Source organism: Pantoea graminicola (genome assembly GCF_048452665.1).
Classification (GTDB): Bacteria; Pseudomonadota; Gammaproteobacteria; order Enterobacterales; family Enterobacteriaceae; genus Pantoea.
This window is the reverse complement of sequence record NZ_JBLWSJ010000005.1, coordinates 1-228,011: the sequence shown is the minus strand read 5'-3', so window position 1 is coordinate 228,011 and position 228,011 is coordinate 1. Positions and strand designations below refer to the sequence as shown.

The following is a 228,011-nucleotide window of genomic DNA, read 5'->3' as shown; positions in this document are numbered from 1 at the left end:
TTCGGCAGGTATGGGCATCGGACTGATGTTCTTCGGCGTGGCGGAACCCGTGATGCACTACATGGCACCGCCCACGGGTCAGCCGGAAACGGTTGAGGCCGCACGGGAAGCCCTGCGCATCACCTTCTTCCACTGGGGTCTGCACGCCTGGGCCATTTATGCCATCGTGGCGCTGATTCTGGCGTTCTTCAGCTACCGCCACGGATTACCGCTGACGCTGCGCTCGGCGCTCTATCCGATTATCGGCGATCGGATCTACGGCTGGATGGGCCATGCTGTCGATATTTTTGCCGTTATCGGTACGGTCCTGGGCGTGGCGACCTCGCTGGGTTACGGCGTGCTGCAGGTGAATGCCGGGCTGAATCACCTGTTTGGTCTGCCGGTTAACCAGACCATGCAGGTCATTCTGATTGTCGGGATTACCGCGCTGGCGACACTCTCCGTGGTTTCGGGGCTGGATAAGGGCATCCGCATCCTGTCCGAAATCAATCTGACGCTGGCCGTGCTGCTGCTGATTATGGTGGGCGCACTGGGTCCGACCGTGCTGCTGCTGAAATCTTTTGTCGAGAACACCGGCGGCTATCTCTCCGAACTGGTCACCAAAACCTTCAACCTCTACGCGTATGAGCCTAAATCGGGTAAGTGGCTCGGCGGCTGGACGCTGTTTTACTGGGGCTGGTGGCTGGCCTGGTCGCCGTTTGTCGGAATGTTTATTGCCCGTGTTTCACGCGGCCGCACCATCCGCGAGTTCGTGACCGGCGTCCTTTTCGTGCCCGCCGGATTTACGCTGCTCTGGATGACGTTCTTCGGCAACAGCGCAATCTGGCTGATTATGCAGGAGGGGGCCACCGATCTGGCGCAGACGGTGATGAGCGACCAGACCCTGGCGCTGTTCAACTTCCTGGAGCATTTCCCCTTCAGCGCGGTGCTCTCCTTTATCGCCATGGCGATGGTCGTCGTGTTCTTTGTCACCTCCGCCGACTCCGGCGCGATGGTGGTGGATACGCTGGCGGCGGGCGGAAACGACAACACACCGGTCTGGCAGCGCATCTTCTGGGCCGGTCTGATGGGTGTCGTCGCGGTCACGCTGCTGCTGGCGGGCGGAATGAAGGCCCTGCAGACCGTGACCATCGCCAGCGCACTGCCCTTTGCGGTGATTCTGCTGATGTCGATCTATGGCCTGCTGAAGGCGCTGCGCATCGATGCCTGGAAACGTGACAGTAAGCAGATTGCCACCATCGCCCCAACCGCGGCGCGTAACCCGATCCCCTGGCAGCGGCGGTTACGCAATATCGCGCACTTCCCAAAACGCTCACAGGTGAAGCGGTTTATGGCCGAGGTGATCTATCCGGCGATGGAGATGGTAGAGCAGGAGCTGGCGAAGCAGAATACCGTGTCGCATACCTCAAACGAGGTTGAAGATCGGGTGCGCTTCGAGGTGGATTTGGGCGACGAGCTTAACTTTGTCTATGAAGTGCGGGCCCGCGCCTATCTGCAGCCAGCCTTTGCCCTGGCGGGCATGTCTGGCAGTGACAAGACAGAGGAGCAGAAATATTACCGTGCCGATGTTTATCTCAAGGAGGGGGGGCAGGATTATGATGTGATGGGCTGGAATCAGGAGCAGATCATCAATGATATTCTTGATCAGTATGAGAAGCATCTGCACTTCCTGCACATCGTACGCTGATGCAGCGCTGAGTTGAAAAAGAGGAGCCTGGCTCCTCTTTTTTATCCTGGCGCTTTCTGTTCCCGCGACGGCGGGCCCTCTCTCTCCGGTTGCGCAGAGCGCTAAGCCCGGTCCCGCCGTCACGCTCAACGGCAGTCGGGCACGGCAGACTGGCGCTGTCCGCGCTGCGTTCTTCTGGATCTTTCTTTTTCAGCCCGCCTGCTGCTGTGTGACATCATCCGACAGGGAGCACATCCGCGCCTGCCGGTCATGCTGCGCTGAATCGCGAGTCAGCGCGGCACGCCGTGCCGTGGCGACCAACGTAGCCTGCGTCATGCTGCCCGTGACGGTCAGATCCCCAGACTGGCCAGCAGATCATCCACGTCATCCTGACTGGCCGCCTGTTCTGAGGGCGCAGGCGACTGAAGCGGCGCGGCACGTTCGCTGGTGGCCGCTGACGCGGATTTATCGCGGATGATCTGAATCAGCTGCTGTTCGCACTGATTCAGAACCGCCATCATGCGTTGCACAATCTGTCCGGTCAGATCCTGAAACCCCTGCGCCATCATAATGGCGTGAAGCTGCTGCTGAGTCAGGCCGGTGATACGCGGCACGTCATCCAGCCAGGCCCGCGTGTCCGCCGCCAGCGTCTGCGCCTGGTCGTCTGTAAACGGACGTTCGGCGTTCGCTTCCCAGCGTTGCGTGAGTTGCTCTGCGTGATCGGCCAGCTGTGTCTGCATCGGCTGAGTAATTTCGACGCTGTTAATGACGCCATCTGCGGCTTCCCGCGTCAGCGTGACGACGTAGCCGAGCCGTTCACGCGCGTCCGGGATGCTGCCCGCCACCTCGGCAATGGTTTTATCAAGCCCCAGCTGTTGCAGACTGTCGTGCAGCGTCCGCAGGATAGCGCCAGTCCGCGCGGTGATCTCGCTGATTTGCTGTTGCTCACTGTGGGTATCGGGTAATGGCATGGATGTTATCTCCTGTGTACAAAATGTCGCTACCAGTGGTTATCGGCAGTTCGCCACGGTTTTTGAATCTCCTGAAAATCTTTCATGCCAGAGAGACGGACAACAGAAGAGGGCGTCACAGGCCGGACATGCCCGAAGCGCGCAGGCCTTTGCCCTGAGCGGCGCTTCCGTCAACGGCGTGCATGCGTCAGGTCAGTGATGGCGGGGCGGCCAGCGGGCCAGCGCGGTAAACCGGCTAGACAAGCCCTGTCAGAGTCCGTAGCCTGAATAAAAAAGTTTATTGCTCCTTAAAGAGTTCATGATGAAAAGTGATATCAGGGGGTTGGATCTCAATCTTCTCAAAGCCCTGGATGCGCTGCTCGATGAAGGCAGCGTGACGCGCGCCGCCCGGCGTCTCTCGCTGACGCAGCCTGCCGTCAGCGGTATGCTGACCCGTTTACGTGACTATTTTGACGACCCGCTTTTTGTTCGCAGCAGTCACGGTATGGTGCCGACAAGGCGGGCCACCGAACTGGCGGGGCCGGTAAAAAAAATCCTTACGGATATCGCCGTTCTGGTTAAATCGCCGGAATTTGACCCTGAAACCGCAGAGATGATCTATTCGATCGCCGCCACCGATTATGCTCTCAGCGCGGTGGTCGTTCCCCTGATCGCCCGGCTGAAAAAGCAGGCGTCCCATATCCGGATTGCGGTAAGGCCCGTTGATGACGAGCGCATGCATCAGCAGTTGTCCCGTGGCGAACTTGACCTGGCACTGGTCACGCCGCAGACCACGCCCGAAGATCTGCATGCAAGAGCGCTTTTTGAGGAGGAGTATGTCTGTGTCGCGGGCCGTCACCATCCTCTGGCCGCCGCCACGGCAGACATGACGCTTGAACAGTTCTGCGAACAGGAGCACATCCTGGTTTCAACGGAAGGACGCTTTGCGGGCGTCACCGACGAGGTGCTGGCGCAACGGGGCCGCGAAAGGCGGGTGGGCGTGTCGGTAAACAGTTTTCTGGTCGTTCCCGATATTCTGCGCGTGACCGAAATGATAGCGGTCGTGCCCGGACGTCTGGTGCCGATGGACAGCAACCTGGCTGTGATCCCGCTGCCTTTTGCGATTCCGGGTTTTACGAAAAGCATGGCGTGGCATGAACGCACTCATTGCGATCCGGCACATCAATGGATCCGCGCCCTGTGCCTTGAAACAGTCCGCAATACCGCCTCCTGATATAAGTTAACTTATAGGGTCAATCACGATTCGCGATTCGTTTTATTACACGGGTGGCTGAATAATGGCGACTGCCGCGTCAGATAGCCTTTATTGATGGCAGAAACGCTGCAGAAGATAACCACCACTGGAGAAAACGATGAATGCGATTTACTGGCCGGAAGGCTTTGCGCCTGGCTTCACTGATAACTTTGTTTCAAATGAGACGATTATCGCGGGGCTGGCGGTTGAAACGATCTGGCCTTTGCTGAGTCAGCCATTTCTGTGGCCGGACTATTATAAAAACGCCGCCGATATCCGCTTTTATGACAGTAAAGGTCCGGTGCTGGAGGATGGGGTGCGTTTCTACTTCAGCACGTTTGGATTTCCGGTTGAGGCGCAGGTGGTGGAATGTGTGCCTCCGGCAAAGGGGCAGCCTGCGCGCCTGGCATGGCACGGCTGGTCGGGTGAAGAGAACACGCCTGAGCGTCTGGATGTGCATCATGCCTGGCTGCTGGAGGATCTTCCCGGCAACCGGGTTCGTATCCTGACGCAGGAAACGCAGAAGGGCGCGCCGGCAAAGGCGCTGGCCATCACCCGCCCGAATCCTATGCTGAATGGCCATCAGGAATGGCTCGATGGACTGACTGAAGCGGCAATGAAAAAATGACCACTTTCCGGTGACGGCGTTAACCGGGGCGACGGGCCGTTCAGCGTGCCAGCATGCTGGCACGTTTTTATGAGATTAAAACACCGGCAGCAGATGAAACTCGCTGAGCGTCCACGAGAGGATATTCAGCACCGCGAAGGTCATGATAATACCCAGCTGCAGCGGATCCCACCTGCTGCTCTGATAGCCGGAAGCGGGGCGTGCCTTCATCTTCAGATGGAGCATTCCCGGAATAATGACGGCCCAGAGCGTCGCGAGCAGGCCCGCATAGCCGATGGCGCTGACGAATCCATCAGGATAAAGCAGCGACAGACTTAACGGCGGCAGAAAGGTGATTGCCGTGGCTTTGAGGCGGCCCATCCGGGTGGTGGGAATGCTGAAGCGATCGCTGATGTAGTCCACCAGCCCGGCGGTGACTCCCACGAAAGAGCAGATAACCGCAAAATGTGAAAACACAGAGAAGAGCAGCGAGAGCCGGGTGGTTACGCCGTCAGGGTTAAACGCCCGCATCAGGGCGGCAATGTCACCGCCCTGTCGGGCGATCTGCGGGAATGCGGAACGGGGCAGGTTGCCCATGGTGCAGACGATCCAGAACAGATAGATAACCAGCGCCATCGCCGTGCCGATGCACAGGCACCGTTTCACCCGGCGGGCATCGCCGTCGTAATAGGCGATCAGGCCGGTGATGTTACCGTGATAGCCGAACGAGGCCAGGCAGAAAGGCACGATACCGAGCATATAGGGCCAGTAAGTGCCTGTCTGATTGTCGCTATCCAGTAAATAACCGCTGTTCACGGTCGTCACTAACCCGCCAAACAAGGCCAGCAGCAGGAAAATTTTGGCGATCAGCATAACGGACATAATCCGGCCGATGCTGCTGGTTCCCAGCCAGACGATAGCGGCAACCGTCACGCCCAGGATGACTTTCGCCTCTGCGGACGAGACGCTGAGGCCGGTCAGGGCGCTCAGTGAGTGTTCGTAAACCGGCCCGGTAGCGGAAATATAGGCATAGGTCAGAATGCCCAGCACAAACATCAGGCTCAGACCATTCATTTCCGCCCAGCCGCGACCTGAGAGGTCACGTACGATTTTGTCATAGCCGGTTTCCAGCGGATAGTGCTGGCTGACGCGCTGAAACATCAGGCCACTGATCAGCATACTGATCCAGCTGAACGCCAGTATCAGCAACGACCAGCCGAACCAGGCGCCCGCCATCACAACCGGCAGGATAAACATTCCTGCACCAACCACCGTGCCGCAAATGATGGTCGCTCCCCAGAACACCGAAGGGGAACGCTCCGTAATTGCACTCTCTGACATGTGGGATTCCTGAAGCGTTAAATTGAGCGCAGAAGAATAGCGTCATTAGCAGGGTTCTGGCTAATCAACTTGCGATCTTCTTCCGGTTATCTGTGCGGGGACAGGTAAACTGCGCCGTTCACTGGTCAGGGTACAGAAGATCATGTTAACCGACGTCTGAGTCGTCAGGGGCGGTGATCACTGCGGCAGTGATGTCTCGTGCAGATGACGCCAGAGAATGTCACCCTCTCTTTTTAATTCGAATACCACCGTTGAGAAGCGCAGCGTCGGCGGCTGGCCGGGCAGTTGCTGTAACTCTTTATAGACAACCGTTGCGCCCTTTTCGCCCTCAGCAATGATTCGCATATCGCTGATCTCAATCTCCAGACCCGACCGGGCAGCGCGCTGCGTGCGGAAGAACGAGGTCAGGGTCGTGAAATCCAGCATGCCGCCGCCAGGCGTTACCATAGAAAAAGCGGGGCTGAAACGCGCCAGAAGCTGGTCACAGATTTCATCCTTTGCCGCGTGGTTGCCCAGCCACGCCCTGATTAAGTCATGGGCATCCAGGACTTCCTGAAAATAGCGATTCATTGTGACTCCCCGTTAAGCATAACTATTATCCTGTGGTTGGCGATGCGCAGGGCGCACAGCAGCGGGATTGCCGCACTGCAGGCCGCAATCGCAAAGCAGAGATGATAAGCGTGTTGCGGGGCCATCCCCGCGTTCGCCAGAAGATTGAACAGCAGGCTGACCAGCGTCACACCGAGGCAGAAACTGAGCTGGCGATTGATATTCCACAGGGCGCTGGCATCCGCCAGATCGCGATCGGCAATCTGTATAAACGCCGCACTTTGCGCCGTGCTGCTGCACAGGCTGCCCCCGAACCCCATCAGCACAAAGGCCAGCAGACAGAGCGGGGTGTCCGCTGCCTGCCCCGTCAGCGCCAGCAGGCCCATCCCTGCCGCCTGTGCCAGACATCCGGCAATCAGCAGCGGACGCGGCCCCCAGTGGTTAAACCGCCTGCCCGTCAGGCTGATAGCAGCAAAAGAGGCCAGCGACCACGGCAGCATCAGCGCCCCCGCAGCACTGGCGGGCATACCCAGCTGATTCTGCAGATAGAGCATGGTGATCACACTCACGCCGGTGAATATGCCAGGGATAAACTGGTAGATCAGCATTGCGGTATGCAGCAGCGGGTCCTTCACCAGATGCAGGTTAAGCAGAGGATGGCTTTTCCTGCGCGCGTTTCTGATATACCCGGCCAGCACGACCAGACCGGCCAGCAGCATCAGTGCGCCTTCGCCAGGCCGCGCCGCCTCGCCCAGCGCGGTCAGCCCGAGCAGGATCAGCGTCAGCGCAGCACTTCCGCTAAGGAGCCCTGTGAAATCCAGCGGATCGGTTATCTTCGCCGGACGATCCGGCCTGAGCCATAACCCCGCCAGCACAAAGGCCACCACCGCCAGGGGCAGGCTGACAAGAAAAACCCCTCGCCAGCTGAGATACTCAACCAGCACGCCTCCCAGAGCGGGTGAGAGTGCCGGTGCCAGCAGAGCAACCAGCATCACTACGGATGAGAGCCTGGCGCGCTCATGGTTCTGGTAAAGGGCATAGGTCAGCGTCTGACCAATGGGGATCAGGAGTCCGCCACCGATACCCTGCAACCCGCGCCAGGCGATAAGCTGTGAAATCGATTCGGCCGCACTGACTCCGCAGGTACTCACGATAAAAATGAGCAGCGAGAGCATAAACAGACGCCGGGCACCCAGGCGGCTGGCCAGCCAGCGACTTAAAGGGATCACCAGGGTCAGCCCCAGAATGTAGCCGTTACTGATCCACGCCAGCTGGCTGACCGGGGCATCGAAGTGTCGGCCGATCTCCGGGTAGGCGACGCTGGCGATAAACATGTTCACCAAATCGATAAAAAATCCCAGCAGATAAACGCTGGCGACGCGGACGCGATAGGTCATTTTTATTCCGGTAGCGGGGGCCTGTGGCGCGCAGTATAGGCGTGACGACGATCGGGATAAATTCAGTTCCTGTTGTTACACTGTCAAAATTATTTTGACAATTGGCCAGCGCAAAGGAGAGGGCCATGATCAATATGCAACGGCTGGGGATATTCGTCGCGGTGGCGGAAGCGGGCAGTTTTACCGGTGCGGCGCAGACGCTCGGGCTGACCAAAGCGGTGGTCAGTTTTAACGTCAGGCAGCTTGAGCAGGAGCTGGGTGTCTCGCTGCTCATCAGGAGTACCCGCCGTGTTTCAACCACTGATACCGGTGAACGGTTTTATCATCGCTGCCTTCAACTGCTGCAGGATGCGGAAAGCGTGCTGGAGGATGTACGCAGCGATCATGCTGGCTTAAGCGGACTGCTCAGGATCACAACGACGCCCGAGTATGGCGCCCGCGTGGTTGTTCCGGCGCTGGCCGCCTTTGCCGCCATCCATCCACAGTTGCGCATTCAGCACGTCTCATCCTCTCAGAATGACGATCTGATTGCCGGTCGTTTTGATGTCGCGATCCGGCTTGGTCAGCTGGCCGATTCAAATCATCACGCCCGGCTTATCGACAGGTTCGATATTCTGGCGGTGGCGGCACCAGGCTATCTCGACACGCTGGAAGGGGCTGCTGTCCGGGACCTGACACAGCTCGCGTCGGCAGACTGGATTGCGCACAGCCGCCTTGCGACGCCGCTGAACTGGCAGGTGATGACGCCTGGCGGAGAAAGTGTGCTTTTCAGCGCCCGCTATCCCGCCATGATCACGGCAGACAGTGCCTCTTCGCTGCTGGCTTTTGCTCTGGCGGGGGCGGGTGTGGCTGTCCTGCCTGGCTGGCTGGTGCAGGAGGAGATAGAGAACGGCAGGTTGACGCATGTGCTGCCCGATCATCGCTTTCCGCGTCAGGGAATTTACGCGCTCTATCCCAATACCCGCCATGTGCCGGAGAAGGTGCGCGCCTTTATCGATTTTCTGAGCGACCGTTCAGGCGCTTCTGGCGGTGCGTGATGACCGGAAAAGGCGAATGCCTGTCCGGATTAAAGGGCCGCCTTAATCGCCGCGTCCATCTTTTCCGGCGGGGTGATTGGTGCGAAACGCCTGAGCGGCTGACCATCTCGCCCGATTAAAAACTTCGTGAAGTTCCACTTAATCCGGCCGCCCAGGACGCCGGGTAACGCCGTTTTCAGATAGCGAAACAGCGGATGCGCCGACGCGCCATTGACCTCGACTTTAGCGAACATCGGAAAACTGACTCCGTAGTTGATGTGGCAGGTCTGCGCGATCTCGTCGGCCCCGCCAGGCTCCTGCTTACCAAACTGATTGCAGGGGAATCCCAGGATCACCAGACCCTGAGCGGCATACTTTTTATAGAGCACTTCCAGGCCCGCATACTGCGGCGTGAATCCACATCTGCTGGCGGTATTCACCACCAGCACCACCTTGCCCCCGAAGTCGGCCATCGTGACAGGCTGGCCATCCAGGCGGGTGGCGGTGAATTGATAAAAGGGCGACATACCATAATCCTCAGAGCAGAATCCGTTTTGCATCCACCATAGCACAGTGAGCGCAGCCGCCGTTCAGCTGAACGCCTCTGCGGGCGCGGGTCGCCCGCCGTCCGGTAGGCGGGCGGAAAGGCTCTCTCCGCCCGTCTGAACGTTTATCTCAGGCATCGGTTCAGGGGGTCAGCCGTTGTCGCGGAAGCCGGGATAGAGGCTCATTCCGCCATCAATAAACAGCGTGGTGCCATGCACATAGTCAGACAGGTCACTGGCGAGCCACACGACCGCATTGGCCACATCTTCCGCTTCGCCGATGCGGCCATAGGGGATCAGTTTCAGCAGCTCTTTGCCTGCTTCACCCTGGGTGGTGTCTTCATTGATTGCGGTAGCGATCGCGCCCGGTGCGATGCCGTTAACGCGGATGCGCTCTTCACCCACCTCCTGTGCCAGGGTCTGCATCAGCAGATCCACGCCCCCTTTGGAGGCGGCGTAATTGACGTGGCCCGCCCACGGAATACGCTGGTGCACCGAACTCATATGGATAATTTTGCCCGCCGCGCGGCTGATCTGTGTGTCGTGGTTCTGTTTGCGGAACTGGCGCAACGCGGCGCGTGCGCAGAGAAACTGGCCGGTCAGATTCACGTCAATGACGGTGTTCCAGTCTTCCAGTGACATCTCGATGGAGGGCGCATCTTTCTGGAGGCCGGAGTTAGCGACCAGGATATCCAGCCTGCCAAATGCCGCGATCGTCTGGCTGAAAAGGGCGTCAACGTCCGCCTCTTTCGACACGTCCCCCTTCACGGCGATGGCCTGGCCTCCCGCTGCGCGGATTTTTTCAACCAGTTCCTCGGCCGGTTCTGCCTGACGATGGTAGTTCACCACCACACTGGCTCCAGCCCTGGCGAGTCCTTCTGCACAGGCATAGCCGAGGCCAGAGCTGGCGCCGGTGACCAGTGCAACCTGGTTTTCGAGTGATAAGATCATGAGGCTTCCTTTATTGGCAGATGATGAGCTTCATTAACCCGGCTGGCGTTGTCCAGGGCATAAACGTCGATGCTTCGCTGACATGACGTTCAGTCACCCTGACGCTGGCTGACGCGCGCCCCGGGGCTGAGTCACTGAATTATAGATGCGAAGTCGGGGTTTGGCCGTTATCAGGGGAGTGAGGGGATCGCACGCTGCAATGCGTTAACAGAAATGGATCAGACCTGCACCACTGGCTGGTGGACGACGGAGAAAGTGCTCCGCACCCGGCTGCGATGAAAATATGAGCGGGATGTTAAAAGCCTGACAGGCATGGAATTGACGTTTTAACAATTCTGATTCCAGTGCCGCAATACGCCATGGTGCCTGCGAAGGGATAGCATTACCGATTTTTAGCGAGGACTACAGGCTGCCAGCGGCGCTGGCGCTCACCAGGACAGCCCTGCTCCCTCTTTACGCCCGGGCACGCCACGTTTCACACGCGCCGCAACGCACGTACAGGGGCTGCGACACCGACGCATGAAAAAATCCCCGCATCACCCCGCCAACATGAATTTCCTTCATGTTCGTTGAAAATTGATCACTTTTTTTCAACTCCGGGTTGAGGCATAAAGTAAGAATTGTTAATAACTTTGTGTCATATGACCGTTTGTTAAGGGAAATAGCCCTCGACGTTCATATCAGCGAGCAGGATACCGACAGCGATGAATACTTTAGCCTTTACCCTCAAGCGCATTCGTTTCGACGAAAACTATAACCCTTCGAAAAATACGCGGGCGACGACTAACTTCGCTAACTTAGCGCGTGGCGAAAAACGTCAGGAGAATCTGCGTAACGCCCTGGCAATGATCAACAATCGCTTTAACGCACTGGCAAACTGGGATAACCCAAAAGCCGACCGGTATTCTGTTGAACTTGAGATTATCTCGGCGGAGCTGAACCTCTCTGCCAGTGGCACCGATGAATCCTTCCCGGCAATTGAAATTCTGAAAACGCAGATTGTCGATCATCATACCGGCCAGCGCATCGAAGGCATTGTGGGCAATAATTTCTCATCCTACGTGCGTGATTACGATTTCAGCGTGGTACTGGCGGAATATAACAAAGGCCAGACGGAATTCAGTACGCCCGAAGATTTCGGCCAGCTGCACGGAAACATCTTCAAAAGCTTTGTTAATTCGGCGGCTTATAAAGAGAATTTCAGCAAATCACCGGTTATCTGCCTGAGCGTGTCCAGTAAAAACACCTACGTGCGCACCGGTAATCAGCATCCGGTGCTGGGGATCGAATACCAGCAGGATGCGCCTTCGCTGACTGACTTCTATTTCGGAAAAATGGGCCTGAAGGTGCGCTTCTTTATGCCGCAGGGCAGCGTTGCGCCGCTGGCGTTCTATTTCCACGGCGATCTGCTCAGCGATTACACCAATCTTGAGCTGATCAGCACCATCAGCACCATGGAAACGTTCCAGAAGATCTATCGCCCGGAAATTTATAACGCCAATTCTGCAGCCGGTCACTGCTATCAGCCGACGCTGCAGCATCAGGACTATTCGCTTACCCGTATTGTTTACGATCGCGAAGAGCGCAGCCGTCTGGCGGTTGAGCAGGGCAGATTTACTGAGACGCACTTCATTAAGCCGAATCAGACGCTGCTCTCACAATGGTCTGCTGAATCCGTTCTTTGATTAATTAAACAGAAATAAGGTCACCTGCTATGAAAACGTTATTACCGACATCCACTGCGGGCAGCTTGCCTAAACCCTCATGGATTGCGCAGCCAGAAGTTCTCTGGTCACCCTGGAAACTGCAGGATGGCGAGCTGGTTGATGGTAAAAGAGATGCCCTGCGTCTCTGTCTGGATGACCAGGTGCGGGCCGGTATCGACATCGTGAGCGACGGCGAACAGACCCGTCAGCACTTCGTGACCACCTTTATTGAACACCTCAGCGGCGTGGATTTTGAGAAGCGCGAAGTGGTTCGTATCCGTAATCGCTACGACGCCAGCGTGCCGACCGTGGTGGGTGAAGTCTCCCGTCCGACGTCCGTCTTCGTTGAAGATGCAAAGATTCTGCGTAAGCTGACCGATCGCCCAATCAAATGGGCGTTACCGGGCCCGATGACCATGATCGATACGCTGTATGACAACCACTATAAAAGTCGCGAAAAGCTGGCCTGGGAGTTCGCCCGAATCCTGAATCAGGAAGCCAGAGAGCTCGAAGCGGCGGGTGTCGATATCATTCAGTTTGATGAACCCGCGTTTAACGTCTTCTTCGATGAAGTAAACGACTGGGGCATCGCGGCGCTGGAGCGCGCGGTCGAAGGGCTGAAGTGTGAAACTGCGGTGCACATCTGCTACGGTTACGGCATCAAAGCCAACACCGACTGGAAAAAGACCCTGGGAACAGAGTGGCGTCAGTATGAAGAGGTCTTCCCGAAACTGCAGCGTTCGGCTATCGATATCGTCTCGCTGGAGTGCCAGAACTCACGCGTGCCGATGGATCTGATCGAGCTGATTCGCGGTAAGAAAGTCATGGTCGGTGCCATCGACGTGGCGACCCATGAGATCGAGACGCCTGAAGCCGTGGCCGACACCCTGCGTAAGGCGCTGCAGTTTGTGGATGCGGAGAACCTCTATCCCTCCACCAACTGCGGCATGATCCCGCTGCCGCGCCACGTTGCAAATGGCAAACTGCATGCGCTGAGCGCGGGTGCAGAAATTGTGCGCAGAGAGATCCTGGGCAAATAATCCTGTCTTCCCACGCTGTCCAGCTGGCGACGCTGGCCGGACAGCGTGCAAATCCGCTTTCCTCAGCCGCTGTGTTACATCCCCCCTTTTTCTGCGTTTATTCAGCGTCTTAATGCGTTTCGGTCATAAAGAGACATGGCATTTTCTGGCCTCAGCCGATATAACTGAGCGTTCATCCCGCCCTCCAGAGGAATCACATGGCGCTTTCACACGAACTGCTGCTGATTTTTACGACCTATCTCGTCGCGACGGTCAGCCCCGGACCGAGCAACATGGCGATTATGGGCACGGCAATGAAAAAGGGCAGAGGCGCCGCGCTGGCGCTGGCGGCAGGGGTGGTGAGCGGGTCGCTGCTCTGGGCGCTGCTGGCCGCCTGCGGTGTGCTGACCGTGCTGGCTGCCTTTGCTCAGTTGCTGATCGTGCTAAAAATCGGCGGTGGCCTGTATCTGCTCTGGCTGGCGTTTAAAGCGGGTAAATCGGCCTTACGCCGGACGGAAGCCGCGGCCCTGAACGCCAGCGGGGAGCGGGTCGCCTATGGCCGGCTTTTCCGGCAGGGCATCCTGATGCACGTCGGCAACCCCAAAGCGATTCTGACCTGGGTGGCGATTATGTCCTTTGCGATGAAGCCGGAGGGAGGCGCTTCGACGCTGCCGATCATCCTCTGCGGCTGCGCCGCGATCTGCATCTGCGTTTTCGGCGGCTACGCGCTGCTCTTCTCCACCGCCGTGATGAGCGCCTTTTACCTGCGCATTCGTCGCGGGCTCGATGCGCTGTTAGCCTGCTGCTTTGCGCTGGCAGGCGTGAAACTGCTCTTCAGCCGAAGCTAACTGCTTCTCTGCCGGGTCTGCCGATGGCCCGGCATCTCAACCTGTAAGGCTATGAAATGAAAGGCACCTGTCTGTGTGAAACCGTGACGTTTGAACTCGCCGTCACGCCAGCATTCTATTACCGCTGCCACTGTTCCCTGTGCAGAAAACAGAGCGGAACCGGCCATAACCTCGCGACACTGGTAAAAGAGCGTGACTTCACCTGGTTATCGGGAGAGGCGCAGATCGCGTCATGGTCAAAACCAGGCGGTTATCGATGCGATTTCTGTTCATGCTGCGGCTCGCCGGTGCCGAACCGGTTGCGTAACCCTGCGTATATCTGGATCCCGGTAGGTTTGCTCAGCGAACCTGCCGACATGCAGTGCATCGGGGATTACTGCACCGCTGACGCCATGCCCTGGGACACTACCCGATCGGCATCTGACCACGCCGGACCCGTCGCGTCGCTGGACGCGCTGCTGGTGAGCCTGAAGCTCGTTGATTAATGGCTGGTGTTACCGGGGGTTGTTCAGCGCTAACCCCCAGGTTTCCGAACAGGCTTTAATCTCATTCCGTGAGTGGAGCCGGATTTTTGGCAGGCTTACCTGAGCAAAGATCTGCTGATGGCGTTTCCTCTGGCTGAATCCTGCGGACGGATGCGCGCAGCAACTGTGTCTCTGTCGCGCTCTAAAAAGGCGATGACCATAATAAGCGACAAAAGGGCCATTCGTCACAATACGCGGATGCCGGGCGCACAGGAGAGGCGGAGGAGGACACCGTCCGTCTGCGGAAACGCCTGACTACCCTTCGCCCGGCAGGGCAGGCGTTCACTGAAAAACGTTTCAAACGCTTCGCGTCATCCTGCATCGGATACGCTAACCCGAAAAAAACGATAATACATTTACAAATTTAAATGTGTAAATATAATGACGGCTTTTCACGCATCCGAGGATTTTTTTTATGCCGTCACTGTTCAGCCCCCTGACCCTGGGCGATCTCAGCCTTCGTAACCGCATCGTCCTGCCGCCGCTGACTCGCTGCCGCAGCGAACAGCCGGGCAATATCCCCGGCGAGATGATGGTGGAGTATTACCGCCAGCGTGCCAGTGCCGGGCTGATGATCACCGAGGGTACCCAGATTGAGCCACGCGGGCAGGGCTACGCTTGGACGCCGGGCATCCACAGTGAGGCGCAGATTGCGGGCTGGAAAAAGGTGACAGAGGCGGTGCATCAGCAGGGCGCCACGATTTTCTGTCAGCTCTGGCACGTAGGCCGCGTCTCTCACAATGCGCTTCAGCCGGGCAATGAAGCACCGGTTGCCCCCTCGGCCATCGCCGCCGATAACGTCCGGGTATTTATCGAAACCGGACCGGGTACCGGGATGCTGACCGCACCCAGCGAGCCACGCGAGCTGACCACCTGCGAAGTCAAAGAGATCGTGGCGCTCTACCGGCGTGCGGCGGAGAACGCTAAAGCTGCCGGATTCGACGGCGTTGAGCTGCATGCTGCCAACGGTTATCTGATCAACCAGTTTATTTCGGCGCAGACAAACTTCCGCACGGATGAATATGGCGGCTCGGCAGAGAAGCGTCTGCGCTTCCTGCGTGAAGTGGTTCAGGCGGTCAGCGCAGTCTTTGGCAGCCATCGTGTTGGCGTCCGGTTTGCGCCGCTGTTTTCGAGCACCGACGAAGAGCGCGTTTACCTCGGTCTGGTTGAACGCGATCCGCATGCCACCTATATCCACGCTGCGCAGCTGCTGAATACGCTGGAAGTCGGCTATCTCTCCATCGCCGAAGCGGACTGGGATAACAGCCCGGCGATGCCGGAGAGTTTCCGTATCGCACTGCGCGATACCTTCCATTCTCCGATCATCTATTCCGGCCGCTACACCGCAGAGAAAGCGCAGCAGATGCTGGAAAAAGGCTGGGGCGATCTGTTTGGGTTTGGCCGCAGCTTCATCGCCAACCCCGATCTGCCTGCGCGTATCCGGTCGGGTTACCCCCTGAACGCGGTGGACCACGCCTCGCTGTATGGCGGCGGTGAGAAAGGGTATACTGACTATCCTTTTTACCCATCCTGATACCCTGTGAGGCGGCATGTCCCCGGAAAATGCCCTGAAGCTGCTGGCCAACCCGACGCGTGTGGCCGTGCTGAAGTGGCTTAAAGAACCTGACGAGGCGTTTGCGGGCTATTCGCAGCTCTATCCCTTCGATCAGTACGGTGTCTGTGCCAGCCTCATCCAGGACAAGGCGGGCTTATCACAGCCCGCCACCTCGTTATGCCTCAAGGCCCTGCAGAGTGCCGGTCTGGTAGAAGCCAGCAAAGTCGGTAAGTGGACCTACTACCGCCGCGCCGAACCGCGTATCCGCGAAGTCACTGATGCCCTGACACAGGCGTTGCAGGCGCTCTGATCGCCCTGGCTCCCTGGCGTCGTCAAACGAACCGGAGTTGCCTGTGCCTTTTCATTCCCCCGCGCTTTTCTGTCCCTGCTTTGTGCCCGCGTCTTGACGAACCCGCCCGCTTAACTTACAACTAGAGCCGTCAGGGGAGTCTCGCCGGAGAGACTGAGAGGCTAATAGCGCATCGCGCGGCTTAGCGACCCTTAGAACCTGACCCAGTTGATACTGGCGTAGGAAGACGGGTATCGCCGCCGATACTTGCCGCAGGGGCGCATGCGCCTTTGCCTTTTCCCTCTGTATCACGGGTCTTCGTTAACCAAAACGAGGGCAATGTGAAAAATCTTATCCTGAAACCTTCTCTTCCTGCCGGATGGCGGTCATGAGCCGCTGGTCGGTGCTCGGCAGCGGCGTGGCCGGGCTGTGCGTCGCCACGCTGCTGATGGAGCGCGGCGAAACGGTCGAAATCATCACGCAGCCAGCGTGCCGTGCCGCGTCCCACTGGGCGGGCGGGATGCTCGCACCCTGGTGCGAAGCCGAAAGCGCGCCGCCGGAAGTGATCGCCTGGGGCCAGCACGCGGCCGGCTGGTGGGCGAAGCGCGTGGCGGGTGTAGAGCAGCATGGCACGCTGGTGGTGGCCCCCCCGCGCGACAGCCGCGAACTGATCCGCTTTGCCAGTCTGACCCAGGCGCATCAGTGGGTCACGCCCGGCGAAATCGAACCCGCGCTGGAAAACCGCTTTGCCCGCGGCCTGTTCTTTGCCGGGGAAGCGCATCTCGATCCACGCCGGGCGATGCAGCAGCTGCGCGACACCCTGCAGCAGGCGGGCGTTGCCTTTCACAGCGGACAACCTGCCGGAAAAATCATCGACTGCCGTGGCATTCACGCCGCTGCACAGCAGCCCACACTGCGCGCGGTGCGGGGCGAAATGGTGATCCTGCAGACGTCCGACATCCAGCTTTCCCGTCCGGTACGGCTGCTGCATCCCCGCTTTCCCTGCTATCTGGTGCCGCGTGCCGGGGGGCACTTCATGCTGGGGGCGACCATGGTCGAAAGCCACGACAGCAGCCCGATCAGCGCCAGGGCGATGATGGAGCTGCTCAGCGCCGCCTACAGCCTGCATCCGGCGCTGGCCGAAGCCCGCATTGTGGAGAGCGGCACCGGTCTGCGTCCCGCCTACCGGCAGAACCTGCCGGAGGTGCGCTACGAAGAGGGCCGTTTCTCGCTGAATGGCCTCTACCGCCACGGCTTCCTGCTGGCCCCGATCATGGCTGAAAAACTTATGCTGCAACTGACCCAGGAGATGACACATGCGGGTTGAACTCAATGGACGCACAATCGAAACCACTGCCAGCACGCTGGCAGAACTGATGGCGGAGCAGCAGATCGATCCGCGCAGCGTCGCCACCGCCCTGAACGGTGCATTTGTGCCGCGCAGCGGCTATGCCAGCCAGCGGCTTGAGGCGGGTTGTCAGGTCGAAGTTCTGTCACCGATGCAGGGAGGTTAATCATGTTTTATCAGTTCGAACCCCGATCGCGCTTTCTGCTGGGCACCGCCGGGTATCCCTCGCCGGAGATCCTTCACCAGGCGATCGACGCCTCCGGCACGGAAATTATTACCGTCAGCCTGCGGCGCGAAGGCAACGAAGGCGGGGCCTTCCGCTCGCTGCTGCAACAGGTGAATAAACGGATTCTGCCCAACACCGCGGGCTGCCACACGGTTAAAGAAGCGGTGACGACGGCGCAGATGGCGCGCGAACTCTTCGACACCCCGTGGATCAAGCTGGAGGTCATCGGTCACGCCGACACGCTGCAGCCCGATCCTTTTGCGCTGGTGGAAGCGGCCCGGATCCTCTGCGCGGAGGGTTTTCAGGTCTTTCCCTACACCACGGAAGATCTGATCGTAGGTGAAAAACTGCTGGAGGCGGGTTGTGAAGTGCTGATGCCCTGGGGGGCGCCGATCGGCTCCGGCCAGGGACTGCGCAACATCGAAGGGCTGCGCGCCATGCGCGCCTGGTTCAGCGATATACCGCTGATTATCGATGCGGGCATTGGCGCACCGAGCCAGGCGGCGCAGGCAATGGAGATGGGCTTCGACGGCGTACTGCTCAACACGGCGGTCGCCAAAGCACGCGATCCGGTGCGAATGGCCGGGGCCTTTGCCGCCGCCATTCGCGGCGGCCGCGAGGCATTTGAGGCGGGGCTGATGGAGCCTCGCGATATGGCATCGGCCTCGACGCCGATTTTCGGGCTGGCACAGTTCAGTTAAGGAGCGGCAATGGATCGTTATCAGCGACAGACGATGCTGCCGGAGATCGGCGACGCGGGCCAGCAGCGGCTGAGCCGGGCGCGGGTTCTGGTGGTGGGGGCGGGCGGACTCAGCGCGGCGCTGCTGCCATTACTGGCGGGGGCGGGCACAGGGTTCATTCGTCTTTATGATGGCGACCGGGTTGAACTGCACAACCTTCATCGGCAGACGCTGTTCGGCGTCGACGATGTGGGGCAGCCAAAAGCCCTCTGCGCGCAACGCGCGCTGTCAGAGCGGAATCCGGACTGCCAGGTAGAGGCGCATCCCTCTGCGCTCAGCGCCAGTCAGTTGCCACAGGCGCTGGAAGGTATCGATCTGGTGGTGGATGCGGCGGATAATTTTGCCATTACCTACCAGCTTTCCGATGCCTGCTATCCGCGAGGTGTGCCACTGATCTGCGCATCGGTACTGGGACGCAAAGGTTACGTCGGTGGATTCTGCGGTGGCGCGCCGGGCTATCGTGCGCTCTTTTCGGAGTTGCCTGCCGCCGCGGGAAACTGTAATACCGCTGGCGTGATGGGACCCGCTGTCGCGACGCTGGGTGCGATGCAGGCGCAGATGGCGCTGAGCGTATTGCTGGACCTGACGCCGTCACCGCTGGGCTGCATGATCCACTGCGATTTTGCAGAGTGGCACATCCGGCGCTTCCGCTTTGACGATGCGCAGGAGCCTGACGGACCCATAACGCCTTTCATCGATCGGTCCATGCTGACGGAAGAGGATTGCATCGTGGAGCTACGCAGTACGGAAGAGGCGCCGGTCAGCGTTGCCGGGCGGGTCAAGCGGATCCTGCCGCAGCAGATCGCCAGCTGGCAGCCGCCGGCGCATCAGCGCGTGGTGCTGGTCTGCGCCAGTGGACTCCGCGCCGCTCAGGCGGCGGAGATCCTCGCCGCGCGGGGTGTCACGCGGCTGGCGCTGATGGCAGCTAACACGCTGTAAGCCGGTTCAGAGCACCTCGACCAGCTGGAAGGTTTCGAAAATCAGCTCCATCTCGGCGTGAAAATAGCCACCACGCTGGAAATAGCGTTGATGTTCCTGCCGCCAGTGGTCGAGGCTCAGATCGCCTTCGCCTTCCAGCATTGCCATTTCAGAGGTCACCCGGTCAAAACGGGTCAGAAACAGCCCGGTGGTGCGAATCACGCAGACGGGCTTTTGTTCGCCGTTCAGCACGATAGTGTAGCCGCCCGGCTGTGGCAGCGGATCCTGTTCCTGCCAGCTCTGTAACGCGCCACAGGTGGCCACCTTTTTTCCCGCGATAATCAATGTGGCCAGCTCATCCGCTAATGCCGGTGAGTCACCGAAAGCATCGGTTATCGCACCCGGGTATCTTTCCTTTACCTGTTCCAGCGTCATCGTCATCTGCAATTCCTTAATAAATAGCGCGTCTCTGGCATTGTCGCTGCCTGCCGCAGTCACACCGTTATGATGAACAGCCGCAATGTCTTACGTGCAGCCAGAGGCTGAGAGCGGTACAGCTTAACCGCCCTCATGACGGAGAAACAATCATAATGTCAGGTAATTATGTCTGCCGGGCGGAAAGGTGAAGCGCATCACGCAATCCCGTTTTGCACGGTTAACGCGTCAGGAAACTCGCCCAGTGCGCAATGTCGTCACCACTGCCGATCTCAGGCTGCACCAGGCCATTGACCATAAAGGTTGGCGAAACGTGAATGCCATTCTGCCGGGCATATTTGCAGTGCCATTTGATAGCATTCTGCAGGTCGGGCCGATCGAACGCGGCGGTAGCATCCACGCCGCTGTACGCTTTCAGACGGTTAAGGATCTGATTTGGTGTGGCATCGCGATTCGGGCCGGTACAGTGATCGGTGAACTCAAACTCTTCACGATGATCGGCCACCGCCTGCATCACCCGCTTCGCGGCGGCTTTACTGTCACAGGCCGCGGCAAGGATATAGCGCACGATCACCCCGGAATAGAGGTGCCACGGCTGCGACTGCAGACGGATCTTCAGCGTCATCTGATCTTCCCCCACCAGCGCCAGTAACGCGTCTGATTTATTGAATGCCCGCACCGAAAAAGGACAGGTGGGTTCCAGAAACATCTCAAACACCGCAGGGCCATGACCCCAGACCAGCTGATCAGCAGGTTGACTCATTGACAACTCCTTAAAGATAATCGGAATGAAAAGGCACTTTACCCTGGCAAATTGCCGACACATCAGCCAGTTAATCTGCGGCTGTAATTGTTACAAAAAGCAGCAGTCAGTCGCGTCCCGGCGCGAAGCAGGCGACAACCCGGTCCATTAGTCGCTAGAATTGCTGGCCCAGGTATCCTCCGCTGCAAACGTCCCGGCTGATGAGCAGCTATAGTTATTCGCTGAGTGTGCCTGACCCATGATTAAGCCATGGCAGTGACGTCCTGTTATTGGTCTGCCCGGAGCCGACCTGCGCTAAAAGAGGTTAATTTTGTATACCGATCTCACCTGGAAAACGCTTCACCGCGTCATCAACCAGACGATCTCAGACATGCTGGATGAGCAGCAGACTCTAAATGTTCCGTCATTGCGCGCCCGACTGCACGACATGGCGGAGAAAGAGGATGATGAGCTCATGGTGCTTTGCTACTGGCAGGCAAGTAAAATTCTGACGCGATTACCCGCTACCGTTACCGCCAGTCAGCTGATTGATGCGGCCCGTCATGCTTTTCGCACACCGCTGGATCACTCCCGCCTCTAAACCCAATAAGGTCGTGGCATCAGATGAGGTGCCTGTTAAATTTAACGCTGATTATTCCGCGACATCATTAGCACGGGTGCACGCGTTCCTCATTTATTGCAACGTTATTATACCTTCTCCATAATATAAATTCTAATTTGGGAATAAATAAATATATATTGTGTATTGTTAAATGCTGAATGGTTAATGTGGTATTAAATTAATTCTAATTTTTTCTTTTTATGCGCTAATTACCCCGTTATTTTGATATAAGTCAACAATAATGGAATGACCACACTTCTGTTTAAGTGGTTAAACGTCTCGTTTATCTTTTATATAGTTCTGTTGAATTACTATGCCGTCAGCATAATAAACCATGTGTTGTTATGTTGGCGCATTTTATAAATGCATATCTAGGTATCTGGTGGTTGATTTCAGCCACATTGCATGTGATGAAAAGAGACAGATTTGATGAAAATCAGAAAAGGTATTCTGCCAGTCGCGCTGGCCGGTCTTATGGTTTCAGTATCAGCATTAGCAGGAACAACCCCTGCTGATGGCCCTTCTCCCATCAAACCTAACCCAGGAACGTCTGCGGGTACGCAGGGCGCAGGTGGCCAGGTTAACTTTACGGGTGAAATCACAGACGATTCCTGCAACGTTTCGACAACCAGTGTCGATGTTGATTTGGGCAAATGGGCGAAATCGTATTTTGAAAGCCGCAGTGAAACAACCGAAACACCCTTTACTATTTCAGTGAAAGATTGCCCTGAATCTGTCAAAACCGTAGCGGTGTTATTCGATGGTGATAAAGATAAAGGAGACAATACGCTGCTGAAACTGACCGGCGGTGAAGGAAGTGCCAGTGGTGTAGGCATTAAACTTTATAATTCTGACCGTAAGACACAGATTCCAGTCGGAACCATTTCTGCCGCGGTAAACGTCGCTCATGACAGCCTGAATGCCGGCAGTGGGACTGCGACAGGGGGAAGTGCAGATTTAAACTTCTTCGCCAATTATAAAAGCGACGGTGCCGCCTCGGCTATTACGGTCGGTAAAGCAAATTCAGTTTCAAACTTTGTAATGGTTTATAACTGATTATTGACAGGTTAAGCCTGCCCCCCTAAAACGATTAACGGCGTATATGACTATGTTAAAAGCACTAAGATCGATTTCGCTCATCTCTGCATGCATACTGAGCATGACTGCGCATGCCGGTGTTGTTATGGGGGGGACGCGCGTTATTTTTGATGAAGGAAAAAAAGAGGCTTCCCTTTCCGTCACCAATCAGGAAAAAAATATCCCCTATCTGATTGAATCCTGGGTCAGCAATTTTGATCAGAATAATCATGGCAAGGTGCCTTTTATTGTTACGCCGCCTCTGTTCCGACTGGATGCGGGTAAGGAAAATATATTACGTATTACTTATCTGGGCATGCCGCTGCCGGAAGATCGCGAATCTGTCTTCTGGCTGAATGTGAAATCTATTGCACCTTTACCTCGCGATAAAAACAATGAGCTTCAGGTAAATATCAAATCTGAATTTAAGCTCTTTTATCGGCCTAAAGGTCTGGCGGGTAAACCCTCAGAAGCCTGGCAGCAACTGACGTTCCGCCACGAGGGCAACCAGTTAATTGCGCACAATCCAACGCCCTATTTTGTTTCATTCTATTCGCTCGACGTTGCCCATCACGCGGTTAAAGACCCGGGCATGATCGCTCCGTTTGCGGATCGTCACTGGACCGTCACGGATTCAGGGGCTGTAACCTGGTCTGCGATAAACGATTATGGCGGCGTCACCGAACAACGCACGCGTTAAGCACGGCTGCTTTCTGCCTGTTTTACTTTGTTTTCGGGGCGTCAATAGTGAAAGTGACTCACTCTTATCTGAAGGGAAAAATAAGGTCTGCGACGCCGCTTACTGTCTCGCCGTGGCTGGCAGGCATTCCGGGTTTAATGTTTATGCTGGTTTGCCCGTTACGGTCTGTACGCGCGGATGATTATTTCAATCCGGCAGCACTGGAATTTTCGACTGACCAACATCGTGTCGCCGATCTCCACTATTTTGATCATGAGGGGGGAGAGCAGCCTGGCACTTACCACGTCACCCTTATGCTGAACAACAGAGCGATTGACAGTCGCGATGTGACTTTCGTACAGGGCTCATCCGGGCTGGTTCCGCAATTTACTGCAGCAGAGCTGGATGCGATGGGAATAAATGTCAAAGGCTTCCCGGCGCTTAGCCAGTTACAAAAGAATGAAGCCATTCATGAGCTCGGTAAGTACATTCCTGATGCGTCGACAGATTTTGATTTTGCCCATCTGCAGTTAAACCTGTCAGTGCCGCAAATTGCCCTGAAAATGAAAGATCGTGATTATATTGATCCGGCTCGCTGGGATGAGGGTGTCCCCGCCGCGTTTGTCGACTATAACCTCACCGGCAGCAGCAGCCGCCATCAGAATGAACGCTGGAACACCACGCTACTCAGCCTGCGCAGCGGCGCTAATCTTGGGGCATGGCGACTGCGAAATAGCGCCACCTGGCGCTATGATCTCATTAGTCACTGGCAATCTCAGAGTACCTACCTGGAACGGGACCTGAAAACACTGAAAAGTCAGTTCAGCGTAGGGGATACCTATACGTCCGGTGACGTTTTCGACAGCGTGCAATTCCGCGGCCTGCAGCTTATGTCTGATGACAGTATGCTGCCTGAAAGTCAGCGTGGCTTTGCCCCGGTGATTCGCGGCATCGCACACAGCAATGCCCGGGTGACAGTGACGCAGCACGGTTATGTGATTTATGAAACGATCGTCGCACCTGGTGCATTCGAAATTAAAGATCTTTTTCCCACTGCGCAGAGCGGCGATCTTGACGTGACTATCCATGAAACGGATGGTTCAACACGGACTTTTACGCAGCCCTATTCCGCGATTCCCTATATGCTGCGTCAGGGGCATCTGAAATACAGTATCAGTGCGGGCCGTTACCATTACTCAGGCGGCGAGAGTCTGCGATCGCCTGACTTTGTGCAAACGACACTGTTTTATGGCCTGCCCCATGATTACACGGTTTTTGGCGGTATGCAGGCTGCGCAAAATTATCATGCTCTGGCTTTGGGACTGGGTAAAAGTCTGGGAGATTATGGCTCACTGGGCACCGATGTCACGCTGGCAAAAACCCTGTTACCGGAGGGGCAGAGCCGTAGCGGTCACTCTGTGCGTGTTCAGTATCAGAAAGATTTTGACTCAACCAACACCAGTTTCAGCATGGCGAGCTATCGCTACTCCTCCAGCGGTTTCTATGCTTTCAGCGAAGCAAATGCGATGACCAGTCCGGCAAGCTATGTGATGAACAAGCGAAGTCGCTCGGAAATCGCGCTCTCTCAGGGACTTGGCGATTTTGGCAGTCTGAGCGCCTCAGCGTATATTCAGCGTTACTGGCGCTCAAATGAAGTTGACCGCACGCTGCATCTCGGTTTTTACAGCAATTACAAAAGCGTCTCATGGGGAGTGGCCTGGTTTTATACCGACTCCACCCGCGCCCGCAAAGCCGATCGCGCCATCACATTCAATCTCTCTGTGCCCTTTAGCGCTCTGTTACCAGGCAGTGCGATCAACTACAGCATGAATGCAGGCAATGACGGTAATGTGTCACAGCAGGTCAGCCTCTCCGGCAGCGCGTTGCAGGATAATAAACTCCATTACAACCTGCAGCAGGGTCATAACAGTCAGGGTCAGAACGTTAACAGCAATGGCTCACTGGACTATCGGGGCAGCCGTGGCAGCGTAAACGTCGGTGTCAGCCATGATCGACACAGCAGTCAGTTTAACTACGGTCTCTCTGGCGGCATCGTTGCGCATGCCCACGGAATTACGCTCAGTCAGCCTCTGGGCGATACCTTCGCGATTGTCCGGGTGCCGGATGCCGCGGATGTTGGCGTCCAGAACAGTACGAATGTTTATACCGATCAATGGGGCTATGCGATTGTGCCGTCACTTTCGCCCTATCAGGAAAACGCCATTGAATTAAAAACAGACACGCTGCCCGATAACATTGATGTCGAGCTTGACGGAAAAACGACGGTCCCCACGCGTGGCGCAATCGTGATGGCCGATTACACCACACACGTTGGTAACCGCGTACTCTTCACGCTGACGTATCAGAATGCCTTTCCGCCATTTGGTGCCACAGGCAGTATCGCACTGGACGAAAAGGGTAAAGAGAGCAGCAGCAGTGGCATCGTTGCCGAAAAAGGTGAGCTTTATCTGAGCGGTGTCCCGGTTCAGGGTGTCATCGTGGTGAGCTGGCAGGAAGATGGAGAGCAGAAACGCTGTCGCGCACCGTTCCGCCTGCCTGCCTCGGCCCAGACTAATCCGGTCAGGCTGATTACCGCAGTCTGCCAGTAAAGCATAGGAATTCAGAATGAAATCAATCAGGCATTTACTAACGTGGAGTGCGCTCATCGTGACTGCACTCTTTTGTCTGCAGGCGACAGCACAGGAGTCCTGTCAGGGAATTGGGCAGGCGGTGGTGCAGGTGCATAATGTCAATTATGTCCCAGGGGCCGCGGATGGCACGCCGATTTCCGCCCAGATACCCATGCAGATTAACAATGTCTTTACTTGCATCAAAAACAGCGGCGAACAGGGATTTAATTATAAGGATCTGGGTTTTGAAATTGATGCTGAAGAATCTGGTTTACAGACCAATATCGCAGGCGGGCACAATACGCCCATTTATCGTATTGCAGGTTTAGATAGCATAGGTTTTGCTTTAGGCTTTAAAGAGCCCGCGTTGTGTGGCTCATCGTTTTTCGATACCACGGGCAAAGGCCAGACCAGCTCAGTCTGTACTTCAGAGATGAATCCGCAGATCAAGGATGCCAGAACCCTCAATCTGCAACCCTATATCGTATTTTATAAAATTCCGGGTCAGCGCTCGCCCCTTAATCCTGGCAATCAGCCGGTCAGTTTTGGTGAGATTAGCATTGGTAATGCCAGTCTGAAGGTGGGTGACAATGCGGCCAGCAGTCAGCCCGTCAATGATAAGCCCCAGATTTTATTGTCGAGTTTTACCGTTCAGTACGGCAGTTGCGCCGTGGTGACCTCTGAAACCTCAATCAATGTTGATATGGGTAAGGTCAGCAGGAGTGATTTTCGGGGCGTTGGCAGCATGGCAGGCAGTCCGAAAAGTTTTCAGATTCAGGTGATGTGTGAGCATAGTGCTGCGGTCAAAGTAGGATTCTTTGGGATGACCACTTCAGGTGATAAGGATGCGATTAGCCTGACTCCGCAAAGTAACACCGCTTCGGGCGTCGGCATCGCCCTGACGTATGGGCCAGGCCTGCAGGTGCCTGAAGGCCAGCGTGTGCCCCTGAATGTTTCCACCGATCAGCTCCCGGTACTGACAACCGTTTCTTCACCCGACCAGGCTGCCTCAATGGCGTTCAATGCCCGATATATTCAGACCGACGGCCAGGTCATGGCGGGCAAAGCGGATGGTACAGTGACCTTTAATCTCGTCTATAACTAGAGACCATTTCAGTGTGCATCAATGGTTTATACCGTGATGCACACTGATTATGCTGTCTGCTTTGCTGACGCAGGCCTCAGCTGATCCCGTTCATGCAGCCATCGTAAAAACCCGTCAAACCCGATCCGCCGTTTTCCACAATCTCTGTTAAAATTGAACCGCTGCGCCACCGTGCAGGATGCCTATTCGGGAGAAACTATGTTGTGGATTTGGAACGCCCTGATTGTTCTGGTCACCGTGATCGGTATGGAGATTACGGCTGCGCTGGCGCATAAATACATTATGCATGGGTGGGGTTGGGGCTGGCACCTGTCACATCATGAACCGCATAAAGGCTGGTTCGAGGTCAACGATCTCTATGCCGTGGTGTTTGCCGGCCTGTCGATTCTGCTGATCTATCTGGGCAGCACGGGTATCTGGCCGTTGCAGTGGATTGGGGCAGGGATGACGCTGTATGGCCTGCTCTATTTTATTGTGCACGACGGGCTGGTGCATCAGCGCTGGCCATTCCGCTATGTGCCACGTCAGGGCTATCTGCGTCGGCTCTACATGGCGCACCGCATGCATCATGCGGTGCGTGGCAGAGAAGGCTGTGTCTCGTTTGGTTTTCTCTACGCGCCGCCGCTGTCAAAACTGCAGGCGACGCTGCGCGAGCGCCACGGTGCTAAACGGGGCGCTGCCAGAGGTGAGCGGGGCGCGGAGCAGGACGCGCCATCCGGGAAGTAACCGCCTGACCGGAGGCCACCATCAGCAGCGCCAGTTTCTCTGGCGTGCTGGTGGACTGGCGCTGGTCCCAGGCCGCCGGGCCCGCGGCAACCACTTTGATCCCGATTCTGCGATAAACCTGTTTTGCCGTCGCGATCGCCCACGCCGAGCGTAGCGGCAGGCCGCGCAGCCCTGCCGAGGAGGAGTGATAATAGGGTTCAGCGGCTTCCACCAGCCGCCGGGCGATACGACTAAGCGCCTGGCGGTGTCCTCTGTCCGCCAGATTCTCCCGCGTCAGACCCTCTTCCGCCAGCCACGTTTCAGGCAGATAACAGCGTCCCGCTTCCGCATCCTCGACGATATCCCGGGCAATATTGGTCAGCTGAAACGCCAGACCAAGATCGCATGCGCGATCCAGGGTAGCGTTGTCGCGCACGCCCATGATCTGCGCCATCATCAGGCCGACCACACCCGCGACGTGATAACAGTAACGCAGCGTGTCATCGAGCGTCTGATAGCGCGTCTCGTTGACATCCATCGCGAAGCCCGCCAGATGATCGAAGGCGTACGCGGGCAGGATATCGTGGGCCATCGCCACCTCCTGAAAGGCTGCAAAGGCGGGTTCATGCATCTGCGATCCGGCATAGGCCTGGCGGGTTTTAATCTCCAGCTGAGCAAGACGCTGTCCGGCAGACTGCAGCGACGGCGTGTCATTGCTGAAGCCCAGCACCTGATCGTCAATCACGTCGTCACAGTGACGGCACCACGAATAGAGCATCAGCACACTGCGCCGTGTTCTGGCATCAAAGAGTTTTGAGGCCGTTGCAAAGCTCTTTGAGCCGACCTCCATCGTCTCTACGGCATGATCGAGCAGTGACGGACTATTCAAGCCAGATCCTCCACCATTAATCCCGCCGTTGCTTTGGCCGAACCAATTACGCCAGGGATCCCCGCGCCGGGGTGGGTGCCCGCGCCAACCAGGTAGAGGTTGCTGATATGCTTATCGCGGTTGTGCGGCCGGAACCAGGCGCTTTGCGTCAGGATCGGCTCGACCGAGAAAGCCGAACCCTGATAGGCATTCAGCTCATCGCGGAAATCAAACGGCGTAAAGATGCGATGCGTCACCAGCTGGCTGCGCAGGCCCGGCATGTAGTGCTGTTCCAGATAGTCGAAGATGCGATCGCGCAGGCGCGGGCCTTCAACCGTCCAGTCAATATCGGCCGTGCCGAGATGCGGCACGGGTGCGAGAACGTAGTAGCTGCCGCAGCCTTCCGGGGCCAGCGAGGGATCGGTCACGCAGGGCGCATGCAGGTAGAGCGAGAAATCCTCGGCCAGCGCATCCCTGTTAAAGATCTCGTCGATTAACTCGCGGTAGCGCGGACCGAAGCAGACGGTGTGGTGTGCCAGCTGATCGTGATGATGATTGAGGCCAAAATAGATCACAAACAGCGAGTTACTCATACGTTTATTCTGCAGGGTTTTCCCCTGCGCCACCGACGCCGGATGCTGGCTCAGCAGCTCGCGGTAGGTGTGAACCACATCCGCATTCGAGGCAACCGCGCGGGTCGGGAATACGCGGCCATCTTCCAGATGGACGGCGGTAATCTGGTTTTTCTGTGTTTCCAGACGGGCAACGCTGGCATTCAGCTCCACTTCGCCGCCCAGATCTTCGAACAGTTTTACCATGCCCCGGACCAGCGCGCCGGTGCCGCCGCGCGGGAACCAGACGCCCCATTCCCGCTCCAGCGCATGGATCAGGGTATAGATCGAGGAGGTGGCAAACGGATTACCGCCGACCAGCAGTGAATGGAACGAAAACGCCTGACGCAGATGCTCATCTTCGATGTAGCTCGCGACTTTGCTGTATACGCTGCGCCACGCTTCCAGTTTCACCAGCTGGGGGGCAGCCCGCAGCATGTCGCGGAACGAGAGAAACGGCACGGTGCCGAGCTTGAGATAGCCTTCCGCAAACACCGCGCGCGAATAGTCCAGGAAGCGACGATAGCCTTCGACGTCACGCGGATTAAATGCGGAAATCTGCGCTTCCAGCGCGGGCTGGTCGTTGTCATAACTGAAGACCTTGCCGGACTCCCAGCAGAGGCGATAGAACGGTCTGACCGGCATCAGCTCGACATAGTCAGAGAGTTTTTTACCCGCCAGGGTGAACAGCTCTTCGATAGCAGTGGGATCGGTGATCACCGTGGGGCCGGCATCAAAGGTGAAGCCCTGATCTTCGTAGACATACGCCCGGCCACCAGGCTTGTCACGCTGCTCCAGCAGTCGGGTCGGAATACCTGACGCCTGAAGGCGAATTGCCAGTGCCAGGCCACCAAAGCCTGCGCCAATTACCGTAGTTCTGTTCATTGCATCGCCTGTTGACGGTGAGGGGTCATAATAGCCTGTAACGCGGCCAGCACGGGAACCGGCGGTTTGCCGCTTAAGATGCGCAGCCGGTCAGGCAGAGTGAGTTTTCCCGCATAAAAGCGGGCAATCAGACCTTCAGGAAGGCCATAAAAACGTTGCATAACCTGCCAGCGGCCGTCGGCCGGTCCGGCGAGAAACAGCATACGGTTGAGCATGCGGAAAAAGCGCTGCTGCTGCCAGCTCTGGCGGGCAAACTGCTCCGTGGCGGCGTGCAGGCTTTCTGTCGTAAACGTCTGCATCTCTGCCAGCCGATCCGCCAGCGACACCGCCAGCGGCAGGGAGTAACCGGTCGTGGGATGAAACAGACCGGCGCGCAGACCGCTGCAGGGCAGATCGCGTGTCTGCCAGAAGGCGTTAACGTCACCGGTCAGGGTAATCGGCAACGCACCCTGTTCTTCGCGCAGCAGCGTGGCTAACTGCCAGCCCTGTTGCGCGGCGTAGTCGCGGATATTCTGCCGGGCGCGATCGCCTTCCAGCGTGGCGTGGTCGATATAGTGCGTATCTTCAATCAGCAGCGTATCGGCTGAAAAGGGGAGGCTGTAAACAAAGCGATAGCCCGCCTGCTGGTCGACCGTCGCATCCATGATAATCGGGGCGGTCAGGCCGTGCGGCTTGCTGAGTTGCCACTCCTGGCCGACAAACGACTGAAAGCCCATGCGCAGTGCGCTGTCGGGCTGATAGCCCCGGCCATCGATCACTGCGTCACTCTCCAGCACGCGACCATCCTCCAGCGTGACCGAATGTGTCGCAATGGTGGCCACGCGGGTATTCAGTAGAAGGTCCGGGCCGAACCTGTCGTGCATCACCTGCGCGAAACGCGTGGCGGTAACACAAAAATAGCCGCTGTTCAGGCTGCGATGGCGCTGGGGGAACCGGACCTCATAGCCGGGCCAGTGGTGCGCCACCAGCGGGGCGATCCAGCGGTGCTGGCTCGCCGTGAGATCGTCGGCATGAAACGACCAGGTGTGACCGGCGCCCGGCTCGCTTTCGGTGTCAATCAGCAGGATACGCAGTGCTGGCCGCTGCTGGCGCAGGCGCAAGGCGATCAGGCCGTTAGCCAGCCCGGCACCCACCAGAATCAGATCATACCGTGGCATATTCTCTCCTGGCGCTGACCGGCTGGCGGGTGCGCATCGCCTGCTCGACAATGTCCGCCGCCAGCGCCGTTCCCCCCGCCTGATGCAGCGCATCGCGCAGGGGTTTCATTCGCTGACGGTAGCTGTCGTCGGCCAGCAGGGTCTGCAACTGACGGGCCATTGAGTGGCTGGTGGTGAAGCGCGAAGCGCGGCGTCCAATCCCCTGCCAGACTACCCGAGCCGCCACACCCGGCTGATCGAACGCCAGCGGAATGGTCAGCAGCGGCGTGAGATGGTTGACCGCGTCCAGCACCGTGTTCATACCGCCGTGCGTAATGGCGAGATCGGCCTGGGCCAGCGCCGCCGCCTGGTCGGCAAAATCGACCACCTGAACCTGGCTCGCCTGCGCCAGTTTCTCTGCCTGGAACGGCGTCAGGCGACCGCAATGCGCCAGCAACAGCTGCGCGTCGATCTCCTGGCAGGCACGGACGATGGTTTTAAACAGGCCGTAGCGGTGCCCCTGCAGCGTACCGAGCGAAGCAAAAATGCGCGGTTTTCCGTCGTCGGTGAAGTAGCGAGGCTGTGACATGGAAGAGGGGGTTTCCGTGGCGCGCAGCGGCCCTACCGAATGGAAATGATCGGGCAGTGCGTGACGGGGGAAATCCAGTGCCGGGATCAACTGACTGATCTGCGCCAGCGGTGAAAAGCAGTGATGCAGTTTTTCCCGTGAGGCTATCCCCATTGCCTGGGCGTGGCGGGCGATCACCCGGTCGTGGCGGCGCATCAGCCAGTCATAGATTTTTTCGCTGGCGCGATAGCGCTCGCGTGCCTGCTCGCTGTTGCCATACTCAAACGGCATCACGGCCAGCGGGAAATCGGCTTCACGGTTAAGCGGCAGCGCACAGGCGACGGAGACATACGGCAACGCCAGCGCCTCTGCCGCCAGTGCGCCCGCAGGTTCCATCTGATCAACAATGACGCCATCAATCGCCAGGGTGTTCAGCACCACCGGCAATTCGCGGCAGAGCATATCGGTGCTGCGGGCCATCTCATTGATCAGTTTCAGCATTGAGGGGCCGAGCGGATGGGCCGCCAGCTGCAGCGTGTGCGCCAGGCTGCCCGCCGGATGGGTGGTTAAGCCCAGCGGGAAAAAGCCGATCCGGCTGTCGGTGAGTAGCGTGCTGACATCACTCTGCTGAATAAAGGTGATCTGGTGTCCGCGTGCAATCAGGGCCTGGCTGAGATGCTGAAGCGCCTGCACATGGCTATAGAAGGGCGGTGCTATCACCGCGAAGTGGCTCATGCAGCATCCTTAACTGACGGCAGCGAGTTTTTTCTCAAACCAGGCCTGAACAAAATGATGGGTGGCATAGCCGTCCTGGCAGGCAGATAACAGATGTTCACCGGCGCAGCGCAGGTGGTCGCGCAGCCGCGTTTCAACGGCCTGCGGGCCGAGCAGATTGACCAGCGTCGATTTTCCCGCGTCCTGATGCGCGTCTTTGCCGGTATCGCTCATGCCATCTGTGAGGTCGTCCAGTAGCTGAAAAGCCTGGCCCAGATTGAGCGAGAACCGGTGCAGTTGCTCGCGCGCTTCGCCCGAGGCTTCTGCCACGATAGAGGCCATCTGCATGGAGGCACAGAACAGGGTGCTGGTTTTATAGTGGTTGGTCATCAGAATGGCATCGGTGCTGCGTGGCTTATCGCCCTCGGAGAGATCTTTAAACTGGCCCTGCACCAGCCCCTGCATGCCGACCGCGTGAGAGAGTTCGGCCACCGCATCGGCTCTGGCGGCGGCGGTCAGGCCCTCTGCCACGGCGACCACGCCAAACGCCTTACTCAGCAGCGCTACCGCAGCCAGAATCGCTACATGTTCGCCATACTGACAGTGAATGGTCGGACGCCCGCGACGCAGCTGCGCATCGTCCATGCAGGGCATGTCATCCAGGATTAGCGAAGCGGCATGAACCATCTCCACCGCGCAGGCGAGATCCAGCAGACCTGCCGGCGTGGCGCGGCAGCCCAGGTCACGCGCCGCCAGCAGCAGCAGCAGCGGACGGATGCGCTTCCCCGGTGCCAGCGCACCGTCGCGCATGGCGGCGCCCACTAAGTCACGTTCACTTTCAACCGGTAAAAGCTGGTCGAGCCGTTGCTCAATGTCGTTCAACAGAGTGGCAGCATCGCTGTGTATGAAATTGACGTGTTGTTCTGCACAGGCCGTCATCAAGGCTGTCCTTATCTACAGAGGAAGTCACAGCAGGTCGAAATGATTCGATGCCATCTTCAATTATCGTCCCCGACTGCCCTTGCATCGCGGGCAGGTTTTTAACAAACGGCGGGTGAATCCATTACCATTAAGCGTAGTTCAGGATGATAAAAATGTTGGAGAATTCAGGCGCATTCCGCGTTTTGCAGCGGATGCAGGCTTACATTTGAGCGTGAATCAGCCCAGCAAATCACGCAGCTCTTTCATCACGCTGGCGACATCCCCCGTGGATAATGCGCCATCTTTAGCGAAGCGCACAATACCCTGTGGGTCAATCACCAATACCGACGCGCTCTCTGGCTGGAGTTGCCAGCGATGAGCGGTGACGCCACTGCTGTCGATAATAAACTGTTGCCAGGGATCCGCTTTTTTACTGGCGGCGATACTGCGCACCACAAAAAGGGCACTGCCGGGTAGTGCATCGTCCGTATTGACGATAGTGGTGGTCTGGAAGCGATCGCGCGGCAGCCTGGCCTGCTGAATGGCGTCGATCAGGGGCGCGCTCTGCTCCTTCGCTGAGAGGCGACCCGCAACGTGGATCACCAGCCGCACCTTACCGGCCAGTGAGTGACTGTTCCAGCGCTGATAGTGAATGTCGCCCTGACTTAATATCATCTCGCCTTTTTCGGCGATGTAAACCGGGGGAACAGGCTGACCTGTCCTGAGCGTATCCGCCGTGGCGAAACCGGAAAACAGTAAAGCAATCATCAATCCATAATGGCGCACGGGTTCCTCACTTTTTTCGATCTGCGGCAGGCAACATTTCTGATCATCAGGCAGATGATTAGTACCACATCCATGTTTCAGATCAATAAAAGCATTAAAGATTTGGGCTGAAAATGTGGGGATGGATTGATTAACATGAGGTGTAAAATGAGCAATTCACTGATGACCCTACCTGAGTTTGCCCGTTATATCGGTATCAACACGCCGACGCTGGCGCGCGCGTTCTGCTGCCGGGGATCGCTGGCGGGTGTGCCGCTGCCCCAGGCGCTGGATGATGCTCCGCTGACGCAGCGCCACTGGCTGCGCGACGATGTGCGTCAGTTCGATAATGCCTACAGGCGGGTGCAGGCGATGCAGCAGAGAAATGGCCACTAAGCTGCGAAGGCCCGGACAGCGCGCGGGATGAGCACGGCACGTTGCCCTGGCTCTGCGGATGCCGCACGTCCCGCTTTTTCCGGGCTGGATTTTATCTGTCGTCCCGGTGCTTTCGCGGCGGCTCAAGCCGGATTGTCGGGTTTCACCAGGAAACAGACCAGATTAGCATCACGTTCGCCCGCAATTTCCACACCGTTTCCGGAACCGGTTAGCGCATCGCCGCGGCCCAGTCGCTGATTACCGACGCGGATGATGCCTTCCAGCACCGTAAGATAAGCGACAAAGCCCGGCATTGAGGGGACATCCAGCGACTGGTTGCGCTGCAGCAGCGTGTCATAAATGTAGACCTCCTGGCGAATTTCCAGCGGTGCGTCGGACGTTTCCGGCCCGGCCAGTTCGGTCCAGCCATTGGTCATTATCCCCTGGTCGCGCTCCAGCACCTGGGTCATCGCCTCGCCGCCAGGCTCTGATGGCCGGATAACCGCCTGCAGCAGCTCCGCCTCGATTAACGGCACCGACTCTTCATACTGCACGCCATCGCCAGCATTGACGACCATGACCCGTTTAGCCGAGAGCTGCGTCCGCTCGCCGTTGCTGTCCTGATGCTGCATCGAACCGCGCCACAGGTAAGTGAACACCTCTTCATCCTGATGCTGCTGCATCGGCATCCGGGCGTCCAGTTTCAGTGACATCAGGTCAACGCTGAGCAGGGGACTTAAGGCCTCGCCGGGACGCTGACGACGGACAGTAAAAGGGCCGTACTCAAACAGCTGTTCAGGGTTTGCACGCACAATGTTCATGATTTGCTCTTTATTAACAGGAGTTCAATCGATCATAGACCCCGGATGGAAAATGAGAAGCCGGGATGATTGCCCGGCTTCGTCAGTTATTTCGAATGAAAGCCGCTGAGCGGCCTAGTTACCCTGTTCGTCGCTCTCTCCGAGGAAGAAATACCAGAGCGGAATCGATAACAGCCCGGTAAAGACCGTGGAGTAGAGCAGGATCATCATCGCCTGAGTGATATACATGGTCAGCGACCAGTGGCTGAAGGGGATCTGATACTGATCGATAACGCCGCCAATCATCGCATTGGCCATCACTGCGATGACAATCAGCGCCAGCACCGTCACGCTGCGCAGGAAATAACGCATCTCCTTGCGCTTCACGGCAAAACGTGACTGAACGATAGCCAGCGGAGACTGCTTATCGGGTGCCGTATCCACGCGGACAATCCGGGCGCGTTGGGCGCTGCGCCAGCGTTGAATATCCAGCAACACCAGCAGCAGCAGGCTTACCCCCATCACCGGCAGCGCATAGCCCAGCGCCAGCATCACAATCAGGCTGGTGCCCTGCGCATAGCGTGGCATCGCCAGCCAGGCGGCGAGCAGCGTCTGCGCGGGGCTGAGCTGCGGCACCGCCGGACGGCGAATCCACCACATCCGGTAGCCCAGCACGATCATCGCACAGAGACCAACGCCAAAAAATGCCAGGATCAGCTGATTCGCCAGGCCAAACAGGACGCCCATATGCGCATCCACACCCCAGCGGGTCAGTTTTGCCACCAGCGGGAAATGGGCGAACGTCACCCGATCCACCACGCTGAAATCGGTGGGATTGATCGACACCGCATCGACCTGGCTGGGCCAGCGGCGATCGATCTCAGATACCGTCCACGCCTGATCCTGCTTTTTCGGCTGACGCAGCTCCAGCTTTGCCGCATCCAGTCCGGCCTCGCGCGCGGCGACCAGCACCCGATCCCAGCGGGCATCCGGCTGATTCTGCATAACCGGCACCGCAGTTTTAGCGGGCATCGCCATATCGGACATGTTCATCCCGGTCATCGTGCCGCGATGGTCGGCATGGGGATCGGCGGCTTCGGCGGGCGCTTCACCGTTCAGGGCGGTGTTGACCTGCGGCGTCTTCCAGCCGAAGTCACTGCGCATTTTTTCGATGTTGTTGCCCGCCCACTGTGACCAGGTCAGCCCGGTGACAGAGAAGAACACCAGTCCCACTGCCAGCAGCAGCCCCAGCGTGACGTGCCAGTGGCGGGTAGCCGCAAACCCGCGCCGGGCTTTGGTGCGTTTGCGTGGCCGGGTGCCTGCCCATAAAACGAGGCCACCCAGGGCGGCGACCCAGAGCCATGAGGCCGCCAGTTCGCTGTAGTTCCGGCCAAAATCACCCAGCAACAGGCCGCGATGGAGCTGGTCCAGCCACATACGCAGCGGCAATACGCCGCTGGTGCCATAGACCGTCATATCCCCTTTCACCTGCAGGCTGTAGGGATCGATAAACAGCGAGCGCGACTCCGACGGACCCAGATCCGGCCCGCTGAACTGCACGCGGGTTGTCTCCTGCGGACCAGGCGCAGGCCGTACGGCGTAGATGTGGGCGGATTCACCGGCGCGCGCGCGGGCAGCGGCGATCTGGGCTGACAGCGGCTGGGCCGCACCCTGAGGTTCGGCGGTCAGGGCATCATGATAGATGGCCTTTTCCAGCTGGGGCGTCAGGACATAGAGCGTACCCGTGAGGGCGGCGACAAATATAAACGGCGCAATAAACAGGCCGATGTAAAAATGCAGGCGGCGCAGCAGGTTAAACAGCGTGCCGCGTGGCGCAGGCGAGATTTCCTGAGAAGAGGACATAGCATTCCACACTTTTCAAAAGATAAAAGCGATCAGGTGACATTGTCACTTAATCGAACTATTCAGCGGTGAGTGTGACGCAAAAAGGCGGGGCACGCGGCCTGTTCAGGCGCCATTGCCGCCGCCGCCGTGGCACGGCGGGGGATGGGGCAGGCGGGGCGCGACTGATCAGGCACATCCACCAGATAAAGGGGATAAAAATCCAGAGCAGTAATGGCACATGGACCAGCAGGTCGCAGTAGCCGCAGGCGAAGCTCATAACGCCGGTTTCGGGGGCCGCCGATGTCATCTCGCCATGATGATGCATCATTGACATTTCTGCGCTCATGGCGGACATACCCGGCATGTCCGCCATCATGGCGTGATGCTCAGCGAGATTCTTCGAGATCATCGGTGCAACAAACAACAGCAGCACGGCCAGTATCGCAATACAGGCAGTCAGGCGTTGTCTGAGTGAAGATCTCGGCATTATTTCAGTGAACGTAACAGGGTCAGAATTCAGGGCGGCAGTGTAACGCGAAGGGGATAAAAGCGTTAAATAAAGTGGCTTTGGATGCGAAAAAATTCGCACTCTTTGAACATATTCACTTTAATTTCAGCATCATTTAACTTAATTGTTACCCGGTAAATACATACAAATAACATGAAAGCGCTGGCTGCGTTTAATCGGAATCCATAAGGGACGAAATATGAAAATTGTGATGCTGGATGGTGAAACCGTGCCTCTCTCCCTGCCCACCGGCCAGGTGCAGGCCGACTGGGTAATTCGCCCGCAGACCTCAGCCAGTGATGTCGTCGCCGCGCTGGCCGGTGCGACGGTGGCGATCACCAATAAGGTGGCGCTGCGGGCCGATATGCTGGACCAACTGCCCGGGCTGCGTTTCATCTGCGTGGCGGCTACCGGCTACGACTGCATCGATCTCGATGCCTGTCGCGCGCGCGGTATCCTGGTCAGTAACGTGCCGGGTTACTCCACGCAGAGCGTCGCCGAGTCCGTAATTGCGGCGATTTTCGCCCTGCGCCGTCAGCTGATGACCTATACCCTGAACACCCGCACCGACTGGCCGCAGGCTTCCCATTTCTGCCTGCATCGTCAGCCGATTCAGGATATCGCGGGCGCCACGCTGGGGATCGTCGGGAAAGGCGATATCGGTCAGGCGGTCGGACAGCTGGCGCAGGCGCTGGGGATGCAGGTGCAGTACGCCGAGCGTAAAGGCAGTGACCGGATACGCGAGGGTTACGTCAGCTTTGAACAGATGCTGGCGACCAGCGATATTATATCACTGCACTGTCCGCTGAGCGAACAGACCCGGCAGCTGATCGACTGGGAGGTGCTGAGTCAGATGAAACCTCACGCGCAACTGATTAACACCGCGCGTGGCGGGCTGATCAATGAGGACGATCTCGCGGCGGCGTTAAAGCAGGGGGTAATTGGCGGCGCGGCGCTGGATGTGCTGAGCAGCGAACCACCCGCAGCGGATAATCCGCTGCTGGCCGACCTGCCGACGCTGCTGCTGACGCCACACATCGCCTGGGCGAGCCGCAGCGGGGTGGAGAACCTGGTGTCGGGCGTGATGACCAATATCGCCGCTTTTGTTCAGGGCCAGCCCGTGAATCTCGTGAGCTGAGTCAGACGCGCAAATTGTGGAATGACAGTTACGGCCCGGCGCTGCCTGCCAGGCGGCAGGATCACGCCCTGGCAGGCATCACCTCTCCTGCCTCGTGCGCCGGGCAGATCACTCCCACCTCTCTTTTATTTTCCGGCGCGTCTCGAAAAATTCAGTCAGACTCTTTTACCGTGCAAGTGAATCTGGCTATTAAGCAGAGAGCCTGTTCAGGCGGGAGCCATCGCGGATTCTGATTATCTGGTTGACGCTGCCTGGTTCTGTCTGTTTCCCGCTGAGGCAAACAGTCACCGTCAGGACGGTTTATCGACCCTGGGGTTGGCTTACTACCGATCGGGGATCGGCATATCAGGATGTCGCGCTGTTCGGGGCGGTCACGCTATCGCGGGAGAGAGAAGGGATTCAGGCCGATGAAAAAAAGAGAGGGAACACTCACACCGCATCATGCAACCTTCCGGCAGTTTCTGACGCAGCCGGAAATCGCCCGCGACTTTATGACGCTGCATCAGCCGCCGGAGTTACGGGAAATCTGTGACCTCAGCACACTGACACTGGAGTCAGGCTCATTTGTCGAAACGGATCTGCGGCACTATTTCAGCGATGTGCTCTACAGTCTGAAAACCACGGCGGGTGAAGGTTATATCCATGTCCTGATTGAGCATCAGTCTGTGCCAGACAGGCACATGGCCTTTCGTTTGATGCGTTATGCGATTGCGGCCATGCAGCGCCATCTGGAAAGGGGGCAAAAGAGACTGCCGCTGGTGATCCCCATGCTCTGCTACGCTGGCCGCCGCTCACCCTATCCCTATTCCACCCGCTGGCTGGATGAGTTCGACGATGCGCGGCTGGCAGGCAGCCTTTACAGCCGCAGTTTTCCGCTGGTGGATGTGACGATCATCCCGGACGATGAAATCATGCAACATCGCCGGATGGCCGCGCTGAGCCTGTTACAGAAGCATATCCGCCAGCGCGATCTGGCGGAACTGATGGACAGGCTGATCGCCGTTTTGCGGATGGGCTACCACTCTTCATCGCAGATAGTTTCGCTGGTACACTATATTGTGCAGGCGGGTGAAACGGATGACGCCCGAGCTTTTGTTCGCGAGCTGGCACGCCATGTGCCACAACATGGAGATGCACTGATGACTATTGCACAACAGCTTGAGCAGATAGGCGAGCGCAGAGCCGCGCTGAGAATTGCCCAGGCCATGCTGCAGAACGGCGTGGATCGCCTTACCGTTCTGAAAGCTGACCGGACTTAAAGAATGTGATTTAGCGCAGATCGAACACTAAGCCTCATCGCGGAAACAGGGCGGTTATGGCCGCCTTACTCTGCGTTTACAGCGGCGGGCGGCAGCCCGCATCGCTGACGGACACCCTTTCGCGCCGTGACGCGCGGATCAGGCCCGGCCAGCCTCAGAATATCGAACGACCCAGCTTTTCGGTCAGTAATTCCAGCGCCGCGGTGCCCGCCAGGGAGTTTCCTGCGCTGTCGAGTCCTGGCGACCAGACGGCAATGCTCATCTCACCCGGTATGATGGCAATTATCCCTCCGCCTACGCCGGACTTCGCCGGCATGCCGACCCGCCATGCAAACTCCCCTGCGCCATCATACATGCCGCTGGTGATCATCAGCGCGTTGATCTGGCGCGCCTGACGCGGGGTGATCATCTCGCTGCCATCCAGCGTTCTGCCCTGATTTGCCAGATAGATAAAGGTTCGCGCCAGCTCTACGCAGTTCATCGAGAGCGAGCAGTAGTGGAAATAGGTCTGCATCACGCTGGTGACATCGTTATCGAAATTCCCAAAGGATTTCATCAGCCAGGCGATCGCAGCATTGCGCGCAGAGTGCTCGAACTCAGAGCGGGCAACATGGCGGTCATAGTGGATATCAGGCTGCTGACTCAGTTGCCTGACGATCTCCAGCATCCGCTGGCGCGGCGCGGTCAGGCGGGTTTCCAGCAGATCGCAGATCACCAGCGCACCCGCATTGATAAAGGGATTGCGCGGTTTGCCCTGTTCCAGCTCCAGCTGCACCAGCGAATTAAAGGGCTGACCGGACGGCTCTTTGCCAACCCGCTGCCAGATTTCACTGTCGTCATAGCGGGTCAGCGCCACCGTCAGCGACAGCGCCTTAGAGATCGACTGAATGGAGAAGCGCGTTTCAGCATCGCCCGCCTGAAAGAGCGTGCCATCCCGCAGGCAGACCGCAATGGCCAGATTGTCAGCCGCTACATCCGCCAGGGCAGGGATGTAGTTCGCCACTTTCCCCTGATGTACCAGCGGACGCACCTGATCGAGTACCTCCTGCAGCAGAGCATTATTCAGTTCAGACACACAGCGTTCTCCTGTCGGTTTCGGGCAGCCCGCGATGCCACGCATCAGCGAACGGCCACTTATTAAGTATGAGCAGCGGGCCGCTCTTAGCTGATCGGCTTTGACTGCGCGGCCAGCGGTGCCAGCAGCATCTGTAGCAGGCTCAGCAGCGTCAGCATACCGAAGGGCAGCGTCCAGCTCCCGCTCTGCTCATGCAGTACGCCAAAAAAGAGTGGCCCGAGCGCCGCCAGCGCATAGCCTACACACTGCGCCATGCCGGACAGCTGCGAGGCCTGGCGATGGCTGGCTGCACGCAGGTTAAACAGCGAGAGGCAGAGCACCAGTGAGGCGCCTGCACCCAGCCCGGCCAGGGTCAGCCAGACGATAGCCCACTGCGGCTGAAGCAGTAAGCCCAGCAGACCGAGAAAAATCGCTGATGACGCGACGAATGCGGTGATCCGGGCATCTTTTAGCCGCTTCAGCGCCACCATACATCCCAGGTTAGCGACGATCGCGACTGCCTGATACCAGAACAGCAGCCAGCCAGCCTGCGCCTGACTGAACCCCTTGTCCTGAGCAAACAGGGTAAACCAGTCGATCAGGGTATAAAACGCCAGCGACTGCAGCGCCATAAACAGGGCAATATGCCAGCCGCCCGCTGAGCGCCAGGGATGACGGTGTGGGATCGATGCCTCTGAAGAGGCTAAGGCAGGCTGAGGCTGACGTAACAGCGGCAGCCAGGCGAACAGGGCTACCAGCCCGGGCAGTGCCCAGACCACCAGTGAGAGCCGCCAGCCCGCCGCTGAAATCTGACTCAGCGGCACGGCGATGCCGGAGGCCAGGCTGGCGGTAATCGACATCGTGGCGGCATACAGGCCGATGTAGCGCGCGGTGTGCGCGGTAAAGTCGCGTTTAATCAGCGGTGGCAGCAGTACGTTTGCGGCGGCGATGCCTGCGCTGAGCAGCAGCGTGCCGCTCCACAGTGCCGCTTCGGCTGGTAGCCAGCGCAACAGCGAACCGGCAGTGATCAGGCTGAGTGCGCCCCACAGACTGCGCATCAGGCCGATCCGGTTGCCCAGCCAGGCGGCCGGTGGCGCGAGCAGGGCGAACAGCATTAACGGAATAAAGTTAAACAGACCGGCTTCCCCGGCGCTAAGTCCGAACGTCTGACGGATATCCGGCAAAACCGGTCCGGTGACGGTAATCGGTGCCCGCAGATTGGCCGCGGTGAGAAGCAGAACGAATAAGAAAAAAGAGGCGCTGGAAAACGCAGCATGAGGTCGGGCTGAGTGCTGTTCAGGCATCATGGCAGGGATCATCACAGGCAGCAGTGCTGCGGGGGCGTTGGTTGACGTTAACGCTTACGCATCAGAGTTGATGTCTGGGCGCTACTTTACTGACCGGCTGGCGGAGTGTAAAGCCTTGTTATGCGATGAAATAGCACAAAATCGATCCTGCAACAGAAGTCACAATATGACCGTTAGTGGAATTCGGGTTCGGGAAAGTGACCACAGTCGTTCTGGCTGGTCGTGGAACCTGGCTGACAGGTCTGTTGCCGGGTTTCGGCTGCCGGCACCGGCTTTTCAGCGTGCCACGGCGCACTACAGGCACTGAGAAGGGAAACCAGCATCATCGCACTGAGAATACGCATCACCGCTCCTTATATACCCTTTTGTAAGAGAATCGCGTCGGTGATCGCAGCGTGCAGGTCAGGGACGTCTGCCTGAGTCTGGTCGAAAAGTGAATTATGTCAATTAAAACAGCGCAAACATCAGCGCCACGGGGAAGCTCATCGGCCAGGTGGCACCGACTAAAAAGGCGCTGAGCAGTTTGATGCTCAGCTTATCTTTGGCAATAAAGAAGGTAATTAGCGTAGCGAACAGTGCAACAACGGCATAAAAAATCAGCATACCCTGGTACAGTGTCATCGGGCTCTCCGCAGCGTCAGTCAGGTTTTGCTGCGCATGATGCGGATTTTTGTGATCCAGATCAAGGGGACAGAGGTTTAGCATCTAAAGAAATCAGGAAGAAAGGGGGGCGTGAAGTGCAGGAATGCGCTGCGTCTGACCTGGGCGATTTCAGGCTGAAAACTCCCGGCTTAATGCTTCTGAAACCGTTGCGGCTGGCGCTATCCCCGCCGGGTTACCTGTGGCGAATTACCCGTTCGAAAGAGTAAAGAAAGCCCGCCCGGGCGGGCCTGAGTCGGTCAGCGCAGGTTCAGCTCTGACGGTAGAGCGCCATGACGGCCGCCAGGTCGGGCGTGCGTGGGTTACCGCCGGTGCAGACATCGTCCAGCGCCGCCTGCGCCAGCGCAGGAATATCCGCCTCCTGTAAGCCGACATCGCGCAGCGAACGGGGGATGCCCACATCGTGACAGAGCTGGCGTACCGCGCCGACAGCGGCATCCCGTGCCTGCGCCAGCGGCAGCGAATCGGCCTGTTTTACGCCCATGGCGTGGGCGATATGGCGATATTTTTCGCCTGTGCAGGGGGCGTTCCAGGCCATTACCTGAGGCAGCAGAATGGCATTCGCCACGCCGTGTGGAACGTTGTAAAAGGCACCCAGCGGGTGGGCCATGCCATGCACCAGCCCCAGGCCGACATTGGAAAAGCCCATCCCGGCTACATACTGTCCCAGCGCCATCTGTTCGGCTGATTCCAGCTCTCCTGCTACCGCTCCACGCAGCGACTGACTGATAATCCTGATCGCTTTGAGGTGCAGCATATCGGTCATCGCCCAGGCGTTCCGTGTGAGGTATCCCTCAATCGCATGCGTCAGAGCGTCGATCCCGGTGGCTGCCCTGAGCGATGCGGGCATCGTCACCATCATCTCCGCATCAATAATCGCGACTTTTGGGATACTGTGCGGATCGACACAGACGAACTTGCGGCGATTCTCTTCGTCAGTAATCACATAATTGATCGTCACCTCTGCGGCCGTGCCTGCCGTCGTGGGGAGCGCGATAATCGGGACGGCCGGATAGCGGGTAGGGGCGACGCCCTCCAGACTGCGCACATCTTCAAATTCGGGGTTAGTGATAATAATGCCGATCGCCTTACTGGTATCCTGGGGTGAGCCGCCGCCGACAGCGATCAGGTAGTCGGCTCCGGCCTCTCTGAACGCGGCCACACCCTGCTGTACCGTGCGGATCGTCGGATTAGGCACGACCGCATCATAAACCGCCCACGCAAGCTGATGGGCGGTCAGCAGGTCGGTTACCCGTTTCAGCACCCCGGCGGCTGCCAGCGCTTTATCCGTAACGATCAGGGCTTTTCGCATCCCACGACGTCTGACCTCTTCCGGTAAATGGCGCAGCGAGCCTGCACCAAACCAGGCCGTTTCATTCAGAATCATACGTTGGGTCATAAAAACATCCTCTGTCAGTAAATGAATTTTTACCCTCTGCCATTACCCATTCAGCTTCTGCGCATAACCTCTCAGTTTCCGGTAAAGAGATTTGATGAAAATCAATGGATCAGAGAAAAATTGTCTACACCAGGCGCTGCCCGGCAGACCGCTCAGCAGACGATCGCCAGACGCCGATGTCTCACTGTTGCCAGAGGTGTGCAACACTGGTTTATCTGTTACCCGAAATGCCTGTAAGGAAAAAAAGAGATGACCCGATTCGTAATGAATAAAAAGGATGAGCTCGTCGACAGCGCGTTAGATGGCATGATCTACGCCAGCCCGTGGCAAAACCTGGTCCGGCTGCAGGTCGATCCCGCTATTCGTATCGTAATGCGGCGTGACTGGCAGAAGCAGCAGGTTGCCCTGATCTCCGGGGGTGGCTCCGGCCATGAACCGGCCCACGTCGGCTTCATTGGTAAGGGGATGCTGACGGCGGCCGTCTGTGGCGATGTGTTTGCCTCGCCCAGCGTTGACGCCGTTTATAACGCCATCATTCACCTGACCGGTGAGGCGGGATGCCTGCTGATCGTAAAAAACTATACCGGCGACCGGCTCAACTTTGGTCTGGCGGCCGAGAAAGCCCGCAAAGCGGGCTTCCGCGTCAATATGGTGATTGTCGGGGATGACGTGGCGCTGCCCGACAATCCGCAGCCGCGCGGTGTCGCGGGAACATTGCTGGTGCACAAAGTGGCGGGTTTTGTCGCAGAGCGCGGTGACGATCTCACGGCGGTCACCGGGGCGGCCGAGGCCGCCAGCCAGGCCATTGCCACTATGGGCGTGGCGCTCTCCGGCTGTCATCTGCCGGATGAAGAGAGTGGTCAGCGCGTACCCGAGGGCAGCGTTGAAATGGGGCTGGGGATCCATGGCGAACCGGGCGTGGATGTCATGCAGACGCAGAATGCACAGCAGATTGTGCAGCATCTGCTGGAGAAGGTGATGCCGGATAACGATCAGCGATGTGCGCTGCTGCTCAATAATCTTGGCGGCATGTCGGCACTGGAGATGAGTCTGGTGACGCGGGACCTGATCGCCTCGCCGCTCAGCCAGCAGTGCGACTATCTGATTGGCCCGGCCCCGCTGATGACCGCGCTGGATATGAAAGGCTTTTCCGTGACCCGTATGACGCTGACCCCGCAGCTGGAGGAGGCGATCTGTGCGCCGGTCGAGGTCACCGGCTGGGTTAACGCCGTGAAGATTGCGCCGCTGGCGCCTGTGGTGGTCACCCGTGAGGCCAGCGCACAGCCTGCGCAACCCTCCGATAATTCCGGGGTGGCGGCGATGGTTAACGCTATCTGCGACACCCTGATTGCCAGCGAAAGCGAGCTGAACAGACTGGATGCTCAGGTGGGCGATGGCGACACCGGCTCCACCTTTGCGGTCGGTGCACGTCAGATCCAGCGCGAATGTGCGGATCATCAACTGCCCCTGAATGCCCTACCCGATTTGCTGGCGCTTGTCGGTGAACGCCTGGCGACGGTCATGGGCGGCTCCAGCGGCGTGCTGATGGCGATCTTTTTCACTGCGGCGGCTCAGCAACTGGCCGAAGGGGATACGCTGCCGCTGGCGTTGAAGCAGGGGCTGGAAAAAATGAAGCAGTATGGCGGTGCACGCCAGGGCGATCGTACGATGATCGATGCGCTGCAGCCCGCGATTGAGGCGCTGGTGGCGGGTAAATCGCTGGCGACGGCGGCCGAAGCGGCACAGCAGGGCAGTGACGCCACCGCCGGGATGGGGAAGGCGAACGCGGGGCGCTCCTCTTATCTCAACAGCGCCAGCCTCAACGGCGTGCCGGATCCGGGAGCGGTCGCAGTTGCCCGGGTCTTCGCGGCGCTGAAGCAGCTCTGAAATTCAGGCATTTCAGGGCAGGAAACGGGCCGGTCCCTGACCCGCTGACCGGCGCAGTTTCATGCAGCCTGGTGACTGGCTGAGCGCGACGACGATCATAGATTTGGCGTTTACTCCTCATGAAACAGGGGCGCCGCCGGGCCTGCGGCATGAAAGCCGTTATAGTAAGCAGGCTGCGACACAATCCGCACGGACGTGACTGTCCGGGTTAATCTGAAAAGGAGTAGCTGGTGAAAAAATTACTCTGCGCGACGATACTGGCAGCGTTGCCCGTGACCACACTGGCAGCGTCGGTCTTTACCTTGCAGTCAAAAGACTTCAGTGACAATGCGCTACTGGATAAGAAGTTTGCCGGAGCCAATAAAAGTAATCCTGCCTGTACCGGTGAGAACGTCTCTCCCGAACTTAACTGGTCTGCCGTTCCGTCCGGCACCCGCAGCCTGGCGCTGCTGATGACCGATCCGGTCGGGGCGAAAGGGCTGGGAGTCACACATATGGTGGCATATAACATTCCTGCCAGCCGCTCGTCGTTTGCCCAGGGTGCGCTGACGCAGGGCAGAGACTATACCGGTGGCAAAAACAGTCCCGGCACGCTGCACTACTACGGGCCCTGCCCGCCAGCAGGCAGCGGCCTGCATCACTATAACTTCGTGCTGATCGCCACCGATCTGCCCGTGGGTCAGCTGAAAGCGGGCCTGACTCAGACAGAGCTGATTTCACAGCTTAAGGGTCACGCGCTGGGTGCGGCCAGCACGGTCGGCCGTTTCAGTAACGAATAGCAACAAACCCGCAGAGGCAGCCGCCTGCCTCTGCCCATTGCCTTACTCTGCGCTGAACCGATCCCGTATCCGCGCCGCGATAGCGTCGGTGTGCGTCTCCAGCGCAAAATGCCCGCTGTCGAGCAGTTCAACCTCCGCCTGCGGATTATCACGCTGCCAGGCGGCTGCGCCCGCTGGAATGAAGAAGGGATCGTGCCTGCCCCAGATCACCAGTGTCGGAACCTGATGCTGGCGGAAGAATGCCTGAAACGCAGGATAGCGTTCCAGATTGCTGGCGTAATCCAGAAACAGGGCCAGCTGAATCTCCTTGTTGCCGGGGCGTGCCATCAGCAGCGTGTCCAGCGTGTAAGTTTCCGGCGCGACCTGCTGCGGATCGCTGACGCCGTGCAGATACTGCCATTTTACCCCTTCCGCCGTCAGAATAGTGTCACGGACCACCTGAGCGTTCGCTTCGCCGGGGTCCGCCCACAAGGCACGCACCGGCGCCCAGGCCTCACCCAGTCCCTCCAGATAGGCGTTGCCGTTCTGCGAAATCAATCCGGTCACGCGATCGGGATAGGCCAGCGCCAGCCGCAGGCCCGCCGGTGCGCCATAGTCAAAGAGATACATCGCATAACGCGTCAGCCCCAGCGCATCGACAAACGCGGTCAGCGTCTGGCCGAGCGCATCAAATGTCCATGAATAGTGACGGTCAGCGGGGACCTCAGTGAAACCAAAGCCCGGTAAATCGGGGGCGATGAGGTGAAATTTGTCGGCCAGAAGCGGGATCAGATTCCGGAACTGATGTGATGAGGCGGGAAAGCCATGCAGCAGCAGCAGCACCGGCAGGGAAGGATCGCCCGCTTCGCGGTAGAAAACGTTGACGCCGTCAGCCTGCTGATAGCGGTATGAAACAGAGTGTGCGTTCATAGAAGATTCCTGTAACTGGTAAAATTAAATTTAAAAGGTTACGCCAGCAGAGTAGGTTGTCCTGCTGTAACCTGTCAAATCAATTTATAGAGGTTACATGAACCGGGTTACCTGCTAAGATCGGGATTGAAAGGCAGGCGCCAACCCGGAACCGCATGATGAGAGGAGGCAGTAACATGAGTGACACGCAGGCGCACAGCAGCCAGGGACCCTGGTTTCTGGCCGATCATCCGGCGCTGGATTTCATCAACACCCAGGCCATCGTTGAGGGCGCGCCGCACGATTTCTGGCAAAGCGATTGGGACGTGGAAGCCTGGCTGACGCAGGCCGGACTGGCATCCGAAGACCCGGCATCAGAAGAAGCCGAAGGTGCGCTGTTACAGGCCGCGCGGCAGTTACGCCAGCTTATTAGTGACAGTGTGCAGCAGCAGAAAGCGGGTGAGCGCGTGGACTGGCAGGCGCTGAATGGCTGGCTGAAGCAGGCCACCAGTCATCTGCAGCTCAGTGAAGAGCAGGGTGTCTGGCAGATCAGGCGAATCTACGCGGGTCAGAATGTGGTGCAGCGGCTGGGCCAGGTGGCGGAGCAGGCCGCGCAGCTGCTGACCCAGGCGGATTTCAGCAGGGTACGTGCCTGTGAGCATCCTGCCTGCACGCTCTGGTTTTACGACCGGACTAAAGCGCATCGCCGACGCTGGTGCAGCATGGCGCTGTGTGGCAATCGGGCAAAAGTGGCGCGCTTCCGGCAGTTAAATGCGGTCACCCGACCGGGCGGTTAAGTGATAAAAAAACACCCTGCAGAGCAGGGTGTCGGAAGCGTTATTTTGCCGGTGTGGCGGCGGGCTTGTTGCGCTTGCGCAGCTTGTCGATCAGACGATGCGCCTCCGCTTTGGTCGCCACCGCCGGGGATGAGCCGGTCAGCGGCTGGCGGGCCGTCTCACGCACCGTGAGGATAGTCAGCAGACCGATAATGCCCGCGCCCATCATATAGTAGGCTGGCATCATGGTGTTTTTGGTCGTATCCACCAGCCAGGCGGTAATCAGCGGCGTCGTGCCGCCAAACAGCGACACCGAGAGGTTAAAGCCGATCGCCAGGGCGCTGTAACGGATGTCGGTGGTAAACAGTGCAGGCAGCGTCGACGGCATCGTGCCGCTGAAGCAGGTATGCAGCACGCCCAGGATCAGCAGGCCACCAAAGACGGCCCACATATTACCGGAGCCGATCAGCATAAAGCTCGGGATAGCCAGCAGGATCAGCCCCACAGCACCGAAACCGATGACCGGACGACGACCGATGCGGTCAGTCCAGCGACCCCACAGCAGCGTCAGCGGCATCATCACGAACATCGCGACCATCACCAGCAGCAGACCGCTCAGCTCAGGCAGGCCCAGCACACCGGTCAGGTAGCTCGGCATGTAAGAGGTCAGCATGTAGTTGGAGACGTTAAACAGCAGCACCAGGCCAATACATTTCAGCATCGGGGCGCGATATTTGCTTAACATCTGCATCAGCGTCAGACGCGGTTTGCTCTGCTCCAGCGCTTCCTGCTTTTCCATGTGCTGCTGGAACGCCGGGGTCTCTTCCAGTTTCAGTCGCACATAGAGCCCGAACAGGCCCAGCGGCGCGGCGATAAAGAACGGCACGCGCCAGCCCCAGGACATCATCGCCTCATTCGATATCACAGTTGTCATAACTGTCACCAGGCTGGCACCCAGCAGGTAGCCGCCAATGGTGCCGAACTCCAGGAAGCTGCCCATAAAGCCACGGCGTTTATCGGTGGAGTACTCCGCGATAAAGGTCGCTGCACCCCCATATTCCCCGCCGGTGGAGAAGCCCTGAACCAGGCGTGCCACCAGCAACAGAATCGGTGCCATGATGCCAATCGATGAGTAGGCCGGGATCAGCCCGATACAGAAGGTGCCGATCGACATCATAATCATTGTCATTGCCAGCACTTTCTGTCGGCCGATGCGATCCCCCAGCGGACCAAAGACCAGGCCACCAATCGGGCGCACCAGGAAGGCGGCGGCGAAGGTGCCAAAGGTGGCGATCAGCTGCACCGCATTATTGGCATCGGGGAAAAAGACTTTGCCGATAATGACGGCGAGATAGCTGTAGACACCGAAGTCGAACCATTCCATCGCATTACCGAGAGCGGCCGCGCCAACCGCACGCTTCAGCATGTCGTTATCAATCACGGTAATGTCATCCACAGTCAGCTCTTTAGGCTTCCTGTTCCAGAAATGTTTCTTTGGGTGTTCAGACGATGAGTTTCTGGTGTCCATATTCTCCTCAGGTGCATCAGTAAAGGAGTCTTATAGCTTTCGCAGCCGCAAACAGTGTTCAGAAACAGTGGAAATGAAAGCTATAAGAAGCCGAAAAATGTAAGTGAAGCGGCAGTAACCGCAACCGGTAAACCATAGACTACGAATGTAAGGTTTTGCAAGTTTTCAGCCGGAAAAACTACTTTTGCTGACAAAAGCAGCAGGCTCTGCTTGTGGAACTCCATTTAGCTGCTGAAAACGGCTGGCTATGGGGCACCCATTTTAAAGGTTTTAGAGAATCTCATCAGGCCCTGATGTGACAACGTCACTATTGAGCGCATTATCAATCTGCAGGCAGCGTAATCTGCGGGTGAGAGCCAGAGACAGGGTGGGATATATCCATTCGCCGCATATCCATAGCAGGATTAGTTGGTAGTTAACGCAAAACTGAAATGGCAATGTAAAACCATTCCATGCCAGCAGAGTGTTAATTATGAGCACATTACCCCCGGCAGCCTTGCCGGTTATCGATTTCGCGTTATTGTCGGGAAGTCAGCAACAGAAACAGCGCGTTCTGGAAACATTAAGCCAGGCTGCGCGTGATGTCGGCTTCTTCTATCTGATCAATCACGGCGTTGACCGCGAGCTGTCCGATGCGGTGCAGCAGGTTTCGCGGCAATTCTTTGCGCTGCCACAGGCAGATAAAGACGCTGTGGCGATGGCGAACTCTCCCCATTTTCGTGGCTATAACCTGGCCGGTGTGGAAATCACCCGCAGCCAGCCCGACTTTCGCGAGCAGTTTGATATTGGTGCCGATCGCGAAGCCCTGCCGGTGACCGCCGATTCACCCGCCTGGCAACGGATGCAGGGGCCGAACCAGTGGCCACCGGCCTTGCCGGAACTGCAGACGGTGGTGACGCGCTGGCAGGCGCAGATGACCGCGGTGGCGCTGGAACTGCTGCGCGCGTTTGCCGAAGCGCTGGATCTGCCGCGCAACGCCTTCGATAACCTGTACGGCGACTATCCCAATGAGCATATCAAACTGATCCGTTATCCGGGCCGCACCGGGGGCGAATCGCGCCAGGGTGTTGGCGCGCACAAAGACTCAGGTTTCCTGACGCTGTTACTGCAGGATGACCAGCCGGGGTTACAGGTTGAGGTGGCGCCGGACCGCTGGATCGATGCCTCTCCGCGCCCCGGCGCCTTTGTGGTCAACATCGGCGAGCTGCTGGAGCTGGCGACCAACGGCTATCTGCGCGCCACCGTGCATCGTGTGGTGTCGCCGCAGCAGAACAGTGAACGCTTATCCATCGCCTTCTTCCTGGGCGCCCAGCTCGATACCGTGGTGCCGATCTATCAGCTTCCGCCGCAGCTGGCGGCGCTGGCTCAGGGACCGAGTAGCGATCCGCTCAATCCGTTGCTGCGTGAAGTGGGCTGGAACTACCTCAAAGGCCGTCTGCGTTCGCATCCCGACGTCGCCCGGCGATTTTATGCTGAGCACAACACGCACTGATCACCCACCTTTATAACGATAAGAGATAAATGATGATGAAGAAGCCCTTACTGGTTCTGGCCGGTCTTTCACTGCTGATTGCACAGAATTTACAGGCCGCTCCGCTGCGTGTCGCCGCTGACCCGCTGCCGCACGCGGAGATCCTGGAGTATGTCAAAACCCTGGACCCGAAACTGGATATAAAAATTGTCGAGCTGAGCAACGGCGTGAACGCCAATGAACTGCTGGCCGCCGGTGATGTGGATGCCAACTACTTCCAGCATCTGCCTTACCTGAAAGATCAGGAAAAGGCGCTGGGCAAAACCTTTGCCGTGGTGGCCAGCGTCCACATCGAGCCGCTGGGCATCTATTCGCACAAGGTGAAATCGCTGGCAGCGCTGCCTGAAGGGGCGAGCATCGCCGTTCCGAATAACACCACCAACCTTAGCCGCGCGCTCTGGCTGCTGCAGGACAAAGGGGTGATTAAGCTCAACGCCAAAGGCGAGGCGGGTTCGACGCTGTTCACGCCGAAAGATATCAGCGACAACCCGAAAAAGGTGAAGATCGTTGAGATCGAGTCTCCCCAGATACCCCGTTCGCTGGATGATGTGGATGCCGCCATCATCAACGGCAACTACGCGCTGGAGGCGGGGCTGAACCCGGCCAAAGATGCGCTGGGGCTGGAATCCGCGGCCCATAACCCTTACGCCAACCTGCTGGTGACCACGCCGGCGCTGGAGAAAGATCCGCGTGTTGTTCAGCTGGCGAACGATCTGCGTTCGCCGCAGGTGGCGGCGTTTATCCGCAAAACCTACCAGGGCTCTGTGATCCCGGTTGCGGACCCGCAGCATGATTAACATCCGTCATCTGCATAAACAGTATGCTGGCGCGCCTGCGCCAGCCCTGGACGACATCTCGCTGACCATCGAAGAGGGCACCATCTTCGGCATTCTGGGCCGGAGCGGCGCGGGCAAAAGTACCCTGCTGCGCTGCCTGAACCGGCTGGAGCATCCCTCTTCGGGCCGGATCGAGATTGACGGGCAGGATCTTGCGGCGATGAACCTGGCGCAGCTGCGTCAGCAGCGGCAGCAGATGGGCATGATCTTTCAGCACTTCAACCTGCTCCATTCCCGCAACGTCCATGACAACATCGACCTGGCACTGGAAATCGCCGGGGTGCCGGCCAGGCAGCGTCGTGATCGGGTCGCCGCGTTACTGACGCGGGTGGGGCTGGATGATTTTGCGGCAGCCTGGCCGTCACAGCTCTCCGGTGGACAGAAGCAGCGCGTCGGCATCGCCCGCGCGCTGGCTGCCCGTCCCCGTTATCTGCTGTGCGACGAGGCGACCAGCGCACTGGATCCTGAAACCACCACCGCGATTCTCGATCTGCTGGCCGATATTCAGCAGCAGCTCAACATTACGATTGTGATGATCACCCATGAGATGGCGGTGGTGAAGCGCATCTGTCATGGCGCGGCGCTGCTGGAGCATGGCCGGCTGGTGGAGAGCGGCAGCCTGAGCCAGATCATGGGCCGCCAGGAGGGACGCCTGCGCGCAATGCTGCTGAAGGATGGCGAAGCGGATCGGGCGTTTATCGAAAAATATCAGCGAGAGGCGATGACCCGATGCGTAGCATGAGTCTTGATCGGTTCCAGGCACTGCTCCTCAACGCCACAGGCGAGACGCTCTACATGGTGCTGATGGCGGCGCTGTTCACGGTCGCGATAGGGCTGCCGGTGGGTGTGCTGCTGTTTCTGACCCGGCCGCAGGGCCTGCTGCCGAATCGCGCGATCGCGCTGCTGCTGAACACCCTGGTCAACACCGGTCGCGCCCTGCCGTTTGTGGTGCTGCTGATCGCGCTGATCCCCGTTACCCGACTGCTGGTCGGCACTACGCTGGGCAGTACCGCCGCGATCGTGCCGATTACGCTGGGTGCCTTTCCCTTTTTTGCCCGCATCGTCGAGAACGCGCTGGATGAGGTCGATCGTGGCCGCATAGAGGCGGTGGTGTCGATGGGCGGCACGCTGTGGCATATCGTCAGCCGCGTGCTGCTGCCGGAAGCGCTGCCCGCGCTGGTGGCGGGGATCACCCTGACAATCGTGATGCTGATTGGCTTCTCGGCGATGGCGGGCGTGGTCGGTGGCGGGGGGCTGGGCGATCTGGCGATTCGCTACGGCTACCAGCGCTTCGACAATCAAATTATGGCGGCCACCATTGTCTTGCTGCTGGCGCTGGTGATGCTGATCCAGAAACTCGGCGACCGGCTGGTACGTTCGCTGGCTTATCGCCGCTGACCGCCCCGTGATGCGGGCAGACCCGCGACGTTTAATACAACGGCCGGAAGGGTGATCCGCCAGGCGGTGAATCCGGCCGCTCCGCTTTTCCGCTGTCCTCAGTTGTATGCCCCCGCCACCCTTTAACAGCAGATGCGTTTTGCAGGATTATTAATCACCGCCACTTGCTAACCTACCATTAGTAACTTACCTTTATTAACTTAATGGTGAAGCAGGTAGGGTGACGACGATGCAGGCATTACTGGTAACTTCTCATCCTCATCATGAGGCGCATACCCACCGCGTGGCGGACCAACTGGCGCAGGGCATTATGGCGACCGGGCAGCATACCGTGGAACGCGCGGATCTGACGGCAGAGGGTTTCGACCCCCGTTTTACCCTCGATGACCATCGCCGTTTCAACGGCGAGGCCGGCACGCCTGCCGATGTGCTGGCGGAGCAGCAGCGTCTCGATCGGGCTGATGCGCTGGTGCTGGTTTACCCCATCTACTGGTGGTCTTTTCCAGCACAGCTGAAAGGCTGGATCGATCGGGTCTTTATTCAGGGCTGGGCCTTCAGCGAACAGGAGGGCCGGATCGTGAAACGGCTTGGGCATATCCCGGTACACCTTATCGCTATCGGCGCGGCAGACACCCGGACGTATCTGCGGCGCGGCTATTTCGCCAGCATGCGAAATCAGATCGAGCAGGGCATCTTCGGCTACTGCGGCGCGCCGGTTGTCACCAGCGAACTGTTACTGACGGGCGATGAGGGGTATCCTGAGTCCCATTACCGGCTGGCCCGGCAACTGGGCCAGCAACTCTTTCCCTCTCAGGACACCCGATGAGCGCAGAAAAACCGGCCCGTAAACGCCTCTCCCGCGAAGCCAGGCGCAGGCAGTTAGCCGATGTGGCATGGCAGATCATGCAGGCCGAAGGAAGTGAGGCGCTGACGCTGGCACGGGTTGGCGAGGCGGCGGGCGTCAGCAAGCCGGTGGTTTATGATCACTTCACCACCCGTCACGGGCTGCTGGCCGCGCTGTATGACGATTTCGACCGCCGTCAGACCGAGCGCATGGAGGCCGCCATGCAGGCCGCGCCGATGAGCGTAGAGCAGAAAGCGGAAGTGCTGGCGGCCTGTTATGTGGATTGTGTGATGACGGAGGGCAGGGAGATCCCGGAGCTGCTCTCCGCGCTCAGCACCTCGCCGGAGCTGGCTGCGGTCAGGTGCCACTATCAGCTCGACTTTATCCGTCGCTGCCAGGGCTGGTTTGCGCCTTTTACCGGCAGCGCGGGGATCCCGGAAGCCGGAATGTGGGGCCTGCTGGGGGCCGCGGATGGCATCGCCGGTGCGGTCGCCCGCGGCGATATCGCTCAGGCAGACGGTCAGCAGGCGCTGACGGCCCTGATCGTGGCGCTGGTGAGGGGCTGCCATCTGCCGGAAAAGCCATAAATGAAAAAAGGCGGCCCGCAGGCCGCCGAATCATTCAACCACAACAGACGTTGTGTAAGCAGTGGCAATGCACAATGATGATCGTTTAGCCTTTCACCCCGCCCGCGGTTAAACCGCTTACCAGCCAGCGCTGCGCCAGCAGGAACACCAGGGTAATCGGGATTGCGGAGAGCACGGCCGCCGCGGCAAAGTCGCCCCACAGATAGTTCTGCGGATTCAGATACTGCTGCATTCCGACCGCCAGCGTGTAGCTGTTAACATCGCGCAGCAGCAGCGAGGCAACCGGCACCTCCGTCACGGCGGCGATAAAGGCCAGAATAAACACCACCGCCAGGATCGGCACCGACAGCGGCAGCAGCACCAGCCGGAATGCCTGCCACGGCGTTGCGCCATCCAGCGCGGCGGCCTCTTCCAGGGAGCCGTCAATCGTTTCAAAATAGCCCTTGATCGTCCAGACATGCAGCGCAATGCCGCCCAGATAGGCGAAGATCACGCCACCGTGCGTATTCAGCCCGATAAAAGGCAGATACTGGCCCAGTCGGTCAAACAGGGCATAGAGCGCCACCAGCGACAGCACCGCCGGGAACATCTGGAAGATCAGCATCCCCTTCAGCAGGCTGGCTCGACCGGCGAAGCGCATCCGGGCGAAAGCGTAGGCGCAGGTGGTGGAGAGCGCCACGATGCCCAGTGCGCTGATGGCGGCAATCTTAACGGAGTTCCATAACCAGAGCAGCACCGGGAAGGGCGGCGGCGTGACCCGCCCATCCGCATGTTCCACGCTGAAGCCCAGCGCCAGCCGCCAGTGCTCCCAGGAAATCTGTTCCGGTATCAGGCTGCCGGTGGCGAAGTTACCGGCACGCAGCGAAATCGCGATCACCATCAGCAGCGGAAAGAGGATCGCTGCGATAAATAACAGCAGCAGCAGATGCGTGAACAGCAGACGCAGCCGTTGCGATTTGGGTTGGACCATAGCCATAAGCACTCCTCAGAGCCCGATCCCTCAGGCTGTTTTGTTGGTCAGAACCCGGCAGCGCATACCCGTTTACGACCCCGTATTGCGCCTGCCGGGCCAGATGTTTAGTCGAACTTCATCCGCGAGGCTTTCAGGTTAATCACCGCCAGCGCGCCCACCAGCAGGAAGATCAGCGTGGCAATGGCCGCCGCCAGGCCGAAGTCCTGCCCGCCGCCGCCTTCAAAGGCGATGCGCCAGGTGTAGTTCACCAGCAGGTCGGTATAACCGGCCGGGGTGGTCGTCCCCAGACGATCCGGCCCGCCGTTGGTCAGCAACTGCACCAGCACGAAGTTGTTAAAGTTAAAGGCGAAGCTGGCGATCATCAGTGGCATCAGCGGCTTGAGCAGCAGCGGCAGCGTAATCAGGAAGAAGTTCTGCAGCGGACCGGCACCATCCATCGCCGAGGCTTCATAGAGGTCATCCGGTATGGCCTTCAGCAGCCCCATACAGAGGATCATCATGTAGGGGTAGCCCAGCCAGGTGTTGACGATTATCAACATAGTACGCGCCAGCGTCGGATCGCTGAACCAGGCGGGCTTTACCCCAAACAGGGCGCTGAGCATGACGTTGATCTCACCAAAGCTCTGGTTGAACAGCCCTTTGAAAATCAGGATCGAGATGAACGCCGGGACGGCATAAGGCAGGATCAGCATGACCCGATAAATCGCCTTACCCCGCAGCGCTTCCCACTGCACCAGACAGGCCAGTACCATTCCCACGGCAACGGTCAGGACGACGGTGATCAGCGAGAAGAAGAGCGTCCAGCCAAATATCGCCAGAAACGGCTTCTGAATGCCTTCGTCGGTGAAGACGCGCACGAAGTTTTTCCAGCCGGTGTTGACGGTGAAACCGGGACTTAAGGTTTCGTTGCGCCAGTTGTTCTGCGCATCCACCCCCTGATAGAAGCCCGTCTGCGGGTTAGCCCGGTAGTGCGTTCCGGTTTGCTGGTTGATGAGTTCATCCTCTGCGCCCACGCGATAGAGCGGCTGGGTGCCGGAGAACTGGCGCAGCGAACTCATGCGCAAACTACGGCCATCCGGCAGCGTTGCCTGAATCTGGCTCAGTGCCTGACGGTTGGTGGTAATGACTCTCAGGGTCGCACGCTCGCCTGAGGGTGTCGGGGCAGGCGTCATTTTCAGCGTCTGCTCCGCGCCGAACTGAAACGGCGGCGAAAGATAGTTCTCCCGGCCATCGTTCAGCGCCAGCTGCCAGCGGTCGCCCGCCGGGTAGAGAGCGAAACTGACCGCTTCACCCGACTGAAAGGATCGGCTCAGCAACACCTGCTGCGCCCGCTCGAAGGTCAGCTGATTGCTGCTGCTGTAGTTGGTAAAGGCAATGGCGATGGTGCAGGCGAGCGGGAACAGCACAAAGAGCGCCATGCCCGCCACGCCCGGATAGACATAACGCCACGCATAGGCGCGACGATTGGCATAAATCCACAGGCCCGGCGCGCTGAGGATCAGCGTCAGCAGCGCAAACAGATATTCACCCTGCGCGTACATCAGCACCAGCAGATAGCCGACCAGCAGACAGCAGAGCCCGATGAGAACGCCTTTAAGCAGCAGACTGCGCGTTTTCGGTTTTCCTGACATGATGCGGTTTTCCTTAACGGTCACTCAGGCCGGGCATAAGCCCGGCTGCAGAAGGGGAAGTTACTTTTTCAGGCGGGCCTGGGCATCTTTCAGCGCCGCATCGACGCTCTGACGACCGCCCAGTGCGTTCAGGGTGGCGGTGCGCATGGCGTACCAGAAGGCGGCCATCTGCGGGATGTTCGGCATGATGTCACCCTGACGGGCGTTGCTCATGGTGGCGGCGATCCGTGAATCTTTCTCAAGCGTCTGCTGGAACGACTTCAGCGCCACGGCTCCCAGCGGTTTGTCTTTGTTCACCGCATCCAGTCCGGCGTCGGTCAGCAGATAGTTTTCCAGGAACTCCTTCGCCAGCTCTTTGTTGGGGCTGGCGGCGTTGATCCCGGCGCTCAGGACACCCACAAAGGCTTTCGACGGCTTACCTTTCAGGGTCGGCAGTGTCGTGACGCCATAGTCGATACCGCTCTTGTCAAGGTTGCCCCATGCCCAGGGACCATTGATCGTCATGGCGGTTTCGCCTTTGTTGAAGGCGGCTTCGGCAATGGAGTAGTCGGTGTCAGCATTCAGCACTTTGGCTTTGACCTGATCGACCAGAAACTGCATGCCCGCTTTCGCTCCGGCGTTATCCACCCCGACATCCTTCACATCGTAGTGTCCATCTTTCAGCTTAAACGCGTAGGCGCCACCTGCTGCCAGCAGCGGCCAGGTGAAGTAGGGCTCCTGCAGGTTGAACATAATCGCGCTTTTGCCCTTCGCCCGGAGCTGTTTGTCGAGCGCGGCAATCTCCTCCCAGGTTTTCGGTGGTTCGGGTAGCAGTTTTTTGTTGTAGATCAGGGATAACGCTTCCACCGAAATCGGATAACCAATCAGCTTGCCGTCGAAGCGCACGGCATCCCAGGTGAACGGAAAAATCTTCTCGCGGAAGCTGGCGTCCGGTGTGATCTCCGCCAGCAGCCCCGACTGCGCGTAGCCGCCAAAGCGATCGTGTGCCCAGAAGATGATGTCCGGGCCATCGCCGGTTGCCGCCACCTGCGGGTATTTCTCTTCCATTTTGTCAGGATGCTCAACCGTGACTTTGATGCCGGTCTCCTGCTCAAATTTCTTGCCCACTTCGGCCAGACCGTTGTAGCCCTTGTCACCGTTGATCCAGATGACCAGTTTACCTTCCTCGATTTTTGCCAGGGCACTTGCCGAAAAGAGCACGGCAGAGAGGGCAGAGAGGGCCAGAATTCTTGCTCCGGTTTTCATCGTCATAAATCCATCCTGTTTGCGGAAGTGGGAAATGCTTTACTGGCATCATTGTGCGTATCCGCCAGGGCTTCTCATCCTCCCCGCCTCTACGCCCCGCAGGCGATCGCTGTGATCGCGCTGGCAAAAAGCCCGCTAAGCGCGTGCTTAAGCGGTAAAAATTAATGCGGGTCTGCGCTGACGATCACAAAAAAGCGTGGCAGTGCGCGGTGCGCGCTGTCTGCTCATTTTTCTCCTCCTCCCGCCTCCTCCCCCAGCAGATTGCCGGTCGGCGGAGGATGTTACCGATTGTTTCCTCTCGCATAGTGAGCCCCGGAACCCGTCTGCCGCTGAGCAGACACGAATGAGCAGCTAAGAGGGAAGGGATCATGGCGAGCGTTGTGCTACGCAATGTCACAAAGGCCTGGGGCGATACGGTGGTATCGAAAGATATCGATCTCACTATCGGCGAGGGGGAATTTGTTGTTTTCGTGGGCCCATCGGGCTGTGGCAAATCGACGCTGCTGCGCATGATTGCCGGACTGGAAACCATCACCCGCGGCGAGCTGTTAATCGGCGATCGCCGCATGAATGAGGTGCCGCCTGCCGAACGTGGCATCGGTATGGTGTTTCAGTCCTATGCGCTCTATCCGCATCTGTCGGTGGCGGAGAACATGTCGTTTGGTCTCAAACTGGCGGGCGTAAAGAAAGCCGAGATTCAGCAGCGGGTTAACCAGGTGGCAGAGATCCTGCAACTGGCGCATCTGCTGGATCGACGGCCTAAAGCCCTGTCAGGCGGGCAGCGTCAGCGTGTGGCGATTGGCCGCACGCTGGTGGCTGAGCCGCGCGTTTTCCTGCTGGATGAACCGCTGTCAAACCTCGACGCGGCGCTGCGCGTCCAGATGCGCATTGAGATCTCCCGTCTGCATAAACGCCTGAAGCGCACCATGATCTACGTCACCCACGATCAGATCGAAGCGATGACGCTGGCCGACAAGATCGTGGTGCTGGACGCCGGACGCATCGCGCAGGTCGGCAAGCCGCTTGAGCTCTACCACTATCCCGCAAATCGCTTTGTCGCCGGATTTATCGGCTCACCCAAGATGAATTTCCTGCCGGTCAAAGTGACCGCCACCGCCATCGATCAGGTGCAGGTGCGGCTGCCCAATCAGCAGCTGGTCTGGCTGCCGGTTGACAGTGCCGGCGTTCAGGTGGGCAGCAATATGTCGCTCGGCATCCGGCCGGAACATCTGCTCTCCAGCGACATCGCCGACGTCACCCTGGAGGGTGAAGTTCAGGTGGTGGAACAGCTGGGGCATGAAACACAGATCCACATCGAGATTCCCGCTATCCGTCAGAACCTGGTTTACCGCCAGGAGGACGTCGTGCTGGTAAAAGAGGGCACCATCCTCGGCATTGGCCTGCCGCCCGAGCGTTGTCACCTGTTCCGCGAGGACGGGAGTGCGTGTCGCAGGCTCTATCAGGAGCCGGGTGTATAGCCCTGCCAAAACAATAAAAGCAATGACCTCAGGAGATAGAAAATGTTAACTCTGCGCAAACTTCCCCTTGCCGTTGCCGTCGCGGCAGGCATCCTCTCCGCCCCGACGATGGCGGTCGATTTTACCGGCTATGCCCGTTCCGGCATCGGCTGGACCGGCAGTGGTGGTGAACAGCAATGTTTCCAGGCGACCGGTGCTCAAAGTAAATACCGTCTGGGTAACGAGTGCGAAACCTATGCTGAGCTGAAATTAGGCCAGGAAGTGTGGAAAGAGGGTGATAAGAGCTTCTATTTCGACACCAACGTGGCCTACTCCGTCGCTCAGCAGAATGACTGGGAAGCGACCTCGCCCGCGTTTCGTGAAGCCAACGTTAAGGGTAAAAACCTGATCGACGCGCTGCCAGGCTCCACCATCTGGGCCGGTAAACGCTTTTATCAGCGCCATGACGTACACATGATCGACTTCTACTACTGGGATATCTCCGGTCCGGGTGCCGGCCTGGAAGATGTGGATCTCGGCTTTGGTAAGCTCTCCTTCGCCGCGACCCGCTCCTCTGAAGCGGGCGGCTCCTACACCTTCTCCAGCGATCGTATCCGCGATTTCGCCACCAGCACTGCTAACGACGTGTTTGATGTGCGCCTGGCAGGTCTGGAGACCAACCCGGACGGCGTGCTGGAGCTGGGTGTGGACTACGGCCGCGCTAACGCCCGCGACGGTTACCGTATCGAAGATGGCGCGTCGAAGGATGGCTGGATGTTCACGGCCGAACACACCCAGAGCATGCTGAAAGGCTACAACAAGTTTGTGCTGCAGTACGCCACCGATGCGATGACCTCACAGGGCAAAGGCGTGCCGCAGGGCACCAGCCTGAATAACAACGGTGACATGTACCGCGTGCTCGACCACGGCGCCATCTCGCTGGCCGAACGCTGGGATCTGATGTATGTGGCGATGTACCAGAACATCGATCTGGACAATAACCGCGGCACCCAGTGGTACACCGTGGGCGTGCGCCCGATGTACAAATGGACGCCTATTATGAGCACCCTGCTGGAACTGGGCTACGACAACGTGAAGTCGCAGCAGGCGAATGAGCGTAATGGCCAGTACAAAGTGACTCTGGCACAGCAGTGGCAGGCAGGCGATAGCATCTGGTCGCGTCCGGCGCTGCGTCTGTTCGCAACCTACGCCAAATGGGATGAGAAGTGGGGCTACAACAAAGACAGCGCCGGCGATCTCACCTCCTTCGCCTCCGCTGACAGCAGCGGCAAAGGCATCCTGACCAACAGCCGTGGTAAAGATGATGAAGTAACCTTCGGCGCGCAGATGGAAATCTGGTGGTAAGCCAACCCCTGTTCTGACAGGCGCAGACCTGCGCCTGATGGATCGCTTTGGTTGCGGTGAGCCATTGCCTGGTTATCGCCGCAGCCAGCAATAAGGTAAGCATAATGAAAATGAAAAAACTGGCTGCGCTCTGCCTGAGTGCCGCGTTACTGACTGGATCGGCGCTGCCCGCGCTGGCCGAGGTCAATCTGGTGCCGCAGGATCTCTCTTCTGCACCCGCCGTCGCGCCCGAAAATCTTCAGCGCCTGAGCTGGCAGCCTCTCGCGGCCGCGCAGACACAGACCACAAAACTGGCGAACAGCGGTCAGACGCTGAATGCGCCGCATATTGCCGGCCCGGTGGCAGCCTACAGTCTGCCCGCGAACATTGGCGAACTGACGCTGACGCTGAGCAGTGAAGTGGCCAACGGCCAGGTCTTCGCTCCTAACGTGCTGGTGCTGGATGAAAATCTGCGTCCCGCCGCCTGGTTCCCGAGCCGTTATTTTACCTATCAGAAGCCGGGCGTAATGGCGGCCGATCGGCTGGAGGGCGTGATGAAACTGACCCCTGCGCTGGGGCAGCAGAAAATCTATCTGCTGGTGTTCACCACCGACAGCGATCTGACCCGGACCACGACTTTACTCGACCCGGCGAAAGCCTATGCGCAGGGCACCGGTCATGCCGTGCCGGATATTCCCGATCCCGTTGCCAGCCATAGCCGTGAAGGCACGATTAAGCTGAAAATGCAGACCAGCTCCGGTTCCTCCATTCTGGTCGGCCCGCTGTTTGGTTCCTCCGGCCCGAGCGCCGTCACGGTCGGCAACACCGCCGCGCCTGCACCGGCCTACGCGGCGGCAACAGCACCTGCTCCGGCCGTCGCGCCTGCGGCAAAACCGCGTGCGGAACCGATCATGCACGACACCGAACGTTACTTTAATCAGCAGATCACACAGGCGGTTAACAGCGGCAATATTGATAAGGCGCTGAAACTGCTGGATGAAGCCGAGCGAGTGGGTTCCACCTCCGCCCGGCGAACCTTTATCAGTAGTGTTAAAGGCAAGGGGTGAAGCGGCCCCGATACTATTGATGCTGACCCATCTGGTGCGCCCTGGCGCACCTTTTTTTATTTCTGATTAAGGGCAGACGGGCAGGATAGGAATATAAAGAAGATTCAGCCAGGCTTTGGCATGCTATCAGCTCAGGCATGAAGGGAGGGCGGCCCGCCAGGCTTCCCCGCCGCCGCCGGTGAAACCCGTTAACCGGCGGCGGGCGACGCAAACCTTGCCGCCCTCCTGATTCATTTTAGCTTCGCACCGACCGCTTACGCCTCGCTGTCAGATCCCGCAGCAGCGAAGGCGTTTCGGGATCGCTGAACATCTCCTCTGTTGTGACACGCAGTTTCCGCCGCCAGTTCGGATATTCGTCGCTGGTGCCCGGAATGTTGACCGGTGAGGCCATATCCAGCCAGTCTTCCGGCTGCAATCCCAGCAGGGCGCTGTGACTGTCAGCCAGATAACGCTGCATCGCCCGGTTCAGCGCCCTGCTCATCCCGGTGCGGCGTGCATCGCGTCCGGCCCGTTTCGGCAGTGCGCCGACCCGGTGCAGGCTGTTCAGCAGCGCCTGTTTCGCCCGCAGGCGAACCTCATAGAGCCCGGCCAGCACCACTTTATCCGGATAAAGACCGAGCTGCGCGCCGGTGGTCAGGTCATCGCTCTGCCACCAGCCGCGCAGGGTCGGCAAATCGTGGGTGGTGGCGACAGCCATCGCCTGACGCGGCCAGTTCGCAGGCGCACGGAAGCCATCATCGCTGCTCTGTTCAAACCAGAGCACTTTGTAGGAGTAAACGCCGCCCTCACGCAACTTATCGACAATCGCCTCCGGCACGGTGCCAAGGTCTTCGCCAATCACCATGCAGCGATGACGCTGACTTTCTAGCGCCAGAATTGCCAGCAGGTCGTCGATGGGATAGTGGACATAGGCCCCGTGCATGGCGCTTTCACCGCTCGGGATCCACCACAGCCGCATCAGCGCCATGACATGGTCGATGCGCAGTGCGCCGCAGTGCCGCATGTTGGCGCGCAACAGGGCAATCCACGGCTCCCAGGCGCGCTGTCGCATCACCTGTGGGTCCATCGGCGGCAATCCCCAGTCCTGGCCGCGCGGGCCGAGAATATCGGGCGGTGCGCCGATGCTGGCATCAAGACAGTAGAGATCGCGTTCGCTCCATGTTTCTGCACCACCGCGGGCAACGCCGACAGCCAGGTCACGATAGAGTCCCGGCATCATCATCTGCTGCTGGCAGTCGTGCCAGCAGTCAGCAAACTGCTGCGCGGCGAGCCACTGTAGCCAGAGCCAGAAGCGAACCTGATCCTCATGCTCCCGCTGAAAACGCTGCACCGCCGGGCTGCCGGGGTGCTGCATCTCTTTCGGCCAGACCGGCCAGCCCCAGCGCTGACTGTCCTGCGCCATCTGATCGGCGTGCAGCGCATCAAACAGCGCCTGATGCTGCAGGCTTTCGCCGCCCTCGCGGATAAACGCATTAAACGCCTGCACGTCGGGATCGGTTACGGCGCGCCCGGTGAAGTGCGGCCACGCCAGGCGCAGCGCCGCCAGCTTCAGCCGGGTGACCGCAGCATAATCGACCCATTCGGCGGCGCGTGCCTGCGTCAGTGCCTGCTGCGTGTCCGGCTGCGCCCACCAGGCCTGCGCGGCGGGGCTCTGCCGGAAGTCCGCGACGGCATTAACATCGATGTAGAGAACGTTAAGCCAGCGGCGGGAAGAGGGGCTGTAAGGGCTGGCGCTCTCCGGGCTGGAGGGAAACAGCGCATGGATCGGATTGAGACCGATAAAGGCCCCGCCACGCGCGGCGATCTCCGGCAGCATCCGCCGCAGATCGCCAAAGTCGCCGATACCCCAGTTCTCCGCCGAACGCAGAGTATAAAGCTGTACGCAGGCGCCCCACAGCGATTCGCCTGCCAGCAGCGCAGGCGGTTCGTAGCAGCGGGCCGGGGCGATAATGACGCGGCAGGACCACTGTTGCGCGTCCTGTTGCAGCGTCAGCTGATGATAGCCTTCGGGCAGCGGCGGCAGAGGCAGCGGATGACCGGGCTGGCAGCGCCCGGAGCTGATTTCGCCCGTCTCGCAGGTGAGATGCCAGTGGGCTTCCCGCTGCAGCTGAGGCGACAGGCTCAGCGGGTCGCCGCTGCGCAAAATCACTGCCGGTGGCAGCGGTGTGTCGGGCTGGCCCGGCGGCTGCATGACCGCCAGCAGGCGCTGACGGGTGCGGGCCGGGATCGCCTGAGGCTTGCCGTGCGCATTGATATACTCTGCGGCAATACCCGCCCGCGAGTACGCATCCAGAATGGAATCTGTCTTCATGGCGTTCCTTAGCGTTTCGCTTGCCAGATGCGCTGCTGATAATCGCGGATGGCGCGATCGGAGCTGAACATACCACAGCGGGCGGTATTAAGGATGGCGGCTCGTGTCCAGGCCTCCTGATCGCTCCACAGCGCCTCAACCTGCGCCTGCGCGGCCAGATAGGGCTGGAAGTCTGCCAGCACCAGATAGGGATCGCCCCCCTCTGGTCCGAGACTGTGCAGCATCGCGTCAAAGGCGCTGAGATCGCCCTGGCTGAAGGTGCCATCTTCCAGCGCCTGCAGTACCTGATTGAGCTGCGGATCTTTGCTGCGCCACAGTGTCGGGTCGTAGCCGCTCGCTTTCAGCGCCACCACCTGCTCCACGGTATGGCCGAAGATAAAGATGTTTTCACTACCCACCTGCTCCGCGATTTCCACGTTGGCACCATCAAGTGTGCCGATGGTCAGCGCACCATTCAGCGCCAGCTTCATATTGCCGGTGCCGGAGGCCTCTTTACCGGCGGTGGAAATCTGCTCGGAGAGATCGGCGGCCGGAATCAGTCGCTCAGCGACGGAGACGTTGTAGTCGGGAATGAACACCACTTTTAAGCGATCGCCAATGCGCGGGTCCTGATTGATCACTTCTGCCACTTTATTGATGGCATAGATTATATTTTTCGCCAGCGCATAGCCCGGCGCGGCTTTGGCCCCAAACAGCACCACGCGCGGTGCGCGATTCGCCTGCGGGTCAGTAACCAGCGTCTGCCAGAGAGCGATGATGTGCAGCAGGCTCAGATGCTGGCGTTTGTACTCATGCAGGCGCTTGATCTGGACATCAAACAGCGCGGCAGGGTCGATGGCAATGCCGGTGCGCTGCCTGATCCAGCCCACCAGCGCCTCTTTATTCTGCTGCTTGATGGCACGGTACTCCGCCCGGAAGGCGGCATCATCCGCGAAGGTCTCCAGTCCCTGCAGCGCCGTCAGATCGTTGAGCCAGGGCTTTTGCAGCGTGCGGGTGATCAGTGCACTCAGCGCCGGGTTACATTGATTGATCCAGCGGCGTGGGGTGATGCCGTTGGTGACGTTATGGAACTTCTCCGGCCAGAGCTGGTGATATTCCGGGAAGAGATCCTGCACGACCAGTTTTGAGTGCAGCGCCGCGACGCCGTTAACTGCGAAACCGCTGGTGACGCAGAGGTTAGCCATCCGCAGCTGGTTGTTATGGACCAGCGCCAGCTTCGCCCATTTCGCCTCATCATCCGGCCAGCGCGCCATGACGGCAGTTTTCAGCTGCGCATTAAGCGTATTGATAATCATCATGTGGCGCGGCAGCAGGCTGCGTACCAGCCGCACATCCCAGCACTCCAGCGCCTCAGGCATCAGCGTGTGGTTGGTATAGGCAAAGGTCTGCTGAGTGATCTGCCACGCGCGATCCCAGCTCAGCTGATGCTCATCCAGCAGCAGGCGCATCAGCTCCGGAATCGCCAGCGTCGGATGGGTATCATTCAGCTGAATCACTTCGTGATCGGCCAGGGATTCGATGCTGCGTCCGGCCTGATGGTGGCGACGCAGGATATCAGCCAGCGCACAGGCGCACTGAAAATATTGCTGCATCAGACGCAGTTTTTTGCCGTTCTGATGATTGTCATTGGGGTAGAGCACTTTAGTCAGTTTTTCCGCATCAATGCCCTGTTGCTCTGCCCGCAGAAAGTCACCGTCGTTAAAGCGGCTGAGGTTGAAGGGCTGCGCATGTTTCGCCTGCCACAGGCGCAGAGGCTGACTGAGGCCATTCTGATAGCCGACCACCGGCAGATCCCAGGCTTCACCCACCAGCTCAAACGCCGGTTGCCATTGGCTCTGGCCCGCATGGGTCACAACTTTGCCGCCGAGTCCGACCCGCACATTCAGCGCAGCGTTATGGTTAAACCAGGAATAGCGGTCGCGCTGCCAGTCATCCGGCTCCTCAATCTGCGCACCCGACACGAAGTGCTGACGGAACAGCCCGTACTGATAGTTCAGGCCATAGCCTGTCGCGGGCTGTCCTACATTCGCCATGGAATCGAGAAAACAGGCGGCCAGTCGGCCCAGCCCCCCGTTGCCCAGCGCCGGGTCAGTCTCATTTTCCAGCACGTCGCTCAGTGAAATATCCCAGGCGGAAAGCGCCTCATTGACCGCATCGTACCAGCCCAGGTTCAGCAGGTTGTTGCCGGTCAGACGACCGATCAAAAACTCCATAGAGAGGTAGTTAACATGGCGCAGCGTGGCTGGCGCGGTGTGAGCGGGCTGTGACGCCAGCATATCGGCGAGCGCCCCGCTGAGCGCCTGCCACCACTGTTGCGGGGTCATCTCCTGCGCATCGCGCAGGCCAAAGCGCTGCCACTGACGGGTCAGGGCAGCATGAAACTGAGTCGGATTGAAATCGGGCTGTGTCATCGCGGAGGTCCTTTATAACGAAAAACAGGTCTATGTGGTGACAGTTTGCCCGGCGGAAAAACGTGCTTCCTCCTCCTGTGAGGAATAAGCGCAGGAGGATGGGGAGGGTGGAGAGGATGAGGCTTTTCCGAAATCGTCTGAGGAGTGTGATAAGGGGCGCTTTTGTAAAGTTTAAATAATGGGTTTGCTTGCATTCATCGGACGAAATGCTGAACCTGTGTAAGGAATAATTACGAAGCGTAAAATAATGATGCGCTCGACAAATGGAGAAACGCGCGCCCATGTTAATACCCGCCAAACTCAGCCGTCCGGTGCGTCTTGAAGGCACCGTGATCCGTGAGAGATTGCTGCAAAAGCTCACCGCGGCCGGAAATTACCGGCTGGTGCTGGTCACCAGTCCGGCAGGCTACGGCAAGACCACCCTGGTGTCACAGTGGGCGGCGGGGAAAAGCGATCTGGGCTGGGTTTCTTTAGATGAGGGCGATAATCAGCCGGAGCGCTTTGCCGACTACCTGATCGCTGCACTGCAGCAGGCGACTCACGGCGGCTGTCCGCGCAGTGAACTGCTGGCGCAGAAGCGGCAGTATGTCAATCTCAACGCCCTGTTTTCTCAGCTCTTTATCGAACTGGTAGAGTGGCAGCAGCCGCTGTGGCTGATCGTAGACGATTACCATCTGATCACTAATCCCGTTATCCACGATGCGATGCGCTTCTTCCTGCGCCATCAGCCCGACAATCTGACCCTGATACTGATGTCACGCAATCTGCCGCAGCTGGGGATTGCGAACCTGCGCGTGCGGGAGCAGCTGATCGAGCTGGGCAGTCAGCAGCTGGCCTTTACCCATCAGGAGGCGCAGCAGTTTTTTGACTGCCGCCTGGCGGCGCCGCTGGAAAGCGAAGAGAGCGGCCGGCTGTGTGACGATGTGGCGGGCTGGGCCACGGCGCTGCAACTCATTGTGCTGTCGGCACGGCAGGGGGCCAGTTCGGCGCAGCATTCGGCCCGTCGTCTCTCCGGTATCAACGCCAGCCATCTGGCCGATTATCTGGTGGAGGAGGTGCTGGATAATGTGGATCTGCCCACCCGCCATTTCTTACTGAAAACTGCCCTGCTGCGCTCGATGAATGATGAGCTGATCGCCTGCGTCACCGGTGAAGAGAACGGGCAGATGCGGCTGGAGGAGATCGAGCGGCAGGGGCTGTTTCTGCAGCGCATGGACGACTCCGGCCACTGGTTCAGCTACCATCCGCTGTTCGGCAATTTTCTGCGTCAGCGCTGTCAGTGGGAGCTGACGGCAGAGCTGCCCGCGCTGCATCGGGCCGCCGCCGAGAGCTGGATGGCGCAGGGCTTTCCTGGCGAGGCGATTCATCATGCGCTTGCCTCCGGCGATGCTTCGATGCTGCGGGATGTCCTGCTGAAGCACGCCTGGACGCTGTTTAATCAGAGTGAACTGCCGCTGCTGGAGAACTCCCTGAAAGCCCTGCCGTGGGAGATGCTGCTGGAGAACCCGATGCTGGTGCTGTTGCAGGCGTGGCTGATGCAGAGTCAGCATCGCTTCTCTGAAGTTGACAGCCTGCTGGCGCGGTTTGAACAGGCGAGCCGCTGTGAGATTGATGCGGCCCTGCGCGGTGAGTTTAATGCGCTGCGCGCCCAGGTGGCGATCAACGATGGCAATACCGAAGAGGCGGAGCGGCTGGCGAAAGTGGCACTCGATACGCTGCCCGCCAGCCGTCACTATAGCCGGATTGTGGCGACCTCGGTGCATGGCGAAGTGATGCACTGTAAAGGCGAGCTGGATGATTCACTGAAGCTGATGCGCCAGACCGAACAGATGGCGCGCCGCGACGAAGTGTGGCACTACGCGCTCTGGAGCCTGATTCAGCAGAGCGAAATCCTGTTTGCTCAGGGCTTCCTGCAGGCCGCCTATGAGATCCAGAGCCGTGCCTTTGTGCTGGTCGACGAGCAGCATCTGGGGCAATTCCCGCTGCATGAGTTTCTGCTGCGTATCCGCGCGCAGCTGCTCTGGGCGTGGGGACGCCTGGAGGAGGCGGAGCAGGCGGCACGCGAAGGTATCAAAGTGCTGAACGGTTTCCAGCCGCAGCAGCAGATCCAGTGTCTGGGGCTGCTGGTGCAGTGTTCGCTGGCGCGCGGCAACCTCGATAATGCCCGCAGTTATCTGAACCGGCTGGAGAATCTGCTGAACAATGGCAACTGGCACAGCGACTGGATCGCCAATGCGGATAAAGTGCGGGTGATTTACTGGCAGATGACGGGCGACAGCCAGAATGCCCGTGACTGGATGCGGCAGACCCCTAAACCGGCCTTTGCCAACAACCACTTCCTGCAGGGCCAGTGGCGTAACATCGCCCGCGCGCAGATCCTGCTGGGTGACGTCAGTCAGGCGGAAGTGGTGCTGGAGGAGCTGAATGAGAACGCCCGTGCGCTGCGCCTGATGAGCGACCTGAATCGCAATCTGCTGCTGCTGAATCAGATCTACTGGCAGACCGATCGCAAAGCCGAGGCGCAGCGAGTCCTGATCGAGGCGCTGAAGCTGGCACGCAGCACCGGCTTTATCAGCCATTTCGTGATCGAAGGGGAGATGATGGCGCAGCAGCTCCGGCAGCTGATTCAGCTTAATACCCTGAACGAGCTGGACAGCCACCGCGCGCGGCGCATCCTGCTGGAGATTAATAAATATCACCGCCACAAGTTTGCTCATTTCGATGAAGGCTTTGTCAGCCGGTTACTCAACCATCCTGACGTGCCGGAGCTGATCCGCACCAGCCCGCTGACGCAGCGTGAGTGGCAGGTGCTGGGGCTGATCTATTCGGGCTACAGCAACGATCAGATCGCCGGCGAGCTGGCAGTGGCCTCGACCACGATCAAAACCCACATCCGCAACCTCTATCAGAAGCTGGGCGTCACCCATCGCAGCGAAGCAATGAATCAGGTGCAGTCGCTGCTGAAAATGATGGGCTATGTCTGAGTGCGCGAAGCGTAATGCGTGAATAGCTGACCTGTGCGGAGGCGTTGCTGATCCGCATTGTGTCAGTGCTGACACAGTAACCGTGCCCCCTCCCTGTTGACAAAGATCCCTTCATCGCTGAGCGGCCAGCTCGCGACGTAATGACCCTTAAAAACGCCTGTGAAGTGGGTGAATAGACCACAGCTTCATACACTGACGGCGATGAATGCCGCGTTTATTCCAGGATGAAAATGCCCTGAAAGTATAAGCAGGATAACTGATTGCTAAGAAAATTCTGTGTGCAAGGGTAACTGTCACTATGGTAAAATTTTCGCGCTAATTCAGCCCTTCTGCCGTGCGTAGTATTACTGGAATGCAGTATGACCGATAAATATTTCACTCATCCTGAAGCCGATGTGCTGCTTCTGCTGCGTCGTACCTGCCAGATCCTCTCTACGCTCCTTATTCTGTTCTTTATTCATCCGCATATTGCCCGCGCCGGAATAAAGGATGGCAACGCGAATCGTATCGTCAGCGGCATAATCAGTTTTACCCACTGGAACGGTTTAAATACGCCGCCTGAATTATGTGTTTTTACCTCAGCACACCATCTCTCATTACCGGAAAAAAGTGCCTCTGTGACCGCGACATTCACCACGGTCTATCTGACGGGGGTGGGTGACCTTGCTAAACATCGCTGTGACGCCATCTATTTCGGTGATGAGACGCCGCAACAGCAGGTGGATCTTATCAGGCAGTTTAAGGGGCGAGGAGTACTAACCTTTGCCGAGAATAATGCGGAATGCACCCTGGGTGCTGCTTTCTGCCTGATTTTTCAGCCAGGCCATACCCACTTTGCTGTTAATCTCGACTCCCTGGCCAGAAGCGGGGTCAGAGTGAGTCCGGATGTGCTGTTGCTCTCCCGCGAGGGAAAAAAATAAGATGAAATTCGATGAATCCCGGCACGATAAATCATCTATCCGCAATAAACTGCGGAAAATAAGCACCATCAATTCGGCGGTAATATTACTGCTCTGCTGGCTGCTGCTCTCATCGACGTCGCTCATTTTTATTAAACACTATGAGAAGTGTAACCTCGATCTGATCGGTTCGACCTTAAGCACGACCTTAACGGCGGCCACCGTCTTTGCCGACAGCGAGGATGCCCGCAGTAAAATCGAACGCTTTGGTAATGAGGGACTTTACGCTTCTGCAAAGCTGGTTACCCGGGATAATCTTGTTCTGGCCCAGTGGCACGCACAGCAGGAGGAGGCGGGCTTGTATTCGCGATTGCTGCGCGACTGGATTTATCGCAAGCCGCTTAACGTCGATATTATTCACGCTGACGTTGCCGTTGGCACCCTGACGCTGGAGGGCACCGTTACCGGCGCGAAGAGTTTCATTCAGTACTCCTTTATAATCCTCTCCATCGGGATGCTCTGCGTACTGATTATCTCGCTGCTGCTGAGCGAATTTCTGCATCGGGGGATGATCGCGACCCTGCGCACCATCACCAGTTCGATTCACTATGTCATTAACTCCGGTGATTTCTCCTGGCGTATTCCGGGCGGCCCCATCAGGGAGTTTCAGCTCTTTTCAGACGATCTCAACTCGCTGCTGAGGGAGATGCAATCCCTCAAGGCTTCGCTGATCCGAGACAATCGCTCGCTGGCCGCGCAGGCGCTGACCGATCCGCTGACCGGCCTCGCCAACCGCAGCGCCTTCTCCGCGCGCCTGACCCAGCTTCTGGCGTCACAGGCGCAACCGCGCTTTGCGCTGCTGTTTCTGGATGGCGATCGCTTCAAGAGCATCAACGATAACTGGGGCCATGCCGCCGGCGACGAGGTATTAAAAGCCATAGGGTCACGACTGCTGTCGCTGGCCGCAGAGTCGGATCTGGTTGCGCGATTAGGGGGAGATGAATTTGCCATGCTGGTCTGCAGCCGGACGAGTGAAGCGGCATTACAGTCGCTCATGCAGCGCATTCATGACGCTACCAAAGAGCCGATCCTGATTACAGAAGGCATGCCGGTTACGACCTCGGTAACCCTTGGCTACGCCTGGTCACAACCGGGTGAAACGATAGAGTCGATTCTCGAACGTGCCGACAGGGATATGTACAAAAACAAGCGAAAAAATAGGGCGTAAAGATGAAGAAAAACCTTTCCCTGCTGTTGCTTACTCTGACGCTGGCGGGCTGTCAGTCGAAAGAACGTTTCAGCGAGGCGCAAATCGCAGCGATGAGAAGTGCCGGATTCACTCAGAATATGGAAGGCTGGGGATTAGGCTTGTCCGATAGGATCCTGTTTGGGGTAAACGAGTCAGAACTGACGCCCGCCAGTAAACAGACTATTCAGGGGATGGCAAAAAACCTGGCCGCAACCGGGATTGAGCATGTCCGTATTGACGGGCACACGGATAATTACGGCAAGCCCGACTATAACCAGCAGCTGTCGCTGAAACGCGCAGAGGCCGTTGCCGCGCAGTGGGCGGCAGGTGCGGCGATACCGCGAGAAAATATTGTCACCCGTGGACTGGGCATGCGCGCACCGGTCAGCAGCAACAACAGCGCACAGGGGCGCGCGCAGAACCGCCGCGTCGCTATCGTTATCACAGCACCCTGATAAGCTGGCGGCTGTCTCGTTAACCGCGCCGATCGCCTGATACTCCCCGGTCAGCGTTGGTTAGCCGGGAGGCGCAGCGTCGCCTCCCGCAGGCGGGGCGAGTTTCAGCGGATCGCGAGTGCGGTCAGTGCCGACAGCAGCGCATCCACTTTGGGCAGAAACTGTTTGCGGCGTGGCCACACCACGCTCAGCGTCAGGCCGTCAGGCTGCAGATGCGGCAGGAGGATCTCCAGATCGCCCGCGTCGACGGCGCGCTGAATCAGCCAGGAGGGCATCTGCGCCACCCCTAGCCCCGCCAGCACCGCCTGTAACTGCGCATCCACATCGCCCAGCGCCAGCCGGTAGGGCACGTCACGCCAGTGCGGCTGACCATCTTCGGTGGTAAACAGCCAGGGTTTGCTGCTGCCATCCACCCGCTCATAAAGAATGGCGGGGTGTTTCAATAGTTCTGCTTCACTCTGCGGGCGTCCCTCGCGGTCCAGATAGGCGGGAGAGGCGCAGAACTGCATCTGCTCACGTCCCATATTACGCCAGCCCAGCGACGCGGGCAGATCCGGTGCGCCGCCAATCCGCACCGCCACATCGACACCCTCTTCAAACAGGTCAACGAACCGGTCTGACAGACTCATGCTGATCGCCAGTTCCGGATGCTGCTGGCAAAAGGGCACCAGCAGCGGCATAACGTTGAGGCGGCCATAGGTCGTCGGCACGGCAAGTTTCAGGCGGCCGGATGGAATAGTGCGCTGCGCTGCCAGCACCGCTTCCGCTTCGGCCAGATCCTCCAGAATACGCAGACAGGTCTGATAGTAGGCGCTGCCTGCATCGGTCAGGCTCAGGCTGCGGGTGGTGCGCTCCAGCAGCCTGGATCCCAGTCGCGCCTCAAGACGGCTGACGCTTTTACTGATTGCCGAACCGGTGACATGCAGGCGCTGGGCGGCGGCGGTAAAGCTGCCACATTCGACGCTGGCAACAAACGGCAGAATATCTTTAAGACGGTGATCGTGCATCGATTAATGAACTCAGGTTGAGAATGCTGTGAATAAATGCCAGAGATAAGAACTGAATTCTCTATTAGGCTTAGAATTACCCAAAACGAGGAGAAATCAAATGAAAAAGCACGCGTTAATTGTGGGCATCAGTGGTGTCATCGGCCGCGCACTGGCAGAAAAACTTCAGCAGGAGGGCTGGGAGGTCAGCGGCCTGTCACGCGGACGCGGTGCGGTGCCTGAGGGCGTGACCAGCCTGACCGCCGATCTGACGGACGCCGACGCCGTGCGTGAGGTTCTGAAATCGGAGAAACCGGATGCGCTGTTCTTCAGCGTCTGGGCGCGTCAGGAGACGGAAAAAGAGAACATTCGCGTCAACGGCGGCATGGTGCGCAACGTGATCGATGCGCTGAACGATCGCCTCAAAGGTTCGCACGTCGCGCTGGTGACCGGACTGAAACACTATCTGGGGCCGTTCGAAGCCTACGGTAAAGGTGCGGTACCGGTGACGCCGTTCCGTGAAGAGCAGGGCCGTCAGCCGGTCGATAACTTCTACTATGCGCAGGAAGATGAGCTGTTCGCTGGCGCAGAGAAATATGACTATCGCTGGAGCGTACATCGTCCTCACACCATCATCGGCTACGCCGTAGGTAATGCGATGAATATGGGGCAGACGCTGGCGGTCTACGCAACGCTGTGCAAAGAGAAGGGCTGGCCCTTTATCTTCCCCGGCTCGCCAGAGCAGTGGAATGGCGTGGTGGATATGACCGATGCCGGTCTGCTGGCTGAGCAGCTGCACTGGGCGGCCACCTCGCCTGACGCTGCTAACCAGGATTTCAACGCCGTCAATGGCGACGTGTTCCGCTGGAACTGGATGTGGCCAAAACTGGCTGACTACTTTGGTCTTGAAGCCGCAGCGTTCCCGGCGCAGATGATGCCGCTGGAAAACCGGATGGATGAGGCACCTGCTGCGTGGCAGGCGATTGCAGAGCAGCATCAGCTGCGTGAGGCCGATGTGACTAAACTGGCATCATGGTGGCACACCGACGCCGACCTGGGACGTCCGATGGAAGCCTTCACCGATATGAGCAAAAGCCGCAAGGCGGGCTTTACCGGTTATCGCAGCACGCTCGACTCCTTTATTCAGCTGTTCGATAAGCTGAAAGCGGAAAAAGTGATCCCGGAATAATCCCTGCAGGCGCCGGCACCAGTCTTGTTTCCGGCAGAGGCTATACTCAGGCACGAGATAAGAAAAGGGAGGAACCTATGGCAACATGTTTCATCATTGGCGCGGCGGGCAAGGTCGGCCGACAGCTTACCCGCCAGCTGAGCAGCCGCCACCATGCGGTCACGGCGCTGCATCGCAAACCGGAACAGGCTGAATCGCTGCAGGCGGCAGGCGCGAAGCCGGTGGAAGGGGATATTCAGCAGCTGGATGTCGCCGCGCTGGCTACGCTGATGACCGGGCACGATGTCGCTGTCTTTACGGCGGGCGCGGGCGGAGCGGGGATCGCGCTGACTAACGCCATCGATGGTGAAGGGCTGAAGCGGGCTGTAGCCGCTGCCACGCAGGCGGGCGTCTCGCGTTTTTTACTGGTTTCCGCCTTTCCCGATGCGGGCCGCGGTAAAACGCCGTCAGAGGGTTTCGAGAACTATATGCGGGTGAAACGCCTGGCCGATGCGGAGCTGGTGGCGAGCAGGCTGGAGTGGGTGATCCTGCGGCCAGGAACGCTGACTGACGACGCCGGTACGGGGCGGGTTCATGCCGATCTGGCGATTCCCTATGGTGAGATCCCGCGCGAAGATGTGGCGGCAACGCTGGTCGGGATAATTGAAAATCCGGCGATTAAGTATCAGATCATCGAACTGACAAAAGGTGATGAGCAGATCGACGCGGCGTTGCAGCGGTTACAGCGCGGCTAAAAGAGGAGTCAGAACGGCGCCAGTCTGGCTGCCGCTCACCGGCCAGAGTCTTTCCATAAAAAAGCCCCGAAACCGGGGCTTTTTTTCTGTCTGGCCGTCAGCGTTACTTGACGCATCTGGCGCAGTGCGCGCGCTCGATGTGCTGGAAGAAGTCATTGCCTTTGTCATCGACCAGGATAAAGGCAGGGAAGTTCTCCACCTCGATTTTCCAGATCGCTTCCATGCCCAGCTCAGGATACTCCACACACTCTAGGCTCTTGATGCTCTGCTGTGCCAGAACGGCGGCCGGACCGCCGATGCTGCCCAGGTAGAAACCGCCATGTTTCTGGCAGGCATCCGTCACCTGCTGGCTGCGGTTGCCTTTCGCGAGCATGATCTTGCTGCCGCCGTGAGCCTGCAGCAGATCCACGTAGGAGTCCATACGTCCTGCGGTGGTCGGGCCGAGTGAACCCGAGGCGTAGCCTTCTGGCGTCTTAGCCGGACCGGCGTAATAAACCGGGTGATCTTTGATGTACTGCGGTAAACCTTCACCGTTATCGATGCGCTCTTTGAGTTTGGCATGAGCAATATCACGCGCCACGATGATGGTGCCGGTCAGGGAGAGACGGGTAGAAACCGGATAGGCAGAGAGCTGCGCCAGGATCTCCTCCATCGGACGATTAAGATTGACCTGCAATACCTCGCCTTCACCCTGCTGACGCAGTGCTTCCGGGATCAGGCGGCCTGGATTGGATTCGAGTTTCTCAATCCAGATGCCTTCACGGTTAATCTTCGCTTTGATATTACGGTCAGCCGAGCAGGAGACGCCCATACCCACCGGACAGGATGCGCCATGACGCGGCAGACGGACAACGCGGATGTCGTGTGCGAAATATTTACCGCCAAACTGCGCGCCCAGGCCGAGCTGCTGCGCCGCTTCCAGCAGTTCCTGCTCCAGCTGGACGTCGCGGAACGCCTGACCATGCTCGTTGCCTTCGGTGGGCAGTCCGTCGTAATAGTGCGTCGAGGCGAGTTTAACCGTTTTCAGGGTGCTCTCTGCCGAGGTGCCGCCGATGACAAAGGCGATATGGTAAGGCGGGCAGGCGGCAGTGCCGAGCGTCCGCATCTTATCCACCAGGTAATTTTTCAGCTTGCCCGGGCTGAGCAGCGCTTTGGTTTCCTGGTAGAGGTAGGTTTTGTTGGCAGAGCCGCCACCCTTGGCAATACAGAGGAACTTGTACTCATCGCCATCGACGCTGTAGAGGTCAATCTGCGCGGGCAGGTTGGTGCCGGTATTCACCTCTTTGTACATATCCAGCGCCGCGTTCTGCGAGTAACGCAGGTTCTCTTCGATATAGGTATTGTAGATACCCTGTGACAGCGCGGCTTCATCTCCGCCACCGGTCCAGACGCGCTGACCCTTTTTGCCCATAATGATCGCGGTGCCGGTATCCTGACAGGTCGGCAGCACGCCTCTGGCGGCAATTTCGGAGTTTCTCAGAAACTGCAGGGCGACATATTTGTCATTGTCGCTGGCTTCCGGGTCGTTGAGGATAGAGGCTACCTGCTGCTGGTGGGCCGGACGCAGCATAAAGGAGGCGTCATGAAACGCCTGCTGAGCGAGCAAGGTCAGTGCCTGAGGCGCAACTTTCAGGATCTCCTGCCCCTCAAACTCCGCGACAGAGACATGCTCGCGACTCAGCAGATAGTATTCGGTATCGTCGTGGGACAGCGGAAAGGGGTTCTGATAGACAAAAGGTTTGTTCGACATTTTTTCTCACTTACTGACTGGCTGAACCTCCGCGGGCAGGCTGCGGGGTGCAACATCATAGGCGAATGTATTGTTTATTATGCTTCCCCGCCGTGGCTACAGCGGGGAAGTGCAGGAATGGTATCTTATAACGCGTTGATCTGCATTTGGTATCCGTCAGAACATCCACACCATCCACGGATAGGCAATCAGCATCATGGATACCAGGAAGATAGCGCCGAAGATAGTACCCAGACGCCAGTAGTCTTTGGTTGGCAGATAGCCGCTGCCGTAGTAAATCGGACTTGGGCCCGTGCCGTAAGGGGTGATGATGCCCATCACACCCAGAGAGGTACATAACATCAGGCAGAAGACCGGCATGTTAATCCCCGGGATAGAGGCGGCGATGGTCAGCATGGCCGGTAACAGCGCGGTGGTATGCGCGGTGGTGCTGGCGAACAGGTAGTGCAGCAGGAAGAAGGCAATCAGCAGGACGACGGCTGAAACCTGCGGATCGTAACCCTGCAGCAGCATTCCCCCCTCTTTACCTAACCAGGTAATAAATCCGACGCGGGCTAAGCCGTCGGCCAGGGCCACCAGGGTCGCGAACCAGGCGAAGGTGTTCCAGGCCGGTTTGTTACTGGTGATGTCGTTCCAGTTCAGCACGCCGGTCCACAGCATCAGCACCACAACCAGCAGGGCTGCCAGCGCAGGTTCAATCCAGGCGGTGGCGAAAATCCACATCAGCAGCGCACAGACCACAAACACCAGCAGCAGGATCTCATTGCGGGTCAGACGGCCCAGTTTTTCCAGTTCGGCGATAGCCCATTTTGGCACTTCGTCGTTGATTTTGACTTCAGGCGGATAGAACCAGTAAGCCAGCAGCGGCATGGTCAGAATCAGCAGCAGGCCCAGCGGCAGGAAAGCCAGGAACCACATGCCCCATGAGATATCAAACCCGATGATGCTTTTCACCAGCGCCAGTGCCAGCAGGTTAGGGGCCAGCGCAGAGAGGAACATGGAGCTGGTGATACAGGCGGCGGTAATGGCGACCCACATCAGATAAGAGCCGATTTTTCGGGCGCTCGGGTCGTTGGGTTTAGAGCCATACAGCGGCGGCAGGTTGGCGATGATCGGGTAGATAGTGCCGCCACTGCGCGCGGTGTTTGATGGGGTAAACGGCGCCAGGAGCAGGTCAGCGAAGGTAATGGCATAGCCCAGCGTCAGGCTGCGACGCCCCAGATACTTCACCAGAATCAGGGCCAGGCGACGACCAAACTGCGTTTTGTCATAACCCGCGGCGAACATAAAGGCACCAAAGATCAGCCAGACGGTGGAGTTGCCGAAACCGCTTACCGCCCATTTGAAAGCCTCGCCGGCGGCTTTGAATTTCGGATTAGCCAGCTCTGCCGGGCTGAAAAGCAGGAACTGACTGAAGAGGGCGATAACGACAACCCCGGTCAGGCCAATCACCGCTCCTGGCAGCGGTTCAAAGATTAAACCGACGATGACCCCGACGAAGATGGCGAAGAAGTGCCAGGCGTAGGGTTCGAGTCCGGCGGGCGTGGGCACCAGTAACAGCAGTACGGCCACAATCACCGGTAAGGCAAGCATCAGGGCTTTCTTTCTGGCCACCGCCGCAGGTGAGGCTTTGGGCGGTTCGGTTACAGCTGAGAGTGTTTTCATAGTGTTTTATCTGCAAGTTAAGAAGAATACGATGTGCGCCCCGGACCTTCACGAATAACTTTCTTTTTTATTCTTAATAGTATGAATAAACCGCGATGCACGGATTTAGGTTAATCTGCTGACTGAGTATTGAGCACTTATTTTAGCGCCATGTAAATATGATGCGATTTTCTGAAATATGAATTTTGATCTAAATCAAAGAAATTAATTTATTATCGTCAGATTTTAACATTTATTTTTAATCTATATTCTGATGCACCCTCTTTCCGCCTTTTTGTGACGAAGATCTACAAATATCCTGAAGTCCTGCATCTCCGGGTTTCATGTAACTATCTGATAGGTTTTGTTTTATTTTTTATGTGAACGATGTGTTGATTTTTAGTTTCCATTGGTTAACAATCAATGGATCTTTACGCTGGCAAATCATAAAATTAAATACACCCAATTGTTTAAAAGTTAAATAAGTAAATTTATCGCTTATGAAAGCAAAGAAAGGAGTATATTAAGTTCATGACATCGGACCACTTAATTAGGCGATAATTAGCGTCCGCTATAAAAATTTCCAGACTTTTAAATCTTGGAGTTTATCGCAATGAATACTCTCACTCCCCTCCTTAATCCCCTGACGCTTCCTGGCGGCGCTGTGCTGAAAAACCGGTTGGTGATGGCACCCATGACAACCTGTACCGGTTTTTATGACGGTACGGTCACCAGCGAGCTGGTCGAATACTATCGTGCGCGTGCAGGCAGCATCGGTACTGTGATCGTCGAGTGCTGTTTTATCGATAACCGTGGCCCGGCATTTCCGGGGGCCATTGCGATCGACAGCGATAACAAGATCCCCGGCCTGAAACGCATTGCGGACGCGATAAAATCTGAAGGCTCTACGGCGATCCTGCAGATCTATCACGGTGGCCGCATGGTCGAGCCGGAACTGATTGGCGGTAAAACCCCGGTTGCGCCCAGTGCGATTGCCGCACCGCGTGAAGGGGCGACCAAACCGCTGGCGCTGAGCGCCGACGAAGTGGAAACCATGATCACCAAATTTGGTGATGCCGTGAACCGTGCCATCAAGGCGGGGTTCGACGGTGTGGAAATCCACGGTGCCAACACTTACCTGATTCAGCAGTTCTATTCACCGAACTCCAACCAGCGCGACGACAAATGGGGCGGCAGCCGCGACAACCGTGCTCGCTTCCCGCTTGAAGTGCTGGAAATCACTCACAAGATGGCGGCACGCTTCGCGCATAACTCCTTCATCATCGGCTATCGCTTCTCACCCGAAGAGATCGAAGTGCCCGGCATCCGGTTTGATGACACCCTCTATCTGCTGGAGAAACTGGCCGCGCGCGGCCTCGATTACGTCCACTTCTCCGTGGGTCAGTTGCTGCGTCCGTCGATTGTTGATACTCAGGACCCTACGCCGCTGATCGAGAAGTATATTGCGATGCGTTCGCCGCAACTGGCAAAAGTGCCGGTGATTGGTGTGGGTGGCGTGGTGAACAAAGCGGATGCGGAGCTGGCGCTGGAGAAAGGCTACGATCTGGTGGCGGTTGGTAAAGCCTGTATTGCCTATCCGAACTGGGCCGACCGCATTCTTAATAACGAGCATCTCGAACTCTATATCGACAGCAACAAACGCGAAGCGCTGCAGATCCCGGAACCGCTGTGGCGCTTCTCACTGGTGGATGCGATGATCCGCGACATGAGCGAGTCTGGCCGCAAGTATAAAGCGGGCGTCTATCAGGAAAAAGTGGAAGCCGAAGCGCTGAAGCTGAAAATCAACGTCACGCTGGACACCGACCGTATCACCGACATCACCCTGGTTCCGGATGACACCCTGGATGTGGACTTTACTTCCACTTTTGAAAGCCTCCGTAACCGTATCCTTGTCGCCAACAGTCCACACGTTGATGCGATCACCGGTGCCACCACGCAGAGTGAGGCGCTGAAAAAAGCGGTTTCACGCGCCATGACCACCTCCAGCAAGGAACATGTTATTGAAGAGGGCGGCAATCCCAACGCACCCCAGAACTACGATGTGGTGGTGGTGGGCAGCGGCGGTGCCGGTCTGGCAGCGGCGATTCAGGCGCACGATGAGGGCGCACGCGTGGTGATCATTGAGAAGATGCCGACCATCGGCGGCAACACCATCAAAGCCTCTGTGGGGATGAACGCCGCAGAGACCCGCTTCCAGAAACTCAAAGGCATCGAGGACAGCAAAGAGCTGTTCTATGAAGAGACCCTGAAAGGGGGCCAGTTCAAGAACAATCCGGTGCTGCTGCGTGAGTTTGTTGACCTGGCACCGGAAGCGATTGAGTGGCTGGCGGATCATGGCATCGAGCTGAATGATATCACCATCACCGGCGGGATGAGCATCGACCGCACTCACCGTCCGGCGGACCGCTCAGCGGTCGGCGGCTTCCTGATCAGCGGCCTGGTGAAAAATATCAACAGCCGCAACATCGAAGTGCTGCTGGAGACCTCCGTTGAAGAGATCCTCTATGAGAATGGCGCGGTCACCGGTGTCAAAGTGGTGGATGAGTACAACGACAGCCGCATCCTGAACGCGAAAAGCGTGATTGTGGCGACTGGCGGATTCAGCGCCAACCGCGAGCTGGTGGTGAAATACCGTCCTGAACTCGATGGTTTCGTGACCACCAACCACAAAGGCGCGACCGGCAGCGGCATCGCGATGCTGGAGAGGATCGGGGCCGGAACCGTGGATATGGGCGAAATCCAGATTCACCCGACGGTGGAGCAGACCACCTCTTATCTGGTCTCTGAGTCCATTCGTGGCGGCGGGGCCATCCTGGTGAGTCAGGCCGGTAAGCGTTTCTACAACGAAATGGAGACCCGCGACAAAGTCTCCGCTCAGATTATCGCCCTGCCAGAGAAGAGTGCCTGGATCGTGTTCGATGAGCAGGTGCGGATGAACAACAAAGCGGCGGACGAATATATTGCTAAAGGCTTTGTCATCAGCGCCCCGACCGTGGCGGAGCTGGCCGTAAAACTGAACATGAGCGAGTCTCAGACGCTGGAAGCGACACTGGCCCGATACAACAACTTTGTCAGAATGCAGAAAGATGAAGACTTCGGTCGCCAGACCGCGCTGCGTCACCCGCTGAGCGAAGGTCCGTTCTATGCGATTCGTATCGCACCGGGGGTGCATCACACCATGGGCGGCGTGACCATCGACACCACCACTGCCGTACTGGACAACCAGAAACAGGTGATTAACGGTGCCTGGGCCTGTGGCGAGGTGGTTGGCGGTATCCACGGCGCGAACCGTATCGGCGGTAACGCTGTCGCCGATATCATCATCTTCGGTATCCTGGCGGGAGGTAACGCCGCGGCCTATGCCCGCCGTTAATCACCCGCCCCGGCATCCGCCTCAGGCGGGTGCCGTTTTTTCCTCTTCAGAGCAGAGTCGCCTATGTTAAACGATGTGCGTGTCTATGCTTACTCCGCCGTATTAATGGGGTCACCCATTCTGCTGAAACTCTTCGATGATAACCCGATCCTGGCCGGTCAGGTGTTTCGCCTGATCAAACAGCAGGAGAATCTGTTCACGGTCAATCGTGCCGCGTCAGAAGTGATGGCGATTAACCATGCGGCGGGGCAGCATCCGGTGGTGGTGAGTCAGCCCGTATTCGATTTGATCGCCTGCGCACACGCGGTCAGCCTGCTGCCCGGCAGCCTGTTTAACCTGGCTATCGGCCCGCTGGTGAAGTGCTGGAAGATTGGATTTCAGGGCCACAGCGTGCCCTCCGACGCGGCGCTGCAGGCGCGTCTGGCGCTGACCAATCCACATGAGGTGATCCTGGATGCCGACGCCCGCAGCGTGATGCTGGCCCGGCCAGGTATGGAGATTGATCTCGGGGCTATTGCCAAAGGTTATATCGCCGATGTCGTGCAGGCTTATCTGCGTCAGCAGCAGGTCAGCCGCGCCCTGATTAACCTGGGCGGCAATGTCCAGACGGTGGGTGCGCCACCCGATGAAGCGGGCTGGGCCATCGGCCTGAAAAAACCTTTTGGCGAAAAGGACGCGCTGATCGGGGTGATCGAGGTCAACAACCGCTCGGTGGTCACCTCAGGCATTTACGAGCGTTACTTCGAGCAGGATGGCATCTGTTACCACCATATTCTCGATCCGCACAGCGGTTATCCGCTGGATAACGCGCTGCTGAGCGTAACGGTGATCTCGGACCGTTCGCTGGATGGCGATATCTACACCACGCTGCTGTATGGGCTGGGCGTGGAACAGGGCATCGCCTGTCTGACCGACAAGCCGGGCATTGAGGCGATTTTCGTGACCCGTGACAGGCAGGTGATCTGCTCGTCACAACGTCACTTTTCGTTCCGGTTACTGGACACCGACTACCGGCTGGTTCACTGACAGTATTGTTTAAGCAGGGTGTGATATTCCGGCTGCAGGCGATAGCGATAAACCGGACGCCCCGTTACCCCATAATGAATGCTGGTGAACAGGATATTAATCTGCGCCAGCCAGATCAGATATTTGCGGCAGGAGACGCGGGAGATATTCACCTCGGTGGCCAGCTCGTCGGTAGAGAATTCGGTCCCCGGATGCGCGTCGATCCAGAGGCACAGCGTGCGCAGCGTCTGCGGCGTTAATCCTTTAGGCAGCCGCTTCTGCTCGCTGGCACCGGGCAGATTGCCATGCAGAAGCTGATCCACGTCCGACTGCTGATAGAACTGATGATTATCCATCAGCGATTTTTTCTGCCGCCAGCCGGTGAGCGCCTCTTCGAAACGGGCAAACTGGAAAGGCTTAATCAGGTAATCCACCACCCCGTAGTTGAGTGAGGTTTTGATGGTCGCCGCATCGGCAGCCGACGAGATAATGATGACGTCAACCGGCCGTCCGGCGCTGCGCAGCTCCGGCAACAGATCGAGACCGTTCTCCTGCTGCATATAGATGTCCAGCAGGATCAGATCAACTGGTGGCTCAGCCTGCGCCAGGAACTCTTTGGCCTGCTGCAGAGTGGAGGCAGTGCCGCAGCAGGTAAAGCCGGATATCTGCCCGATATAGCAGCGATTAAGCTCGGCTACCATCGCATCATCATCGACAACTAACACATTGATCATTGGGTAATCATTCCTCTCTCCCACGGAAGTTGCACTAAGAATTGGGTAAACACACCCGGTTCCGACTCCACGCTGACGCTACCGCCCAGGCTTTCGGTCTGCTGCTTAACCAGAAACAGCCCGACGCCGCGATCGTCGCCTTTGGACGAGACGCCACGCTCGAAGATGGCGCTGAGCTGCGTGCCCTCGATCCCGGGACCATCATCGCTCACTTCACAGGCTAACCAGCCATTCTGATAGTGCAGCATGAGGTGAATTTCTCCTTCAGCCTCCGGGTCCAGCGCCTCAAGAGCATTTTCGATTAAATTGCCCAGCACCGTAATTAACACCGCGCTCTGCTCCTCACTGCCGCAGTCGGGCAGGAAACTCGCCTCATCAATAATCAGCTGATGACCTTCATCGGTCACACGATTGATTTTACTCAGCAGAAAGCCCGCGATGATTGGCGATTTAATCTTCTGCAGCAGAGAACCAATTTCGGTCTGATAGGCGTTCGCGGTTTTAAGGATATACTCTTCCATCTGCGCATAATTTTTCATATGCAGCAGGCCCAGAATCACATGCAGCTTATTCATGAACTCATGGGACCGCTCACGCAGCGCATCCACATAGTTTACCATGCCGTCCAGACGCTGCATCAGCTGGCTGATCTCGGTCTTGTCCCTGAAGGTGGTCACCGCGCCGATAATGCGCTCGCGGCTGCGCACCGGCACGGTGTTGCTGATCAGGATACGGTTTCCCAGCGTCAGCTCCTGGTCATACCAGGCTTTGCCCGCATGCAGCGCATCCTGCTGATGGCGATGCATCACACTCTCTTCAGCAATCAGATCGCCGCTGGTGGGCATCTTACGGGTGGTATCGTGCAGCAGCTGCTGCGCCGCATGGTTAATCAGGCTGATCCGTGAATGATCATCGACCGCAATCACGCCCTCTTTAATGGAATTAAGGATCGCCTGGCGCTGCTCAAACAGGCTGGAAATCTCGTGCGGCTCCAGCCCCAGCAGGATGCGCTTTAGCCGCCTGACCAGAATAAAAATGCCGACCAGCGCCACCAGGCCGCCAAAGAGACCGGTCCAGACGATATTCCAGCGGCTTTTGGCAATCTGCGCCGCCACATCGTTCAGGGCGATCCCAATCGCTACGACGCCAATCTGCTGATGCTGCGCATTGAAAATAGGGGTAAAAACCCGCAGTGCCTCCACCAGAACGCCATGATTCACGGCCACATTCTCCCGGCCACGCAGCGTCGGGTAGATATCGTTGCCAACGAAATGTTTCCCGATCACCGCCGCGTTGGGATGGGAATAGCGGATGCCCTGCATATCGGTCACCACCACAAACAGCAGGCCGTTGCGTTTGCGGGCGGCTTCTGCCAGCGGCTGGATCTGCTGGCTGCCGTCCGGCGACCTTAAACCGCGCTGGATCTCCGGGCTGTCTGCCAGCGTGCGCGCAACTGCCATCGCCTTATCCTTGAGATGCGACTGCGCAAAGTTATCGATCTGCACAAAGTAGAGCAGATGGACCGCGACCAGCACGGTGAGGATAACCGCAGTCATCATCAGGGTGGTCAGGGTACTGAGTTTCATGGGTCGTTTCTTCACGGCATGTTGGTTCTGTGGTTGGCTTTTCATTGGCGCTCAGCACGGAGAGAGGATCGCCGGGAAACATACGCGAACTCTGCGCATCCGTACAGTTTTAGCCGTCTGCAGACGGGTGGTCGTCAGAGAACAATATTTGTGTTAGGGGATTGTATAATTCAAAGGACACCCTTAATGTGTGGTTAAAATATATGATCAGTATGGTAAGCCTTTTGTAATTAAATTAAGGCCAAATTGCTATTTTTAATTTTATAATTATTTTCGAATTAACTCATAAATAACATTCTTTTAAAATTTGAGGACTTTTTTTAACCAGTACCGTCTGAGCTGTAGATTAAATGATGAATTCAAAGAAAGTTATTCCCACCCTTTCCCTCGCGGCCTTGCTCGTTTCTTCGGCGCTTCACGCTGAAACTTCACCAGAAAAAACCGACGTCCTGTTAATCGGCGGTGGCATCATGAGCGCCTCAATGGGCACGATGCTGGAAGAGCTGCAGCCTGGCTGGAAGCAGATCATGGTTGAGAAACTGGATGGCGTGGCGCTGGAATCTTCAAATGGCTGGAATAACGCCGGTACCGGTCACTCTGCTAACATGGAGCTGAACTATACGCCTGAGCGTAAAGACGGCTCGATCGACGTGACCAAAGCGCTGGAAATCAATGAAGCCTTTATGGTTTCGCGCCAGTTCTGGACCTCCCAGATTAAAGAGGGCGTGATGCACGATCCACGCTCTTTCATCAACTCAACGCCGCACATGAGCTTCGTCTGGGGCGATAACGTTGACTTCCTGACCAAACGCTACGCTGCGCTGCAGAAAACCGCGCTGTTCCAGGGCATGAAATTCTCTACCGATCACAAGCAGATTGCGCAGTGGGCTCCGCTGGTGATGGAAGGCCGCGATCCGCAGCAGAAAGTGGCCGCGACCTGGACCCCGGTCGGCACCGACGTCAACTACGGTGAAATCACCCGTCAGCTGATCGGCAGCCTGAAGAAGAAAGATAACTTCCGTCTGGAAACCTCGTCTGAAGTCACCGATTTCAAGCGTAACGACGACAACTCCTGGCACGTCACCATCAAAGATGCCAATAACGGCAACGAGCGTGCGGTTGACGCGAAATATGTCTTCATCGGTGCAGGCGGCGGCGCGCTGAAATTACTGCAGAAGACCGGCATTCCGGAAGCAGACAACTATGCAGGCTTCCCGGTGGGTGGCTCCTTCCTGGTGACCGAGAACAGCGCAATTGCCGATCGTCATCTGGCGAAAGTCTACGGTCAGGCATCAACCGGTGCACCACCGATGTCCGTGCCGCACCTGGATACCCGCTACCTGGATGGCAAACGTGTCGTACTGTTCGGACCCTTTGCGACCTTCTCGACGAAGTTCCTGAAAAACGGTTCCCTGTTTGATCTGCTGAGCACCACCACCACCCATAACATCGGTCCGATGACCAATGTCGGTATGGATAACTTCGATCTGGTGAAATATCTGATCGGCCAGGTGATGCTGAATGATGAAGATCGCTTTGAATCGCTGAAAGAGTACTATCCGGACGCGAAAAAAGAGGACTGGAAACTGATCCAGGCCGGTCAGCGTGTGCAGATCATCAAGAAAGACGCCGATAAAGGTGGCGTGCTGAAACTGGGCACCGAAATTGTGACCGATCAGCAGAAAACCGTAGCAGCCCTGCTGGGTGCTTCTCCAGGTGCCTCCACCGCCGCGCCTATCGCGTTAAACGTGATGCAGAAACTGTTCCCGGAAGAGTTTAAATCCGCTGAGTGGCAGGCCAAAATTCACAAGATGGTTCCTGGCTACGGTCAGAAACTGAATGACAACGTGCCGTTGCTGCAGCAGGTGTGGAATGACACTGCTGCGACCCTGCAGCTGACCACGCCGCCGGTGATTAACATGGATGGCAAAACCGCCGAGGCACCTGCCGCGCAGGCTCAGCCAACTGCGCCATCAGCGAAGCACGACATGGCGCTGTAATCGCGACCTGACGTAAAAAAAGCCCGCACGGTTAACCGTGCGGGCTTTTTTATTGTCTGCGTTTCCGGCCCGTTACGCCGGCTTGCCGCCGCGCCAGTTCCCCCAGGGATCCTCTGCGGCAGGCGTATCCGCCTTCTTTGCAGGCGCAGTGCGGGGTGCGGTTTTCCCCTCTAACGACGCGAGATAGAGCGCCTCGACCTCGGCCCGCGCCCAGGGCGTGCGGCGTAAAAACTTCAGGCTCGACTTCACGCTGGGATCGCTCTTAAAGCAGTTAATATTGATCCGTGCTGCCAGCTCCGCCCAGCCATACTGCGCGACTAAACGGTTGATCTGCATCTCCAGCGTTACGCCATGCAGAGGATCTTTTGAGGTGTGTGCGTTCATCATCTGTCCATCCGGTTCACTTAATGCCGCACATCCTGACGATCGTTGCGCCGTTGTGCAAGGCGCAGCGGTGAAAAAGGGGCCATTGCGGATTTTTATGTGTCCGCGATAACGCCGCGCGCAGGCGGGCGCGCAGGTGTCCGGCGATTATGCTAATCATAAACCGGTGATGACACTGAAAAAGGAACCGTTATGCATGAACCCGCTGATAACCTGTTGAGTGCTGCCCGGCGCAGACGTGCGTTGATTGCCGGTTCCGTGGGTAATTTTATTGAGTGGTATGAGTTCGCGGTTTATGGCTTCCTCGCCACCGTGATTGCGCAGAACTTTTTCCGGCTGGAGGGCGAGTCTGCACTGACCGGGCTTCTGCTGACCTACGCCTCCTTCGCCATCGCCTTTTTCTTCCGGCCGCTCGGCGCCGTCGTTTTCGGCAGGATGGGGGACCGCATCGGACGTAAGCCCACGCTGATCTTTGTTTTAATTATGATGACGCTGGCAACCGCCGCTATTGGCCTGGTGCCTCCCTATGCGCAGCTCGGCGTGCTGGCTCCGCTGATCGTCACGGCACTGCGCATTCTGCAGGGGCTGTTCGCCGGGGGCGAGTATGGCGGGGCGGTCTCCCTGATGACGGAGTTTGCGCCGCGCGGCAGGCGGGGCCTCTATGGTGCCTGGCAATCTTTTACCGTGGCGCTGGGGCTTCTGGCCGGAGCGGGTATTGTCGCGCTGCTCTCCGTGCTGCTGACCCCGGAACAGATGCTGAGCTGGGGCTGGCGTATCCCGTTCTTTATGGCGCTGCCGATGGGGGTGCTGGCGCTCTGGCTGCGGGTGCAGATGGAGGAGACCCCGGCCTTTATCGGGCAGCAGGCGCAACCTGTGCGGAAAGTGCAGGCCAGCCTGGGCGACACGCTGAAAACGATTCTGCTCGGTATCTGCCGCCTCATGGTCTGGTCAGCAGCCGGATACACCTGGCTGGTGATCATGCCGACCTATCTGCAGGCCTCACTGCACACCGGTTTTAACCAGGCGCTGCTGATTGCGGTGATCTCAAACCTCGGCTTTGCCAGCACTATCCTTCCCGCCGGAATGCTGAGCGACAGAATAGGGCGCCGGAGGGTGATGGTTACGGCGGCGGTGCTGCTGCTGGTGCTCTCGCTGCCGCTGCTTAACGTTCTGCAATCGACCGAAACCGGGCTGCTGCTGAAAGCGCTGGTGGTTTTTTTTGCGGGTGGCGTAGTGGGGCTGCTGGCCGGGCCGGGGCCTGCGATGCTGGCAGAGATGTTTCCGACGCAGGTGCGTTACACCGGGCTGGGGCTGGCCTATTCGCTCTCAAATGCGGTTTTCTCTGGCTGTGCCGGATTAATTATCACCGGACTGATTAAAGAGACCGGTAATCCTGACATTCCCGCCTGGTATGTAATGGCGACGGCGCTGGTGAGCATTGTGGCGCTGATGACGCTGAAGCGGGATGATCACCTGCGGCAGCTGGATGAGCCGCCCGGGCGTTAAAGCAGAACCCGGACAGAGTCGTGTGAATTTCTCCCGGTTAACCCCGAGCGACGACCCCTAAAAAAAGGATAAAAAAAACCAGCCAGGCGGCTGGTTTTTTTAGCGGGGAACGGAGGGTTACACCAGCTGCTGTGCGGTGGTTTCCACCAGTGCCAGTAACACTTTGATATCTTCCAGTGTCACCGTCGGGTTCAGCAGGGTCATCTTCAGGCAGGTTACGCCATCGTGCTCGGTCACGCCGACGTTAGCGCGGCCTGACTCCAGCAGAGCATCACCGATACGCTGATTGAGCAGGGCAATGTCTGCGCTGCTCAGATGCGCCAGGTGCGCCGGACGATAACGGAACAGCACGCTGGCCAGCTGCGGGGTCATGACCAGTTCCAGCGCAGGCTGCTCGTCTACGTACTGCGCCACCTGTTGCGCCAGCGTCACGCCGTGATCGATGATTTCGGCATACTGCTTCTGACCCAGCGCTTCAAGGCCCATCCACAGCTTCAGCGCATCAAAACGGCGGGTCGTCTGCAGCGATTTCGATACCAGATTCGGTACGCCCTGCGCTTCATCGAACTCTGAATTCAGGTAAGCCGCCTGGTAGCGCATCAGTTCATAGTGACGCGCTTCCTTCAACAGGAAAGCGCCACAGCTGATGGTCTGGAAGAATTGCTTGTGGAAGTCCAGCGTAATGGAATCCACCCGTTCAATACCGTCCAGATAGTGACGATACTTCTCAGAGAGCAGCAGTGCGCCTCCCCATGCCGCATCGACGTGCACCCAGATGTTCTCTTCTGCCGCCAGCGCCGCGATGTCGCGCAGCGGATCGATCGCACCGGCGTCGGTGGTCCCGGCCGTTGCGACAATTGCCAGAACGTTTTCGCCATTGGCTTTGGCTGCCGCCAGTTTGTGGCGCAGATCGTCCATATCCATACGGGCAAAGCGATCGCACTTCACCTGAGTAACGGACTGGTAACCCAGACCGAGCAGCGCCATATTCTTCTGAACGGAGAAGTGCGCGTTCTCTGAACAGAAGACCTTAATCTTTTTCAGATCGCCGGTTAAGCCATCCTGCTGAACAGAGTGACCCTGACGGGCAAACCAGGCGTCGCGCGCCAGCATCAGACCCATCAGGTTACTCTGGGTGCCGCCGCTGGTGAAGACACCGGCATCACCCGGCTGATAACCGACCTGGGTACGCAGCCACTCAATCAGCTTCATCTCAATCAGGGTAGCGGACGGTGCCTGATCCCATGAATCCATGCTCTGGTTGGTGGCGTTGATCAGCACTTCCGCCGCCTGGCTGATCACCAGGCTCGGGCAGTGCAGATGCGCTACGCACTGCGGGTGATGGACCGACAGGCTGTCTTTGAGGAAGTACTCAATGGCGCGCTCAATCGCGGCCTGGTTGCCCAGGCCCTGAGGATTGAAGTCCAGCTGGATACGCTCACGCAGCTCTGCAACGGTTTTTCCCTGATACATCTCAGGTTGTTCCAGCCACTTAACGACGGCCGCACTACTCTGGGCAATCGCCTGCTGGTAGGCCTCGGTGCTCTGCGCTGAGGCCGCCAGAATCGGGTTTAACCGGGACATTGCATTCACTCCACTCAAACTGGTTGTACGCCAGCTGACAGCAGGGCGTTTTCAAATTTATCCATAAAGACGTCCAGTTCTGCATCTGTGATCAGCAGGGAAGGCAGCAGACGTAATACGCTGCCGTGACGTCCGCCACGCTCCAGAATCAGGCCGTTCTCAAAACATTTTTTCTGCACCAGCGCAGAGAGATCGCCATCTGCCGGGAAGCTGCCCATGTGATCGGCAGGTTCATGCGGTTTGACCATCTCAATGCCGAGCATCAGACCCAGACCACGCACGTTACCGATGACCGGGTAGCGCTGCTGCAGTTCACGCAGTTTGCCTTTCAGCATTTCGCCCTGAGCTGCGACTTTGTCCGCGATGTTATTGTCTTTCAGCAGCTTCAGCGTGGTCAGGCCGGTCGCCATCGCCAGCTGGTTGCCACGGAAGGTCCCGGTGTGATGACCCGGAGACCAGGCGTCGAACTCTTTCTTAATACCCAGAACCGCCAGTGGCAGACCACCGCCGACCGCTTTCGACATCACGATGATGTCAGGCTCAATGCCTGCGTGTTCAAAGGCGAAGAATTTACCGGTACGGGCAAAGCCCGCCTGAACTTCGTCGAGGATCAGCAGAATGCCGTGCTCTTTGGTGACTTTACGGATGCGCTGCAGCCACTCAGCCGGAGCCGGATTGACGCCGCCTTCACCCTGAACGGCTTCCAGGATCACCGCCGCAGGTTTACGCACGCCGCTTTCCACGTCGTTGATCAGGTTATCGAAGTAGTAAGTCAGCGCCTTCACGCCCGCTTCGCCACCGAGGCCCAGCGGGCAGCGGTATTCGTGCGGGTAAGGCATGAACTGCACTTCCGGCATCATGCCGTCAACCGCTTCTTTTGGCGAAAGGTTGCCGGTTACGGAGAGCGCACCGTGTGTCATGCCGTGGTAGCCGCCAGAGAAACTGATGATACCGCTACGGCCGGTCACTTTTTTCGCCAGCTTCAGCGCAGCCTCAACCGCATCCGCGCCCGATGGGCCGGTGAACTGCAGGCAGTACTCTTTGCCCTGACCTGGTAAGACGGAGAGCAGGTACTCAGAGAACTCATCTTTTAACGGTGTGGTTAAATCCAGAGTATGTAACGGCAAGCCGCTGGTAATGACATGTTGAATGCTCTGCAGAACGTCTGGATGGTTATGACCCAGAGCCAGCGTTCCGGCACCGGCAAGACAGTCGAGATAGCTATTATTCTCGACGTCGGTGATCCAGACACCCTGTGCCTTCGCGATCGCGAACGGCAGTTTGCGCGGATAACTTCGAACGTTTGATTCAAATTCAGCCTGACGGGCCAGATAGGTTTCATTAGTTGCGTTTGCGTTTTGAGCATTCAAACTATCAATACGGACTTTATCCGTCATCATATCTCTCCTACAACCGAAACGGCTAAGGCGTCCCAGTTGAATAAATGAATGTTAAAAAAGGTCTGTGTTTAAAGCGCGGCCAATATAGGGTTTTTTAGGGTCTGACTCAATCTTTAATTTTATCGGTGAAAAAGGGATTCTTTGTTATATGAATCAATCAGTTGTTGAGTTTGTAACCGCAGGTATTGCACACGCTTTACAGACATGTTTCCAATAAGTGGCGAAAAAACACCAGCTTACCCGATTCGCGCCGCGTCAGATCAAAGATAATAATCTGTGTAAACAGCTGTTTCCGGAGAAAAGGCTATAAAAAAGCGGCCGTTTCAGAGAGAAAAAATATATGCCGTTTCCGCTGATAAAGTCGCACTCACCGGCGGTAAAAACCGCAGATTAATTAAAATAATAAACCTTATATTAACATTTAATTAAAATTCGCTCAGATCCTGAACGCCACTCTCCGGTTTAAACCGGCTTATGACAGACACTGTTCAGCAAAATGATTCAGGTCCGCCAGCGCCTCGCGCACTTTTGCTTCGGAGGCGTTAATCGTCAGTAAATCGGCGTAGCCATTTAACATAGCGCTGATTTGTCTGGCGGTGCGGGGAATATCCGTACAGCGCAGGCTGCCCTCTGTGACGCCGTCACGGATGATCGTCTCCATCAGCGTCTGCCACAACTGCGTCATCTCTTCGGCCAGTACCGCATAGGGCTCATGGTGCGCCGCCATCTGCCAGAACGAGGAATAGAGCTGCCAGGTCGTATCCGGCGCACTGGGCAGATGGCTTTCAAACAGCACATCCAGCCGCTGGCGCGGCGTCAGGGGCTTCAGAGAGTCCGCAAAGTCCTCAAAATCCACCCGCATAAAGCGATCCAGCGCCGCCAGACAGAGCGCCTGCCAGTTACTGAAATAGTGGTAGATATGGCTGCGCGAGATGCCGACCGTCTCAGTCAGCTCACGGGTCGTCACTTTTTCGATCCCTTTTTCAATAAATAATCCGATCGCCGCATCCAGGATTTTTGTTCTTAATGCTTCTGCTGACTCTTTCATCATCACACTCACGTTGACTTTGAGCAACTGCTCAAATAGACTGCTTTTCAAACTTGAGCAACCGCTCAAAACTAATCATAACAGAAACAGAAACAGAAAAAATGCACTCCCTGAAACCTGTCCTGCCCGTTGCGGCTCCCCGCAGCGCCATTCTGACATTAAAATCGCTGGGCCGTCTTCACAGCCGTAAGCTTATCCTGACGCTGCTGCTGGTGGTGGCGGAAAACGTCATGTACCTGCTTTATCCTCTGCTGGCGGGGTTCGCCATCAACGCGATCGTCGCCGGCAAAACCTGGCACGCGGTGCTCTATGCCGTCATGGTGTTCACCATGTGGGCTATCGGTGCGGCGCGACGCAGCGTGGACACCCGCACCTTTGCGCGGATCTATGCCGCGCTGGCGGTGCCGGTGATCGTGACTCAGCGCAGCGAAAACCAGAGCGCCTCCACCATTGCTGCGCGGGTAGCCCTGTCACGCGAGTTTGTTGACTTTTTCGAGCAACATCTGCCGGTACTGATTACCTCGCTGGCCTCCATGACCGGCGCGGCGGTGATGCTGCTGGCGATCGAGTTCTGGACCGGCGTGGGCTGTCTGGCGATTCTGCTGTTCTTTGCCTGCTTTCTGCCTGGCTTTACCCGGAAAAACGATCGTCTGTTTGGCCGGCTGAATAACCGGCTGGAGAAAGAAGTGCGCTTTGTCAGCAGCGCCAGCGCCACATCACTGAATCGTCACTATGGCGTACTGGCCAGTCTGCGGATCCGCCTTTCCGACCGTGAAGCCCTGGGCTATCTGGCGATCGGCAGCGTCGCGGCGCTGATGTTTGCGATTACCATCGCGGCGATGTCCCGTCGTGGTGGCATTGATGCGGGACATATCTATTCGGTAATGACCTATATGTGGATGTTTGCCATGAGCCTGGACGATGGTCCGCGGCTGCTGGAGAAATATTCGCAGCTGAAAGAAATCGGCCGCCGGGTGAATACCGGAACTTACTGACAGGACTAAGCCGGAGCAATGTGTGCGCCAGATCACATAAATGGATTGCGAAGCGCCGCCTGAGTTTTTATAGTCTGAACGCTATTGCCGGATGAGAATGCGTTTTACTTTTCTTTCCGGCTCACTTCTGCTTTTACCTTCAGGCCATTGGGAATCCATTTTGTTAAGAGAAAATCATAAAACCGACGCTAGCGGTTTTGTCGGCTGGGCATTGCTCGCCCTTGCGCTGGGCGGCTTTGGCATCGGCACGGGCGAGTTCATCATGATGGGTCTGCTGCCGGATGTGTCACGCTCTCTGGCGATCACCGAGCCGCAGGCAGGCAACGCTATCGCCGGGTATGCGCTGGGTGTGGTCGTGGGTGCGCCGGTTATTGCTGTGATGGCAGCGCGCATGGCGCGGAAAACCCTGCTGCTGATTCTGATGGCGCTCTTCAGCATCGGCAACGTCGCCAGCGCGATGGCCGACAGCTACCACAGCCTGCTCGTGGCGCGTTTTCTGACCGGTCTGCCGCACGGTGCTTACTTTGGCGTGGCGTCGCTGGTGGCGGCATCGCTGGTGCCGGTTGAACGACGGGGCCGCGCGCTGGCGTCACTGATGCTGGGGCTGACAGTGGCAACGCTGATCGGTGTGCCGCTGGGCTCGTGGATCGGACAGCTCTTCAGCTGGCATGTGGTCTTCACCTTTGTCGGCGCGATTGGTCTGCTGACCTGCCTGCTGATTGGCCGCTATGTGCCCTACACGCCCGGCGATGCAGAAGCGCATCCGCTGCGTGAACTCGGCGCGCTGAAAAATGCTCAGGTCCTGCTGACGCTGCTGGTCGGCGCGGTCGGATTCGGCGGGATGTTCGCCATCTTCAGTTATATCGCGCCCACGCTGATCAACATTGCGGGGCTGTCGCGTGCACTCATCCCGTGGGCAATGGTGGCGTTCGGGCTGGGGATGATCATCGGTAATCTGGTCGGCGGTCGTCTGGCCGATGGGTCAGTGCTGAACATCATTGGCTGGACGCTGCTCTGGAACGTACTGGTCATGCTGGCCTTCCCGGTGCTGGTTCAGCATGTGGCGACCGGACTGCTGGCGACCTTCCTGATTGGTACCTGTTCGGTGCTGCTGCCGTCGCTGCAGATCCGCCTGATGGATGTCGCCAACGACTCGCAGACCCTGGCGGCCGCGATGAACCATTCGGCGCTGAACATCGCCAATGCCATGGGCGCGTATCTGGGTGGCCTGACTGTGTCGCTGGGCTATGGCTGGCTCTCCACCGCCTGGGTGGGCGTGGCGCTGGGCGTCGGCGGTCTGCTGGTATTCGTGATGACGGCGCGACATGCCGCCCGTCAGCAGGCGCAACTGGCCTGATCGCATTGGCGGGCAGCGGTATGATCTGACGCTGCCCGCTCACATGCATGGCCCGACCGTTCAGTTAGGCTTATCGATTTTTCACACCAGTAAATGAAAAGGGCTGGCATATCAGCCACAGCATTCCGGACGTCTGGATGTTAAAAATAAATTAAAATAATGTTAGCTAACGCGGTTTGTCTGTGTTCTTATAGCGTCATCGGTTTGGAACACAGACCTTATCAACGCCGTTTTAGTCAAGCAGTCCTCAGTGCAAGCGATATCTCAAGATACCCCTTCTTTGTGAGTCTCCTCCTAAAATCCTGGTAAGTAACCTTCTGGAAGACAGGCCATCTCTGCCACGTCGTGGCTCATTAATTAAGGAAGTATCGATGTCGAATAAAATGACTGGTTTAGTAAAATGGTTTGATGCGGGTAAAGGCTTCGGTTTTATCTCTCCTCAGGATGGCAGCAAAGATGTCTTTGTACATTTCTCTGCTATTCAGACCAACGATTATAAAACGCTGGACGAAGGTCAGCAGGTCGAATTCACGATTGAAAACGGCGCTAAAGGTCCTTCAGCGGCAAACGTCGTCCCGATGTAAGACATGACCGATCGGGCTTACGATAGCGATGACGGGAACACCCTGAGCAGTGAAGCCTGAAACGGATAATGACAAAAACCCGCCCTGTGCGGGTTTTTTGCATTCTGGCCTGGGTAAAGGCGGCCAGAGGGCAGCGCGAGGCGGCGTGTCTGGCCGGCGGGATTAGCGCAGGCTGTTAATCAGCCACTGCTGTAATTCAGTCAGCTCCGTCGCCTGCAGCGGAAAATCGCGTATCAGCTGATGTAATACCGGTTCGAGCGCATCCGGCCTGTAGGTCACACCCTGCAGACGCTGCGCCAGGGCTTCCAGCGGCGCGGGATTCAGGCTGTCGCTGAAGATCTGACAGCGGCTGATCACCCCGCGTTCGACATCGAAGTGGATCTCCACGCCACCCCAGACAAAGCGCTGGTCCAGCAGGTGTGAGAAGTCTGGTGCCTGGCCGAAATTCCATGCCCAGCTACGCTGGCGCGCAAACTGCGCGGTAAAACCTGGCAGGTCGGGCAGGGCGTCCGGTGAGATAAATTCCGGTTCACAGCGGGCACCAAAGTGGTCAAAAAACGCCTCTGTGATGGCCTGACAGACAGCCTCATAGCGGATATCTGGCATCAGTTCGGCGAGATGGGTGACACGGGCGCGTACGGAAGTGATCCCTTTAGCCTGCAATTTTTTCGCGTCAGGATTCAGGTAATCTGCCAGCCGCGACAGGTCGGCGTTAATCAGAATGGTGCCGTGATGAAAACCGCGATCGGGTGTTTCGCGGTAGGCTGAACCGGAGATTTTGCGCCATCCCTCCGTAGTGTTGACCACCAGATCGTTTCGCCCCGACGCCTCAGCCACAAGTCCGGTCGCCTGAAGTGCCTGCAGAATAATGTGGGTTGAAACACCTCTAACGTAGTCCGGTTTGCCGGCCATGAAGGTTAAACAGCAGTTGCCTGTATCGTAAAACACGGCGCCACCGCCGCTGCTGCGTCTTGCCAGCCGGATATTATCCTCAGCCATACGTCGGGTATTGCACTCTTTCCATGGATTCTGCGCCCGCCCGATCACCACGGTCTCCGCGTTACGCCACAAAAACAGTACCTGCTGAGTGGCGGGCATCTGCCTGAAATGCACTCTTCGACCGCCAGATTAAACCAGGGATCGTGAGATTCAGATATCAGTAAACGCAGCGCAGGCATTGGGCTCCCCATCATTCGGCAACGCCCCGGAAGCCGGGCAGAAGGCAGAGTGTGCCAGCCGGGTCAGCAGGCTGCGTGCATCTTCATGCCGTGACGCCATGTAAAAAAAAGATAAAATGCCGTCCGCTGCGCAATCGCGGCAGATTGCAGCAGAGCATTATGCCAGTATGAAAGGTAAGGATGCTGATTCCGCTGTGTATTTTCCCCAATCGAGAGACAACAAACCTGATGAACGCTTCTGCTGGCATCGCCATGAAGATAACCGCTGCGCTGAGTTCCACGCTGATGCTGGCCTGTGTGAAAGGACTGGATGGCACAATACCGGTGGGCGAAGTGATATTTTTCCGTTCGGTGCTGGCGCTGGTGCCATTGTTGATCTGGCTGCGTTTTCAGGGCAGCGTGCTGGACGGGATCCGCACCCGCAATATTCGCGGTCACTTCGTGCGCGGCCTGGCCGGAACCGGCGGCCTTTACTTCAGCTACCTGTCGCTGCTCTATATCTCCCTGACCGACGCCACCGCTATTAACTATGCCGCGCCACTGTTTACCGTGCTGCTGGCGGCGCTGCTGCTGCGGGAAAAAGTGCGTCATCATCGCTGGGTCGCCGTGTTTACCGGGTTCAGCGGCATTCTGGTGATGTTCTCCGGCCACCTCACGCTGACGCGTCAGGCAAGCTTCTCGCTGTCATCATCGTTGGGTATCCTGCTGGCACTGATGGCCGCATTCTGCACCGCCTGTGCGCTGGTTCAGATCCGTTTCCTGAACGGTAAAGAGAAGCCGGGCGCTATCGCATTCTGGTTCGCGGTGACCACGGCACTGACGTCGCTGGTCACGCTGCCCGGTGGCTGGAAGGTGCCGCACGGCAATCAGCTGGCGCTGCTGATAGGGTGCGGCCTGCTGGGCGGCATCACCCAGATCCTGATGACCCTGAGTCTGCGCTATGCCGAAGCCTCACTACTTGCCCCGTTCGATTACACCACGCTCCTCTGGTCGGTGGCGGTGGGGTATCTGCTGCTGGGTAATCTGCCAACCTCAACCACCCTCATCGGGGCGGCGCTGGTGGTCACTGGCGGCCTCTATTCAGTATTGTATGAGCGTTACCGGTATCGTAAAGCGCAGGTCGTTAACATTCCAACCTGAGACAAGAGTGCGCGTTGAGCAGTTAGTTGCGTAAGGTTAATAATTTGTGATCGGGGCGCAGGAAACCCAGGCAGTAATCGATTACTTTATCGTCAGACAGTAAAAGTAATCGATTACTTATCCGTGAGGTTTCTATGATTGCGACGGTTCAGCAGAATGCAGGCCAGCGGGTGCAGCATAAGCTGCTGGTGCCGCGCCTCTCTCTGATGATGTTCATGCAGTTCTTTATCTGGGGAAGCTGGTCGGTGACGCTGGGGCTGGTCATGACCCGCCACAACATGTCGCTGCTGATCGGCGATGCTTTCTCAGCAGGGCCTGTCGCCTCGATTCTTTCACCGTTTGTGCTGGGTATGCTGGTGGACCGCTTTTTTCCTTCGCAGAAGGTGATGGCAGTGATGAATCTGGCGGGCGCGGCGATCCTCTGGTTTGTGCCGCAGGCGCTGATCGCAGAGAACGGTGCGCTGCTTATCGCACTGCTATTTGGCTACACGCTCTGTTATATGCCGACGCTGGCGCTCTCAAATAACATCGCTTTTCACAGTCTCGCCAGCAGTGAGAAGAGCTTTCCCATCGTCAGGGTCTTCGGCACCGTTGGCTGGATCGCCGCAGGGATCTTTATCGGCGTCACCGGCGTGGCTGACAGTGTCGCGGTCTTCCAGCTGGCGGCACTCTGTTCGGTGCTGCTGGCTATTTACAGTCTGACGCTGCCCCATACCCCGGCACCCGCCAGAGGTTTGCCGCTGAAAGTCCGCGATCTCTTCTGTGCGGATGCCTTTGCGCTGCTGCGTCTGCGCCATTTCATGGTCTTTGCGCTCTGCGCCACGCTGATCTCCATTCCCCTCGGCACCTATTACGCGTTTACAGCTTCCTGGCTGGCGGATGCCGGTATTCCTGAGGTGAGCACGCTGATGTCGCTGGGTCAGATGTCAGAAATTGTGTTTATGCTGATTATCCCGCTACTGTTCCGCCGCTTTGGGGTCAAAATCATGCTGCTGATCGGTATGGCTGCGTGGTTTGTCCGCTATGCCCTGTTTGCGCTGGGTATGAGTGATGAGACGCGCACACTGATCTACCTCGGTATTCTGCTGCATGGCATCTGCTATGACTTTTTCTTTGTGGTGGGATTCATCTACACCGACAGGATCGCCGGAGAAAAGGTGAAAGGGCAGGCGCAGAGCATGGTGGTGATGTTTACCTACGGCGTGGGCATGCTGCTGGGGTCGCAGATTTCGGGCGCACTCTACAATCATCTGGTTGCCGGTCACGCCAGCGCGCAGAGCTGGGCAACATTCTGGTGGATCCCTGCTGTTGCCGCCGCGCTGATCGCCACTGTTTTCTTCTTTTCGTTCACCTACCGCGATCCGGCGTTAGAAGAACAGAGGAGCCGCCGATGAAAACCATTAAAGGACCGGGGATCTTTCTGTCGCAGTTTATCAACGACCGGCCGCCTTTTAATACGCTGGCGGGTCTGGCAGAGTGGGCCGCCGGGCTGGGCTATCGCGCGCTACAGATCCCCTGTCATCAGCCCGCCATTTTTGACCTCGAACAGGCGGCGGTGAGCCAGACTTACTGTGATGAGATACGTGGTGTGCTGGCGGGATTCGGGCTGGAGATCAGTGAGCTTTCGACGCATCTTGAAGGACAACTGATGGCGGTGAATCCCGCCTATGACCTCGCGTTCGATAACTTTGCGCCAGCGTCGCTGCGGGGCGATCCTGTCAGGCGTACCGAATGGGCTGTCGCCACGCTGAAACGTGCGGCGGCGGCATCTGAAAAACTGGGGCTGCGTGCCCACGCCACCTTTTCCGGCTCGCTGGCGTGGCCCTGGTTCTATCCCTGGCCGCCGCACCATGAGGCGCTGTTCAATGAGGCCTTTGCGGAGCTGGCGCGCCGCTGGCTGCCGGTGCTGGAGACCTTTGATCAGCATGGCGTTGATCTCTGTTATGAGCTGCATCCCGGCGAAGACCTGCATGACGGTGTCACGTTTGAACGCTTTCTGGAGGCGGTGAATCAGCATCCACGCTGCCATATCCTGTATGATCCCAGCCATCTCTTTTTGCAGCACATCGACTATCTGCAGTTTATCGATCTTTATCATCCGCACATCAGAGCCTTTCACGTTAAGGATGCCGAGTATCAGCGCAACGGGCGCAGCGGCGTTTATGGCGGCTATCAGCCGTGGCTCTCACGCGCCGGACGCTTTCGTTCGCCGGGGGATGGTCAGATCGACTTCGGCGGTATCTTCAGCAAGCTGGCGCAGTATGAATTCAGTGGCTGGGCCGTTCTGGAGTGGGAGTGCTGCCTGAAGGAGGGGGAAACCGGCGCGCGTGAGGGGGCGGCATTTATTCGTAACCATATCATTCCGGTATCTGACCGGGCATTTGATGATTTTGCCTCAGCCGGAAACGCCACCGGCATCCGGCATCAGCTCGGTCTGGACCGCGACGCCTGAGGCTGCTGGCCATCTTCAGAGGGGCTGGCATTGCACAGGTTAACAGAAGGAACGCTATGTCTGTTCAGAAGATTGCGCAAATGGCGGGTGTCTCGGTCGCCACGGTTTCCCGGGTGCTGAATAACAGTGACCGCGTAAAACCGGCGAATCGCCAGAAAGTGCTCGCAGCAATTGAAGAGAGCCACTATCAGCCTAATCTGCTGGCGCGCCAGCTGCGGACCGCGCGTAGCTCGATGATTCTGGTGCTGGTGTCTGACATCTCAAACCCGTTCTGCGCCGAGGTGGTTAAAGGGATTGAGGCGCAGGCGGAGAAAAATGGCTATCGCATCCTGTTGTGTAACTCAGGTGCGGATATCGCGCGTTCGCGCTCCAGCCTGCAACTGCTTTCCGGCAAGGTGGTGGAGGGCATCATCACCATGAATGCCTTCGACAGGCTGCCTGAGCTGAGTGCGCTGATTGGTGAGGCACCCTGGGTTCAGTGCGCTGAACATGATGACAGCGGGCAAATCGCCTGCGTCGGCATTGATGATGAAGACGCTGCGCAGTCGGTAGTGCATTACCTGGCCGGAGGGGGACGACAGCGCATCGCCTTGATCAATCACGATCTTCGCTATCGCTATGCCCGCCTGCGGCAGCAGGGTTACATCACTCAGCTTAATAAGCAGCAACTCTCCTGGCAGGCCATCGCCTATGCCAGCGAGCTGAGTTTCAGCGCCGGGAAGACAGCCATGCAGCAGCTACTGGCTGACAGGGTGCAACCGGATGCGGTGTTTGCCGTCTCGGACACGCTGGCAGCCGGAGCCATGGCGGCGATTCACCAGGCGGGGCTGCGGACACCGCAGGATATTGCCGTGGTGGGTTTCGATGGCAGCGAACTGGCTGAGATGATGTCACCGCCGCTGACGACGCTGGCTCAGCCTTCGCAGGCGATTGGTCGCCGGGCCTGCGAGCTGCTGCTGCAAAAAATTGCTCTGCCGGATGTGCCGCCGCAGTGCGTGATCATGCAGGGTGAGCTGGTGGTGCGGGCCAGCAGCTGAACATCACCTCTTTAGTTTCTCTTCAGGTCACTGTGGCTGTTCTGCATTTGCCTGTTATCCGGGCGGAAGTGAAGAAGGGCGGTGACATGCTCAGATCAGTATGCCGTGAAAGGTGGGTGTATCTTTCTTTATCATCGCAGCTGACCTCTGCTCAGCCTTAACACAGCACTGCGCGGCTTTCACCGCGCAGTTTTCTGCCTCACTGCGCGTTCAGAAACGCCAGCAGATCCTGATTCAGCTGCTCCTGATGTGTGACTATGAACCCATGCGGCGCATTGTCATAGACTTTGAGTTCAGCTCCTTCGATCATCTCTGCGGCAACCTTACCCGTCGATTCAAACGGCACGACCTGATCGTTGCTGCCGTGGATCACCAGCGTTGGCACATTTACTTTGGCGACGTCAGCACGGAAATCGGTTTCTGCAAAGGCAGTCACGCAGTCGACGGTGCTCTTCAGCGAGGCCAGCAGCGCGATGTTCAGTGTCTGCGTCATCACCCCATCAGACACGGTCTGTCCGGCGTTGGTGCCATAGAAGGGGGTGGCGAACTCTTTGATGAACTGCGCGCGATCCTTCAGCAGGCCAGCACGAATTTCCTCAAACACCGACATATCCACCCCCTGCGGGTAGTCAGCCGTTTTACCAAAGAGAGGCGTGACGGCACCCAGCAGCACCAGCGCCGCGACGCGATCGCTGCCATAGTTGCCGATGTAGCGTGTGACATCGCCGCCGCCCATCGAGAAGCCGACCAGTGTCACATCCTGCAGATCAAGATGGGTGATCAGGTCATTGATGTCAGAGGCAAAGGTATCGTAGTTATTGCCGTTCCAGGGCTGATCGGAACGACCGAAACCGCGCCGGTCAAATGCAATTACCCGATAACCCTTGCCGGCCAGGAAGTTCATCTGGCTGTCCCACATATCGGCATCCAGTGGCCAGCCGTGGCTGAACAACACAGGCTTACCGGTTCCCCAGTCTTTAAAGTAGATTTGTGTGCTGTCTGTCGTTTTAAAGGTACTCATAAAATTGCCCTCTGTATGACGTGATGAATGTGGCGCTGTTACCTGCAGGCAGCACCTGATGACGATTCCGGGATTGAGATTCACCCCGTTCACCTGCAACTTACCGTTGAAAGCGGAGGCGGGTGTCTGCGCGCGGTCCGGCTGCTGACCTCTGCTCCGGAACCTGAATGTCAAACCGCTGATAATATGTGCAGCGTCCCCCGGCATGAGCCTGTTGGCCATGTTTCATAGAGACGAAAAAGACCTGTGCATCATCAATAGTAATCCGCTATTTGTAATTCACCATGACAGGGGCATGTCAGCGTTGCACTGGGTCACCCCCGTTACGGCAGATTTCAAAGCGCGCGTGTTATTACTCCTGATAGTTACAACATCCTTTTAAAGGTAAGGATTACCCCTGCCTGACCCCCGACGCCGGTAAAGGCTTAACAGAAAAACAACCCAAACCGCCTCTCCGAATAGCCCCCGCCGTGTGCTCCGGCTGGTAAGAAGTCATTACATTTAAAAAAGTCTGATGAATCAGTTATTAAGCGTGCTAAACGTAGCGGCATTGATGGCGGAGTTGTTAATCCTCACTAAGCTTGTGAAGTAACCCCTTAAATAAAGGGACCTTTTCAAGCCGCAAGGTACAGGCGATATCGTCATGAGGCGTATATGAGTGAAAACTACTGCACCATTACATTTAATGGTGAACGGCTGAAGGGGCTGGCGGATCAACCACTGATTGATTTTCTGGATGCGCACGGGAAAAAACTCCCTCACGTCTGTTATCACCCGGCGTTGCCGCCGCTGCAAAGCTGCGATGTCTGTTGGGTGGATGCCGATGGTGAGCGCGTCCGCGGCTGTACACTGCGTACCGAAGAGGGCCTGACGGTTCAGAGTGAAGGCGCTGCGCTTAAGGCAGCCCAGCAGGAGGGAATGGACCGACTGCTTAACCGCCATGAGCTTTACTGCACCGTCTGCGAACATAATACCGGTGAATGTACGCTGCACAATGCGGTGGCGGATATGCATATCCCGATTCAGTATTACCCTCATCAGCCCAAACCGTACAACAAAGACCACTCCAATCCGTTCTATACCTACGATCCCGACCAGTGCATCTTATGCGGGCGCTGCGTTGAGGCGTGTCAGAACGTTGAAGTCAACGAAACCCTGTCGATCGACTACACCCAGGCTCATCCTCGCGTGCTCTGGGATGGCGGAACGGAAATCGCTGGTTCGAGCTGCGTCAGCTGCGGCCACTGCGTGACGGTCTGCCCCTGCAATGCGTTGCTGGAAAAAACCATGCAACCCGATGCCGGCCCCTTTACCGCGATGGACGAGGGACTTAAGCGTCCCCTTATCGATTTTGTGAAATCGCTGGAAAACAGCATCGGCATGGAGCCGATTACCGGCATTTCGAAGATTGATGTGGCGCTGCGCCAGTCTGAAATCAAACGCACGAAAACAGTATGCACCTACTGTGGCACCGGCTGCAGCTTCGAAATCTGGACCCGTGACCGACACATCCTCAAAATACAGCCGGTCGCTGAAGCACCCGCTAATGGCATCTCTACCTGCGTGAAAGGTAAATTTGGCTGGGATTTTGTTAACAGCCCGGAGCGTCTGACGACCCCTTTAATCCGCGAGAATGGCCGTTTCCGGCCAGCCAGCTGGGATGAAGCATTGCAGCGGGTGGCTGACGGATTGCGCGACGTTGCGCAGCAGCATGGGGGCGATGCGATTGGCTTTATTGGCTCCAGCAAAGCCAGCAATGAAGAGGCCTATCTGACGCAGAAAATCGCCCGCTTAATCTTTGGCACCAATAACGTCGATAACTCTTCGCGTTATTGTCAGAACCCGGCCACAGAAGGGCTGTTTCGCACCGTCGGCTACGGAGGTGACGCCGGAACGATCAAGGATCTGCAACAGGCGGGACTGATCGTGCTGGTTGGCAGCAATCTGGCCGAAAATCATCCGGTGATCGCGTCACATATTAAGCAAAGTCATAAACATCACGGACAGAAACTGCTGGTCGTCGATCCCCGCTGTCATGAGATGGCGGAGCGCGCTGACTGCTATCTGCGCATTCGACCGGGCACGGACCTGGTATGGGCCTCCGCGATGGCGAAATATATGTTCGATCACGGCTACGCGGATGAGGCTTTCCTGGCGCAGCGGGTCAATAACGTCGAAGCCTATCGCGCCTCGCTCGCTTCTTTCACTCTGGCATGGGCCAGTAAAATTTGTGGACTCAGCGAGTCTGCACTGACTGAGGCGGCAGAGATGATTGGTCAGGCGGGGAGTGTCTGCATACTCTGGGCGATGGGCATTACCCAGCACAGCCACGGCGCTGACACCAGCACGGCGCTGTCGAATCTGTTGCTGGTCACCGGCAACTATGGCCGTCCCGGCACCGGCGGCTATCCGATGCGCGGCCACAATAACGTCCAGGGTGCCAGTGACTTTGGCTGCCTGAGTAATCTCTATCCCGGCTATGAGAAGGTTACTGATGCAGCGGTCCGGGAAAAGTGGGCCCGCGCGTGGGGCGTCTCTCCGGAGGCCCTTTCTGACAAGGTGGGGGCTGACAACTTCAAAATGGTGAAAGAGGCGGGCGAAGGGAAAATTCGCGCCATGTATATCACAGGCGAAGAAACGGCTTTTGCGGATGCTGATTCGGCGTCCGTCCATGACGCCTTCAGCAGGCTGGATTTTATGGTTGTACAGGACATCTTTATGTCGCGCACGGCCGAATTTGCCGATGTGGTGTTACCCGGGGCGCCCAGCGTGGAAAAAGAGGGCACCTTCGTGAACACGGAACGGCGGATCCAGCACTTTTCTCCGGCGATGAAGCCGCTGGGAGACTGCCGGCCCGACTGGCAGATCTTTACCGAACTCGCGGCGCGGCTGGGACACCCGTGGAACTATCCCAATCCGGGCGCGATTATGGCGGAAGCGGCAGCGATTGCCGACATTTTTGCCGGGGTCAGTTATGAGCAACTGGTCGGCTGGCAGTCCCAGCTCTGGCCGGTCAGCGCCGCAGGTGAGAGCACGCCGCGACTCTACACGGAACGGTTCAACTTCCCCGATGGCAAAGCGCGACTCTACCCGCTGAGCTGGCAGCCGCCCGCTGAACAGGAGGATGCCGACTATAATCTGCTGCTGAACAATGGGCGGATGCTGGAACATTTTCAGTCGATGAATCAGACCGGGCAGGGCGGCCGTATCATGTCGCTGTCGCCTAATGCCTTCGTTGAGATCTCACCAGAGCTGGCTGCCTCGCGTGCGCTGAATGAGGGCGAGTGGGTGCGTATCAGTTCGCGACGGGGGTCGGTGGATGTACCGGTTGTCATTACCCATCGTGTGGCTGGCAACGTGCTCTTTATGCCGATTCATCATGGTAAAGATGGCGTTAATGCACTGACCGGTGAACATCACGATCCCGACGTTAATACGCCAGCCTATAAAGAGCTTGCGGTAAATATGAAGCGCATCGATCGCCGGCCACAACCTGATCCTCTGCCGCTGCACAACTTCCGCAACGGCAGCCGGACGCCTTTGCCGCATCTGCCGATTGAGCAGAAATGGCAGCAGGCTGGCTACCGCGAACCGCCAGAACACGTCGAAAAACCGGAGAAATTCTGATGGCAGAACGGATGAAATATCAGGTCACGCCTGCACGTACCGAGCCAACCGCCCGTGAAGCGATGGATGAGTTGATCGAAAATCTCCACCAGCACGGTTTCCTGCGGCTGGCAAACGACCTGGTGAAGTCCAACAGTGAGGTGGGAAAGATTCTGGTTTCCGGGCTTAATCAGCCTGGCACCCAGAATGCTCTTCAGAACCTTTCGCTGCTGATGATGACGCTGGGCAGTGTTCCGCCGGAACGCTTCAATCATCTGCTGCTCGCCGTTCGCGATGCGGCGATGGCGGTCAAACCGGTGCGCGATGAAGCCCGGCAGGAAAAAGCCGCGCCGGGCATTCGCGGCATTATACGATTGCTGAATGATGAAGATCTCTGGCGCGGACTGCGCCCGGTCATCGCGGCGCTGAAGGTGTTCTCACAACAGATCGACCGCGACGAGCAGAAACCGATAACCCGTTTCAGCGGCAAAAGCAGCCGGGAATAGATCTGCCTGTTTAGTGTCAGGATTGCGTGGGGGTGTAGACCAGATGACCGGCTACACCGCCCGCACCGCCATCCCTGGGATGATTGATGCCATCGGAGACCGGCACATCGGTGAAATCAAAGGGTGATATCCCTTCCAGACAGGCGACGTTGACCCCGAACTGTTCGGGCTGCGAGCGGCTCTGATGAAAGGTGTAAATACCGCAGGCGGCGCAGAAGTAGTGGCCCACCGCCTTACTGTTGAAACGGTACTCAGTAAGCTGCGCTTCGCCCCGAATCAGCGCCACGCTGGTCGCAAACACCACCACCGCGCCACGCATCCGGCAAAATGAGCAGTTGCAGCGGCGCACCGTATTAAATCCATCCTTCAGCGTCACCCGGAAGGCCACCGCGCGACAGTGGCATTGTCCTGTCATCTCATTGTCCATCGTTATCTCCTGTAATGTGAAAGCTACCGCCATTCAGTCCGGACCAGAGACTGGCCCGGTGTCGGATTCTCTCAGGCATAAAGCAAAGGGCAAACAGCAGGATCCACGGCCTGATGCCGTAATGTGAATCACGACACTCTCTTTTCAGCGTGAACAGCCTCTCTCTGCGGTCAGTCGCCCAGCCGGATCCAGCGACGACCTGCGACGACCGTCAGCACCACAATCGTTATGCCTGCCGCCAGATGCATGGAGAAATCGATAAGATGCAGGTGCGTATCATGGCAGAGCGACAGCAGCATCGATGCGGTAAACGCGCTACCGCAGCCGCTCAGCGCCAGGCTGCGCGCAGGATAGAGTGAGCGGGTACGCTGCAGGGTAAACACCGACATCAGCATCATGGGCAGGCTGGCCGACAGCATAAACAGATAGCAGTGGATCCCTTCACCCAACCGGGCCGCACCCGCAGGCGGGGTTTCTGAAGTCAGGTTGATCAGGTTCAGCGCCAGCCAGATGCCGATCATCAGCAGCGGCCAGCGCAGGCTGACCGGTTTTCTGCCGGCAATACTCAGCGTGAAGGCGGCGGCCAGCGTGCTGCCCGCGATAACGAGCGACAGCAGCAGGGCCGCCAGCGCGACGAGGGCGCCAGGCTGAGACCAGTCAGTGAGCCGGGTATGAAATGCCCAGCTGGTCAGCGCGCCACAGGGCAGGGCGAGCGCGATCCAGCCCGCGACGCGCCAGGCGGTCGGCCAGACGCGGCGGACCGGCTGTGCGGAAGCACTGAGCTGGTTAATTAACTGGTCATGATTTCTCATGCTGCGTCCGTCCGAATTTACGAAGATTAACCATTGCGCGATGCAACAGGGATTTTACCGCAGAGAGCGACTGGTCGGTTTCGACGGCGGCCTGCGCCAGACTCTGCTCACGCAGATGAACCGATTCGACAATGGTCCGCTGACGCTGCGGCAGGGTCTCCAGATAGCCGGAGAGACGATCCGTGTCGTCGGCGGCGTCCGCAGGCTGGGCGGGCTCAGCGTGCAGCGCCTCCTCATCCTGAATTTCCTGACGACGGCCCTGCTGGCGCAGCATATCGATCGTCCGGGCCGAGGCGATGGCGGCAACCCAGGGAAGGATCGGGCGTTCAGGATCGTAAGTGTGGCGCACACGATGAATGGCCAGCAGCGTCTCCTGAATGACATCCTCTGTCAGCGCCTCATCATGGATTTTTTTGCGCACCATTGCCCGGATGGCCGGAACCATCGCTTTCAGTACCTGGTTGTAGGCAGCCCGGTCGCCCGCCTGCGCGCGGGCCATCAGGGCTGGCCACTGCGCGCGTTGGTCACGCTCTGACATCGGTCACCAGCAGGTCACTCTCCTGTCGCGCTGCCCCGGCAACGCGTCAGCCAGTCCTGTCGTCATAAGTTTCAGGTTTTCTTTCCTTTTTCTGTCGCCTGATCCAGCGCGGAAATCACAATGCCCGGCGTCAGCACCTGCGGCAGCACCACCGGTTTACCGCCATCAGCCGGATAGACCACATAGAGCGGCAACCCGCCACGGCCAAAGTCGCTGAGCGCCTGCTCGACATCGGGATTATATTTGGTGGAATCGGCAACCATGTAAATCGTACTGGTGCGCGCCATCGCGGCTTTCACCGCCTGGGTCGACAGCGATGTCCGATCGTTAACCTGGCAGGTAATACACCAGGACGCGGTAAAGTTCACCAGAATGGGCTTGCCCTGACCTTTGATTGCATCGACGTTCTGCGGCGACCAGGCAACGGCGGCGGCGGCCTCAGAAGCGGTCTCCGTTTCGGCCGGTGCGCTCGCAAAGCGGTTCAGGTTCATCAGCGGCACGATCACCAGCGCCACAAAAAACGCGGTGGCAACATGCAACATCACATGACGCTGACCCATCATACGGCGTTTCTGCGCCATGCCATACAGCCAGGCGGCGAAACTCAGAAGCAAGCAGCAGATCAGGATCGCGGCCAGCGCCGCCGATCCGGCCTGACGCTCCAGCACCCAGATCAGCCAGCCCACCGCACCCAGCATCGGAAACGCCAGCCCCTGCTTCAGCGTGTTCATCCACGCACCGGGTTTAGGCAGGATGCGCGCCAGCAGCGGGAAGAACGAAATCAGGGTGAAGGGCGCTGCAAAACCCAGCGCCAGCGCGATAAAGATTACCAGACTGATTAGGGGAGGCTGGGTAAGTGCATAGCCGACCGCGCTGGCCATAAAAGGGGCGCTGCAGGGCGTGGCGACGATAATCGCCAGTGCGCCGGTCAGGGCGGAGCCGACCAGTCCGCCCTGGTCGCTGCCCATGCCGCCCACGCGCTGTATCGACAGCCCCACTTCAAACAGTCCGAGCAGGTTCAGCGCCGACCCCAGCATCACCAGAATCAGCGCGGCGATAACCAGCGGCGATTGCAGCTGAAATCCCCAGCCGACCGATGCGCCTCCCGCCCTGGCGAGCAGCAGCACGGCGGTCAGGGCCACCATCGTCACCACCACACCCAGCAGAAACGCCACGCCCTCTGCGCGGGCATGACCGGGCGCGTCATGATGGCGGATCAGGCTCAGTGCTTTCAGCGAGATTACCGGAAACACGCAGGGCATAAGGTTCAGAATAATGCCGCCGAGGAAGGCGGCTGCAATCGCAGTCAGCATGATTTACCTGCTCAGATGATGAAGTTAAGCCGGATTGGCCTGACGGTACTGTTTAACGGCATCCATCGCTTTCTGGATGTGCGTATCCGGATTCTTATCGGTGAAGCTCATCAGGATTTTGCCGTCCGGGGCAATCACGTAAGAGGTGCGGTCTGAGACTTTCTGACCTTTCATCTCCATCGTGCTTTTATATTCGGTCGCGACTTTCGCACCCGGATCGGCGGCCACGGTGAATTTGTCACGGCACTCCAGCTGCGAGAACTTCGCAATCTGATCGGTATTGCCTGCGGTCACACCAATCACTGTCGCGCCCAGCTTTTTGAATTCGTCCGTCGCTTCAGCAAAATCATGCGCTTCGAGCGTACAGCCTGCGCTGAAGGCTGCGGGGAAGAAGTAGAGCACCACCGGACCTTTCTGCAGGGCCTGCTGCAGAGAGAAGGTGGTTGATTTACCGGCCAGCGCGGCATCGAGTTTAAAGTCAGGCGCTTTCTGACCGGCTTCTAATGCCGCAAAAGCGGAGGTGGCCGGAACACTCAGTGCCAGCAGCGTCGCGACGGCCAGGGTTTTCAGGGTCTTTTTCATTGGCATTACTCTCTCCATTGACGAACAGACGGAGTTGTCTGCTGCCTCTGTTAACAGGTTCGCTTAGAAATGGAAAAAGTTGCGCTGGTTTTAAAATTTTTTACGGATTTTTATCAGGAGGTGAGCGTCCGGTTAATCTTCCGTCGGGTTATCAACGCTGAATCGAGTAAAGCTATTGACCTTCCGCGTCTCATAATGCGCCGTTGTTATTCCTGTTTATGCGGAATTTATGTGATTCCGTCCGCATTAATGCCGCTTAAAAATACAAATTTAGTATCAGGTGAGCATGGTCACGTTTCTGAAAGGCATCAGCCAGTAAGTTTCGCTTACAGAATGAAAAAACGATTCAGCTAATGGAGCAAAGGATGAAGATAAAACTGACGTTAACGATGCTGGCGGTTCTGGTTTCCGGCTCAGCGGCTGCAAAAACCTGGGTGCTGACCAGTGCTGAACAGGGCACCGAGCAGGGGAACTGGAAGATCACCAGCAGCGAGCTGAAAGCGCAGGGTAAGCCGTTCAGCATTGAGCAAAAGGTGCTGCACGGCGGCAAGCAGGAGGGCAGTAAAATTCTGACCATCCATAGTCAGGATGGGCTGACCATTACGCTGAGTCCGACGCGCGGCATGAACCTGTTACGTGTTGAAGGCTTTGGTTCCCGCATGGGCTGGGATTCGCCGGTCAAAGAGGTGGTCAATCCCGCCTATATCAATCTTGAGAGCCGTAACGGTCTGGGCTGGCTGGACGGCTTTAACGAAATGATGGTGCGCTGCGGCTATGAGTGGACCGGCCATCCGGTTACTAATGAGGGGCGTATTTACACCCTGCACGGTAAAGCGGGCAACACGCCGGTTTCTCAGCTGGAAGTGGAGGTCGCCGATGCAGCCCCGCACGAGATTCGCATTCGTGGCCTGATCAAAGAGAGCACCTTCAAGAAAACCGATCTTCAGACCATGACCGAACTGCGCTACGTACCGGGCAGCGACAGTTTCAGCCTGCATGACGTGTTAACGAATCATGCCGACTATCCGCACGATTATCAGATCATCTATCACAGCAACTTTGGTCAGCCTATCCTGGAAGAGGGCGCCCGCTTCATCGCGCCGATGTCCGGCATCAGCCCGTTCAATGACTACGCGAAGGCCGGGCTGAAAGAGTGGCAGACCTATAAAGGGCCGACCAGAGATTTCGATGAGATGGTGTTCAACATCAAGCCTCTCTCTGACAGCAATCATCAGAGTGTGGCTGCGGTTGTTAACAAGGCGGGAAACAGTGGCGCTTCGATTCAGTTTGATACCCGCCAGCTGCCCGTGCTGACGCTGTGGAAAAACACCGACACCCTGAAGCAGGGATATGTGACCGGCATCGAGCCGGGCACCAGTTATGCTTATCCGGTGACCGTGGAACGCGAGCAGAAACGCGTGAAGCAGCTGCAGCCGGGCGCCAGCACGCAGTTTGATCTGACATATACCCTGCTGCACAGCCGTGAGCAGGTCAGTGAGGTGGAAAAACGTATCAGCACCATTCAGGGCGAGACAAAGATTGAGGAAAGTGAAACGCCAATAGCAAAAGAGTAAACCACGCACTCATCCCGGTCCTCTTGTACCGGGATTTTTCATTCTGGCTAAAGAGTGAATTAACGCGTGAGGCGCATCATTAGCTATACCGCGCTCTGCGGGTCTCTCTATACTGGCGGGATAACAGGAGGAACTATGTTACCCGCACTCGAATACAGCTTCAGAATTGATATTCACGTCGATAAACCCGTTGTGATCTCCAGCAGCCCTTTAAAGGGGAAGCGCCAGCTTATCCCGATACGCTCCGGCACCGTCTCCGGCGCGCTCAACGGGCAGGTCATGCCGGGGGGTGTCGACAGCCAGTTCATTGATCCTGATGGGATTTGCCGCCTCTCGGCCCGCTATGCCTTACAGGTCGGCCAGGGTACAGTTTACGTCGAGAATAATGGCATTCGTCGCGTACCTGACGCATTTAAAGAGAAGCTGTTCGGGGATGACATGCGCTTTTTTGATGAACTGCCGCCTTCACAGATCTATTTCAGAAGCGTCCCGGTATTTGAAACCGATGTGCCTGAGTTGTCATGGCTCACGACATCGGTGTTTATCTGCGCCGCAGAAAGAACCGCGTCCGGCGTGACGCTGGAATTTTACAAAGTAGTCTGATTTTTAACTCACAGTAAACACATTCTCTTTGCTCAGCCCTGACGCCCTGGTCCTCGCCAGGGCTGTTTCCGCTTGCTGCCCTCCCTGACCGGCAACGCAATCCCTGCCCGATCCTGCTCCGGTTTCCATTAACTGCGAGATGAAGATCCGTAACACCCTTTCTGTTACCCCGAATCAGCAGTCGCCCTTAACAGTTAATATCCGTTAAAGTCTTGCCGGTCACTTCCGATAATGCTTAGAAGGTGTGCTTCCATGTGCAGGCCCAGGCCTGGGTGTTTTTCCGGTCTGCGTGGCGATATCGGTGACGCTTAAGGCGTACAAAGGATTTTCTTGCATGTAGCCGGCATTGATCTGATGCGGCAATACGTCAACGAAAAATGAAGATACATTACAGTCATCCTCTGAGGTTTGTATGTTCAATGTGAATGAAGTCATCCAGAGAGCGATAAAATCAGACGCCACCGGAATGGTTGATGATGTCAGCGCTATTAAAGGCGCAATGGGATGGGTTGAATTTTCTCCTCAGGGGAAGATTATTAAGGCGAATGATATTTTCCTCGCGATGACAGGCTACACGCTGAGTGAAGTGACGGGGTTGCATCATCGCGCACTCTGTCAGAGCGCCTATACGCAGACGGCAGAATACGCCAGCTTCTGGCAGTCATTGTCTCAGGGCAACGCAATAAACGGCGTTTTTGAACGCTGCCGGAAAGATAAATCCGTTTTTTATATTGGCGGTTCCTATTTCCCGGTAAAAAATAAACATAACGAAGTGGTGCGGGTGATAAAAATCGCCAGTGACATTACGGAAGAACACAAAGCACTTAAAAGCAAAGAGGCGATCATCAGCGCCATTAACGCCTCAATGGCGTTAATTGAGTTTACGACCGACGGTGAAGTGTTAGATGCCAATGATAACTTTCTGAAGTTAATGGGCTATCAGCGCAGTGATATCGTCGGCAAGCATCACCGGATGTTCTGTTTTAATGATTTCTATACGAAGAACCCCGATTTCTGGGCGAAAATCCGCAGCGGTCACTCTTTCAGCGGGCGATTCGAAAGGAAAAACGCCGCAGGGGAACGTGTCTGGCTGGAAGCGAATTACACGCCGGTGCTTAACGCGTATGGCACGATTGATAAGGTGATTAAAATCGCCTCTGACATTACGGTCAGAGTCGAAAATTCGCGCAGAATCGCCGATATTGCGGTGACGACCTCTGAAGAGACCTCGCAGATTTCACACAACGCCAAAGACGTGTTAACGGAAACCGTTAAAAACTCGATGCTGGTTTCAGACAAGGTAGAAGCGGCTGTTACGGTGAGTAAAAAGCTCTACGAATCGGCGGCGAACATCAGCGAGATAATCTCGACAATCAGCAGCATAACGTCACAGACCAATATCCTGGCGCTGAATGCGGCGATTGAGGCAGCACGGGCAGGCGAAGCGGGCAGAGGATTTGCAGTTGTGGCTGGCGAAGTCAGGCGGCTGGCCGCGTCCACGTCGTCATCCACCCAGAAAATCACTGCGGTAATCGAAGAGAATAACCGGCTTATCAGCGACATGTACCATCAGCTCGATGAGATAAAGAGCATCATCACCCGCGAAAATGACAAAATTACCGAGCTGGGCCGGAGCTTCCAGGAGATTAACAGCGGCGTCAATGAGTTTTCGACCGTTATCCATCAGCTGAATGCTTAGTTGGCGGCTTTTCAGAGCGCCTGGTGCGGAATCCTGAGCGGGTCAGGCGAGGCGCTTTTTTCTGGCTAAGAGATCTGGCAGGTTTGCCTGACTTTTTTCACCGGGCTGAATTGTTGAAGTGTCTGCTCAGGCTGGCCAGACGTTGTGTTGTCCGGTGATTGAAAGGCAGCATTTGTGCAGCTTTAAATCCGGAAGGGAGTGGAGTGGCAAACGTAACAGAGATCGGGCGCTTTAATTTAACATAAGATAGATTGTGCGCATTCATAGTCGAGGCTCTCAGTGACACCCTCCGTTATGAATCCATGACTTTTCCGCGCCCGCCGCCATGACGGGCGCGGAACGTTAACTGAACTACACGCGCGTCAGCCCCTTACTGCGGTGCAATCAGCGCCACATATTTGGTGCCATCGTTGTTGCGCTTGAGTTTCTCCAGCGCCGCCGGAATGTCATCAAAGGTCACCGTTTCTGGCGCTGCGAGCTGTAACTCACCATTGCCGACCTGCTTCAGCAGCGTTTCACCGGCCAGACGGAGCTGACTCAAATCCTGCGCTGTTCCGTAGGCATGAATGGATGCGAGTGCGATCTCATGTAACGAAATACTGGTGGTGAACGCCGGCAGCGGCGCGGTTTCGATTCTGTCCTGAACACAGACGAGATGACCATAGTAACCCAGTAATCCGGCGAGGGAGATCGCGCTCTGCTGGTTTACCGTATCAAACACCGCGTGCACTGCTTTTTCGCCCAGCATACGACGGAAATCCTCTTTCCAGCCTGACGCTTTGTAGTCAAAAGCCTGAATCACGCCCCGTGCAGAGAGTTTTTTATGATGACGCTCGCTGGCGGTGACATAAACATGGGCGGCGTGGTTAATCAGAAGCTGCGTAATCAGATTCCCCACATAGCCTCCTGCACCGTTTACCAGTACGGTCTGCCCGGCAATATCGGGCAGTTTTTTAATGGCCTGCCAGGCAGTCAGCCCTGGACAGGGAAGCGAGGCGGCGGTGGCATCGCTGATGTTATCCGGCACGGCAATGACGGCATTCGCCTTAACCAGGGTATGGCGTGCAAAACTGCCGTGATGGCGAAGATCGGTATGGTACATCACCCGGCTGCCCTTACGGAGATGCGCAACATTCTTACCGGTCGCGACAATAATCCCCATCCCATCGACACCCGGGATCTGGCCCGCCTGCCAGGCAGGAGACAGCCCTTCCATCAGTTTCCAGTCGACGGGATTAAGGCCGACGGCACGATTTTCGACTAACACGTCATCGTCGCCCGGTGATAATGATTTTTCTTCTTTGCTCAGCTGAAGGGGCGATGGATTGCGATGCCAGGTCCACGCGTCTGTCTTATACATTTATGTTTCCTTTGATTCTGTTCCGAGAAAGAGAGAGGTTTTGGTAAGCAGGCGGCCAGGCCCCCGGTGACAGAGGACGGAGCCGCCCTGCTGACCATTCCGGCTGCAACGCCTCTTCGCGTTGCAGCCGGCGGTCTCTGATACTGTTTATAGCCCATCCCGGTTACCGTGCGGAGACAACCGAAAACCCCTTTATCGTGCTGCAAGCGCCTTCAGCAATGCTGAGGCGAGCAGATGGTCTGAGAACGGGTTCTGCCCGGTGATCAGTTCACGATCCACCACCACATGCGGCTGCCAGGCGGCAGCAAAGTTCATGTTTCCGCCCGCCTGCCTCATCGCTCTGGCCGGGTAATAGCGAAGCTTTTCGCCTTTTAAAGATGCCTCGAAGATTTTCTCTTCCTCGTCGGCAAAGATGGTCATCTTATAGCCGCGGTAGATCCAGTGATCTGCGCTGACGTCTCTGTCTGCCACTAACCCCCGCTCATAGCCCTGCGGATCATCCTGAGCGGCAAGGAGAGTGATCGGGCCGTGACAGATGGCTGCGGTCGGCTTCCCTTTCCGATGGAAATCACGAAGCAGTCTGCCGACCTCCGGATTATTCGACAGGTCAATCAGCGGCGCATGACCGCCGGGAATAAAGAGCGCGTCATAGTTATCCAGTCCGGCAGCCAGAACCGTTTTCAGCGATTTCACCTGAGCGGCCTGCGTCAGCGCACTGACCACGCCCTCAATCCGGTGCATCTCGTTTACATCGCCGCCAAAGTACAGCGCATCGCGTGAACGCTTGTCGGCACGCGGCTGAGTGCCCTCCGGGGTGACGACCGTTAAATGATAGCCTGCCCGGATCAGCGCATCGGCAGGCACGCCAAATTCATTCAGATAATAGCCGGAGGGGAACGTCTTATTATTCTGCAGCGGTAATTCTGTTTTACCTGAGAGCAAAACCAGTACTTCGCCCTTGCTGGCCGCAAAGGCGGTTGCACTGGTCACCAGTAGCATAAGCGCCAGCGTTTTGAAAATCTTTTGCATTTTATCCTTTCATTCCGGGTCTGCGATGTGGGGTGATCCGGTAAGGGTCACCGTTGAAGTCACTCTATTGAATCGGTTAAAGATGATAAAGTGCCCTTCAGGCAATTGACTTGTTACACAGGTGAACAAATGAGAAGCTTCGATCCCGTTCAGCTGGGCAGTATCGAACTCTTCTGCAGAGCGGCCGAGCTGCACAGTTTTACCGCTGCCGCAGAGCTGCTGGGCCTGACGCCCGCGTCGGTCAGTCGATCGATCAGCCGTCTCGAAGCCCGGTTAGGCGTGCGGCTTTTTGCCAGAACGACAAGAAACATCAGGCTGACAAATGAAGGTGAGATCTACTACAGGCAGTGTCAGCAGGCGCTGGAACAGATTGCAGAAGCCGAACGGGTCATTACCGGCACGCAGAAGATCCCCAGCGGGCGACTGCGGGTCAGCGTCGGCACGCCTTACGCGCATCATCGTCTCCTTCCCCTGCTCCCGCGCTTTCAGGCAGAGCATCCGCAGATCGAACTCGATATCAGTATTGCCAACCGGGTCATCGATTTCGTGGACGAAGGGTTCGATCTCGCTATCCGTCTGGGGACACCAAAGGATTCCAGCCTGATTGCGCACAAACTGGAGGACGCGACGCTGGGGATTTTTGCCTCGCCGGATTATCTGCGTCGCCGGGGCCAACCCGTCACGCTCGACGATCTGGATCAGCATGACTGCATCAGGTTTATTCTGCCCAGCTCGGGCAAACCGATGCCGTGGGAATTCCGCGATGAAAACGGGCAGCCTGTCGATATTAACGTCAGAAGTCCCTACAGCGTCTCTGACGATGTTCTGGGCGCGGTCAGCTGGGCGGTGGCGGGAGGCGGGCTGTTCCAGTTTTATCACTTCATCGCCGAATCTGCCCTCTACAGAAACGCCCTGACCGAAGTCCTGCAGAACTATAGCGGGCGCTCGCGGCAGTTCTCAATACTCTACCCGCAGAACCGGCATCTCTCCGCCAGGGTCCGGGCCTTTGTCGATTTCCTCCGGCGCGCAATCCCCGGCGCGCCGCCACGGGAGTAACACGTGCGCGCTGACCGCGGTCAGCGGCGCATCAGCCCGGCGAACGTGCGGCGGGCTCAGAGTCTGCCGTAGAAGGTCATCCGTGCGGTTTCCGACAGCGCGATACCGGGCTGTGTGTTGTAAGCCAGCACGGCCAGCATTCGCGTCACCTCGCCCTCTGTCGGTGTGACGCGATGCAGGGCGTTACGGCCCCGAAACAGCACCAGATCGCCGGCATCGATCGCCAGCGAATTCACCGGCTGCCGCGCATCCAGCACCGCCTCGACACCTGAGAAGTTCATCCCGCCCGCATCGGCGTCGCGCAGATCGTTGACATACTGAAACACCCCGCCTGCCAGCGGCTTCTGTACCAGTAAGGTGATAGCGAACGAGGAGTTGTCAAAGTGCCAGCCCAGCTCCTGGCCGTCAGAGGCATAGTGCAGATTAATTGACGAGAGCGGATCGGCGTAGGGATAGAGCGTTTCCTCACCCAGCACGTCGCACAGGAAGCGTTTGAACAGCGCATCATTGTAGAGCTGGCGCAGCGGTGAGCTGGCCGCAATCACATCATCGGTGATGCAGCCTTTGGTGCTGACCACCTCCCGGTTTCGCGGATGTGCGTCGCTGAACGCCGCATCCGGCTTCATCAGATACACGTTATGTCTGCTGCGGGTGTGATAAGCCAGATGACGCTGAGCGTTGCCCTCTTCGATAATCGCCGCCAGCGCCTGAGGCTGTAAAAACTGACGCAGAACCAGTGCGCCAGAGTGGTTTAACGCTTCACGACAGCGTTGACGCCAGCCATTATCGGCCAGCGGATGGATATCGAGACGAACCAGGGCATCACTCATAGCATCATTTCTCATCAGCAGCAGGTGTAGTGTTACTCTATCTCTCATCCGCGAAGCTATGTAACGATAAAAACTTAATGCCCTCATAAGGAAGCGTTAATGCCAGCCAGAATCCCCAGGTTGCCAAAAATCAGCGTGATACACGCCTTCAAAGTCGCGGCCGAACTGGGCAGCCTGGCAAAAGCGGCTGCCCAGCTGGCCCTGACCCCGGCGGCGGTCAGCCAGCAGATCCGGCAGCTGGAGGAGCAACTTGGCAGTGCTCTGTTTCTGCGCACACAGAGTGGTGTGGTGCTGACCGAGACCGGAAAAGAGTATCTGCGCTACGTCACCGAAGCCTTTGATATTCTGCATCTTGGCCAGCAGAATATTCGCGATGCGGTTCGTGCGCCGAAACTGACAATCTATGCCCTGCCGTCGCTGGCGTCAGACTGGATTATGCCCCGGCTGGCGAGCTGGCGCGAACGGTGTCCGGATGTCGATCTGGCGCTGCACGGCACGCACGCGCAGGTCGATTTTCAGGCGATGCCTGCGGATTTTGTCCTCTGTTTTGGCGAAGACCGCTATCCGCAGCTTGAAAAACAGTGGCTGTTCCATGATGAGGTGCTGCCGGTCGCCAGCCCTGCGCTGCTGCAACGCTTTACGGCGACAGAGATCTTCAGCCGTGCGCCGCTGATCCATCTGGACTGGGGACAGGAGGGGCGTTTTCTGCCGGACTGGCGCAGCTGGTTTCAGGCCAGAGGCATGGACGAGCCGCTGCCCCAGCCGGGGTACAGCTTTAACCTCACCTCGCTGGCGATTGACGCCGCCGTCGCAGGGGCCGGGCTGCTGCTCGGACAGCGCCGCCTGACCGCGCCGCAGCTGGCGCGCGGCGAACTTGTGGTGGCAGACGCACTCAGCCTGCCGTTAAGTAAGCCCTATTACCTCGCCTGGCCGCCACGCACGCGGGAGTTGCCAGGCAGTGCGGCGATGATCGACTGGCTTGTCGGCCTGGCCGGAGAAGGGGTATCGTGACAATCTGCGCCCGCCCTGATTGATTGACGGGCGCAGGATTAGAGCGTGACCCTGTCACGCTACGTTACGCGTTATCCTCAACGATCACGGCCACCCTTTGCCCTGCCCGCACCGCGCCGCCCGGCTGAACGCTCACCTGCTGAACGATGCCGTTACACGGCGCAATGAGCGGGATCTCCATCTTCATCGATTCCAGCACCACCAGGGTGTCACCCGCACGCACCCGGCTGCCTGCCGTTGCCTGCACCTGCCAGAGGTTGCCGGAGATCGGGCTTTCGATCCCCTGCTCGCCCGGCTGCAACGGCATCTCACCGCCTTCTTCAGCGACCGCTTCCTGACTGTCGAAATGGGCCTGTCCGCTGGCAATCCAGCGGTCGCGCTCCGCGTTAAACGCGCTCTGCTGATGCTGGCGGAAGGCATCAATACTCTCTGCTTCACGGGCGAGGAAAGCCTGATATTCCGCCAGCCGCAGCGTGCAGTGTTCGATACGCAGCGGATAGCGGCCGAGCGGAAAATCGCGGCGGATCTGCAGCAGCTCACTGGCCGAAACCGGATAAAACCGAATCTGGTCGAAAAAGCGCAGCAGCCAGGGTTTGCTATCGAAGTCAGCGACCTGATGATAGCGGTTCCACATCTGCAGCGTCCGTCCCACAAACTGATAGCCACCCGGCCCCTCCATGCCATACACGCACAGATAGGCGCCGCCGATGCCCACCGAGTTCTCCGCCGTCCAGGTCCTGGCCGGATTATATTTGGTGGTAACCAGCCGATGACGGGGGTCCAGCGGCGTGGCAACGGGCGCGCCCAGATAGACATCACCCAGCCCCATTACCAGATAGCTGGCATCAAAAACGGTGTTCCAGACCGCCTGTTTATCCGGCAGATCGTTGATACGACGGATAAATTCCAGATTATCCGGGCACCAGGGCGCGTCCCGGCGCACGGTAGTCATATATTTCTCCACCGCCTGCTGACAGGCTGGATCATCCCAGGAGAGCGGCAGATGCACGACGCGCGAGGGAACCTGAAGATCATCACTCAGACAGACCGTCTCCCACTCTCCGCGCACCCAGGTCAGCAGCCTTTCTGGTGCCAGGGTCTCCGGCCGGAAGTGGATCTGCAGCGAGCGGATGCCGGGTGTGATATCGATAATGCCGTCACGGGATTGCGCCTCCAGCGCCTGCATCAGCGCATGAATTCGGAAACGCAGCACCAGATCCAGCTCCGGCTCACCTGCCTCCAGCAACAGATGGGTGTCACCGGAAAGACGGGCGACCAGACGTTTGTCCGCTTCGCCACAGCTCATCACCACCGGTGACGTCAGCGGCGCAGGCTGCCAGTGGATCTCCTGCGGCTGCAGCGTGGTCAGTTCGCGGTGACGGGCAACGGCCAGCTGACGGGCGACGGGAATCTCCACCGCCACAAACTGCACTTTATCGCCCGCTTTGAGCTGGCCCATCTGCCACAGGTCCGCCTCAATGACCGTCACCGGACAGACGAACCCGCCGAGGCTCGGCCCGTCCGGGCCCAGGATCACCGGCATGTCACCGGTGAAATCGACCGCGCCGATAGCGTAGGGGTTGTCATGAATGTTTGAGGGGTGCAGCCCGGCCTCTCCGCCGCTGTCGCGGGTCCAGATCGGTTTGGGGCCAATCAGACGTACACCGGTGCGGCTGGAGTTGAAGTGAACCTCCCATTCCGTGGCGAAGAAGGTCTCGATATAGTCTGGCGCAAAGAACTCTGGCGCACCGTGCGGGCCATAGATCACGCGCAGCGTCCGCAGTGCGCCAGGACGGGTGCGCAGCGCAGGAGGCAGTTCTGCCCCGGTCGCGCGCGTGGCGCGGGGGGCCAGATGCAGTACATCACCACTGCGCAGCGCCCGTCCGGCGTGCCCGCCAAACTGACCGAGCGTGAAGGTACTTTTGCTGCCCAGATAGTCCGGCACCTGAATACCGCCGCTCAGGCAGAGGTAGCTTCGCACGCCCGCGCCGGTGATCGCGCCCAGCTTCAGGGTCGCCCCGGCCGGGATGGTGAAAACGGTGTCCATCGGCTGTGCGATCCCGTCCAGCGTGACGCTGAGCGGCGCACCGCAGATTACCGCCTCGACCGCTGTGTTAAATTTCAGGGCAGGCCCGTTAAGGGTGATTTCCAGCGCCGCATCCCCTTCACCATTGCCCAGCAGGCGGTTGCCCGCCCGCAGGGCGCGATCGTCCATCGGGCCTGACGGCGGCACACCGACCGCCCAGTAACCCAGACGGCCCGGATAGTCCTGAACGCTGGTCTGCGTGCCCGCACTGATGACCTCAAAGGTCGCCGCCTGATAGCGGAGCTGCTCCAGGCAGCGCGTCCAGGGCTCGCCGGAGGTAAAGGGTTCAAAAGCCAGGATCTGCTGCAGATAGCGGCGGTTGGTTTCGACGCCATAGAGACGGATTTCCGCCAGTGCCTCTGTCAGGGTGGCAATAGCCTCTACGCGGGAGGGCCGCCAGGCGATCGCTTTTGCCAGCATCGGGTCGAAGAAGGGCGGCACCTCACACCCCGCTTCCACCCAGCGGTCGATACGCAGCGTCTTATCCCCGCTCTCCGGGAAGAAAACGTCGGTCAGCAGCCCCGGCGACGGCTGGAACTGCCGCCCCGGATCTTCCGCATAGAGGCGCGCCTGCACCGCATGGCCCTGCGGCGTCAGCGTGGCGGCCAGCGTGCGGAGCGGAGGGAGATCGCCTGCGGCCAGCGCAATCATCCACTGCACCAGATCCACGCCCCACACCTGCTCTGTGACGCCATGTTCAACCTGCAGCCGGGTGTTGACCTCCAGAAAATAGAACTGCTGCGCGGCACTGTCATAGACAAACTCGACGGTCCCGGCGCTGCGGTAGTTCACTGCTTTGCCCAGCGCGATGGCGGCCTGGCAGAGCGCCTCCGCCATACCGGCTGGCAGGTTCGGCGCCGGGGTCTCTTCGATGACTTTCTGGTTCCGCCGCTGCACTGAGCAGTCACGCACCCCCAGCGCGATCACCTCCCCCGCGCCGTCACCGAAGATCTGCACTTCCAGATGGCGGGCGCGCTCAATATATTTTTCCAGGAATACCCCGGCGTCGCTGAAGTTGTTCTGGCCCAGACGGCGCACCGTTTCAAACGCCTCGGCCAGCGCCCGGGCATCACGACAGACGCGCATCCCGATGCCGCCGCCGCCCGCGGTACTTTTCAGCATGACCGGATAGCCGACCTCTTCTGCTGCGCGACAGGCCTCGTCGATGTCCGCCAGCAGTTCGCTGCCTTCCAGCAGCGGCACTCCCTGGGCTTTCGCCAGCGCACGGGCGGTATGTTTCAGGCCGAAGGTTCGCAGCTGCGACGGCGTGGGGCCGACAAAAACCAGCCCCGCCGCCTCGCACGCTTCCGCAAAGGCCGCATTCTCTGACAGAAAGCCGTAGCCGGGATGGATGGCCGTTGCCCCGCTTTGCCGGGCGGCAGCGATGATTTTTTCGCTCACCAGATAGGTGTCCGTTGCGGGTCCGTCGCCAAGGCTGATCGCCCTGTCCGCTTCACGCACGTGTAAGCTGCTCAGATCGGCCTCGGCGTAAACGGCCACGCCTTTTACCTGCATAGTACGCAGCGTGCGCAGAATGCGGCAGGCGATCGCGCCGCGGTTAGCAATCAGTAAGGTATCAAACATAAGCGAACTCTCAGGGAGGCGGGTCGTCCCGCCACAATCGATATTCCCTGGGGTCGTCCCCGGGGCTGACCGGCGCGCAGGAAACGCGCGGGCGGCATGTTCAGCGGATGGCGCGGCTCAGTTCCAGACCAGCACTTCGGCGGGCGTCGGGTTCCAGCCGTTACAGGGGTTATTCAGCTGCGGACAGTTGGAGATCAGCACCATCACGTTGCACTCCGCCACCAGCTCCACATATTTGCCGGGCGCGGACAGGCCATCGGCAAAGGTCAGCCCCCCTTCGGGCGTGACCGGCACATTCATGAAGAAATTGATATTGGCGCCGATATCGCGCTTGTGCAGGCGACCATCGTGCAGACAGGCGCAGAGAAAGTTATCGCGGCAGCTGTGCATGTAGCGTTTATCCTGGGCGTAGCGCACCGTGTTGCTCTCCTGCGAGCAGGCGCCGCCCAGGGTGTCGTGACGACCGCAGGTGTCGGCGACGATAGTCAGCAGCGGATTTCCCAGGTTTGAAAAGAGCACGCTGCCGGTGGTCAGATAGACATTGCCCTGACGGCGCAGCGTACGCTGCGGATCGTATCGCTCCCGTGGGTTGTCGGCGTTATAAAACAGGGTATCGATCGCCTGATTGCCTTCGAGGTCGAGCAGGCGCAGCGTCTGGCCCTTTCTGACTTCAAACAGCCACGGCTCGCCCGCCGGGATCTGATGGCGATAGCACGCCTCTTCGGGAGAACATTCAGAGTGAATGAGGGTCATGGCAGCCTCCTTACAGGGCAAAAAAGCGGGTGTTCTGAAATGCGCGCTGGTTCTCATCGCGCGTAAGCATGGCGTCCGTCACGGCCTGACTGTCGTCGGCCTGATACCAGCTCAGCTGGACCGGGCGCGGGTTGTATTCCGTTACCGGATCCTGCGGATGCGGCAGCGCGGTGAGGATCAGCAGCACATCCATCGGCGCGTAAAGCTCCACGTAGTCGCCCGCACGGCTGTTATCCGGGGTGAATGTAAACCGGCCTGCGTTATCCACCGTGACCCGGCTGAAGAAGTTCACCACCATCAGCAGATCCGCCAGGCCCAGATCCCATTTGCCCATCTCAACCAGCAGATTATCCACACCGTTGCGGTAGAAGCCGTTGCGCAGCTCCTGATAGCGCCCTGTGCCATACTTCTCCTGCGTCTCAGCCGCGTTGAGTACGCCGCCAAAGGGATCGTGCCAGCCGCAGCTATCGGCGACGATCGCCGCCATCACGCGGCCCATATCAGAGTAGAAACAGTGTCCGCGCGTCAGCCGCGCGGTGTGCTGCCCTTTCAGGGTGTCGGGCAGGTTCAGGCGCTCACTTTTTTCGTGAGGATTGAGCATCATCATGCTGACGTTAGCGCCGCCGTCGATATCGGTCAGGCGCAGAATCTGCCCTTTGCGCAGAATCAGTGAGGTATGGGCGCCACCCGGCAGCCGCTCTTCGCGCAGGGCCGGGGCGGAGTGAAACAGTGTGGTCATCGGGCGATCTCCTTAATCGGATAGAGGTTGTTTTGCGTGCCGGTCGCCAGCTGAGAGAGCCGGGTCTCGTTGAGCGGGATGTCGTAAGTGATCCGCGCGCCCCACGCATTCGGGGCCTGAGGATCGAGGCGGACCTTGTCAAAGACCAGCAGCCGGGTGCCGAGATTAAAGCCCTCGGCCAGGTCGTGGGTGACCATAAACACCGTCATGCGGGTTTCGCTCCAGAGCTGAAGCAGCAGCGCGTGCATATCTTTGCGAATGCCGGGGTCCAGCGCGCCAAACGGCTCATCCAGCAGCAGCACGCGCGGCTGCATCACAAACGCCTGAGCGATCGCCAGTCGCTGCTGCATACCGCCTGAGAGCTGCGCCGGATATTTGTCGAGCGCATGGCCCAGCCCGACCTTCTCCAGCATCGCTTTTGCCTGCTCACGGGCCTGGCGTTTCCGGGCACCGATCAGCCGTCCCAGAAACGGCGAGGCGGGCAGTTCAAGGCCGACAGCGACGTTATCCAGCACGTTCAGGTGCGGAAACACTGAATAGCGCTGAAATACCACGCCACGGCTGCGATCGGGTTCGGCGGACAGCTGCGCGCCGTCCAGCGTGATCGCGCCCCGCGTGGGCTTCTCCTGGCCAAGCAGCAGCCGCAAAAACGTCGATTTCCCACAGCCCGACGCGCCCACCAGCGAACAGAACTCGCCCTCTTTCACCTGCAGGTTGATGCGCTCCAGCACCACATGGTCGCCATACTCCTGCCAGATGTTTTTGATATCGATGAAACTCATTCCCGGCCTCCTTCCGCCCAGGGGAAACAGGCCTTGTGCAGCTGACGCAGCGCCAGATCCATCAGCCACGCCAGCAGCGTGATCCAGATGACATAGGGGATGATGACGTCCATCGCCATATAGCGGCGCACAAGGAAAATGCGATAGCCCAGACCGGCCGTGGCGGAGATCGCCTCGGCGGAGATCAGAAAGAGCCACGCCGACCCGAGCAGCAGCCGCAGCGAGGTGATCAGCCGTGACAGCAGCTGCGGCAACACCACGCGCAGTACCACCGTCCAGCTGTTGGCCCCCAGGGTCTGCGCCTTGATGAACAGCTCGGCGGGGATCTCCCGCGCCCGCTGTTCCAGATCGCGCGCCAGCATCGGCGTAATACCGATCACGATAAGCATCACTTTTGACAGCTCATCCAGCCCGAAGACGATAAACAGCATCGGCAGCAGCGCCAGCGGCGGGATCATCGATACCACGGTCATAAAGGGCGACAGCGCCGCGCGGCTCATCGGGAAGACACCCGCCGCGATGCCGATGCACAGGCCGATCAGCGATGAGATCGCCAGCCCGGTCAGCAGGCGACTCAGGCTGATCCAGGTGTCTGCCCACAGCAGAAATTCCCCGCTGCGCTTGTCCGGCGTAAAGGCCATCCGATCGATGGCCGCGATCATCTGCGACAGGCCCGGCAGCAGCTTGTCATGCGGATTCGCCTCCAGGCGCACCGCCGAACTGATAAACCAGGCGGCGGCCAGCAGCACAAAGGGTAATAGCATCAGCGTCAGGCGCATTCCCTGGCGGGGATAGCGGTTGATATGGCGCATGGCTTGAACTCCCGGAGTCAGTAATTAGAGCTTGCCTGCGGCGGCCATCTTCAGATAGCTATCGTCAAAGCGCAGTTTGATGTTGGCGGGATCACCGACGGTGACATTGCCAGGGAACTGCATCCCGATGAAGTCCGCACTCTGCGCGCCCTCTCCCAGCAAGCCCTTATCAAAGGAGAACGCGGCAACGCGCTGCATGGTTTTCGGCAGGTCGGGCGAGCTGACAAAGGTGGTGGTTTCGGCGGGCGTCGGGAACAGGTGGGTCGTCTTCAGCTGCGCCTGATAACCGGCGAGATCGGTACCGGAATCGGCGGCCATCGCGCTCAGCGCCTGTGTATCCCCGGCCTGCATCTTCCCCATCATCTCAAACCAGGCCCCGGTCAGCGCCTTGCCCAGTGCCGGGTTCTCTTTCAGGGTGTCGGTATTCACTACCATCATGTCAATCAGTTCACCCGGTACGGCGGAGGAGCTGAACACTTCGGTGGTCTGCGGCGTCTTTTTAATTACCGACAGCTGCGGATTCCACGCGACGGCCGCCTTAACGCCGCTGGTGCCAAAGGCCGGGACGATATCGGCATCCGAGGTGTTCACCACTTTGACATCCTTCTCCTGCAACCCGGCCGTCTCCAGCCCCCGGACCAGCAGATAGTGAGAAACCGACAGCGCAGGCAGATAGACCGACATCCCTTTCAGATCGCTGAGTTTCTTTCCGGTTCCTTTCAGGACGATGCCGTCGTTGCCGTCGGAATAGCTGCCGGTGATCAGCGCCGTAGAGTCAACGCCCCCGGCGGCCGGAATGGTCAGGGCATCCATATTGGTCATGGTGCAGCCGTCGAACTGGCCCGCCGTGTACTGGTTGATCGACTCGATATAGTCGTTCAGCTGGGTGATGTGAATTTTGATGCCATATTTGCTGGCCCATTTATCAATGATCTTCTCATTGCTGATGGCGCCCCAGGGCATCCAGCCCGCATAGATGGTCCAGCAGATGTTGAACTCTTTTTTCGCCGCGGCAAACGAGGGGGCGCTGACCAGCAGCGCCAGCGACATAACAAGTGTCAGGAGGGGGGATTTCTTCATGGTTGACCTCTGGTTGGCACAAAAAAAGGGAGCAGCGCAGGACACCAGATGGTGCCGCTGTCTCCCGGGCTTTTGTCCCGCCGTGTAACCTCGCAGAGGTCGCCAGCTCTCGGACCAGCCATTCACCTGCGTGAACCGGAACCCTAGCCAGCTATTGATGATCTTGTGTCTTACGCTGCTTACTGCCGTGAGACCTGCAATTGGCGTACCAGAATTTAAATCGCACAGAATCAGTCGGTTAACGAGGTCAGAAAGCAGAAGGCACCGGGATGGGGAGCCAGCGGCGCGCGTTGCACATAATCGGTGCCCTGCTGACGGCGTTCCGGCAGTCTCAATCTGTCACGCTGACCGCCGCTGAAAATGGCGGCAGACCGTGACGCCCTTTCTCCTTCGTTATATAATCCTGTGCATAACGAAATTTGAGGAGCCTTAATGAAGCGTTTCTGGCAGGTATGCACCCTCGGTTTACTGGCCGTTCTTCCCCTGGCATCTCAGGCGTCGCGTCAGATCACTGACCAGACTGGCCGTCAGGTTACGATTCCTGATCGCGTCGACCGCGTGGTGGTACTCCAGCATCAGACCCTGAATCTGCTGGTGCAGATGAACGCCACCGATAAGATTGTCGGGGTGATGGCGAACTGGAAGCAGGAGCTGGGCGACGGCTATGCGCGTCTGGCACCGGAACTGAATCAGAAAGCCACCCTCGGCGATTTGACGCACGTCGATCCGGAAACACTGGTGGCGCTGCATCCGCAGGTGGTGTTTGTCACTAACTATGCGCCGCAGGCGATGATCGACAGCATCAGCGCCCTCGGCATTCCGGTGGTGGCTATCTCTCTGCGTCACGATCGGCCCGGTGAAAAAACCAGAATGAATCCGACGATGAGCGACGAGGAAACCGCCTACGATAAGGGGCTGCGCGAAGGCATCACACTGATTGGCGAGATCGTTAATAAACCCGCTGAAGCGAAGGCGCTGATCGCGGCCACCGATGAGGGTCGGCAGATTGTCCGCGACCGTCTCAAGGCGATCCCGGCGGATAAACGCATTCGCGCCTATATGGCGAATCCGGAACTGACCACCTATGGTGCGGGCAAATACACCGGTTTGATGATGCAGCATGCGGGCGCCGTCAACGTCGCCGCCGCGACCATTACGGGATTTAAGACGGTCTCAATGGAGCAGGTGATCAGCTGGAACCCGCAGGTTATTTTTGTGCAGAACCGCTATCCCGGTGTAGTACAGACGATCACGCAATCCCCGCAATGGCAGAGCATCGATGCGGTTAAACACCATCGCGTTTATCTGATGCCGGACTACGCCAAGGCCTGGGGCTATCCGATGCCGGAAGCGATGGGGCTGGGGGAACTCTGGATGGCGAAAAAACTCTATCCGCAGACGTTTCAGGATGTGGATATGACCCGGCTGGCCAATCAGTGGTATCAGCGCTTCTATCGCACCCACTGGCAGGCAACGGAGTGATGCTCAGGGTGGCGGTGGCGGGCAGTCTGAAACCGGTCTGGCCCGCGCTGATGGCGAGCTTCCCGGCGCCGGTGGAGACCCGGTCTGGCCCGGCCGGTCTGCTGCGTGAAGAGATTGAAGCGGGACTGGTCTGCGATCTCTTCGTCTCGGCCAGCGAAGATCATCCGCAGCGGCTGCGGCAGGCGGGTCAGGCGCTGGCAACCCTGCCCTTTGCCACCAATACGCTCTGCCTCACCGTCCGCAGCGATCGGCTTCAGGCGGGCGACGACTGGTTCACACTGCTGACCCGTGACAGGCTGCGGATCGCCACCTCCACGCCGGGCGACGATCCCGGCGGTGACTATGCGCAACAGCTCTTTTCCCGGATGGGAAAGGCGGGGGAAGCGGTGCGTCAGCGGGCCAGCGCACGGGTCGGTGGACGCCACTCCCCCCCGATCCCGCCGGGCAGGCTGGCGGCGGAATGGCTTATTCTGGAAGATCGGGCCGATCTGTTCATCGGTTATGCCAGCTATCGGGCGGCGCTGCGCCGGATTGCCGGGCTGACGGTGATGGCAATCCCGCCCGCGTTTAATCCGGTAGCGCGTTACTGCTGCGCCATCCTTACCCCGGAGGCGCAGCCGCTGGCCGGGTTTCTGCTGACCGACCGGGCGCAGGCGCGGCTGCGGGAGGCCGGGTTTGGCGGTGCGCCGCAGGCTCATTCTCCGGCATAACAGCGTCCGCGCGCCCCTGCCCTAAAACTCCTCCGGCTCACCTGGCAGAGGTTCACTCAGATCCTGCCCCTTTACACCGGCATAGGTGATCACCAGTTCGGCAGGCTCTTCCAGCGTGTATCCCCGGTGTGCGCTGTTGACGGTTTCATTCAGGGCCTCTCCCGCGTGAAACGTACGCTGCTCGCCGCTCTCTTTATCTTCGACGATCAGGGTGCCGGAGAGAATAAACGCCGCATTTGGCATCGGATGGGTGTGCCAGGGGAGCGAGGTATGGGCAGGCAGCGACAGCCGCATTACGGTCAGTTCAGGTTCGCCAGCGGGATAAGCATCAATTACCTCGCCGTTCCACGCCTGGCTGCTGCGCATCACCTCAACGGCTTTAATTTCGTTCTTTTGCTTCGACATGATAATCCCTGTTTTACGGAAGCGTGCCGGTCATGAATGAGAAGTAAGCTTAGAAGAAAATGGCGGTGACGGGCCTGCTGTCCGGGCGACTGATTACTGTTTCGCCGCCTCAAATAATCATGGTAAATAGCGGCTGACGACAGCACTGGTTATTTTATGCCCGATAATGGCCTTGCGGTTATAAGATATAGCCCGGCGCGAGTTCGCAACCTGCCCGTTCTGTATTATCTTTGAAATCATCTACTACCTGAGGGATTTCTGATAATGAAAGGTCTGTTTACGGCATTACTCGCCAGTTCTGTTTTATTATTATCTGCCTGCTCGAAAGATGACGATAACAAAGTCAAAGTTGCCATTAATACCGGGCCGGATGAGGCGATCTGGCAGGTGGTTCAGCAGGTCGCAAAAGATAAATACAAACTTGATGTTGAGGTTCTCAACTTCAATGATTATGTGCTGCCTAACGAGGCGCTGAATAATAAAGAAGTGGATGCCAACGCTTTCCAGAGCCTGCCTTATCTGGAGGCGCAGTCCAAAGAGCGCGGCTATAAGTTTGCCGTAGTCGGCAAAACGTTTGTCTTCCCGATTGCGGCCTATTCGCACAAGATCAAGAACATCAGCGAACTGCAGAATGGTGCCACCATCACCATTTCTAATGAAGCCACGACGCTGGGACGCAGCCTGCTGCTGTTACAGGCACAGGGTCTGATCAAACTTAAAGAGGGTGTGGGTTATTTACCGACCTCGCTGGATATTATTGAGAATCCAAAGAATCTGAAGCTGGTTGAAGTGGATACGCCACAGCTGACCCGCACGCTGGACGATCCCAACGTGACCCTGTCGATTATCAATACCAACTTCTCCGCTCAGGCGGGATTATCAGCGCACCGCGACGGCCTGTTTATGGAAAGCGCCTCATCGCCTTACGTGAATGCACTGGTTTCACGCGAAGAGAATAAAGACAGCGATAAAATTCAGAAGCTGAAAGCGGCGCTGCAGTCACCGGAAGTGGCGGCGAAAGCCGACGAAGTCTATAAGGGTGACGCCATCAAAGGGTGGTAAGAACGGCTCTTTACGGATCGAAAAAGGCCGCAACCGTGTTGCGGCCTTTTTTTGCGCCCTCGCTGACGGCTGACGGGGGGTACGCAGCGACGTCAGCCCGGCGCCACCGGGTCAGTATGCGCTCAGGCGGCTGCCCCTTTCAGCTGCGCAGAGAGATGTCCGGCCCACAAACTGGCAACCCATTTCACCCCTTTTGAGGTGAAGCGTGCCTGAGAAAAGGCATGCTGGTTCTCGCCTGTGCCGGTGTGCAGCGTGAAGTAGCCAGCCTGCAGATGATAATGCTGGGGCGTCAGCGTGCCTTTCGCACGATACATGATGTTGCGTTCCAGCAGGAACTGACGAAATTCCGGCTCTTTGGCTTTCAGCATTTTGCAGAGCTGACGGAAACCCAGCGCGTCATCCACCTCAACGAAGTTATCAAAGAATGCGGCTTTGGGTGCCGAGAGCGCCAGCTGCTGCTCTGCGGCCTGGCGCTGTTCAAACTGCTCGGCCCAGGCACGCGCCGCTTCGGCAGGATTGGTAAAGTCAGGAAGGTGGGTGGTTTTTTCCCGATCCTGCCAGCGATCCAGCACTTCAGCCGTGAAGCCCGGCGACAGGCGAGCCACGGCCAGCAGCGAATCACGCTTATTCAGGCGGTACTCCTGACGCACTTCCCCTTCCCGCTCATACTCACTGATTTTGAGTGGCTGGGAGAGACGCTGCGCCGTTTCCAGACTTTTGATTAACCGCTTCACTTCTCCGTGTGTGATGCCAGTCATCTGAGCCAGTTCACGACTGCTCATTGTGACCGATTGTTCCAGAGATTTGAGGCTTTCAGTCGAAATCATCATGGGTTCACCCCTCACTAAAACGCTACCAATACCCGGCGGGCAGTCCAATTATTATACAACTACCTGTTCATATATCCAGTATTTTATTTGAGCAATCGCGTAACTGGAAGCTGTTACGCAAACGGCGGCGGAAAGCGCCTGTCGCGGAGTTCAGCGGGGAGATTTGAGGCAGCCGGGCCAGGTTACAGGTGCCGATCCTGACATCAGGGATTCACATAAAATAACAATCTTAGACACAGACCCTTTACATTGCAGTATAGTGAAGGCAGTCAGCAGGTTACCGGCCTGTCAGACGCCCTTTTTGATGCGGGGTCAGCGTCCTGAACTGGCCCGTTACTACTGGATAGTATCTTTTACTGGAGTAAGTCATGCAGCCGTTGAACGTCGCCTTTATTAAAGCTAACTGGCATAGCGAAATCGTTTCACAGGTCCTCACCGGATTCGAACAGGAGATGGAGAGCCGCGGCGCGACCTGCGAGATCAAGACATGGGATGTGCCGGGCGCTTTCGAAATGCCGCTGCTGGCGCAACGTCTGGCGCAGACCGGAAAGTATGATGCGATCGTCTGTGCGGCTCTGGTGGTGGATGGCGGAATCTACCGTCACGATTTTGTCGCCCAGGCGGTAGTCAGTGGCCTGATGCAGGCGCAGCTGGCGACCAACGTGCCGGTCTTCTCCGTGTCGCTCACGCCGCATAATTTCCAGCCCTCCGCCGAATTCATCGACTTCTACACGCACCACTTCGTGAAAAAAGGCCAGGAAGCGGCGCGGGCGGTCTGCCAGATCCACGCGCTCGAACTCTGATCGTCACCTGCTGAGGCTTCATACGCTGAGCGGCCCTGCTAAGGAGAAAACGTTGGAACAATCACGTCCGCCTTTACCGCCCTTTACCCGCCCCGAACAGGCGAGGGAGAAAGTCCGGCTGGCCGAAGATGGCTGGAACAGCCGCGATGCGGAGCGGGTCGCACTGGCCTACTCCGTGGACAGTCAGTGGCGCAATCGCGATACCTTTCTGACGGGCCGGGCTGAAATCGTCGCTTTTCTGCAGCAGAAGTGGCAGCGGGAGCACGCGTACCGGCTGATTAAGGAGCTGTGGAGTTTTGATCAGAACCGGATTGCGGTGCGTTTTGCCTATGAGTGGCACGACGATAATCAGCAGTGGTATCGCTCATACGGCAATGAGAACTGGGCGTTCGATGCGCAGGGGCTGATGAAGCAGCGCTTTGCCAGCATCAATGACCTGAAAATCAGCGAGGCGCAGCGGCTATTCCACTGGCCTCAGGGACGACGCCCAGACGACCATCCGTCGCTGAGCGATCTCGGCTTATAGCCCTTGCGTGTCCAGCGGAGAGCGTGGCTCTCCGCCAGCGTTCCATCAGCCCTGCTCGCCTTTGCTTTCAACAAAGGCCGCTTTGTTACGCGTCACCGTATAAGCCACTTTTTTGACATCTTCCGGTGACGTGGTCACTTCTATCGGGGCAATCGTCACTCTGCCCATGCCAAACAGCGTGGCCACATAGCCACCCACCTGATGTTTGCCTGCGGGCACATGCAGCAGCCTGCTTTCACCTTTCGGCAGTTTTCCGGCCTCTTTTCCATCTACCGTCAGGAATACGCTGGAGCCATCGTCTGCGCGGGTCTTGATGTGTGAAACATCGATCTGCGTCGGGCCAGCAGCAAATTCATCGGCGGCATCCTCGGGGGCATGCTTCGCACAGCCGGTCAGTACAGCGGCAACCGTTACAACGGCGAGAGTAAAACGATAACGCATTTGGCACTCATTCTCCTGATTGTCAGAACCGACTATTTTAGCGGGTTCCCGGCCGGATGTAAGGGGGGCCGAAGTCGGCATGCTCTTAAAAAGTGCCTGAAAAGCGGGCCTGTTGTGACAATTTACGTAAAGTTTTTTTACTGAATATATACACAGTCTTTTTGTCACCAGCGGGCGCGCGTTTTAACCTCTTGATCCGCCTGATTTCTCTGGCCGGATAAGACCCGATCTCGCCTCTGCAAACGGCTGCGCGGCGATTTTTCCTCTGTGCTGCCCCTGTCAATTCAGCCTGATCAGGTTCATAGTAGAGGTTCATCCCCGGGGCCTTCCCGGCGGCCATTCCCTCAACAGAGGGTTCGATATGCAATTTCATACGACTGATACGATCTGTGCGTTTACCGGCACCCATCCCGCGAACCTGAAACGCTGGATGAAGCAGGGGTTACTGACGCCGCAGCACGATACGGAAAGCTGGAGTGACGATCACCTCCGCGAAATTCACACCCTGATCAACTTAACGGCTACAGGCGCCACGCTGGAGGAGATCCGGCAGAGTCAGCAGGCGGCCTCGACGGTGAAGACACAAGGCTGGGCGGCGCGTAAAGGTGACATGCTCTGGCAGCTGGAGTTCGGCACCCCGCTGTCGCTCTCCCGTCAGATGCACCATATGGCCAGCAACTACAGCGGCGATGACCTCATCATCAATCTGCTGCGGCCGCTGAGCAGCTGGCTCCATGCGGACCAGCGTCAGGGTGCCGCGCGCCGCCTCGATCGTTTCGAGCAGACCGTACTGCAGCAGGCGGGCCGGGTGAAGCGCGCCTCGTCGCGTAGCGTCACCGCCGTTCCGCTGTTTCTGGAAGCGGTCAGCGTGCTGGATAAAACGGAGATCTGGCTTGAAGCGATTCGTCTGACGGCGATGGGCTTCGATGTGGCGGTTGACGCCCGGGCAAGCGGTAAGCCTGCCACGAAAATCAAGATCCATGAGCACCATGTGATGTGGTGTGGTGCCGGCATCAGTCAGGCGATGCAGGACTACTTCGAACAGGAATCTCAGGCGGGGCATCCGATCATGCTTTCCGGCCCCGATCGCAATCTGCTGTTTTCCCACACTTCCGCATCCAGCGCTGCCTGATCACAGGCAGCGTCTGTCCCGCTTTTTCCCGCCAGACAATATTTTTTTCCGTTAAGACGTTCTTAAGGTGGCTGCGTATACTGGTGGCTCAACCCTGACTCATTGACGAGACGCTGATGAAAAAGAGATTACTGGCCTTTGGCCTCTGCCTGTTACCCCTTACCTTCACCGCTGCGCATGCGGCTTCTGACCTGACCGGCTGTGCCGCTAAAAAGCAGGCGATCGAGACACAACTCGCTTTTGCCCGGCAGCACAACAACAGCCAGCAGGCTGCCGGCCTTGAAAAGGCGCTGCGTGAAGTGGAGCAGCACTGCACCGAGAGCGGCCTGCTGAAGCAGCGTCAGGAAAAGGTGGCGGAGAAAAAGCGTAAGGTCGGGGAGCGCGAACAGGCGCTTGCAAAAGCAAAAGCGGAAGGACGCAGCGCCAGTAAAATCCGGAAGCGGGAAGAGAAACTGGCCGAAGCCCGCCAGGAACTCGACGAGGCCGAACAGGCTCTGCGGCAGTAACACATCAGACCAGCCCGCCGGGCTGGTCTTTGCTTTTCGCTCTTCCTGCATGTAACACTTATCTCAGGGTTAACTCACTGATTAACCAGCTCAAATCTCACTCTTTCCATTACATTATGTAATGCGTTGATTACTTATTTTCATGCACCTAATTGGTGCAATAAAGTCAACATGGTTGCGATCAATTATTTAACTTTTTGAACACCTTCAAAGAATTGAAAGATAGCGATATTTTTCCCTCTATGCAGCAAATACGCACTCTGGGCGCATCATTATTCGCGACTGAGCAGGCTTATTCATCGATCTATTCACTTACGCCGCCCCAAAAAGGGGCATAGCGCCCTTCTGGCCTGTCGGATGCCACATCTTATTTGTTTCAGGAGTGTTAGATTATATCCGCGCCCTACAATGCGCTTACCATCCACGGCTCCACACAATAAATAACTTCATTAAGAAAGGTTTTTTATGGATAAGTTATCTTATGCGTCTGAAAGCAGCACATCTGCCTGGTCCACCTACCTGCAGCAAATCGACCGGGTTGCGCCCTATCTGGGCGACCTTTCACGTTGGATAGATACTTTGCGTCATCCTAAACGCGCGTTGATTGTCGATATTCCCTTGCAGATGGATGATGGCTCGATTCGTCACTTCGAAGGCTATCGCGTTCAGCACAACCTTTCGCGCGGCCCCGGTAAAGGGGGGATCCGCTATCACCCGGACGTTGATCTTAATGAAGTGATGGCGCTCTCCGCCTGGATGACCATCAAATGTGCGGCGGTAAACCTGCCTTACGGCGGTGCCAAGGGCGGCATCCGTGTCGATCCTTTCAAACTCTCCGAGAGCGAGCTGGAGCGTCTGACCCGCCGCTACACCAGCGAAATCGGTATCATCATCGGGCCGCAGAAAGATATTCCGGCACCGGACGTTGGCACCAACAGCAAGGTGATGGCGTGGATGATGGATACTTACTCCATGAACCTCGGCACCACCGTGACGGGCGTCGTCACCGGCAAACCGATTCACCTGGGCGGCTCACTGGGGCGTGAAAAAGCCACCGGCCGTGGCGTATTCATCACCGGACGCGAAGTGGCGCGCCGCGCAGGCATCGAGATCGAAGGTGCCCGCGTAGCCGTGCAGGGCTTCGGTAACGTCGGCAGCGAAGCGGCCCGTCTGTTTGATGAAGCCGGTGCGCGCGTGGTGGTGATTCAGGACCACACCGCCACGCTGTTCAACGCCGATGGCATTAATATGGCAGCGCTGACCGAATGGCAGATCGCTCACAAGCAGATTGCCGGTTTCCCTGGCGCGCAGGACATTGATAAAGAGGCGTTCTGGACCACCGAAATGGATATCCTGATCCCGGCCGCACTGGAAGGGCAGATTACCCGTGAACGTGCAGAAATCCTGAGCTGTAAGCTGGTGCTGGAAGGCGCGAATGGCCCGACCTATCCGGATGCGGATGACATGCTGGCTACACGCGGCATCATCGTGGTGCCGGATGTGGTCTGTAACGCGGGCGGGGTGACTGTGAGTTACTTCGAATGGGTGCAGGATATGGCCAGCTTCTTCTGGAGCGAAGAAGAGATCAACCGCCGCTCCGATAAGATCATGACGGAAGCGATGGTGCACGTCTGGGAGAAATCGAAGGAGAAAGCATGCTCGCTGCGCACCGCGGCCTACATCGTGGCCTGTGAGCGCATTTTGATGGCGCGTAAAGATCGCGGTATCTTCCCGGGTTAATTCCGTGGGCGCTGTTGTCCGCAACCGCGCCCGTTTTCCCGCCTACTTCATCAGCACCTGAAACTGCGGGTTAAACTCATCGAAAATCGGCAAGGCGGCCGCACCCAGCGCCGCCGTGTCGCTGCCGGTCATGCCCCGCTTCAGTCGCATATCCAGAAGATAACGCCCGCGTACCGACTGATAGAGAGGTGGCAGCCGCTCAACCATCTGTTCCAGTAACGGCGCAGGCATCATGCCGCCGATAATCACCGCCTCAGCATCAAACACCGACTCCAGAATATTGATCGCCTGGCGCAGCGGCGTGGTCACGCTCTCAATCCAGGCGGTGAAGCGCGCAGGGTCGATCTGCAGGAGATCTTCCGGCAGCGCACGCATCGGATCGAGGCCGCAGAACTCATAGGCAGCCTGCAGCGAAACATAGCGCTCAAGACATCCCTGATTACCGCAGTAACAGGCCCGCCCGCCCGGTGCCACCACGATATGGCCGATTTCTCCCGCGTTATGGGCGTGACCAGTATAGATATGGCCATCGGTGAAAATGCCTGCACCCAGGCCGGTGCCGATATAGAGATAGATAAAGGAGTTGAGATGGCGGGCGCAGCCGTGAAAGCGTTCGCCGATGGCGGCGACCGTGGCATCGTTCTCCAGCGTGACCGGCAGACCGCTGATGGCGGCCAGTTCCGCCTCGATATCAACCTGCTCCCAGCCGTTCAGCGTGGTCGGCCCGACCGAGGAGATGCCCTCGACGCCAAACGGTCCCGGCATTACCACGCCAATCCCCAGCACCTTCTGCCACTGTGCGCCCAGGAAAAGGCGCATCTCCGCCAGCACGCCGGCAATGCACGCCAGCGTGGCAGCCGGCTGGGGCTTCTGCACCATCACAAGGCGGCGGAAGTGGACTTCGCCGCTGAGATCGACCAGCACCAGCAGCAGCGTCTGATGATCAAGATGAATGCCGATGGACCAGGCACTGGTGGGATTGAGCGTGACCGGAATCGAGGGCTGGCCCCGTCCGCTGCGGCGCGGCTGGCGGCTGGTCAGCAATCCGGCCTGCTCCAGTTCGGCCACGATATTCGACACGGTCTGCGGCGTCAGCGAGGTCATGCGGGCCAGTTCGGCACGGGTCAGCTCCCCGTGCAGGCGGATAGCTTCGATTACCACACGCCGGTTGTGCGCCCGCGCATGTTCAAGGTTGGTTCCCGAGGTTTTCATGGTGTTTTCCATTACAGCGGCGCCTGACAGTATTGGGGGCCAGGGGCCTGCGGGCAAACAATATCTTTGATGCTGTACGCAATTCTGGCGCGTTGCGATAGGCAATTTTGCCATAAAAGCGCAGTCTGTGTTTCAGCGTTGTTACGGTGTTGTTCACTATCCGTGAGATGAGTGGCACGCCGTTTGCTTCTGTCTCTCAGGCCCTTTCACAAAGTGGCCCGTTTTACGCCCCGGATTAAATCAATCAAATTGATTTAATTAACCGACAGCCTGTTGCTGCATAGTGGAGAAGAGCATGTCACAGCATTACATCCCCCAACTGAAAGCCGGTTTTGCTGCCTTACTGCTGTTAAGCGCAGGCAGTGCGGCGGCGGCCAGCCAGATCAATGCCCTGTTTATGACCCAGGCGGCCTATAGCGAAAATGATATCCGCGCGATGACGCAGAGTTTCCAGCAGCAGCATCCCGATATCAGCGTTAATCTTGAGTTTGTGCCTTATGAAGCGCTGCACGACAAAATTGTGGCGGCGCGCGGTGCAGGCGGTAATGGCTATGATGTGGTGCTGTTTGACGCCATCTGGCCGGCCGAGTTTGCCCGTTTCGACCTGCTGCAGGATGTCAGCGCCCGCATCACGCCGGAGGAGAAAGAGAAGGTCTTTCCGGGCGCGATGAACACGGTGATCTATAAAGGCAAAACCCTGGGCATGCCGTGGATCCTGGACACTAAATACCTCTACTACAACAAGGCGATGCTGGCAAAAGCGGGCATTACTACCCCGCCGCAGACCTGGCAGCAGGTTCTGGATGACGCGAAAATCATCAGGCAGAAGCAGATCGTCACCTATCCACTGGTCTGGAGCTGGTCGCAGGCCGAGGCGCTGGTGTGCGACTACACCACGCTGGTGTCCGGCTTCGGCGGGCAGTTCTATCAGAATGGCAAGCTCAGCTTCTCCGGCCCGGCCTCCCTGAAGGCGCTGAACCTGATGAAAAGCTCGCTCGATGAGGGGCTGAGCAACCCGGCTTCGCGCGAATATCTGGAAGAGGATGTCCGGAAATCGTTCTCTAACGGCGATGCGGCGTTCGCACTGAACTGGACCTACATGTACAACATGGCGAACGATCCAAAGCAGAGTAAAGTCGCAGGCGATGTGGGCATTATGCCTGCGCCGGGTGACGCGCCGGGCAAGGTCGGGGCGGTGAATGGTTCGATGGGGCTGGGGATCGCCAAAGGCAGCACCCATTCCGATCAGGCCTGGCAGTACATTGAGTATATGACCTCTCAGCCCGTGCAGAATCAGTACGCGAAGCTGAGTCTGCCGATCTGGAAATCTTCCTATCAGGATGAGGCGGTGAAAAAAGGTCAGGAGAGCCTGATCGCGGCGGCGGATAAATCGCTGAACGTGATGCTGTCACGTCCGGAAACCGCCGAGTACTCCCGTCTTTCGAACCAGCTTCAGCAGCAGTTGCAGCAGGTGTTACTGGGCAAAATCCCGGCCCAGGATGCGATGGCGACCGTGGATAAAAGCGCCGCCCGGCTGCGTTAAGGAGTGATGATGCTGAGTCTGCGTCAACGCGAACAGCGTCAGGCATGGGTGCTGCTGGCACCCATGCTGCTGGTGATGCTGCTGCTCACCGCCTGGCCCCTGGTGCGCACTATCTGGCTGAGCTTCACCGATGCTGCGCTGATCGGCAGCGGTGAGGCGCCGGTCTGGACAGGGCTGGATAACTATCTCTATGCGCTCGGCGATCCCGATTTCCGGGCGTCGATCTGGCGCACGCTCTACTTCACCGTGGTCTCCGTCTCAATCGAAGGCGTCATCGGCGTACTGGTGGCGCTGCTGCTCAACCAGAAATTTGTCGGACGCAACGTCCTGCGGGTGCTGGTGATCCTGCCCTGGGCGCTGCCGACCATCGTCAATGCGATGATGTGGCGGCTCAACTTCAATCCCGATTATGGCAGCATCAACGCCCTGCTCACGCAGCTCGGCATCCTTGATGGCTATCGCAGCTGGCTGGGATCGCCGGATGCCGCCCTGAACGCGGTGATGTTCGCGGATATCTGGAAAAACTACCCGCTGGTTACCCTGCTGGTGCTGGCGGCCCTGCAGTCGATTCCGGACGATCTGTTTGAAGCCGCCAGGCTGGATGGTGCCTCTGCCTGGCGTCGTTTCCGGGCGATTACCTTCCCGGCGATCGTGGCGCCGCTGGGCGTGGCGCTGGTGTTACGCACCATCGATGCCTTCAAGATTTTCGACATCATCTATGTGATGACGCGCGGCGGGCCGGTCGACAGCACTAAAACCCTGAGTTTTTTCGTCTATCAGGAGTCGTTCAGCTACCTGCGCGCCGGCAGCGGTGCCGCCTACGCGATACTGATGACCCTGATGTGCGCCCTGCTGATCACGATCTATCTGCTGATGTTGTGGCATCAGCGCCGCCGGAGTTCCGCCTATGAAAACTAAACTGCGCCGGGTGCTGCGTTACGGGGCCGCGCTGCTGGTTGCGATCTCTATACTGGCGCCGATGGGCTGGCTGTTTCTGATGAGCGTCAGCTCGGCCAGCGACCTGTCGCGTGTGCCGCTTGAGTGGCTGCCGCGTCAGTGGGATTTCAGCCGCTATCAGGGGCTGGTTTCGCTGGCACCGAACCAGCCGGGCACGATTTTTCTGCACGCGCTGGGGAACAGCCTGCTGGTCGCCACCGTCGCCACGGCGATTTCACTGCTGCTGGCGATACCGGCGGCGTTCAGCTTCTCCCGCTACAGCGGCCGCGAGGCCTGGCTGTCCGGCGCACTGGCGATCTATATGGTGCCGCCCGTGGCCTTTGTGCTGCCGCTCTACTTTCTGCTGCAGCAGCTCGGGCTGCTCAATACCCGCCCCGGCCTGGTGATGGTCTACTGCTCGCTGATCCTGCCGTTTCTGACCTGGATGCTGAAAAACCAGTTTGACGCGCTGCCGCGCGATATCGAACAGGCTGCGCGTCTGGATGGCCTGCGCTTCTGGCAGGTGCTGCTGCGCATTACGCTGCCGCTGGCTAAACCGGTGCTGGGCGCGGCGGCCCTGTTTGGCTGGCTGCTGGCCTGGGATGAGTTTTTCTATGCGCTGCTCTTTACCAGCAATATTTCGGCACAGACCCTGCCGGTTGCCATCGCGGGTTTCACGGCCGGACGCGCGACCGACGATGGCCTGATCGCGGCGATCGGTATTCTGGCATCGGTGCCGCCACTGTTCATCGCCATCTGGCTGCAAAAGACGCTGGTCAGCGGTCTCACCAGCGGCGGAAGTAAGGGATAATCATGATCGGGACTACCGCATCCACCCTCTATGTGGTGGGCAATATCAATGTCGATTTAATCATGAGCACGCTCGGCGAGTGGCCGCAGCGCGGCACGGAAGTGATGCTGCAGCACAGCGAGTTACGCCCCGGCGGCTCCGCCGGAAACTGCGCGCTGGCGCTGGAGGCGATGCAGGTGCCTCACCGGGCTATCGCGAATCAGGGTGACGACGGGTTCAGTCACTGGCTTGCCAGCCACTTTCCCCACAGCGCCGCCCACTGGCCGCGCTACCCCTGTGAAACTTCACTGACGGTCGGGGTGACCCATCCCGATAACGAGCGATCCTTTCTCAGCAATTATGGTCATATTACCGTGCTGACCGCAGAGGATGTGCTGGCACAGCTGCCCGCGCAGGCGGTGCCGGGCGACATCGTGCTGCTGTGCGGCACGTTTCTCTGTCTTGAACTCTATCAGCACTACCCGACGCTGCTGGCGACGCTGCAGCAGCGCGGCTTCTGCGTGGCCGTAGATACCGGCTGGCCGCCCGCAGGCTGGAGCAATGAAGTCCGCCTGTACGTCGGCCACTGGCTGGCGGCGTGCGACTGGCTGCTCCTGAACGAGGTGGAAGCGCTGGGGTTAACGGGTGCGGCGCGGCTGGACGAAAGCGGTGCCTGGCTGGCCGCGCGGCTCAGCGGTCGCGGCGGCTGCGTGATCAAGTGTGGCGCAGAGGGTGCGCGACTCTGGTCGGCCGCCTCGGTGCAGTATGCCGCCGCGCAGCCGGTGACGGTGATCGACACCATCGGCGCCGGTGACAGTTTTAATGCCGGCTTTCTCGCCGCGCTGCTCTACGGTCAGCCCTCCCATACTGCGCTGCGCTGGGGCATCGATGTGGCGTCCCAGGCGATAAGCAGCTCTCCCCGCCGCTACCCCAGCTGGCAACAACTCCAACTTTCCAATGAGGTGCGCTGATTATGGCCCGTGTTGAACTTGTACAGGTGGCGAAGCGCTACGGTAAACAGAGCGTGCTGCATCCGCTGGATTTAACCATTCCCGATGGCAGTTTCACCGTGCTGGTCGGCCCGTCCGGCTGCGGTAAATCGACCCTGCTGCGGCTGCTGGCCGGGCTGGATACCGTCTCTGATGGGGCGATCATGCTGGATAAAAAACGCATTAACGACCTCGATCCGGCTGACCGCGATATCGCTATGGTGTTTCAGAGTTATGCGCTCTATCCGCATCTTACCGTGGCCGAAAACCTGGCTTTCCACATGCAGGTGAAGAAGGTGAAGCGCGAGGAGCAGAAAAGCAAAATCGCCCGTATTGCCGCGATTCTGGGTATCGATCAGCTGCTGCAGCGCTATCCCCGCGCGCTGTCGGGTGGACAGCGGCAACGCGTGGCGATGGGCCGGGCGATGGTGCGAAATCCGCAGGTCTTTCTGTTTGATGAGCCGCTCTCGAACCTGGATGCACAGCTAAGAATGGAGCTGCGTGCCGAGATCAAATCGCTGCATCAGCGTTTCAAAACCACGATGGTGTATGTGACACACGATCAGGTCGAAGCGATGACGCTGGCAGATCAGATCGTGGTGATGAAAGAGGGCGTGATTGTGCAGCAGGGTGCGCCGCTGGCGATTTATGATCGCCCGGTTAACACCTTCGTGGCGCGGTTTATCGGTTCACCGCCGATGAATCTGCTGGCGGCCCGCTTTGAGACGCGGGATGCCCTGCCGGGGCTGCGCTGTGGTGAACAGTGGCTGCCGTTGCCGCGTCGCTGGCATGATGCCGCGCAGCGGCAGGCCGATCAGCCGGTCACGCTGGGCGTGCGCCCGCACGATCTAATCAGCGATGTCAGCGGGCAGCCAGCCACGGTCAGCATCGTGGAGATCACCGGCGAGTCTACTCTATTGCATCTCAACTGGCAGGGTTTTCCGCTGCATATGCAGCTCAGCGGGCGCAGCGACGCGGTGCCGGGTGGTACGCTGCCGGTGACCGTGAATCCGGAGAAGATGCACCTGTTTGATGCCAGCAGCGGTGTGCGGCTGACGGAGCAGTGATGCACGGCGGTCAGCGGCTGACCGGCTTAAGGCGACGCGCCTGCACACGCCACAGGGGCGTATGTATCCTGCGGCGCACGCGCACCTCCTGAGCCGCCGCACTTTTCAGATGCGGCGGCATGCAGGATGTTACGCCAGGTGGAACTGCTCGACCGACTGCGCCAGCTGCTGGGCCTGATCTTCCAGCGAGCTGGCGGCCGCCGACATCTGCTGCACCAGCGCGGCGTTCTGCTGGGTGGTGCCGTCCATCTCATTGACGGCAATGGTGATCTGGCTGATGCCGCGGGCCTGTTCATCGGAGGCCGTTACCATCTCGCCAATGATCCCCTGCACCGAACTGACGGCGTGCATCATCGCCTGCATGGTCTGACCGGCATCGTTTACCAGCCGGACGCCACTTTCGACTCTGACGCTCGACTCCTCGATCAGGGCGCCAATCTCTTTCACCGCGTTCGCACTGCGCTGCGCCAGGTTACGCACCTCTGAGGCCACTACGGCAAAGCCGCGCCCCTGCTCGCCTGCCCGCGCCGCTTCCACCGCCGCGTTCAGAGCCAGAATATTGGTCTGGAACGCGATGCTGTTGATCATGGTGGTAATGTCGCCGATCTTCTTCGAGCTGTCATCGATCTGCGCCATCGTCTGCACCACCTCGCCCACCAGCGTGGCCCCGCGGCTGGCGATGTGGGTGGCGTTTTCAGTCAGGCTGGTCGCCTGTTTAGCGTTGTCGGCGTTGAGCCGGATGGTGGCGCTGATCTGCTCCATGCTGGCAGCGGTCTGCTCCAGCGCGGCGGCCTGTTCTTCGGTGCGCGAGGCCAGATTAAGGTTGCCGCTGGCGATTTCGCCCGCGCCCTGCCGCACCGATTCGCTGGCATCTTTGATCTGGCCGACGATCTCGCGCAGCTGATTCTGCATCGTTTGCAGGGCGAAGAAGAGGCTGTGACTATCGCCCTTCTTCACGCTGATGGTGTTGTCCAGTCGGCCGTCTGCCACGGCCAGCGCAATGTTCGCCGCCTCGATGGGCTCACCGCCAATCGGCCTTAACACTTTACGGCTGAAGAGCATGCCGAGTACGGTGCCGACCAGCAGAATACTGACCACCATCAGCAGCACCGCCCACATCAGCTGGCGGTTAGCGGCGGCCATCACCTGACTCACCGGTGCCACCACGCCGAGATACCAGGGTTTGTCGCTGTTGCCGATCACCACCGGCTGCCAGGTCATCAGGGCCTTTTCACCCAGTACCGGATCGAAATGTTCGACGACGTTCGGGGTAAAATTGTCTTTCTCGCCTTTCCACACTTTTCCGGCTTCTTCTTTCACCGGGGAGGAGACCACCTTGCCGCCATTCGAGAGCAACAGGGCATATCCGGTGCCCTGCCAGGGTTTAATCTGGTTCACTTTCTGCTGCAGGGAGGCCAGCGAGATATCGGCGGTAACGATTGCTTTGAGGGCGCCCTGCTCGAAAATCACTGAGGCGACAGAGGTCAGCAGCGTGGGGACGCCGTTATAGGCGTAGCTGTAGGGTTCGATCAGTGTGTCTTTTCCGGCCTTATGCGGCACCAGGTAGTAATCCCCGTCGCCAGGCGTCAGGAAAGAGTCGAGCGGGTGCATTACGTAGTTGCCGGCGGTATCGCGGTCCACAAACCAGGCATAGCGACCTTCAGGTGCCTGACCGGGCAGCTTCGCAAACTCCGCATCGCGGCCGTCAAAGGCGTTCTGTTCAAAGGTCACGGACATCGACAGATAATCCGGGTTAGCGCGCAGCGCATACTCCATCACCTTATCGACCACTTTACGATCGCCGATCCCGGCGTGGGGTAAAGCAATGACGCTTTGTCCGAGGTGGTTCGCCACATCGCGCGCATGACTCAGCTCCTGCTGAACCTGAAGCGCACGGCTCTGAGCAATCTGCTGCAGATACTTCTCTGCCAGCGACTTCTGCTCACCGGCCGACTGCCAGCTCAGGACACCAATGGTGACGCTGAATCCCAGCATTATTGTCAGCCCGCCCATGACCAGCATCTGCGTGCGGGTGCTCATCTTTTTTTTATGTGTTACCTGACTGGCCATCGTGGTTCCCCTGAAAATTTACCTGTTTCTTGCCCTCCCTGTGAATGTGGTGCTCCCTTTATCCTCTATCGGCGGCGTTTTTTTGAACTTTAACGGCGGTTGTCAGGCAGCGCGAAAGGATTCAGCCCGTGTGGTGCGGGGAAGATGATCTGAAAGGGATTATGGCTTTGATGATGAACGGGCTTTTTTTGATCTGAAACAATACTGCCAGCCGGTATTACTGTCAGTTTATCTCTATCGCGGCTGTAACCCTGTCACCGAGGAGAGTTCTATGATTGGTAAATCCGGATTAGCTGTGGGGATGATCGTCTGGTTAGCCTATGTTGCCTGGATCGTTCACTACTATTCAGACACGTTTATGCAGTTCTCCCGCTAAACAATCAGGACCTTCGGGTCCTTTTTTCTCTCTTTCACTCCGCCAGGTTGCCCGCTGAGCCGTTTATTCGCTATTATCGACTCATTTCATGAGCCGAATAATTATACCTATTCGGCTCATTCCTCCTGACCGCGAGCCGTTTATGAGCATCACCTGGATCTGGCAGCAGCCCGACTGGCCCCATTTTCACTGGCAGGATGCGGTGCTGTTGCCGCGCCTGCGCCATCTGCAGCAGCAGCGCGGCCTGCTGTTGGGTCGTGCCAGCCTGCAGACCGACGGCGAGACACAGACGCTGGATACCCTGCTCAGCAATATTCTCTCCTCCTCCGCAATCGAGGAGGAGCGGGTCAACGTGCAGTCTGTGCGGTCGTCGCTGGCGCGGCGGCTGGGAGTGTCGGAAACGCAGCCCTACCCGGTTTCCGATCGCTCAGAGGGGCTGGCCGCGATGATGCTGGATGCGATCAATAACCGCAGCCAGCCGCTGACGCTGGAACGCCTTTATCAGTGGCACCACTGGCTCTTTCCGGCGGATGAGTGGACGGTGCAGCGCCTGAGCGTCGGCACGCTGCGCGGCAGTGAGCCGATGCAGGTGATCTCAGGACGCCTCGATCGCCCCACGGTCCATTTCGAAGCGCCACCGCGTCACGGGCTGGAGCCTCAGCTGGCGGAGTTCATCGCCTGGTTCAACAGTAGCCAGCAGGATGTGATGCTGGACCCGCTGCTGCGCGCCGCCATCTGCCATCTCTGGTTTGTCACCCTGCACCCGTTCGATGATGGCAATGGCCGCATCACCCGTGCACTGACCGATCTGGCGCTGGCGCAGGCGGACAGCCAGAGTATCCGCCTCTACGCCATGTCGCCCGCCATTCTGGCGCAGCGTGCCGGCTACTACCGCATCCTGGAGCAGACGCAGAAAGGCGATCTCGACATCACGCCCTGGCTGGTGTGGTTTCTGGATATTCTGGATGAGAGCCTGCAGCAGGCGATGCAGGTGATTGAACGTACTCAGAAGAAAGCACGATTCTGGCTGCGACATCAGGGAACCGGATTAAGCCCTGAACAGGTAAAAGTCCTGAACCGGTTGCTGGATGGAGGAGAACAGGGTTTTGAGCTGGGCATCAGCGCCAGTCAGTATCAGAAAGTGGCGAAAGTGAGTAAGGCAACCGCGACCCGACACCTGGCCGATCTGGTGGAAAAAGGCTGTCTTTACAGGCTGGAAGGCGGCGGGAGGAGCACCCGTTATCAGGTCAGTCACAATGAGGCAAACAGAGAGATCTGAGTGACGCCAGCCGTTATAGCCCGGCAAAAACAGCAACGCCGGAAGGCTCGCTTCCGGCGTCGTGGGGATTACGCGGCTTTAACGGCGCGCACTTTCTTTGTCGCGGGCTCGTCTGCCTGCTCGCTGGCATCCTGAGCGGCAGCGGACTTCGACGCGCTGGCCGCCGCTTCCGGCAGTTTGCTGGTGCGCAGGATATGCTGAACGGCATCTTTCTGATCGGCCATCAGCAGGCCCAGGGTTTCTGCCTGAGATTCGCCCATTTCAGGCTGCTGCTGTAACAGCCAGTCGGTGAAGGCTTCGGCCATATCGAGCATTTTGTCGTAGGCATCGGCCTCTTTCTTGTTGGCAAACGTCATCTTCTCTTCACCCTTTCTGACTACTACAAATTTTGTTTCAACAGCCATCTTTTTCGCCCTCAGGTACTGTGTATAAATACAGTATATCATGGCAGTGATGCATTGCCAGCAGAGATTAGAGTTTACGGGTGGTGCGCTGGCTAACTTTGTCCACGCGCAGGTTTTTTATTTTTTTCGGGTTGCCGTCCGCTACCTGACAGGCTGACTACACCAGCAGCTCCTCAAGAAACATCGCCAGGGCTTTGCGCGGATCGTCCTCTTCGGAGACGATCACCTCAATCCCCCACTGCCCCAGCACCTCTTTCGCCACCGGGTTATTCCGGTTAGTGAACAGGTACGATTTTGGCCGCGCGGTCGCCAGCCCGGTGCGCCCCCACATTTTAGTCAGACGGTAGAAGAGCAGACGAATATTGAAATCGCTGATGCTGTAGCCGACAAAAAGTACCGAGTTGCCCATGACGTCGTGCGTCAGTTTGATATCGAGCGGCGAGTCGAAATAGAGGCGTTCAAAATAGCTGCTTTCATCAAGCACGATGGAGGTGTCATCGTCGAAGTCACCGTGCAGCTTAATGATGTGGCGTTTGTCTTCAGTAAGAGAGACTAGGTCGGCCGCATTGGCCACTTTATAGTAAGGCACGCCGTTGGCATCATGCGCCGCTTCCAGCCAGCGGTCGTAATTGGTGGTGTAGATACGGGAGAAATTCCCCTGGGTGATCATGGTATGAATTTCAGAAGACCGGACATCGATATCCGGCCGGTGCCATTCACGATCCATCCAGCTGCGCAGCGGCCCGAGTGAGCCTTTTTTCTGTTTGTAATACTCCGCCAGCGACAGGTGGGTTCCGTATGTGTTGAAAATTTTAGGGTCGTAACCCAGCTCGTTGGCGAGATGCGCGATCAGTTCATGCCACTCAGGCAGGCCAAAGTTGCGCGAGATGCCCGCCCCGGCGAACAGGATCAGTTTGCCGGAATCATAAGCACGCTTGAGTTCAGGTTTCATGCCACGCTCCGCGAGGTTTTTAAAAAGGTGGCAAAGCGATCCAGCGCGATGCGCCGCATCGAGATCTCATTTTTGAGTTCGCCCATTTCTGCAAAGGTCTGATCGTAGCCTTCAGGGATAAACACGCAGTCCCACTGAAAGCCCCGCGTTCCGGCGGGTTGGGCAGCGATAGTGCCGCGCAGCTCACCCGAAAACTGATACATTTTGCGGCCATCGCAGTAGCCCAGCACCGTTTTAGCGGTCACGGCCTGGCTGTCGAGCCCCTGCACCAGCGCGGTAAAACGGTCGGCGTCCAGGCGATTCCAGAAAATGCGGGTCAGCCCGGCGGGCAGACCGTTCAGGCCATCCAGATAGAGGCCGGTGTGTTCGACAAACAGCGGCCGCCCTATCAGGGAAAAGGCTTTGGTGAGTTTGTCGCGCACCAGGTCCAGCTCATTTTCGGTCTGTATCTCTTCGATGCGACGGGCGATGGGCAACACTTCAACCCCGACAGGTTCGAGTATTTTGCGCACCTCCGCCAGTTTTTGCTCATTGGCAGAAAGGAATCTGATTTTCATGGGGCTTCCAGGTCAATTACTCCGGCACGCCGTGAGGGTTTTTATGAGGTCAGGCGGGCAGGATAAATCACTAACGCTGGAGAGTGTAGTTCAATTCTGTCGTCATCCGCTGACCTGAGACAGAACCGGCAGGGAAACGCACGCCGGTTCTGCCGGTTCAGTAAACGATGCCGGGGGGATTGATTGTCGAATGAGAGATGGCTTCATCCTGCTCGCCCCAGCGTGCCAGAACCTGCTGATACTGCCCGCCCGCTATGGCGTTATCCAGCGCCGCCTGCAGCGCGGGCGCCAGTCCGTTGCCCTTGCGGGTGGTCACCGCCACCCAGGCGCGAAAAGGCCCGCTGCCAACCAGCTTTGTCTGACCGCGCGACGCCACCTTCCAGGCCGCCATCGAGTGCGGCCCGAACTGCGCATCGGCCCGTCCTGACAGCAGCGCCAGCGTGGCGGAGGCGTCATCGGTCAGGTAGATCGGCGTCACGGCGGGCAGCCCTCTGGCCCGGTTCTGTGCATCCCAGCTCAGTAAGATGCGCTCCTGATTGGTGCCCGACGAGACGATGATCCGCTTGCCGGCAATATCCGCAGGCTGGTTGATCCGGCTGATCTTACTGTCACTTTTCACCGCAAAGGCGTGGTTATCCGCGCGGTAGGTCGCGAAATCGAACTTCTTCTTACGCTCCTCCGTGACGGCAATGTTGAACATCGCGACATCATAGCGTCCGGCGGTGATCCCCAGCGGCCAGTCCTCCCAGGAGGCGGGCACCAGCCTGAGTTTCAGGCCCAGACTGTCGGCCAGCAGTCTGGCGATGTCAGGATCGCTGCCAATCCGCGTCACATTGTCAGAGGCCAGCAGCGACAGCGGCGGCGAGTTGGTGGCGGAGGTCGCCACCGTCAGCGTGCCGGGCTCGATAAAGTGATACCCTGCAGGGATCTTCGCGATGGCCTGCGGGCTGGCCGCGACGTGAATCGGCGTCTCGTTCTGCAGCACATCCAGCGTCCGGCTGGCCTGCACGGCCAGGGCGGGCAGCAGCAGCGCCGTTGCGACTGCCGTGAACCTCAGCGCCTTCATAACACGCGCGCCAGAAACCGGCGTGTGCGTTCGTGACGCGGATGACTGAGCACCTGGGTGCTGCTGCCCTGCTCCACAATCCGGCCATCCACCATAAACACCACGTTGTCGGCCACTTCACGGGCAAAGCCGATCTCGTGGGTGACGATCACCAGCGTGGTGCCGGAACGTGCCAGTTTCTTGATCACGTCGAGCACCTCGCCAACCAGCTCCGGGTCGAGCGCCGAGGTCGGCTCATCGAACAGCATGACGCGCGGATTGAGCATCAGCGCCCGCGCAATCGCGATGCGCTGCTGCTGGCCGCCCGAAAGATGGCGCGGCCAGGCATCGGCCTTATGACGCAGGCCCACAATATCGAGCAGTTCTCCAGCCCGCGCTATCGCCTGCGCTTTCGTTAACTGCCGGTGCGCAACCGGCGCTTCGATCAGGTTGTCCAGCACGCTGAGGTGCGGGAACAGGTTGAAGTTCTGGAACACATAGCCCACGTTGATGCGCTGCCGCAGAATCGCTTTCTCTTTCAGCTCATACAGTCTGTCGCCGCGCTGCTGATAGCCGATGTAGTCGCCATCGATCTGAATAAAACCCTCATCGACCCGTTCGAGATGATTAATAGTGCGCAGCAGCGTGGATTTACCGGAACCGGACGGCCCGAGGATCACCGTGACCGATCCCGGCTCCAGCGACAGCGACACATCATCCAGCGCTTTGTGCTTACCAAAACGTTTAGTGACACCGGTGATGCTGATGGCCCCGGTGGTGTGCGAGGTGCGGTAATCAATGGCTTCGGACATGGCTGATCTCCTCGGTAGAATGAAGCGGTTCGGCGCGGTTACGCCACTGACGCCAGCGCGACGGCTGCGGTTCACGGGTGACGCTGCGGGCCATCCAGCGTTCAGCGTTGTACTGAATCACGGACAGCACCGTGGTGATGATCAGATACCAGGCGGCACCGACCATCAGGAGCGGGATCACCTCCTGATTGCGGTTGTAGATCATCTGGATGGTATAGAACAGCTCCGGCATCGCCAGCACGTAAACCACCGAGGTGCCTTTCGCCAGACTGATGATCTCATTGAATGCCGTCGGGATGATGGCGCGCAGCGCCTGTGGCAGGATGATGCGGAAGGTCCGGCGCGAGGCGGAGAGCCCTAATGCCGAGGCCGCTTCTACCTGACCGTGATCGACGCCGAGAATGCCGCCGCGAATAATCTCCGCGCTGTAGGCCGCCTGCACCAGGGTCAGCCCGATCACCGCCGCCGGAAACTGACCCAGCACATCGATGGTCTGAAACGCGCCCCACGACAGGCCGGTAAAGGGAATGCCGATCGACAGCGTGTCGTAGAGATAGGAGAAGTTATAGAGAATGATCAGCACCACAATCAGCGGCAGCGAACGGAACAGCCAGATATAGCCCCACGCCAGCGTGCTCAGCAGCCACGATGAGGAGAGCCGCGCCAGCGCCAGCAGGCCGCCAAAGAACAGGCTGAACAGGGTGCCGAACAGCGTCAGCAGCAGCGTCTGGCCTAAACCATGCAGGATCACCGGATCGAAGAACCAGCGGGCAAACACGCCCCACTCCCAGCGCGGGTTGAATGCCACGGACTGCACCACGCCCGCCAGAATAAACAGCGCCACGACAGCGCCCGCGGTCCGGGCCGGATAACGCGCCGGCACGACCTTTAATTGATGTTGGCTCATCGTCGCTCCTTAACTCGCCCTGGCGACGTCATGGACGCCGATCACTTTGATAAAACGCAGTCGTCCGTCGTGCGGTGGCTGACCATAACGCTCCAGATCGCCGCTGAGATCGAACTGCGGCTGATAGCCGTGCCCGGTATAGAGCCGCACCGCCTCCGGCTGGCGGAAGCCGGTGGTGAGAAACAGCCGCTGATAACCGGCCTGCAGGGCGCGCCGCTCCAGCTCCTGCAGCACCACCAGAGCCAGCCCCTGACGACGCAGATCGCGGCGCGTCCAGATGCGTTTCAGCTCTGCGGTCTGCGTGTCATAGGGTTTATACGCGCCCATCGCGATGATCTCGCCGTCACGCTCCAGCACGATAAACAGCCCCTGCGGCGGCAGATACCATTCGGTCAGCTCCTGCTCCAGTGCGTTGCGGCGGGAAAAGAAGTCGCCGTAACGCGCCGCATATTCACCAAACAGACCGCTGAGTATCGGTTGCAGCTCCGGTGCCTCCGGGGAGATTTCACGAAACGTGGATTCACTCATCGTCAGCTCCTCAGTCGCCCAGTCCGGCGGGATTAATTTCAGAACGGTCGATGCGCTCGACGCCCTCACCCCAGCGATTCAGTACCTTCTGGTAGTCGCCATTGCCGATTACCCCGTTCAGGGCGGTGCTGATAGGTTCCGCCAGACCGCTGCCTTTCTTCACCGTGACGGCAATGTGCGCCGCCTTCGGCCAGCCACCATCCACGCTGCCCACCAGACGGGTTTTGCCGGTCAGCGCCGCTTTCCAGGCGCCAATCACGTTGGGGCCGAAGTAGGCGTCGGCCCGCCCCGCCTGCAGAGCCAGGGTCTGGGCAGCGTCATCTTTTGCATAGATCGGCGTGAAGGCTTTACGCCCTTTGGCCTGATTCTCTTTGTCCCACGCCAGCAAAATCGCCTCCTGATTAGTGCCGGACCCCACGATGATCCGCAGCCCGGCGATATCCTCTGCTTTGGTCACGGACTGAATCGGGCTGCTGCTTTTGACATAAAAGCCCAGTGAATCTTTGCGGTAGGTGGCGAAGTCGAACTTCTCTTTGCGTTCGCGGGTCACGGTGATGTTGGAGATCGCCGCGTCATACTTGCCCGAGGCCACGCCCAGCGGCCAGCCTTCCCATGACGTCGGCACGACGTTGAGCCTCAGGCCCAGGCTGTCAGCCACCAGGCGGGCGATATCGACTTCGCTGCCGAGCAATGTTTTGTTGTCATCGGAGAACACCGTCAGGGGCGGCGAGTTCAGCGCGGCGACCGCCACAGTAAAGGCACCCGGTACGACAAAATGGTGCCCGGCGGGGAGTTGCGCGATCGCCGCCGGGTTTTTTGCGGTGTTAATCGCGGCTTTATTGGCCTCAAGGCTGACGCGCTGACCGTTGTAGGAGACGCTGGTGCCCTCCGCCAGCACGTTGCTGCTGGCGGCCAGAATAAGCAGGGCGATAAGACGCAGTGATGTTTGCATGGCGTGTGCTCTTATTGTGAGGTGTACTGATTAACGGGTTGTTTCAACGCGAAGCTGTCGCGCAGGGTCGTGCCCGGATAGTCGAGACGCGTCAGGCCACGCGCCTGCAGAATCGGCACCACGCGGTCAACAAAGCGTTCAAAGGTGTCGGGCGTGCCGCCGTTAATGATGAAGCCGTCGGCGGCGTGCGTTTCAAACCAGAGTTGCAGGCCATCGGCCACCGCGTCTGGCGTGCCATGAAACAGCGGGCGCGGGGTAGCGGCTTCCAGCGCGGCCTGACGGAGCGTGTGACCATGCTCTCTGGCCTTGCGTTTGATCTCATCCGTGGTGCTGCGGAAACTGTTCTGGCCGATGTCACCGATATCGGGGAACGGCTCGTCGAGCGGATAGTGCGAAAAGTCGTGGTGGTCGAAGAAGCGTCCGAGATAATTAAGGGCATCGTGGATGGACACCAGCGCGGCTGTGGTCTGATACTGGCGCTCCACATCCTCGTCATCATCGCCAACGATCACGCTCACACCCTGGAAGATATGCAGATCCTCTGGCTGGCGACCATTGGCGACCAGCTGCTGCTTCACATCCTGATAGAATGCCTGCGCTTCTTCGCGGGTGGACTGATGGGTAAAGATGGCATCCGCATGGCGTGCGGCCAGCTTTTTACCATCCCCGGACGCGCCTGCCTGGAAGATAATCGGACGACCCTGTGGCGTGCGCGCAATGTTCAGCGGCCCCTGCACCTGGAAGAAGTCGCCGTGATGATCGAGCGTGTGCAGTTTTGACGGGTCGAAGAACTGGCCGCTCGCCTTATCACGCACAAAGGCATCGCCTTCCCAGGAGTCCCACAGGCCTTTTACCACCTGCAGATATTCGTCGGCGATGCGGTAGCGCAGCGCATGATCGGGATGCTGCTTGCGCGAAAAGTTTTTTGCCGATCCTTCCAGGGGTGAGGTCACCACGTTCCAGCCTGCCCGGCCGCCACTGAGATGATCGAGGCTGGCAAACTGACGCGCCACGGTAAACGGCTCGCTGTAGGAGGTGGAGACGGTGCCGACCAGCCCCAGATGTTTGGTAACGCCCGCCAGCGCCGACAGCAGCGTCAGCGGCTCAAAGCGATTGAGAAAGTGCGGGATCGACTTCTCATTGATAAATAACCCGTCAGCGACAAACAGAAAGTCGAGTTTGCCCTGCTCCGCCTTGCGGGCGATTTTTTTAGCGTAATCGAGGCTGATACTGGCATCGGCCTGTGCCGCCGGATGCCGCCAGGCGGACATATTTCCCGATGCGCCATGCAGAATCGTACCCAGCCGGAGGTGTCTTGTGGTCATAGTGTGCTCTCTTTTTTAGTCGTAGCAATGCCCGCGACGGGTGTCAGAACCCTCGTATTTTCAGGGCGGCAGATGAATTCAGTTAAGGCGGGGGGCCCGACATCGCGCCGTGAGATGCTGCAGCGCCTGGCGGGCCAGTCGGGCAAAGTAGTCGGCGGCAGGCGCAATCAGCGCCTCGTCCGGGTTGAAGCTGGCATGATGCAGACCCGCCTCGCTGGCGCTGCCGAGGCTGACAAAAGCTCCCGGCACCTGTTGCAGGTAGAAGGCGAAATCTTCGCCCAGCAGTTGCAGTCCGGCGTTCTGCACACGATAACCGGCCTGCCGTGCGACCTCACTGCTGAAGTCTGCCCAGTGTGCATCGTTGATCAGCACCGGCGGGCCGGGATGCCAGCTCAGCGTCGCCTGTGCGCCATTGGCTTCAGCGAAGTGCGTAACCAGGGTGCGCACCCGCTGCTCCAGCCCGGCGCGCAGCGTTGCATCGTGAGTGCGGGCCGTTCCGCCAAACTCCACAACGCCGGGCAGAACGTTCCAGCTTTTACCGCCGTCGATACGGGTGATGCTCAGCACCAGACTGTCCAGTGCACTGAAACTGCGGCTGGTAAGTCCCTGTAGCGCCTGAATGATCTGGCTGGCCGTAACAATGCTGTCAACACCCTGCTCAGGCGAAGCGGCATGTGCGCCTTTGCCGGTGACGCGGATAATAAATTTGTCTGCGTTGGCGTAAAACGCGCCGCTGCGGGTCGCAAAGGTGCCGACCGGCAGTGAGGGTTCGTTGTGCATCCCGAAGATCGCCTGAACCTCGTCCAGTACGCCAGCATCGATTAACTGGCGGGCACCACGGGCAATCTCCTCGGCAGGCTGGAACAGGATACGCACCCGGCCGGGCAGCTGATCGGCCTGCGCGTGAAGCCGCAGCGCCGCACCCAGCATCACTGCGCTGTGCAGATCGTGGCCGCAGGCGTGCATCACGCCAGGATGACGGGAGTGAAAACGCACGCCGCTCGCCTCATGGATGGGTAACGCATCAATGTCGGCGCGCAGCGCGACAACGGTTTCTCCGCGACCGATCTCTGCCACCACGCCCGTCTCCAGCGGATAATCAGCCAGACGGATACCCGACGCCTGCAGCCAGTTTCGCAGCCGGGCGGTGGTGGCGAACTCCTGCCCTGACAGCTCAGGCCAGGTATGCAGTTCACGCCGCCATTCAATCAGTTGTGATTCCGCACTCATGATGTCTCTCCACTGAGATTCAGGCTGCAACCAGATGACGCGTTGCCAGCAGTTCCAGTGAGCGCAGCCGGGCTGCTGGTTCAGCGATCGGCGTGTCGATCACAAACTCATCAATATCAAAGTTGTGATGCAGCGCGTCTAACTGCGCATGAACCTGAGCCGCGGTTCCCCTGAGCAGTGACGGCGTGCGCGGCTCGATCTGATACTCGCGGTATCCACCCTGCCGCACATAGCGTTCCGCCTGCTCCAGGCTGACGACGTTGACAGAAGGACCCTCTTTTACCGACACATGGTAGTGACGCAGTGAGCTGACCAGCAGATCAGCCTGGGCCGGGGAGTCGGCGACCACTACCTGCACGGCGACCAGCGCACGCTGACCCTGGCTCAGGCGGGAATAAGTACTCAGCGCATGTTCCAGCAGCTGGCGATCGCCATTCAGATGGGCGGCGAAGACAAACTGCCAGCCCAGACGGGCAGCCAGTTTTGCGCTCTCTTCACTGGCTCCCAGCAGAAAGCGGTTGGCCGGGCAGGAGGGCAGCGGCGTGGCGGCTAAGCCCTCTTCGTCGGGCTGCCTGCGGGCGGGTGTCAGCCAGCTATTCAGCAGCTGAAGCTGATCGGCAAAAGAACCTTTTTTTGCGGCATCGATACCCTGTTGCAGCGCATGGGTGGAGAGCGGCAATCCGCCCGGCGCTTTGCCTACGCCGATATCAATGCGTCCCGGCGCCAGCGACGCGAGCAGATTGAAGTTTTCCGCCACTTTGTAGGGACTGTAATGCTGCAACATCACGCCGCCCGAACCGACACGGATATGACGGGTCTGCGCAATGATCCACGCGATGAGCACCTCGGGTGAAGGACTGGCGAGCTGGGCGGTGTTGTGATGTTCCGCCAGCCAGAAGCGATGATAGCCCCACTCCTCTGCCCGTTGGGCCAGCTGCAGCGTGCGCTGCAACGCCGCGGTGGCCGACTCTCCCTGCGACACGGGTGCTTTGTCTAACAGACTCAATCGATATGCCATTTATCTGGTCCTTATGCATTTCTGTTGCTGACCAGTGTGCGGTGACGCCAGTTATTGGTAAAACATCATATTGTTTTATGCTTTCTTGAATTCCTTATAATGGCCACGCCAGGCAGGGAAATGCGCAGAAATGGGCGTGCAAAGCCGGTTTCAGACGCTTTTCACCCCTCTTTGTTGCCTGTTTTCGCAGCATGACGGGATTAAAATCGATAAGCTGGCAAAAGTTTGCAGAAAAACGTCTTATCTATCGGGGCCGATGCCGGGATGGGCGTATAAAGCGGGCGGGCGCGTGGCGGCGCTGTTTCAGAGAGCTGGCAACAGGGGGAGGCATAGAGGCTCAGCGAAGGAAAAAACGGGGCGATTCGCTTCGGCGGAAATAACGGGCAGGGACTTTTACCGGGTTATTTTACCGCGCAGGCCATTCCTGTTTTTCTGTCTGCCGAATGGCTGTGACGGTATAGCCAGCCGCAAAGCGGAAACGGCAGAAATTAAGGCCGCTGGGAATTCTGTTTTAATGGAAAATAGCGGGTGTTGATGATGGCAATATTAACTTCGCAGGGCACCCCGTCGTCGAGATAGACGGTTTCATTAATCTGGATGACCGCATCCCCTGGGCTTAAATTCAGCAGCGTCAGAGCCTCAGCGTGCGTGAGATTAATCGCCGTAAGATGCTGATCTCTGAGCTGAACCTTTTTTCCGGTCACCTCTTCAATATATGCATATTTCGAAATCTCCAGCTTGCTGAATTCCATGCTGCTGAAGAGGGAAACCGGCAGGTGAATCTGTTCGAGCGCCACCGGAATATCATCAAAACACATCAGGCGATGGATCTTATAGATCTGGTCGCTGTTTTTAATCCGCAACGCCTGGGCCATTTCCGCCGAGGGAACTTTGACAATACTGACCGAAATAATTTTCCGGACGCCTTTGTGCCCTTTCCGCTGCGCCTGAAAATCGAACGGCGAGAGCACATGAAAACGGTGAGCCTGACTGCTCATCTCCGTCGAACCCACAAAGATCCCCGAGCCTTTTACCCGGTATATCCGCTGCTGTTCAACCAGAATGCGCGTCGCCTCACGGACCGTGGCGCGGGTAATGCCGATGTTTTTTGCGATTGAGATTTCGGTGTCCAGTTTTTCTCCGGGTTGAAGGCCGTCCTGTTTAATTTTATTGAGGATGTAATCCACCACCTCTTTTTGCTTTTCAGTTATCCCATCAACCATCGATTTTCTTCCCCTATGCGTGAACCGGAGGCGCCACTTATCCGTGTCACTACAGTTCTGCCTGACATTGCCGGAGGAGTACTACACCGGCTACCTGAATATGTGATCAATTTAACAAATTGACACTGATATTTAGCCTGCGTACCCATATTTTAATTTTACAGGTTGTGTCCGTACACGTCGAAGTACATTATCAGGATGACTAGACATCTGAAAGATGTACAGATGTGGTGGTGTGAGTGAGTCCGCCTTTTTACATCTTCGCAGGCAGATGAATTATGCAGTAACTGCATGAATAAATGACGTTTATAAATTAATAGTCACTGTTTTTCATGGGTTCTTCATCTGTCCGGGTTATCAGATAACAGGGGCAGACAGCAGCAGACAGCCGCTTTTATTGGAAAAGTGACTGTACATCTGCAGCGTCGCCGGACTCACCAGCGCGCGCGTTTCCCCGCATCCGGGGTCGCGACTTACATAAATTTTATTACGCATTCGAGGCAGGGTTAAGACGATGTCAAATCTGGCTGACTGGCTGAATAACGAAAAAGTACAGTACGTTGAAAACGTTGCTGACTGGCGGGAAGCATTGGCCGTGGCGGGGCGTCCGCTGCTCCGTGAAGGCGCCATATCACAGGATTACATTGACGCCATTATTCACCAGAAAGAGGCGATCGGTCCCTTTTTTGTGATTGCGCCACAGATTGCTATGCCCCACGCGCGGCCGGAACAGGGCGCACATAAACTCGGGTTGTCCGTAGTGTTGCTGGGCAACGCCGTGACCTTTGACTCCGAAGAGAACGATCCCGTGAAGGTGATCTTTATGTTCTCCGCGCCGGACAGTAACAGCCATATCGAAATGATTTCTCATCTGGCAGAGGTGCTCTCCGATGAAAACATCATGGAGCAGATCTTTGCCGCCCGCAGTCAGCCGGCGCTGATGGCGATTCTGACCGGTGTTTAACCGGTCTGTCGCCCCCCTTTTCTAAAAACAGTTAACGAGGTCAGCTATGAAAATGATGGCAGTGTGTGGTTCAGGTCTGGGCAGCAGCTTCATGATGGAGATGAACATCAAGAAAGTGCTTAAGACGATTGGTGTTGAGGCTGAAGTGGAGCATTCCGATCTCGGTTCGGTTACGCCCGAAGTGGCCGATGTGTTTGTGATGGCGAAGGATATTGCCTACAGCGCTAACCTGCCGCCCGAGAAGGTCATCATCATCAATAACATCATCGATCTGAAAGAAATCGAGCAAAAAATACGTGAGTATTTTGAGAAAAACTGAAAGTTGATAAGCAGATAAACACCATACCCTCGAGGTTAATATGTTTACTCAAAACCTTTTGCAGTTCGTCGTCGATGTGCTGAAAGTGCCCTCCATTTTAGTCGGACTGGTGGCATGTTTCGGGCTGGTTGCGCAGAAGAAGCCCTTCCCGGATGTGATTAAGGGAACGGTAAAAACGATTCTGGGTTTTCTGGTGCTGGCAGGCGGAGCGACCGTGCTGGTCGGTTCCCTGACGCCGCTGGGCGACATTTTCAAGCAGGCGTTTGATGTTCAGGGCATCATTCCCAACAATGAAGCGATGGTCTCGATCGCCCTGGCAAAATATGGCGCACCGACCACGATGATCATGGCTTTCGGCATGGTCGCGAATATCGTTGTCGCCAGGTTTACCCGGCTCAAATATATCTACCTTTCCGGTCATGTCACCTTCTATATGGCCTGTATGATCGCGATTATTCTGTCGGTTGCCGGCTTTGAGGGTATTCAGCTTATTTACACCGGATCGCTGCTGTTAGGCATTCTGATGGCGACCTTCCCTGCTATCGCTCAGCCCTATATGCGCAAGATCATCGGCGGCGACCACGTTGCGCTGGCGCATACCGGAACGATTGGCTACGTCTTATCAGGCTGGATTGGCTCACTGGTGGGCAAAGGCTCTAAGTCCACCGAAGAGATGAACATGCCAAAAAACCTGAGTTTTTTGCGCGACAGCACCATCTCTATCTCTCTGACGATGATGATTATCTACCTCATCCTGTCGGTCTCGGCCGGTAAAGAGTATGTGGAGACGCATTTCAGTAACGGTCAGAATTACCTGGTTTATTCGTTTATCCAGGCGATTACCTTTGCGGCGGGCGTCTTTATCATTCTGCAGGGTGTGCGCCTGATTCTGGCGGAGATCGTTCCGGCCTTTACCGGCTTCTCCGAAAAACTGGTACCGGATGCCCGGCCTGCGCTGGACTGTCCGATTGTCTTCCCGTACGCGCCGAATGCGGTTCTGGTGGGCTTTATCTCCAGTTTTATCGGCGGTCTGGTCGGGCTGTTTGTCCTTGGCCAGCTTCACTGGGTTCTGATTCTGCCGGGCGTGGTGCCCCACTTCTTCTGTGGCGCGACCGCGGGCGTATTTGGTAATGCGACCGGGGGTAAACGCGGTGCCATCTGCGGCGCCTTTGCGCATGGCCTGCTGATCACCTTCCTGCCCGTTGCCCTGCTGCCCGTGCTGGGACAGATCGGCCTGACTAACACCACCTTCTCCGACACCGACTTTGGCGTTACCGGTATCCTTCTCGGCAACATGGCTCACTTTATGGATAAAGGCACCATCACAATGATCATCACCGGCATCTTTGCCCTGTTGGTGATTTTCAACTTTATGACCAGAAAGAAAGTGCCTGCAGAAACGAACGCAGGCTGAGTCACGCCTCTCCAGCCAGAAAGCGCGCTCTGCGCTTTCTGGCTGCTTCACGTCCCGTCCCGTTGAGTGACCCGAATAACGCTGTTTTATCGCGCCTGATCATGCTCCGGACCGGGCTGCCCTCGCCCAAATCCTGTTTCTTCGCCCCTGAAGCATCATGTCTTCCCCCCTAAAAAAGGACGATTCCGAATCAAAATTGTGATCAAAATCACATTTGCAACATAAGAGCAGCTAATAAATAAAATTTCACAATAAAACAATTGAATGCAAATGATTAACATTTACAATCTCATCCGCATATAACAAAGCGTTTAACGCTGATTAGTCCACAAATAATTTGTGGCATTGTCTCTTTTTAAGGTGAAAACACTCTGCCGGCCGATGGCCGGGTTTTTGTCTGGTTAGTTAGTTTTATGTTTACTGGAGTTGTTGAGCGGACATCCGGCGCTGCTGATTTTATGTCAGCAGGGTATCAGGTATTCACGCACAGGAACTAAACATGCTTTTACGCTCATCCACCCAGGCGGCACGGGAACCCGCGCCTGCCACGATTGCCAGCACGGCTGACACCGCCATTTTTAACGATCAGCAACTGGCAGCCTGGTCGCAGCAGACTCAGGAGGTGCTGGCGCTGATGACCCGCACCGTCACCGGCGTAGAGAAACCCTTCAGCGGCATCCTGCCCCACGAGCTGGCGGCCGAGTTCAGCGGCGTCGATCTGGATCGCCCGCTGGGCAACAACGAGGCGGCGCTGGCGGAGCTGAGCCAGCTCTATCTGCGCGACGCCGTCTGGTTCCACCATCCCAAATATCTGGCTCATCTGAACTGCCCGGTCGTGCTGCCCTCTCTGATGGCCGAGCAGATCATGGCCGCCGTCAACAGCTCGGTCGATACCTGGGATCAGAGTGCCGGTGGCACGCTGATTGAGCAGAAGGTGATCGACTGGACGCTGGGCCGCATCGGGCTGCCTGACGGATCGGACGGGATCTTCACCAGTGGTGGCACCCAGTCCAACCTCATGGCCATGCTGCTGGCGCGTGACAGCTGGTGTGCAGCGCATCATCCTGGTCATCTGATCAAGCAGCGTGGCCTGCCGGAGACCGCGCCCAGATGGCGGGTTTTTACCTCCAAACTCAGTCACTTCAGTATCCAGAAATCGATGGCGATACTCGGCCTGGGCTATGACGCGGTGATCGCCGTGGATCACGACGAACACTACCGTATGGATGTGGCTTCGCTGGAACAGGAGATTGCGCGCTGCCGCAGCGAGGGGCTGATCCCGATTGCCGTCGTCGCCACCAGCGGCACCACCGACTTTGGCAGCATCGATCCGCTGCCGGAGATCGCCCGCCTCTGCGAAGAGTCTGGCCTGTGGATGCACGTTGACGCCGCTTACGGTTGCGGGCTGCTGGTCTCTGAGAAGCACCGCTCGCGCCTTAACGGTATCGAACGGGCGGATTCGGTCACTGTCGATTATCACAAATCGTTCTTCCAGACCGTCAGCTGCGGCGCTTTCTTCGTCCGTGACAGCCAGAATCTGAAGCATGTCACCCACCATGCGGATTACCTGAACCCGCTGAGCGCTCAGCAGGAAGGTACGCCTAACCTGGTCAATAAAAGCATTCAGACCACCCGCCGCTTCGACGCGCTGAAAATGTGGCTGACCCTGCGCGTGATGGGACCGGCAGCCCTGGGTGACGCCTTCGATTCCCTGATCACGCTGACCGAGTCTGCCCATGCGCTGTTAAGTGCGCATCCTGCCATCGAAGTGCTGCACGCTCCGGAGCTGACCACCCAGATTTTCCGCTTCGTTCCGGGCAAACAGACCAGCGATGCGAAGATCGATGAGATTAACGCCGCCATCCGTAAAGCGCTGTTCCGCGCCGGCAATGCGGTTGTGGCCGGTACCCGGGTTGACGGACGCCAGTATCTGAAATTCACGCTGCTGAACCCCACCACCACCCCTGCGGACATCGAAGATGTGCTGAGCCTGATCACACATTACGGCCGGGAACAGGTGCGTGCCTCTGCACTGAGCGCGGTCAATCAGGGAGCGAACTGAAATGGATAAGCCTGTTTACGATTTTATTGGCGTCGGTATCGGCCCGTTTAACCTGAGCCTGGCCTGCCTGAGTGAGCCGGTCGAGGGGCTGAAGGGTCTTTTCCTGGATCAGAATCCGGGATTCGACTGGCACACCGGAATGATGCTGGAAAGCGCCCATCTGCAGACGCCATTCATGGCCGATCTGGTGACGCTCGCCGATCCCACCAGTCCCTACAGCCTGCTCAACTACATGAAGGAGAAGGGAAAACTTTACTCTTTTTATATCCGCGAAGATTTCTTCCTGATGCGCAAAGAGTATAACCAGTATTGTCAGTGGGCCAGTTCGCGGCTCTCCAGTCTGCGCTGGAACAGTCATGTGGATTATGTCAGCTACGATGAGGCCGCAGGCCTCTATCAGGTGCAGGTCACCGACACCCGCAGCGGGGAGAAACAGCGCTATCTGACGCGTCACCTGATCCTCGGCACCGGCCCGGTGGCCTGGATGCCCGAGTGCAGTCAGCCGCACCGCCAGCGCCTGACCCACTCCAGCCACTACCTGGCGCATAAAGCTGAACTTCAGCAGAAGCGGTCGATCACCGTGCTGGGCAGCGGCCAGAGCGCGGCCGAGATCTATTACGATCTGCTGACCGACATTGACCGCTTTGGCTATCAGCTTAACTGGATCACCCGTGCGCCGCGCTTCTATCCGCTGGAGTACACCAAGCTGACGCTGGAGATGACCTCGCCGGAGTGGGTCGACTATTTCCACGCCCTGCCCGCCCACACCCGCGATGAGCTGAATGCCCGTCACAAGAATCTCTACAAAGGCATTAACAGCAGTCTGATCAATGACATTTACGATCTGATGTACGTCAAACAGCTTGATGGCGACCTGAATGTCAATCTCTTCACCCATTCGGCCCTGACCGCGATGCGCTGGCTGCCGCAGGGGGAATTTGAGCTGACACTTCATCAGGAGGAGCAGGCGTGCACCTATACCCGGCGCACGGAGGGGCTGGTGATGGCGACCGGCTATCACTATCAGCCGCCGATGTTTTTAGAGGGCATCTCGTCGCGCCTGCGCTGGGATGACAAGGGGCGCTACGACGTGCAGCGTAACTACAGCATCGACCATCACAACCAGATCTTTGTGCAGAACGCCGAGCTGCACACCCACGGATTTGTCACCCCGGATCTGGGCATGGCCTGCTATCGCAACTCCGTGCTATTGCGCGAACTGACCGGACGCGAGGTTTACCCCATTGAGCGTCAGATCGCTTTCCAGACTTTCCCGGCTAAAACGGAGCGCTGAGATGAACACACCACCGCTGTTTACCGCTGACCGTCCTGCCGGCCGGTTTACCCTGAGACCGATGCGTGAGAGCGATGCGCCCCTGATCCACAGCTGGGTCACCCGCGACTATGCCCGGTTCTGGGGAATGCAGTCACACAGTCTGGCGCAGGTTGCCGGGTTCTATCAGACGCTGACCGCCGCCGATCCTCATGCGGCGCTGATCGGCTGCTGCAACGACCAGCCGGTCTGTCTGATTGAGTGCTATCGCGCCTGTGATGACGAGATTGGGAAGTTCTATCCGGCCGCGCCTGATGATTATGGCATGCATATCCTGATAGCCCCTGCCAGCCAGCCGATTAAAGCCTTCAGCTGGCAGGTTTTCACCCTGGTCATGGACTACCTGTTCAGCCGCCCGGAGGTGAACCGCGTCGTCGTGGAGCCGGACGTGCGCAATGAGAAGATTCACGTCCTGAACCGGCGAGCCGGGTTCCGCTATCAGCACACCCTCGACCTGGGTCATAAAACCGCCTGGCTGGCCTTCTGCCAGCGGGAAGATTATCAACACGCGTTACTGCAGGAGTCGCAGACTATGGAAACCCCCGCTTCACTGACCGACGGCACCCATCTGACCGGCGAACACTGGACCCAGGCGAACCGCATGCTGATCCGCAAAGCGATTGCCGAGTTCGCCCATGAAAAAATTATCGCGCCACAGACCACGGGCGACGATGCGTATCAGCTGACGGTGCCGGGCGGTGAAGCCAGCTATCATTTCCGCGCCGCACGGCTGGCGCTGGATCACTGGGAGATTGACGCGGAATCGCTGCGCAAACAGGAGAACGGGCGCGCGCTGCCGCTGGATGCACTGCAGTTTATCGTTGAGTTCAACGCGGAGATTGGTATTCCGCAGCCGCTGCTGGCGACCTACATGGAGGAGATCAGCAGCACCCTGTGCAGCAGCGTCTATAAGCGTCAGAAACGTAATCCTGACAGCCAGGCGCTGGTCTCTGCCGATTTCCAGACGGTGGAAGCGGCGATGACCGAAGGACACCCCTGCTTTGTCGCCAATAACGGACGTATTGGCTTTGATGCCCGTGACTATCTGGCCTTTGCGCCGGAAGCCGCCGCGCCGGTTCACCTTATCTGGGTCGCCGTTCATCGCCGCAACGCCCACTTCGCCAGCCTCAGCGAACTGAGCTATGAGCAGCTGATGCGCGACGAACTGGGTGACAGCACGCTGAACGCGTTTATGTCGCAGTTAACCCGGAAAGGGCTGGCAGCCGAAGAGTATATCCTGATGCCGGTCCATCCGTGGCAGTGGAACAACAAGCTGCTGACGGTGTTTGCCGCAGACGTCGCCCGTCATGAGATCGTCTATCTCGGCTCCGGGGACGATGCGTATCAGGCGCAGCAGTCTATCCGCACCTTCTTTAACCGCAGCGCGCCATCGAAACGCTACGTCAAAACCGCCCTCTCCGTGCTCAACATGGGCTTTATGCGCGGCCTGTCGCCCTACTATATGGCGACCACTCCGGCCATTAATGGCTGGCTGGCCGCGCTGGTCGCCGGGGATGCGTGGCTGAAACGCTGCGATTTTCGCATCCTGCGGGAGGTGGCGGCGGTGGGTTATCACAATCGCGCTTACGAACAGGCGATCAAAGGAGACTCCGCCTATAAAAAGATGTTTGCTGCACTCTGGCGGGATAATCCGGCTGCCAGCCTGCAGCCGGGTCAGCGCCTGATGACCATGGCGGCATTCCTGCACGTCGATCAGCAGCAGCAGCCTCTGCTGCCCGCGCTGATCGCGGACTCCGGTCTCTCTGCCAGAGCGTGGATCGACCGCTATCTGACCTGCTACCTCAGCCCGCTGCTGCACTGCTTCTATCAGCATGATCTGGTGTTTATGCCGCACGGCGAAAACCTGATTATGCTGCTGGAGAATAACGTCCCGGTGGCGGCTTATATGAAGGATATTGGCGAGGAGATCGCCGTGATGAACCCGGACGCGGTACTGCCGGAGGGCGTGCAGCGTCTGGCGGTGGATGTGCCGGACGAGCTTAAGCTCCTGTCGATCTTCACCGATGTCTTTGACTGCATCTTCCGCTTTATCAGCGCGATCCTGCATCAGTCGCAGACGCTGCCGGAAGAGGCGTTCTGGCAGGCGGTGGCGCAGTGCGTGAAGGATTACCAGCAGGCGCACCCGGAACATGCCGCGAAGTTTGCGCGCTATGACATGTTCGCACCGGTGTTTACCCGCTCCTGCCTGAATCGTCTCCAGCTGGCAAATAATCAGCAGATGATCAACCTGGCCGATCCGGCTGAGAATCTGAAGTTTGCCGGAACACTGGATAACCCGATTGCCCGCTGGCGTTAATCGTTACACTGTCACACTTCCTCCGTGCGGCCACCCTGCTGGCCGCACGTTTTGCTGTTATTTCTCAGGTATTCATCATGACTTCCTTTCAACCGATCGCCCGGCTGACACGGCGACATCTGATCTTTCCGCTGTCGCTGGTGCTGTTCGAGTTTGCCACCTATATCGCCCATGACATGATCCAGCCGGGTATGCTGCTGGTGACCCAGGAGTTTAAGGTCGGGCCGGAGTGGGTTTCCGCCTCGCTGACCGCCTATCTGATGGGGGGCATTCTGCTGCAGTGGCTGCTCGGCCCGCTCTCGGATCGGGTTGGCCGCCGTCCTGTTCTGCTCAGTGGTGTGGCCTTTTTTATGTTCTCCTGCATCGCGACTCACTGGGTCACCTCGATTGAGCAGTTTATTCTGCTGCGTTTTCTCCAGGGTGTCAGCCTCTGCTTTATTGGCGCGGTGGGGTACGCGGCGATACAGGAGGCATTCGTCGAATCACTCAGCATCAGAATAATGGCGCTGATGGCGAATGTCGCCCTGCTGGCGCCGCTCGCCGGTCCGCTGGCGGGCGCGGCGTTTCTGACCGTGGGTGAGTGGCGCACGCTGTTCTGGCTGACGGGCGCCGTCGCAGCGCTGGCGCTGGCCGGCTTGTGGTACGCGATGCCGGAAACGTCGGGCGATCGAAAAAAACCGCTGTCGCTGGGGTCGATTATCAGCGGTTATGGCGCGCTGCTGAAAGATCGCCAGGTGATGCGCGGGTCGTTCGCTATCGGACTGGTCACCGTGCCCTGCATCGCCTGGGTGGCGTTATCCCCCGTGATATTAATGCACGGCGCGCAACTCAGCCGTATCGACTATGCGCTGCTGCAGTTGCCGGTTTTTGCCGCCATGATTGCGGGTAACCTGACGCTGGGACGCTTATCCAGCCGTCTGTCGATTGAACAGCCGATCAGGATCGGGGCCTGGCCGGTGGTCTGCGGGCTGATCGTCGCGGCAACCGCCACCGTGCTGAATGCGCAGAACTATCTGTGGCTCACCGCGGGCGTGAGTCTTTACGGCTTCGGCACCGGACTGGTCAATGCCGGACTTTACCGCATGACGCTTTTTTCCAGCCATGCCGGAAAAGGCAGCGTAGCCGCGATGGTGGGCATGGTGACGATTCTGATCATCGCGCTCGGCATTGAGGCCGCCAAAACGGCCTGGTTCAGTTACGGCAGCGGAGGGTTCAGCCTGGTGAACCTGATCTGCGGTCTGCTATGGCTGGGTCTGGTCAGCGCGTTTCTGCGCGCCGGTCAGCGCAGATTATGCGCGGAGTCGTAAGCAACCCGCGATAACAGGTTAATATAAGCGTATCGCGGAATGGCAGCCCCCTATTTGCCATTCCGCCTGCTGCACCCCACGAATAATCGCCTCCGGTTCCGCATTGATTAAATTCAGATAAGCTTTGACCAAATCGTTACTTTATCTGTGCGTTGCGTCATTCGATGATGATTCCCGCTGCCAGAGCAATGGATAACAAAGGAATTGATCATGAAGACGTTATTTCACCTCGTACCATCCGCACAGACGGGATTCTTATTTTGTCTGCCGGGACATACTCCCCTTCATGCGCCAGTCAGGGCGACTGACTGATTTAGCCGCCACCTTCTATTAACAGATATCTTCAGTCGTTACCTCCACGCTGAACCGAACATCAGTCTGCCGGAAAACGTCGCCTGTGCCTTTTCTGCAGAAATACAGGGATAAATATGACTTTGTCTTTAACTGAACAACTGGTGCAGTGGCGTCGCGAACTGCATCAGCACCCGGAACTCTCAAACCACGAATTTGCTACAACTGAACGTCTCGCCCGCTGGCTGGAGCAGGCCGGGATCCGGCTCTTGCCGCTCGGGCTGAAGACCGGTGTGGTAGCGGAAATCGGTCACGGCGAAGCCCTGATCGCGCTGCGCGCTGACATTGATGCCCTGCCGATTGAGGAGATCACCGATCGTCCCTGGCGTTCGCAGCAACCCGGCGTAATGCATGCCTGCGGTCACGACATTCACAGCGCCGTCATGCTCGGCGTGGCGTTGCAGCTGAAACAGCAGGAGGCCACGCTGCCGGGCCGCGTGCGGATTCTGTTTCAGCCCGCCGAAGAGACGTTTGAAGGTGCCCGTCAGCTGACAGAGGCGGGGGCGCTGGAGGGGGTGAAAGCGATATTCGGCCTGCATAATGCGCCAGAACTGCCACTGGGCACACTGCGCAGTCGCGCGGGGGCATTTTATGCCAATGTCGATCGCTTCGTGATCCGGGTTAACGGCAAAGGCGCCCATGCGGCGCGACCGCAGGAGGGCATCGATTCCATCGTGGTGGCCAGTCATATCGTGACGGCTCTGCAGACGCTGCCCAGCCGGGTATTCAGCTCGCTGGAGACGGTAGTGCTGAGCGTGACGCGCTTTACCGCCGGCAATACCTGGAATGTTCTGCCGCAGCACGTTGAGCTGGAAGGCACCGTGCGCACACACAATGGCGAGATCCGGGCGCAGATCCCCCACCGCATCCGGTCACTGATTCAGGGCATCGCCAGCGGATTTGGCGCCTCGGCAGAACTGGAATGGACGGAGGGACCGCCCGCACTGATCAATACGCCTCAATGGGTGGATGTCGCGCTGGAGGTGGCCCGCGAGAGCGGCTATCACGCAGAGCATGCCGCCTCACCGCAGATGGGCGGCGAGGATTTCGCTTTCTATCTGCAGCAGGTGCCGGGGGCGTTTGTCACTATCGGCAGTGCCAGTGAGTATGGCCTGCATCATGCCGCCTTTGATCCGGATGAAGCCTCGATCGCGCCTGCGGTTGACTACTTCACGCAACTGGTGCCGCGTGCGCTACAGATTGTGTCTGCGCAATGACGGGAAGAAACGCACTTACCTGAACTGCAATGGCCGCCACTTCAGGCATGTTGGCCGGCGTCGAGGCAACGCTGGCTGGCCGTCAGGGGAGGCGGACCGGCGCAGCCAATACGGTAAATTTCTGATTCCAGGGTTGTGAAGAGGGAGAGCGTTAATTTATCAATTATTTTTATACTTTATACGCGGCTGGCGGGATAACTTTGCCCTCGGCTCTGACCAGGCCGCGCTGCTTTTGTTCATGTCACCAAAGCCCTTTCGCAATACCCAGGACCGTGCTCTGGCGTTGATTCCCACCATTGAAGTAAATGAGAGATACACGCATTTATATTATCACTTCAATATCCTGTTAACAGAATTCGTTATTTCTTTTCAGATTGCGTCTGAATGTTGCTATGTGCAGGTGAATGAGACAGTGAGGTGGTTTCATTTGCTAAAGTCTGATGGCAGATAAATTATGAAACGAGGGTTTCCGCTTCGCTTAAATTCATTATAAAATCCTGTACTGGCCATCTATTGACCCGAAGTTGCCTCTCTTCGTGCAATAATGACCGCATTGGCACTTTTTTCTCTTATTAAATACCAGATATTGCAGGGATCCATACATGCGCAGAACATCGACTCTTAAAGCGCTGATGATGACAACGACCGTTTTCAGTGTTTTTCCGGCCCACTCTGCCACCCTCGTGCAGAATGTGAGCGCAGGCTGGAAAAGCTTCAGTGACAAGGTTGCCACGACCTGGCAGCAGCCACAGGGGATAGACTTCTATCTGCCCGCGATCACCTGGCATAACCGTGCCACCTACGATCGCGAACATATTAATAAATATAATGAAAGACCCTGGGGCGCAGGTGGCGGTATCTCCCGTTATGATGAGAAAGGAAACTGGAATGGCATCTACCTGATGGCGTTTAAAGACTCCTTTAATAAATGGGAACCCTTTGGCGGATATGGCTGGGTGGCCACCTGGCGTCCACTGGCCGACCAAAATTTTCACTGGGGCGCAGGTTACACGGCGGGTGTGACTGCGCGTGATAACTGGAAATATATCCCGGTGCCAGCCATTCTGCCGCTGGCTTCAGTCGGTTATGGCGATCTTGACTTCCAGATGACCTATATTCCCGGCACACATAATAACGGAAACGTCTATTTTGCGTGGCTGCGTTATCACTTCTGATCGGTAACCGCTGACCGGGATCAGCGCGACATCACCATGATGGAGAGTTCGCTGATCACCAGCGTCTCGCCATCGTAGCGATGTCGCAGCTGATGATAACTTTCACTCTCTGTAATCTGTTCAACCGCTTCTGATAAAGCATTCATGGCCTGCCGCATCTGGCTCAGATAGTCGTGGGTGTCATAAACCCGATCAATGCCCTCCAGCGCGTGATTCATAATTTTGCGGGCGACATCATTCGGTGTGTCGAGCGCAGAGAGTTTTGAACGCGCGGTACGGCGCAGGTCACGGGGAGTAAAAGCTTCAAGCCCCAGTCCGCGCGGGGCACGGATCATCCTGCGCAGCGCCTGATTCAGTGCGCCCTTTGAGAGCGGCTGCTGTGAATCACGTGGAGCGGGCACCAGCCAGGGCGAATCGGGATCGGCTGCGAGCAGCAGCGCCTCAATACACTTTTGCATCAGCGGCGATATCGGCAGCACATGTTCCCGCTGCGATTTATTGCGCGTGCCCTGCTTCCACAGGCCTGAGCGCAGATCGAACTCCGATTTCTGCGCCTGTACAATCTCATCCGGTCGCCGGGCGCTCACCAGACACAAACGCAGCGCCCAGCGCGCCTGCTCTGATAAGGCCCAGTTATCCAGACCGTGCCAGAAAACCCAGATTTCGGCGTCAGAGAGTTGCCGGCTGCGCGGCGGTGTTGTGCGACCGGCCACATCTCTTTTTTTCATCGAAGCGATGGGAGAATGATCGAGATACCCCTGCATCTCACACCAGGCAAGAAACTGTTTAGTCAGGGCAAAAACCCGGCGTGCTTCCTCCTTTTTGCCGTCGACAATCAGGATGTTATAAAGCCGGTTAAGGCGTAAGCGGTTCAGCGATTTGAGTGGCTGCGAACCGATCCCGGGCAGGACATGTTTCAGCAGCGTGGAGACGGCGATTTCGGGGCGTCGGCGGCTGACCAGCAGCGAGAGTTTTACCCAGACCTTCATCACCTGCTCTACCGTACCGTCATCGCCAAAATTATCCAGCTCACTAAGCGAAGCCGCCCTGACCTGCTCCAGCCAGATCAAAACATGGCGGCCGACATGTGCCGATCGCGCTGAGGCCGTTAATCGTTCCGTTGTCACATCCCTGCCTTCTGGTCACTGCAAAGAGGGGTATTCTAATCACTCTGTCCATGTGACTCCAGACCTATTAAGTCTGGAGTCACAATTCCGCGTTCTGGCGCAATCTGAGTATCTGGTAGCAGGATTGTGCAGGGTTGGTTCAGCGGAAAGATGACGTGATTTACTGGTATGAGAGTTTGCAGAGCGAGACCGATAAGGGTGAATGGTTGCGCTGGCGAGGTCCGTCAGCGCATCATCGACAGACGTGAATAAACCAGGTTAATAAAACGAACTGGATGAAAATTTTGTGATGGCTGTAACAGTGCCTGCCAGGCTAAAACTAAGGTTGTCTCCCTATACTGCAATGAATACGAACACCAACACCAGTGCAAAGCTACAAACAATAACAATCCCTGCGATACGATTAGCCCGCCCTGTGCGGGCTTTTTTTTCTGAAGCGGTAAGTGTCATGCCGGGAAATAGTGTCATACGGCCCCGGGCACTTATACGGCTGACGCTGTCAAAGGAAACGGATGAGATGCGCTGGCGTGAAGGAATAGTGAGAAGGGGTCCGGATGAGGCGCGCGTTCATGGGGTGATCGGAATCAGCGTAACGCCTGAATAAGCAGAGGCGTCGGGTTTCCGTATAGCGGGCAGCCTGTGAAGCAGGCTGCCCTTTGTCCCTATTTGAAGTCAACCTGCATCAGTTCAGCGATGGTCGCATTGCGGGTCGTTGAGACGCAGCGATCCAGATAATCGGTGAATCGCGAGGGCTTGCCCATGCCAAGCTGCATAAGTTTTGAGTTGTCAAAGACCACATTCAGATTAGAGAAATGGCCATAAAGGTTCATGGCACGCAACATGATCCGTTCGTTGCAGGGACCAAACAGATCCCTGAAGCTTCTTCTGCTCTCAGAAAGCTGTTTATAAGAGACTTTCTGATAATCCTCACCCAGTGCGCGTTTGCCGGATGCTTTAGCCATCGCCTCATCAATTTCCGCGAATGTCACGCTGCTCTGAGTACCGGCAGAAATATGGATCACTTCATTAATAACCTTTTCGGCATCAAGAAGCAGTACCAGCGCATCTGCACAGAAATCTACGGGAACCACGTCGATACGATCGTCGAGGTTGCAGGTGAATTTCCCTAATGCCAGCGCCATACGGAAGACCCAGAAAATACTGGCTGAAGGCAGACAACCCTGATCCGAGTGCCCCACCACAATCGACGGGCGGGCAATTACCAGCGGCAGTCCCGGCAGCTGCTCTGTCATCATCTTTTCAATGGTGGCCTTACTCCAGGTGTACTCAACAACATGCTGATCCCGGCTGGAGTCCAGCCAGCTCTCCCTGACCAGCGATCCCGGTTCCGGCGCACATGACATCGCGGTGCCGACATGGATAAATTTCGCCAGGCCAGCCACGCGGCTCATGCGTTCAGCAAACCTGAATGTGCCGTCCACATTCACCTTCCAGATTGACGGATTTTTGCCAAATGAGGCTACGGCGGCACAGTTAATGACATGCGTGACCTCATCAAGCCGTGAGTCGTCAATAAAGTTTTCCGGTACTGCCAGGTCGCCCAGAATAATATTGTCGGGGGTGACTGAGTTAATTAATGCTTCATTCAGGCCAAAATTGACAAGATTAGCTTTAAGCCGGTTTAACCCCTCATCAACGGTTTTGCCTCTGACCAGCAGCAGCAGTCGATCCTTAACGCTGTTTTGTAATAAGTTTGCGACGACCGCTCCGCCTAGAAACCCTGTAGAACCGGTAATGAGTATGTTTTTCATAATGGTATCATTCATTTTGGTTGATTAAAGAAAAGCATTAAAACAATGACTTTCCGTTCAGAAAAACAATTCAAAACAGTAGATGAATTGTCGCTAAAATATTCTGCAGGTGCAGCGTCGTACCAGGGCAGAGTCACCCCGCGCTGATACAGGTAAACGAATCACGCAATACTTCCGTCCAGTATAAAGACGGTCATTAACCGGAAGTTAAACAAACCAAAAAATTCACAAAGTTTTTTTCATTTAAATTCCGTTTATCTTTCTGGCAACACGACCGGGCGTTTAATAACTTTGCCTGTTGCTGACCTGCCGGCTGATTTGAACAAAATTACTCATTTTGAATCAAGTTTTATTTAAACTTTTTTTGCTGAACTTAGTGAGAGTTTTATAAATGAACGCTGCGATCTCGCTTATTTATGGAGAGAGGGTTTAGCGTGTGTGTAGAACATGTGTAGAGGTTAAACAAAGACGTTTTACTGTCTCTGGTTATTCTTTTGTTTACCGCCCGTTTAATTAAGATGAATTACATCCTTACCCGTTATGCACTTCCCGCGGCGGGATCGTCGGGTGACGCATCAGATTTCATTTAAGAGAGCAGGCATGCTGACTACACATTTAAAACTTAAAAAAACCGGCTGGGAAGAGTGCGAGGCCTCGGCCTACGCTCAGATTTACACGGCGTTCGGCGGAAGCATATGCACCCATCCCCGCGTTCTTGCTTATCTTGAAGAGCGGGAAGGCGTCGCGATTCAGTACTATCTGAAAAAGGTCAATGGCCACGCTGTCGCCGCTATTTTTTCCCTGAATGGTTCGCTGGAATATAAAAAATCCAGCCTGCCCTTTGTTTTTGACGATATTATTCTGCCGATTAAGGCGGGAGCAAAAATTATCCTGCCTTTCAGAACAAAGCGGTTATCGCCGCATTCTCAGGGCGTAATAATGAATAGCATCCGTCATAATCTCTTCAAGAAAAAAATGGCCCATATCAAACCTGACTTCTCCGTTAAAACGGCAAAGAAGCGTACGGGAGAGGTACGGCGATTCAGAAAAATGGGCGGCACGGTCGAAGATGTCTCCGCTTTTTCGCCGGCGGAGCTGGCTGCGATTTATCAGCGCCTGTTCGATCTCCGCTGGCAGAACCAGCTTAAATGCACGGATCTCCACATTCTGACGGAAACCGTCACCCTGTTCAGGGAGATGATTTTTGGTAAAATCTTATTTATCAACGACTCACCCTGTGCGTTTGATCTCAATTATAAAGTCGAGTGTCCCGACTGGTATTATTTTGAAGATTTCAATGGCGGCATGGATCCGCAGTTCAGATCTATTGGCATCGGCTCTGTTTTACTATGGGAAAATATTCTCCAGGCTAAAGCGTTAGCCGCCTCATCCGAGAAGAAATGTATTTTCTCCCTGGGCGCCTACAACCCCGCCTGGCACTACAAACAACAGTGGTGCGATATTATGCCTTCGGGGCGCACGCTTTTCTGAAACTGAACAGCGGCGTTTCTGCCCGGCTGACAGAGAGGCTGTCGGCCGGTTTTTCACCATCAGAATAAAAAAGTCACTTCTACACACAATCTCCACACACCCTCGACGGCAAATAAACGCGACTTCGTTACGATTGCGCATCCCTTAATAAAACGAGATGCCCATGTTCGTCCCCAAACTGTTTTCGCTGCCTTTCATCCTGCTTGCACTGGTTGCCGTACTGACGGGCTGTGATGATGATGCCAGCGCCGATGCCAATGCTGCCGATCCGCAGGTTGCTGTTGCGGTGGTCCAGCCTCAGGTTTTATCCGTTTACGAAACGCTTCCGGGGCGCGTGAATGCACTTCGCACGGCTGAGATACGCGCCCAGGTGAATGGCGTCATTGAGCGTCGTCTGTTTGAGCAGGGTGCCGAAGTGAAAAAGGGTGAACCTCTTTTTCAGATCAACGCGGCCCCCTTTGCGGCCGAGGTGGAGAACGCGCGGGCTGGCTTACTGCGGGCCCAGGCCGCGAACGACAGAGCACAACAGCAGGCTGCCCGCCTGCGTAAACTGACCGGAACAGGTGCGATAAGTCGTCAAAGTTACGATGATGCTGTCGCCGCTGCCCGCCAGGCGGCCGCCGATGTCGCGCAGGCCAGTGCGACACTGAAGCGCAAAATGCTCGATTTACGCTTTGCCACGGTCGAGGCCCCGATATCGGGCCGCATTGACCAGGCGCTGGTTTCTGAAGGCGCCTATGTCACGCCGGGCGACAGCAGCCCTCTGGCTCGTCTTTATCAGACAGACCCGATCTATGTGGATGTCTATCAACCTGCCGAAGTTTATCAGCAGCTGCGCAGACAGGTGGCCAGCCCGCAGAATGCCACAACTGGCTTGCCGGTTAAGCTCTTTTTGCCGGATGGCACGGCTTACAGCCAGACTGGCCGAATCCTGTTTTCCGGCATGAGCGTGGATACCAGTACAGGCCAGGTGCTGGTGCGCATCGAAGTCAGTAATCCCGACCGCGAACTGCTGCCGGGCATGTTCGTGCGGGTGCAGGTTCCACGCCAGCATTACGATGACGCCCTGATGGTGCCTGAACAGGCTGTTTCACGCCAGGATGACAAAGCCGTGGTCTGGGTGATTGACGATCAGCAGCAGGCGCACCCGCTCAGCGTCCGCGTGGGCGAGCAGGTTAACGGAGGCTATCGCATCGCCGGGGGATTACCGCCTGGCAGTCGTGTTGTCGTTAAGGGCATAGATAAACTAAGCGATGGCACCCGCGTTGCCGCAGTGGTATCAGGCATTTCTCCTGTTAACCTGACCCTGCAGGAGAAAGAGTAAAATGGCTCAGTTTTTTATCAGACGCCCGATTTTCGCCTGGGTCGTTGCGCTGTTCATTGTTCTGTTCGGCATCATGGCCCTGACACAGCTCCCGGTGGCCCGTTATCCCTCCGTGGCTCCTGTCAATGTCACTATTTCCGCCACCTGGGCCGGGGCCTCGCCACAGACGATGAACGATTCGGTTGTCAGTCTGATTGAACGCGAACTCTCCGGCGTTAAGAACCTGCTCTATTTTGAATCATCGACAGACACCTCAGGTCAGGCAACGATTACCGTTACCTTTAAACCCGGAACGAATGCCGAACTGGCGCAGGTCGATGTCCAGAACCGCATTAAAACGGTGGAATTCCGCCTGCCGCAGGCCGTGCGGCAGAACGGTCTGCAGGTTGAATCCGCCGATACCGGTTTTCTGATGATCATCAGCCTCACCTCAAAAACCGGCAAAACGGACAGTGAAGCGTTAAGTGACTACATGGCCAGAAACGTGGTTGAAGAACTGCGCAGGCTGCCAGGCGTGGGCCGTGTTCAGCTCTTTGGCGCAGAAAGCGCCCTGCGCGTCTGGGTCGATCCGGTGAAGCTGCTCTCATTTAACCTGACGATGAATGACATCGCTGCCGCCATCACACAGCAGAATGCGCAAATAGCGCCGGGACGCATCGGCGACGAACCGGCGCTGCCGGGTCAGATGGTCACTCTGCCCCTGACGGTAGAGGGTCAGCTGACCACCCCGGCAGCCTTTGGCAATATTGTCCTGCGTGCGCACAAAGATGGTGCCAGCGTCAAACTCTCTGATGTCGCCAGAGTGGAATATGGATCGCAGACCTATAGCATGATGATGCGTGAAAACGGACAGCACTCTACCGGTGCGGCCATTATGCTCGCGCCCGGGGCCAACGCCGTGAAAACCGCAGAAGCCCTGTCGGCCCGGATGCAGACGCTGAGTCTCTCCATACCTGAGGATATCCGGTATGCCACCCCTTTCAATACGGCACCGTTCGTAAAGCTCTCAATCGGGAAGGTCATCCACACCCTTCTCGAAGCGATGGTGCTGGTTTTCGTGGTGATGTATCTGTTTTTGCAGAACATCAGGTATACCTTCATTCCGGCCATTGTCGCGCCGATTGCGTTACTGGGCACGCTATCCGTCATGCTGCTCGCTGGCTTCTCCGTCAATGTGCTGACCATGTTCGGGCTGGTACTGGCCATCGGCATCATTGTCGATGACGCCATCGTGGTGGTTGAAAACGTGGAACGCCTGATGCGCGAGGAAAAACTCGGCCCGCAGGAAGCCACTTCACGCGCGATGCGCGAGATAACCGGTGCCATCATCGGTATTACGCTGGTACTGACTGCGGTTTTCATTCCTGTGGGCTTTGCAGGCGGTTCCGTCGGCATTATCTATCGGCAGTTTGCACTCTCCATCGCCACCGCGATTCTTTTTTCCGCGCTGCTGGCGCTGTCGCTGACCCCGGCACTCTGCGCCACGCTGCTGCGAATGCCCGACGATCACGCCAGCGGCGGTTTTTTTGGCGGATTTAACCGGGCGTTAGCGCGACTGACCCAGCGCTATTCAGGCTGGACAGCCACGATCCTCAGACGCTCAGGCCGCATGCTGCTGGTCTATATCGCGCTGTGCGCCGGAACGGCGATCGCTTTCAGTCAGCTCTCTTCCGCATTTTTGCCCGAGGAGGATCAGGGCTACTTTATGACAGCGTTTCAGCTACCGGCCGAAGCGACACAGCAGCGGACGCTGGCGGTCGTGAAAAAATATGAAGAGGCTGTCGGTGCACGCCCGGCTGTCGACACTAATCAATCCATTCTGGGATTCGGGTTTTCGGGTGCCGGAGCCAACACCGCACTGACTTTTACGGTACTGAAAGAGGGGAAGGATCGCGGTAACAGCTCGACGCTGCAGGAAGTCAGATTCGCCGAAGAGGCGATGCGTGATAGTCCCGAGGGAACCATCATGACGATGATGCCCCCGGCTATCGAGGAGCTGGGAACCTCTTCCGGCTTTACGCTGCGGCTGGAGGATCGTGCCGGTCGGGGCTCTGCGGCGCTGGAAGCCGCGCAGCAGCAGCTACTGCAGCTTGCCGCCAGCAGCCGCAAAGTGACTCAGGTTTATGCAGACGGTCTGCCGCCCGGCAAGAGTATCCGGCTGGACATCGATCGTGAAAAAGCCAGTGCCATGGGTGTTTCATTTGCCAGTATCAGCGACACCCTCTCTGCCGCCATGGGGTCGCTCTACGTCAACGACTATCCGAACAGAGGCCGTATGCAGCAGGTTATCATCCAGGCCGAGGCGAAAGATCGAATGCAGATAGATGACATTCTCAACCTCTATGTCCGCAACAGTGATGACAGAATGGTCGCTCTGAAGAGCTTTATCACGCCGACAGCCTCTTCCTCGCCGCTTCAGCAGGTCCGCTATCAGGGCTATCCGGCGATGCGACTCTCCGGCAGTGCAGCCCCGGGTGTCTCAAGCGGTGATGCCATGAAAGAGATGGAATCGCTGGCCAGACAGTTGCCTGCAGGATTCGCAATCGAATGGACAGGACAATCGTTGCAGGAGCAGCAGTCCGCTGCGCAGGCACCGATGCTGATGGCGCTCTCCATCCTGGTGATCTTCCTGGTGTTAGCCGCGCTGTATGAGAGCTGGGCCATTCCGCTTTCCGTGCTGATGGTCATTCCGCTGGGGATCGCCGGAGCTGTCACTGCTGTAATGATGCGCGGGTTGCCGGATGACGTCTTCTTCAAAGTCGGACTGATTACGGTGATTGGCCTGTCGGCCAAAAACGCGGTGCTGATCGTCGAGTTTGCCCGGCAGCTTCACCAGGAGGGCCGGAGCCTGCGGGATGCGGCGATAACGGCGGCCCGGATGCGGCTGCGTCCGATCATCATGACCTCGCTGGCGTTCGGGCTGGGTGTGGTGCCGTTGATTATCGCGTCCGGCCCGGCCAGTGAAATCCAGCATGCTATCGGAACCGGCGTTTTTGGCGGGATCATCAGTGCCACGCTGCTGGCCATCCTGTTTGTCCCGCTGTTTTTTGTCGTTGTCATGATGCTGGCAGACAGACTGAAAGGAAAAGGAAAGCCCGCAGAGTAACCGGATCTATCGGGCCTGCTTTATAACTTCCCGAAGCTGATATGATGATGCTGCATCTTTGCTGATGCAGTTCACCGGAAAAACAGCATAGTTTCCGCATAGCAATAAGCTCCGTAATCCCCCGGCTGGCCGTTCAGCGCCTGCCGGGGGGTCTGACGAAGACAGGATACTCATGGACAATAGCGATATTTTAATCGTCGAAGATGATGTGGAGATAGCCGCCATTCTGACTGCCTACCTGCAGAATGGCGGCTATACCGTCAGCCATGCGGAAAACGGCGCCCTGGGGCTGGCGTACTGCGCAACCGCTTCACCGCAGCTGATCATACTGGATGTTCGTATGCCGGTGATGGATGGCTGGCAGTTTCTGGCGGAGATCCGTCGGCGCGGCGACACGCCGGTTATTATGCTGACGGCAAACGACGACGATGTGGATAAACTCTCTGCGCTGCGCATTGGTGCCGATGATTACGTGGTTAAGCCGTTTAATCCTGCTGAGGTAGTCGCGCGGGTGCAGGCGGTGCTGCGACGCACCCAGGCTGTGACCCGTTCAGACGATGTTTTATCTTCCCGTTCCCTCTCCATCAATGTGCGGCAGCACAGCGTCATCATCAAAGCTGAGGGGATCGACATTGCATCCCGCCTGACCACTACCGAGTTCAGGCTGATCACCCATTTTGTCCGCGAGCCTAACCGGGTCTTCAGCCGGGATGAACTGCTGGAGGCCTGCTTCCCTGAGGGGGATACCCTGCCGCGAACGGTAGATAGCCATATCAGTAAGTTACGCAGGAAACTCGATGACGCGGGGGTGTCCGGGCTGCTGCAGAACGTGCGCGGTTTCGGTTATCGTCTGGGAGAGGGTAAATGAAACGTCGGAGCCTCAGTCAGCAGCTGAACTGGCTGATCGTCAGGGTCACGCTCTATTCATTCGTGACCTCTTTTGCCACTTATACGCTCGCGCCGACCGTTATCGGCCTGTTTTCAGGTGAGCTGTTGCCACTCGATCTGGATGTGGGAACCACCAGTGACTGGCTCACGATGCTGGTCTCCACGCTGCTGACCATCGCCGTCTCCGTTTTCTTCTCTGCCCGCTTCGCGCGCCAGATGGTCGTGCCCCTGGAATCCCTGACGCACAGCGCCAGACGGGTGGCGGAGGGCGACCTGAGTGCGCGTGCCAGCGAAGGGGCGATAGAGATTGGCGAGATAAATGCACTGGTAAAAGACTTCAACCGTATGGCGGCCGCCCTGGAGAACCTTTCGCAGAACAGCCAGACCTGGAACGCCGCCATTGCTCATGAGCTGCGTACCCCGGTGACGATACTGCGCGGACGGCTTCAGGGGTTAGCAGAGGGTATCTTTGCGCCCGATCAGAAGCTTTTCGTCAGTCTGATCCATCAGACCGAGGGCCTGACGCGCTTAATCGAGGATCTGAGAACCCTGAGTCTGGCGCAGTCGGGCCATCTGCATATGCACTATGGGCAGGTGAACATCCAGAGTGAGATCGCGTCGCTGGCAGAACTGGTCAGGGCGGATTTCAAAACCAGTCATCACTCCTTAGTACTGAAAATCAGTCCGGCAACCATCGAATGTGATGCCTCACGCTTCAGACAGGTGCTGCTGGCCTTTCTGGAGAATGCCCGCCGTTATGCTGTGCCAGGCATCATAATGATCGCCTGTGAAGAGGATGCCGGTGGTGTTGTGGTGCATATCGATGACGAAGGCCCTGGCATCGACCCGGCGTTCGCCCTCACCGTCTGGGATGCCTTTGTGCGCACTGATGATTCACGGTCACGCCAGAGCGGCGGCACCGGATTAGGGCTGGCGGTAGTGAAAGCGATTGTGCTGGCGCAGGGCGGGCACGTCTCCTGCAACAGCAACGCGCTGGGAGGCACCCGCTTTTCATTCTGGCTGCCCGCCACCAGGCCTGGCGTGATAGCGGCTGGCGAGGAATAACACACCGGCCAGCCACCGGAAGACAGCCCTCCGTCCTCTCTGTGAGCGAAAAGCGTAACCACAGGTAACTAACGTCGTGATTCCTGTATCCCGGCCAGCACAACGCTCACCGGATCGCTATGCTCCGCTGAGTTCAACGTGCAACTATGACTACCAGGATATCCAGTGATGAAAAAATTATCAGTGATTGTGATGGCGACCGGTCTGTTTTTGTCTGTGAATATGCAGGCTAATGCCGAAGGGTGCCTGAAAGGCGCGGCCGTGGGCGGCGTAGCAGGTCATGTTGCTCATCATGGCGTGGCTGGCGCTGCGGCAGGCTGCGCAGTCGGTCACCATATGGCGAAGAAGAAACAGAAAGAGGCAGAAAAAAACCAGCAGGCTCAGCAGGCGCAGAAATAAGCGGCCCCGTGACATGGTAATGTGTACGCTGATGGCCCGGTCCGGGTCATCAGCGCTTTACCCGGCCGCCGTCCGTCACTGTTTCGCCAGGCGTTGCGCAACTCATCAGCGAAAATCACTCCCGGCAGAGCGTGGGGATCCAGACTTCCCTGCTGTCCAGACCCTGACCTCCCTGCCAGACATGGCCGGACAACACTGTTCAGGCATCATTATTCCTGCGCCATTCCTCCACGCTTTCCTTTGACACCTCTTTATTAAAACAAACCAGTGCGTATCCACCCTGCCTGCTCCAGGCGCTACGTCCGCCACAGCGGCTGCCGTTGCGCGCAGTGTTGAACGGGCACGCGCAGACGCCAGGATAAGCGGCGATGGCATCATCAATAATGCGCTGACGAACCTCATCGTCGGTCTGCTTCTGTCGCTTAGCCTCAGCCGTACCGGCCCAGCAAAGCGCCAGGCTCAGCATTACCGAAATAACACAGGTAATTTTAATCATGATCCCCTCCCGCATGAGGAGGATAACGTACCGCACCTATCAGCCCGGCAATCCCCAGAACAGGGCACAGACAGGGGCTGTTCAGGCACGGTTCCGCGTCCGGAAGCCTGTTTTTTTATCTGAACGCAGATGCGGACTTCAGACGTTAGCCCGCCGCAGGCGCAGAAGCGCCGCCGCGATCTGCGCCTGCCGGTCACTCACAGCGGTGTCATGCTCTCTACCTGATGCTGGAAAACATACGGGTCGGATAGCAGCTCAAACTGCTCATCATCGGGATAGGTAACGGCCACATGATACTGTTCACCGGCAAAGGCTTTCACCGCGTCGATGTTTTCCCACCAGGTTGCCAGAAAAAAATGCGCCCATTCGCCCTGCGTTTCTCTGCGCACGCTGGCCCCCAGATTGCCCGGCGTCCCTTCTGAATGTTCAACACCGGTCTTCTGCAGGTGATCGGCAAATCCTTCAGCATGTCTGACCGGAACGCATCCGTGCCATGTTCTGACTATCATCTTGCTCTCCTTCATCGTGAAGGTTTAAATCCTAACATAGAAGGCAATGCGTAACAGCGTGTCAGGAACAGACAAGCAACCGTTTGGCACCGGCGTGCGGTCTGACGCTCGGCAGGGCAATTGCGGAGATCGCTTTCCGAACAGGCCATACTGGATCGGCCCTGCCCCTGCTTTCCTCAGCCCCCGGCGGGTGCTCTGTACACATGCGCCCGGCTGTTCCGGGCGCGATGAGGGAAGTCGCTAACGCGACCTTACCGATTCAGGGAGTGGGTGATTTTCAGCTGCGCCCTGTCGTTGTAAAAGCGCCGGTAAGATAACCAGACGGCAATGATGGTTGAGAGACTGGCGGTGCCTGTCAGCATAAATGTCACCATGATCTGGTATTTGATGGCCTTAAGCGGATCGATACCCGCAAAAATCAGACCCGACATCATCCCCGGCAGACTGACGATCCCGACCGTCTTAGCCGCATCCACGGTCGGGATCATGGCGGTGCGGATGCTGTCCGCGATAATCCGCTTCGAGGCCAGCTTCACCGGGGCGCCCAGGCTCAGCATCTCCATAATTCTCTGCTGATTATCCCAGAAACGCTGGCGCAGATTAGTGAAGCAGAGTCCAACGGCGACCATCGCATTCCCGGCGATCATGCCGGAGATGGGAATGACCTGCATCGGCACGAAGGCTATCGCACCGCTCAGTACCAGAATCGCGAGGGTTATCACCGTGCCGCTGAAAATCGCCGTAAACGCGATGCCAAAAGCGTTTCCGATATCCCCTCCCCGTTTGCGGGCGTTGATTGCGGCGTTGACGCAGATAAACAGCACCATCAGCACGGTCAGCCAGTCGTTGTTCACATCGAAAATCGACTTCAGCACAAAGCCGACGATCACCAGCTGTACGATTGCGCGGCCGACACTCCAGATAATATCTTTGCTTATGCCGAGCTTTTCTTTCTGACTGATCAGCAGGGCTATGATGACCAGACTCAGTGACAGCAACAGCGAGGTGTCACTGATATCATGCTGATTCACGCGCTTTCTCCTTTTTCTGCGGCGTCAGACGAAGCACCTGCTCAGCCTGCTCAATGTCCTGAATATCATGGCTGATGCGCACTACGGCGATTTGGTTCTCTGCGGAAACCCGCCTGATCAGTGAAAGCACTGTCTGCCGGTTCTCTTCGTCCAGGGCGCTGGTGACTTCATCCAGCAGCAGCACCTGCGGCATAAACTGCAGATTGCGCAGCAGACCGACACGCTGTTTCTCACCGCCGGAGAGCTGTTCTGCCGGTTTGTCCAGCATCGCGGCGGCGAGGTTGACGCTCTCCAGCGCGCTGACCAGGGCATCGCGCGAAGGCTTCTGATGGCGAATCTGCCACGGCAGCGCCAGGTTGTCATACACCGTCTGACCAAAGAGTTGCGGGGTCTGAAAACAGTAAGAAACCTGCTGGCGATAAGTCTCAGCTTCCAGCGTGGTGATATCACTGCCGTTGAAAAAAATCTGTCCGGCGGTGGGCGACATCAGTGACGCCAGGATCTTCAGCAGGGTGCTTTTACCGCTGCCGGAGGGGCCGGTGAGTAAGACATTATCGCCCGGGTATAACTGCAAAGAGATCGGCTGCAGAAGCTGACGATCGCCAGCGGAAAACGCGATCGCCTGTGCATCCAGCAAGGGCAAACCTCTGTCCATATTTCGCCTCAGGATTTAATTAAAAGTGGTGGGTTCAGATGACAGAAAAATTTGTTCGCAGATCGGGTGCGGGAAAAGCACTCAGACGCGGCACGATGCGTGATCTGCGGGGATAAGATAAGGCATTCAGGTAGGGGATAACATCTACTGAATCAAAATTCGCTGCGATCTCATCTCCGGCCGAAGCCGGGTGACTCCGGAGAGCCACCCGCTCATATTCAGTTTTGCCAGCGAGTGGAAACCGGATTTCTGACGCTGTTTTTCTCCTGCGTGTAAGTACCGTTCTGCTGGGCAATCGCTTCCCCGGTATCCACAATCGCGTTCTGAATAAAGACGTTCTGCGGGTCACCTTTGACAAAGGTTAACTGATGAAAGGCGGTTTTATTGCCCCAGTCAGACGAGGGCAGAGAGATGAAACGCACGGTAAAGGTCTGGTCGTCAAAGTGGCCCTGCATGACGTAAACGCCGTAGTGATCCTCACCCTGCGAAATGATTTTGTACGTACCGTTATCGTAGTAGTAGATCTCAGCGTCCGGAAACGGCTTTTTCTCGTACATTTTGCGGTAGTGCAGCACCTGCCGGATGGTCGGCTGGCCGAATCTCACGGTCAGCGTATTATCCTGTGCGGCCGTGGTCACTCCTTCCGCGTGTACACCGCTCATCATCATTAACAGACTGGTGGTCATCATTGCCGTTGCTTTCACTCTCTTTCTCCTCTGAGGATTAGGGGAATCTCTGGCGTAAGAGCCTGAAACTTACATGCTGTGATGGGCGGGTGAAAGAGGCCGATCACAGTTTATTACACAATGTGATAATCACTATGTGTGAGGGAGTCAGTTCATAAAGAGAACGAGGATAGCCTGCCAGTGGACCGGGGATGGGGTTCATGGCTGAACTTGGCGGACCGGCTAAGATCGTGACGGAGCGGCCTGACCCCTCTGCGCGAGTCGCTAATTCAGCAATCCGGCCCCCACATTCACCGACAGCCCCAGAATCGCCAGGTTAAAAATAAACGAGATCACGGACTGCAGCAGCGCCAGCTTTCGCATTGCTGTCGTGCCGGTGGCGACATCCGCCGTCTGCGACGCCACCGCGAGGGTGAAGGAGAAGTAGAGGAAGTCCCAGTAGCCGGGATTCTCTTTTTTCTCGGGGAAGATCAGCGGTGTGATAGTGCTGCTGCGGTAAAGATAGTGCTGATGGGCATAGTGCATCGCAAACGCCGTGGGCAGCATGGCCCAGGCGGCAATAAGCGTCATCGCGGTCAGCACCAGGTGCATCAGCCGCGGCGTGCCGGTCAGCGTCCTGAGCGCCGGAAGCTCACTGAGAATCGCCACCATGCTGACCACGCACGCCACGATAACCATTCCGAGCACCAGCGCGGCACTCTGGTCCTGCTGCTGAGCGATACGCCGGATCCCGGCTGCATCCGTCCGCAGCATGCGGATCCAGAGAATGCAGAGGTAGAGCCAGGCCCAGACGTTCCAGCCGATCAGCAGACGCTGCATCTGCCCGAGCCGATCGGAGAGTAAAAAATAGCAAACCAGGCCGGCGGAAATGGAGAGCAGCAGACGTAAGCGGGAATAGAGCGTCGAGGTCAATGTTGTCGGCATAGGTCAGCCAGTGTGGTTTAATCAGCGTGATCTCAACTTTAGCTAAATTCAGGTAAAAATCATGGACAAGGACAGAATTGTTACACTTCTGAAGTACAAGCGCTGGATTGATGCAGAGACGCTGAAAAGCATAAAAGAGATAGATGACACAGCGTATGCAGGGAAGCGCCACCAGATGCTAAGGCTGATGAACCACATCTATGTGGTCGACAGAATCTTCGAAGCCAATATGTCAGGAGAGCCGCACGGTTACACCGCCCTTAACACGCCAGATACACCCACAGTTGAGGCGCTGGAAGCCAGTATGGCCGCCTGCACAGAGAGATATATCCAGCAGGTGACGGCGATGACGCCCGACGATGCAGCCAGGATCATCAATTTCACTTTTATCGACGGCGGCAACGGAGAAATGCGCGTCAGTGAAATGCTGGATCACGTCCTTTTTCACGGCACCTATCATCGTGGCGCGGTCGGCTGGTTAATCGGTGAATGCGGGGGCGTGCCGCCGAAAGATGTGCTGACGGTGTTTCTGCGGGACCACCATCGCTGACCGGGATTACCCGCACAGCCGCCCTTCACGGGCGGCCTGAAACAGCGTGCAGACAGCAACACTCACCACCACGCCGGTTCTGATACCGCCCGTCTCAGGGGTTTCAATCGCGCAGCGCCCTGACATCACATCAGGACGATGCCAAAGCGTTTCAGAAGCAGCGCCCAGAGCACGAACAGAGTGACCGTAATCGCACTGGAGATCAGCAGCGTCAGCCAGAAACCCACGCGGGGATAGATGAAGGGAAACAGAATGAACATTGGCAGCGTCGGCACCACATACCAGAAGGTATACCACGCATGCGCACTGATTTTTTCCGCTGACTGCCCTTCCAGCTTCATCCAGATCAGCACCAGCAGCGTAACCAGCGGCAGGGCCGCGATCAGACCGCCCAGCCGGTCGCTGCGCTTTGCCACCTCTGAAATCAGCACGACCATAAAGGCCGTTATCGCATATTTGGCTATCAGCCAGATCATGATTTTCCTCTGTATCGCGGAGTATCCGGCAGGCAGGAACCGGACCGCTCTGAACCTGGCCCGGTTTTTCTGATACCCGATCAGGGCATCATCCTGCGCAGTGTATCATCCCGGAGGAAATAGTGATGGAACAGGGCCGCCAGCGCATGCAGACCAATCAGCCAGTATCCCATCGGGGCCAGGGTTTCGTGCCAGTCAATCAGCATGCTGGCGGTGGCCGGATCGGGCGTCGTGGCAACCGGCATAGTGAAGCCAAACAGGGCCCACTCTTTCCCGCGCAGATAGCGCGAGGTCAGCCCCAGGACGGGCAGAACCACAAAAAGCGCATAAAGCAGTGTATGGACCAGGTGGGAAAGGCCGGTCTGCCAGCGCGCGACGGGCGGCGTAATCGGCGGTGCTTTGCTTCGGGCGCGCAGCCAGAGGCGGGCAATCATCAGGATCATGACGCAGAATCCGGCCGAAAAGTGCGTAATCATCACCGCATTTCTCTGCCAGGTGCCTTTCTCCGCCATCCAGCGCAGCTCAATCGTGGCGTACGCCACAATGATCAACAGTACCGTCAGCCAGTGAAAAAGAATTTGCGAGCCTTTGTATTTTTTAAGCATTGATAAACTCCCGACACTATTTTTTGCCGTCACTATACCAGTTAATTATTAGATGTTTATTAGGAGTTTACCCGTGATTGTGACAGCCTGTGACTTCGGCAGGCCGCTCCCTGACAGCTGTGCTTACTGCCAGTCAGCCTGCGTAAAGCTTTAAAAGCTTTGCGGCACTGGCGGAAAGTACCCGTTGACCTGCCGTCATCGCTTTTTCGGCCCGCTGAATCGGAGTCAGTAATATGACATCCCGGGAGCAGGAAACAGCGGCAGCTCAGAAAACAGGGGGGTTTAAGAATAGCGATAATTCTTAAACTTCATCGCGTCTTAAGCGTGAAACCGGCCCGATGCTCCGGTGGGGGATCAACGCAGCAGGGTTAAAACCATTTCCTGCTGGCGCGATTCACGCGGCGAAATAGCGACTGAGACTTAAGTCAAATCCGCGCCCTGCCACAATAGCCCGCTCGCGCCTCGCTTAATGGCAGTACCAGTCTGAATAAGAGTAACGATAACCTGCGTGATCGTAACCTTAGATGCCTAATTTTCTGTTTCAAAAACAGTCACTTCTCCTGTGTTAATTGTTCGCCTATGCTGGCTGTTCACTCATTTACATCAGAAGGATCTGTTATGTTAATTGTCCCCGCCTCCTACAGTGCTGAAGCCGTTGAATGCCTGTATGAGGTAATCGATAACCTTACTTTGAATGGCTCACGCTGCCAGATTATCTACGACAGCCAGGCCGCGCGTGCCGCCGTTATCGAAGCAGACGCGACAGATGAGCATGGCGAACAGCGCCATCCGGTTCTCGCGGTGCTGGAGATGGAGCGCGTAACTAGTATCAATACGATTCTGCGGATTAAATCGTTCTGGACTGATGCAGACGGCACGCGCTCAAATGTAGAGCAGGGCAGCCTGGCGAAGGCACTCTATAAGGCATTGACCCTGAAGAAGCAGATTACGCTGGTCGGATTGTAGGGCGATCCCGGCGCGCGATATCCGGCGCAGGCTGCGCGAGCCGTCCGGTCTCTGAATTACAGGAAGGCTCTGACCAGCAGCGTGGCGCAAATCACCCATATAAGTACAAAAACGCCAGCCGTTATGCGACTGACAGGACGTCCGGTGGCCTGCGCGGCGGTTTCCCGATGCTCACGCATCACCTCTTCAGGAATAAGACTGACCACCAGCATAATCCCTGCTGGCACGATGATCAGATCATCGAGCAGGCCGATGACCGGGATAAAGTCGGGGATAAGATCAATGGGCGAGACGGCATAGCCTGCAACCAGCAACGCCAGTCCTTTTACCCACCAGGGCGTTCGGGGATCGCGGACGGAAAGCCAGACGGCATGCACATCCCGCCTGATGTTTCGCGCCCACGCTCTGGCGTTCGCCATAAACTGTCTGAACATGATGTCGTGCAATCCTGATTAAGGAACGGTTTCTGAGTGAGCCAGATCAGGCGTGTTAATGACATGCAGCTTAACGCCTGAGAGCAAATTTAACCCGCTTCAGCCCTCCCCGCCACCTGTCACAGTTTTCTGCACTTTCCTGAACGCGCCTGTTTCAGGATGAAGCAGGCGCATCAGGCTTAAAGACGGAAAGCGTTGACGGTTTCACGTAAAGAGTGAGCCTGGGCTGAAAGGGACTGGGATGCGGTCGAGGACTCCTCTACCAGCGCGGCATTATTCTGCGTCACCCCATCCATCTCATTCACCGCAATGCTGACCTGCGAAATACCCTGCATCTGTTCAGCGGAGGCGAGTGAGATGTTATCCATCGCATCTGCCAGTTTCCCGACCATCGCGTTAATCTGCAGGATGCTTTTACCGGTTCCGTTAGCCACTTCCACCCCACTCTCAACCTGCGCCACCGCCTCTTCAATCAGACTTTTGATATCTCTGGCCGCTGTCGCACTTCGCTGCGCCAGCGTCCGCACTTCACCGGCCACTACCGCAAAGCCACGCCCCTGCTCACCTGCACGCGCGGCTTCCACTGCCGCGTTAAGCGCCAGAATGTTGGTCTGGAAGGCGATACCCTCGATAACCGAGGTGATATCTCTGACTTTCGTCGCACTGTTTGAAATATCGTTCATCGTGTCTGACATACGGTGCATATCGTTTTCACCGGAGCGCGCCAGCGCAGCGGTTTCGCGAGCCGACTCCGCCGTCTGCTGCGCCGTTGCGGTGTTGCTTTTCACCGTGGCGGTCAGCTGTTCGATACTGGCCGCCGTCTCCTGCAGCGCGGCAGCCTGCTGTTCGGTCCGGGAGGAGAGTTCAGTGTTACCCTGAGAAATCTCATCTGCGGCCATCGCGACAGAAGCAGACGCGTCTTTGATATGTGACACCAGGTCGCGCAGATTGGTCTGCATACTATCCAGCGAAGCCATCAGGCTGACGCTGTCCCCTTTGCACAATGTGACGGTCGTGGTCAGATCGCCAGCGGCAATGGCCGCCGCCAGATGCTGGGCATGTGAAGGCTCACCGCCCAGCTGAGACTTGATCCGGCGCGTGATTAGCGCACTCATGACAAAGCCCATCACCACAAACAGGGTCGTCAGGGCCGCGAGAGTCATATAAACGCCTGATAACGCCTCACTGGAGGTTTCCGCAGTCTTGCCCGTCACCCTTGCCTGATACTCAACCATGCCATTCACGGCAACGCGGTATTGCTCCAGCACCGGGATCAATCCGTCACGCAGCCTGGCCGGGAAAGCGGCCGCATCAGCACTGAACAGATTCTGCGCAGCCTGATTCAGCGGCCCCGCGGCATCTTCAATTTTCTTTAAATTTCCGGAGGCCTCATCCACCTCGGCCAGGTTGATGCCGGGGATGCTTTTCGCGCCGTTAATCAGCGTACGAAAATGCGCAATCGTGTTGTCGCTGTTTGACTGCAGATCAAAAAACTGCGTTTTCACCTGCGGCTGCGTCTCTGGAGAAATGGACAATAAAAGTGCCGTCTGCTGCGTTAAGTTATCTTTAAGTGTCTGGAGCGTCTGAAGGTCGGTCAGTCGCGCACGCGTTAATTTCTGCTGATCGCTGGCCGTATTCAGTTTAAATCCGGCAAAAGCGGTCACAAAAACCCCCATCAGAATAACGGCCAGAAATGCGGCGTTAAGCATGACGCTTAATTTCATTTTTTTATGCTGTTTCATGGAAGATCCCGATATAAGAAAAAAAAGGTGATCAGCGACAGATCCCTGTCTGAGGTTCGCTGGTGCCTGATCCCGTTATCGGCAGGCGAAGCGGGAAAAAGAGTGATTAAACGCGCATATAACATAAATCTTTTTGTTCTGTCGGATGGGGCCGGAAGGCGACAGGGCAACGATCAGAAAAAGCGGGAGACCAGACGTCGGGGGGGCTGATCAGCCGGACCAGCTGAGTCAGGTTACAGGCCGTTATCCTGAACAGACGGAGGGCGCTGAGGCGTCAGGCTCAGTCGGTGATGCAGAATACGCCTCTGCGTCTGAGCGTTGATCTGCGTAATGAGAACCTGACGCACAGGCGCTATTTCATTTTTCTGGAAAAGAGAAATAAGGGCATTACATTTCCGCCGGAATAATCACGACACGTAGTATCGGGATAAAAGCTGAAATGGGCGGATTTATTTCAGGCAGCGCAGATTAATCCTCATTCCCATAAACAACCTCGCCATCAGATCGTCATCGCAACACTCTCCTGCCCCTGAACAGGCGGCCTGATTAAGTCATTATCCCAATGATTTTACGGGATAACGAGGAAGGAACTCTTTTTTCTTTCTGGCCGGGCAGGCAGGAATAAAAAAATTTTCTGAGGCTGTTTTGCTTAAGGTAATCCTAATATCCGGCCGCGATAATTCATTCCATACTGACCTGGAGTGAAAAAAATGCTTAAGACTTTACTCAGATCTCTGCCGCATGATTACGCCCCTTTTTTTCGTGGCCTTCATATTTCCATTGCGCTGTTGATCGCACTGCAGATCATCAATTCAAACTTTATCGACGCCGATGCCCTGAGCGAATCGGGCTGGCCGGCGCTGATGACCTGGTGGCATGCCCTTTCCGGTGCACTGCTGCTGCTCCTGGGCCTGATCCTGCTGAGCTGGATGATTACTCAGCGAGGCGTCAGATGGTACTTCAGCTGGGCCTTCTTCGATTTTAAACAGATCAAAGCTGACCTCCGTCAGCTGATGCAGCTCTCTTTACCGGAATCCTCCCGCGGCAGTATCGCCGCCACGGTGCAGGGACTGGGCGTCGCCGCTCTGCTGCTGGTTGCGGCGTCAGGCAGCGCATGGTTTGCCGCAGAAAGGTTGCTGCCCTCGCTGGCGCTCTATTCGGGGCTGTTTCTGCACTGGCATAAATTCCTGACCACCTTCATTGAAACGTACTTTTATGCACATGGGCTGATGGGCGTTGCGCATATGTTCCTGCGCACTAAAAAACAGACCGCTGATTTACGCTCCGCAGAGTAAAGGTGACGCAATGAGAATCACGCCGGAATGTTCGCTGAAATGGGTCGCAGGTGCGTCACAGGTCAATATCGCCACCGATTTTATACGCGACCACTATTCACACCATTTTGATGCCCGACTGACGGTTCTGATGCCGTGGATTCTGATGCTCTGTGACGGAGACGATAAGCTGCTGGCTGCCTGTGGCGTGATGCCGGCGTCCCAGGGCCCGATGTTTCTTGAGCAGTATCTGGACAAACCGGCGGAGGCGAGCCTGCCTGAACACGGGTTCACCAGCGTCCATCGCAACAGCATCGTCGAAGCCGGCAACTTTGCGGCGGTGGATGGGGCGGCTGCCCGCGTCATGTATGCCGCCGTCTGCCTGCTGCTTAACGCCTATCGCTATCAGTACATCATGTTCACGGGCACCCAGAAGATCCGCAACATCTTCGCCAGGCTCCATCTGTCGCCCGTGTGCATTTCGATGGCCGACCACGCCAGAGTGGCAGGCGGAGAAGCCACATGGGGGCGCTACTACCAGCACCGGCCTCAGGTCATGGCGGGCGATCTCGCTGGCGGACAGAAAGCGCTGGCAGGCAGTTCGCTGCTTCTCAATCTTTTTGGTGAATTACCCCCGGCCCCCTGGGACGTGCAGCAGGAGAACCTTCGTCATGCTCATTGAAACCCTTGATCGTCATGCTAACAGCCAGCCCGATGCCGTGGCGCTGGTCAGCACCGCGCGAAGCTGGACGTGGCGCGAATATGAACAGGCTGTTTCTCTTCTGGCTGCTGAGCTGCAGCAGGCGGGCGTTCAGCGACTCGGTCTGGCGCTGGAAAACGGACCGCGCTGGATCATCGCCGATCTCGCCTGTTTAAAAGCGGGTATTGTCTGCGTACCAATACCTGCGTTTTTCTCGCCGCAGCAGCGTTCGTGGGTCATCAGCTCCGCGGGCCTTGACGCCATTCTTGATGAGGCGTCTTCGGATGAGGGTGAATCCGTCCCCGTTTCCGCTGGCCAGTTGCAGCGCTTACCCTGCACGCACCAGCCTGAACTGCACCGGGACACGGTCAAGATTACCTACACCTCCGGCACCACCGGCCAGCCAAAAGGGGTCTGTCTGCGGCAGCGCGGGATTGAGTGGACCGCCTCGGCGCTGGCAACGGCGATGGCCCCGCTGGCGCTGGCGCGTCATCTGGTCGTTCTGCCTCTGAGCACGCTGCTGGAGAATATCTGTGGCGGTTATGTGCCGCTGCTGCTGGGCGTCACCACGGTGATCCCCGCCGCCTCCGAGGTTGGCTTTACCGGTTCGAGCCAGTTCAGCCATGAGGTGTTCGCCGGGGCGCTGCTGCGCTGGCAGCCGCAGAGCCTGGTGCTGGTGCCCGAACTGCTGCGCGTGCTGAGCTTCCTGCACAGCCGTATGCCGTCAGTGAGTGCCTCACTGAAGTTTGTGGCAGCGGGCGGCGGCAAAGTGGCCGTCGGTCTGCTGCACGCCGCCAGAGAAGCGGGTCTGCCGGTTTATGAAGGTTATGGCCTTTCTGAGTGTGGCTCAGTCGTCACCCTGAATCTGCCCGACAACGCACAGGCGGGCAGCACCGGCCGCCCCCTGCCCGGTGTTGATATCACCTTCGACGCCAGCGGCAGCCTGCTGGTGGCCAGCCCCGGTAATGCTGCGGGCTATCTGGGCGAGGCACCGTTCGGCACGCGGGTTAACACCGGCGATCTCGCCGAGCGCGACGCCTCGGGCTTTATTCACATTAACGGGCGGGCGCGCAACGTGCAGATCACCGCCTTTGGCCGCAATTTCTCGCCAGAGTGGATTGAGGCAGAGGCAATGAGCTGCAGCGCCGTCCGGCGCATCGTTATGTTCGGCGAAGGGCTGCAGCGCAACGTGGCCCTGATCCATGCGATGGAGGGCATGGAGTCTGCCGCCCGTGACCAGCTGATGGCGCTGTCCGCCGCCCTGCCGGATTACGCCCGCCCGCACCACCTGATTTTTACCCCGGTCATTTCATCACCTGAGCTGCTGACCGCCAACGGACGCCCGCGTCGCGATGCGATCTGGACGTTGATGAAGCATCAAATACTGAACTGTGAGGAGTACATCTGAATGGCCTTTTATCAGCAATTACAGGATCAAACAGAACAGGCACGCAACGCAATGTTAAGCAGCGTTGTCATCGAACAGAGCGCCCAAGGTAACGTGACGCGTGACATGTATATCGCCTTTCTCAGCCAGGCCTTTTATCACGTCAGCCATACTGTTCCCCTGCTGATGAGCGCAGGCAGCCGTCTGCCCGCCGAGAAAGAGTGGCTGCGGGCGGCGCTGGCTGAGTATATCGAAGAGGAATATGGGCATCACGAATGGATCCTGAACGACATCCGTGCCTGCGGGGGCGATGCGGAAGCGGTACGCAACGGCGCGCCCGGACGGGCCATTGAGCTGATGCTCGCCTATCTCTATTACCGTATTGAGCGCGTTAACCCGCTGTGCATATTCGGGATGGTGCATGTGCTGGAAGGCACCAGCGTTAACATCGCTACGCCGATTGCGGAATCGCTGCAGCACGCGCTGAAGTTACCGGAAGAGGCGACAACTTATCTGCGGTCGCACGGTGCGCTGGATCTGGAACATCTGAAGTTTTTTGCCAGCCTGATGGACAAAGTGACCGATGCGCGCGATCAGCAGGATATCGTCCATACCGCTAACGTCGTCTATGCGCTTTACGGCGACATGCTCCGTGCTCTTGCTGAGGTACCTGATGGAACTGCGCAATAAAAATGTGGTGCTGACCGGCGCCAACGGCGGGATTGGTCAGGCGCTGGCTCTGCGCCTGGCCGCGGCGGGAGCCTGCGTCTGGCTGGTGGGCCGCAACCACAGCGAACTGGAGAACCTGCGTCACCGGATGCAGGACCCCGATCGGCATACCGTGTTTGCCCTGTTTGACTACAGCGACGATGAGATCCTCTCCCTCGGCAGCTGTTTTGAGGGCGGGCGGCAGCTTGACGTACTGATTAATAACGCCGGCACCAGTCGTTTTGCGCAGCTGGAACAGCAGAGTTTTGCGGATATTCGTGAGCAGCTGCGCGTCAATGTGGAGATCCCCCTGATCCTCACGCGCGCGCTGATTCATCAGTTCAGTACCGGCGGCACCATTGTGAATGTGGGATCGATTCTGGGCGAGCTGGGTCATCCGGGCTACAGCGTCTACTGCGCCTCAAAGGCAGCGCTGCATCGCTTTTCGGAATCGCTGGGCCGCGAGCTTGCGGCAACCGGCGTGAAGGTGTTGTACGCCGCGCCCCGCGCCACGCGGACCGGGCTGAATTCGGCAGCGGTGAACGCCATGAATGCCGCGCTGGGTAACCAGAGCGACACGCCGGAAGAGGTCGCCCGGTTTATTACGGACACGCTGATCCAGGGTCGCCGCCGGGCCAGGATTGGCGTGATGGAGGGCATCTTTGTGCGTGTCAATGCGCTCTTTCCTGCGCTGGTTGACCGGGCGCTGCTTAAAAAACTGCCGGTTATCAATCGTTTTCTACAGTCGGACGCTTCAGCGGAGATAAAATAAATGAAACCTCTATTCGCACTGATAACGCTGTCGCTGACAGCATTGCCTGGCCTGGCGTCGGCGGAAACCCCGCTCTCCTCTCTGCAGAAGGGGTGGTCAGTGTGCCAGTACCGCACGCTGGAAAATCAGAAACAGAACTGCCTGAGCGACCTCAGCCAGCAGGCCCATCGCATTCAGGGGCGCGACAGCGATCCTGAACTGCTGATCTGGAGCGCGATCATCGACAGTAGCTGGGCAGGTGCAAAAGGTGGCCTGGGCGCGCTGAGTCTGGTCAAACAGGCGAAAGCCGACCTGGAAAAAGCCCTGGCGATTAATCCGCAGGCGCTGCAGGGCTCGGCCTATACCAGCCTCGGGGCGCTTTACTACCAGGTGCCGGGATGGCCGGTTGGTTTTGGCGATGATAAAAAAGCCGAAGCGATGCTGCAGAAAGCCCTGGCGATCAACCCGGACGGCATCGATCCCAACTATTTCTATGGTGATTTCCAGCTCGAACAGGGCAACAAAGAGGTAGCCAGACGCTATCTGGACAAGGCGCTCAAAGCCGCACCGCGTCCCGGACGTGAAATTGCGGACAGCGGCCGACATGCCGACATCCAGCGCGACCTGAAAAAACTGGATTAACCGCTGACAACGCCCCTCTGTCGGCTATAGTAACGATCCTCATCCTGACGTTGACGTACAGAAAACAGCGACCGGGATGAGGTTCGCACAGTGCCAGCCCTGCGGCATTCCCTATCCGATCTGAAAGGAACAGGCTTTTGATACACGGAGAATCGCACAAGATTTCGCGTTCTGGCTGGCTGCGTGCCGCCGTGCTGGGTGCCAATGATGGCATTGTTTCCACCGCCAGCCTGCTTACGGGTGTGGCCGCCGCCAACAGCTCATCGCACAGTATTTTACTGGCCGGAGTGGCGGGGGTCGTCGCGGGGGCCATGTCGATGGCAACCGGAGAGTATGTCTCCGTCTCATCACAGGCGGATACGGAACGCGCGGCTATTGCCGAAGAGCGGGCCGAACTGGAAGAGAACTATCAGGCTGAAACCCATGAACTCGCGTCGATTTATGTCCATCGCGGCCTGAGCCGGGAGTTAGCCCACGAGGTCGCTACCGCACTGATGAAACATGATGCGCTGGATGCCCATACCCGCGATGAACTGGGCATCTCCGATACCTCCACTGCGCGGCCTCTTCAGGCGGCCCTCTTTTCAGCGGGTAGTTTTACGCTCGGCGCGGTGATTCCGTTTGCGGCGGCGCTGCTGCTACAGGGCATCGCCGGGATTGTCATCGCCGCCCTGCTAGCCCTGATCATTCTGGGTGCCGTCGCCGCCCGGGCTGGGGGCGCACCGGTGCTGCGCAGCGTTGTCCGCGTCAGCTTCTGGAGCAGCCTGGCTATGGCGTTGTCGGGCGTCACCGGCGCGCTGTTTGGGCATTTCGCAGGCTGAGGCGCTGCGATAAGGCATGAGAAAGTCGGCGCGAAATGCGCTGAAATAGGCTGTGAAACAACCGTTGAACAGATGAGACTGAGCGTCTCTGCACGTCGATATATTCTGGCCGATGCAGGGCGTATTCAGCAGAGCGTGAGTTACTCGCTTCCCGCCTTCTCAATATTCTTTTTCGTGCAGTTATTCAGGGACGTTGCTTTGGTCTGGCTGTGACGGTCTAACGCGGATCGATAAGATCGACCACCAGTGACAGGATCTCATCCATGATGTGTGGCTCAACCTTTGCGGCATAGCTTGCCCTGCGTGCCACCAGGTCAAGCGAGCGCAGTTGATAACACAGCGCCACGCCAGTCACTTTACCCGTATCCGTGCTATTGCCATCCAGGTAAACAGTTACGCCCTGTGAGCGGGACGCACCGCCGCCGCTCGTCACCGGCACGCAAACGGCTGTTCCCAGCACCTGAACCAGTTCGCGCTGAGAGATAACCAGGTAGTAATGCGGACCTTTAAATTCGCGGCCTTCTACCGGATCGCCATTAACATGCCAGATTTCTCCTTTCTGCGGCACTCTACCTGAAACCATCAGATAAGCTCCCTGCCCTGCGGCGCATCATCCAGACCGTCAGCAGTTTCTTCGTTGTAACCCTGAATTTCCTGCTGGTCGATACAGGCCAGTAGCTGTGCCAGGGTACGACGACCCCGCGGTATACGCGCCATTGGGGCAATATTGACGGACTCGCCCTCTGTGGTCACGTTCAGCTCAATGCCGACCGTCCAGCCTGCTCTTGCCGCGATGTCACTCGGGATGGTCAGCACGACGGCGCCGCCCTGCTGGCGTAATCTTGTTGATGCCATATGTCCTCCGCTATGTGAATTAATAGCACATACCTTATCATCAAGTGACACTAAGTCACACTTTTACGCTCTCTTTTTAAGCACAAAATCGTCTCATTGCGGGCGGTGCGTAATCAGCCTGTAAAATCTGACTAAAAGGGGTTGCCTCATGAGGTCAGCCATTAATCACAGGAGCAACTGTGGTATCTGAGCTGCACAACACTCTGGTTTTTATAACGCTCTCGGTGCTTCCAGTCTTTTCACTCCGTTATTCAGTCAGTGACTCCCGCGGGACGCTACCCAGCCGTCTGCCTGTGAGAGTCAGAATGGAAACGCCACTTCTCCTCATGGAGAAAACGGTAAAGACGGCGCAACCGGAGGTACAGGCGTGGAATGGTGTTAACAATGATCCATCACAACAACTGTAAACAATGCCTTACCTTACTGAAGTAATTCATCTGATACAGACCGTTTTAACACGCTACGGTTATGCCTCAACGGCAGACTCCCTCTCTTTTAGTGATTTTCTGACAGTGATTTCTGATGGTGGAAACGGAGGTAGGGGTGATGGATTAGGTAATCGAGTAAACGGAGGGACTGCGGGCCCTGGCGGCGTCGGCGGTCAGGGTGGCCGCGGCTGGATCCTTCTATGCCATAAAGATCTCAGACTGTACTCCCAAGCTCTTCTGAAATGGCCCGGGCGGTGGCAACCACTTTATCCATCAGGTTTTTCGCGCCAATCAGTTGCAGCTTTGCTGTGGGTAATGAGACCGACACGGCATAGGGCACGCGCTGCTGAATATCGAACACCGGCGCCGCGATACAGGTGACGCCCAGTTCGTTTTCTTCACGATCCATCGCGGTACGCTGAACAAGGATATCTTTGAGTTCCTGCTGCATCTCAGGCAGCGTGGTGATGGTGTTTCTGGTGAGTTGCTGAATGGTGTCCTGATGGCTCTGCCAGTATTTGAGCAGGTAATCTTCGCTGCCCCAGGCCAGAAAAATTTTGCCCATGGCTGAACAGTAAAGGGGCATATGCTGACCAATATAGGCTCGGGTGCGCATCATGCCCGTTGTGGGTTCCAGCTTGTTGATCAGGACAACATGGTCATCTTCCCGGCTGGAGAAGTTCACGGTTTCGCCCACGTCCAGATTCAGTTTTTCCAGATGTGGCCCGGCAACGTGAATAATATTGAGCGACGAAAGCGCCTTCTGACCCACCGAAATAAACTTGGTGGTTAAGCGATAACTGCCAGGCGACGGTGCCTGAGTCACATAACCACTGCTGTGTAATCCCTGCAGCAGCCGATGTACAGTGCTTTTGTTCATTCCGGACAGCTCAGCAAGCTGGGCCAGCGGACAACCGTTAGGATAGTTACTCAGCAACTCAATTAAATGCAGACCACGAAACAGGCTCTGTGTCCCTGATGGCTTTTCGCTCTTTGTATCCTTTTCTTTATCCATTTTACCCGCCATCCACCTCACCTCTCCGTTGCTCACTGCCTGAACGCGCTAAGGCGTGATGTTAACTCATGACCTGCGTGCAGGGAATCTTAAGCTTTTTAGTGTGGCCGGACACGCCTGTTCCGTCATCGCAGAAGTGCGCCGTCCATCACAAATTCAAAACAATATTTTAACTTGCTGTTTCTGTTGAATAAATAACCGGGCGCCTTCTTTGCTTTTCCTCTGCGGCAGGAATACTATTTTTTGGAATGCTATTTCACATGTTGAAATCAGCCATGAGCGATCTCTGCTCTTGCTGCCAACAAAATCAGGCGTTACGGGAGGCAGGAATGCAACCTCATCCGGATAAACCGGTTCTCACACTCAGCCACATCACGAAGCGTTTCGGCGGCAACGCCGCGGTTAACGATGTGAGTCTGGACGTCTTCCCCGGCGAAGTGGTGGCACTTCTGGGAGAAAACGGCGCAGGTAAATCCACGCTCATCAAAGTCCTGGCTGGCGTGTACACCAGCGATGAAGGTCAGATTACTTTTCAGGGCAACGCCATAGCATCCGCCGCTGCGCTGAAAACTGCAACGACTCAACCGATCGCGTTCATTCATCAGGATCTTGGGCTGATTGAGTGGATGACCGTGGCGGAAAATATGGCGCTGGTGATGGGATTCAGTCGCCGTTTTGGTCTGGTTAACTGGCGTGCGGTGCGTGAACGTGCGCGTCTGGCACTGGAAGAGGTGGGTATCCAGCTGGATCCCGATGCGCGCGTCTTTGAGCTGTCGCGCACGGAGAAGTCCCTGCTGGCTATCGCGCGCGCTGTGGCGGTGAACGCGGAAGTGCTGGTGCTGGATGAGCCAACCGCCTCGCTGCCCGCCAATGATGTACGTCACCTGTTTGGCGTGATTGAACGCCTGAAAAGCCGCAACGTCGGCATGATTTATGTGACGCATCGCCTGGATGAGGTCATTGAAATCGCAGACCGTATCTGCGTAATGCGGGACGGTAAGCGCGTGGCGGAGGGCATAACGGCAGATTACCGGCTGCACGATCTGGTCGAAATGATTGTGGGTGAAGCGCTGGAAAGCAATCAGCGTCTTGCTCTGCCCGAGGCGCGACCCCCTGTTCTGACACTGGACCAGATCTGCATCGATGAAGTCGGTCCGGTCTCTTTCAGCCTGCAACCCGGTGAAATGCTGGCGCTGGCAGGACTGCGCGGTGCCGGGCAGGAGGAGATTGGCCGGATGCTGTTTGGACTGAAGCAGTCCACCCGTGGTCAGGTGATCTTCCGCGACAAACCCTGCCACTCGCGCACCCCGCGTGATGCGATGGCCGCAGGCATTTCATTTGTGGCGGGCGATCGCACCGGCGAAAGCCTGGTTATGTCGATGAGCGTGCGTGAAAACCTGTTTATTAACCCCTGCGCCAGCGGTAACCGGCTGATCTCCCATTATGGCCGCCGCGCGGAGATGGGTGCCAGCTGGTGGAAAGTTCAGCTGTTCGATGTGCGTCCCAAAGATGTGAACCTGGATATCAGCGCCCTTTCTGGTGGCAACCAGCAGAAAGTGGTGATGGCACGCTGGATGCATCTCAACGCACCGCTGCTGATCCTCGAAGATCCCACCGCAGGTGTGGATGTCGGCGCACGGGAAGAAATCTATCACCTGCTCAATAAAGCCCTCGCCGATGGCGTGGCGATACTGGTGATTTCCAATGACCTTGAGGAAATCGCTCACATCTGCAACCGCGCCCTGGTGTTTAACCGGGGTCAGGTGGTCGGCGAACTCAGAAATGAACAGGTTACTTTTGCAGGTTTACTGGAGCTGGCCTCCGCCAGTTCTGCGGCTCCCTTAGCTACCGTCTGAACAGGCCGACAGGAGAAACGATATGTCCAAAACTTCGGTGAAATCCACCGCACTCGAACAACGGGTCAGCCTTGCACAGCACGGCTTTGCGCCGTGGTCGATGCAGATCCTCACCCGCTACGGCTTACTGCTGTTATGTGTGCTGTTAGCGTTAATTTTTTCAGTGCTCTCCCCCACGTTTGCCTCGTTGCTGACCGTGCAGGCGATTCTGTCCAGTAAGGCGAAAATTGCTCTGCTGGCGCTGGCGGCTACCCTGCCTATGATCGTGGGCAAAATCGACCTGAACGTCGGTTTTGGCATCGTACTGTGGCACATTCTGGCCATAACGCTGCAGGTGGAATACGGTTTTTCCTGGCAGATGGCGGTGCTGACGGTGCTGATCTTATCTGCGCTGTATGGCCTGCTGAACGGCATTCTGGTGGCACTGGCCGACATTGACAGTTTTGTCGCGACGCTGGGCTCGGGCACGGTGCTGTATGCCATTGCGCTGTGGCACTCCGGTGGCCGGCAGATTGTGGGTGATCTCCCGGACGCCTTCAGTGCGCTGCACAGCACGGAGATCGCAGGTATCCCGATTGGCGCATTCTATGTGCTGGCTCTGGCGCTGCTGTTATGGCTGATCACCGAGCATACGCCGCTGGGAAGATGCATGTACGCCGTGGGCGGTAATCCGGTGGCGGCCCGACTCAACGGTATTGCCGTCAATAAATATGTGATTGGCTCCTTTATCGCCTCCAGCGTCATTACCGGCTTCAGCGGCGTGCTGATCGCCGCAGAACAGGGCGTCGGTCAGGCCAGCGTCGGCATGGACTACCTGTTACCTGCCTTAGTCGGCGCCTTCCTTGGCAGCACCACCATCCGTCCGGGTCGGGTTAACGTCTGGGGCACGGTGGTCGGGATAGCGATTCTGGCTATCGGTATCGCCGGGATCCAGCAATTCGGCGGGGCCTTCTGGGTTGAACCTCTCTTTAACGGGGCCACGCTGTTGCTGTCAATTACGCTCGCCGGCTACGCTCAGCGTCGCCGTATGTTGAACCAAAAAGCCGTCGTGCGCAGTCAGAGCACGCCAGCGACCACACCAGACCCACAGCAAAAAACCATCACACCAGGAAACTCATTATGAAAAATCCGGTATCTGGTCTTTCTCTCGTTGCCATCATGGTAGCTTCTCTGCCTGCCCATGCAGAGAGCTATCTGGAACAAGCTACGGCGGCCGTTGCTAAAGCCACCTCCAGCGCAACCGCCTGGGACGGCCCCACTACGGGTCCAAAGCTCCAGGCGAATAAGAAGTTAATTTTTATTGCCTCCGATATGAAAAACGGCGGCGTGCAGGGGGTTCAGCAGGGACTTAGCGAGGCGGCAAAAATTGCGGGCTGGCAGCTGGATACGCTGGATGGCGCAGGGTCGGTGAAAGATCAGCTGGCCGCCCTGAATCAGGCTATCGCTCAGCGTCCGGACGGCATCATTATTGGCGGCTGGAACCCTAACGTCGCCAAAATGCCGCTTAAAAAAGCCGTGCAGCAGAAGATAGTGCTGATGGCCTGGCATGCGGAGCCTGCACCAGGGCCGATTAAGCAGTACGGCATTACAGATAACATCACTTCGGACTCAAACGAGGTGGCCCGCCTGGCGGCACAATACGCCGTAGTGAAGTCGGGCGGTAAAGCCCAGGTCATTATCTTTACCGACTCGCTGTATAAAATTGCGCTGGATAAAGCCAATGCGATGAAGCAGGAAATTGAAAAATGCAGCGAGTGTAAAGTCATCGATTTTATTGATACGCCGCTGGCCGATACCTCTAACCGTATGCCGTCGCTGACCTTCAGTCTGTTACAGAAGTATGGCGATCGCTGGCAGTATTCGCTGGCCATCAACGATCTCTATTTTGACTTTATGTCACCGGCACTGAAAACCGCCGGAAAAGGGGGCAAAAATGCGCCTTACAACATCTCCGCAGGCGATGGTTCCGTTTCGGCCTTCCAGCGTATTCGCAATGGCGAAAGTCAGGTCGCTACCGTGGCGGAACCGTTAAAACTGCACGGCTGGCAACTGCTGGATGAGTTTAACCGTGCCTTTGCCGGTCAGCCCTCGTCAGGTTACGTGACGCCCGCGCATCTCATAACCCAGGAGAATATCAGCCAGGATGGCGGACCGCAGAATAACTACGATCCTGCAAACGGTTATCAGGCACATTACAAAACCATCTGGGGCGTGAAGTAAGGGAGGCCAGCAGCATGCAGGTTGAAAAATTGTGTTCCCCTGCCATCTGGGCCGAAGGCCCGGTTTGGCTTCCGCAGCATGATGCGGTGGTATTCAGCGATGTAAAAGGTAATCGCATGTACTGCTGGCAGCGCAACGGTGAACTCAGCATCTGGCGTCATCACGCTAATTACGCCAACGGCAATGCCCGGGATAGTCAGGGACGTGTGGTCAGTTGCGAGCATGGCCGTCGGGCGATCAGCCGGACCGACACTGACGGCTCGGTCAGCGTCCTGATCGATAAAGTCGAGGGCAAACGCTTTAACTCGCCCAACGATCTGGCGATCCGATCTGATGGCACGATCTGGTTTACCGACCCGCCCTACGGAATCGTTAACGATCACGAAGGCTATCTGGCACCCAGCCAGGTCATCGGCTGCTATCTCTACTGCTACGACCCCGATAGCGGGCAGCTCAGCATTGCGGCAAGCGATCTGCAACGTCCTAACGGGCTGGCATTTTCACCCGATGAAAGCCTGCTGTATGTGGCCGATATGTCCGTAGTGGACTTCCCGACCCTGGGACGCCATCAGCTCCGGGTTTACAGAGTGGAAGGACAGGAGCTCTCAGCCGGGCAATTTTTTGCCGATGTGACGCCAGGCTTTCCGGATGGATTTTGTGTGGACAGCAACGGTGACATTTACTGCAGCTGCGCCGACGGCGTCATTATTTTTGACGCTCACGGGGCGCGTAAAGGAAAAATTCCCGTTCCTGAGACGGTCTCTAACTGCACCTTTGGCGGACCCGATAATAATGAACTTTATATTACAGCCCAGACCTCACTCTACCGGGTAATTCTGCGCTGAGCTAACCCCGGCAGACAGAACGCATACGCATCACTACCCTGTCAGTTCGTCCTGAGCTGACAGATTTTCTGCGGGCAAAATCCGGCAAAAAAGGCTGAGATCACAAAAACCACAAATAAATATATATACATGATTTATAAGAAATAATTTTCAGATCATTTCTTTGACTGGCTCTGTTTTTCCCCATAGCATTTAGTTGAAATGACATTCCACATTATGAAACAGGCGGCAACGCCGGGAGTATCAGTCGTATGAGAATCAGCTATCAGCAGTTATATGCGGAGTTTCTCCGCGTTCTCAGGAGTCGCAACGTGCCCCAGGATAAAGCTGAAGCCTGTGCACAGATGTTTACCGAAACCAGTCTCAACGGCGTCTATTCCCATGGCGTAAACCGCTTCCCGCGTTTTATTCAGCAACTGGACGCGGGTCATATCGTTCCCGAAGCCGACGCAAAAAAAGTTCTGTCACTGGGCGCGATCGAGCAATGGGATGCGCAGCGTGCCATCGGCAACATCACTGCGCACAGCATGATGGAGCGCGCCATGAAGGTGGCTTCTGAACACGGAATCGGGCTGGTGGCGCTGCGTAATGCCAATCACTGGATGCGCGGTGGCAGTTACGGCTGGCAGGCGGCGGAGAGAGGCTTTGTGGGGATCTGCTGGACGAACTCTATTGCCGTGATGCCGCCCTGGGGTGCAAAAAGCGGCGCTATCGGCACCAATCCGCTGATTATCGCCGTGCCGGGTGAGCCGATCACCATGGTGGATATGTCGATGTCGATGTTCTCTTACGGCATGCTGGAGGTGAACCGTCTGGCCGGGAAGAGCCTGCCGGTTGACGGCGGATTTGATGATGAGGGTCATTACACCCGCGACCCGGCCACGCTTGAGAAAAACCGCCGTATCTTACCTATGGGTTACTGGAAAGGCTCCGCGCTGTCAGTGGTGCTGGACATGCTGGCCACCCTCCTCTCCAACGGCGCGTCCGTGACTGAAGTGACCCACGACAACGGCGATGAATTTGGCATCTCGCAGGTCTTTATCGCCATTGATGTAGACCGGCTGATTGATGGCGACACCCGCCAGCACAAACTCGACCGTATACGAGCCTCTGTTATCAATGCTGAAAGGGCCAACAGCGAGCAGGCAATTCGCCTGCCCGGCGATAAATTCCCGCCGCTGCGAGCTGAAAATCAGCGCCTGGGTATTCCGGTCGATGAACGCATCTGGGCGCGTATTCAGGCGCTGTGAGGAGAAAAGCATGATCACCGGACATATTTCAAACACCGACCCGCGTCACTATCCGCCTGCCATTGCACGGGCGATCGCCTGTCTCACCCGCCAGGACCTGAGTACCCTGGCGGCAGGACGCTATCAGGACAGCGAAACGGGCTGGGTGATGCAGGTTCTGGATCTGCACACCGCCCGGCCTGAAGAGAACTACCCGGAAGCGCATCGCCTGCATATCGATGTGCAGTATCTGGTGGCGGGCGAAGAGGTCATCGGGGTCGCCACGCAGCCCCTGAATCTGCCAATCCACCAGCCTTACGACAGCGAGCGCGACATTATCTTTTACCAGCACGCGCCGGATGAAACTCTGGTGCGCATGCTGCCGGGCACGTTTGCCGTGTTTTTTCCGCAGGATATTCACCGCCCGAACTGCTCGACAGCGACTCCCGGGCCGATTCGCAAAGTGGTGATCAAGATCCCCACCCGCGAGCTGGTCTAGGCAAGGAGGAATGCCATGAGTCTGACATCCACCGTTGTTAACCGTGAGAAGATCCCCGCCCTGCGCTGGTTACGGGTCATTCCGCCGATTCTCATCACCTGCATCATTTCTTATATGGATCGGGTCAATATTGCCTTTGCCATGCCGGGCGGAATGGACGCCGAACTCGGTATCAGCGCCTCCATGGCCGGGCTGGCGGGCGGCATTTTCTTCATTGGTTATCTGTTTCTGCAGGTGCCGGGCGGCAGGCTGGCCGTCTATGGCAACGGTAAACACTTTATCGGCTGGTCACTGCTGGCCTGGGCGGTCATCTCGATCCTCACCGGGCTGGCAACCAGTCAGTATCAGCTGCTGGCGCTGCGCTTCGCGTTAGGTATTGCCGAAGGCGGCATGCTGCCGGTGGTGCTGACGATGATAGGCAACTGGTTTCCTGATGCAGAACGCGGCCGTGCCAATGCCATCGTCATTATGTTTGTGCCGATCGCCGGGATCATTACTGCCCCGCTCTCCGGCTGGATCATCACACAGTGGGACTGGCGCATGCTGTTTTATGTGGAAGGCGCCCTGTCGCTGCTCGTCATGGCTCTGTGGCATTTCACCATCAGTAACCGGCCGCAGGAAGCAACGTGGATCTCTGCGGCGGAAAAGCACTACCTGATCACCACCCTGCATAACGAGCAGCTGATGATCAAAGGGCAGAACGTGCGTAATGCCTCCCTGCGTCGGGTGATGCGTGAGCCGGTGATGTGGCGGCTGATTCTGGTGAATTTCTTTTATCAGACCGGCATTTATGGCTACACCCTGTGGCTGCCGACCATCCTGAAAGAGCTGACGCACGGCAACGTCGAACAGGTCGGTATGCTGGCTATTCTTCCCTATGTGGGCGCCATCTTCGGCATATTTCTGTTTTCGGTTCTCTCAGATGCGACCGGGCGGCGCAAGCTGTTTGTGGCGCTGCCGCTGGCGGGCTTCGCACTGTGCATGGCGCTGTCTGTGATGCTGAAAGCCCATATCTGGTGGTCTTACGCGGCGCTGGTGGGCTGTGGGGTGTTTATCCAGTCTGCGGCGGGCGTGTTCTGGAGCATTCCCCCGCGCCTGTTCAATGCTGAAGTAGCGGGCGGAGCCCGTGGTCTGATCAACGCGCTGGGCAACCTGGGCGGTTTCTGCGGGCCTTACATGGTCGGGATGCTGATTGCGTTTTACAGCAAAGATGCCGGCGTTTACAGCCTCGCCATTTCGCTGGCGCTGGCTGCACTTCTGGCCATGACGCTGCCTGCCCGTTGCGACGCTGCGACACGGGAGGCCATATGAAACGCTGGATTGGAGTGGACTGCGGCGGCACCTTCATTAAAGCCGGACTTTACGATAAAGCGGGCCGTGAACTGGCCGTTGCGCGGCAAAACCTGCCCGTACAGGTGCCGGAGCCGGGTTATGCCGAGCGTGATATGACGCAGCTCTGGCAGCAGGCGGCCGCGGTGATCCGCGAGGTGCTGGCCACCAGCGGTCAGGATGCGGCCGACGTGGCTGGTCTGGGCATCTCTGCTCAGGGTAAAGGACTGTTTCTGCTGGATAAAGCGCGGAACCCGCTGGGGAATGGCATTTTATCTTCCGATCGTCGCGCCCTGAGTCTGGTCCGGCAGTGGCAGCGTGACGGCACGCCGCAACGGCTCTATCCGCTGACGCGCCAGACATTGTGGACCGGCCATCCGGTTTCACTGCTGCGCTGGCTGAAGCTGCATCAGCCAGAGCGTTATGCTGCGATTGGCAGCGTACTGATGGCTCATGACTACCTGCGTTTCTGCCTCACCGGTGAGCTGGCCTGTGAAGAGACCAATATCTCCGAATCCAACCTCTACGACATGCAGGCAGCCGACTGGTCGCCCGCGCTGGCTGAGATGCTGGGTATCAGCGAGATCGTCTCCGCGCTGCCTCCGATTATCGGTCCGACGCAGATTGCAGGCTTCGTGACTCCGCAGGCCGCAGCCGCCTGCGGGTTGCTGCCCGGAACGCCGGTGGTCGGCGGTCTGTTTGATGTGATGTCCACCGCGCTTTGTGCCGGACTGAATGATGCAACACGCCTTAACGCGGTGATGGGCACCTGGTCGGTTACCAGCGGCATCACCGACTGCATCAGCGATGAAGCCGACTATCCCTACGTCTATGGTCGCTATGCCATAGAGGGACAGTACCTGATCCATGAAGCCAGCCCGACCTCGGCAGCCAACCTGGAGTGGTTCTGTGAGCAGTGGGGCATCAGCGACTACCGTCAGTTGAATCAGTGGGTCGCGGATCTGGAACCTGCCAGCAGCACGCTGCTGTTTCTGCCGTTTCTGTACGGCACCAATGCCGGTGCCGATCTGCACGGCAGCTTCTTTGGCCTGCAGGCGGGCCATACACGCGCACATCTGGTGCAGGCTATTTATGAAGGCGTGGTGTTTTCACACCTGACCCATCTCAACCGCATTCTGCAACGTTTCCCTCAGGTCACCGCCCTGCGTCTGAGCGGTGGCCCCACGCGATCCGCGCCCTGGATGCAGATGTTTGCCGATGCCAGCGGCCTGGCGGTCGAGGTGCCACAGATCAGCGAAAGCGGCTGTCTGGGAGCGGCACTGGTCGCGCTGACCGGAACCGGCGCTTATGCCTCGCTGCAACAGGCGCAGCAAGCCTTAGCCCCCGATATCGCTGTCTGGCAGCCAGACAGCGCAAGGCACGCCCGCTATCAGCAGAAGTATCAGCGTTATCAGCATCTGATCCGCGTCCTGAGTGACGCACAAGGAGCTACCCTATGAGCCTGCCCTTACTCCAGCTGGCGCTGGATCATACCGAGCTGAATGCGGCGCTGAGCACCGCACAACAGCTCCACCCGCATGTGGACATCATCGAAGCCGGAACCCTGCTGTGCCTGAGCTGCGGCCTCGAAGCCGTTCGCCGTCTGCACCAGCAGCATCCTGAGAAAACGCTGGTGGCTGACTATAAAGTGGCGGATGCCGGCGGCACGCTGGCAGAGATGGCCTTCAGCGCGGGCGCAAGCTGGATGACGGTGATCTGTGCCGCCCCGCTGGCTACCTTTGCCAGCGCACTGGAGGTCGCACAGCAGTATCAGGGCGATATTCAGATCGAACTCTTTGGCAACTGGACGCTGGAGGATGCCCGAAAATGGCGGCAGCTGGGTCTGAAACAGGCCATCTATCACCGAGGCCGGGATGCGCAGGCCAGCGGGCAGCAGTGGAATCAGCACGATCTGGATACCCTGAAAGCCTTATCAGATTTGGGTTTTGCCCTCTCCATCACCGGCGGGATTACGCCGCAGGATCTTTACCAGTTTAAAGACGTTGACGTTAAAGCGTTTATCGCCGGGCGAGCACTCAGCGATCCTGCCTGCGGCATTTCGCGCGCAGCAGAATTTCATCAGGCCATTGCCAGTATCTGGGGAACCGTATGAAACGCCAGCATCCGTTAGGTATTTACGAAAAAGCCCTGCCCGCCAACCTCACCTGGCCTGAACGACTCGCGCTGGCAAAAGCCTGTGGCTTTGATTTTGTGGAAATGTCGGTGGACGAAACCGATGCAAGGCTGGCGCGCCTGAACTGGAATAAAGAGCAGCGACTGTCGCTGGTGAATGCCATGATTGAAACCGGCGTCACCATTCCCTCAATGTGCCTGTCGGGACACCGCCGCTTTCCTTTTGGCAGTCACGATCCGGCCACCCGCCAGCGCGCGGACGCTCTGATCGATCAGGCTATTCAGCTGGCTAAGGATGTGGGTATCCGCACGATTCAGCTGGCGGGTTACGACGTCTATTACGAACCCCATGATGAAGGCACCGTGGCACGCTTTGCCGATGGGCTATCACGCGCGGTGCAGCGTGCTGCGGCCGCCCAGGTGATGCTGGCGGTTGAAATCATGGATACGGAATTCATGAACGCGATCAGCAAGTGGAAAGTCTGGGAGCAGCAGCAGGGCTCACCGTGGTTTTCGGTGTATCCCGACGTCGGCAATCTCAGCGCCTGGGGCAACGATGTTACCGCAGAGCTGACCCTGGGCATTGACCGCATCGCTGCCATTCACCTGAAAGATACCCAACCCGTAACGGAAAGTTCGCCGGGCCAGTTCCGTGACGTGCCCTTTGGTCAGGGCTGTGTCGACTTTGTCAGCATCTTCCGCACGCTTAAATCGCTGAATTACCGTGGATCGTTCCTGATCGAAATGTGGACCGAGAAAGCAGAGGAGCCGGTTGCCGAAATCGTTCATGCCCGGCGCTGGATTGAACAAAAAATGCAGGAAGGAGGTTTACTATGAGCATAGCCGCAATGAAAGAAGAGGTGCTGGCCGCGAATCTGGCGCTGCCACACCATAAGCTGGTGACCTTTACCTGGGGCAATGTCAGCGCGGTGGATCGCACACAGGGACTGGTCGCCATTAAACCGTCCGGCGTGGAGTACGCAAATATGACCGTGGACGATATCGTGGTGGTGGAGCTGGAAAGCGGACGCGTGGTTGAAGGCAGCAGGAAGCCCTCATCGGACACGAAGACTCACCTGGCACTCTACCGCGCTTTTGAGGATATCGGCGGTATTGTCCACACCCATTCGCGTCACGCGACCATCTGGGCCCAGGCGGGTCAGGATCTTCCCGCATGGGGAACAACGCATGCCGACTACTTTTACGGCACGATCCCCTGTACCCGACAGATGACAGAAGCCGAGATCACGCATGAGTATGAACACAATACCGGCGAAGTGATTATCGAGACTTTTGCGCAGCGCGGGTTATCTCCTTCGGCGATCCCTGCGGTGCTGGTCAACTCGCATGGCCCGTTTGCCTGGGGAAAAGATGCCGATACCGCGGTACATAACGCTGTCGTACTGGAAGAGATTGCCTATATGGGTCTCTTCTCCCGACATCTCTCCCCGGAAATCCCCTCTATGCAGCAGCCTTTGCTGGACAAACACTTTCTCAGAAAGCATGGGCCGGATGCCTGGTACGGGCAGTAAGCGGAGTTAAATCGTTGATGTGTTGCCACAGGGATATCATCGGCCCTCTTAAAACGCGGATGTCAGCATGATGACATCCGCGTCACTTTTCAGGTGATTGGGGCGAAGCGGACATATTAACGATAACTTCAAGGGGTGAGGTTTACGCTTACATGAGGAGAGTCATGAATTTTCCGGGCCACAGGTCATGCAGACCTGTCAGTTAATCCGGTGCTGTCATAAAGCTTATTGCCATATCCGGCAACGCAATAGCCGGGAATTATCCAGCCTCGACCAGTCCCTTTTCTTTGCTTATATCAGACAGGAAGGCAGGGTGTTTTATGATTTGGTAATCGGTCCCTGCAGGGCCTGATTAAGTGCCTGTCAGAATCCTTCTTTCACTGCTTTAGCTCTTCACAACATTCATGAATGTTATTCATAGTCCCTATCCTCCCGCCTGCGATTATCTGCACGCACAAACCCGTTAACATATCCTTATCTCTTCATTTCTAACGGATTACCATGCTTAATCAACAGGCAAGTGCGCAGTCGGCTACAGCTAATAAAACCGGTCTGTCGTTTCTACTCATTCTCAGCGCCCTGATGGCTGTTACCTCTTTATCAACCGACATCTATCTTCCGGCTATGCCCGTCATGGCCAGAGATTTGCAGGGTAATGCAGAGCTGACAATAACAGGGTTCCTTATCGGCTTTTGCATCGCACAACTGATTTGGGGACCGATTAGCGATCGTTACGGGCGTCGTCGGCCGTTATTTATCGGCTTAGGTCTGTTCATCATCGGCTCGGTGGGCTGCGCGTTATCAACAGATATCGTGCAAGTCGTCTTCTGGCGTGTTTTTCAGGCGTTAGGTGCCTGTACCGGTCCGATGCTGGCACGAGCAATGATCCGTGACCTGTTTAGCCGCACTCGTGCAGCACAGATGCTTTCAACCCTGATGATTATTATGGCTATCGCGCCCATTGCGGGTCCACTGATCGGCGGGCAGATGATTAAGGTCACCTCATGGCATACCATTTTCTGGCTGCTGGCGATTATCGGAACATTGATGCTGATCTCGTTATTCTGGTTAGCGGAGACCTTACCGGCTGAAAAACGTTCGCAAGCCTCCGTAACCAGAGCCTTTCAAAACTATTATGCCTTGTTAACTAACGCCAGATACATGCGGTTTACTCTCTGCCTGATGTTCTATTACGTCGCGGCTTACGCCTTTATTACGGGCTCTCCGTTTGTTTACATCACCTACTTCGGTGTTGATCCGCAGCATTACGGCTGGCTGTTTGCAATAAACGTTTTAGGATTAATGGCTGTAAGTATGGTCAACAGACGCCTGGTTCATCGTTATCCACTGGAAACGTTGCTCAGGAATGCCGTACTCATCGCCACTATTGCCACAATAGTGCTGGCGGTCGCGACCGGGCTGAAGGCAGGTGGCATTACCGTGATTGTCGGTGCTGTATTCGTATTCTTCTCCATGAATGGCATCATCGCTGCAACATCAACAGCTTGCGCACTTGACGCAGTGCCTGACGTTGCAGGCTCTGCATCGGCACTGATGGGAGCGTTGCAATATGGCAGTGGCATCATCTCTTCACTTCTTCTCGCTCTGTTCAGTGATGGAACGCCATGGACGATGGGCTGGATAATTGCGTTGTTTACTGCGGCCAGCGCCTTAATGGCACTGACCGTTCAGCTAAAAAAATAAAACTTTATTATTGATGCCAGACGACACTTGTTTATAAAGCTATTCGCTCTTCCCTGTAACTCAGGGAGGAGGGGCGTTTTATCTGGCATTCCAAAAGAAATAACGTATAGCAGACTGACGCCCTCAGGAATATTTACTATCCGCCATACCGTTTTGGCAGAATAACTCAGTGTTGTCTGTGGAATGGCTGCGTAATCATGGGCTGCCAGAGAAAGCAGAAATGCCTGTGCATACATCCCGGCATCAGAGGCAAGGCGAACATTGTCCCGGAGTGAATAACAGAGCAACATGAGTCGCCCCGAATAACATTGCGTTGCGTTCTACCACTTCTGAGCGGCTTAAGTTATCCCCCGCACAACATCCGATTATGAATCGAACCAGATAACAGGCGCTTGAAACGATTAAAATCGCTGGCGAACGTTACTCTCCTGAACACCAGGCTCGCGCAGGCCGTTAATACCCGGACGAGTCCACCGCGTATGGCGGACCCGTTATTCCGAGTAGCGAAGTGCATCGATCATCAGCGCAAAAGCGGGCGGATGCTGCTTACGGCTCGGGTAGTAAAGATAATATCCGGGGAAAGACGGACACCAGTCCTGCAGAATCTGAATAAGCTCTCCTGACTTTATATAATCCTGCACCCTGTCTTCAGGTATACAGGCGATGCCAAAACCGGATAACGCAGCATCGATCCTTTCCGCCTGCAAATTAAACGTTACCTGCCCTTCCACTCTGACCCGTAACGGTTTCCCTTCCTTCTCAAACTCCCAGTGATAAAGTCCACCGGAAGTCGGCAGGCGCATATTGATACACCGATGATTTTGCAGCTCGTGAGGTGTTTCGGGCACAGGGTTAGCGGCAAAACAGGATGGTGCGCCAACCACAGCCATACGTATATCTGGTCCAATCTTCACGGCGATCATATCTTTATCCACGCTTTCACCCAGACGGATCCCGGCATCAAAACGCCCTTCGACGATATCGACAAAGCCGTTATCAATCACCAGTTCGACATTAACTTCCGGATACTCATTGAGAAAGGGTTTTAATTTCGGCCATACCAGACTTCGCGCGGCATGCTCCCCGGCAGATAAACGGATATTGCCGGAGACGGTACCATTCACTTGTACGAGCGACTCCAGCTCCTGTTCAAGATCGGCGATGCGGGGTTCAAGGCAGGCAATAATTCTCTCACCGGCTTCCGTAGGCGCAACGCTTCGGGTCGTACGGGTCAGAAGACGGATATTCAGCCTTTCCTCCAGGGCCTTCATCGCGTGGCTGAGTGCCGACTGAGAAACCCCAAGCTTGCCCGCTGCTTTGGTAAAACTTCGCTCCCTTGCTATCACCAGAAAGATTTGCAGCTCGTTGAAGTTCTCTTTCAGCATCGACGATTTCCTTATTGAGGCATTCCCTTCAATGCACACTTATGAAGGGTGTTCACAGACACCATCATCTTAGCCCTGTTACTGACAGTAATGATAATTAATATTCTGGCTGCGTCGAAAATAAGTCTTAATTATCAGTAATTTTTTCATAGCAACACTCACCGCCGGGGCGACAGAAAGCATTGGTCTTCATGTCGTGAATACCGTTATTGAAGTGCAGGGCCTGGCAATACAGGAGAGGCGAAGTAATTCATCTTAACGGCTTCAGAAGCAGGATCGCTCAGGGCAACAGTGAACTGTCGTCGCGGACAGAACCGCAGGCCGCCGCGCTGCAGGAGACGACAACCAGCATGGAACAGTTAACCGCCACCGTGAAGAGAAACACCGCCGGAGCAGAGCAGACCGCTCAGTCCGCCCGAGGAACCGCACAGCTCGCCCTTTAGGGCGGGGCGGACGTTCAGTTGATGTCTGCGACCATGCAGGAGATTTCCGTGAGCGCCACCAGGGTTCGTGACATCACGTCTGTCATTGAAAGCATCGCAGACCGGCAGAGGCCGCATCAGGCTATTGCTTCACTGAACAGACTATTGTGGCGTGATCCCACCCTTTATTTTCATTCACCGTCAGCGCCTCCACACTGAAATGCGCGCGCTCAATTTCATCCGTTAAATCCGTGAGTGGCATCAGCGTTCGCCAGGGCCGCCCCTCTTTCAGTAGATGATGCCTGTGGGGATCATATGTGCTCCTGTCCTCAGAGTAACGGGGAGTTCCACACATAGAACCGATCACAAACCGTCCACCGGGCCTGAGCAATCTTTTTACCTCCGCATAAAAGCGTCTGCGCGCGTCATCTATCAGGCAATGTAAACAGCTGCCATCAATAATCAATTCAAACATAGCGTCTGTGCAGGGGTGAATGTCGCAAACATCATCCACAACAGGCCGCTGCACCCTCTGCCCGAATTTGCCTGTAATATCTTTCATAAGGATTCATTTCAGCGATACCTTAAGCTCTGCACGCTGGCATCCACGGTAAAAAATATTTATCTGTCAGTGAAGCGATACAGCCATTCCTCACAGTTGATAGTAAACCTTCAATCTCTGCGGCAGGATGCCGCAGACGTTGTACTTCTTTGCATTCATTGACCGCAGAGCGTTTTGAAAAGCCGTTGCCGCTGAAAGAAGGTGCTATTCGGGAAAGAGTAAATAAAATCCTGACTATCACAATCAGAAGAGAACAGCTATAAAGGAGAGGACATTATTCATACAAGGAAAGGTTATGAGTATCAGCAGAGTGTTACTGGTCCTGGTTTTTGCCGCCTGCCTGGCAATGTTAGTGAAAGCGGGGTCCGTTCATTTCACCGACTATCTTGATGGTAAAATTGATAATCAGATAACCAAATGGGCTGATGGTAAGTAACGCTTAAAGCAATCTGAACGAAGAGGTTGCACTCGTGCGGCCTTTTTTATTGATCACGCGTGGATAATTCCGCACCATGCTCCCCCCTGAACGCTCTCCTCTGCTGACTGATGTGAGGGTTCGAGTCTCTCTTCTGCTTTCACCGTCCGGGATCAGACTTTACCGGTGACGGGTGACGCTTTATTAAAAAGGACCCCCTGATGTTTCTGACTCTTCTCTATACCCTTTTTCCGGTCACGGCTGCGATAGCGGGTGCGAGTGTCGCCCTGTTTCGCCAGCCGGGTGAAAAGGTGATGAGCCTGATCCACCATTTCACGGCGGGTGTAATATTTTGCGCAGCCGCGACAGAAGTGCTGCCCGGCCTTAAACAACATTCGATGATGGCCGTTGTCGCGGGGGGTGTTACCGGTGTGGTACTGATGATGCTGATCCAGCACTTTGGCGAAAAAGCGGCCAGCCAGAAAGGGATGCTGATTGCTATTGGTCTGGATATTTTTATCGATGGTCTGGTGCTGGGGATCAGCTTCGCGTCGGGGGTGAAAACCGGCATCATGCTGACACTGGCGCTGACGCTTGAGATCCTGTTCCTTGGTTTGTCGGTGGTGGAAGAGTTGCGTGCCCTGCTCGGCAGCGCATTTAAGGTTCTTCTGGCGGTAACCGGTATTGCCCTGCTGCTGCCTGCTGGCGCAATGGCGGGCGCACCCGTCGCCGATCTGGGTGAATTCTGGCTGACCTACTTTCTTTCATTTGGTCTGGTGGCGCTGCTCTACCTGGTAACCGAAGAGCTGCTGGTCGAGGCGCACAAAGGCGATCGGGACACTCCGCTGGGGACAGCGATGTTTTTTGCAGGCTTTATGATACTGATGCTGATTGAAGAAGGGCTCTGATCGGCGGCCGTGGTGTTGCAGGTAATCATTCACGATAACTCCCGATTCCGGTTCACTGCCGCTGAATCAATCGTCCCCCGTCCGGCATTAAAAAAGCGTCCCTGAGGACGCTTTCGAATTCTCAGCAAACCTTTACCGGGTGAAGCCCTCCGGTTACTGCTACAGACTGTATGACTTCCAGGTTTCGCCATCTTTATTCCGCTTCGGCTGCGATTTACCCGGGAGCTTAGCTGAGCTCGATGACGATTTTCCCGAAGGGTCCGCGTTCAAGCGCCGCCAGCGCCTCCGGCAGTGCCCCGAAAGAGAAGGTGGAATCGATAACCGGTTTCAGTCCGATCTGATCCACGGCGCGGGTCAGATCGTCCAGCGCACGACGATGTCCTACACCGATACCCTGAATAACAGGGGATTTGAGCAGCAGTAATCCGCCGGGCGCGGCGGTATCCTGCGTATCCATCATCCCAATCAGGGAGATGCGGCCCTGTGAGGCGACCGCGCGCACAGCGTTTGCAAAGTTACGACCGCCCACGGTTTCAACGACGTGATCGATGCCGCGATCGTCTGTCAGGCGGTGAATGGCCTCGACCCACTCCTCTTTATGGCGGTTTATCGCATGATCGGCCCCGAGTGCCAGCGCCGCAGCCAGCTTCTCATCACTGGATGAGGTCACGAAGACTTCTGCCCCCAGGGATTTGGCAATCTGCAACGCGAATAGCGACACGCCACCGGTGCCCTGCACCAGCACGGTTTCTCCCGGACGCAGGCCGCCACGTTCAACCAGCGCAAACCAGGCCGTCAGACCGGCACAGACCAGCGTGCTGGCCTCGGCATCGGTCAGCGTGAGCGGGGCCCTGACCAGCCAGTTTTCATGCATCACCACATATTCGGCCAGCACACCCTGAATCCCATAACCCAGTGTGTTGTAGTGGGGTGCTCTGGCGTTATTGTGCAGCCTGCCGTCGATCCAGTCGGCATTAAACGAGGAGATGACGCGATCGCCGGTATGGAAACGGGTCGTGCCGGGTCCGACAGCCTCGACCACGCCTGCCATATCGGAACCCGGCGTCAGGGGCATCACCATGCCTTCCCCCATCCTGCCCTCAATAATGGCGTTATCACGGTAGTTGAGCGCGACGGCGTTCACCCGCACCAGCACCTCATGGGGACCGGGCTGCGGAATATCGGTGTCGATCAGTGTCAGGGCAGAACGGCCAGGCTGGTTTAACGTCCAGCGTTTCATGGTGCGATTCACAGGAATTTCTCCGGGCTGATAACAGAAACCGCATCCTAACACTGCCATTAAGGCGACAGTGGCGATACTATTTCCCCAAATTGATTCCTGAATGGCGACAATATGAAAAGCGAGATGAACACTCTTCCGATCTTTGTGGCTGCGGCGGAGTCGGCGAGTTTTTCACAGGCGGCCCTGAAACTTCACGTCACCCGCTCTGCGGTGGCTAAAACCATTGCCAGACTTGAGGAGCGGCTGGGCGTCACGCTCTTTAACCGCACCACCCGCAGCCAGAGCCTGACGGATGAGGGCACACTTTTTTATGAGGCCTGCCGCCGGGCGCTGGCTGAAATCAGCAGCGCGGAGGAGATCCTGGAGGAGGGAAAACTGCGGGTCAGCGGGAAACTCAGCGTCTCTGTGCCGGTGCTGTTCGGCCACCTCTGTATTTCGCCCCTGCTCTATGCACTGGCGAAAGAGCATTCCGGCCTGGAACTGGAACTCTCATTCAGCGATCGCCCGGTCGATTTAATTGAAGAGGGATTTGATCTGGCCGTCCGCATCGGCACACTCTCTGACAGCAGTCGCCTGGTTGCCCGTAAACTCGCCTCGCATAGCATGGTGCTCTGCGCGTCTCCCGACTATCTCCAGCGGGCCGGAGAGCCGGCATCACCGGATGCGCTGAGGGATCATGACGCGGTTGCCTATATCCGTTCTGGACAAATGCTCCGGTGGCGCTTCATAAACGAGAGCGGCGGGATCGTTGAGATGCTTCCGCCCGCCCGCTTCAGAATGGATGATATGCAGGCGGTCAGGGATATCACGCTGGCGGGCGGCGGGATTGCCTGGCTGCCTTACTGGCTGGTGCGGGATAACCTCATCAGCGGCGATCTGACACAGCTCCTGAAAGCGTGGCGGTCGGAAAATCAGAATGTCTATGCGGTCTGGCCTCATACGCCACATCTCTCGCTGAAGGTCCGGCTGGCCGTGGACAGGCTGGTCAGCGCGTTACCGGCCATGATGACTGCGGCAGAAAGCCCGATCTGATCCCATGTGCGGGCATCGCGTTCAGTCAGCGGCGGCATGTCAGAAACGCACCTGCCACCGTCCGGCCAGTTCATCCGCTGAACAGAGGCGTTGGCTGTTCAGCCGGTGATGTCTGCCAGCGTCACAGAGGCACCCCCGCAGACAATGACCAGAACGTTATCTTCAGGATTAAACGTCACTTTGCGATCGTACAGCAGTGACAGCGACACGCCGCAGGCGGGCTCTGTCAGCACGCGGTGATCATCGAGAAAGCGACGGCAGGCCCTGAGCGCCTCGTCATCTGAGACGACTCTGCTTCTGACATCCAGCCGGGTAGCCACGTTGAACACATTTTCGCACACCTGGCTGGCGGCCAGGGTGGTGGCGATACCGCTGACCTTATCCAGCCTGACAAGCTGACCGGCCTTCAGAGAGGCGTTCAGCGAGGCCGTGCCTTCGGTTTCCACCGCGTAGACAGGAATATGGCTTAACTGGTGATTGTTCAGCCCTTTCGCGATGCCGGATAACAGGCTGCCACCGCCCACAGAGAGGATCACCGCATCCGGTCTGACGCCTTCGCTTATTACCTCATCCACCAGAGAACTGATCCCTTCCCATAAAAGGGGGTGGTCAAAAGGGTGCACATAGACCTGCTCTTCTGTCGCCAGCGACAGGGCGTAATCGTTGGCTTCACTCCAGATTTTTCCATGAACGATTAGCCTGGCGCCTTCCTGCTCAATCAGCTCTCTGGCTCTGGCGGAGGTGGTTTCCGGTACCACCACGGTGACGGGTAATCCCAGCCTGCGGCCACTGTGCGCCACGGCGATGCCTGCGTTACCGCCGGAGGAGCTGATAAAACCTTTCGCGCCCGTCTCTGCATAGTGACGGCATACATGCCCTGCGCTTCTGAGCTTAAACGAGCCGGTCGGCTGCGACGATTCCATCTTGAGCCAGACGTGGCTGCCGCAATGCTGACTTAAAGGCAGTGAATGTATCAGAGGGGTTCGGATAGCGATGTCCATGAATTTTGTCCTTATGTTTTCACCCGTGACTGCGGGTTCAGGCGTAACAGAGCATTCCTGATCGATGGGGAAAGCACAAGAGGCATTAACGTTATCGGCTCCCTGTGCCCTTATCCTTGCAGCATGCGCGTTAAGCTGCGCGCCCGACATCACCCCATGAACGTTGCCCGCCTGTAAACCAGACTCGAAAAACAGAGTTTACATAAGGTATGATTGCGCACTCTTTATCTTTCTATCTGTGTGTTATGCAACTTATTAAACTCAAGAGTGTTGACAGTACTAACACTGAAGCCAGACGTCGTGTCCACTCAACAGGCAGGATGAACTTTGCCGTTTCGGCTGAAATGCAGACGGCTGGCCGGGGGCGCTTTAACCGTGTGTGGCAGACACCGGAAGGCAATATTGCTGTAACGCTGGTGGTTCCCCGACCGGAACAGCGTCAGGATATCGCCTCTTTGTCGCTGGTGGCGGGCCTGGCTATCCACGATGCGCTGAGTCTTTACATCAGCGATGCCGATATCCGCATTAAATGGCCCAACGATATTCTGGTGAATGGAGCCAAAATAAGCGGAACGCTGATTGAAGCCGACAGTAAGGCGCTTTACATCGGTATCGGGATCAATCGCGTTGCCGCGCCTGCAGATGTCCCCTATGCCACCGCCACCCTTGAGCAGTTCAGCAAAAACAGTGCCGACCAGATTCTGGAGATGCTTATTGCCCGCTGGCAGGACTACTTTGAAATCTGGTCAGAAATGGGTTTTGCTGCACTGAAAAATGCCTATGAAACCCGCATGTATGGTCTGAATGCGCAGGTCACGATTTCGCTGGATGCCGAAAAATCGCTGAAGCATACCGGCGAATGTCGCGGTATTGATGAGAACGGCAATATATTGCTTGAGAGCGGGGATAATGCTGTTCAGGCGTATAATTATGGCGACATACTGATTCTGGATTAATTCTCGCTGATTTCCGCTTCTGGCTCCCTGCCCCGGTCAGGGCATCGGGCCAGAGCATTCGGAAAATAAATGACCTTATTACGAACAGGCACGTACCTGCCTGGACTAAGCGTGCTGCTTCTCAATTGTCATTACGTAACAATCAATTCTCAGATTTACTCAAAGCAGAAGTGCCTCACTATTTTCTGCGGCCTTTTTTTGCCCCTGCCTGAACCAGACCAGGCGCTCTCCTGTCTATTTTTACTCTATAAACAGACGCATTATCTGTTGACCACGTTCTCAGCCGCTTTCCTGAATCCCATTTAATGACGCATTCCTTTTTTTTCTCTTGCTCTGACGGGCAGGCGCACATCCTTCCCTGATCCATCTGTTCCTGCTGCGGATGCGTGCATTAACTATTTGAGTTTTGCGACTTCATGCCGATGTTAAAACCACAAGCATAGGATTCAGCAACCGTCGCTGTAGCAGTTCACGCTGGCTGTCAGGCACGCCATTGCATGATGATTTTCAGATTAACTTTCCTGACTGACTTTGGGGTAATTGATGGCGCAGACTTTGTCTTTTAAACGTTTAGCTGCAAACGTGCTTTGCATATTGCTGTTGTTATGTTCAGCAAATCGGGCACTCGCGCTTTCAAATGGTTGTGCAGTCCTTAACAGCTTATCGGGCTCCTCTTCGCTTTCCTACAGCGGCAACAGATATCCGGCCACAGACTTCGCCCCCGGCGATACTCTGACGCTCAGCTTCACCGATAGCGGCACAGGTGTGGGGCTTCCCCCGATGAATACTGACAGTGTGAGCCTGGCCCGTAATGACCTGAGTAATGCCCAGACTTACAATGCGACAAACTCGACAAGTAACAGCGCGCATAATGTTTCAATTACCGTTCCTTCGGGCAGCCTGGAAGTTTATGGTCTTGCGGTTCGTGCCACAACGTCACATGGACAGATAAGCAATCTGGTGTTTACCTGCACCAGCGCCATTACCGCATCCAGTGACGCAACCCTTGCCGGGCTGTCGCTTTCGTCAGGCTCGCTGTCGCCTTCGTTCAGCTCCCTGACCAGCAATTACAGTGCGTCGGTCACAGACAGTGTGACATCCATCTCCGTCACGCCCGTAGTGAGTGAAAATCATGCTACCGTCAGCGTCAATGGTCAGATCGTCGCTTCAGGCTCCGCCACGCCGGGCATTGGCCTGACGACAGGCAACAACACTATTTCTGTGGTGGTTACTGCACAGGATGGATCGACCCGCGCCTACAGCATCACGGTAAACCGCGCAGAGGCACCGCCCGTCTCGGCTGACAGCAGCAGCACTGTCGCGTCCGGCAGTGTGAATAACCTGATACCGCTGGCCCTGACTGGCGGCACACCTGCTGCCGTTACCCTCGTCACGCCACCTTCGCATGGTACCGCCACCCTCTCGGCGTCGACGGTCACTTATACGCCTGTCGCCGGCTTTTCCGGCAGCGACAGTTTCACATGGCATGCCTCAAACAGTGGCGGGACATCCTCCGATGCCACAGTCTCGCTGACTATCAGCGCCCCTGTTCTCACGGTGTCCCCTGCTGCGGGTGCGCTTCAGGCAGCGACGGCTGGCACCGCCTGGTCGCAGACATTGGCTGCATCCGGTGGCACCGCACCCTATACCTGGACCAGCACCGCGCTTCCGCCGGGTATCACATTAAATTCCGCATCAGGAACCCTGTCAGGAACGCCCTCTGTGGCAGGCCACTATAACTTTCGGATCGCTGCCAGGGATACGCTGGGTGCTACGGGCAGCACTGATTATCTGTTGATCGTCAATAGTGCACCACCGGTAGCCAGCGACAGTGCAGCCACTGTCGCTGCAAACAGTAATAACAACCCTGTCACGCTCAGTTTGTCCGGCACAGTCACCTCCGTGACTCTCGTAGACATGCCGGTTCACGGCACAGCAGTCGTCAGCGGCACAGTCATTACCTATAGCCCCGCTGCGGGTTATGTCGGTAACGACAGCTTCACCTACACTGCCGCAAACAGCAGCGGTTCCTCGCCTCGCGCCCATGTTTCACTCAGTGTCTCGCCGATCCTTTTAACTCTGTCGCCAGCGAGTGGCGCTCTGCCACCGGCAACTGCAGGAAAAAACTGGAGCCAGACGCTCAGCGTCAAGGGTGGTAATGGCCCTTACTCTTTTAGTGCCGCCAGCCTGCCCGCCGGGATAACGCTTAATGCGTCGACCGGCGTTCTGTCAGGTTCACCTGCCGCTGCAGGAACCTATACCTTCCAGATTTCAGCCGTGGACAGTTCCGGATCCAGCGGCACAGCAAGCTACACGCTGGCTGTAAATGCCGCGATGCAACCCCTCCTGCTGATGCAACCCGGACGCGGCGCACTGCCTCCGGGTGTTGCAGGAAAAATGTATGCTCAGACTTTCAATGTAAACGGGGGCGTGGCGCCTTATCAGTGGCAGCTTAACGGGCCGCTACCTGCCGGACTGACGTTTGCTGACAGCCAGCTTAGCGGTACGCCGCAGAGCAGCGGTAATAGCGCCTTCACTATTCAGGTTACTGATGCGACCGGGAATACGCTGCAAACGGCATACACCCTTGAGATTGGTGCTGCTTCTGCCGTTGCGACGGATCACAGTGCCACGCTCAACGCGGGTCAGTCCGTTGCGATCTCACTTACCAGCGGCGCTACCGGAGGGCCGTTCACAGGCGCACAGCTTCTTGACCAGCCGGAACGCAGTACAGGCACTGCCTCTGTGCGCGCTACCGGCGCAGACTACGAGCTGCTATTCACCGCAGCGGCTCAGGCCAGTGGAAGCGTCGTTCTCAGGTATACGCTGAGCGGCCCCAGCGGAGCGACCGAGCCTGCCCGGATCCTGCTGACGATTACGGAACGTCCCAATCCGGCCCGGGATGCCGACGTTATAGGTATGGTCAGTGCGCAGTATCGCGCGGCACAAAGTTTTGCTCGTGCGCAACTGCATAACTTCAGTGACCGGCTTGAGCAGCTACACAGCGGCGCAGATTTGCCCTCTGATATGAGTGGCATTCGCTTCACGATGCCCTCATCGCGACCAGAGCAGGATGCCGATCAGAAAATATGGGCCACGGCCTGGCAACATCAGCGTCCGCTCACAGACAGCCGTGCAGAACCCTACCCGTCGTTGCCTTTCACACCGTCGCAGCAGGCTGACCGTTTCTCTTTCTGGACAGGCGGCTACATTGACTTTGGCAGCGATAAGGACAATGGCATACGTTTCAGTCACACAACGGCGGGCATCTCCACCGGGGGCGATTACCGGATTACGCCCGCGTTAACCGCTGGCATGGGAATGGGCTTCGGACGCGACGTCAGCGACATTGGCGATAACCGTTCAGAATCCAGCGGGCGGGCATTCAGCACTGCGCTCTATGGCAGTTATCATCCCGGCACTTTTTTTGTCGATGGGCTGCTTGGACAGGGGCAGATGAGCTTTGACAGCCGGCGTCATGTTAAAGAAAACGCGGCAGAGGCGCGAGGCAGTCGCTCAGGACGCCAGATATTCAGCGCGCTGACATCCGGTTATGAGTTTCGCTCAACGGATACACTGATTTCACCCTATGCCCGTCTGCAGTATTTCCGGACCAGACTGGATGGCTACAGTGAAACCCGCGCAGGTGCCTTCAGCCTGGCCTATGCCCCGCAGACCTTCTCGCAGGTCATCACGGGCGGAGGCCTGCGCGGAGAACGCGCGGTTCCTGCCCCATGGGGGGTCATGCGCCTGCAGGGTCGGCTGGAGTATGCACAGATGCTGAATCACACGGGTGAGGCCAGGGTAGGCTATGCCGACACGGGCAATGATACCTGGCAGGTGCCGCTTACAGAGCAGAGCCGCCAGAGTATGACGATAGGGACCGCCATTGATTTTCTGTTGCCTCACAATATCACCCCGGGTCTCGCTTATCAGGCTACGCTGGGTCTTGACGCCGCGCGTTCACAGGATCAGATGCTCATGTTTCGTCTGAATATCGGCTTCTGAAGACTAAACGACCCATGCTGAAGGATAAGGGCGGCCCGTTTTCCTCTGCCTGAATCCCGCCTGGGCAGTTAAGGCGGTGGTGATCGAATAGTTCACCTGCCATTTCCCGCGAGATCAAGCTGACAGCCTGATTTACATCAGGCTGAATAACGGGATGAAGGGTTGTCTGCCTGAAATGGCAGTCAGAACGTAGTAGAAAGTGCAAACAGGCCGGGGCGAAAATCCGCCCCGGCAGTCAGGATCACGCCAGATGTTGAAGCTGATTATGCTGGTTCAGGATATCAGCCAGTGAACCCTGATGGCCGACAGAACCGCTGGGGTAGAGATCGGCCGGTTGACCATCCAGAGCACGCGGTGCCGCATCGTGCCAGACGCCGCCTTCAGTATCACTCAGCGTGACCACGTTGCCATCCGCGCTTTTTACCGAGAGTGCCTCGTGGGTCGGCTCCGGCAGATCGGTCTGCGCTGGCGTGACACTGTAACTGCTGAAAGCGGCCAGATCGATCGCCTCGTGGTTTTCTGCCTTCAGTCCGAGCTGGGCAAAGTCCAGCGTATCGTGCGTATCATTCAACGGTAGCGTGTCGTGGCCTGCCACGTTGTCCGGCCGGGTGAGCAGATTCGTCAAGGAAAACGTAAAGTCGTCACTGTTTTCTGACCCGAAGACGCTGACGGCCTCAGTTGCAGGATTCGGTGCCTCAACATGAGCGATGCCTGCGCTGCTGCTATCCTGAATAGCGGTCGTCTCCTGGCCCTCCTGGGCTACCGCAGCAAGAGTCACCTGCGAGTCCCCCCTTTCCGCCGCCGCGCTGTGCGAAACGGGGTTAACATCTCCATCAGCTCCGCCAGCGATCAGCCTTTCTCCGCTCTGCGTGGACGTTTCCGCCTCAGTGCTTTCAGGCTGATGGGTCCGGGTCTCCTGACGTGTGACCAGAGTCTGGCTTTGATGCTCCCCGGCGTTCACCGTAAAGAGAGCATCGGTTTCAGTCGTTCCCGCCAGTGGCTGATCGTGGCTGGCCTCCGCATGAATCGGGGGACTGTCGCTGAGATGTTTAGCCGCCGCTTTCGGCGCACAAGCCTCCACCTGGAAATGGGTCGTCATCACTGCCTTGTGGCCTGCTGCATCCGTCGCGGTGACGACGATATCGTGCTGGCCTTTGCCAAAACCGGTTTTCATCATCACCGGCGTCAGGGAGAGGCTCCAGTGACCGTCGTCGCTGACGGTTGCAGCGTGATGCTTCCCGCCAATACTGACCGTGACCGTCTGACCGCTGCCGCTGGTGCCCGTGGTGCCGGTCAGCGTCTCAACCTCTTTTTTCTCCGCGCGACTCAGCAGGCCATCGCCAAAGGGCGTATCCATGGCAAGGACTGGCTCGCTGCCGCTGTCCGTGACTGGCGTGGTCAGGTCGGCCGTGACGTAACCAGCCTTTTCAAACCAGTTTCCGGCGCCGTCCAGCACGCCGAACATCAGGTTATTCCCTCCCTCAGAGAGTTCGGCGGCGCTGATTTCCGCCCGCCAGCTGCCGTCTGCCTGAATGACTGCCGTGTTCCAGTGGAAAGTATCGTCAACCTGCACCGAGAAACTTTTCAGCGGCAGCGGCGCTTCCATCGTGCCGCTGAGAACGTACCACGTCTCACCATCATGCTGCACGGCATCCGCCAGCGTCACCGGGTTGACGGTCACCTTCGGGATGCTGCTGTTGTAGTGGGTGATCAGCAGCAGGTCGTGGCTCAGGCTGGTAGTGTTGCCGTTTGCGTCCGCTGCGCTG

At 57.5% G+C, this 228,011-nt stretch carries 203 protein-coding genes, 5 pseudogenes and 2 riboswitches (1 of these 210 running past the window's edge); of the genes and pseudogenes, 116 read left to right on the top strand and 92 right to left on the bottom strand.

Annotated features, from left to right (window positions below; all coding sequences use genetic code 11):
* Positions 1–1,687: the 3' portion of a BCCT family transporter gene (locus ACNY69_RS13925; RefSeq protein ID WP_111138961.1), read on the top strand. 308 nt of this gene lie to the left of the window's left edge; 1,687 of the gene's 1,995 nt are visible here — the last part of the coding sequence; the start codon falls outside the window, past its left edge; it ends in the stop codon at positions 1,685–1,687.
* Positions 1,688–2,016: 329 nt separating this feature from the next.
* Here the strand turns inward: ACNY69_RS13925 and ACNY69_RS13920 are convergent, their stop codons facing one another.
* On the bottom strand, positions 2,017–2,637 hold the full coding sequence (locus tag ACNY69_RS13920; RefSeq protein WP_418798843.1) for a protein phosphatase CheZ: 621 nt from the start codon (positions 2,635–2,637) through the stop codon (positions 2,017–2,019).
* A gap of 301 nt (positions 2,638–2,938) precedes the next feature.
* Here ACNY69_RS13920 and ACNY69_RS13915 point away from each other — a divergent pair, with 301 nt between their 5' ends.
* Positions 2,939–3,850 (top strand): LysR family transcriptional regulator, encoded by a 912-nt coding sequence (locus ACNY69_RS13915; protein ID WP_111138976.1) that lies wholly within the window; start codon positions 2,939–2,941, stop codon positions 3,848–3,850.
* A gap of 139 nt (positions 3,851–3,989) precedes the next feature.
* Positions 3,990–4,499, top strand: coding sequence for an SRPBCC family protein (locus ACNY69_RS13910; protein ID WP_111138963.1), 510 nt, complete (start codon positions 3,990–3,992; stop codon positions 4,497–4,499).
* A 75-nt stretch (positions 4,500–4,574) separates the two neighbouring features.
* On the opposite strand, the gene ACNY69_RS13905 is transcribed toward ACNY69_RS13910, so the two are convergent.
* From ACNY69_RS13905 to ACNY69_RS13895, 3 genes are all read right to left on the bottom strand, one after another.
* Positions 4,575–5,819: an aromatic amino acid transporter gene (locus ACNY69_RS13905; RefSeq protein ID WP_418798840.1), complete on the bottom strand. Its 1,245-nt coding sequence runs from the start codon at positions 5,817–5,819 to the stop codon at positions 4,575–4,577.
* 177 nt (positions 5,820–5,996) lie between these two features.
* Entirely contained in the window at positions 5,997–6,389 is a 393-nt protein-coding gene (locus ACNY69_RS13900) for a nuclear transport factor 2 family protein (RefSeq protein ID WP_418798837.1), read from the bottom strand.
* A complete protein-coding gene (locus tag ACNY69_RS13895; protein ID WP_418798835.1) occupies positions 6,386–7,765 on the bottom strand; it encodes an MFS transporter in 1,380 nt (459 codons plus the stop codon). The genes ACNY69_RS13900 and ACNY69_RS13895 overlap by 4 nt, the downstream gene beginning before the upstream one ends.
* Positions 7,766–7,890: 125 nt before the next feature.
* On the opposite strand from ACNY69_RS13895, the gene ACNY69_RS13890 reads away from it, so the two are divergent.
* Complete coding sequence (locus tag ACNY69_RS13890) at positions 7,891–8,802, top strand: LysR family transcriptional regulator (RefSeq protein WP_293772512.1); 912 nt, start codon at positions 7,891–7,893, stop codon at positions 8,800–8,802.
* A 29-nt stretch (positions 8,803–8,831) separates the two neighbouring features.
* Here ACNY69_RS13890 and ACNY69_RS13885 read toward each other — a convergent pair whose 3' ends face one another.
* Positions 8,832–9,308: a glutathione peroxidase gene (locus tag ACNY69_RS13885; RefSeq protein ID WP_418798832.1), complete on the bottom strand. Its 477-nt coding sequence runs from the start codon at positions 9,306–9,308 to the stop codon at positions 8,832–8,834.
* 168 nt (positions 9,309–9,476) lie between these two features.
* Entirely contained in the window at positions 9,477–10,277 is an 801-nt protein-coding gene (locus ACNY69_RS13880; protein ID WP_293772508.1) for an SDR family oxidoreductase, read from the bottom strand.
* A 704-nt stretch (positions 10,278–10,981) separates the two neighbouring features.
* Between ACNY69_RS13880 and ACNY69_RS13875 the strand changes: the two genes are divergently transcribed.
* From ACNY69_RS13875 to ACNY69_RS13830, 10 genes are all read left to right on the top strand, one after another.
* Positions 10,982–11,962, top strand: a complete 981-nt coding sequence (locus ACNY69_RS13875; RefSeq protein WP_111142131.1) for a DUF1852 domain-containing protein — start codon at positions 10,982–10,984, stop codon at positions 11,960–11,962.
* A 29-nt stretch (positions 11,963–11,991) separates the two neighbouring features.
* Positions 11,992–13,023, top strand: coding sequence for a methionine synthase (locus ACNY69_RS13870; RefSeq protein WP_111142132.1), 1,032 nt, complete (start codon positions 11,992–11,994; stop codon positions 13,021–13,023).
* 197 nt (positions 13,024–13,220) lie between these two features.
* A complete protein-coding gene (locus ACNY69_RS13865; protein ID WP_418798828.1) occupies positions 13,221–13,850 on the top strand; it encodes a LysE family translocator in 630 nt (209 codons plus the stop codon).
* A 56-nt stretch (positions 13,851–13,906) separates the two neighbouring features.
* Positions 13,907–14,335: a GFA family protein gene (locus ACNY69_RS13860; protein ID WP_418798825.1), complete on the top strand. Its 429-nt coding sequence runs from the start codon at positions 13,907–13,909 to the stop codon at positions 14,333–14,335.
* Between the two features lie 454 nt (positions 14,336–14,789).
* Complete coding sequence (locus tag ACNY69_RS13855; protein ID WP_418798822.1) at positions 14,790–15,908, top strand: alkene reductase; 1,119 nt, start codon at positions 14,790–14,792, stop codon at positions 15,906–15,908.
* Between the two features lie 16 nt (positions 15,909–15,924).
* The gene (locus tag ACNY69_RS13850; protein WP_418798820.1) at positions 15,925–16,239 is read left to right on the top strand and encodes an ArsR/SmtB family transcription factor; all 315 of its coding nucleotides are present in this window, start codon (positions 15,925–15,927) and stop codon (positions 16,237–16,239) included.
* Positions 16,240–16,361: 122 nt separating this feature from the next.
* A riboswitch (TPP riboswitch) is annotated at positions 16,362–16,481 on the top strand.
* Positions 16,482–16,606: 125 nt separating this feature from the next.
* The gene (locus ACNY69_RS13845; RefSeq protein WP_111142137.1) at positions 16,607–17,545 is read left to right on the top strand and encodes an FAD-dependent oxidoreductase; all 939 of its coding nucleotides are present in this window, start codon (positions 16,607–16,609) and stop codon (positions 17,543–17,545) included.
* Complete coding sequence (gene thiS / locus ACNY69_RS13840) at positions 17,535–17,732, top strand: sulfur carrier protein ThiS (RefSeq protein WP_111142138.1); 198 nt, start codon at positions 17,535–17,537, stop codon at positions 17,730–17,732. The genes ACNY69_RS13845 and thiS overlap by 11 nt, the downstream gene beginning before the upstream one ends.
* 2 nt (positions 17,733–17,734) lie before the next feature.
* Entirely contained in the window at positions 17,735–18,493 is a 759-nt protein-coding gene (locus ACNY69_RS13835; RefSeq protein WP_111142139.1) for a thiazole synthase, read from the top strand.
* Positions 18,494–18,502: 9 nt separating this feature from the next.
* The gene (locus ACNY69_RS13830; RefSeq protein ID WP_418798815.1) at positions 18,503–19,471 is read left to right on the top strand and encodes a HesA/MoeB/ThiF family protein; all 969 of its coding nucleotides are present in this window, start codon (positions 18,503–18,505) and stop codon (positions 19,469–19,471) included.
* Between the two features lie 6 nt (positions 19,472–19,477).
* On the opposite strand, the gene ACNY69_RS13825 is transcribed toward ACNY69_RS13830, so the two are convergent.
* Together ACNY69_RS13825 and ACNY69_RS13820 are read right to left on the bottom strand one after the other, a co-directional pair.
* On the bottom strand, positions 19,478–19,891 hold the full coding sequence (locus ACNY69_RS13825; RefSeq protein ID WP_418798812.1) for an ASCH domain-containing protein: 414 nt from the start codon (positions 19,889–19,891) through the stop codon (positions 19,478–19,480).
* Between the two features lie 214 nt (positions 19,892–20,105).
* Positions 20,106–20,648 carry a DsbA family protein gene (locus ACNY69_RS13820; protein ID WP_418798809.1) on the bottom strand — a complete coding sequence of 181 codons (543 nt, stop codon included), beginning with the start codon at positions 20,646–20,648 and terminating at the stop codon, positions 20,106–20,108.
* Positions 20,649–20,958: 310 nt separating this feature from the next.
* Between ACNY69_RS13820 and ACNY69_RS13815 the strand changes: the two genes are divergently transcribed.
* The 6 genes from ACNY69_RS13815 to ACNY69_RS13790 all read left to right on the top strand — a co-directional run bounded on the left by ACNY69_RS13815 (position 20,959) and on the right by ACNY69_RS13790 (position 27,466).
* Positions 20,959–21,228, top strand: a complete 270-nt coding sequence (locus ACNY69_RS13815) for a hypothetical protein (protein ID WP_418798807.1) — start codon at positions 20,959–20,961, stop codon at positions 21,226–21,228.
* A 450-nt stretch (positions 21,229–21,678) separates the two neighbouring features.
* A complete protein-coding gene (locus tag ACNY69_RS13810; protein WP_111139613.1) occupies positions 21,679–22,305 on the top strand; it encodes a fimbrial protein in 627 nt (208 codons plus the stop codon).
* 52 nt (positions 22,306–22,357) lie between these two features.
* On the top strand, positions 22,358–23,026 hold the full coding sequence (locus tag ACNY69_RS13805; RefSeq protein WP_293772486.1) for a fimbrial biogenesis chaperone: 669 nt from the start codon (positions 22,358–22,360) through the stop codon (positions 23,024–23,026).
* A gap of 137 nt (positions 23,027–23,163) precedes the next feature.
* The gene (locus ACNY69_RS13800) at positions 23,164–25,614 is read left to right on the top strand and encodes a fimbria/pilus outer membrane usher protein (RefSeq protein WP_472826295.1); all 2,451 of its coding nucleotides are present in this window, start codon (positions 23,164–23,166) and stop codon (positions 25,612–25,614) included.
* Between the two features lie 16 nt (positions 25,615–25,630).
* Positions 25,631–26,740 carry a fimbrial protein gene (locus ACNY69_RS13795; RefSeq protein ID WP_418798803.1) on the top strand — a complete coding sequence of 370 codons (1,110 nt, stop codon included), beginning with the start codon at positions 25,631–25,633 and terminating at the stop codon, positions 26,738–26,740.
* A 198-nt stretch (positions 26,741–26,938) separates the two neighbouring features.
* Positions 26,939–27,466, top strand: a complete 528-nt coding sequence (locus ACNY69_RS13790; RefSeq protein WP_111139616.1) for a sterol desaturase family protein — start codon at positions 26,939–26,941, stop codon at positions 27,464–27,466.
* Here ACNY69_RS13790 and crtB read toward each other — a convergent pair.
* The 6 genes from crtB to ACNY69_RS13760 all read right to left on the bottom strand — a co-directional run bounded on the left by crtB (position 27,405) and on the right by ACNY69_RS13760 (position 33,916).
* Positions 27,405–28,334, bottom strand: a complete 930-nt coding sequence (gene crtB, locus ACNY69_RS13785; protein ID WP_418798801.1) for a 15-cis-phytoene synthase CrtB — start codon at positions 28,332–28,334, stop codon at positions 27,405–27,407. The two genes, ACNY69_RS13790 and crtB, sit on opposite strands and share 62 nt — an antisense overlap.
* Positions 28,331–29,809 (bottom strand): phytoene desaturase, encoded by a 1,479-nt coding sequence (locus ACNY69_RS13780; protein WP_111139618.1) that lies wholly within the window; start codon positions 29,807–29,809, stop codon positions 28,331–28,333. The genes crtB and ACNY69_RS13780 overlap by 4 nt, the downstream gene beginning before the upstream one ends.
* On the bottom strand, positions 29,806–30,966 hold the full coding sequence (gene crtY / locus ACNY69_RS13775) for a lycopene beta-cyclase CrtY (RefSeq protein WP_418798798.1): 1,161 nt from the start codon (positions 30,964–30,966) through the stop codon (positions 29,806–29,808). Before crtY ends, ACNY69_RS13780 begins: the two co-directional genes overlap by 4 nt.
* The gene (locus ACNY69_RS13770) at positions 30,953–32,248 is read right to left on the bottom strand and encodes a glycosyltransferase (RefSeq protein WP_418798795.1); all 1,296 of its coding nucleotides are present in this window, start codon (positions 32,246–32,248) and stop codon (positions 30,953–30,955) included. The genes crtY and ACNY69_RS13770 overlap by 14 nt, the downstream gene beginning before the upstream one ends.
* 9 nt (positions 32,249–32,257) lie before the next feature.
* A complete protein-coding gene (locus ACNY69_RS13765; RefSeq protein WP_418798792.1) occupies positions 32,258–33,166 on the bottom strand; it encodes a polyprenyl synthetase family protein in 909 nt (302 codons plus the stop codon).
* Between the two features lie 219 nt (positions 33,167–33,385).
* Positions 33,386–33,916 carry a YtfJ family protein gene (locus tag ACNY69_RS13760; RefSeq protein ID WP_111139622.1) on the bottom strand — a complete coding sequence of 177 codons (531 nt, stop codon included), beginning with the start codon at positions 33,914–33,916 and terminating at the stop codon, positions 33,386–33,388.
* A 165-nt stretch (positions 33,917–34,081) separates the two neighbouring features.
* Between ACNY69_RS13760 and ACNY69_RS13755 the strand changes: the two genes are divergently transcribed.
* Positions 34,082–34,309, top strand: a complete 228-nt coding sequence (locus ACNY69_RS13755; RefSeq protein ID WP_418798789.1) for a hypothetical protein — start codon at positions 34,082–34,084, stop codon at positions 34,307–34,309.
* Positions 34,310–34,431: 122 nt separating this feature from the next.
* Here ACNY69_RS13755 and ACNY69_RS13750 read toward each other — a convergent pair whose 3' ends face one another.
* The 3 genes from ACNY69_RS13750 to ACNY69_RS13740 form a co-directional block, all read right to left on the bottom strand.
* On the bottom strand, positions 34,432–35,109 hold the full coding sequence (locus ACNY69_RS13750) for a pirin family protein (RefSeq protein WP_418798786.1): 678 nt from the start codon (positions 35,107–35,109) through the stop codon (positions 34,432–34,434).
* 114 nt (positions 35,110–35,223) lie between these two features.
* Entirely contained in the window at positions 35,224–36,951 is a 1,728-nt protein-coding gene (locus tag ACNY69_RS13745) for a DUF2534 family protein (RefSeq protein ID WP_418798784.1), read from the bottom strand.
* Between the two features lie 58 nt (positions 36,952–37,009).
* Positions 37,010–37,420, bottom strand: coding sequence for a DUF2946 domain-containing protein (locus tag ACNY69_RS13740; RefSeq protein ID WP_418798781.1), 411 nt, complete (start codon positions 37,418–37,420; stop codon positions 37,010–37,012).
* Between the two features lie 220 nt (positions 37,421–37,640).
* Between ACNY69_RS13740 and ACNY69_RS13735 the strand changes: the two genes are divergently transcribed.
* Positions 37,641–38,579: a D-2-hydroxyacid dehydrogenase gene (locus ACNY69_RS13735; protein WP_418798778.1), complete on the top strand. Its 939-nt coding sequence runs from the start codon at positions 37,641–37,643 to the stop codon at positions 38,577–38,579.
* 407 nt (positions 38,580–38,986) lie between these two features.
* Positions 38,987–39,869, top strand: a pseudogene (locus tag ACNY69_RS13730) (Rpn family recombination-promoting nuclease/putative transposase).
* Positions 39,870–39,992: 123 nt separating this feature from the next.
* Here ACNY69_RS13730 and glsB read toward each other — a convergent pair.
* From glsB to fucO, 5 genes are all read right to left on the bottom strand, one after another.
* Positions 39,993–40,958 (bottom strand): glutaminase B, encoded by a 966-nt coding sequence (gene glsB / locus ACNY69_RS13725; protein WP_418798774.1) that lies wholly within the window; start codon positions 40,956–40,958, stop codon positions 39,993–39,995.
* 41 nt (positions 40,959–40,999) lie between these two features.
* On the bottom strand, positions 41,000–42,199 hold the full coding sequence (locus tag ACNY69_RS13720) for a CynX/NimT family MFS transporter (RefSeq protein ID WP_111139630.1): 1,200 nt from the start codon (positions 42,197–42,199) through the stop codon (positions 41,000–41,002).
* 173 nt (positions 42,200–42,372) lie between these two features.
* Positions 42,373–42,543, bottom strand: coding sequence for a hypothetical protein (locus ACNY69_RS13715; protein ID WP_199560000.1), 171 nt, complete (start codon positions 42,541–42,543; stop codon positions 42,373–42,375).
* A gap of 103 nt (positions 42,544–42,646) precedes the next feature.
* Positions 42,647–42,820 (bottom strand): GhoT/OrtT family toxin, encoded by a 174-nt coding sequence (locus tag ACNY69_RS13710; RefSeq protein ID WP_009093071.1) that lies wholly within the window; start codon positions 42,818–42,820, stop codon positions 42,647–42,649.
* A gap of 289 nt (positions 42,821–43,109) precedes the next feature.
* On the bottom strand, positions 43,110–44,258 hold the full coding sequence (fucO, locus tag ACNY69_RS13705; protein WP_418798770.1) for a lactaldehyde reductase: 1,149 nt from the start codon (positions 44,256–44,258) through the stop codon (positions 43,110–43,112).
* 249 nt (positions 44,259–44,507) lie between these two features.
* On the opposite strand from fucO, the gene ACNY69_RS13700 reads away from it, so the two are divergent.
* Together ACNY69_RS13700 and ACNY69_RS13695 are read left to right on the top strand one after the other, a co-directional pair.
* A complete protein-coding gene (locus ACNY69_RS13700) occupies positions 44,508–46,145 on the top strand; it encodes a dihydroxyacetone kinase subunit DhaK (protein ID WP_293772456.1) in 1,638 nt (545 codons plus the stop codon).
* A 230-nt stretch (positions 46,146–46,375) separates the two neighbouring features.
* Positions 46,376–46,924, top strand: a complete 549-nt coding sequence (locus ACNY69_RS13695) for a YbhB/YbcL family Raf kinase inhibitor-like protein (RefSeq protein ID WP_111139633.1) — start codon at positions 46,376–46,378, stop codon at positions 46,922–46,924.
* 42 nt (positions 46,925–46,966) lie between these two features.
* Here the strand turns inward: ACNY69_RS13695 and ACNY69_RS13690 are convergent, their stop codons facing one another.
* A complete protein-coding gene (locus ACNY69_RS13690) occupies positions 46,967–47,833 on the bottom strand; it encodes an alpha/beta fold hydrolase (RefSeq protein WP_418798767.1) in 867 nt (288 codons plus the stop codon).
* A 176-nt stretch (positions 47,834–48,009) separates the two neighbouring features.
* On the opposite strand from ACNY69_RS13690, the gene ACNY69_RS13685 reads away from it, so the two are divergent.
* Complete coding sequence (locus ACNY69_RS13685) at positions 48,010–48,609, top strand: CGNR zinc finger domain-containing protein (RefSeq protein WP_418798764.1); 600 nt, start codon at positions 48,010–48,012, stop codon at positions 48,607–48,609.
* A gap of 40 nt (positions 48,610–48,649) precedes the next feature.
* Here ACNY69_RS13685 and proP read toward each other — a convergent pair whose 3' ends face one another.
* The gene (gene proP, locus ACNY69_RS13680) at positions 48,650–50,116 is read right to left on the bottom strand and encodes a glycine betaine/L-proline transporter ProP (RefSeq protein WP_111139636.1); all 1,467 of its coding nucleotides are present in this window, start codon (positions 50,114–50,116) and stop codon (positions 48,650–48,652) included.
* 472 nt (positions 50,117–50,588) lie between these two features.
* Here proP and ACNY69_RS13675 point away from each other — a divergent pair, with 472 nt between their 5' ends.
* The 6 genes from ACNY69_RS13675 to ACNY69_RS13650 all read left to right on the top strand — a co-directional run bounded on the left by ACNY69_RS13675 (position 50,589) and on the right by ACNY69_RS13650 (position 55,312).
* Positions 50,589–51,608, top strand: a complete 1,020-nt coding sequence (locus ACNY69_RS13675) for an isopenicillin N synthase family dioxygenase (protein WP_111139637.1) — start codon at positions 50,589–50,591, stop codon at positions 51,606–51,608.
* 32 nt (positions 51,609–51,640) lie between these two features.
* Positions 51,641–52,444 carry a MetQ/NlpA family ABC transporter substrate-binding protein gene (locus tag ACNY69_RS13670; protein ID WP_418798995.1) on the top strand — a complete coding sequence of 268 codons (804 nt, stop codon included), beginning with the start codon at positions 51,641–51,643 and terminating at the stop codon, positions 52,442–52,444.
* Positions 52,437–53,225: a methionine ABC transporter ATP-binding protein gene (locus tag ACNY69_RS13665; protein ID WP_111139639.1), complete on the top strand. Its 789-nt coding sequence runs from the start codon at positions 52,437–52,439 to the stop codon at positions 53,223–53,225. Before ACNY69_RS13670 ends, ACNY69_RS13665 begins: the two co-directional genes overlap by 8 nt.
* Positions 53,213–53,881, top strand: coding sequence for a methionine ABC transporter permease (locus ACNY69_RS13660; protein ID WP_418798761.1), 669 nt, complete (start codon positions 53,213–53,215; stop codon positions 53,879–53,881). The genes ACNY69_RS13665 and ACNY69_RS13660 overlap by 13 nt, the downstream gene beginning before the upstream one ends.
* Positions 53,882–54,110: 229 nt before the next feature.
* Positions 54,111–54,707 (top strand): NAD(P)H-dependent oxidoreductase, encoded by a 597-nt coding sequence (locus tag ACNY69_RS13655; protein ID WP_418798758.1) that lies wholly within the window; start codon positions 54,111–54,113, stop codon positions 54,705–54,707.
* Positions 54,704–55,312: a TetR/AcrR family transcriptional regulator gene (locus ACNY69_RS13650; RefSeq protein WP_111139642.1), complete on the top strand. Its 609-nt coding sequence runs from the start codon at positions 54,704–54,706 to the stop codon at positions 55,310–55,312. The genes ACNY69_RS13655 and ACNY69_RS13650 overlap by 4 nt, the downstream gene beginning before the upstream one ends.
* A gap of 85 nt (positions 55,313–55,397) precedes the next feature.
* On the opposite strand, the gene malG is transcribed toward ACNY69_RS13650, so the two are convergent.
* From malG to malE, 3 genes are all read right to left on the bottom strand, one after another.
* Positions 55,398–56,288, bottom strand: coding sequence for a maltose ABC transporter permease MalG (gene malG, locus ACNY69_RS13645; RefSeq protein ID WP_111139643.1), 891 nt, complete (start codon positions 56,286–56,288; stop codon positions 55,398–55,400).
* Between the two features lie 101 nt (positions 56,289–56,389).
* Positions 56,390–57,916: a maltose ABC transporter permease MalF gene (malF, locus tag ACNY69_RS13640; RefSeq protein WP_418798754.1), complete on the bottom strand. Its 1,527-nt coding sequence runs from the start codon at positions 57,914–57,916 to the stop codon at positions 56,390–56,392.
* A 60-nt stretch (positions 57,917–57,976) separates the two neighbouring features.
* On the bottom strand, positions 57,977–59,167 hold the full coding sequence (malE, locus tag ACNY69_RS13635) for a maltose/maltodextrin ABC transporter substrate-binding protein MalE (protein WP_418798752.1): 1,191 nt from the start codon (positions 59,165–59,167) through the stop codon (positions 57,977–57,979).
* A gap of 362 nt (positions 59,168–59,529) precedes the next feature.
* Between malE and malK the strand changes: the two genes are divergently transcribed.
* The 3 genes from malK (at position 59,530) to malM (ending at position 63,029) form a co-directional block, all read left to right on the top strand.
* Positions 59,530–60,639: a maltose/maltodextrin ABC transporter ATP-binding protein MalK gene (gene malK, locus ACNY69_RS13630; RefSeq protein ID WP_313653314.1), complete on the top strand. Its 1,110-nt coding sequence runs from the start codon at positions 59,530–59,532 to the stop codon at positions 60,637–60,639.
* A 42-nt stretch (positions 60,640–60,681) separates the two neighbouring features.
* A complete protein-coding gene (locus ACNY69_RS13625; protein WP_418798749.1) occupies positions 60,682–61,983 on the top strand; it encodes a maltoporin in 1,302 nt (433 codons plus the stop codon).
* A 104-nt stretch (positions 61,984–62,087) separates the two neighbouring features.
* On the top strand, positions 62,088–63,029 hold the full coding sequence (gene malM, locus ACNY69_RS13620) for a maltose operon protein MalM (protein ID WP_293772439.1): 942 nt from the start codon (positions 62,088–62,090) through the stop codon (positions 63,027–63,029).
* A gap of 235 nt (positions 63,030–63,264) precedes the next feature.
* Here malM and malQ read toward each other — a convergent pair whose 3' ends face one another.
* Positions 63,265–65,340 (bottom strand): 4-alpha-glucanotransferase, encoded by a 2,076-nt coding sequence (gene malQ, locus ACNY69_RS13615; protein WP_418798745.1) that lies wholly within the window; start codon positions 65,338–65,340, stop codon positions 63,265–63,267.
* A gap of 8 nt (positions 65,341–65,348) precedes the next feature.
* Positions 65,349–67,751 (bottom strand): maltodextrin phosphorylase, encoded by a 2,403-nt coding sequence (malP, locus tag ACNY69_RS13610; RefSeq protein WP_111139649.1) that lies wholly within the window; start codon positions 67,749–67,751, stop codon positions 65,349–65,351.
* Positions 67,752–68,032: 281 nt separating this feature from the next.
* Between malP and malT the strand changes: the two genes are divergently transcribed.
* From malT to yfiB, 4 genes are all read left to right on the top strand, one after another.
* Positions 68,033–70,735: an HTH-type transcriptional regulator MalT gene (malT, locus tag ACNY69_RS13605; RefSeq protein WP_293772433.1), complete on the top strand. Its 2,703-nt coding sequence runs from the start codon at positions 68,033–68,035 to the stop codon at positions 70,733–70,735.
* Positions 70,736–71,094: 359 nt separating this feature from the next.
* Complete coding sequence (gene yfiR / locus ACNY69_RS13600; protein ID WP_111138462.1) at positions 71,095–71,655, top strand: regulatory sequestration protein YfiR; 561 nt, start codon at positions 71,095–71,097, stop codon at positions 71,653–71,655.
* A 1-nt stretch (position 71,656) separates the two neighbouring features.
* Positions 71,657–72,862 (top strand): diguanylate cyclase DgcN/YfiN, encoded by a 1,206-nt coding sequence (dgcN, locus tag ACNY69_RS13595; protein WP_418798742.1) that lies wholly within the window; start codon positions 71,657–71,659, stop codon positions 72,860–72,862.
* 2 nt (positions 72,863–72,864) lie between these two features.
* On the top strand, positions 72,865–73,338 hold the full coding sequence (yfiB, locus tag ACNY69_RS13590) for an outer membrane lipoprotein YfiB (protein WP_418798740.1): 474 nt from the start codon (positions 72,865–72,867) through the stop codon (positions 73,336–73,338).
* 104 nt (positions 73,339–73,442) lie between these two features.
* Here the strand turns inward: yfiB and ACNY69_RS13585 are convergent, their stop codons facing one another.
* Complete coding sequence (locus ACNY69_RS13585) at positions 73,443–74,345, bottom strand: LysR family transcriptional regulator (RefSeq protein ID WP_111138459.1); 903 nt, start codon at positions 74,343–74,345, stop codon at positions 73,443–73,445.
* A 100-nt stretch (positions 74,346–74,445) separates the two neighbouring features.
* On the opposite strand from ACNY69_RS13585, the gene ACNY69_RS13580 reads away from it, so the two are divergent.
* Positions 74,446–75,513, top strand: coding sequence for an SDR family oxidoreductase (locus tag ACNY69_RS13580; protein WP_293772427.1), 1,068 nt, complete (start codon positions 74,446–74,448; stop codon positions 75,511–75,513).
* 77 nt (positions 75,514–75,590) lie between these two features.
* A complete protein-coding gene (locus tag ACNY69_RS13575; RefSeq protein ID WP_418798737.1) occupies positions 75,591–76,247 on the top strand; it encodes an SDR family oxidoreductase in 657 nt (218 codons plus the stop codon).
* Between the two features lie 103 nt (positions 76,248–76,350).
* Here ACNY69_RS13575 and fumA read toward each other — a convergent pair whose 3' ends face one another.
* Both fumA and ACNY69_RS13565 read right to left on the bottom strand, forming a co-directional pair.
* A complete protein-coding gene (fumA, locus tag ACNY69_RS13570; protein WP_111138456.1) occupies positions 76,351–77,997 on the bottom strand; it encodes a class I fumarate hydratase FumA in 1,647 nt (548 codons plus the stop codon).
* A 156-nt stretch (positions 77,998–78,153) separates the two neighbouring features.
* Complete coding sequence (locus ACNY69_RS13565) at positions 78,154–79,662, bottom strand: DASS family sodium-coupled anion symporter (protein WP_418798735.1); 1,509 nt, start codon at positions 79,660–79,662, stop codon at positions 78,154–78,156.
* A gap of 592 nt (positions 79,663–80,254) precedes the next feature.
* On the opposite strand from ACNY69_RS13565, the gene ACNY69_RS13560 reads away from it, so the two are divergent.
* Together ACNY69_RS13560 and ACNY69_RS13555 are read left to right on the top strand one after the other, a co-directional pair.
* The gene (locus tag ACNY69_RS13560) at positions 80,255–83,035 is read left to right on the top strand and encodes a flavocytochrome c (RefSeq protein ID WP_293772421.1); all 2,781 of its coding nucleotides are present in this window, start codon (positions 80,255–80,257) and stop codon (positions 83,033–83,035) included.
* A gap of 63 nt (positions 83,036–83,098) precedes the next feature.
* Positions 83,099–84,061, top strand: coding sequence for an FAD:protein FMN transferase (locus ACNY69_RS13555; protein WP_418798733.1), 963 nt, complete (start codon positions 83,099–83,101; stop codon positions 84,059–84,061).
* On the opposite strand, the gene dcuR is transcribed toward ACNY69_RS13555, so the two are convergent.
* Together dcuR and ACNY69_RS13545 are read right to left on the bottom strand one after the other, a co-directional pair.
* Complete coding sequence (gene dcuR / locus ACNY69_RS13550; RefSeq protein WP_111138453.1) at positions 84,055–84,774, bottom strand: two-component system response regulator DcuR; 720 nt, start codon at positions 84,772–84,774, stop codon at positions 84,055–84,057. The two genes, ACNY69_RS13555 and dcuR, sit on opposite strands and share 7 nt — an antisense overlap.
* On the bottom strand, positions 84,771–86,405 hold the full coding sequence (locus ACNY69_RS13545; protein ID WP_472826296.1) for a sensor histidine kinase: 1,635 nt from the start codon (positions 86,403–86,405) through the stop codon (positions 84,771–84,773). Before ACNY69_RS13545 ends, dcuR begins: the two co-directional genes overlap by 4 nt.
* Before the next feature lie 305 nt (positions 86,406–86,710).
* Here ACNY69_RS13545 and mqo point away from each other — a divergent pair, with 305 nt between their 5' ends.
* On the top strand, positions 86,711–88,360 hold the full coding sequence (mqo, locus tag ACNY69_RS13540; protein ID WP_418798730.1) for a malate dehydrogenase (quinone): 1,650 nt from the start codon (positions 86,711–86,713) through the stop codon (positions 88,358–88,360).
* 72 nt (positions 88,361–88,432) lie between these two features.
* Here mqo and ACNY69_RS13535 read toward each other — a convergent pair whose 3' ends face one another.
* Positions 88,433–88,744, bottom strand: coding sequence for a VF530 family protein (locus ACNY69_RS13535; protein ID WP_111138468.1), 312 nt, complete (start codon positions 88,742–88,744; stop codon positions 88,433–88,435).
* Positions 88,745–88,936: 192 nt separating this feature from the next.
* Here ACNY69_RS13535 and ACNY69_RS13530 point away from each other — a divergent pair, with 192 nt between their 5' ends.
* A complete protein-coding gene (locus ACNY69_RS13530; protein WP_111138450.1) occupies positions 88,937–90,250 on the top strand; it encodes an MFS transporter in 1,314 nt (437 codons plus the stop codon).
* Between the two features lie 117 nt (positions 90,251–90,367).
* Here the strand turns inward: ACNY69_RS13530 and ACNY69_RS13525 are convergent, their stop codons facing one another.
* From ACNY69_RS13525 to ACNY69_RS13515, 3 genes are all read right to left on the bottom strand, one after another.
* Entirely contained in the window at positions 90,368–91,834 is a 1,467-nt protein-coding gene (locus ACNY69_RS13525) for a pyridoxal phosphate-dependent decarboxylase family protein (protein ID WP_293772413.1), read from the bottom strand.
* Between the two features lie 14 nt (positions 91,835–91,848).
* A complete protein-coding gene (locus tag ACNY69_RS13520) occupies positions 91,849–93,231 on the bottom strand; it encodes a diaminobutyrate--2-oxoglutarate transaminase (protein WP_111138467.1) in 1,383 nt (460 codons plus the stop codon).
* A gap of 475 nt (positions 93,232–93,706) precedes the next feature.
* A complete protein-coding gene (locus tag ACNY69_RS13515) occupies positions 93,707–94,282 on the bottom strand; it encodes a TetR/AcrR family transcriptional regulator (RefSeq protein WP_418798994.1) in 576 nt (191 codons plus the stop codon).
* A 101-nt stretch (positions 94,283–94,383) separates the two neighbouring features.
* Here ACNY69_RS13515 and ACNY69_RS13510 point away from each other — a divergent pair, with 101 nt between their 5' ends.
* The 3 genes from ACNY69_RS13510 (at position 94,384) to cspE (ending at position 97,218) form a co-directional block, all read left to right on the top strand.
* The gene (locus ACNY69_RS13510; protein WP_418798726.1) at positions 94,384–95,277 is read left to right on the top strand and encodes an ABC transporter six-transmembrane domain-containing protein; all 894 of its coding nucleotides are present in this window, start codon (positions 94,384–94,386) and stop codon (positions 95,275–95,277) included.
* A gap of 160 nt (positions 95,278–95,437) precedes the next feature.
* Entirely contained in the window at positions 95,438–96,634 is a 1,197-nt protein-coding gene (locus ACNY69_RS13505; RefSeq protein ID WP_418798723.1) for an MFS transporter, read from the top strand.
* Positions 96,635–97,005: 371 nt separating this feature from the next.
* Entirely contained in the window at positions 97,006–97,218 is a 213-nt protein-coding gene (gene cspE, locus ACNY69_RS13500) for a transcription antiterminator/RNA stability regulator CspE (protein ID WP_111138446.1), read from the top strand.
* A gap of 162 nt (positions 97,219–97,380) precedes the next feature.
* On the opposite strand, the pseudogene ACNY69_RS13495 reads toward cspE, so the two are convergent.
* Positions 97,381–98,396: pseudogene (locus tag ACNY69_RS13495) on the bottom strand (lipoate--protein ligase A).
* Between the two features lie 228 nt (positions 98,397–98,624).
* On the opposite strand from ACNY69_RS13495, the gene ACNY69_RS13490 reads away from it, so the two are divergent.
* The 4 genes from ACNY69_RS13490 (at position 98,625) to ACNY69_RS13475 (ending at position 103,025) form a co-directional block, all read left to right on the top strand.
* Positions 98,625–99,536 carry a DMT family transporter gene (locus ACNY69_RS13490; protein ID WP_111138465.1) on the top strand — a complete coding sequence of 304 codons (912 nt, stop codon included), beginning with the start codon at positions 98,625–98,627 and terminating at the stop codon, positions 99,534–99,536.
* 134 nt (positions 99,537–99,670) lie between these two features.
* Positions 99,671–100,930, top strand: coding sequence for an MFS transporter (locus ACNY69_RS13485; RefSeq protein WP_111138445.1), 1,260 nt, complete (start codon positions 99,671–99,673; stop codon positions 100,928–100,930).
* The gene (locus tag ACNY69_RS13480) at positions 100,927–101,988 is read left to right on the top strand and encodes a sugar phosphate isomerase/epimerase family protein (protein WP_293772406.1); all 1,062 of its coding nucleotides are present in this window, start codon (positions 100,927–100,929) and stop codon (positions 101,986–101,988) included. Before ACNY69_RS13485 ends, ACNY69_RS13480 begins: the two co-directional genes overlap by 4 nt.
* Before the next feature lie 56 nt (positions 101,989–102,044).
* Entirely contained in the window at positions 102,045–103,025 is a 981-nt protein-coding gene (locus tag ACNY69_RS13475; RefSeq protein WP_293772404.1) for a LacI family DNA-binding transcriptional regulator, read from the top strand.
* Positions 103,026–103,224: 199 nt separating this feature from the next.
* Here the strand turns inward: ACNY69_RS13475 and ACNY69_RS13470 are convergent, their stop codons facing one another.
* Complete coding sequence (locus ACNY69_RS13470; protein ID WP_418798720.1) at positions 103,225–104,046, bottom strand: alpha/beta fold hydrolase; 822 nt, start codon at positions 104,044–104,046, stop codon at positions 103,225–103,227.
* A gap of 654 nt (positions 104,047–104,700) precedes the next feature.
* Between ACNY69_RS13470 and fdhF the strand changes: the two genes are divergently transcribed.
* Positions 104,701–107,673, top strand: coding sequence for a formate dehydrogenase subunit alpha (gene fdhF, locus ACNY69_RS13465; protein ID WP_418798717.1), 2,973 nt, complete (start codon positions 104,701–104,703; stop codon positions 107,671–107,673).
* The gene (locus tag ACNY69_RS13460; RefSeq protein ID WP_111138440.1) at positions 107,673–108,158 is read left to right on the top strand and encodes a helical membrane plugin domain-containing protein; all 486 of its coding nucleotides are present in this window, start codon (positions 107,673–107,675) and stop codon (positions 108,156–108,158) included. Before fdhF ends, ACNY69_RS13460 begins: the two co-directional genes overlap by 1 nt.
* Before the next feature lie 16 nt (positions 108,159–108,174).
* Here the strand turns inward: ACNY69_RS13460 and ACNY69_RS13455 are convergent, their stop codons facing one another.
* The 5 genes from ACNY69_RS13455 to ACNY69_RS13435 all read right to left on the bottom strand — a co-directional run bounded on the left by ACNY69_RS13455 (position 108,175) and on the right by ACNY69_RS13435 (position 111,836).
* Positions 108,175–108,585: a GFA family protein gene (locus tag ACNY69_RS13455; protein WP_111138439.1), complete on the bottom strand. Its 411-nt coding sequence runs from the start codon at positions 108,583–108,585 to the stop codon at positions 108,175–108,177.
* Positions 108,586–108,755: 170 nt separating this feature from the next.
* Positions 108,756–109,397: a DUF1109 domain-containing protein gene (locus tag ACNY69_RS13450; protein ID WP_418798715.1), complete on the bottom strand. Its 642-nt coding sequence runs from the start codon at positions 109,395–109,397 to the stop codon at positions 108,756–108,758.
* Positions 109,384–109,935 (bottom strand): sigma-70 family RNA polymerase sigma factor, encoded by a 552-nt coding sequence (locus tag ACNY69_RS13445; RefSeq protein WP_418798713.1) that lies wholly within the window; start codon positions 109,933–109,935, stop codon positions 109,384–109,386. The genes ACNY69_RS13450 and ACNY69_RS13445 overlap by 14 nt, the downstream gene beginning before the upstream one ends.
* A 71-nt stretch (positions 109,936–110,006) precedes the next feature.
* Positions 110,007–111,248: a protein-disulfide reductase DsbD family protein gene (locus tag ACNY69_RS13440; protein WP_293772394.1), complete on the bottom strand. Its 1,242-nt coding sequence runs from the start codon at positions 111,246–111,248 to the stop codon at positions 110,007–110,009.
* Positions 111,249–111,272: 24 nt separating this feature from the next.
* Positions 111,273–111,836: a peroxiredoxin gene (locus ACNY69_RS13435; RefSeq protein ID WP_111138435.1), complete on the bottom strand. Its 564-nt coding sequence runs from the start codon at positions 111,834–111,836 to the stop codon at positions 111,273–111,275.
* Positions 111,837–111,899: 63 nt separating this feature from the next.
* Here ACNY69_RS13435 and ACNY69_RS13430 point away from each other — a divergent pair, with 63 nt between their 5' ends.
* The 4 genes from ACNY69_RS13430 to ACNY69_RS13415 all read left to right on the top strand — a co-directional run bounded on the left by ACNY69_RS13430 (position 111,900) and on the right by ACNY69_RS13415 (position 115,706).
* Positions 111,900–112,184, top strand: coding sequence for a hypothetical protein (locus ACNY69_RS13430; RefSeq protein WP_418798710.1), 285 nt, complete (start codon positions 111,900–111,902; stop codon positions 112,182–112,184).
* A gap of 11 nt (positions 112,185–112,195) precedes the next feature.
* A complete protein-coding gene (locus ACNY69_RS13425; RefSeq protein WP_111138433.1) occupies positions 112,196–113,404 on the top strand; it encodes an aldose 1-epimerase family protein in 1,209 nt (402 codons plus the stop codon).
* 135 nt (positions 113,405–113,539) lie between these two features.
* Positions 113,540–114,007, top strand: coding sequence for a DUF3237 family protein (locus ACNY69_RS13420; RefSeq protein ID WP_418798708.1), 468 nt, complete (start codon positions 113,540–113,542; stop codon positions 114,005–114,007).
* A gap of 412 nt (positions 114,008–114,419) precedes the next feature.
* Positions 114,420–115,706, top strand: coding sequence for a methyl-accepting chemotaxis protein (locus ACNY69_RS13415; protein ID WP_111138431.1), 1,287 nt, complete (start codon positions 114,420–114,422; stop codon positions 115,704–115,706).
* Between the two features lie 370 nt (positions 115,707–116,076).
* On the opposite strand, the gene ACNY69_RS13410 is transcribed toward ACNY69_RS13415, so the two are convergent.
* Both ACNY69_RS13410 and ACNY69_RS13405 read right to left on the bottom strand, forming a co-directional pair.
* Complete coding sequence (locus tag ACNY69_RS13410; protein WP_293772386.1) at positions 116,077–117,066, bottom strand: zinc-binding dehydrogenase; 990 nt, start codon at positions 117,064–117,066, stop codon at positions 116,077–116,079.
* 192 nt (positions 117,067–117,258) lie between these two features.
* The gene (locus ACNY69_RS13405; protein WP_293772384.1) at positions 117,259–118,095 is read right to left on the bottom strand and encodes a type 1 glutamine amidotransferase domain-containing protein; all 837 of its coding nucleotides are present in this window, start codon (positions 118,093–118,095) and stop codon (positions 117,259–117,261) included.
* A 129-nt stretch (positions 118,096–118,224) separates the two neighbouring features.
* Between ACNY69_RS13405 and ACNY69_RS13400 the strand changes: the two genes are divergently transcribed.
* Positions 118,225–119,151 carry a LysR family transcriptional regulator gene (locus tag ACNY69_RS13400; RefSeq protein ID WP_418798705.1) on the top strand — a complete coding sequence of 309 codons (927 nt, stop codon included), beginning with the start codon at positions 118,225–118,227 and terminating at the stop codon, positions 119,149–119,151.
* Positions 119,152–119,207: 56 nt separating this feature from the next.
* On the opposite strand, the gene ACNY69_RS13395 is transcribed toward ACNY69_RS13400, so the two are convergent.
* Positions 119,208–119,981: a HalD/BesD family halogenase gene (locus tag ACNY69_RS13395; RefSeq protein ID WP_418798702.1), complete on the bottom strand. Its 774-nt coding sequence runs from the start codon at positions 119,979–119,981 to the stop codon at positions 119,208–119,210.
* A 99-nt stretch (positions 119,982–120,080) separates the two neighbouring features.
* Between ACNY69_RS13395 and ACNY69_RS13390 the strand changes: the two genes are divergently transcribed.
* Complete coding sequence (locus tag ACNY69_RS13390; protein WP_418798699.1) at positions 120,081–120,992, top strand: LysR substrate-binding domain-containing protein; 912 nt, start codon at positions 120,081–120,083, stop codon at positions 120,990–120,992.
* A 64-nt stretch (positions 120,993–121,056) separates the two neighbouring features.
* Here the strand turns inward: ACNY69_RS13390 and uca are convergent, their stop codons facing one another.
* The 6 genes from uca to ACNY69_RS13360 all read right to left on the bottom strand — a co-directional run bounded on the left by uca (position 121,057) and on the right by ACNY69_RS13360 (position 128,828).
* Positions 121,057–124,662: an urea carboxylase gene (gene uca, locus ACNY69_RS13385; protein WP_418798697.1), complete on the bottom strand. Its 3,606-nt coding sequence runs from the start codon at positions 124,660–124,662 to the stop codon at positions 121,057–121,059.
* 117 nt (positions 124,663–124,779) lie between these two features.
* Positions 124,780–125,415, bottom strand: coding sequence for an urea amidolyase associated protein UAAP2 (locus ACNY69_RS13380; protein WP_418798695.1), 636 nt, complete (start codon positions 125,413–125,415; stop codon positions 124,780–124,782).
* A 10-nt stretch (positions 125,416–125,425) separates the two neighbouring features.
* Positions 125,426–126,154, bottom strand: coding sequence for an urea amidolyase associated protein UAAP1 (locus ACNY69_RS13375; RefSeq protein ID WP_111138423.1), 729 nt, complete (start codon positions 126,152–126,154; stop codon positions 125,426–125,428).
* Complete coding sequence (locus ACNY69_RS13370; RefSeq protein WP_111138422.1) at positions 126,151–126,936, bottom strand: ABC transporter ATP-binding protein; 786 nt, start codon at positions 126,934–126,936, stop codon at positions 126,151–126,153. Before ACNY69_RS13370 ends, ACNY69_RS13375 begins: the two co-directional genes overlap by 4 nt.
* Positions 126,933–127,748 carry an ABC transporter permease gene (locus ACNY69_RS13365; RefSeq protein ID WP_111138421.1) on the bottom strand — a complete coding sequence of 272 codons (816 nt, stop codon included), beginning with the start codon at positions 127,746–127,748 and terminating at the stop codon, positions 126,933–126,935. The genes ACNY69_RS13370 and ACNY69_RS13365 overlap by 4 nt, the downstream gene beginning before the upstream one ends.
* A 24-nt stretch (positions 127,749–127,772) precedes the next feature.
* Complete coding sequence (locus tag ACNY69_RS13360; protein WP_111138420.1) at positions 127,773–128,828, bottom strand: putative urea ABC transporter substrate-binding protein; 1,056 nt, start codon at positions 128,826–128,828, stop codon at positions 127,773–127,775.
* Positions 128,829–128,887: 59 nt separating this feature from the next.
* Positions 128,888–128,986, bottom strand: a riboswitch (guanidine-I (ykkC/yxkD leader).
* A 274-nt stretch (positions 128,987–129,260) separates the two neighbouring features.
* Here ACNY69_RS13360 and ACNY69_RS13355 point away from each other — a divergent pair.
* Together ACNY69_RS13355 and ACNY69_RS13350 are read left to right on the top strand one after the other, a co-directional pair.
* Positions 129,261–130,310: an ABC transporter substrate-binding protein gene (locus ACNY69_RS13355; protein WP_111138419.1), complete on the top strand. Its 1,050-nt coding sequence runs from the start codon at positions 129,261–129,263 to the stop codon at positions 130,308–130,310.
* On the top strand, positions 130,310–131,020 hold the full coding sequence (locus ACNY69_RS13350; RefSeq protein WP_418798993.1) for a substrate-binding domain-containing protein: 711 nt from the start codon (positions 130,310–130,312) through the stop codon (positions 131,018–131,020). The genes ACNY69_RS13355 and ACNY69_RS13350 overlap by 1 nt, the downstream gene beginning before the upstream one ends.
* A gap of 21 nt (positions 131,021–131,041) precedes the next feature.
* Here the strand turns inward: ACNY69_RS13350 and ACNY69_RS13345 are convergent, their stop codons facing one another.
* Positions 131,042–131,425: a cupin domain-containing protein gene (locus ACNY69_RS13345; protein ID WP_418798692.1), complete on the bottom strand. Its 384-nt coding sequence runs from the start codon at positions 131,423–131,425 to the stop codon at positions 131,042–131,044.
* A 264-nt stretch (positions 131,426–131,689) separates the two neighbouring features.
* Between ACNY69_RS13345 and ACNY69_RS13340 the strand changes: the two genes are divergently transcribed.
* The gene (locus ACNY69_RS13340) at positions 131,690–132,487 is read left to right on the top strand and encodes a MetQ/NlpA family ABC transporter substrate-binding protein (RefSeq protein WP_162287380.1); all 798 of its coding nucleotides are present in this window, start codon (positions 131,690–131,692) and stop codon (positions 132,485–132,487) included.
* 122 nt (positions 132,488–132,609) lie between these two features.
* Here the strand turns inward: ACNY69_RS13340 and ACNY69_RS13335 are convergent, their stop codons facing one another.
* On the bottom strand, positions 132,610–133,317 hold the full coding sequence (locus tag ACNY69_RS13335) for a phage antirepressor KilAC domain-containing protein (RefSeq protein ID WP_111138416.1): 708 nt from the start codon (positions 133,315–133,317) through the stop codon (positions 132,610–132,612).
* Between the two features lie 368 nt (positions 133,318–133,685).
* On the opposite strand from ACNY69_RS13335, the gene ACNY69_RS13330 reads away from it, so the two are divergent.
* A complete protein-coding gene (locus ACNY69_RS13330) occupies positions 133,686–134,120 on the top strand; it encodes a 6,7-dimethyl-8-ribityllumazine synthase (RefSeq protein WP_418798689.1) in 435 nt (144 codons plus the stop codon).
* Positions 134,121–134,172: 52 nt separating this feature from the next.
* A complete protein-coding gene (locus tag ACNY69_RS13325) occupies positions 134,173–134,646 on the top strand; it encodes a nuclear transport factor 2 family protein (protein WP_111138414.1) in 474 nt (157 codons plus the stop codon).
* A gap of 45 nt (positions 134,647–134,691) precedes the next feature.
* On the opposite strand, the gene ACNY69_RS13320 is transcribed toward ACNY69_RS13325, so the two are convergent.
* Positions 134,692–135,087, bottom strand: coding sequence for a hypothetical protein (locus ACNY69_RS13320; protein WP_418798686.1), 396 nt, complete (start codon positions 135,085–135,087; stop codon positions 134,692–134,694).
* Between the two features lie 361 nt (positions 135,088–135,448).
* On the opposite strand from ACNY69_RS13320, the gene ACNY69_RS13315 reads away from it, so the two are divergent.
* From ACNY69_RS13315 to ACNY69_RS13305, 3 genes are all read left to right on the top strand, one after another.
* Positions 135,449–136,219, top strand: coding sequence for a MerR family transcriptional regulator (locus ACNY69_RS13315; protein ID WP_418798684.1), 771 nt, complete (start codon positions 135,449–135,451; stop codon positions 136,217–136,219).
* A gap of 116 nt (positions 136,220–136,335) precedes the next feature.
* On the top strand, positions 136,336–136,725 hold the full coding sequence (locus ACNY69_RS13310; protein ID WP_293772359.1) for a DUF1090 domain-containing protein: 390 nt from the start codon (positions 136,336–136,338) through the stop codon (positions 136,723–136,725).
* A gap of 465 nt (positions 136,726–137,190) precedes the next feature.
* Positions 137,191–138,465 (top strand): Glu/Leu/Phe/Val family dehydrogenase, encoded by a 1,275-nt coding sequence (locus ACNY69_RS13305; RefSeq protein ID WP_111138409.1) that lies wholly within the window; start codon positions 137,191–137,193, stop codon positions 138,463–138,465.
* A gap of 42 nt (positions 138,466–138,507) precedes the next feature.
* Here ACNY69_RS13305 and ACNY69_RS13300 read toward each other — a convergent pair whose 3' ends face one another.
* On the bottom strand, positions 138,508–139,677 hold the full coding sequence (locus tag ACNY69_RS13300; protein ID WP_111138464.1) for an ROK family transcriptional regulator: 1,170 nt from the start codon (positions 139,675–139,677) through the stop codon (positions 138,508–138,510).
* 295 nt (positions 139,678–139,972) lie between these two features.
* On the opposite strand from ACNY69_RS13300, the gene ACNY69_RS13295 reads away from it, so the two are divergent.
* The 5 genes from ACNY69_RS13295 to ACNY69_RS13275 are packed head-to-tail and all read left to right on the top strand — an operon-like array spanning position 139,973 to position 145,002.
* Entirely contained in the window at positions 139,973–141,220 is a 1,248-nt protein-coding gene (locus ACNY69_RS13295; RefSeq protein ID WP_418798681.1) for an extracellular solute-binding protein, read from the top strand.
* Between the two features lie 9 nt (positions 141,221–141,229).
* Complete coding sequence (locus ACNY69_RS13290) at positions 141,230–142,138, top strand: carbohydrate ABC transporter permease (RefSeq protein WP_418798991.1); 909 nt, start codon at positions 141,230–141,232, stop codon at positions 142,136–142,138.
* Complete coding sequence (locus ACNY69_RS13285; protein WP_111138406.1) at positions 142,128–142,967, top strand: carbohydrate ABC transporter permease; 840 nt, start codon at positions 142,128–142,130, stop codon at positions 142,965–142,967. Before ACNY69_RS13290 ends, ACNY69_RS13285 begins: the two co-directional genes overlap by 11 nt.
* A gap of 2 nt (positions 142,968–142,969) precedes the next feature.
* Entirely contained in the window at positions 142,970–143,917 is a 948-nt protein-coding gene (locus tag ACNY69_RS13280; RefSeq protein ID WP_418798678.1) for a carbohydrate kinase family protein, read from the top strand.
* Positions 143,918–143,919: 2 nt separating this feature from the next.
* Positions 143,920–145,002: an ABC transporter ATP-binding protein gene (locus ACNY69_RS13275; RefSeq protein ID WP_418798676.1), complete on the top strand. Its 1,083-nt coding sequence runs from the start codon at positions 143,920–143,922 to the stop codon at positions 145,000–145,002.
* Positions 145,003–145,131: 129 nt separating this feature from the next.
* Here the strand turns inward: ACNY69_RS13275 and ACNY69_RS13270 are convergent, their stop codons facing one another.
* Positions 145,132–147,072 (bottom strand): methyl-accepting chemotaxis protein, encoded by a 1,941-nt coding sequence (locus tag ACNY69_RS13270; protein ID WP_111138403.1) that lies wholly within the window; start codon positions 147,070–147,072, stop codon positions 145,132–145,134.
* Positions 147,073–147,590: 518 nt separating this feature from the next.
* Here ACNY69_RS13270 and ACNY69_RS13265 point away from each other — a divergent pair.
* A complete protein-coding gene (locus ACNY69_RS13265; protein WP_418798674.1) occupies positions 147,591–148,727 on the top strand; it encodes a Fic family protein in 1,137 nt (378 codons plus the stop codon).
* Between the two features lie 68 nt (positions 148,728–148,795).
* Here the strand turns inward: ACNY69_RS13265 and ACNY69_RS13260 are convergent, their stop codons facing one another.
* The 12 genes from ACNY69_RS13260 to ACNY69_RS13205 all read right to left on the bottom strand — a co-directional run bounded on the left by ACNY69_RS13260 (position 148,796) and on the right by ACNY69_RS13205 (position 159,680).
* Entirely contained in the window at positions 148,796–149,131 is a 336-nt protein-coding gene (locus ACNY69_RS13260; protein ID WP_111138401.1) for a YebG family protein, read from the bottom strand.
* A gap of 157 nt (positions 149,132–149,288) precedes the next feature.
* Complete coding sequence (locus ACNY69_RS13255; RefSeq protein ID WP_111138400.1) at positions 149,289–150,083, bottom strand: SIR2 family protein; 795 nt, start codon at positions 150,081–150,083, stop codon at positions 149,289–149,291.
* The gene (locus ACNY69_RS13250; RefSeq protein ID WP_111138399.1) at positions 150,080–150,640 is read right to left on the bottom strand and encodes a non-canonical purine NTP pyrophosphatase; all 561 of its coding nucleotides are present in this window, start codon (positions 150,638–150,640) and stop codon (positions 150,080–150,082) included. The genes ACNY69_RS13255 and ACNY69_RS13250 overlap by 4 nt, the downstream gene beginning before the upstream one ends.
* Before the next feature lie 157 nt (positions 150,641–150,797).
* Positions 150,798–151,706 carry an ABC transporter substrate-binding protein gene (locus tag ACNY69_RS13245; RefSeq protein WP_111138398.1) on the bottom strand — a complete coding sequence of 303 codons (909 nt, stop codon included), beginning with the start codon at positions 151,704–151,706 and terminating at the stop codon, positions 150,798–150,800.
* Positions 151,703–152,497 carry an amino acid ABC transporter ATP-binding protein gene (locus tag ACNY69_RS13240; RefSeq protein ID WP_375717668.1) on the bottom strand — a complete coding sequence of 265 codons (795 nt, stop codon included), beginning with the start codon at positions 152,495–152,497 and terminating at the stop codon, positions 151,703–151,705. The genes ACNY69_RS13245 and ACNY69_RS13240 overlap by 4 nt, the downstream gene beginning before the upstream one ends.
* Positions 152,481–153,404 carry an amino acid ABC transporter permease gene (locus ACNY69_RS13235; protein ID WP_128086787.1) on the bottom strand — a complete coding sequence of 308 codons (924 nt, stop codon included), beginning with the start codon at positions 153,402–153,404 and terminating at the stop codon, positions 152,481–152,483. The genes ACNY69_RS13240 and ACNY69_RS13235 overlap by 17 nt, the downstream gene beginning before the upstream one ends.
* A 9-nt stretch (positions 153,405–153,413) precedes the next feature.
* Complete coding sequence (locus ACNY69_RS13230; protein ID WP_418798671.1) at positions 153,414–153,932, bottom strand: GNAT family N-acetyltransferase; 519 nt, start codon at positions 153,930–153,932, stop codon at positions 153,414–153,416.
* Positions 153,933–153,942: 10 nt separating this feature from the next.
* Entirely contained in the window at positions 153,943–154,884 is a 942-nt protein-coding gene (locus ACNY69_RS13225) for an ABC transporter substrate-binding protein (protein WP_293772336.1), read from the bottom strand.
* A gap of 11 nt (positions 154,885–154,895) precedes the next feature.
* Positions 154,896–156,209: an LLM class flavin-dependent oxidoreductase gene (locus ACNY69_RS13220; protein WP_111138393.1), complete on the bottom strand. Its 1,314-nt coding sequence runs from the start codon at positions 156,207–156,209 to the stop codon at positions 154,896–154,898.
* A 78-nt stretch (positions 156,210–156,287) separates the two neighbouring features.
* Positions 156,288–157,439, bottom strand: coding sequence for an amidohydrolase (locus tag ACNY69_RS13215; protein ID WP_418798668.1), 1,152 nt, complete (start codon positions 157,437–157,439; stop codon positions 156,288–156,290).
* 19 nt (positions 157,440–157,458) lie between these two features.
* Complete coding sequence (locus ACNY69_RS13210) at positions 157,459–158,457, bottom strand: MsnO8 family LLM class oxidoreductase (RefSeq protein ID WP_111138391.1); 999 nt, start codon at positions 158,455–158,457, stop codon at positions 157,459–157,461.
* A gap of 488 nt (positions 158,458–158,945) precedes the next feature.
* Positions 158,946–159,680 carry a GntR family transcriptional regulator gene (locus tag ACNY69_RS13205; RefSeq protein WP_111138390.1) on the bottom strand — a complete coding sequence of 245 codons (735 nt, stop codon included), beginning with the start codon at positions 159,678–159,680 and terminating at the stop codon, positions 158,946–158,948.
* 514 nt (positions 159,681–160,194) lie between these two features.
* On the opposite strand from ACNY69_RS13205, the gene ACNY69_RS13200 reads away from it, so the two are divergent.
* The 9 genes from ACNY69_RS13200 (at position 160,195) to pagP (ending at position 172,139) form a co-directional block, all read left to right on the top strand.
* Positions 160,195–160,644 carry a PTS sugar transporter subunit IIA gene (locus ACNY69_RS13200; RefSeq protein WP_111138389.1) on the top strand — a complete coding sequence of 150 codons (450 nt, stop codon included), beginning with the start codon at positions 160,195–160,197 and terminating at the stop codon, positions 160,642–160,644.
* A gap of 46 nt (positions 160,645–160,690) precedes the next feature.
* Complete coding sequence (locus ACNY69_RS13195) at positions 160,691–160,963, top strand: PTS sugar transporter subunit IIB (protein ID WP_111138388.1); 273 nt, start codon at positions 160,691–160,693, stop codon at positions 160,961–160,963.
* A gap of 40 nt (positions 160,964–161,003) precedes the next feature.
* Complete coding sequence (locus tag ACNY69_RS13190; protein ID WP_111138387.1) at positions 161,004–162,377, top strand: PTS ascorbate transporter subunit IIC; 1,374 nt, start codon at positions 161,004–161,006, stop codon at positions 162,375–162,377.
* 499 nt (positions 162,378–162,876) lie between these two features.
* A complete protein-coding gene (locus ACNY69_RS13185; RefSeq protein ID WP_418798665.1) occupies positions 162,877–164,439 on the top strand; it encodes a pyridoxal phosphate-dependent decarboxylase family protein in 1,563 nt (520 codons plus the stop codon).
* Between the two features lies 1 nt (position 164,440).
* Positions 164,441–165,733, top strand: coding sequence for a lysine N(6)-hydroxylase/L-ornithine N(5)-oxygenase family protein (locus tag ACNY69_RS13180; protein ID WP_418798663.1), 1,293 nt, complete (start codon positions 164,441–164,443; stop codon positions 165,731–165,733).
* 1 nt (position 165,734) lies between these two features.
* Entirely contained in the window at positions 165,735–168,089 is a 2,355-nt protein-coding gene (locus ACNY69_RS13175) for a GNAT family N-acetyltransferase (protein ID WP_418798661.1), read from the top strand.
* Between the two features lie 77 nt (positions 168,090–168,166).
* Entirely contained in the window at positions 168,167–169,396 is a 1,230-nt protein-coding gene (locus ACNY69_RS13170) for an MFS transporter (protein WP_418798658.1), read from the top strand.
* A 428-nt stretch (positions 169,397–169,824) separates the two neighbouring features.
* A complete protein-coding gene (locus tag ACNY69_RS13165) occupies positions 169,825–170,964 on the top strand; it encodes an amidohydrolase (protein WP_418798656.1) in 1,140 nt (379 codons plus the stop codon).
* A 602-nt stretch (positions 170,965–171,566) separates the two neighbouring features.
* The gene (pagP, locus tag ACNY69_RS13160) at positions 171,567–172,139 is read left to right on the top strand and encodes a lipid IV(A) palmitoyltransferase PagP (RefSeq protein ID WP_418798654.1); all 573 of its coding nucleotides are present in this window, start codon (positions 171,567–171,569) and stop codon (positions 172,137–172,139) included.
* 20 nt (positions 172,140–172,159) lie between these two features.
* Here pagP and ACNY69_RS13155 read toward each other — a convergent pair whose 3' ends face one another.
* Positions 172,160–173,266: a tyrosine-type recombinase/integrase gene (locus tag ACNY69_RS13155; protein ID WP_418798652.1), complete on the bottom strand. Its 1,107-nt coding sequence runs from the start codon at positions 173,264–173,266 to the stop codon at positions 172,160–172,162.
* Between the two features lie 662 nt (positions 173,267–173,928).
* Positions 173,929–175,038: an SDR family oxidoreductase gene (locus tag ACNY69_RS13150; protein ID WP_418798650.1), complete on the bottom strand. Its 1,110-nt coding sequence runs from the start codon at positions 175,036–175,038 to the stop codon at positions 173,929–173,931.
* A gap of 600 nt (positions 175,039–175,638) precedes the next feature.
* Here ACNY69_RS13150 and ACNY69_RS13145 point away from each other — a divergent pair.
* The 6 genes from ACNY69_RS13145 (at position 175,639) to ACNY69_RS13120 (ending at position 183,311) form a co-directional block, all read left to right on the top strand.
* On the top strand, positions 175,639–176,529 hold the full coding sequence (locus tag ACNY69_RS13145) for a GNAT family protein (protein WP_418798648.1): 891 nt from the start codon (positions 175,639–175,641) through the stop codon (positions 176,527–176,529).
* A gap of 163 nt (positions 176,530–176,692) precedes the next feature.
* Positions 176,693–177,853, top strand: coding sequence for an efflux RND transporter periplasmic adaptor subunit (locus ACNY69_RS13140; RefSeq protein WP_418798647.1), 1,161 nt, complete (start codon positions 176,693–176,695; stop codon positions 177,851–177,853).
* A 1-nt stretch (position 177,854) separates the two neighbouring features.
* On the top strand, positions 177,855–180,959 hold the full coding sequence (locus ACNY69_RS13135; RefSeq protein WP_418798646.1) for a multidrug efflux RND transporter permease subunit: 3,105 nt from the start codon (positions 177,855–177,857) through the stop codon (positions 180,957–180,959).
* A gap of 172 nt (positions 180,960–181,131) precedes the next feature.
* Positions 181,132–181,827, top strand: coding sequence for a response regulator (locus ACNY69_RS13130; RefSeq protein ID WP_418798644.1), 696 nt, complete (start codon positions 181,132–181,134; stop codon positions 181,825–181,827).
* Entirely contained in the window at positions 181,824–182,912 is a 1,089-nt protein-coding gene (locus ACNY69_RS13125) for an ATP-binding protein (protein ID WP_418798642.1), read from the top strand. The genes ACNY69_RS13130 and ACNY69_RS13125 overlap by 4 nt, the downstream gene beginning before the upstream one ends.
* A gap of 168 nt (positions 182,913–183,080) precedes the next feature.
* Positions 183,081–183,311 carry a hypothetical protein gene (locus tag ACNY69_RS13120; protein WP_111138365.1) on the top strand — a complete coding sequence of 77 codons (231 nt, stop codon included), beginning with the start codon at positions 183,081–183,083 and terminating at the stop codon, positions 183,309–183,311.
* A gap of 199 nt (positions 183,312–183,510) precedes the next feature.
* Here the strand turns inward: ACNY69_RS13120 and ACNY69_RS13115 are convergent, their stop codons facing one another.
* From ACNY69_RS13115 to ACNY69_RS13090, 6 genes are all read right to left on the bottom strand, one after another.
* Positions 183,511–183,807, bottom strand: coding sequence for a hypothetical protein (locus ACNY69_RS13115; protein ID WP_418798639.1), 297 nt, complete (start codon positions 183,805–183,807; stop codon positions 183,511–183,513).
* Between the two features lie 197 nt (positions 183,808–184,004).
* A complete protein-coding gene (locus tag ACNY69_RS13110; RefSeq protein ID WP_111140155.1) occupies positions 184,005–184,316 on the bottom strand; it encodes a hypothetical protein in 312 nt (103 codons plus the stop codon).
* A gap of 251 nt (positions 184,317–184,567) precedes the next feature.
* Positions 184,568–185,347, bottom strand: a complete 780-nt coding sequence (gene fetB, locus ACNY69_RS13105; RefSeq protein WP_418798637.1) for an iron efflux ABC transporter permease subunit FetB — start codon at positions 185,345–185,347, stop codon at positions 184,568–184,570.
* The gene (fetA, locus tag ACNY69_RS13100) at positions 185,334–186,002 is read right to left on the bottom strand and encodes an iron efflux ABC transporter ATP-binding subunit FetA (RefSeq protein ID WP_418798634.1); all 669 of its coding nucleotides are present in this window, start codon (positions 186,000–186,002) and stop codon (positions 185,334–185,336) included. Before fetA ends, fetB begins: the two co-directional genes overlap by 14 nt.
* A 218-nt stretch (positions 186,003–186,220) precedes the next feature.
* Complete coding sequence (locus tag ACNY69_RS13095) at positions 186,221–186,706, bottom strand: hypothetical protein (RefSeq protein ID WP_418798632.1); 486 nt, start codon at positions 186,704–186,706, stop codon at positions 186,221–186,223.
* A 246-nt stretch (positions 186,707–186,952) separates the two neighbouring features.
* A complete protein-coding gene (locus ACNY69_RS13090) occupies positions 186,953–187,612 on the bottom strand; it encodes a DUF1345 domain-containing protein (protein ID WP_418798630.1) in 660 nt (219 codons plus the stop codon).
* Positions 187,613–187,673: 61 nt separating this feature from the next.
* Here ACNY69_RS13090 and ACNY69_RS13085 point away from each other — a divergent pair, with 61 nt between their 5' ends.
* The gene (locus ACNY69_RS13085; RefSeq protein ID WP_418798628.1) at positions 187,674–188,162 is read left to right on the top strand and encodes a DinB family protein; all 489 of its coding nucleotides are present in this window, start codon (positions 187,674–187,676) and stop codon (positions 188,160–188,162) included.
* Between the two features lie 125 nt (positions 188,163–188,287).
* Here ACNY69_RS13085 and ACNY69_RS13080 read toward each other — a convergent pair whose 3' ends face one another.
* Both ACNY69_RS13080 and cybB read right to left on the bottom strand, forming a co-directional pair.
* Positions 188,288–188,638 (bottom strand): DUF3147 family protein, encoded by a 351-nt coding sequence (locus ACNY69_RS13080; RefSeq protein WP_111140161.1) that lies wholly within the window; start codon positions 188,636–188,638, stop codon positions 188,288–188,290.
* A gap of 80 nt (positions 188,639–188,718) precedes the next feature.
* Positions 188,719–189,243 (bottom strand): cytochrome b561, encoded by a 525-nt coding sequence (cybB, locus tag ACNY69_RS13075; protein WP_111140162.1) that lies wholly within the window; start codon positions 189,241–189,243, stop codon positions 188,719–188,721.
* A 618-nt stretch (positions 189,244–189,861) separates the two neighbouring features.
* Here cybB and ACNY69_RS13070 point away from each other — a divergent pair.
* The gene (locus ACNY69_RS13070; RefSeq protein WP_111140163.1) at positions 189,862–190,209 is read left to right on the top strand and encodes a hypothetical protein; all 348 of its coding nucleotides are present in this window, start codon (positions 189,862–189,864) and stop codon (positions 190,207–190,209) included.
* A 56-nt stretch (positions 190,210–190,265) separates the two neighbouring features.
* Here ACNY69_RS13070 and ACNY69_RS13065 read toward each other — a convergent pair whose 3' ends face one another.
* Together ACNY69_RS13065 and ACNY69_RS13060 are read right to left on the bottom strand one after the other, a co-directional pair.
* A complete protein-coding gene (locus ACNY69_RS13065) occupies positions 190,266–190,643 on the bottom strand; it encodes a YkvA family protein (protein ID WP_111140164.1) in 378 nt (125 codons plus the stop codon).
* Positions 190,644–190,822: 179 nt separating this feature from the next.
* Positions 190,823–192,385 carry a methyl-accepting chemotaxis protein gene (locus tag ACNY69_RS13060; RefSeq protein WP_111140165.1) on the bottom strand — a complete coding sequence of 521 codons (1,563 nt, stop codon included), beginning with the start codon at positions 192,383–192,385 and terminating at the stop codon, positions 190,823–190,825.
* 710 nt (positions 192,386–193,095) lie between these two features.
* On the opposite strand from ACNY69_RS13060, the gene ACNY69_RS13055 reads away from it, so the two are divergent.
* From ACNY69_RS13055 to ACNY69_RS13025, 7 genes are all read left to right on the top strand, one after another.
* Positions 193,096–193,680 carry a cytochrome b/b6 domain-containing protein gene (locus tag ACNY69_RS13055; RefSeq protein ID WP_418798623.1) on the top strand — a complete coding sequence of 195 codons (585 nt, stop codon included), beginning with the start codon at positions 193,096–193,098 and terminating at the stop codon, positions 193,678–193,680.
* A 10-nt stretch (positions 193,681–193,690) separates the two neighbouring features.
* A complete protein-coding gene (locus tag ACNY69_RS13050; RefSeq protein WP_418798620.1) occupies positions 193,691–194,341 on the top strand; it encodes a thermostable hemolysin in 651 nt (216 codons plus the stop codon).
* Positions 194,331–195,767 carry an AMP-binding protein gene (locus tag ACNY69_RS13045; RefSeq protein WP_418798618.1) on the top strand — a complete coding sequence of 479 codons (1,437 nt, stop codon included), beginning with the start codon at positions 194,331–194,333 and terminating at the stop codon, positions 195,765–195,767. Before ACNY69_RS13050 ends, ACNY69_RS13045 begins: the two co-directional genes overlap by 11 nt.
* A 51-nt stretch (positions 195,768–195,818) precedes the next feature.
* Complete coding sequence (locus tag ACNY69_RS13040) at positions 195,819–196,436, top strand: TenA family transcriptional regulator (RefSeq protein WP_233498987.1); 618 nt, start codon at positions 195,819–195,821, stop codon at positions 196,434–196,436.
* A complete protein-coding gene (locus ACNY69_RS13035; RefSeq protein WP_418798617.1) occupies positions 196,420–197,226 on the top strand; it encodes an SDR family oxidoreductase in 807 nt (268 codons plus the stop codon). Before ACNY69_RS13040 ends, ACNY69_RS13035 begins: the two co-directional genes overlap by 17 nt.
* Positions 197,227–197,847 (top strand): tetratricopeptide repeat protein, encoded by a 621-nt coding sequence (locus tag ACNY69_RS13030; protein WP_418798615.1) that lies wholly within the window; start codon positions 197,227–197,229, stop codon positions 197,845–197,847. It abuts the gene before it with no gap.
* Between the two features lie 140 nt (positions 197,848–197,987).
* Positions 197,988–198,668: a VIT1/CCC1 transporter family protein gene (locus tag ACNY69_RS13025; RefSeq protein WP_418798989.1), complete on the top strand. Its 681-nt coding sequence runs from the start codon at positions 197,988–197,990 to the stop codon at positions 198,666–198,668.
* 217 nt (positions 198,669–198,885) lie between these two features.
* On the opposite strand, the gene ACNY69_RS13020 is transcribed toward ACNY69_RS13025, so the two are convergent.
* The 3 genes from ACNY69_RS13020 to ACNY69_RS13010 all read right to left on the bottom strand — a co-directional run bounded on the left by ACNY69_RS13020 (position 198,886) and on the right by ACNY69_RS13010 (position 200,978).
* On the bottom strand, positions 198,886–199,251 hold the full coding sequence (locus ACNY69_RS13020; protein ID WP_293772208.1) for a type II toxin-antitoxin system PemK/MazF family toxin: 366 nt from the start codon (positions 199,249–199,251) through the stop codon (positions 198,886–198,888).
* Complete coding sequence (locus ACNY69_RS13015; protein WP_111140174.1) at positions 199,251–199,523, bottom strand: antitoxin; 273 nt, start codon at positions 199,521–199,523, stop codon at positions 199,251–199,253. Before ACNY69_RS13015 ends, ACNY69_RS13020 begins: the two co-directional genes overlap by 1 nt.
* 642 nt (positions 199,524–200,165) lie before the next feature.
* Positions 200,166–200,978, bottom strand: coding sequence for an IclR family transcriptional regulator (locus ACNY69_RS13010; protein WP_111140175.1), 813 nt, complete (start codon positions 200,976–200,978; stop codon positions 200,166–200,168).
* 317 nt (positions 200,979–201,295) lie between these two features.
* On the opposite strand from ACNY69_RS13010, the gene ACNY69_RS13005 reads away from it, so the two are divergent.
* From ACNY69_RS13005 to ACNY69_RS12950, 12 genes are all read left to right on the top strand, one after another.
* Positions 201,296–202,822: a sugar ABC transporter ATP-binding protein gene (locus ACNY69_RS13005; protein WP_111140176.1), complete on the top strand. Its 1,527-nt coding sequence runs from the start codon at positions 201,296–201,298 to the stop codon at positions 202,820–202,822.
* A 22-nt stretch (positions 202,823–202,844) separates the two neighbouring features.
* A complete protein-coding gene (locus ACNY69_RS13000) occupies positions 202,845–203,945 on the top strand; it encodes an ABC transporter permease (protein ID WP_293772201.1) in 1,101 nt (366 codons plus the stop codon).
* The gene (locus tag ACNY69_RS12995; protein WP_111140178.1) at positions 203,942–205,042 is read left to right on the top strand and encodes an ABC transporter substrate-binding protein; all 1,101 of its coding nucleotides are present in this window, start codon (positions 203,942–203,944) and stop codon (positions 205,040–205,042) included. Before ACNY69_RS13000 ends, ACNY69_RS12995 begins: the two co-directional genes overlap by 4 nt.
* A 14-nt stretch (positions 205,043–205,056) precedes the next feature.
* Positions 205,057–205,887 carry an SMP-30/gluconolactonase/LRE family protein gene (locus ACNY69_RS12990; protein WP_111140179.1) on the top strand — a complete coding sequence of 277 codons (831 nt, stop codon included), beginning with the start codon at positions 205,057–205,059 and terminating at the stop codon, positions 205,885–205,887.
* A 251-nt stretch (positions 205,888–206,138) separates the two neighbouring features.
* On the top strand, positions 206,139–207,137 hold the full coding sequence (gene yiaK / locus ACNY69_RS12985; RefSeq protein ID WP_111140180.1) for a 3-dehydro-L-gulonate 2-dehydrogenase: 999 nt from the start codon (positions 206,139–206,141) through the stop codon (positions 207,135–207,137).
* A 10-nt stretch (positions 207,138–207,147) separates the two neighbouring features.
* The gene (locus ACNY69_RS12980; RefSeq protein ID WP_111140181.1) at positions 207,148–207,615 is read left to right on the top strand and encodes a NanQ anomerase/TabA/YiaL family protein; all 468 of its coding nucleotides are present in this window, start codon (positions 207,148–207,150) and stop codon (positions 207,613–207,615) included.
* 15 nt (positions 207,616–207,630) lie between these two features.
* Complete coding sequence (locus tag ACNY69_RS12975; protein WP_418798611.1) at positions 207,631–208,926, top strand: MFS transporter; 1,296 nt, start codon at positions 207,631–207,633, stop codon at positions 208,924–208,926.
* Positions 208,923–210,404: an FGGY-family carbohydrate kinase gene (locus ACNY69_RS12970; RefSeq protein ID WP_111140183.1), complete on the top strand. Its 1,482-nt coding sequence runs from the start codon at positions 208,923–208,925 to the stop codon at positions 210,402–210,404. The genes ACNY69_RS12975 and ACNY69_RS12970 overlap by 4 nt, the downstream gene beginning before the upstream one ends.
* Complete coding sequence (gene ulaD / locus ACNY69_RS12965; RefSeq protein WP_111140184.1) at positions 210,401–211,057, top strand: 3-keto-L-gulonate-6-phosphate decarboxylase UlaD; 657 nt, start codon at positions 210,401–210,403, stop codon at positions 211,055–211,057. The genes ACNY69_RS12970 and ulaD overlap by 4 nt, the downstream gene beginning before the upstream one ends.
* The gene (locus ACNY69_RS12960) at positions 211,054–211,914 is read left to right on the top strand and encodes an L-ribulose-5-phosphate 3-epimerase (RefSeq protein ID WP_418798609.1); all 861 of its coding nucleotides are present in this window, start codon (positions 211,054–211,056) and stop codon (positions 211,912–211,914) included. Before ulaD ends, ACNY69_RS12960 begins: the two co-directional genes overlap by 4 nt.
* Positions 211,911–212,609: an L-ribulose-5-phosphate 4-epimerase gene (gene araD / locus ACNY69_RS12955; protein WP_111140186.1), complete on the top strand. Its 699-nt coding sequence runs from the start codon at positions 211,911–211,913 to the stop codon at positions 212,607–212,609. The genes ACNY69_RS12960 and araD overlap by 4 nt, the downstream gene beginning before the upstream one ends.
* A 501-nt stretch (positions 212,610–213,110) precedes the next feature.
* Positions 213,111–214,313 carry a multidrug effflux MFS transporter gene (locus tag ACNY69_RS12950; protein ID WP_418798608.1) on the top strand — a complete coding sequence of 401 codons (1,203 nt, stop codon included), beginning with the start codon at positions 213,111–213,113 and terminating at the stop codon, positions 214,311–214,313.
* On the opposite strand, the gene ACNY69_RS12945 is transcribed toward ACNY69_RS12950, so the two are convergent.
* Positions 214,298–214,549 carry a hypothetical protein gene (locus ACNY69_RS12945; protein ID WP_418798988.1) on the bottom strand — a complete coding sequence of 84 codons (252 nt, stop codon included), beginning with the start codon at positions 214,547–214,549 and terminating at the stop codon, positions 214,298–214,300. The genes ACNY69_RS12950 and ACNY69_RS12945 overlap by 16 nt on opposite strands.
* Positions 214,550–214,804: 255 nt before the next feature.
* On the bottom strand, positions 214,805–215,698 hold the full coding sequence (locus ACNY69_RS12940) for a LysR family transcriptional regulator (protein ID WP_293772178.1): 894 nt from the start codon (positions 215,696–215,698) through the stop codon (positions 214,805–214,807).
* A 275-nt stretch (positions 215,699–215,973) separates the two neighbouring features.
* Here ACNY69_RS12940 and ACNY69_RS12935 point away from each other — a divergent pair.
* A pseudogene (locus ACNY69_RS12935) lies at positions 215,974–216,240 on the top strand (methyl-accepting chemotaxis protein); the annotation flags it as partial.
* Positions 216,241–216,262: 22 nt separating this feature from the next.
* Here the strand turns inward: ACNY69_RS12935 and ACNY69_RS12930 are convergent.
* Positions 216,263–216,634 (bottom strand): annotated as a pseudogene (locus ACNY69_RS12930) (methyltransferase domain-containing protein); the annotation flags it as partial.
* A gap of 343 nt (positions 216,635–216,977) precedes the next feature.
* Here ACNY69_RS12930 and ACNY69_RS12925 point away from each other — a divergent pair.
* Positions 216,978–217,118, top strand: coding sequence for a hypothetical protein (locus ACNY69_RS12925; protein ID WP_293772175.1), 141 nt, complete (start codon positions 216,978–216,980; stop codon positions 217,116–217,118).
* Between the two features lie 200 nt (positions 217,119–217,318).
* The gene (locus ACNY69_RS12920; protein WP_418798605.1) at positions 217,319–218,005 is read left to right on the top strand and encodes a ZIP family metal transporter; all 687 of its coding nucleotides are present in this window, start codon (positions 217,319–217,321) and stop codon (positions 218,003–218,005) included.
* Between the two features lie 226 nt (positions 218,006–218,231).
* Here the strand turns inward: ACNY69_RS12920 and ACNY69_RS12915 are convergent, their stop codons facing one another.
* Positions 218,232–219,257, bottom strand: a complete 1,026-nt coding sequence (locus tag ACNY69_RS12915) for a zinc-dependent alcohol dehydrogenase family protein (RefSeq protein ID WP_293772169.1) — start codon at positions 219,255–219,257, stop codon at positions 218,232–218,234.
* Positions 219,258–219,359: 102 nt separating this feature from the next.
* On the opposite strand from ACNY69_RS12915, the gene ACNY69_RS12910 reads away from it, so the two are divergent.
* On the top strand, positions 219,360–220,280 hold the full coding sequence (locus tag ACNY69_RS12910) for a LysR family transcriptional regulator (protein ID WP_418798602.1): 921 nt from the start codon (positions 219,360–219,362) through the stop codon (positions 220,278–220,280).
* A 98-nt stretch (positions 220,281–220,378) separates the two neighbouring features.
* On the opposite strand, the gene ACNY69_RS12905 is transcribed toward ACNY69_RS12910, so the two are convergent.
* Positions 220,379–221,281 (bottom strand): pyridoxal-phosphate dependent enzyme, encoded by a 903-nt coding sequence (locus tag ACNY69_RS12905; protein WP_418798599.1) that lies wholly within the window; start codon positions 221,279–221,281, stop codon positions 220,379–220,381.
* Between the two features lie 209 nt (positions 221,282–221,490).
* Between ACNY69_RS12905 and ACNY69_RS12900 the strand changes: the two genes are divergently transcribed.
* The gene (locus ACNY69_RS12900) at positions 221,491–222,237 is read left to right on the top strand and encodes a biotin--[acetyl-CoA-carboxylase] ligase (RefSeq protein ID WP_366509710.1); all 747 of its coding nucleotides are present in this window, start codon (positions 221,491–221,493) and stop codon (positions 222,235–222,237) included.
* A gap of 780 nt (positions 222,238–223,017) precedes the next feature.
* Positions 223,018–226,245, top strand: coding sequence for an autotransporter domain-containing protein (locus ACNY69_RS12895; RefSeq protein WP_418798596.1), 3,228 nt, complete (start codon positions 223,018–223,020; stop codon positions 226,243–226,245).
* Between the two features lie 241 nt (positions 226,246–226,486).
* Here ACNY69_RS12895 and ACNY69_RS12890 read toward each other — a convergent pair.
* Positions 226,487–228,011, bottom strand: a pseudogene (locus tag ACNY69_RS12890) (hypothetical protein); the annotation flags it as partial.

What these genes read in the sequence shown, in the direction of transcription:
- malT (WP_293772433.1), top strand. Translation starts at nt 68,033, where the DNA reads ATGTTAATACCCGCCAAACTCAGCCGTCCGGTGCGTCTTGAAGGCACC.
- ACNY69_RS12975 (WP_418798611.1), top strand. Translation starts at nt 207,631, where the DNA reads ATGAGTCTGACATCCACCGTTGTTAACCGTGAGAAGATCCCCGCCCTG.
- ACNY69_RS13200 (WP_111138389.1), top strand. Translation starts at nt 160,195, where the DNA reads ATGTCAAATCTGGCTGACTGGCTGAATAACGAAAAAGTACAGTACGTT.
- malE (WP_418798752.1), bottom strand. Translation starts at nt 59,167, where the DNA reads ATGACGATGAAAACCGGAGCAAGAATTCTGGCCCTCTCTGCCCTCTCT.
- ACNY69_RS13655 (WP_418798758.1), top strand. Translation starts at nt 54,111, where the DNA reads ATGCAGGCATTACTGGTAACTTCTCATCCTCATCATGAGGCGCATACC.
- yfiB (WP_418798740.1), top strand. Translation starts at nt 72,865, where the DNA reads ATGAAGAAAAACCTTTCCCTGCTGTTGCTTACTCTGACGCTGGCGGGC.
- ACNY69_RS13425 (WP_111138433.1), top strand. Translation starts at nt 112,196, where the DNA reads ATGAAGATAAAACTGACGTTAACGATGCTGGCGGTTCTGGTTTCCGGC.
- crtY (WP_418798798.1), bottom strand. Translation starts at nt 30,966, where the DNA reads ATGCCACGGTATGATCTGATTCTGGTGGGTGCCGGGCTGGCTAACGGC.
- ACNY69_RS13470 (WP_418798720.1), bottom strand. Translation starts at nt 104,046, where the DNA reads ATGAGTACCTTTAAAACGACAGACAGCACACAAATCTACTTTAAAGAC.
- ACNY69_RS13080 (WP_111140161.1), bottom strand. Translation starts at nt 188,638, where the DNA reads ATGATCTGGCTGATAGCCAAATATGCGATAACGGCCTTTATGGTCGTG.
- ACNY69_RS13235 (WP_128086787.1), bottom strand. Translation starts at nt 153,404, where the DNA reads ATGAGCCAACATCAATTAAAGGTCGTGCCGGCGCGTTATCCGGCCCGG.
- ACNY69_RS13210 (WP_111138391.1), bottom strand. Translation starts at nt 158,457, where the DNA reads ATGGCATATCGATTGAGTCTGTTAGACAAAGCACCCGTGTCGCAGGGA.
- ACNY69_RS13485 (WP_111138445.1), top strand. Translation starts at nt 99,671, where the DNA reads ATGATTGCGACGGTTCAGCAGAATGCAGGCCAGCGGGTGCAGCATAAG.
- ACNY69_RS12995 (WP_111140178.1), top strand. Translation starts at nt 203,942, where the DNA reads ATGAAAAATCCGGTATCTGGTCTTTCTCTCGTTGCCATCATGGTAGCT.
- ACNY69_RS13745 (WP_418798784.1), bottom strand. Translation starts at nt 36,951, where the DNA reads ATGTCCTCTTCTCAGGAAATCTCGCCTGCGCCACGCGGCACGCTGTTT.
- ACNY69_RS13305 (WP_111138409.1), top strand. Translation starts at nt 137,191, where the DNA reads ATGGATAAGTTATCTTATGCGTCTGAAAGCAGCACATCTGCCTGGTCC.
- ACNY69_RS13125 (WP_418798642.1), top strand. Translation starts at nt 181,824, where the DNA reads ATGAAACGTCGGAGCCTCAGTCAGCAGCTGAACTGGCTGATCGTCAGG.
- ACNY69_RS13450 (WP_418798715.1), bottom strand. Translation starts at nt 109,397, where the DNA reads ATGAGAAATCATGACCAGTTAATTAACCAGCTCAGTGCTTCCGCACAG.
- ACNY69_RS13720 (WP_111139630.1), bottom strand. Translation starts at nt 42,199, where the DNA reads ATGATGCCTGAACAGCACTCAGCCCGACCTCATGCTGCGTTTTCCAGC.
- ACNY69_RS13185 (WP_418798665.1), top strand. Translation starts at nt 162,877, where the DNA reads ATGCTTTTACGCTCATCCACCCAGGCGGCACGGGAACCCGCGCCTGCC.
- ACNY69_RS13905 (WP_418798840.1), bottom strand. Translation starts at nt 5,819, where the DNA reads ATGTCAGAGAGTGCAATTACGGAGCGTTCCCCTTCGGTGTTCTGGGGA.
- ACNY69_RS13795 (WP_418798803.1), top strand. Translation starts at nt 25,631, where the DNA reads ATGAAATCAATCAGGCATTTACTAACGTGGAGTGCGCTCATCGTGACT.
- ACNY69_RS13820 (WP_418798809.1), bottom strand. Translation starts at nt 20,648, where the DNA reads ATGAGTCAACCTGCTGATCAGCTGGTCTGGGGTCATGGCCCTGCGGTG.
- ACNY69_RS13875 (WP_111142131.1), top strand. Translation starts at nt 10,982, where the DNA reads ATGAATACTTTAGCCTTTACCCTCAAGCGCATTCGTTTCGACGAAAAC.
- ACNY69_RS13850 (WP_418798820.1), top strand. Translation starts at nt 15,925, where the DNA reads ATGTCCCCGGAAAATGCCCTGAAGCTGCTGGCCAACCCGACGCGTGTG.
- ACNY69_RS13410 (WP_293772386.1), bottom strand. Translation starts at nt 117,066, where the DNA reads ATGTATAAGACAGACGCGTGGACCTGGCATCGCAATCCATCGCCCCTT.
- ACNY69_RS12940 (WP_293772178.1), bottom strand. Translation starts at nt 215,698, where the DNA reads ATGCTGAAAGAGAACTTCAACGAGCTGCAAATCTTTCTGGTGATAGCA.
- ACNY69_RS13395 (WP_418798702.1), bottom strand. Translation starts at nt 119,981, where the DNA reads ATGAGTGATGCCCTGGTTCGTCTCGATATCCATCCGCTGGCCGATAAT.
- ACNY69_RS13215 (WP_418798668.1), bottom strand. Translation starts at nt 157,439, where the DNA reads ATGAGTGCGGAATCACAACTGATTGAATGGCGGCGTGAACTGCATACC.
- ACNY69_RS13055 (WP_418798623.1), top strand. Translation starts at nt 193,096, where the DNA reads ATGCTTAAGACTTTACTCAGATCTCTGCCGCATGATTACGCCCCTTTT.
- ACNY69_RS13855 (WP_418798822.1), top strand. Translation starts at nt 14,790, where the DNA reads ATGCCGTCACTGTTCAGCCCCCTGACCCTGGGCGATCTCAGCCTTCGT.
- dgcN (WP_418798742.1), top strand. Translation starts at nt 71,657, where the DNA reads ATGAAATTCGATGAATCCCGGCACGATAAATCATCTATCCGCAATAAA.
- ACNY69_RS13440 (WP_293772394.1), bottom strand. Translation starts at nt 111,248, where the DNA reads ATGCTGACTGCGATTGCAGCCGCCTTCCTCGGCGGCATTATTCTGAAC.
- ACNY69_RS13405 (WP_293772384.1), bottom strand. Translation starts at nt 118,095, where the DNA reads ATGCAAAAGATTTTCAAAACGCTGGCGCTTATGCTACTGGTGACCAGT.
- ACNY69_RS13115 (WP_418798639.1), bottom strand. Translation starts at nt 183,807, where the DNA reads ATGATTAAAATTACCTGTGTTATTTCGGTAATGCTGAGCCTGGCGCTT.
- ACNY69_RS13035 (WP_418798617.1), top strand. Translation starts at nt 196,420, where the DNA reads ATGGAACTGCGCAATAAAAATGTGGTGCTGACCGGCGCCAACGGCGGG.
- ACNY69_RS13560 (WP_293772421.1), top strand. Translation starts at nt 80,255, where the DNA reads ATGAATACTCTCACTCCCCTCCTTAATCCCCTGACGCTTCCTGGCGGC.
- cspE (WP_111138446.1), top strand. Translation starts at nt 97,006, where the DNA reads ATGTCGAATAAAATGACTGGTTTAGTAAAATGGTTTGATGCGGGTAAA.
- ACNY69_RS13110 (WP_111140155.1), bottom strand. Translation starts at nt 184,316, where the DNA reads ATGATAGTCAGAACATGGCACGGATGCGTTCCGGTCAGACATGCTGAA.
- ACNY69_RS13230 (WP_418798671.1), bottom strand. Translation starts at nt 153,932, where the DNA reads ATGAGTGAATCCACGTTTCGTGAAATCTCCCCGGAGGCACCGGAGCTG.
- ACNY69_RS13190 (WP_111138387.1), top strand. Translation starts at nt 161,004, where the DNA reads ATGTTTACTCAAAACCTTTTGCAGTTCGTCGTCGATGTGCTGAAAGTG.
- ACNY69_RS13665 (WP_111139639.1), top strand. Translation starts at nt 52,437, where the DNA reads ATGATTAACATCCGTCATCTGCATAAACAGTATGCTGGCGCGCCTGCG.
- ACNY69_RS13715 (WP_199560000.1), bottom strand. Translation starts at nt 42,543, where the DNA reads ATGCGTATTCTCAGTGCGATGATGCTGGTTTCCCTTCTCAGTGCCTGT.
- glsB (WP_418798774.1), bottom strand. Translation starts at nt 40,958, where the DNA reads ATGCGTGGCATCGCGGGCTGCCCGAAACCGACAGGAGAACGCTGTGTG.
- ACNY69_RS12945 (WP_418798988.1), bottom strand. Translation starts at nt 214,549, where the DNA reads ATGTATGCACAGGCATTTCTGCTTTCTCTGGCAGCCCATGATTACGCA.
- ACNY69_RS13780 (WP_111139618.1), bottom strand. Translation starts at nt 29,809, where the DNA reads ATGAACAGAACTACGGTAATTGGCGCAGGCTTTGGTGGCCTGGCACTG.
- ACNY69_RS13460 (WP_111138440.1), top strand. Translation starts at nt 107,673, where the DNA reads ATGGCAGAACGGATGAAATATCAGGTCACGCCTGCACGTACCGAGCCA.
- ACNY69_RS13920 (WP_418798843.1), bottom strand. Translation starts at nt 2,637, where the DNA reads ATGCCATTACCCGATACCCACAGTGAGCAACAGCAAATCAGCGAGATC.
- ACNY69_RS13355 (WP_111138419.1), top strand. Translation starts at nt 129,261, where the DNA reads ATGAAGCGTTTCTGGCAGGTATGCACCCTCGGTTTACTGGCCGTTCTT.
- uca (WP_418798697.1), bottom strand. Translation starts at nt 124,662, where the DNA reads ATGTTTGATACCTTACTGATTGCTAACCGCGGCGCGATCGCCTGCCGC.
- ACNY69_RS12905 (WP_418798599.1), bottom strand. Translation starts at nt 221,281, where the DNA reads ATGGACATCGCTATCCGAACCCCTCTGATACATTCACTGCCTTTAAGT.
- ACNY69_RS13650 (WP_111139642.1), top strand. Translation starts at nt 54,704, where the DNA reads ATGAGCGCAGAAAAACCGGCCCGTAAACGCCTCTCCCGCGAAGCCAGG.
- ACNY69_RS13740 (WP_418798781.1), bottom strand. Translation starts at nt 37,420, where the DNA reads ATGCCGAGATCTTCACTCAGACAACGCCTGACTGCCTGTATTGCGATA.
- ACNY69_RS13285 (WP_111138406.1), top strand. Translation starts at nt 142,128, where the DNA reads ATGAAAACTAAACTGCGCCGGGTGCTGCGTTACGGGGCCGCGCTGCTG.
- ACNY69_RS13555 (WP_418798733.1), top strand. Translation starts at nt 83,099, where the DNA reads ATGTTAAACGATGTGCGTGTCTATGCTTACTCCGCCGTATTAATGGGG.
- ACNY69_RS13295 (WP_418798681.1), top strand. Translation starts at nt 139,973, where the DNA reads ATGTCACAGCATTACATCCCCCAACTGAAAGCCGGTTTTGCTGCCTTA.
- ACNY69_RS13245 (WP_111138398.1), bottom strand. Translation starts at nt 151,706, where the DNA reads ATGAAGGCGCTGAGGTTCACGGCAGTCGCAACGGCGCTGCTGCTGCCC.
- ACNY69_RS13915 (WP_111138976.1), top strand. Translation starts at nt 2,939, where the DNA reads ATGAAAAGTGATATCAGGGGGTTGGATCTCAATCTTCTCAAAGCCCTG.
- ACNY69_RS13810 (WP_111139613.1), top strand. Translation starts at nt 21,679, where the DNA reads ATGAAAATCAGAAAAGGTATTCTGCCAGTCGCGCTGGCCGGTCTTATG.
- malQ (WP_418798745.1), bottom strand. Translation starts at nt 65,340, where the DNA reads ATGAAGACAGATTCCATTCTGGATGCGTACTCGCGGGCGGGTATTGCC.
- ACNY69_RS13430 (WP_418798710.1), top strand. Translation starts at nt 111,900, where the DNA reads ATGGAAAAAGTTGCGCTGGTTTTAAAATTTTTTACGGATTTTTATCAG.
- ACNY69_RS13145 (WP_418798648.1), top strand. Translation starts at nt 175,639, where the DNA reads ATGCTGACTACACATTTAAAACTTAAAAAAACCGGCTGGGAAGAGTGC.
- ACNY69_RS13700 (WP_293772456.1), top strand. Translation starts at nt 44,508, where the DNA reads ATGACCCGATTCGTAATGAATAAAAAGGATGAGCTCGTCGACAGCGCG.
- ACNY69_RS13670 (WP_418798995.1), top strand. Translation starts at nt 51,641, where the DNA reads ATGATGAAGAAGCCCTTACTGGTTCTGGCCGGTCTTTCACTGCTGATT.
- ACNY69_RS13575 (WP_418798737.1), top strand. Translation starts at nt 75,591, where the DNA reads ATGGCAACATGTTTCATCATTGGCGCGGCGGGCAAGGTCGGCCGACAG.
- ACNY69_RS13140 (WP_418798647.1), top strand. Translation starts at nt 176,693, where the DNA reads ATGTTCGTCCCCAAACTGTTTTCGCTGCCTTTCATCCTGCTTGCACTG.
- ACNY69_RS13060 (WP_111140165.1), bottom strand. Translation starts at nt 192,385, where the DNA reads ATGAAACAGCATAAAAAAATGAAATTAAGCGTCATGCTTAACGCCGCA.
- ACNY69_RS13755 (WP_418798789.1), top strand. Translation starts at nt 34,082, where the DNA reads ATGAGCAATTCACTGATGACCCTACCTGAGTTTGCCCGTTATATCGGT.
- fucO (WP_418798770.1), bottom strand. Translation starts at nt 44,258, where the DNA reads ATGACCCAACGTATGATTCTGAATGAAACGGCCTGGTTTGGTGCAGGC.
- ACNY69_RS13585 (WP_111138459.1), bottom strand. Translation starts at nt 74,345, where the DNA reads ATGCACGATCACCGTCTTAAAGATATTCTGCCGTTTGTTGCCAGCGTC.
- ACNY69_RS13415 (WP_111138431.1), top strand. Translation starts at nt 114,420, where the DNA reads ATGTTCAATGTGAATGAAGTCATCCAGAGAGCGATAAAATCAGACGCC.
- ACNY69_RS13845 (WP_111142137.1), top strand. Translation starts at nt 16,607, where the DNA reads ATGAGCCGCTGGTCGGTGCTCGGCAGCGGCGTGGCCGGGCTGTGCGTC.
- ACNY69_RS12900 (WP_366509710.1), top strand. Translation starts at nt 221,491, where the DNA reads ATGATTGCGCACTCTTTATCTTTCTATCTGTGTGTTATGCAACTTATT.
- ACNY69_RS13390 (WP_418798699.1), top strand. Translation starts at nt 120,081, where the DNA reads ATGCCAGCCAGAATCCCCAGGTTGCCAAAAATCAGCGTGATACACGCC.
- ACNY69_RS13275 (WP_418798676.1), top strand. Translation starts at nt 143,920, where the DNA reads ATGGCCCGTGTTGAACTTGTACAGGTGGCGAAGCGCTACGGTAAACAG.
- mqo (WP_418798730.1), top strand. Translation starts at nt 86,711, where the DNA reads ATGATGAATTCAAAGAAAGTTATTCCCACCCTTTCCCTCGCGGCCTTG.
- araD (WP_111140186.1), top strand. Translation starts at nt 211,911, where the DNA reads ATGAGCATAGCCGCAATGAAAGAAGAGGTGCTGGCCGCGAATCTGGCG.
- ACNY69_RS13835 (WP_111142139.1), top strand. Translation starts at nt 17,735, where the DNA reads ATGTTTTATCAGTTCGAACCCCGATCGCGCTTTCTGCTGGGCACCGCC.
- ACNY69_RS13345 (WP_418798692.1), bottom strand. Translation starts at nt 131,425, where the DNA reads ATGTCGAAGCAAAAGAACGAAATTAAAGCCGTTGAGGTGATGCGCAGC.
- ACNY69_RS13320 (WP_418798686.1), bottom strand. Translation starts at nt 135,087, where the DNA reads ATGCGTTATCGTTTTACTCTCGCCGTTGTAACGGTTGCCGCTGTACTG.
- ACNY69_RS13015 (WP_111140174.1), bottom strand. Translation starts at nt 199,523, where the DNA reads ATGGCATCAACAAGATTACGCCAGCAGGGCGGCGCCGTCGTGCTGACC.
- ACNY69_RS12990 (WP_111140179.1), top strand. Translation starts at nt 205,057, where the DNA reads ATGCAGGTTGAAAAATTGTGTTCCCCTGCCATCTGGGCCGAAGGCCCG.
- ACNY69_RS13310 (WP_293772359.1), top strand. Translation starts at nt 136,336, where the DNA reads ATGAAAAAGAGATTACTGGCCTTTGGCCTCTGCCTGTTACCCCTTACC.
- ACNY69_RS13280 (WP_418798678.1), top strand. Translation starts at nt 142,970, where the DNA reads ATGATCGGGACTACCGCATCCACCCTCTATGTGGTGGGCAATATCAAT.
- ACNY69_RS13885 (WP_418798832.1), bottom strand. Translation starts at nt 9,308, where the DNA reads ATGTCGCCCTTTTATCAATTCACCGCCACCCGCCTGGATGGCCAGCCT.
- ACNY69_RS12980 (WP_111140181.1), top strand. Translation starts at nt 207,148, where the DNA reads ATGATCACCGGACATATTTCAAACACCGACCCGCGTCACTATCCGCCT.
- ACNY69_RS13420 (WP_418798708.1), top strand. Translation starts at nt 113,540, where the DNA reads ATGTTACCCGCACTCGAATACAGCTTCAGAATTGATATTCACGTCGAT.
- ACNY69_RS13240 (WP_375717668.1), bottom strand. Translation starts at nt 152,497, where the DNA reads ATGTCCGAAGCCATTGATTACCGCACCTCGCACACCACCGGGGCCATC.
- ACNY69_RS13865 (WP_418798828.1), top strand. Translation starts at nt 13,221, where the DNA reads ATGGCGCTTTCACACGAACTGCTGCTGATTTTTACGACCTATCTCGTC.
- fdhF (WP_418798717.1), top strand. Translation starts at nt 104,701, where the DNA reads ATGAGTGAAAACTACTGCACCATTACATTTAATGGTGAACGGCTGAAG.
- ACNY69_RS13120 (WP_111138365.1), top strand. Translation starts at nt 183,081, where the DNA reads ATGAAAAAATTATCAGTGATTGTGATGGCGACCGGTCTGTTTTTGTCT.
- ACNY69_RS13510 (WP_418798726.1), top strand. Translation starts at nt 94,384, where the DNA reads ATGCACTCCCTGAAACCTGTCCTGCCCGTTGCGGCTCCCCGCAGCGCC.
- ACNY69_RS13315 (WP_418798684.1), top strand. Translation starts at nt 135,449, where the DNA reads ATGCAATTTCATACGACTGATACGATCTGTGCGTTTACCGGCACCCAT.
- pagP (WP_418798654.1), top strand. Translation starts at nt 171,567, where the DNA reads ATGCGCAGAACATCGACTCTTAAAGCGCTGATGATGACAACGACCGTT.
- ACNY69_RS13530 (WP_111138450.1), top strand. Translation starts at nt 88,937, where the DNA reads ATGCATGAACCCGCTGATAACCTGTTGAGTGCTGCCCGGCGCAGACGT.
- ACNY69_RS13270 (WP_111138403.1), bottom strand. Translation starts at nt 147,072, where the DNA reads ATGGCCAGTCAGGTAACACATAAAAAAAAGATGAGCACCCGCACGCAG.
- ACNY69_RS13175 (WP_418798661.1), top strand. Translation starts at nt 165,735, where the DNA reads ATGAACACACCACCGCTGTTTACCGCTGACCGTCCTGCCGGCCGGTTT.
- malG (WP_111139643.1), bottom strand. Translation starts at nt 56,288, where the DNA reads ATGGCTATGGTCCAACCCAAATCGCAACGGCTGCGTCTGCTGTTCACG.
- ACNY69_RS13255 (WP_111138400.1), bottom strand. Translation starts at nt 150,083, where the DNA reads ATGAAACCTGAACTCAAGCGTGCTTATGATTCCGGCAAACTGATCCTG.
- ACNY69_RS13085 (WP_418798628.1), top strand. Translation starts at nt 187,674, where the DNA reads ATGGACAAGGACAGAATTGTTACACTTCTGAAGTACAAGCGCTGGATT.
- ACNY69_RS13685 (WP_418798764.1), top strand. Translation starts at nt 48,010, where the DNA reads ATGAGTGACACGCAGGCGCACAGCAGCCAGGGACCCTGGTTTCTGGCC.
- ACNY69_RS13020 (WP_293772208.1), bottom strand. Translation starts at nt 199,251, where the DNA reads ATGGTTTCAGGTAGAGTGCCGCAGAAAGGAGAAATCTGGCATGTTAAT.
- ACNY69_RS13455 (WP_111138439.1), bottom strand. Translation starts at nt 108,585, where the DNA reads ATGGACAATGAGATGACAGGACAATGCCACTGTCGCGCGGTGGCCTTC.
- dcuR (WP_111138453.1), bottom strand. Translation starts at nt 84,774, where the DNA reads ATGATCAATGTGTTAGTTGTCGATGATGATGCGATGGTAGCCGAGCTT.
- ACNY69_RS13750 (WP_418798786.1), bottom strand. Translation starts at nt 35,109, where the DNA reads ATGAACATTGTGCGTGCAAACCCTGAACAGCTGTTTGAGTACGGCCCT.
- ACNY69_RS13250 (WP_111138399.1), bottom strand. Translation starts at nt 150,640, where the DNA reads ATGAAAATCAGATTCCTTTCTGCCAATGAGCAAAAACTGGCGGAGGTG.
- ACNY69_RS13445 (WP_418798713.1), bottom strand. Translation starts at nt 109,935, where the DNA reads ATGTCAGAGCGTGACCAACGCGCGCAGTGGCCAGCCCTGATGGCCCGC.
- ACNY69_RS13675 (WP_111139637.1), top strand. Translation starts at nt 50,589, where the DNA reads ATGAGCACATTACCCCCGGCAGCCTTGCCGGTTATCGATTTCGCGTTA.
- ACNY69_RS13515 (WP_418798994.1), bottom strand. Translation starts at nt 94,282, where the DNA reads ATGAAAGAGTCAGCAGAAGCATTAAGAACAAAAATCCTGGATGCGGCG.
- cybB (WP_111140162.1), bottom strand. Translation starts at nt 189,243, where the DNA reads ATGCTTAAAAAATACAAAGGCTCGCAAATTCTTTTTCACTGGCTGACG.
- ACNY69_RS13910 (WP_111138963.1), top strand. Translation starts at nt 3,990, where the DNA reads ATGAATGCGATTTACTGGCCGGAAGGCTTTGCGCCTGGCTTCACTGAT.
- ACNY69_RS13710 (WP_009093071.1), bottom strand. Translation starts at nt 42,820, where the DNA reads ATGACACTGTACCAGGGTATGCTGATTTTTTATGCCGTTGTTGCACTG.
- ACNY69_RS13375 (WP_111138423.1), bottom strand. Translation starts at nt 126,154, where the DNA reads ATGACCACACTGTTTCACTCCGCCCCGGCCCTGCGCGAAGAGCGGCTG.
- ACNY69_RS13545 (WP_472826296.1), bottom strand. Translation starts at nt 86,405, where the DNA reads ATGAAAAGCCAACCACAGAACCAACATGCCGTGAAGAAACGACCCATG.
- yfiR (WP_111138462.1), top strand. Translation starts at nt 71,095, where the DNA reads ATGACCGATAAATATTTCACTCATCCTGAAGCCGATGTGCTGCTTCTG.
- ACNY69_RS13030 (WP_418798615.1), top strand. Translation starts at nt 197,227, where the DNA reads ATGAAACCTCTATTCGCACTGATAACGCTGTCGCTGACAGCATTGCCT.
- ACNY69_RS13660 (WP_418798761.1), top strand. Translation starts at nt 53,213, where the DNA reads ATGCGTAGCATGAGTCTTGATCGGTTCCAGGCACTGCTCCTCAACGCC.
- ACNY69_RS12950 (WP_418798608.1), top strand. Translation starts at nt 213,111, where the DNA reads ATGCTTAATCAACAGGCAAGTGCGCAGTCGGCTACAGCTAATAAAACC.
- ACNY69_RS13480 (WP_293772406.1), top strand. Translation starts at nt 100,927, where the DNA reads ATGAAAACCATTAAAGGACCGGGGATCTTTCTGTCGCAGTTTATCAAC.
- ACNY69_RS13265 (WP_418798674.1), top strand. Translation starts at nt 147,591, where the DNA reads ATGAGCATCACCTGGATCTGGCAGCAGCCCGACTGGCCCCATTTTCAC.
- ACNY69_RS13770 (WP_418798795.1), bottom strand. Translation starts at nt 32,248, where the DNA reads ATGAGCCACTTCGCGGTGATAGCACCGCCCTTCTATAGCCATGTGCAG.
- ACNY69_RS13350 (WP_418798993.1), top strand. Translation starts at nt 130,310, where the DNA reads ATGCTCAGGGTGGCGGTGGCGGGCAGTCTGAAACCGGTCTGGCCCGCG.
- ACNY69_RS13225 (WP_293772336.1), bottom strand. Translation starts at nt 154,884, where the DNA reads ATGCAAACATCACTGCGTCTTATCGCCCTGCTTATTCTGGCCGCCAGC.
- ACNY69_RS13735 (WP_418798778.1), top strand. Translation starts at nt 37,641, where the DNA reads ATGAAAATTGTGATGCTGGATGGTGAAACCGTGCCTCTCTCCCTGCCC.
- ACNY69_RS13830 (WP_418798815.1), top strand. Translation starts at nt 18,503, where the DNA reads ATGGATCGTTATCAGCGACAGACGATGCTGCCGGAGATCGGCGACGCG.
- ACNY69_RS13165 (WP_418798656.1), top strand. Translation starts at nt 169,825, where the DNA reads ATGACTTTGTCTTTAACTGAACAACTGGTGCAGTGGCGTCGCGAACTG.
- ACNY69_RS12895 (WP_418798596.1), top strand. Translation starts at nt 223,018, where the DNA reads ATGAATACTGACAGTGTGAGCCTGGCCCGTAATGACCTGAGTAATGCC.
- ACNY69_RS13475 (WP_293772404.1), top strand. Translation starts at nt 102,045, where the DNA reads ATGTCTGTTCAGAAGATTGCGCAAATGGCGGGTGTCTCGGTCGCCACG.
- ulaD (WP_111140184.1), top strand. Translation starts at nt 210,401, where the DNA reads ATGAGCCTGCCCTTACTCCAGCTGGCGCTGGATCATACCGAGCTGAAT.
- ACNY69_RS13335 (WP_111138416.1), bottom strand. Translation starts at nt 133,317, where the DNA reads ATGATGATTTCGACTGAAAGCCTCAAATCTCTGGAACAATCGGTCACA.
- ACNY69_RS13005 (WP_111140176.1), top strand. Translation starts at nt 201,296, where the DNA reads ATGCAACCTCATCCGGATAAACCGGTTCTCACACTCAGCCACATCACG.
- ACNY69_RS13090 (WP_418798630.1), bottom strand. Translation starts at nt 187,612, where the DNA reads ATGCCGACAACATTGACCTCGACGCTCTATTCCCGCTTACGTCTGCTG.
- ACNY69_RS13150 (WP_418798650.1), bottom strand. Translation starts at nt 175,038, where the DNA reads ATGAAAAACATACTCATTACCGGTTCTACAGGGTTTCTAGGCGGAGCG.
- ACNY69_RS12960 (WP_418798609.1), top strand. Translation starts at nt 211,054, where the DNA reads ATGAAACGCCAGCATCCGTTAGGTATTTACGAAAAAGCCCTGCCCGCC.
- ACNY69_RS13760 (WP_111139622.1), bottom strand. Translation starts at nt 33,916, where the DNA reads ATGATTGCTTTACTGTTTTCCGGTTTCGCCACGGCGGATACGCTCAGG.
- ACNY69_RS13625 (WP_418798749.1), top strand. Translation starts at nt 60,682, where the DNA reads ATGTTAACTCTGCGCAAACTTCCCCTTGCCGTTGCCGTCGCGGCAGGC.
- ACNY69_RS13180 (WP_418798663.1), top strand. Translation starts at nt 164,441, where the DNA reads ATGGATAAGCCTGTTTACGATTTTATTGGCGTCGGTATCGGCCCGTTT.
- ACNY69_RS13050 (WP_418798620.1), top strand. Translation starts at nt 193,691, where the DNA reads ATGAGAATCACGCCGGAATGTTCGCTGAAATGGGTCGCAGGTGCGTCA.
- ACNY69_RS13300 (WP_111138464.1), bottom strand. Translation starts at nt 139,677, where the DNA reads ATGAAAACCTCGGGAACCAACCTTGAACATGCGCGGGCGCACAACCGG.
- fumA (WP_111138456.1), bottom strand. Translation starts at nt 77,997, where the DNA reads ATGTCGAACAAACCTTTTGTCTATCAGAACCCCTTTCCGCTGTCCCAC.
- ACNY69_RS13010 (WP_111140175.1), bottom strand. Translation starts at nt 200,978, where the DNA reads ATGGCGGGTAAAATGGATAAAGAAAAGGATACAAAGAGCGAAAAGCCA.
- proP (WP_111139636.1), bottom strand. Translation starts at nt 50,116, where the DNA reads ATGGACACCAGAAACTCATCGTCTGAACACCCAAAGAAACATTTCTGG.
- ACNY69_RS13565 (WP_418798735.1), bottom strand. Translation starts at nt 79,662, where the DNA reads ATGAAAACACTCTCAGCTGTAACCGAACCGCCCAAAGCCTCACCTGCG.
- ACNY69_RS13860 (WP_418798825.1), top strand. Translation starts at nt 13,907, where the DNA reads ATGAAAGGCACCTGTCTGTGTGAAACCGTGACGTTTGAACTCGCCGTC.
- malP (WP_111139649.1), bottom strand. Translation starts at nt 67,751, where the DNA reads ATGACACAGCCCGATTTCAATCCGACTCAGTTTCATGCTGCCCTGACC.
- ACNY69_RS13525 (WP_293772413.1), bottom strand. Translation starts at nt 91,834, where the DNA reads ATGTCCCGGTTAAACCCGATTCTGGCGGCCTCAGCGCAGAGCACCGAG.
- ACNY69_RS13880 (WP_293772508.1), bottom strand. Translation starts at nt 10,277, where the DNA reads ATGATCTTATCACTCGAAAACCAGGTTGCACTGGTCACCGGCGCCAGC.
- ACNY69_RS13790 (WP_111139616.1), top strand. Translation starts at nt 26,939, where the DNA reads ATGTTGTGGATTTGGAACGCCCTGATTGTTCTGGTCACCGTGATCGGT.
- ACNY69_RS12970 (WP_111140183.1), top strand. Translation starts at nt 208,923, where the DNA reads ATGAAACGCTGGATTGGAGTGGACTGCGGCGGCACCTTCATTAAAGCC.
- ACNY69_RS13870 (WP_111142132.1), top strand. Translation starts at nt 11,992, where the DNA reads ATGAAAACGTTATTACCGACATCCACTGCGGGCAGCTTGCCTAAACCC.
- malM (WP_293772439.1), top strand. Translation starts at nt 62,088, where the DNA reads ATGAAAATGAAAAAACTGGCTGCGCTCTGCCTGAGTGCCGCGTTACTG.
- ACNY69_RS13890 (WP_293772512.1), top strand. Translation starts at nt 7,891, where the DNA reads ATGATCAATATGCAACGGCTGGGGATATTCGTCGCGGTGGCGGAAGCG.
- ACNY69_RS13340 (WP_162287380.1), top strand. Translation starts at nt 131,690, where the DNA reads ATGAAAGGTCTGTTTACGGCATTACTCGCCAGTTCTGTTTTATTATTA.
- ACNY69_RS13900 (WP_418798837.1), bottom strand. Translation starts at nt 6,389, where the DNA reads ATGAATCGCTATTTTCAGGAAGTCCTGGATGCCCATGACTTAATCAGG.
- ACNY69_RS12925 (WP_293772175.1), top strand. Translation starts at nt 216,978, where the DNA reads ATGAGTATCAGCAGAGTGTTACTGGTCCTGGTTTTTGCCGCCTGCCTG.
- ACNY69_RS13330 (WP_418798689.1), top strand. Translation starts at nt 133,686, where the DNA reads ATGCAGCCGTTGAACGTCGCCTTTATTAAAGCTAACTGGCATAGCGAA.
- ACNY69_RS13260 (WP_111138401.1), bottom strand. Translation starts at nt 149,131, where the DNA reads ATGGCTGTTGAAACAAAATTTGTAGTAGTCAGAAAGGGTGAAGAGAAG.
- malK (WP_313653314.1), top strand. Translation starts at nt 59,530, where the DNA reads ATGGCGAGCGTTGTGCTACGCAATGTCACAAAGGCCTGGGGCGATACG.
- ACNY69_RS13380 (WP_418798695.1), bottom strand. Translation starts at nt 125,415, where the DNA reads ATGACCCTCATTCACTCTGAATGTTCTCCCGAAGAGGCGTGCTATCGC.
- ACNY69_RS13825 (WP_418798812.1), bottom strand. Translation starts at nt 19,891, where the DNA reads ATGACGATGACGCTGGAACAGGTAAAGGAAAGATACCCGGGTGCGATA.
- ACNY69_RS13290 (WP_418798991.1), top strand. Translation starts at nt 141,230, where the DNA reads ATGCTGAGTCTGCGTCAACGCGAACAGCGTCAGGCATGGGTGCTGCTG.
- ACNY69_RS13065 (WP_111140164.1), bottom strand. Translation starts at nt 190,643, where the DNA reads ATGTTCAGACAGTTTATGGCGAACGCCAGAGCGTGGGCGCGAAACATC.
- ACNY69_RS12920 (WP_418798605.1), top strand. Translation starts at nt 217,319, where the DNA reads ATGTTTCTGACTCTTCTCTATACCCTTTTTCCGGTCACGGCTGCGATA.
- ACNY69_RS13520 (WP_111138467.1), bottom strand. Translation starts at nt 93,231, where the DNA reads ATGACGGATAAAGTCCGTATTGATAGTTTGAATGCTCAAAACGCAAAC.
- ACNY69_RS13220 (WP_111138393.1), bottom strand. Translation starts at nt 156,209, where the DNA reads ATGACCACAAGACACCTCCGGCTGGGTACGATTCTGCATGGCGCATCG.
- thiS (WP_111142138.1), top strand. Translation starts at nt 17,535, where the DNA reads ATGCGGGTTGAACTCAATGGACGCACAATCGAAACCACTGCCAGCACG.
- ACNY69_RS13130 (WP_418798644.1), top strand. Translation starts at nt 181,132, where the DNA reads ATGGACAATAGCGATATTTTAATCGTCGAAGATGATGTGGAGATAGCC.
- ACNY69_RS13800 (WP_472826295.1), top strand. Translation starts at nt 23,164, where the DNA reads ATGTTTATGCTGGTTTGCCCGTTACGGTCTGTACGCGCGGATGATTAT.
- ACNY69_RS13135 (WP_418798646.1), top strand. Translation starts at nt 177,855, where the DNA reads ATGGCTCAGTTTTTTATCAGACGCCCGATTTTCGCCTGGGTCGTTGCG.
- ACNY69_RS13370 (WP_111138422.1), bottom strand. Translation starts at nt 126,936, where the DNA reads ATGAGTTTCATCGATATCAAAAACATCTGGCAGGAGTATGGCGACCAT.
- ACNY69_RS12910 (WP_418798602.1), top strand. Translation starts at nt 219,360, where the DNA reads ATGAAAAGCGAGATGAACACTCTTCCGATCTTTGTGGCTGCGGCGGAG.
- ACNY69_RS13205 (WP_111138390.1), bottom strand. Translation starts at nt 159,680, where the DNA reads ATGGTTGATGGGATAACTGAAAAGCAAAAAGAGGTGGTGGATTACATC.
- ACNY69_RS13195 (WP_111138388.1), top strand. Translation starts at nt 160,691, where the DNA reads ATGAAAATGATGGCAGTGTGTGGTTCAGGTCTGGGCAGCAGCTTCATG.
- ACNY69_RS13895 (WP_418798835.1), bottom strand. Translation starts at nt 7,765, where the DNA reads ATGACCTATCGCGTCCGCGTCGCCAGCGTTTATCTGCTGGGATTTTTT.
- ACNY69_RS13365 (WP_111138421.1), bottom strand. Translation starts at nt 127,748, where the DNA reads ATGCGCCATATCAACCGCTATCCCCGCCAGGGAATGCGCCTGACGCTG.
- ACNY69_RS13535 (WP_111138468.1), bottom strand. Translation starts at nt 88,744, where the DNA reads ATGAACGCACACACCTCAAAAGATCCTCTGCATGGCGTAACGCTGGAG.
- yiaK (WP_111140180.1), top strand. Translation starts at nt 206,139, where the DNA reads ATGAGAATCAGCTATCAGCAGTTATATGCGGAGTTTCTCCGCGTTCTC.
- ACNY69_RS13000 (WP_293772201.1), top strand. Translation starts at nt 202,845, where the DNA reads ATGTCCAAAACTTCGGTGAAATCCACCGCACTCGAACAACGGGTCAGC.
- ACNY69_RS13170 (WP_418798658.1), top strand. Translation starts at nt 168,167, where the DNA reads ATGACTTCCTTTCAACCGATCGCCCGGCTGACACGGCGACATCTGATC.
- ACNY69_RS13360 (WP_111138420.1), bottom strand. Translation starts at nt 128,828, where the DNA reads ATGAAGAAATCCCCCCTCCTGACACTTGTTATGTCGCTGGCGCTGCTG.
- ACNY69_RS13435 (WP_111138435.1), bottom strand. Translation starts at nt 111,836, where the DNA reads ATGCCAATGAAAAAGACCCTGAAAACCCTGGCCGTCGCGACGCTGCTG.
- ACNY69_RS13400 (WP_418798705.1), top strand. Translation starts at nt 118,225, where the DNA reads ATGAGAAGCTTCGATCCCGTTCAGCTGGGCAGTATCGAACTCTTCTGC.
- ACNY69_RS13040 (WP_233498987.1), top strand. Translation starts at nt 195,819, where the DNA reads ATGTTAAGCAGCGTTGTCATCGAACAGAGCGCCCAAGGTAACGTGACG.
- fetA (WP_418798634.1), bottom strand. Translation starts at nt 186,002, where the DNA reads ATGGACAGAGGTTTGCCCTTGCTGGATGCACAGGCGATCGCGTTTTCC.
- ACNY69_RS13580 (WP_293772427.1), top strand. Translation starts at nt 74,446, where the DNA reads ATGAAAAAGCACGCGTTAATTGTGGGCATCAGTGGTGTCATCGGCCGC.
- ACNY69_RS13490 (WP_111138465.1), top strand. Translation starts at nt 98,625, where the DNA reads ATGAACGCTTCTGCTGGCATCGCCATGAAGATAACCGCTGCGCTGAGT.
- ACNY69_RS13070 (WP_111140163.1), top strand. Translation starts at nt 189,862, where the DNA reads ATGTTAATTGTCCCCGCCTCCTACAGTGCTGAAGCCGTTGAATGCCTG.
- ACNY69_RS13765 (WP_418798792.1), bottom strand. Translation starts at nt 33,166, where the DNA reads ATGACGGCCTGTGCAGAACAACACGTCAATTTCATACACAGCGATGCT.
- ACNY69_RS13805 (WP_293772486.1), top strand. Translation starts at nt 22,358, where the DNA reads ATGTTAAAAGCACTAAGATCGATTTCGCTCATCTCTGCATGCATACTG.
- ACNY69_RS13690 (WP_418798767.1), bottom strand. Translation starts at nt 47,833, where the DNA reads ATGAACGCACACTCTGTTTCATACCGCTATCAGCAGGCTGACGGCGTC.
- malF (WP_418798754.1), bottom strand. Translation starts at nt 57,916, where the DNA reads ATGTCAGGAAAACCGAAAACGCGCAGTCTGCTGCTTAAAGGCGTTCTC.
- ACNY69_RS13045 (WP_418798618.1), top strand. Translation starts at nt 194,331, where the DNA reads ATGCTCATTGAAACCCTTGATCGTCATGCTAACAGCCAGCCCGATGCC.